The sequence below is a fragment of the Azonexus sp. R2A61 genome, from assembly GCF_021401135.1.
Taxonomy (GTDB): Bacteria; Pseudomonadota; Gammaproteobacteria; order Burkholderiales; family Rhodocyclaceae; genus Azonexus.
The window spans coordinates 1-230,686 of the sequence record NZ_JACBFO010000001.1; the positions used below are offsets into that span (position 1 = coordinate 1).

Annotated in this window: 223 protein-coding genes, 5 tRNA genes and 3 riboswitches (1 of these 231 cut by a window edge); of the genes, 107 read left to right on the plus strand and 121 right to left on the minus strand. The window is 62.2% G+C overall.

What is annotated here, in order from left to right:
• The 6 genes from L0962_RS00005 to ilvD form a co-directional block, all read right to left on the minus strand.
• On the minus strand, positions 1-619 hold a 619-nt coding region (locus tag L0962_RS00005), incomplete at its 3' end, for a GTP-binding protein (protein WP_234081621.1).
• Positions 620-672: 53 nt separating this feature from the next.
• Positions 673-747: transfer RNA gene (locus tag L0962_RS00010), tRNA-Thr, on the minus strand.
• A gap of 30 nt (positions 748-777) precedes the next feature.
• A tRNA-Gly gene (locus tag L0962_RS00015) sits at positions 778-851 on the minus strand.
• Between the two features lie 40 nt (positions 852-891).
• A tRNA-Tyr gene (locus L0962_RS00020) sits at positions 892-976 on the minus strand.
• Between the two features lie 103 nt (positions 977-1,079).
• Positions 1,080-1,388, minus strand: a complete 309-nt coding sequence (locus L0962_RS00025) for a c-type cytochrome (RefSeq protein WP_234081625.1) — start codon at positions 1,386-1,388, stop codon at positions 1,080-1,082.
• A 161-nt stretch (positions 1,389-1,549) separates the two neighbouring features.
• On the minus strand, positions 1,550-3,406 hold the full coding sequence (ilvD, locus tag L0962_RS00030) for a dihydroxy-acid dehydratase (RefSeq protein WP_234081629.1): 1,857 nt from the start codon (positions 3,404-3,406) through the stop codon (positions 1,550-1,552).
• A gap of 96 nt (positions 3,407-3,502) precedes the next feature.
• Here ilvD and lgt point away from each other — a divergent pair, with 96 nt between their 5' ends.
• Genes lgt through L0962_RS00045 form a run of 3 tightly spaced genes read left to right on the plus strand, consistent with a single transcriptional unit; the run spans position 3,503 to position 5,592 of the window.
• A complete protein-coding gene (lgt, locus tag L0962_RS00035; protein ID WP_234081647.1) occupies positions 3,503-4,294 on the plus strand; it encodes a prolipoprotein diacylglyceryl transferase in 792 nt (263 codons plus the stop codon).
• A 37-nt stretch (positions 4,295-4,331) separates the two neighbouring features.
• Positions 4,332-4,808, plus strand: a complete 477-nt coding sequence (locus L0962_RS00040; protein WP_234084971.1) for a VOC family protein — start codon at positions 4,332-4,334, stop codon at positions 4,806-4,808.
• Between the two features lie 22 nt (positions 4,809-4,830).
• Positions 4,831-5,592, plus strand: coding sequence for a hypothetical protein (locus tag L0962_RS00045; RefSeq protein WP_234081650.1), 762 nt, complete (start codon positions 4,831-4,833; stop codon positions 5,590-5,592).
• Positions 5,593-5,641: 49 nt separating this feature from the next.
• On the opposite strand, the gene htpX is transcribed toward L0962_RS00045, so the two are convergent.
• Entirely contained in the window at positions 5,642-6,520 is an 879-nt protein-coding gene (htpX, locus tag L0962_RS00050; protein WP_234081653.1) for a protease HtpX, read from the minus strand.
• A gap of 106 nt (positions 6,521-6,626) precedes the next feature.
• On the opposite strand from htpX, the gene L0962_RS00055 reads away from it, so the two are divergent.
• The 6 genes from L0962_RS00055 to lipA are packed head-to-tail and all read left to right on the plus strand — an operon-like array spanning position 6,627 to position 11,417.
• Positions 6,627-7,520: a LysR family transcriptional regulator gene (locus L0962_RS00055; protein ID WP_234081655.1), complete on the plus strand. Its 894-nt coding sequence runs from the start codon at positions 6,627-6,629 to the stop codon at positions 7,518-7,520.
• Positions 7,521-7,555: 35 nt separating this feature from the next.
• On the plus strand, positions 7,556-8,698 hold the full coding sequence (locus L0962_RS00060; RefSeq protein ID WP_234081657.1) for a D-alanyl-D-alanine carboxypeptidase family protein: 1,143 nt from the start codon (positions 7,556-7,558) through the stop codon (positions 8,696-8,698).
• Positions 8,699-8,705: 7 nt separating this feature from the next.
• Entirely contained in the window at positions 8,706-9,581 is an 876-nt protein-coding gene (locus L0962_RS00065; protein ID WP_234081660.1) for a D-amino acid aminotransferase, read from the plus strand.
• A gap of 1 nt (position 9,582) precedes the next feature.
• Positions 9,583-9,852: a YbeD family protein gene (locus L0962_RS00070; RefSeq protein WP_234081663.1), complete on the plus strand. Its 270-nt coding sequence runs from the start codon at positions 9,583-9,585 to the stop codon at positions 9,850-9,852.
• A gap of 1 nt (position 9,853) precedes the next feature.
• Positions 9,854-10,471, plus strand: a complete 618-nt coding sequence (lipB, locus tag L0962_RS00075; RefSeq protein WP_234081665.1) for a lipoyl(octanoyl) transferase LipB — start codon at positions 9,854-9,856, stop codon at positions 10,469-10,471.
• Positions 10,464-11,417, plus strand: a complete 954-nt coding sequence (gene lipA / locus L0962_RS00080) for a lipoyl synthase (protein WP_234081668.1) — start codon at positions 10,464-10,466, stop codon at positions 11,415-11,417. Before lipB ends, lipA begins: the two co-directional genes overlap by 8 nt.
• A 60-nt stretch (positions 11,418-11,477) precedes the next feature.
• Here lipA and L0962_RS00085 read toward each other — a convergent pair whose 3' ends face one another.
• The 6 genes from L0962_RS00085 to L0962_RS00110 all read right to left on the minus strand — a co-directional run bounded on the left by L0962_RS00085 (position 11,478) and on the right by L0962_RS00110 (position 16,304).
• Positions 11,478-12,005, minus strand: a complete 528-nt coding sequence (locus tag L0962_RS00085; RefSeq protein ID WP_234081672.1) for a YMGG-like glycine zipper-containing protein — start codon at positions 12,003-12,005, stop codon at positions 11,478-11,480.
• Between the two features lie 10 nt (positions 12,006-12,015).
• The gene (locus tag L0962_RS00090; protein ID WP_234081675.1) at positions 12,016-12,354 is read right to left on the minus strand and encodes a hypothetical protein; all 339 of its coding nucleotides are present in this window, start codon (positions 12,352-12,354) and stop codon (positions 12,016-12,018) included.
• 84 nt (positions 12,355-12,438) lie between these two features.
• Positions 12,439-13,734, minus strand: coding sequence for an acetyl-CoA hydrolase/transferase family protein (locus tag L0962_RS00095; protein WP_234081678.1), 1,296 nt, complete (start codon positions 13,732-13,734; stop codon positions 12,439-12,441).
• Between the two features lie 83 nt (positions 13,735-13,817).
• Positions 13,818-14,987 (minus strand): class I SAM-dependent RNA methyltransferase, encoded by a 1,170-nt coding sequence (locus L0962_RS00100; protein ID WP_234081681.1) that lies wholly within the window; start codon positions 14,985-14,987, stop codon positions 13,818-13,820.
• A gap of 1 nt (position 14,988) precedes the next feature.
• Entirely contained in the window at positions 14,989-15,405 is a 417-nt protein-coding gene (locus tag L0962_RS00105; protein ID WP_234081684.1) for a CopD family protein, read from the minus strand.
• Positions 15,393-16,304 carry an NAD-dependent epimerase/dehydratase family protein gene (locus L0962_RS00110; RefSeq protein ID WP_234081688.1) on the minus strand — a complete coding sequence of 304 codons (912 nt, stop codon included), beginning with the start codon at positions 16,302-16,304 and terminating at the stop codon, positions 15,393-15,395. The genes L0962_RS00105 and L0962_RS00110 overlap by 13 nt, the downstream gene beginning before the upstream one ends.
• Positions 16,305-16,336: 32 nt before the next feature.
• Here L0962_RS00110 and L0962_RS00115 point away from each other — a divergent pair, with 32 nt between their 5' ends.
• Together L0962_RS00115 and L0962_RS00120 are read left to right on the plus strand one after the other, a co-directional pair.
• Positions 16,337-17,350, plus strand: a complete 1,014-nt coding sequence (locus L0962_RS00115; protein ID WP_234081691.1) for a CDP-6-deoxy-delta-3,4-glucoseen reductase — start codon at positions 16,337-16,339, stop codon at positions 17,348-17,350.
• Between the two features lies 1 nt (position 17,351).
• On the plus strand, positions 17,352-17,966 hold the full coding sequence (locus tag L0962_RS00120) for a LysE family transporter (RefSeq protein WP_234081695.1): 615 nt from the start codon (positions 17,352-17,354) through the stop codon (positions 17,964-17,966).
• A 53-nt stretch (positions 17,967-18,019) separates the two neighbouring features.
• Here the strand turns inward: L0962_RS00120 and L0962_RS00125 are convergent, their stop codons facing one another.
• The 5 genes from L0962_RS00125 to L0962_RS00145 form a co-directional block, all read right to left on the minus strand.
• Entirely contained in the window at positions 18,020-18,724 is a 705-nt protein-coding gene (locus L0962_RS00125; protein WP_234081698.1) for an ABC transporter ATP-binding protein, read from the minus strand.
• Positions 18,724-19,485 (minus strand): ABC transporter ATP-binding protein, encoded by a 762-nt coding sequence (locus L0962_RS00130; protein WP_234081701.1) that lies wholly within the window; start codon positions 19,483-19,485, stop codon positions 18,724-18,726. Before L0962_RS00130 ends, L0962_RS00125 begins: the two co-directional genes overlap by 1 nt.
• Positions 19,482-20,540, minus strand: a complete 1,059-nt coding sequence (locus L0962_RS00135; RefSeq protein ID WP_234081705.1) for an ABC transporter ATP-binding protein — start codon at positions 20,538-20,540, stop codon at positions 19,482-19,484. The genes L0962_RS00130 and L0962_RS00135 overlap by 4 nt, the downstream gene beginning before the upstream one ends.
• Positions 20,537-21,460, minus strand: coding sequence for a branched-chain amino acid ABC transporter permease (locus L0962_RS00140; protein WP_234081719.1), 924 nt, complete (start codon positions 21,458-21,460; stop codon positions 20,537-20,539). The genes L0962_RS00135 and L0962_RS00140 overlap by 4 nt, the downstream gene beginning before the upstream one ends.
• A 72-nt stretch (positions 21,461-21,532) precedes the next feature.
• Complete coding sequence (locus L0962_RS00145) at positions 21,533-22,969, minus strand: branched-chain amino acid ABC transporter substrate-binding protein (protein ID WP_234081721.1); 1,437 nt, start codon at positions 22,967-22,969, stop codon at positions 21,533-21,535.
• A gap of 205 nt (positions 22,970-23,174) precedes the next feature.
• Here L0962_RS00145 and L0962_RS00150 point away from each other — a divergent pair, with 205 nt between their 5' ends.
• Positions 23,175-23,924 (plus strand): trans-aconitate 2-methyltransferase, encoded by a 750-nt coding sequence (locus tag L0962_RS00150; protein ID WP_234081724.1) that lies wholly within the window; start codon positions 23,175-23,177, stop codon positions 23,922-23,924.
• 6 nt (positions 23,925-23,930) lie between these two features.
• Entirely contained in the window at positions 23,931-25,973 is a 2,043-nt protein-coding gene (locus L0962_RS00155) for an ATP-binding protein (protein WP_234081728.1), read from the plus strand.
• On the opposite strand, the gene L0962_RS00160 is transcribed toward L0962_RS00155, so the two are convergent.
• On the minus strand, positions 25,974-26,636 hold the full coding sequence (locus tag L0962_RS00160) for a response regulator transcription factor (protein ID WP_234081731.1): 663 nt from the start codon (positions 26,634-26,636) through the stop codon (positions 25,974-25,976).
• 94 nt (positions 26,637-26,730) lie between these two features.
• Between L0962_RS00160 and L0962_RS00165 the strand changes: the two genes are divergently transcribed.
• Positions 26,731-27,204, plus strand: coding sequence for a PhaM family polyhydroxyalkanoate granule multifunctional regulatory protein (locus L0962_RS00165; protein ID WP_234081735.1), 474 nt, complete (start codon positions 26,731-26,733; stop codon positions 27,202-27,204).
• Here the strand turns inward: L0962_RS00165 and L0962_RS00170 are convergent, their stop codons facing one another.
• Positions 27,205-28,104, minus strand: coding sequence for an AEC family transporter (locus tag L0962_RS00170; protein WP_234081739.1), 900 nt, complete (start codon positions 28,102-28,104; stop codon positions 27,205-27,207).
• A gap of 84 nt (positions 28,105-28,188) precedes the next feature.
• Here L0962_RS00170 and L0962_RS00175 point away from each other — a divergent pair, with 84 nt between their 5' ends.
• The 3 genes from L0962_RS00175 (at position 28,189) to L0962_RS00185 (ending at position 30,663) form a co-directional block, all read left to right on the plus strand.
• Entirely contained in the window at positions 28,189-28,632 is a 444-nt protein-coding gene (locus L0962_RS00175) for an NfeD family protein (protein WP_234081742.1), read from the plus strand.
• A 17-nt stretch (positions 28,633-28,649) separates the two neighbouring features.
• On the plus strand, positions 28,650-29,501 hold the full coding sequence (locus L0962_RS00180) for an SPFH domain-containing protein (RefSeq protein WP_234081746.1): 852 nt from the start codon (positions 28,650-28,652) through the stop codon (positions 29,499-29,501).
• 160 nt (positions 29,502-29,661) lie between these two features.
• A complete protein-coding gene (locus tag L0962_RS00185; RefSeq protein WP_234081750.1) occupies positions 29,662-30,663 on the plus strand; it encodes a sensor domain-containing diguanylate cyclase in 1,002 nt (333 codons plus the stop codon).
• Here the strand turns inward: L0962_RS00185 and L0962_RS00190 are convergent, their stop codons facing one another.
• The 4 genes from L0962_RS00190 to L0962_RS00205 form a co-directional block, all read right to left on the minus strand.
• Positions 30,664-31,245, minus strand: coding sequence for a DUF4407 domain-containing protein (locus L0962_RS00190; protein WP_234081753.1), 582 nt, complete (start codon positions 31,243-31,245; stop codon positions 30,664-30,666).
• A 53-nt stretch (positions 31,246-31,298) separates the two neighbouring features.
• Positions 31,299-31,802, minus strand: coding sequence for a hypothetical protein (locus tag L0962_RS00195; protein ID WP_234081756.1), 504 nt, complete (start codon positions 31,800-31,802; stop codon positions 31,299-31,301).
• Positions 31,803-31,892: 90 nt separating this feature from the next.
• Entirely contained in the window at positions 31,893-32,750 is an 858-nt protein-coding gene (locus tag L0962_RS00200; protein ID WP_234081759.1) for a tRNA nucleotidyltransferase, read from the minus strand.
• 235 nt (positions 32,751-32,985) lie between these two features.
• Complete coding sequence (locus L0962_RS00205) at positions 32,986-34,314, minus strand: M48 family metalloprotease (RefSeq protein ID WP_234081776.1); 1,329 nt, start codon at positions 34,312-34,314, stop codon at positions 32,986-32,988.
• A 160-nt stretch (positions 34,315-34,474) separates the two neighbouring features.
• Here L0962_RS00205 and L0962_RS00210 point away from each other — a divergent pair, with 160 nt between their 5' ends.
• A complete protein-coding gene (locus L0962_RS00210) occupies positions 34,475-36,088 on the plus strand; it encodes a methyl-accepting chemotaxis protein (protein ID WP_234081780.1) in 1,614 nt (537 codons plus the stop codon).
• A 41-nt stretch (positions 36,089-36,129) separates the two neighbouring features.
• Here the strand turns inward: L0962_RS00210 and L0962_RS00215 are convergent, their stop codons facing one another.
• Together L0962_RS00215 and icmF are read right to left on the minus strand one after the other, a co-directional pair.
• The gene (locus tag L0962_RS00215) at positions 36,130-38,925 is read right to left on the minus strand and encodes a cache domain-containing protein (protein ID WP_234081796.1); all 2,796 of its coding nucleotides are present in this window, start codon (positions 38,923-38,925) and stop codon (positions 36,130-36,132) included.
• Positions 38,926-39,069: 144 nt separating this feature from the next.
• Positions 39,070-42,333: a fused isobutyryl-CoA mutase/GTPase IcmF gene (icmF, locus tag L0962_RS00220; RefSeq protein WP_234081799.1), complete on the minus strand. Its 3,264-nt coding sequence runs from the start codon at positions 42,331-42,333 to the stop codon at positions 39,070-39,072.
• A gap of 142 nt (positions 42,334-42,475) precedes the next feature.
• Between icmF and L0962_RS00225 the strand changes: the two genes are divergently transcribed.
• A complete protein-coding gene (locus L0962_RS00225; RefSeq protein ID WP_234081803.1) occupies positions 42,476-43,543 on the plus strand; it encodes an AraC family transcriptional regulator in 1,068 nt (355 codons plus the stop codon).
• 12 nt (positions 43,544-43,555) lie between these two features.
• On the opposite strand, the gene L0962_RS00230 is transcribed toward L0962_RS00225, so the two are convergent.
• Together L0962_RS00230 and L0962_RS00235 are read right to left on the minus strand one after the other, a co-directional pair.
• On the minus strand, positions 43,556-44,989 hold the full coding sequence (locus L0962_RS00230) for a hypothetical protein (protein ID WP_234081806.1): 1,434 nt from the start codon (positions 44,987-44,989) through the stop codon (positions 43,556-43,558).
• A 2-nt stretch (positions 44,990-44,991) separates the two neighbouring features.
• On the minus strand, positions 44,992-46,269 hold the full coding sequence (locus tag L0962_RS00235) for a prohibitin family protein (protein ID WP_234081821.1): 1,278 nt from the start codon (positions 46,267-46,269) through the stop codon (positions 44,992-44,994).
• Positions 46,270-46,624: 355 nt separating this feature from the next.
• Here L0962_RS00235 and L0962_RS00240 point away from each other — a divergent pair, with 355 nt between their 5' ends.
• The 6 genes from L0962_RS00240 to L0962_RS00265 all read left to right on the plus strand — a co-directional run bounded on the left by L0962_RS00240 (position 46,625) and on the right by L0962_RS00265 (position 53,149).
• Complete coding sequence (locus L0962_RS00240; RefSeq protein ID WP_234081824.1) at positions 46,625-47,134, plus strand: hypothetical protein; 510 nt, start codon at positions 46,625-46,627, stop codon at positions 47,132-47,134.
• On the plus strand, positions 47,127-47,801 hold the full coding sequence (locus tag L0962_RS00245; RefSeq protein ID WP_234081828.1) for a PspA/IM30 family protein: 675 nt from the start codon (positions 47,127-47,129) through the stop codon (positions 47,799-47,801). The genes L0962_RS00240 and L0962_RS00245 overlap by 8 nt, the downstream gene beginning before the upstream one ends.
• A 10-nt stretch (positions 47,802-47,811) precedes the next feature.
• A complete protein-coding gene (locus L0962_RS00250; RefSeq protein ID WP_234081843.1) occupies positions 47,812-48,447 on the plus strand; it encodes a YqiJ family protein in 636 nt (211 codons plus the stop codon).
• Positions 48,448-48,473: 26 nt separating this feature from the next.
• Positions 48,474-50,129: a flotillin family protein gene (locus tag L0962_RS00255; protein WP_234081846.1), complete on the plus strand. Its 1,656-nt coding sequence runs from the start codon at positions 48,474-48,476 to the stop codon at positions 50,127-50,129.
• A gap of 186 nt (positions 50,130-50,315) precedes the next feature.
• Positions 50,316-51,017: a response regulator gene (locus tag L0962_RS00260; RefSeq protein WP_234081848.1), complete on the plus strand. Its 702-nt coding sequence runs from the start codon at positions 50,316-50,318 to the stop codon at positions 51,015-51,017.
• Between the two features lie 47 nt (positions 51,018-51,064).
• Positions 51,065-53,149 carry a sensor histidine kinase KdpD gene (locus L0962_RS00265; protein WP_234081851.1) on the plus strand — a complete coding sequence of 695 codons (2,085 nt, stop codon included), beginning with the start codon at positions 51,065-51,067 and terminating at the stop codon, positions 53,147-53,149.
• Positions 53,150-53,158: 9 nt separating this feature from the next.
• On the opposite strand, the gene gpmI is transcribed toward L0962_RS00265, so the two are convergent.
• Entirely contained in the window at positions 53,159-54,802 is a 1,644-nt protein-coding gene (gpmI, locus tag L0962_RS00270; RefSeq protein WP_234081855.1) for a 2,3-bisphosphoglycerate-independent phosphoglycerate mutase, read from the minus strand.
• A 328-nt stretch (positions 54,803-55,130) separates the two neighbouring features.
• Between gpmI and L0962_RS00275 the strand changes: the two genes are divergently transcribed.
• The 14 genes from L0962_RS00275 to L0962_RS00340 are packed head-to-tail and all read left to right on the plus strand — an operon-like array spanning position 55,131 to position 73,657.
• Entirely contained in the window at positions 55,131-55,496 is a 366-nt protein-coding gene (locus L0962_RS00275) for a response regulator (protein ID WP_234081871.1), read from the plus strand.
• 15 nt (positions 55,497-55,511) lie between these two features.
• On the plus strand, positions 55,512-56,789 hold the full coding sequence (locus L0962_RS18210) for a methyl-accepting chemotaxis protein (RefSeq protein ID WP_301332230.1): 1,278 nt from the start codon (positions 55,512-55,514) through the stop codon (positions 56,787-56,789).
• Between the two features lie 10 nt (positions 56,790-56,799).
• Positions 56,800-57,099: a lipid asymmetry maintenance protein MlaB gene (locus L0962_RS00285; protein WP_234081873.1), complete on the plus strand. Its 300-nt coding sequence runs from the start codon at positions 56,800-56,802 to the stop codon at positions 57,097-57,099.
• Positions 57,100-57,101: 2 nt separating this feature from the next.
• Positions 57,102-59,291 (plus strand): chemotaxis protein CheA, encoded by a 2,190-nt coding sequence (locus tag L0962_RS00290; RefSeq protein ID WP_234081876.1) that lies wholly within the window; start codon positions 57,102-57,104, stop codon positions 59,289-59,291.
• A gap of 31 nt (positions 59,292-59,322) precedes the next feature.
• On the plus strand, positions 59,323-61,518 hold the full coding sequence (locus L0962_RS00295; RefSeq protein ID WP_234081879.1) for a methyl-accepting chemotaxis protein: 2,196 nt from the start codon (positions 59,323-59,325) through the stop codon (positions 61,516-61,518).
• Between the two features lie 19 nt (positions 61,519-61,537).
• The gene (locus L0962_RS00300) at positions 61,538-62,098 is read left to right on the plus strand and encodes a chemotaxis protein CheW (protein ID WP_234081895.1); all 561 of its coding nucleotides are present in this window, start codon (positions 61,538-61,540) and stop codon (positions 62,096-62,098) included.
• Entirely contained in the window at positions 62,091-62,693 is a 603-nt protein-coding gene (locus L0962_RS00305) for a chemotaxis protein CheD (RefSeq protein ID WP_234081897.1), read from the plus strand. Before L0962_RS00300 ends, L0962_RS00305 begins: the two co-directional genes overlap by 8 nt.
• Complete coding sequence (locus L0962_RS00310; RefSeq protein WP_234081904.1) at positions 62,693-63,502, plus strand: protein-glutamate O-methyltransferase CheR; 810 nt, start codon at positions 62,693-62,695, stop codon at positions 63,500-63,502. Before L0962_RS00305 ends, L0962_RS00310 begins: the two co-directional genes overlap by 1 nt.
• An 11-nt stretch (positions 63,503-63,513) precedes the next feature.
• Positions 63,514-64,602, plus strand: a complete 1,089-nt coding sequence (locus L0962_RS00315) for a chemotaxis response regulator protein-glutamate methylesterase (protein ID WP_367398014.1) — start codon at positions 63,514-63,516, stop codon at positions 64,600-64,602.
• Between the two features lie 17 nt (positions 64,603-64,619).
• Positions 64,620-67,565 carry an EAL domain-containing protein gene (locus L0962_RS00320; RefSeq protein WP_234081920.1) on the plus strand — a complete coding sequence of 982 codons (2,946 nt, stop codon included), beginning with the start codon at positions 64,620-64,622 and terminating at the stop codon, positions 67,563-67,565.
• Positions 67,565-69,787, plus strand: a complete 2,223-nt coding sequence (locus L0962_RS00325; RefSeq protein WP_234081926.1) for a PAS domain S-box protein — start codon at positions 67,565-67,567, stop codon at positions 69,785-69,787. Before L0962_RS00320 ends, L0962_RS00325 begins: the two co-directional genes overlap by 1 nt.
• Positions 69,784-71,100, plus strand: a complete 1,317-nt coding sequence (locus tag L0962_RS00330) for an HD domain-containing phosphohydrolase (protein WP_234081934.1) — start codon at positions 69,784-69,786, stop codon at positions 71,098-71,100. Before L0962_RS00325 ends, L0962_RS00330 begins: the two co-directional genes overlap by 4 nt.
• Entirely contained in the window at positions 71,097-71,663 is a 567-nt protein-coding gene (locus L0962_RS00335; RefSeq protein ID WP_234081937.1) for a response regulator, read from the plus strand. The genes L0962_RS00330 and L0962_RS00335 overlap by 4 nt, the downstream gene beginning before the upstream one ends.
• Positions 71,664-71,674: 11 nt before the next feature.
• Positions 71,675-73,657, plus strand: coding sequence for a bacteriohemerythrin (locus L0962_RS00340; RefSeq protein ID WP_234081944.1), 1,983 nt, complete (start codon positions 71,675-71,677; stop codon positions 73,655-73,657).
• Here L0962_RS00340 and L0962_RS00345 read toward each other — a convergent pair.
• From L0962_RS00345 to L0962_RS00360, 4 genes are all read right to left on the minus strand, one after another.
• The gene (locus tag L0962_RS00345) at positions 73,633-74,703 is read right to left on the minus strand and encodes a GGDEF domain-containing protein (protein WP_234081951.1); all 1,071 of its coding nucleotides are present in this window, start codon (positions 74,701-74,703) and stop codon (positions 73,633-73,635) included. The two genes, L0962_RS00340 and L0962_RS00345, sit on opposite strands and share 25 nt — an antisense overlap.
• Positions 74,704-74,861: 158 nt before the next feature.
• Positions 74,862-76,499: an electron transfer flavoprotein-ubiquinone oxidoreductase gene (locus L0962_RS00350; protein ID WP_234081964.1), complete on the minus strand. Its 1,638-nt coding sequence runs from the start codon at positions 76,497-76,499 to the stop codon at positions 74,862-74,864.
• Positions 76,500-76,510: 11 nt separating this feature from the next.
• Positions 76,511-78,289 carry an acyl-CoA dehydrogenase C-terminal domain-containing protein gene (locus L0962_RS00355; protein WP_234081972.1) on the minus strand — a complete coding sequence of 593 codons (1,779 nt, stop codon included), beginning with the start codon at positions 78,287-78,289 and terminating at the stop codon, positions 76,511-76,513.
• Between the two features lie 24 nt (positions 78,290-78,313).
• Entirely contained in the window at positions 78,314-79,951 is a 1,638-nt protein-coding gene (locus L0962_RS00360; RefSeq protein WP_234081978.1) for an acyl-CoA synthetase, read from the minus strand.
• A 163-nt stretch (positions 79,952-80,114) separates the two neighbouring features.
• Here L0962_RS00360 and L0962_RS00365 point away from each other — a divergent pair, with 163 nt between their 5' ends.
• Both L0962_RS00365 and L0962_RS00370 read left to right on the plus strand, forming a co-directional pair.
• Entirely contained in the window at positions 80,115-82,124 is a 2,010-nt protein-coding gene (locus L0962_RS00365; RefSeq protein ID WP_234081983.1) for a PAS-domain containing protein, read from the plus strand.
• Entirely contained in the window at positions 82,121-82,834 is a 714-nt protein-coding gene (locus L0962_RS00370; RefSeq protein ID WP_234081986.1) for a response regulator transcription factor, read from the plus strand. Before L0962_RS00365 ends, L0962_RS00370 begins: the two co-directional genes overlap by 4 nt.
• Before the next feature lie 78 nt (positions 82,835-82,912).
• On the opposite strand, the gene fusA is transcribed toward L0962_RS00370, so the two are convergent.
• The 13 genes from fusA to L0962_RS00435 form a co-directional block, all read right to left on the minus strand.
• A complete protein-coding gene (gene fusA / locus L0962_RS00375; protein WP_234081991.1) occupies positions 82,913-84,964 on the minus strand; it encodes an elongation factor G in 2,052 nt (683 codons plus the stop codon).
• Between the two features lie 41 nt (positions 84,965-85,005).
• On the minus strand, positions 85,006-85,329 hold the full coding sequence (locus L0962_RS00380) for a hypothetical protein (RefSeq protein ID WP_234081997.1): 324 nt from the start codon (positions 85,327-85,329) through the stop codon (positions 85,006-85,008).
• A complete protein-coding gene (gene glmU, locus L0962_RS00385; RefSeq protein ID WP_234082003.1) occupies positions 85,329-86,687 on the minus strand; it encodes a bifunctional UDP-N-acetylglucosamine diphosphorylase/glucosamine-1-phosphate N-acetyltransferase GlmU in 1,359 nt (452 codons plus the stop codon). Before glmU ends, L0962_RS00380 begins: the two co-directional genes overlap by 1 nt.
• 42 nt (positions 86,688-86,729) lie before the next feature.
• Complete coding sequence (locus L0962_RS00390) at positions 86,730-87,455, minus strand: YEATS-associated helix-containing protein (protein WP_234082009.1); 726 nt, start codon at positions 87,453-87,455, stop codon at positions 86,730-86,732.
• Positions 87,456-87,547: 92 nt separating this feature from the next.
• A complete protein-coding gene (locus L0962_RS00395) occupies positions 87,548-89,017 on the minus strand; it encodes a glutamate synthase subunit beta (protein ID WP_234082016.1) in 1,470 nt (489 codons plus the stop codon).
• Complete coding sequence (locus L0962_RS00400; RefSeq protein ID WP_234082023.1) at positions 89,017-93,654, minus strand: glutamate synthase-related protein; 4,638 nt, start codon at positions 93,652-93,654, stop codon at positions 89,017-89,019. The genes L0962_RS00395 and L0962_RS00400 overlap by 1 nt, the downstream gene beginning before the upstream one ends.
• Positions 93,655-93,829: 175 nt before the next feature.
• Positions 93,830-94,927: a 3-dehydroquinate synthase gene (aroB, locus tag L0962_RS00405; RefSeq protein WP_234082026.1), complete on the minus strand. Its 1,098-nt coding sequence runs from the start codon at positions 94,925-94,927 to the stop codon at positions 93,830-93,832.
• A complete protein-coding gene (locus L0962_RS00410; protein WP_234084973.1) occupies positions 94,912-95,406 on the minus strand; it encodes a shikimate kinase in 495 nt (164 codons plus the stop codon). The genes aroB and L0962_RS00410 overlap by 16 nt, the downstream gene beginning before the upstream one ends.
• A 112-nt stretch (positions 95,407-95,518) precedes the next feature.
• Positions 95,519-97,714 carry a type IV pilus secretin PilQ gene (gene pilQ / locus L0962_RS00415; protein ID WP_234082030.1) on the minus strand — a complete coding sequence of 732 codons (2,196 nt, stop codon included), beginning with the start codon at positions 97,712-97,714 and terminating at the stop codon, positions 95,519-95,521.
• Complete coding sequence (locus L0962_RS00420; RefSeq protein WP_234082033.1) at positions 97,711-98,232, minus strand: pilus assembly protein PilP; 522 nt, start codon at positions 98,230-98,232, stop codon at positions 97,711-97,713. Before L0962_RS00420 ends, pilQ begins: the two co-directional genes overlap by 4 nt.
• Positions 98,233-98,255: 23 nt before the next feature.
• Positions 98,256-98,918 (minus strand): type 4a pilus biogenesis protein PilO, encoded by a 663-nt coding sequence (locus tag L0962_RS00425; RefSeq protein ID WP_234082035.1) that lies wholly within the window; start codon positions 98,916-98,918, stop codon positions 98,256-98,258.
• Complete coding sequence (locus L0962_RS00430) at positions 98,915-99,475, minus strand: PilN domain-containing protein (protein WP_234082038.1); 561 nt, start codon at positions 99,473-99,475, stop codon at positions 98,915-98,917. Before L0962_RS00430 ends, L0962_RS00425 begins: the two co-directional genes overlap by 4 nt.
• Positions 99,472-100,557, minus strand: coding sequence for a pilus assembly protein PilM (locus L0962_RS00435; RefSeq protein ID WP_234082041.1), 1,086 nt, complete (start codon positions 100,555-100,557; stop codon positions 99,472-99,474). Before L0962_RS00435 ends, L0962_RS00430 begins: the two co-directional genes overlap by 4 nt.
• A 177-nt stretch (positions 100,558-100,734) precedes the next feature.
• Here L0962_RS00435 and L0962_RS00440 point away from each other — a divergent pair, with 177 nt between their 5' ends.
• Positions 100,735-103,053 (plus strand): penicillin-binding protein 1A, encoded by a 2,319-nt coding sequence (locus L0962_RS00440; RefSeq protein ID WP_234084975.1) that lies wholly within the window; start codon positions 100,735-100,737, stop codon positions 103,051-103,053.
• Here the strand turns inward: L0962_RS00440 and cyaY are convergent, their stop codons facing one another.
• Complete coding sequence (gene cyaY, locus L0962_RS00445) at positions 103,054-103,371, minus strand: iron donor protein CyaY (RefSeq protein WP_234082060.1); 318 nt, start codon at positions 103,369-103,371, stop codon at positions 103,054-103,056.
• Between the two features lie 42 nt (positions 103,372-103,413).
• Here cyaY and L0962_RS18255 point away from each other — a divergent pair, with 42 nt between their 5' ends.
• The 3 genes from L0962_RS18255 to L0962_RS00455 are packed head-to-tail and all read left to right on the plus strand — an operon-like array spanning position 103,414 to position 105,184.
• Positions 103,414-103,554, plus strand: coding sequence for a lipoprotein (locus L0962_RS18255; RefSeq protein WP_367397999.1), 141 nt, complete (start codon positions 103,414-103,416; stop codon positions 103,552-103,554).
• Positions 103,551-104,813: a diaminopimelate decarboxylase gene (lysA, locus tag L0962_RS00450; protein ID WP_234082064.1), complete on the plus strand. Its 1,263-nt coding sequence runs from the start codon at positions 103,551-103,553 to the stop codon at positions 104,811-104,813. Before L0962_RS18255 ends, lysA begins: the two co-directional genes overlap by 4 nt.
• 5 nt (positions 104,814-104,818) lie before the next feature.
• Positions 104,819-105,184, plus strand: a complete 366-nt coding sequence (locus L0962_RS00455) for an RNA-binding S4 domain-containing protein (protein ID WP_234084977.1) — start codon at positions 104,819-104,821, stop codon at positions 105,182-105,184.
• Between the two features lie 44 nt (positions 105,185-105,228).
• On the opposite strand, the gene L0962_RS00460 is transcribed toward L0962_RS00455, so the two are convergent.
• The 17 genes from L0962_RS00460 to L0962_RS00540 all read right to left on the minus strand — a co-directional run bounded on the left by L0962_RS00460 (position 105,229) and on the right by L0962_RS00540 (position 119,799).
• On the minus strand, positions 105,229-106,116 hold the full coding sequence (locus tag L0962_RS00460; RefSeq protein WP_234082067.1) for an AEC family transporter: 888 nt from the start codon (positions 106,114-106,116) through the stop codon (positions 105,229-105,231).
• A gap of 73 nt (positions 106,117-106,189) precedes the next feature.
• Positions 106,190-107,521 carry an ATP-dependent protease ATPase subunit HslU gene (hslU, locus tag L0962_RS00465; RefSeq protein WP_234084979.1) on the minus strand — a complete coding sequence of 444 codons (1,332 nt, stop codon included), beginning with the start codon at positions 107,519-107,521 and terminating at the stop codon, positions 106,190-106,192.
• Between the two features lie 11 nt (positions 107,522-107,532).
• Positions 107,533-108,069: an ATP-dependent protease subunit HslV gene (hslV, locus tag L0962_RS00470; RefSeq protein ID WP_234082069.1), complete on the minus strand. Its 537-nt coding sequence runs from the start codon at positions 108,067-108,069 to the stop codon at positions 107,533-107,535.
• A 14-nt stretch (positions 108,070-108,083) separates the two neighbouring features.
• Entirely contained in the window at positions 108,084-109,298 is a 1,215-nt protein-coding gene (locus L0962_RS00475) for a hypothetical protein (protein WP_234082072.1), read from the minus strand.
• A 148-nt stretch (positions 109,299-109,446) separates the two neighbouring features.
• On the minus strand, positions 109,447-110,226 hold the full coding sequence (locus L0962_RS00480) for a metal ABC transporter permease (protein ID WP_234082074.1): 780 nt from the start codon (positions 110,224-110,226) through the stop codon (positions 109,447-109,449).
• Positions 110,219-110,803, minus strand: coding sequence for an ABC transporter ATP-binding protein (locus L0962_RS00485; RefSeq protein ID WP_234082077.1), 585 nt, complete (start codon positions 110,801-110,803; stop codon positions 110,219-110,221). Before L0962_RS00485 ends, L0962_RS00480 begins: the two co-directional genes overlap by 8 nt.
• Positions 110,800-111,678: a zinc ABC transporter substrate-binding protein gene (locus L0962_RS00490; RefSeq protein WP_234082092.1), complete on the minus strand. Its 879-nt coding sequence runs from the start codon at positions 111,676-111,678 to the stop codon at positions 110,800-110,802. Before L0962_RS00490 ends, L0962_RS00485 begins: the two co-directional genes overlap by 4 nt.
• Positions 111,679-111,689: 11 nt before the next feature.
• Entirely contained in the window at positions 111,690-113,174 is a 1,485-nt protein-coding gene (locus tag L0962_RS00495; protein WP_234082095.1) for a hypothetical protein, read from the minus strand.
• Between the two features lie 69 nt (positions 113,175-113,243).
• Positions 113,244-113,552 (minus strand): hypothetical protein, encoded by a 309-nt coding sequence (locus L0962_RS00500; protein ID WP_234082098.1) that lies wholly within the window; start codon positions 113,550-113,552, stop codon positions 113,244-113,246.
• The gene (locus L0962_RS00505) at positions 113,552-114,745 is read right to left on the minus strand and encodes a class I SAM-dependent rRNA methyltransferase (protein ID WP_234082101.1); all 1,194 of its coding nucleotides are present in this window, start codon (positions 114,743-114,745) and stop codon (positions 113,552-113,554) included. Before L0962_RS00505 ends, L0962_RS00500 begins: the two co-directional genes overlap by 1 nt.
• Positions 114,746-114,818: 73 nt before the next feature.
• Entirely contained in the window at positions 114,819-114,971 is a 153-nt protein-coding gene (locus L0962_RS00510; protein WP_234082104.1) for a hypothetical protein, read from the minus strand.
• Between the two features lie 150 nt (positions 114,972-115,121).
• On the minus strand, positions 115,122-116,015 hold the full coding sequence (gene xerC, locus L0962_RS00515) for a tyrosine recombinase XerC (RefSeq protein WP_234082118.1): 894 nt from the start codon (positions 116,013-116,015) through the stop codon (positions 115,122-115,124).
• A complete protein-coding gene (locus L0962_RS00520) occupies positions 116,012-116,683 on the minus strand; it encodes a DUF484 family protein (RefSeq protein ID WP_234082122.1) in 672 nt (223 codons plus the stop codon). The genes xerC and L0962_RS00520 overlap by 4 nt, the downstream gene beginning before the upstream one ends.
• Complete coding sequence (gene dapF, locus L0962_RS00525) at positions 116,680-117,510, minus strand: diaminopimelate epimerase (RefSeq protein ID WP_234082141.1); 831 nt, start codon at positions 117,508-117,510, stop codon at positions 116,680-116,682. The genes L0962_RS00520 and dapF overlap by 4 nt, the downstream gene beginning before the upstream one ends.
• Before the next feature lie 60 nt (positions 117,511-117,570).
• Entirely contained in the window at positions 117,571-118,074 is a 504-nt protein-coding gene (locus L0962_RS00530; protein ID WP_234082145.1) for a GNAT family N-acetyltransferase, read from the minus strand.
• Position 118,075: 1 nt separating this feature from the next.
• Entirely contained in the window at positions 118,076-118,948 is an 873-nt protein-coding gene (locus L0962_RS00535; RefSeq protein ID WP_234082148.1) for a lysophospholipid acyltransferase family protein, read from the minus strand.
• Positions 118,945-119,799, minus strand: a complete 855-nt coding sequence (locus L0962_RS00540) for a lysophospholipid acyltransferase family protein (protein WP_234082151.1) — start codon at positions 119,797-119,799, stop codon at positions 118,945-118,947. Before L0962_RS00540 ends, L0962_RS00535 begins: the two co-directional genes overlap by 4 nt.
• A 158-nt stretch (positions 119,800-119,957) precedes the next feature.
• Here L0962_RS00540 and metK point away from each other — a divergent pair, with 158 nt between their 5' ends.
• The 6 genes from metK to L0962_RS00570 all read left to right on the plus strand — a co-directional run bounded on the left by metK (position 119,958) and on the right by L0962_RS00570 (position 125,625).
• On the plus strand, positions 119,958-121,121 hold the full coding sequence (metK, locus tag L0962_RS00545; RefSeq protein ID WP_234082154.1) for a methionine adenosyltransferase: 1,164 nt from the start codon (positions 119,958-119,960) through the stop codon (positions 121,119-121,121).
• A 165-nt stretch (positions 121,122-121,286) separates the two neighbouring features.
• The gene (locus tag L0962_RS00550) at positions 121,287-121,502 is read left to right on the plus strand and encodes a hypothetical protein (protein WP_234082157.1); all 216 of its coding nucleotides are present in this window, start codon (positions 121,287-121,289) and stop codon (positions 121,500-121,502) included.
• A gap of 33 nt (positions 121,503-121,535) precedes the next feature.
• A riboswitch (S-adenosyl-L-homocysteine riboswitch) is annotated at positions 121,536-121,599 on the plus strand.
• A 73-nt stretch (positions 121,600-121,672) separates the two neighbouring features.
• The gene (ahcY, locus tag L0962_RS00555; protein ID WP_234082159.1) at positions 121,673-123,073 is read left to right on the plus strand and encodes an adenosylhomocysteinase; all 1,401 of its coding nucleotides are present in this window, start codon (positions 121,673-121,675) and stop codon (positions 123,071-123,073) included.
• Between the two features lie 31 nt (positions 123,074-123,104).
• Positions 123,105-123,932: a TlyA family RNA methyltransferase gene (locus L0962_RS00560; RefSeq protein ID WP_234082162.1), complete on the plus strand. Its 828-nt coding sequence runs from the start codon at positions 123,105-123,107 to the stop codon at positions 123,930-123,932.
• A complete protein-coding gene (metF, locus tag L0962_RS00565; protein WP_234082165.1) occupies positions 123,929-124,753 on the plus strand; it encodes a methylenetetrahydrofolate reductase [NAD(P)H] in 825 nt (274 codons plus the stop codon). The genes L0962_RS00560 and metF overlap by 4 nt, the downstream gene beginning before the upstream one ends.
• A 38-nt stretch (positions 124,754-124,791) precedes the next feature.
• A complete protein-coding gene (locus tag L0962_RS00570; protein ID WP_234082168.1) occupies positions 124,792-125,625 on the plus strand; it encodes an HDOD domain-containing protein in 834 nt (277 codons plus the stop codon).
• Position 125,626: 1 nt separating this feature from the next.
• Here L0962_RS00570 and L0962_RS00575 read toward each other — a convergent pair whose 3' ends face one another.
• Positions 125,627-126,451, minus strand: coding sequence for a mechanosensitive ion channel family protein (locus L0962_RS00575; RefSeq protein WP_234082178.1), 825 nt, complete (start codon positions 126,449-126,451; stop codon positions 125,627-125,629).
• 154 nt (positions 126,452-126,605) lie between these two features.
• Here L0962_RS00575 and L0962_RS00580 point away from each other — a divergent pair.
• Both L0962_RS00580 and L0962_RS00585 read left to right on the plus strand, forming a co-directional pair.
• Positions 126,606-126,681 (plus strand) — tRNA-Lys (locus tag L0962_RS00580).
• Between the two features lie 10 nt (positions 126,682-126,691).
• Positions 126,692-126,767 (plus strand) — tRNA-Lys (locus L0962_RS00585).
• Positions 126,768-126,887: 120 nt separating this feature from the next.
• Here the strand turns inward: L0962_RS00585 and L0962_RS00590 are convergent.
• From L0962_RS00590 to rng, 3 genes are all read right to left on the minus strand, one after another.
• Positions 126,888-127,304, minus strand: coding sequence for a ProQ/FINO family protein (locus tag L0962_RS00590; RefSeq protein WP_234082185.1), 417 nt, complete (start codon positions 127,302-127,304; stop codon positions 126,888-126,890).
• Positions 127,305-127,376: 72 nt separating this feature from the next.
• Complete coding sequence (locus tag L0962_RS00595) at positions 127,377-128,252, minus strand: dienelactone hydrolase family protein (RefSeq protein ID WP_234082203.1); 876 nt, start codon at positions 128,250-128,252, stop codon at positions 127,377-127,379.
• 25 nt (positions 128,253-128,277) lie between these two features.
• On the minus strand, positions 128,278-129,747 hold the full coding sequence (rng, locus tag L0962_RS00600; protein ID WP_234082206.1) for a ribonuclease G: 1,470 nt from the start codon (positions 129,745-129,747) through the stop codon (positions 128,278-128,280).
• 35 nt (positions 129,748-129,782) lie between these two features.
• On the opposite strand from rng, the gene yegQ reads away from it, so the two are divergent.
• Positions 129,783-131,075, plus strand: a complete 1,293-nt coding sequence (yegQ, locus tag L0962_RS00605; RefSeq protein ID WP_234082208.1) for a tRNA 5-hydroxyuridine modification protein YegQ — start codon at positions 129,783-129,785, stop codon at positions 131,073-131,075.
• 48 nt (positions 131,076-131,123) lie between these two features.
• Positions 131,124-132,227 (plus strand): acyltransferase, encoded by a 1,104-nt coding sequence (locus L0962_RS00610; protein WP_234082211.1) that lies wholly within the window; start codon positions 131,124-131,126, stop codon positions 132,225-132,227.
• Between the two features lie 3 nt (positions 132,228-132,230).
• On the opposite strand, the gene L0962_RS00615 is transcribed toward L0962_RS00610, so the two are convergent.
• Positions 132,231-134,189, minus strand: coding sequence for an acetoacetate--CoA ligase (locus L0962_RS00615; protein ID WP_234082214.1), 1,959 nt, complete (start codon positions 134,187-134,189; stop codon positions 132,231-132,233).
• 125 nt (positions 134,190-134,314) lie between these two features.
• On the opposite strand from L0962_RS00615, the gene L0962_RS00620 reads away from it, so the two are divergent.
• The 3 genes from L0962_RS00620 to L0962_RS00630 all read left to right on the plus strand — a co-directional run bounded on the left by L0962_RS00620 (position 134,315) and on the right by L0962_RS00630 (position 137,642).
• A complete protein-coding gene (locus L0962_RS00620) occupies positions 134,315-135,088 on the plus strand; it encodes an enoyl-CoA hydratase (RefSeq protein WP_234082218.1) in 774 nt (257 codons plus the stop codon).
• A gap of 81 nt (positions 135,089-135,169) precedes the next feature.
• The gene (locus L0962_RS00625) at positions 135,170-136,534 is read left to right on the plus strand and encodes a diguanylate cyclase (RefSeq protein ID WP_234082221.1); all 1,365 of its coding nucleotides are present in this window, start codon (positions 135,170-135,172) and stop codon (positions 136,532-136,534) included.
• A 19-nt stretch (positions 136,535-136,553) separates the two neighbouring features.
• Positions 136,554-137,642 carry a hypothetical protein gene (locus L0962_RS00630; protein ID WP_234082224.1) on the plus strand — a complete coding sequence of 363 codons (1,089 nt, stop codon included), beginning with the start codon at positions 136,554-136,556 and terminating at the stop codon, positions 137,640-137,642.
• On the opposite strand, the gene L0962_RS00635 is transcribed toward L0962_RS00630, so the two are convergent.
• From L0962_RS00635 to L0962_RS00675, 9 genes are read right to left on the minus strand one after another with little or no spacing between them, the layout of a single operon-like run.
• Positions 137,614-138,219, minus strand: coding sequence for a nucleoside triphosphate pyrophosphatase (locus L0962_RS00635; protein WP_234084986.1), 606 nt, complete (start codon positions 138,217-138,219; stop codon positions 137,614-137,616). The two genes, L0962_RS00630 and L0962_RS00635, sit on opposite strands and share 29 nt — an antisense overlap.
• Complete coding sequence (rlmH, locus tag L0962_RS00640; RefSeq protein ID WP_234082227.1) at positions 138,219-138,689, minus strand: 23S rRNA (pseudouridine(1915)-N(3))-methyltransferase RlmH; 471 nt, start codon at positions 138,687-138,689, stop codon at positions 138,219-138,221. The genes L0962_RS00635 and rlmH overlap by 1 nt, the downstream gene beginning before the upstream one ends.
• A complete protein-coding gene (gene rsfS, locus L0962_RS00645) occupies positions 138,686-139,051 on the minus strand; it encodes a ribosome silencing factor (RefSeq protein WP_234082229.1) in 366 nt (121 codons plus the stop codon). The genes rlmH and rsfS overlap by 4 nt, the downstream gene beginning before the upstream one ends.
• A complete protein-coding gene (gene nadD / locus L0962_RS00650) occupies positions 139,051-139,725 on the minus strand; it encodes a nicotinate-nucleotide adenylyltransferase (protein WP_234082232.1) in 675 nt (224 codons plus the stop codon). Before nadD ends, rsfS begins: the two co-directional genes overlap by 1 nt.
• Positions 139,718-140,491, minus strand: coding sequence for a BPSS1780 family membrane protein (locus L0962_RS00655; RefSeq protein WP_234082235.1), 774 nt, complete (start codon positions 140,489-140,491; stop codon positions 139,718-139,720). Before L0962_RS00655 ends, nadD begins: the two co-directional genes overlap by 8 nt.
• Before the next feature lie 3 nt (positions 140,492-140,494).
• Positions 140,495-141,241: a BPSS1780 family membrane protein gene (locus L0962_RS00660; protein WP_234082238.1), complete on the minus strand. Its 747-nt coding sequence runs from the start codon at positions 141,239-141,241 to the stop codon at positions 140,495-140,497.
• 9 nt (positions 141,242-141,250) lie between these two features.
• A complete protein-coding gene (locus tag L0962_RS00665; RefSeq protein ID WP_234082266.1) occupies positions 141,251-142,177 on the minus strand; it encodes a homoserine kinase in 927 nt (308 codons plus the stop codon).
• Positions 142,178-142,180: 3 nt separating this feature from the next.
• Positions 142,181-142,516 carry a DUF2782 domain-containing protein gene (locus tag L0962_RS00670; RefSeq protein WP_234082269.1) on the minus strand — a complete coding sequence of 112 codons (336 nt, stop codon included), beginning with the start codon at positions 142,514-142,516 and terminating at the stop codon, positions 142,181-142,183.
• A gap of 31 nt (positions 142,517-142,547) precedes the next feature.
• Positions 142,548-143,276: a TIGR00730 family Rossman fold protein gene (locus L0962_RS00675; protein WP_234082286.1), complete on the minus strand. Its 729-nt coding sequence runs from the start codon at positions 143,274-143,276 to the stop codon at positions 142,548-142,550.
• Between the two features lie 6 nt (positions 143,277-143,282).
• Between L0962_RS00675 and polA the strand changes: the two genes are divergently transcribed.
• Genes polA through L0962_RS00690 form a run of 3 tightly spaced genes read left to right on the plus strand, consistent with a single transcriptional unit; the run spans position 143,283 to position 147,444 of the window.
• Positions 143,283-145,991, plus strand: coding sequence for a DNA polymerase I (polA, locus tag L0962_RS00680; RefSeq protein WP_234082289.1), 2,709 nt, complete (start codon positions 143,283-143,285; stop codon positions 145,989-145,991).
• A gap of 34 nt (positions 145,992-146,025) precedes the next feature.
• Entirely contained in the window at positions 146,026-147,018 is a 993-nt protein-coding gene (locus tag L0962_RS00685; protein WP_234082291.1) for a glycosyltransferase, read from the plus strand.
• An 18-nt stretch (positions 147,019-147,036) separates the two neighbouring features.
• The gene (locus L0962_RS00690) at positions 147,037-147,444 is read left to right on the plus strand and encodes an acyltransferase (RefSeq protein ID WP_234082294.1); all 408 of its coding nucleotides are present in this window, start codon (positions 147,037-147,039) and stop codon (positions 147,442-147,444) included.
• Between the two features lie 90 nt (positions 147,445-147,534).
• Here the strand turns inward: L0962_RS00690 and L0962_RS00695 are convergent, their stop codons facing one another.
• The 13 genes from L0962_RS00695 to L0962_RS00755 all read right to left on the minus strand — a co-directional run bounded on the left by L0962_RS00695 (position 147,535) and on the right by L0962_RS00755 (position 157,203).
• Positions 147,535-148,155 carry a phage virion morphogenesis protein gene (locus L0962_RS00695; RefSeq protein ID WP_234082298.1) on the minus strand — a complete coding sequence of 207 codons (621 nt, stop codon included), beginning with the start codon at positions 148,153-148,155 and terminating at the stop codon, positions 147,535-147,537.
• 29 nt (positions 148,156-148,184) lie between these two features.
• A complete protein-coding gene (locus L0962_RS00700; RefSeq protein WP_234082301.1) occupies positions 148,185-148,457 on the minus strand; it encodes a hypothetical protein in 273 nt (90 codons plus the stop codon).
• Between the two features lie 152 nt (positions 148,458-148,609).
• Positions 148,610-149,932, minus strand: a complete 1,323-nt coding sequence (locus tag L0962_RS00705; protein WP_234082304.1) for a phage minor head protein — start codon at positions 149,930-149,932, stop codon at positions 148,610-148,612.
• A gap of 183 nt (positions 149,933-150,115) precedes the next feature.
• Entirely contained in the window at positions 150,116-151,639 is a 1,524-nt protein-coding gene (locus L0962_RS00710) for a DUF935 domain-containing protein (protein WP_234082319.1), read from the minus strand.
• On the minus strand, positions 151,629-153,251 hold the full coding sequence (locus L0962_RS00715) for a hypothetical protein (RefSeq protein ID WP_234082322.1): 1,623 nt from the start codon (positions 153,249-153,251) through the stop codon (positions 151,629-151,631). The genes L0962_RS00710 and L0962_RS00715 overlap by 11 nt, the downstream gene beginning before the upstream one ends.
• Complete coding sequence (locus tag L0962_RS00720) at positions 153,248-153,802, minus strand: phage protein Gp27 family protein (RefSeq protein WP_234082338.1); 555 nt, start codon at positions 153,800-153,802, stop codon at positions 153,248-153,250. Before L0962_RS00720 ends, L0962_RS00715 begins: the two co-directional genes overlap by 4 nt.
• A gap of 1 nt (position 153,803) precedes the next feature.
• Positions 153,804-154,094, minus strand: a complete 291-nt coding sequence (locus tag L0962_RS00725; protein WP_234082340.1) for an ArsR family transcriptional regulator — start codon at positions 154,092-154,094, stop codon at positions 153,804-153,806.
• A complete protein-coding gene (locus L0962_RS00730; RefSeq protein WP_234082343.1) occupies positions 154,091-154,570 on the minus strand; it encodes a hypothetical protein in 480 nt (159 codons plus the stop codon). Before L0962_RS00730 ends, L0962_RS00725 begins: the two co-directional genes overlap by 4 nt.
• Positions 154,570-154,788: a TraR/DksA C4-type zinc finger protein gene (locus tag L0962_RS00735; RefSeq protein WP_234082346.1), complete on the minus strand. Its 219-nt coding sequence runs from the start codon at positions 154,786-154,788 to the stop codon at positions 154,570-154,572. Before L0962_RS00735 ends, L0962_RS00730 begins: the two co-directional genes overlap by 1 nt.
• A complete protein-coding gene (locus L0962_RS00740) occupies positions 154,778-155,332 on the minus strand; it encodes a hypothetical protein (protein ID WP_234082347.1) in 555 nt (184 codons plus the stop codon). Before L0962_RS00740 ends, L0962_RS00735 begins: the two co-directional genes overlap by 11 nt.
• A complete protein-coding gene (locus L0962_RS00745) occupies positions 155,329-155,865 on the minus strand; it encodes a glycoside hydrolase family protein (protein WP_234082348.1) in 537 nt (178 codons plus the stop codon). The genes L0962_RS00740 and L0962_RS00745 overlap by 4 nt, the downstream gene beginning before the upstream one ends.
• 110 nt (positions 155,866-155,975) lie before the next feature.
• Positions 155,976-156,479: a hypothetical protein gene (locus L0962_RS00750; protein ID WP_234082349.1), complete on the minus strand. Its 504-nt coding sequence runs from the start codon at positions 156,477-156,479 to the stop codon at positions 155,976-155,978.
• Between the two features lie 7 nt (positions 156,480-156,486).
• Complete coding sequence (locus L0962_RS00755) at positions 156,487-157,203, minus strand: S24 family peptidase (protein WP_234082350.1); 717 nt, start codon at positions 157,201-157,203, stop codon at positions 156,487-156,489.
• Positions 157,204-157,309: 106 nt separating this feature from the next.
• Between L0962_RS00755 and L0962_RS00760 the strand changes: the two genes are divergently transcribed.
• From L0962_RS00760 to L0962_RS00860, 21 genes are all read left to right on the plus strand, one after another.
• Positions 157,310-157,522, plus strand: coding sequence for a helix-turn-helix domain-containing protein (locus L0962_RS00760; protein WP_234082351.1), 213 nt, complete (start codon positions 157,310-157,312; stop codon positions 157,520-157,522).
• 17 nt (positions 157,523-157,539) lie between these two features.
• Entirely contained in the window at positions 157,540-157,857 is a 318-nt protein-coding gene (locus tag L0962_RS00765; RefSeq protein WP_234082352.1) for an IclR family transcriptional regulator, read from the plus strand.
• Between the two features lie 12 nt (positions 157,858-157,869).
• Positions 157,870-158,826 (plus strand): hypothetical protein, encoded by a 957-nt coding sequence (locus tag L0962_RS00770; RefSeq protein ID WP_234082353.1) that lies wholly within the window; start codon positions 157,870-157,872, stop codon positions 158,824-158,826.
• Between the two features lies 1 nt (position 158,827).
• A complete protein-coding gene (locus L0962_RS00775; RefSeq protein WP_234082354.1) occupies positions 158,828-160,603 on the plus strand; it encodes a transposase in 1,776 nt (591 codons plus the stop codon).
• Positions 160,600-161,787 (plus strand): ExeA family protein, encoded by a 1,188-nt coding sequence (locus tag L0962_RS00780; RefSeq protein ID WP_234082355.1) that lies wholly within the window; start codon positions 160,600-160,602, stop codon positions 161,785-161,787. The genes L0962_RS00775 and L0962_RS00780 overlap by 4 nt, the downstream gene beginning before the upstream one ends.
• Positions 161,788-161,789: 2 nt before the next feature.
• Positions 161,790-162,020, plus strand: coding sequence for a hypothetical protein (locus tag L0962_RS00785; RefSeq protein WP_234082356.1), 231 nt, complete (start codon positions 161,790-161,792; stop codon positions 162,018-162,020).
• Positions 162,017-162,337: a hypothetical protein gene (locus L0962_RS00790; RefSeq protein WP_234082358.1), complete on the plus strand. Its 321-nt coding sequence runs from the start codon at positions 162,017-162,019 to the stop codon at positions 162,335-162,337. Before L0962_RS00785 ends, L0962_RS00790 begins: the two co-directional genes overlap by 4 nt.
• Positions 162,319-163,089 carry a hypothetical protein gene (locus tag L0962_RS00795; protein WP_234082360.1) on the plus strand — a complete coding sequence of 257 codons (771 nt, stop codon included), beginning with the start codon at positions 162,319-162,321 and terminating at the stop codon, positions 163,087-163,089. The genes L0962_RS00790 and L0962_RS00795 overlap by 19 nt, the downstream gene beginning before the upstream one ends.
• A complete protein-coding gene (locus tag L0962_RS00800) occupies positions 163,086-163,412 on the plus strand; it encodes a hypothetical protein (RefSeq protein WP_234082362.1) in 327 nt (108 codons plus the stop codon). The genes L0962_RS00795 and L0962_RS00800 overlap by 4 nt, the downstream gene beginning before the upstream one ends.
• A gap of 8 nt (positions 163,413-163,420) precedes the next feature.
• Complete coding sequence (locus L0962_RS00805) at positions 163,421-163,951, plus strand: host-nuclease inhibitor Gam family protein (RefSeq protein WP_234082364.1); 531 nt, start codon at positions 163,421-163,423, stop codon at positions 163,949-163,951.
• On the plus strand, positions 163,948-164,190 hold the full coding sequence (locus L0962_RS00810; RefSeq protein ID WP_234082367.1) for a hypothetical protein: 243 nt from the start codon (positions 163,948-163,950) through the stop codon (positions 164,188-164,190). The genes L0962_RS00805 and L0962_RS00810 overlap by 4 nt, the downstream gene beginning before the upstream one ends.
• Positions 164,190-164,885: a DUF2786 domain-containing protein gene (locus L0962_RS00815; RefSeq protein WP_234082370.1), complete on the plus strand. Its 696-nt coding sequence runs from the start codon at positions 164,190-164,192 to the stop codon at positions 164,883-164,885. Before L0962_RS00810 ends, L0962_RS00815 begins: the two co-directional genes overlap by 1 nt.
• 2 nt (positions 164,886-164,887) lie before the next feature.
• A complete protein-coding gene (locus tag L0962_RS00820; RefSeq protein WP_234082373.1) occupies positions 164,888-165,829 on the plus strand; it encodes a recombination-associated protein RdgC in 942 nt (313 codons plus the stop codon).
• Positions 165,829-166,083 carry a hypothetical protein gene (locus tag L0962_RS00825; RefSeq protein WP_234082375.1) on the plus strand — a complete coding sequence of 85 codons (255 nt, stop codon included), beginning with the start codon at positions 165,829-165,831 and terminating at the stop codon, positions 166,081-166,083. The genes L0962_RS00820 and L0962_RS00825 overlap by 1 nt, the downstream gene beginning before the upstream one ends.
• Complete coding sequence (locus L0962_RS00830) at positions 166,076-166,576, plus strand: hypothetical protein (RefSeq protein WP_234082378.1); 501 nt, start codon at positions 166,076-166,078, stop codon at positions 166,574-166,576. The genes L0962_RS00825 and L0962_RS00830 overlap by 8 nt, the downstream gene beginning before the upstream one ends.
• A gap of 10 nt (positions 166,577-166,586) precedes the next feature.
• Positions 166,587-167,027 carry a regulatory protein GemA gene (locus tag L0962_RS00835; RefSeq protein ID WP_234082381.1) on the plus strand — a complete coding sequence of 147 codons (441 nt, stop codon included), beginning with the start codon at positions 166,587-166,589 and terminating at the stop codon, positions 167,025-167,027.
• Complete coding sequence (locus L0962_RS00840; protein WP_234082384.1) at positions 167,020-167,424, plus strand: Mor transcription activator family protein; 405 nt, start codon at positions 167,020-167,022, stop codon at positions 167,422-167,424. Before L0962_RS00835 ends, L0962_RS00840 begins: the two co-directional genes overlap by 8 nt.
• A 211-nt stretch (positions 167,425-167,635) precedes the next feature.
• Positions 167,636-168,241 carry a hypothetical protein gene (locus tag L0962_RS00845; protein WP_234082386.1) on the plus strand — a complete coding sequence of 202 codons (606 nt, stop codon included), beginning with the start codon at positions 167,636-167,638 and terminating at the stop codon, positions 168,239-168,241.
• A gap of 1 nt (position 168,242) precedes the next feature.
• Positions 168,243-170,063 (plus strand): LamG domain-containing protein, encoded by a 1,821-nt coding sequence (locus L0962_RS00850; RefSeq protein WP_234082389.1) that lies wholly within the window; start codon positions 168,243-168,245, stop codon positions 170,061-170,063.
• 1 nt (position 170,064) lies between these two features.
• Positions 170,065-170,415, plus strand: a complete 351-nt coding sequence (locus L0962_RS00855) for a hypothetical protein (RefSeq protein ID WP_234082392.1) — start codon at positions 170,065-170,067, stop codon at positions 170,413-170,415.
• The gene (locus L0962_RS00860) at positions 170,412-170,567 is read left to right on the plus strand and encodes a hypothetical protein (RefSeq protein ID WP_234082395.1); all 156 of its coding nucleotides are present in this window, start codon (positions 170,412-170,414) and stop codon (positions 170,565-170,567) included. The genes L0962_RS00855 and L0962_RS00860 overlap by 4 nt, the downstream gene beginning before the upstream one ends.
• On the opposite strand, the gene L0962_RS00865 is transcribed toward L0962_RS00860, so the two are convergent.
• Complete coding sequence (locus tag L0962_RS00865; protein WP_234082398.1) at positions 170,564-170,722, minus strand: hypothetical protein; 159 nt, start codon at positions 170,720-170,722, stop codon at positions 170,564-170,566. The genes L0962_RS00860 and L0962_RS00865 overlap by 4 nt on opposite strands.
• A 124-nt stretch (positions 170,723-170,846) precedes the next feature.
• Between L0962_RS00865 and L0962_RS00870 the strand changes: the two genes are divergently transcribed.
• The 17 genes from L0962_RS00870 to L0962_RS00945 all read left to right on the plus strand — a co-directional run bounded on the left by L0962_RS00870 (position 170,847) and on the right by L0962_RS00945 (position 189,684).
• On the plus strand, positions 170,847-171,848 hold the full coding sequence (locus tag L0962_RS00870; RefSeq protein ID WP_234082401.1) for a hypothetical protein: 1,002 nt from the start codon (positions 170,847-170,849) through the stop codon (positions 171,846-171,848).
• Positions 171,849-171,866: 18 nt separating this feature from the next.
• Complete coding sequence (locus tag L0962_RS00875) at positions 171,867-172,826, plus strand: hypothetical protein (protein ID WP_234082404.1); 960 nt, start codon at positions 171,867-171,869, stop codon at positions 172,824-172,826.
• A 9-nt stretch (positions 172,827-172,835) separates the two neighbouring features.
• On the plus strand, positions 172,836-173,246 hold the full coding sequence (locus L0962_RS00880; protein WP_234082407.1) for a hypothetical protein: 411 nt from the start codon (positions 172,836-172,838) through the stop codon (positions 173,244-173,246).
• 2 nt (positions 173,247-173,248) lie between these two features.
• Positions 173,249-173,608: a DUF2190 domain-containing protein gene (locus L0962_RS00885; protein WP_234082410.1), complete on the plus strand. Its 360-nt coding sequence runs from the start codon at positions 173,249-173,251 to the stop codon at positions 173,606-173,608.
• Positions 173,609-173,610: 2 nt separating this feature from the next.
• Positions 173,611-174,105: a gp436 family protein gene (locus L0962_RS00890; protein WP_234082427.1), complete on the plus strand. Its 495-nt coding sequence runs from the start codon at positions 173,611-173,613 to the stop codon at positions 174,103-174,105.
• Positions 174,102-174,608 (plus strand): hypothetical protein, encoded by a 507-nt coding sequence (locus tag L0962_RS00895; RefSeq protein WP_234082429.1) that lies wholly within the window; start codon positions 174,102-174,104, stop codon positions 174,606-174,608. Before L0962_RS00890 ends, L0962_RS00895 begins: the two co-directional genes overlap by 4 nt.
• Positions 174,609-174,618: 10 nt before the next feature.
• Positions 174,619-175,374, plus strand: coding sequence for a hypothetical protein (locus tag L0962_RS00900; RefSeq protein WP_234082432.1), 756 nt, complete (start codon positions 174,619-174,621; stop codon positions 175,372-175,374).
• A gap of 64 nt (positions 175,375-175,438) precedes the next feature.
• Positions 175,439-178,819 carry a tape measure protein gene (locus L0962_RS00905; protein ID WP_234082435.1) on the plus strand — a complete coding sequence of 1,127 codons (3,381 nt, stop codon included), beginning with the start codon at positions 175,439-175,441 and terminating at the stop codon, positions 178,817-178,819.
• Positions 178,816-179,220: a hypothetical protein gene (locus L0962_RS00910; protein ID WP_234082437.1), complete on the plus strand. Its 405-nt coding sequence runs from the start codon at positions 178,816-178,818 to the stop codon at positions 179,218-179,220. Before L0962_RS00905 ends, L0962_RS00910 begins: the two co-directional genes overlap by 4 nt.
• Positions 179,221-179,223: 3 nt before the next feature.
• Positions 179,224-182,844, plus strand: a complete 3,621-nt coding sequence (locus tag L0962_RS00915; RefSeq protein WP_234082440.1) for a hypothetical protein — start codon at positions 179,224-179,226, stop codon at positions 182,842-182,844.
• The gene (locus L0962_RS00920) at positions 182,841-183,065 is read left to right on the plus strand and encodes a hypothetical protein (RefSeq protein ID WP_234082443.1); all 225 of its coding nucleotides are present in this window, start codon (positions 182,841-182,843) and stop codon (positions 183,063-183,065) included. Before L0962_RS00915 ends, L0962_RS00920 begins: the two co-directional genes overlap by 4 nt.
• Positions 183,066-183,073: 8 nt before the next feature.
• Positions 183,074-184,624, plus strand: a complete 1,551-nt coding sequence (locus tag L0962_RS00925) for a carboxypeptidase-like regulatory domain-containing protein (protein ID WP_234082446.1) — start codon at positions 183,074-183,076, stop codon at positions 184,622-184,624.
• Complete coding sequence (locus tag L0962_RS00930) at positions 184,624-186,570, plus strand: hypothetical protein (protein WP_234082449.1); 1,947 nt, start codon at positions 184,624-184,626, stop codon at positions 186,568-186,570. The genes L0962_RS00925 and L0962_RS00930 overlap by 1 nt, the downstream gene beginning before the upstream one ends.
• Entirely contained in the window at positions 186,567-186,794 is a 228-nt protein-coding gene (locus tag L0962_RS00935; RefSeq protein ID WP_234082452.1) for a hypothetical protein, read from the plus strand. The genes L0962_RS00930 and L0962_RS00935 overlap by 4 nt, the downstream gene beginning before the upstream one ends.
• 131 nt (positions 186,795-186,925) lie before the next feature.
• The gene (locus tag L0962_RS18260) at positions 186,926-187,090 is read left to right on the plus strand and encodes a Com family DNA-binding transcriptional regulator (RefSeq protein WP_173579584.1); all 165 of its coding nucleotides are present in this window, start codon (positions 186,926-186,928) and stop codon (positions 187,088-187,090) included.
• The gene (locus L0962_RS00940) at positions 187,063-187,914 is read left to right on the plus strand and encodes a DNA adenine methylase (RefSeq protein ID WP_234082455.1); all 852 of its coding nucleotides are present in this window, start codon (positions 187,063-187,065) and stop codon (positions 187,912-187,914) included. Before L0962_RS18260 ends, L0962_RS00940 begins: the two co-directional genes overlap by 28 nt.
• 153 nt (positions 187,915-188,067) lie before the next feature.
• Entirely contained in the window at positions 188,068-189,684 is a 1,617-nt protein-coding gene (locus tag L0962_RS00945; protein ID WP_234082458.1) for an acyltransferase family protein, read from the plus strand.
• Here the strand turns inward: L0962_RS00945 and L0962_RS00950 are convergent.
• From L0962_RS00950 to cobT, 26 genes are all read right to left on the minus strand, one after another.
• The gene (locus L0962_RS00950) at positions 189,670-190,380 is read right to left on the minus strand and encodes a hypothetical protein (protein WP_367398000.1); all 711 of its coding nucleotides are present in this window, start codon (positions 190,378-190,380) and stop codon (positions 189,670-189,672) included. The two genes, L0962_RS00945 and L0962_RS00950, sit on opposite strands and share 15 nt — an antisense overlap.
• Positions 190,381-190,389: 9 nt before the next feature.
• Entirely contained in the window at positions 190,390-191,013 is a 624-nt protein-coding gene (gene hisH, locus L0962_RS00955) for an imidazole glycerol phosphate synthase subunit HisH (RefSeq protein ID WP_234082468.1), read from the minus strand.
• Positions 191,014-191,020: 7 nt separating this feature from the next.
• Entirely contained in the window at positions 191,021-191,788 is a 768-nt protein-coding gene (hisF, locus tag L0962_RS00960) for an imidazole glycerol phosphate synthase subunit HisF (RefSeq protein WP_234082484.1), read from the minus strand.
• 12 nt (positions 191,789-191,800) lie between these two features.
• Positions 191,801-193,117: an N-acetyl sugar amidotransferase gene (locus tag L0962_RS00965; RefSeq protein WP_234082487.1), complete on the minus strand. Its 1,317-nt coding sequence runs from the start codon at positions 193,115-193,117 to the stop codon at positions 191,801-191,803.
• A gap of 3 nt (positions 193,118-193,120) precedes the next feature.
• Positions 193,121-194,167, minus strand: coding sequence for a nucleotidyltransferase family protein (locus L0962_RS00970; RefSeq protein ID WP_234082490.1), 1,047 nt, complete (start codon positions 194,165-194,167; stop codon positions 193,121-193,123).
• An 8-nt stretch (positions 194,168-194,175) separates the two neighbouring features.
• The gene (neuC, locus tag L0962_RS00975) at positions 194,176-195,348 is read right to left on the minus strand and encodes a UDP-N-acetylglucosamine 2-epimerase (RefSeq protein ID WP_367398001.1); all 1,173 of its coding nucleotides are present in this window, start codon (positions 195,346-195,348) and stop codon (positions 194,176-194,178) included.
• Positions 195,345-196,349, minus strand: a complete 1,005-nt coding sequence (gene neuB, locus L0962_RS00980) for an N-acetylneuraminate synthase (RefSeq protein WP_234082497.1) — start codon at positions 196,347-196,349, stop codon at positions 195,345-195,347. Before neuB ends, neuC begins: the two co-directional genes overlap by 4 nt.
• Positions 196,346-196,969 (minus strand): acetyltransferase, encoded by a 624-nt coding sequence (locus L0962_RS00985; protein WP_234082499.1) that lies wholly within the window; start codon positions 196,967-196,969, stop codon positions 196,346-196,348. Before L0962_RS00985 ends, neuB begins: the two co-directional genes overlap by 4 nt.
• On the minus strand, positions 196,962-198,125 hold the full coding sequence (locus L0962_RS00990; RefSeq protein WP_234082502.1) for a LegC family aminotransferase: 1,164 nt from the start codon (positions 198,123-198,125) through the stop codon (positions 196,962-196,964). Before L0962_RS00990 ends, L0962_RS00985 begins: the two co-directional genes overlap by 8 nt.
• Positions 198,122-199,120: an NAD-dependent 4,6-dehydratase LegB gene (locus tag L0962_RS00995; RefSeq protein ID WP_234082504.1), complete on the minus strand. Its 999-nt coding sequence runs from the start codon at positions 199,118-199,120 to the stop codon at positions 198,122-198,124. Before L0962_RS00995 ends, L0962_RS00990 begins: the two co-directional genes overlap by 4 nt.
• Before the next feature lie 15 nt (positions 199,121-199,135).
• Complete coding sequence (locus L0962_RS01000; RefSeq protein WP_234082507.1) at positions 199,136-200,560, minus strand: hypothetical protein; 1,425 nt, start codon at positions 200,558-200,560, stop codon at positions 199,136-199,138.
• 18 nt (positions 200,561-200,578) lie between these two features.
• Positions 200,579-202,585 (minus strand): acyltransferase family protein, encoded by a 2,007-nt coding sequence (locus tag L0962_RS01005; RefSeq protein ID WP_234082510.1) that lies wholly within the window; start codon positions 202,583-202,585, stop codon positions 200,579-200,581.
• A gap of 8 nt (positions 202,586-202,593) precedes the next feature.
• A complete protein-coding gene (locus L0962_RS01010; protein WP_234082513.1) occupies positions 202,594-203,364 on the minus strand; it encodes an FkbM family methyltransferase in 771 nt (256 codons plus the stop codon).
• A gap of 58 nt (positions 203,365-203,422) precedes the next feature.
• Positions 203,423-205,306, minus strand: coding sequence for an asparagine synthase (glutamine-hydrolyzing) (gene asnB / locus L0962_RS01015; protein WP_367398002.1), 1,884 nt, complete (start codon positions 205,304-205,306; stop codon positions 203,423-203,425).
• Positions 205,282-206,424, minus strand: a complete 1,143-nt coding sequence (locus L0962_RS01020) for a glycosyltransferase family 4 protein (protein ID WP_234082516.1) — start codon at positions 206,422-206,424, stop codon at positions 205,282-205,284. The genes asnB (L0962_RS01015) and L0962_RS01020 overlap by 25 nt, the downstream gene beginning before the upstream one ends.
• A 56-nt stretch (positions 206,425-206,480) precedes the next feature.
• Positions 206,481-207,395, minus strand: coding sequence for a class I SAM-dependent methyltransferase (locus L0962_RS01025; RefSeq protein ID WP_234082519.1), 915 nt, complete (start codon positions 207,393-207,395; stop codon positions 206,481-206,483).
• Between the two features lie 18 nt (positions 207,396-207,413).
• The gene (locus L0962_RS01030) at positions 207,414-208,529 is read right to left on the minus strand and encodes a glycosyltransferase family 4 protein (protein ID WP_234082522.1); all 1,116 of its coding nucleotides are present in this window, start codon (positions 208,527-208,529) and stop codon (positions 207,414-207,416) included.
• Positions 208,526-210,355 carry an asparagine synthase (glutamine-hydrolyzing) gene (gene asnB, locus L0962_RS01035; protein ID WP_234082524.1) on the minus strand — a complete coding sequence of 610 codons (1,830 nt, stop codon included), beginning with the start codon at positions 210,353-210,355 and terminating at the stop codon, positions 208,526-208,528. Before asnB (L0962_RS01035) ends, L0962_RS01030 begins: the two co-directional genes overlap by 4 nt.
• A gap of 2 nt (positions 210,356-210,357) precedes the next feature.
• Complete coding sequence (locus L0962_RS01040; RefSeq protein ID WP_234082527.1) at positions 210,358-211,485, minus strand: glycosyltransferase family 4 protein; 1,128 nt, start codon at positions 211,483-211,485, stop codon at positions 210,358-210,360.
• Positions 211,482-212,477, minus strand: a complete 996-nt coding sequence (locus L0962_RS01045; RefSeq protein WP_234082530.1) for a glycosyltransferase family 9 protein — start codon at positions 212,475-212,477, stop codon at positions 211,482-211,484. Before L0962_RS01045 ends, L0962_RS01040 begins: the two co-directional genes overlap by 4 nt.
• A complete protein-coding gene (gene msbA, locus L0962_RS01050) occupies positions 212,474-214,243 on the minus strand; it encodes a lipid A export permease/ATP-binding protein MsbA (RefSeq protein ID WP_234082533.1) in 1,770 nt (589 codons plus the stop codon). Before msbA ends, L0962_RS01045 begins: the two co-directional genes overlap by 4 nt.
• A 66-nt stretch (positions 214,244-214,309) precedes the next feature.
• The gene (locus tag L0962_RS01055; protein ID WP_234082536.1) at positions 214,310-215,449 is read right to left on the minus strand and encodes a glycosyltransferase family 4 protein; all 1,140 of its coding nucleotides are present in this window, start codon (positions 215,447-215,449) and stop codon (positions 214,310-214,312) included.
• The gene (gene rfaQ, locus L0962_RS01060; RefSeq protein WP_234082539.1) at positions 215,446-216,546 is read right to left on the minus strand and encodes a putative lipopolysaccharide heptosyltransferase III; all 1,101 of its coding nucleotides are present in this window, start codon (positions 216,544-216,546) and stop codon (positions 215,446-215,448) included. Before rfaQ ends, L0962_RS01055 begins: the two co-directional genes overlap by 4 nt.
• Before the next feature lie 10 nt (positions 216,547-216,556).
• On the minus strand, positions 216,557-217,069 hold the full coding sequence (gene cobC, locus L0962_RS01065; RefSeq protein WP_234082542.1) for an alpha-ribazole phosphatase family protein: 513 nt from the start codon (positions 217,067-217,069) through the stop codon (positions 216,557-216,559).
• Positions 217,066-217,839 (minus strand): adenosylcobinamide-GDP ribazoletransferase, encoded by a 774-nt coding sequence (locus L0962_RS01070; RefSeq protein ID WP_234082546.1) that lies wholly within the window; start codon positions 217,837-217,839, stop codon positions 217,066-217,068. Before L0962_RS01070 ends, cobC begins: the two co-directional genes overlap by 4 nt.
• Positions 217,839-218,888 (minus strand): nicotinate-nucleotide--dimethylbenzimidazole phosphoribosyltransferase, encoded by a 1,050-nt coding sequence (cobT, locus tag L0962_RS01075; protein ID WP_234082550.1) that lies wholly within the window; start codon positions 218,886-218,888, stop codon positions 217,839-217,841. Before cobT ends, L0962_RS01070 begins: the two co-directional genes overlap by 1 nt.
• A 73-nt stretch (positions 218,889-218,961) precedes the next feature.
• A riboswitch (cobalamin riboswitch) is annotated at positions 218,962-219,163 on the minus strand.
• Between cobT and cobU the strand changes: the two genes are divergently transcribed.
• Positions 219,159-219,719, plus strand: a complete 561-nt coding sequence (cobU, locus tag L0962_RS01080) for a bifunctional adenosylcobinamide kinase/adenosylcobinamide-phosphate guanylyltransferase (RefSeq protein WP_234082554.1) — start codon at positions 219,159-219,161, stop codon at positions 219,717-219,719. Its footprint overlaps the riboswitch before it by 5 nt.
• Before the next feature lie 37 nt (positions 219,720-219,756).
• On the opposite strand, the gene L0962_RS01085 is transcribed toward cobU, so the two are convergent.
• The gene (locus L0962_RS01085; RefSeq protein ID WP_234082557.1) at positions 219,757-221,259 is read right to left on the minus strand and encodes a cobyric acid synthase; all 1,503 of its coding nucleotides are present in this window, start codon (positions 221,257-221,259) and stop codon (positions 219,757-219,759) included.
• A 58-nt stretch (positions 221,260-221,317) separates the two neighbouring features.
• Positions 221,318-221,504: riboswitch (cobalamin riboswitch) on the plus strand.
• Between the two features lie 38 nt (positions 221,505-221,542).
• On the opposite strand from L0962_RS01085, the gene bluB reads away from it, so the two are divergent.
• The 7 genes from bluB to L0962_RS01120 all read left to right on the plus strand — a co-directional run bounded on the left by bluB (position 221,543) and on the right by L0962_RS01120 (position 228,416).
• Complete coding sequence (gene bluB / locus L0962_RS01090) at positions 221,543-222,268, plus strand: 5,6-dimethylbenzimidazole synthase (protein WP_234082562.1); 726 nt, start codon at positions 221,543-221,545, stop codon at positions 222,266-222,268.
• Positions 222,265-222,510 carry a hypothetical protein gene (locus tag L0962_RS01095; RefSeq protein WP_234082566.1) on the plus strand — a complete coding sequence of 82 codons (246 nt, stop codon included), beginning with the start codon at positions 222,265-222,267 and terminating at the stop codon, positions 222,508-222,510. Before bluB ends, L0962_RS01095 begins: the two co-directional genes overlap by 4 nt.
• A gap of 35 nt (positions 222,511-222,545) precedes the next feature.
• Entirely contained in the window at positions 222,546-223,433 is an 888-nt protein-coding gene (cbiB, locus tag L0962_RS01100; RefSeq protein WP_234085015.1) for an adenosylcobinamide-phosphate synthase CbiB, read from the plus strand.
• Complete coding sequence (gene cobD / locus L0962_RS01105) at positions 223,426-224,418, plus strand: threonine-phosphate decarboxylase CobD (RefSeq protein WP_234082571.1); 993 nt, start codon at positions 223,426-223,428, stop codon at positions 224,416-224,418. Before cbiB ends, cobD begins: the two co-directional genes overlap by 8 nt.
• Positions 224,415-225,317, plus strand: coding sequence for a cobalamin-binding protein (locus tag L0962_RS01110; RefSeq protein WP_234082574.1), 903 nt, complete (start codon positions 224,415-224,417; stop codon positions 225,315-225,317). The genes cobD and L0962_RS01110 overlap by 4 nt, the downstream gene beginning before the upstream one ends.
• A gap of 109 nt (positions 225,318-225,426) precedes the next feature.
• Positions 225,427-226,332, plus strand: coding sequence for an ABC transporter substrate-binding protein (locus tag L0962_RS01115; RefSeq protein WP_234082577.1), 906 nt, complete (start codon positions 225,427-225,429; stop codon positions 226,330-226,332).
• Complete coding sequence (locus L0962_RS01120; protein WP_234082580.1) at positions 226,329-228,416, plus strand: diguanylate cyclase; 2,088 nt, start codon at positions 226,329-226,331, stop codon at positions 228,414-228,416. Before L0962_RS01115 ends, L0962_RS01120 begins: the two co-directional genes overlap by 4 nt.
• 12 nt (positions 228,417-228,428) lie before the next feature.
• Here the strand turns inward: L0962_RS01120 and L0962_RS01125 are convergent, their stop codons facing one another.
• On the minus strand, positions 228,429-230,468 hold the full coding sequence (locus tag L0962_RS01125) for a TonB-dependent siderophore receptor (RefSeq protein WP_234082584.1): 2,040 nt from the start codon (positions 230,466-230,468) through the stop codon (positions 228,429-228,431).
• Positions 230,469-230,485: 17 nt separating this feature from the next.
• Positions 230,486-230,686 carry the end of a PilZ domain-containing protein gene (locus L0962_RS01130; protein ID WP_234082587.1) on the minus strand. The gene runs 396 nt beyond the window's last position, so only the last 201 of its 597 coding nucleotides appear in the window; the start codon falls outside the window, past its right edge; its stop codon occupies positions 230,486-230,488.

Genomic DNA, 230,686 nt, shown 5'->3' on the forward strand with positions numbered 1-230,686 from the left:
GCTCCGGGGTCGGGATGTAGGAGTCCAGCGCGTCAGCCAGACGGAAGATCGCCGGCTCGCCGATTTCGGACTGATCGCCCTCCAGGGCCTTCAGTGCAGAACCGTGGATGATCGGGGTGTCGTCGCCCGGAAAGTCGTACTTGGACAGCAGCTCGCGCAGCTCCATTTCGACCAGTTCCAGCAGCTCGGCGTCGTCAACCATGTCGCACTTGTTCATGAACACCAGAACGTACGGCACGCCGACCTGACGCGCCAGCAGGATGTGCTCGCGGGTCTGCGGCATCGGGCCGTCAGCAGCGGAACAGACCAGGATCGCGCCGTCCATCTGGGCAGCACCGGTAATCATGTTCTTCACGTAGTCAGCGTGGCCCGGGCAATCAACGTGGGCGTAGTGACGGTTTGCAGTTTCGTATTCAACGTGAGCGGTATTGATGGTGATACCACGGGCCTTTTCTTCCGGCGCCGCATCGATTTCATCATACTTCTTCGCCGCACCACCGAACTTCGCCGACAACACCGTCGTGATCGCCGCCGTCAGCGTCGTCTTGCCGTGGTCAACGTGACCAATCGTACCCACGTTCACGTGCGGCTTCGTACGCTCGAATTTTTCCTTAGCCATTCCAGTTCCTCAAATAATCAAATAAGCAAAAAATCCAGAAGCAAGCTAATCGGTGGTGCCCATGGGCAGGATCGAACTGCCGACCTCTCCCTTACCAAGGGAGTGCTCTACCACTGAGCCACATGGGCCTACCTTAAAACTCCAGCCGTACCGCATCGTGGAGCGGGTGAAGGGAATCGAACCCTCGTCTTAAGCTTGGAAGGCTTCAGCTCTACCATTGAGCTACACCCGCTTAACCCCTGCCCGCAGCACTAGCCGCTACAGCATCAATCTGGTGGAGGGGGAAGGATTCGAACCTTCGAAGGCAGAGCCGACAGATTTACAGTCTGTTCCCGTTGACCGCTTGGGTACCCCTCCGGGAGAAACCGGGATTATCCTGACCCCACGACCACCTGTCAACACAGAAACAACAAAAAAGCCGACCTTTCGATCGGCTTTTCGGGCAACACAGAGAAACCTGTTACTTGAGCGAGAGAACCCAGGTGACCAGCTTCTTGGCTTCTTCGTCGGTAACGTTGTTCGGCGGCATCGGGATGGCACCCCAAACACCCTTGCCACCGGACTTGACCTTGGCTGCCAGCGTAGCCACGGCCCCCTTGTCACCCTTGTACTTGGCGGCAACTTCCTTGTAGGCCGGGCCGACCAGCTTCTTGTCGATAGCATGGCAGGACATGCAGTTCTTGGCCTTGGCCAGCGCTTCATCAGCGTGAGCCTGGCCGGCCATAACAACACCGGCGGCAGCCATCATGGCAACGTAAACAGCTTTCATAATCTCGCTCCGTTATTGGGTTGGTCGAAAATCAGCGTCGGATGATAAAGCCCTTTACCGGCACAGGCAAACCATTTGGACAGATCATCCGTACGGCATTCACCAAAAACACCCAGGGCACGATGTCCTTAACGGCCCAAAGGGCTTTCGGTTGACCTGACTCAGTCGCGACGACGAATTTGCGAAACGTCGCGCACCGCCCCCTTGTCGGCCGAAGTTGCCATCAGCGCATAGGCCTGCAGCGCGGCGGAAACCTGACGCTGCCGGTCCACCGGCTTCCAGGCAGCCTCGCCCTTGGCATTCATGTTGGCCCGACGAACCGCCAACTCCTCATCGGTTACCTTCAATTGAATCCGGCGATTCGGAATATCGATTTCGATCACGTCCCCCTCTTCGACCAGGCCGATCGCCCCGCCATCGGCCGCTTCTGGCGACGCATGACCGATCGACAAGCCCGAGGTACCGCCCGAGAAACGACCGTCGGTCAGCAGCGCGCACGCCTTGCCTAACCCCATCGACTTCAGATAGGAGGTGGGATACAGCATCTCCTGCATCCCCGGCCCCCCCTTCGGGCCTTCGTAACGGATCACCACCACGTCGCCGGCCACGATTTTCCCGCCAAGGATCGCGTCGACCGCAGCATCCTGACTTTCGAACACGCGCGCCCGCCCGGTAAAGGTCCAGATCGACTCATCCACCCCGGCCGTCTTGACGATGCAACCATCCACCGCGATATTGCCGCGCAACACTGCCAGACCACCATCCTGCGAGTAGGCGTTGGCCCGGTTGCGGATACAGCCCTTGGTCCGGTCGAGATCCAGTTCGTGGAAACGGCGCTCCTGGGAGAAGGCAACCTGCGTCGGCACACCACCCGGCGCCGCCTTGTAGAATTCGTGCACCTTGACATCGTGCTCCCGGACCACGTCCCAACGATCGATCGCCTCGCCCAAAGTGCGCGCATGCACGGTTGGAACATCACGACGCAGCAGACCGGCCCGATCGAGCTCGCCAAGAATCCCCATGATCCCGCCGGCACGATGGACGTCTTCGATGTGATACTTGTCGGTCATCGGCGCCACCTTGCACAGACAGGGTACGGCACGCGAGATGCGGTCGATGTCGGCCATCGTGAAATCGACACCGGCCTCCTGAGCCGCCGCCAGGATGTGTAGGACGGTATTGGTCGAACCGCCCATCGCGACATCGAGGGTCATCGCGTTTTCGAACGCCGCCTTGGTGGCGATCGAGCGCGGCAGGATCGAGGCGTCGTCCTGCTCGTAATAACGCTTGCACAACTCGACAGCCAGGCGACCGGCGCGCAGGAACAATTGCTTGCGATCGGCGTGGGTGGCAACGACGGTGCCGTTGCCGGGCAGGCTGAGACCGAGCGCCTCGGTCAGGCAATTCATCGAGTTGGCGGTAAACATGCCCGAACACGAGCCGCAGGTCGGACAGGCGGAACGCTCGATTTCGTCGAGGTCGGCCTGTGACACACTGGCATCGGCCGCCTTGACCATGGCATCGACCAGGTCGAGATGCACGACCTGGCCTTCGAGCTTCACCTTGCCGGCCTCCATCGGGCCACCGGAAACGAAGACGACCGGGATGTTCAGACGCATCGCGGCCATCAGCATCCCCGGGGTGATCTTGTCGCAATTGGAAATACAGACCATCGCGTCGGCGCAATGCGCATTGACCATGTACTCAACCGAATCGGCGATCAGGTCGCGCGACGGCAGCGAATAAAGCATGCCGTTGTGCCCCATGGCAATGCCGTCATCGATGGCGATGGTGTTGAACTCCTTGGCAACACCGCCGGCCGCCTCAATCTCGCGCGCGACCATCTGGCCGAGGTCTTTCAGGTGCACGTGACCGGGCACGAACTGCGTGAACGAATTGACCACCGCGATGATCGGCTTGCCGAAGTCGCCATCTTTCATGCCGGTCGCGCGCCACAGGGAACGCGCGCCGGCCATATTGCGGCCATGGGTGGAAGTGCGGGAACGGTACTGGGGCATCTGACTCTCCGTGTCGTGGACCGCGTCAACCGCTGTCACAGGCAGGCAACGGCGCGCGAACTATAATCGACCAATTCTAGCCCAATCCCCAAGACGATGCTTCTCCACCCGCAGTTCGACCCGGTTGCCTTTTCGCTCGGCCCACTCGCCGTCCGCTGGTACGGCCTGATGTACCTTGTCGCCTTCCTCCAGTTCGTCCTGCTCGGCCGGTTACGCATCCGTCAGCGGAGCGGCCCGATGAGCAACGAGCAACTCGACGATCTGTTGTTCTACGGCGTGCTCGGCGTGATCATCGGCGGCCGGCTTGGGCAGGTGCTGTTCTACGAACCCGGGTATTACTTTGCCCATCCACTGGAAATCGTTGCCGTCTGGAAAGGCGGCATGAGTTTCCATGGCGGCTTTCTCGGCGTCCTGGTCGCCATGACGTTGTGGGCAAAAAAAGCTGGCCTGCGCTGGTTGACCGTGACCGACTTCATTGCCCCGCTGGTGCCGTTAGGCCTGGCCGCCGGACGTATCGGCAACTTCATCAACGGTGAACTATGGGGCCGCATCGCCGATCCGTCGCTCCCCTGGGCAATGATCTTTCCGCAATCCGGCACCAACGATCCGCGCCATCCGTCGCAGCTCTACCACGTCGGCCTTGAGGGACTGGCCCTTTTTGCCATCCTTTGGCTGTGGACCGCAAGACCACGACCGACGGGGGCCGCATCCGGCGCATTTCTGATCGGCTACGGCTGCTTCCGCTTCATCACCGAATTCTTCCGCGAACCCGACCACGGCATCTTCGGCCAGTCCTACGCGGTCAGCATGGGCCAGTGGCTATCACTGCCGATGGTCCTCGCCGGCATCGCGCTTTTACTGCTGGCCTACCGGAGAAAATCCCTATAATTATGGATTACCCATTTCATAAACCGACAGGAAATCCATCATGACGCGTCCATTCAAGGTTCTCGGCATCCAGCAGATCGCCATCGGCGGCCCTTCCAAGGAAAAACTCAAAACCCTGTGGGTCGACAAGCTGGGACTTGAAGTCACCGGCACCTTCGTGTCCGAACGCGAAAACGTCGACGAAGATATCTGCGCGATGGGCCAGGGTCCGTTCAAGGTCGAGGTCGACCTGATGCAGCCGCTCGACCCGGAAAAGAAGCCGGCCGTGCACGCGACCCCGTTGAACCACGTCGGACTCTGGATCGATGACCTGCCGAAAGCCGTCGAATGGCTGACCGCCAACGGCGTCCGTTTCGCCCCCGGCGGCATCCGCAAGGGTGCGGCCGGCTTCGACATCTGCTTCCTGCACCCGAAGGGCAACGAGGAATTCCCGATTGGCGGCGAAGGCGTGCTCATCGAACTGGTACAAGCCCCCGCCGAAGTCGTCGACGCTTTCGCTAAACTGGCGGGATAAACCAATCACGAGGAGGTGCGCGATGGCAGATTTTCCCGACAAGGATATCGAGGAAACCCGAGCTGCCCTCGCGCCGACACTGGACGCCATGGCGTCCATCCTGCCCTGGGTGGGCAAATCCCAGCCGGTACGCTTCTCTCCCGAGCTCAACAAACGCTGGCAAGCCGCTTGCACGACGCTCGCCGAGCGCTGGTCGGCACGCGCTAGCGACGGTCCGACCGCGATTCGCCCGGCGATCTTCGGGCTGTTTCCGATCGCCATCGAAAGCGGCGAAGCCGACTGTCTGCTGTTGTGCGAAACCCTGGCCACGGTTGCCGATCATCTCGAGCATAACCCGCCGGGTTCCCGCCTGGTCGCCGCACTGAGTGCGACCTGCGAGGCGCTCCTCGACGAGGGCGGACTGGAGAATCCCAAGCTGCTGATACGCGCCCGCCATTTCGCGCAACGGCTGAACGAGGCGCTCCAACCCTCGAGCAAACCCGGCGAACGCTCGGACGTTCTCGACCGGCTGTTCGTGCAGGATGCCGAGGAGCGCCTTGCCCACATGCGCGAAGCGCTGGACGTGTTGCCGCTGGACGTCGTCGCCCTGGAACAGGAAAGTGTCGAACTGATGCAGCAGGCCGAACAGATCGACATGTGGGGCATCTATCATCTGGCACGTCAGCTGCACAATTTCGCGCTACAACTCAGCGACGTCAGCGAAAGCGTCCAGGATCAGGCCGCGCTCGACATTGCCCGGCAACTGGATCTGATCGAACAGGCACTGGCTGCGGTCGACCGCTGAAACCATGAAAAAAGGGGCCTTTCGGCCCCCTTGCCCTATTACCGACGGATCAGCGCCCGGCCAGCGCGGCAATCCGCTCTTCCAGCGGCGGGTGAGTCGAAAACAGGGCCATCAAGCCGCCCTTGCCGCCCGCGATGCCCGAAGCCGCCATATTCTGCGGTAGCGGTTCGGTATGCAGATTGCCCAAACGACGCAACGCGTTCTGCATCGGCACCGCCGAGCCCATCAGTTGCGCAGCACCGGCATCGGCACGGAATTCGCGCTGCCGCGAGAACCAGGCGACGACCATGCTGGCCAGGATGCCGAATACCACTTCGCAGATCAGACTGGTCACCATGTAACCGATCCCCGGGCCGCTGCTCTCGGAATCATTGCGGCGCAGGAAGGAATCGACCAGATAGCCGACCACGCGGGAGATGAAGATGACGAAGGTGTTGACCACGCCCTGGATCAGCGTCAGCGTCACCATGTCGCCGTTGGCGATATGCGCCACTTCATGCGCCAGCACGGCCTCTGCCTCTTCGCGGGTCATGCTTTGCAGCAGACCGGTCGATACCGCAACCAGCGAGGCGTTTTTGGTAGCCCCAGTGGCAAAGGCATTCGGCTCGCCATCGTAGATCGCCACTTCCGGCATCGGCAGATTGGCTCGGCCGGCCAGCCTGGCCACGGTATCGACCAGCCACAATTCGGTGGAGGTCGCCGGATGCTCGATGACGCGGGCACCGGTACTCCACTTGGCCATCGTCTTCGACATCAGCAGGGAGATAAAGGCGCCCCCGAAACCAATGACTGCCGCAAACGCCAGCAGCATGCCGAGATTGAGGCCGTTGGCGGTAAGGAAGCGATTGACCCCGAGCAGGCTGGTCACCACGCTCAATACCAGCATGACCGCCAGGTTGGTCACGAGGAAAAGCACGATGCGTTTCATGTTGGACTCCGGATGCAAAATGAGACAAGGCTGAATATTACCGCATGGACCAACAGAAAAAACCGGAGCACAATTGAAAGACCATTCGATTTTCTCGCATTGAAACATGCTCAACTATAAGCATCTTCACTATTTCTGGGTCGTTGCCAAGGAAGGCAGCATCACGCGTGCCGCAGAAAGGCTGGGCGTCGCCGTACAGACGATCAGCGGTCAACTGTCGCTGCTGGAAAAGCAGCTGGGCCGTGCGTTATTCAACGCCCAGGGCCGCGGCCTGGTGCTCAGCGAGGCCGGCCGGACCGCGCTCGGTTACGCCGACCAGATATTCCAGCTCGGCGAGTCGCTGGTCGAGGCGCTGGAACATGGCGATTCCGACAGCACGCTGCGCCTGCGCGCAGGAATTACCGACGGCATTCCGAAACTGCTCGCCTACCGACTGCTCAACCGGGTCACCGAACTGCCCGGCGACATCCGCCTGGTCTGCGACGAGGATGAATACGACGACCTGCTCGCCGACCTGGCGCTGCACCGTCTCGATGTCGTCCTGACCGACCGTGCCGCGCCGCTCGGCGGCAATCTGAAGGTCTTCAGCACCCGCCTTGGGGATTTTGCCACCGGGCTCTACGCCTGCCCGGCACTGGCCGAACGTTACCGCCCCGGTTTTCCGGGCAGCCTGACCGACGCACCGTTGCTACTGCCGACCCGGCATCATGCCCTGCGCGGGCGCATCGACCGCTGGCTGGAAGAACAGCGGCTGCATCCCAAGATCGTCGGCGAATTCGAGGACAGCGCACTGCTCACCACTTTTGGCCGTGGCGGCCTGGGCATTTTTCCGGCACCGCTGATCCTGGCCGAACAAATAGCCGCCCAGTACGATGCCGAACTACTCGGTCCGATGGACGGCGTCAGCGAACAGATTCACGCCATTTCCAACGAACGGCGGATCCGCCATCCGGCGGTCGAACTGCTGTGCCGGGAGGCCGGCCGGACCCAGGGAGTATAATTTCGGGCCCCAACGCTTTACCGAGTCCCGATACGATGTCCTTCCGTCCCTTTGTTCTGGCGCTTGTCGCGCTGCTGTCCGCCGTTTCCGTCCCTGCCGTCGGCCAGACCCAGCCGGTCCCCCCGGCCCTGGCCGCCAAATCCTGGCTACTGCTGGAAATGAGTTCCGGCCAGACGTTGACCGCAGAAAAACCCGACGAGCGCCTTGAACCGGCCTCGCTGACCAAGCTGATGACCGCCTACCTGACGTTCTCGGCATTGCACAAGAAGACGCTGAACCTCGACCAGCCGCTGCCGGTTTCCGAAAAGGCCTGGCGCACCGGCGGCTCGAAGATGTTCGTCAAGGTGGACACCCAGGTCCCGGTCGAAGAGCTGATCAAGGGCATGATCGTCCAGTCCGGCAACGACGCCTGTGTCGTGCTCGCCGAAGCGATCGCCGGCAGCGAGGAAAACTTCGCCCAACTGATGAACCGCGAAGCCCAGCGACTGGGCATGAGCGCCTCCAGTTTCCGCAACTCGACCGGCCTGCCCGATCCCGAGCACTACACCACCGCCCGCGACCTGGCGAAACTCGCCGCCGCGCTGATCCATGACTTCCCCGAGGAATACCGGAAGTATTACTCGATGAAGGAATACACCTACAACGGGATCACCCAGCCCAACCGCAACCGCCTGCTGTTCATCGACCCGACGGTCGACGGCGTCAAGACCGGCCATACCGAAGCCGCCGGCTACTGCCTCATCTCGTCGGCCAAACGCGAGCAGCGCCGGCTGCTGTCGGTGGTGCTCGGCACGGCTTCCGATAGCGCACGCGCCAGCGAATCGCACAAACTGCTGAACTGGGGCTTCCTCAGCTTCGACTCGGTGATGATCCAGCCGGCCAGTCAGGCACTGGCCGACGTTCGCGTCTGGAAGGGCAGTCAATCGACCGCCAAGGCCGGCTTTGCCGACGACCTGGCGATCGCGCTGCCGAAAGGCTATGCCGACAAGGTCAGCAAGGAATTTGTCGCCGAACCGCGGCTGATCGCACCGATCGAGGCCGGCCAGAAACTGGGTACGCTGAAGCTGGCAGTCGACGGCAAGCCGTTCGCCGAATACCCAGTCATCGCCCTTGAAAAAGTCGAACTCGGCAACATATTCGTCCGCATCCTCGACACCATTCGCCTGTGGTTCGCCTGATCCTGCCATGACGCCCTACGTCGCCGACCCGGTCTATCTCAACGGCAGTTTCCTGCCGCTGGCGGAGGCCGGCGTGTCGCCGCTCGATCGCGGCTTCCTGTTCGGCGACGGCGTCTACGAAGTGATCCCGGTCTATTCGCGGCGTCCGTTCCGCATTGACGAACACCTCGGGCGCCTGCAGGCCACGCTCGACGGAGTCGCCTTGCCCAATCCGCTTGCGGTCGACGACTGGAAACGGGTGATTTCCCGGTTGATCGCAGCAGCGCCATGGGACGATCAGTCGATCTACCTGCAGATCACGCGCGGCGCGGACGACAAGCGCGATCAGCCCTTCCCGCTGGCCAGCATCCCACCCACGGTTTTTGGCTTCGCCGGCCCGCTGATCACGCCATCGGCCGAACAGCGGGCACGGGGCGTCGCCGCGATCAGCGTCGCCGACCAGCGCTGGGCGCGCTGCGACCTCAAGGTGATCTCGTTGCTGGCCAACGTCCTGGCCCGCCAACAAGCGGTCGAGCAGGGTTGCGCCGAGGCATTGCTGATCCGCGACGGCTATCTGAAGGAAGGCGCAGCATCCAACATCTTCGTCGTTCGCGGCGGACTGCTGCTCGCGCCGCCGAAGACGCGACTGATGCTGCCGGGCATCACCTACGACCTGGTCATCGAGCTCGCCCATACCTACGGTCAACCGCTCGAAATCCGCGAAATTGCCGAAACGGAACTTCGCGCCGCCGACGAGGTCTGGATGACCTCGTCGACCAAGGAAGTGCTGGCGATCACCACGCTCGACGGCGAACCCGTCGGCGATGGCCGCCCCGGCCCGATCGGCGAACGGATGTGGCAGTGGTATCAGGATTTCAAGAACACGGTAATGCGCAAAGGCTGAGATGGCTTCGTACAAGGACACCCTCCTCGAATTTCCCTGCGACTTTCCCCTGAAGATCATGGGCAAGGCGCACGACGAACTCGCCCAGGCGGTACTCACCATCGTCACCCGGCACGCCCCCGATTTCGACGGCGCGACGATGGAAATGCGCGCCAGTTCCGGCGGCAACTACCTGAGCCTGACCTGCACCGTGGTCGCCACCTCGAAACCGCAGCTCGACGCGCTGTACATGGAGCTGACGTCGCACCCGCTGGTCAAGGTCGTGCTCTGAGGTGAGCATCGTCGTCAAACGCCTGGGCCGCGTCGACTACGTGCCGACCTTCCAGGCCATGCAGGATTTCACCGCGACGCGGACGGCCGAGACGCCGGACGAGTTGTGGATCGTCGAACATCCGCCGGTGTACACGCTCGGCCAGGCCGGCAAGCCGGAACACATCCTGCGCGACGTCGGCATCCCGCTGGTGCAGATCGACCGCGGCGGCCAGGTCACCTACCACGGCCCCGGCCAGGTGGTGATCTACCTGCTGCTTGACCTGTCACGGCTGAAGATCAAGGTCCGCGAACTGGTCAGCGCGATCGAGCAGGCGGTCATCGACCTGCTCACCGCTCACGGCGTCGCCGCCGAACGCCGCGACGGCGCCCCCGGCGTCTATGTCGGCCCGGCCAAAGTGGCAGCGCTCGGCCTGCGCATCCGCAACGGCTGCTCCTACCACGGCGTCTCGCTGAATGTGGACATGGACCTGTCGCCGTTCGAAACGATCAACCCCTGCGGCTATCCCGGCCTGCAGGTCATCCAGACCAAAGACCTGGGCATTCCGCTCACCGCTCACGAGGCCGGCGAGCAACTCTCGCAGCAACTGCTGCAGCAACTGGACAAACACCATGGCTGAAACCAAGCAAAAAGGCGTCAAGCAAAAGGGCGAACTGAAGACTGCGCGCATCCCGATCAAAATCGTCCCGGTCGCCGAGCCGCTCAGGAAGCCCGATTGGATCCGCGTCAAGGCCGGCAATAGCGCCGGCCGCTTCGGCGAGATCAAGTCCATGCTGCGCGAGAAGAAGCTGCACACCGTCTGCGAGGAAGCCACCTGCCCCAACATCGGCGAATGCTTCGGCCGCGGCACCGCCACCTTCATGATCCTCGGCGACATCTGCACGCGCCGCTGCCCGTTCTGCGACGTTGGCCACGGCCAGCCCTTGCCGCCCAACCCGGACGAGCCGCGCGAACTGGCCGAATCGGTCGCCGCGCTGAAGCTGCGTTATGTCGTGATTACCAGCGTCGACCGTGACGACCTGCGCGATGGCGGCGCCCAGCACTTCGTCGACGTGATCAGCAACGTCCGCCAGCTGTCGCCGACGACCACCGTCGAAACCCTGGTCCCCGACTTCCGCGGCCGCATGGACGTCGCCCTCGAGGTCCTCGGCGGCGCCCTGCCCGACGTGTTGAACCACAACATGGAAACCGTGCCGCGCCTCTACAAGCAGGCCCGTCCCGGTGCCGACTACAAGCACTCCCTGGAATTCCTCAAGCAGTTCAAGGCGCGCTATCCAAACGTCTCGACCAAGTCCGGCCTGATGGTCGGTCTCGGCGAAACCGACGAGGAAATCCTCGAAGTCATGCGCGACCTGCGCGCCCACGACGTCGAGATGCTGACCATCGGCCAGTACCTGGCGCCGTCCGGCCACCACCTGCCGGTGACGCGCTACGTTCACCCGGACGTGTTCAAGATGTACGAAGAAGAAGCGAAAAAGATGGGATTCTCCGGCGCGGCCTGTGCGCCGATGGTGCGTTCGTCCTACTGGGCCGACCAGCAGGCGCACTCGGCCGGCGTTTCCTGATTGCTGCGGTCAACCGCGCTGCGCACGAAAAAATCCCCGGCCTGACCGGGGATTTTCACATCAACGAACACCCGGCGGCGGGGCCGGCGGTTTGCCGCTGGGCGGCGCCGGAATTTTCGCCTCGTCGGCGGACACCGGACGCGAATAGGTCATGTTGCCGGCCACCGGCACGCGATGACCCTTGGCATACATGCACTGGATATAGGCATTGTCATACTGGCGCTGCGTGCCGATGCCTGAACTGCGCGAGGCATCCGCACCGGCCGCCGTGCCGGCCAGCAGACCGACACCGGCCCCCACCCCCGCACCCCGACTATCGCCACCGATCGCCGCCCCGGCCAGTGCGCCAACGGCAGTACCAACCGCAGCACTGGTCAGCGCCGACTCCTGACGCGCCTGCGTCGCCGACTTGCCGCCGATCATCCGCATGGCATCGTCTCGGCACCACACATCGTCGGCACGAAAACTCTCGATGCTGCGGCCGGTACCCGGCAACACCATCACCGATGGCCCGGTAGGAATCGTCGTACAGGCACCCAGCAACAACAGCAGCGGCACGACGGCGAGTTTACGGGAAATGACGGGCATGGCAGTCCTCTCACTGGGCGCGCGGCAGCACGCGCTGCCAGCCGCCCGGGCATTCCTTGACATTGGGGTAATAGGCCGAAGCCTCGGTACAGTAATACCAGTAATCGCCGGCCGCCGGTTCGGCTGGCGCCACCGACTGCTCGATGTAAACGGGTGGCGGCGGCGGTGGCGTGACGATCACCGGGGTCGGCGGATAGTAGTACCACGGCGGCGGATACCACCAGGGGCTATACACGACGGGCGCACCGATCACGACACCAACACCGACTCTGGCCCGGGGCGGATGTGCCCAGGCGCTGCCGGCCAGGCAGACGGCAATCACGGCGATGAGGAAACGGCTGATCTTCATTTTCAGGTTCACAGGCTTGTTGACCGAAAGATAGACCAGCCGTCGACGCGTCGGCAGCGGAAAATTGCTACAGTTTGTAACGCCTTACAGCAGGTGCATCTGCCGTGCCGCGTCACGCAGGCCGCTACGGAAATCCGGATGGGCGATGGCGATCAACGCAGCGCAACGCTGCTTGGCCGTCTTGCCGCGCAACTGGGCAACGCCGTATTCGGTGACCACATAGTTGATATCGTTCTTGCTGGTCGTCACGTGGGTCCCCGGCGACAGCGTCGGCACGATCCGCGAAATGGTGTCGTCCTTGGCGGTCGACGGCAGCACGATAAAGGATTTGCCACCGTTCGAGCGATTCGCCGCACGCACGAAATCGGCCTGGCCGCCGGTACCGGAGTAGGGTTTGAAGCCGAGGCTCTCGGAGCCGCACTGACCGAGGAAATCGATCTGCATCGTTGCATTGATCGCGTGCAGGTTGTCATTGCGGCCGGCGATGTAGGGGTCGTTGGTGTAATCGACCGGATGCATCTCGAGCGCCAGGTTGCGGTTCATGAAGCGATACAGCTTGTTCGAGCCGAGCGCGAAGGTCGCCAGCATCTTGCCCGGGTGCAGGTTCTTGCGACGGTTGGTGATGACCCCGGCCTCGATCAGCGTCAGGATGCCGTCGCCGATCATTTCGGTATGGATGCCGAGATCGCGCTTGTCGGTCAGTTGCATGACCACCGCGTCAGGAATGCCGCCATAACCGATCTGCAGCGTCGCGCCGTCCGGGATCATCTCGGCAACGTACTTGCCGATCGCTTCCTGGACCGGGCCGATCTTCGGCAAGCCGACTTCCATGATCGCATCGTCGCTCTCGCACAAGGCGGTGACCTGCGACACATGCACATGACAGGCGCCGAAGGCGAACGGCACGTTGGGATTGACCTCGAGGACCACCGCCCGCGCCCGCTCGATCGCCGCCATCGTGTAGTCGGCGGCCAGTGCCAGCGAGAAATAGCCGTGCTCGTCCATCGGCGAAGCCAATGCGAAGACGACATCGGACGGGGTCTGCGCGCGCCGGATCAGCGACGGCAGTTCAGAGAAGTAGGCCGGCACGAAATCGATCCAGCCTTCGCTGCCGCCCTGGCGTGTCGCACCGCTGAAAAAGTAGGCGGTATGCCGGACATGTTCGGCGGTTTCCGGATCGAAATACCCGTACTTGCGCACCGGCAGAATCTGCGACACCTGAACGTCGCGAAAATCGCGGCGGGCATCGGACAAGGCACTCAGCAGGGCCGGCGGCTCACCGACGGCGGTCGGCACGACGATGGTGTCGCCATCGCGAACGACACGCACGGCATCGGCGGCGGACAGGCGTTTCTGCTGGTACTGGGCGGCAAACGACATGGGGTCTCCTCTGTTATTTATGTTCGTCGGGCGACGAATACTGACACGTACGTTAACAGCCTTTGCTGACCGGGATCAAGAAATCATGCTTGTTGCATTGCAGCATTCGCCCCCTTGCGATTGCTGCCGGCCACCATACGTATCCCGAACAGTCGGCATTCGAGCGGCCCGTTGAACAACGGCGTCTTGCGCGCCGGCTTGAGCCCGACCAGTTTGGGCAGCCGCAGATCGGCGGTGAAGAAATGACAGTTCCAACCGGCCCAGCGCTGCTTCAGCGCGCTGCCGAGCTGCGGGTAGAAGGCGGCCAGTTCGTCCTGTTCGCCGATGCGCTCGCCGTAGGGCGGATTGGTCAGCAGCACGCCGGGGTCGCCGGCCGGCGGTTCGATTTCCAGCAGATCGCCGCGGTCGACCCGAACACAGTCGCCAAAACCGGCTTCCTGCAGGTTGCGGCGGGTGGCGCGGACGGCCTTGTCGTCGATGTCCCAGCCATGGATCGCCAGCGGCCCAGCCGGCTTGACACGGGCCTCGGCGGCTGCGCGGATCGATGCCCACAGCGGCGCGTCAAAGCGTTTCAGCAGTTCGAAGGCGAAGGCGCGATCCAGACCCGGCGCGCGATCCAGCGCCACCTGCACGGCTTCGAGCAGGAAGGTGCCGCTGCCGCACATCGGATCGACCAGCGGCTCGCCCGGCTGCCAGCCGGACAGCTTGAGGATGCCGGCCGCCAGGTTCTCCTTCAGCGGCGCGTCCACCGTGGCCTTGCGGAAACCGCGCTGCCACAGCGGTTGACCCGAAGTATCGAGATACAGCGTGCATTGGTTCTCGGTCAGGAAAACGTGGACGCTGACGTCCGGATGGCGCGTATCGATGTCCGGCCGCTCGCCGAGGTCTTCGCGGAAGCGGTCGCAGACGGCGTCCTTGACGCGCAGCGTGACGTAGTCGAGCGACTTGAGCGGGCACTTGATCGCCGTCGTCACCACGCGCATCGTCCGCGACACGGCGAAATGGTTGGGCCACAGCTGACGCACGGCCAACCGATAGATGTCGTCTTCCTTGGCGTAGGGCCCGGTGACGATGTGCCAGAGGATGCGCGTCGCCAGCCGGGATTCCAGGTTGGCGCGGTAGCACACCGCCCAGTCGCCGGAAAAATGCACGCCGCCATGGGTCGACCGCAACTCTTCGGCGCCGACCGAGCGCAACTCCTCGATCAGTAGTTCTTCCAGCCCACGCGGGCAGATCGCGAAATATTTGTTCATTTCAGAAGGGTTTCAGCACGACGAGGAAAAGCACGACCAGCAGCGCCACAACGGGAATTTCGTTGAACACGCGGAACCAGACGTGCGACTTGGTATTGCGCCCGTTTTCGAAGTCGCGCAGCAGTCGACCGCAATAACCGTGATAGGCGAACAGGCCGAGCACCAGCACGATCTTGGCATGCAGCCAGCCGCCCGAAAAACCGTAGCCTAGCCACAACCACAGGCCGAAAGCCACTGCCAGCACGCCGAGCGGCGACATGAACTTGTACAGCTTGCGCGCCATCAGCAACAGACGATCGCGTTCGGCCAGGCTGTCCGGTGCGACCATCGCCAGGTTGACGTAGATGCGCGGCAGGTAAAACAGGCCGGCGAACCAGGAAATGACCATCCACAGATGCAGGGTTTTCACGACGAGCATGCGTTTCTCCTGATGGCATCCGCCAGCCCGGCATCGACAGTCGGATAGGCAAGACGCAACTTTAGTTCTTGTTTGAGACGGCGATTGCCGATCCGCCGGGATTCTCGCATGAACGACAACTGTACCGGCGACAGCACACCGGCCAGTTCGCCCCGCGCCAGACGCGGCGGTCGCGGCAGGCCGAAGGCGTCGGCCACCTTGTCGAAGTAATCGGCCATCTTCAGTTCGCCGTCGTCGACCACGTTGTACACGCGATTGGCGGCCCCGCGCCGCAGCGCGGCGAGACAGGCGGCCGCCAGATCGTCGGCGTGGATGTGGTTGCTGAACACATCGTCGCGGTCGACCAGCGCCGGCAGGCCTTTTTGCAGCCGCTCGACCGGCAGGCGCCCGGCGGCGTAAATGCCCGGCGCACGCAGGATGGAGACGGTCACGCCAGTGCGCCGCCCCCAGTCGCACAGCACGCGTTCGGCATCGACCCGGCGCGCGGCGCGCGGATTACTCGCCGCCAGCCGCCGCGTTTCGTCGATCGCGGCCCCGGCACAATCGCCGTAAACCCCTGTCGTGCTTACGTAAACCAGGTGGCGTGGTAGACTTCCGCCCGATCTTTTGCTCGCACTCAATGCGGCCAGCAGGTGGCGTGTCCGGGTGTCGCGCAGGCCATCGGCGGGCGGTGGCGCCAGGTGCAGGACAAGGTCGGCCAGGCCGGCCAGGCGATGCAGGCTGCGGGGATCGTCGAGATCGGCGATCAGCGGCCGGGCACCGGCGTCGCGCCAGGCGGCGGCCTTCTCCGGATTACGCAGCACGGCGTAAACCCGGGCGCGCGGCGCGACGGAGGAAGCGAGCAGACGCAGGATGCGGCGGGCAACGTCCCCGCTGCCGACAATCAGGATGTTTTGCACGCCGGCATTGTAGCCGACGATCAAGGGGAACCATGAGCTACCAAGTCACTGTCCAGCCGAGCGGCCGCCAGTTCGCGGCCGAGCCCGATGAAAGCCTGCTCGACGCCGCTTTGCGCCAGGGCCTGACCTTGCCGCACGGCTGCCGCGACGGCGCCTGCGGCGCCTGCAAAGGGCAGTTGCTGGCCGGCAGTGTCGACATGGGCCGCATCGAATTCCAGGGCTTGAAGCCGGAAGAAAAGGCCGCCGGACTGATTCTCTACTGTTGCGCCAAGGCGACTTCCGATCTGATCGTCGAGTGCAAGCAGCTCGGCGTCGCCGGCGATTTCCCGGTCAAGACGCTGCCTGGCCGGATCGAAAAGTTCGAGCGGCTGGCGCCGGACGTGATCGAAATCCACCTGCGCCTGCCGGCCAGCGAGAAACTCGAATTCCGGGCCGGCCAGTACATCGACATCCTGCTCAAGGACGGCAAGCGGCGCAGCTTCTCGCTGGCCAATGCGCCGCGCGCCGACGGCATGCTCGAACTGCACATCCGCCACGTGCCGGGCGGCCTGTTCACCGAGCAGGTATTCACCACCATGAAGGCCCGCGACATCCTGCGTTTCGAAGGCCCGCACGGCGGCTTCTACCTGCGCGACGACAGCCGCAAACCGGTGATCCTGCTCGCCGGCGGCACCGGCTTTGCGCCGATCAAGGGCATCGTCGAGCAGGCCATCGGCGAAGGCAACACGCGCGAATTCCACATCTACTGGGGCGCCCGCGCCCGGGCAGACCTGTATCAGGACGCCCTGCCCGCCGGCTGGGCCGCTGCGCATGCCAATCTGCACTACACGCCGGTACTCGCCGAACCGGCAGCCGCCGATGCGTGGGCCGGCCGCACCGGTTTCGTCCATCAGGCCGTGCTGGCCGATCACGCCGACCTCGCCGGCTTCCAGGTCTATGCCTGCGGTTCGCCCGGCATGATCGACGCGGCCAAGCGCGATTTCATCGCGCAAGGGCTGCCGGAAGAGGAATTCTTCGCCGACGCCTTCACCTTCTCGGCCAGCTGACATGTTCGGTGTCGCCGATTACGGCGCCTTCGTGCTCGCCGTGCTGATTTTCCTGGCGATTCCCGGCCCCGGCAACCTGGCGCTGCTGACCTCGACGGCCAAAGGCGGCGTGCGCGGCGGGCTGGCCGCCGCCTGCGGCGTCATCCTTGGCGATCAGGTACTGATGTGGCTGGCGGTGGCCGGCGTCGCCGCCATGCTGCGCGCCAATCCGGCGCTGTTTTCGGCGATGCAGTGGCTGGGCGCCGGGTATCTGGCCTGGCTGGGCCTGCGCCTGCTGTTCGCCCGACCGGGCAGCGCACCGGCGGTCAACATCCGTCCCGGCCATTATTTGCGCCAGGCGATGCTGATCACGCTGCTCAACCCGAAGGCGATCATGTTCTACATGGCCTTCTTCCCGCTTTTCGTCGATCCGGCGCAGCACCGCGGCCTGGCGACTTTCGCCTTCATGGCCGGGACGATCGCCTTGCTGACGCTGCTCTACTGCGTCACCGCCATTGCGCTGGCCCGCCGGCTGGCCGACCGCCTGCGCGCCAGCCCGGGGATTTCACGCGCGCTGGAAAAACTGGCCGGGCTGGTACTGGTCGGCTTCGGCATCCGGCTGTTCAGCGGACGCTGAAACGGCGCGGTGGATTTTTCGCCGCCACCTCCGTCGACCGCAGCAATGCGGCCTTATTCGCCGAGATAGGCGGCACGCACCTTCGGGTCGTGCAACAGCGCGGTCGACGCGCCGTTCAACGTGATTTCGCCGCTTTCCATGACGTAGGCGCGCTGGCTGGATTCGAGCGCCAGCCGGGCATTCTGCTCGATCAGCAGGACGGTCATGCCGGCGGCCGCGACCGCGCGGATCACCTCGAAAATCTTGTGCACCATGATCGGCGCCAGCCCCATCGACGGCTCGTCGAGCAGCAGCATTTTCGGCCGGCTCATCAGCGCGCGGCCGATCGCCAGCATCTGCTGTTCGCCGCCGGACAGCGTGCCGGCCAGTTGGTCCTCGCGCTCGCGCAGACGCGGAAAATAGCCGTAGATGGTTTCCAGGTCCTTTTCGATGTCGACCGCATCATTGCGGATGAAGGCGCCGATCCGCAGGTTTTCGGCCACCGTCAGGCGCGGAAAGACGCCGCGCCCCTCCGGCACCAGCGCGATGCCCTTGCGGACGATGTCGTGCGGCGCGGCATGGACGATCTTTTCGCCGCGGAAATGCACGTCGCCGCCGGCGGCATCGACCAGCCGGGCAATCGCCTTCAGCGTGGTCGTCTTGCCGGCACCGTTGGCACCGATCAGCGCAACGGTTTCGCCCTCGTTGACGTGAAAGGTGATGCTGCGCACCGCCTGGATGCCGCCGTAGGCGACGTGGAGTCCGGTCACTTCGAGCATCAGCCCCCCAGATACGCTTCGATCACGCGTTGGTCTTTTTGCACGACGGCCGGTACATCCTCGATCACCAGCGCGCCGTAGTCGAGCACCGCAACGCGGTCGCACAGGCCCATCACCAGTTTGACGTCGTGTTCGATCAGCAGCACCGTCGTGCCGTCGCCGCGGATGCCTTCGATCAGTTCGCGCAGCTCGCCGGTTTCGGTGGCGTTCATGCCGGCCGCCGGTTCGTCGAGGCACAGCAGCTGCGGCTCGGTGGCCAGCGCGCGGGCGATCTCCAGCCGGCGCTGATCGCCGTAGGACAGGTTCCTGGCCAGATCGTCGGCACGCTCGGCGATATCGACGTAATGCAGCAGTTCCATCGCCCGGCTGCGGATCGCCGCTTCCTCGGCTCGCGTCGCCGCGGTACGCAGCATGGCGCCGAAAACGCCGGCGCGGGTCCGCACATGGCGGCCGACCATGACGTTCTCCAGCGCCGTCATGTTGCCGAACAGGCGGATGTTCTGGAAGGTCCGGGCGATGCCGCGCGCGGCCGCCTGCTGCGGCGCATCGGCGAGCAGCGGCGCGCCGGCGAAGTCGAAGCCGCCGCCGTCCGGCACGTAGAGCCCGGTCATGCAGTTGAAGAAAGTGGTCTTGCCGGCGCCGTTCGGGCCGATCAAGCCGTAGATCTCGCCGCGCCGGATGCTCAGCGACACTTCGCGCAGCGCCTTGACGCCGCCGAAGTGCTTGGCCACGGCCCGTGCCTCGAGCAGCACTTCGCTCATCGCGTCGCCTCCGCCGGGCGCCGGCTTTCCGGCGCCGGCCATAGCCCGTTCGGCTTGAAGCGCATGACCAGCACTAGGGCCAGGCCGAAGATCAGCATGCGCAGGCTTTCCGGATCAACCAGCGTCTTGCCGAACAGCGCCATCTGCACCGGCGTCACGCTGTAACGCAGCACTTCGGGCAACACCGACAGCAGGATCGCGCCGAGGATGACGCCGGGGATGTGCCCCATGCCGCCGAGCACGACCATCGCCAGCACCATGATCGATTCGATCAGCGAAAAGGACTCCGGCGACACGAAGCCCTGCATCGCCGCGAAGACGCCGCCGGCGATGCCGCCGAACGAGGCGCCCATGGCGAAGGCGAGCAGCTTGATGTTGCGCGTGTTGATGCCGACCGCCTTGGCCGCCACCTCGTCCTCGCGAATCGCCTGCCAGGCGCGGCCGATGCGCGAATGCTGCAGGCGCAGGTTGATGACGACGACCAGGATGGCGAGCGCCACCAGCAGGAAGTAATACTTGTGCGCGCCGGTCAGCGTCAGCCCGAGGAACGGCGTGCTGCCGGCAAACTTCAGCCCGGCGATGCTCACCGGATCGATCAGCGTGATGCCTTGCGGCCCGTTGGTGATGTTGATCGGCGCGTTGAGGTTGTTCATGAAGATGCGCACGATTTCGCCAAAGCCGAGCGTGACGATGGCCAGATAGTCGCCGCGCAGCTTCAGCGTCGGCGAACCGAGCAGCACGCCGAACAGGCAGGCGACCAGTGCGCCGATCGGCAGGATCGCCCAGACCGGCCAGTGCAGCCCGAAGTGAGGACTCGCCAGCAGCGCCCAGGTATAGGCGCCGACCGCATAGAAGGCGATGTAGCCCAGATCGAGCAGGCCGGCAAAACCGACGACGATGTTCAGACCGAGCGCCAGGAAGATGTAGAGAATCGCGAAATTGACGATGCGGATCCACGCCTGCCCACCCATGCCGGCGACGAAGGGCAGCGCAATCAGCGCCACGGCGATCAGCGCGAGGCCTGCGGTCGACCGCGGGGAAAGCCAGTTTTTCATGCGCGGTCTCCGGCTTTCTCGCCGAACAGGCCGGAAGGTTTAAACATCAATACGCCGATCAGCACGACGAAGGCGAAGATGTCCTGGTAATGGCTGCCGAGGAAACCGCCGGTCAGATCGCCGATGTAACCGGCGCCGAGCGCTTCGATGATGCCGAGCAGCACGCCGCCGAGCATCGCCCCGGCAAGGTTGCCGATGCCGCCGAGCACGGCAGCGGTGAAGGCCTTCAGGCCGAGCATGAAGCCCATCTGGTAATGGGCGATCTCGTAGTAACTGCCGACCATCACGCCGGCCAGCGCGCCCAGCGCCGAACCGATCACGAAGGCCGCGGCGATCACCCGGTTGGCGTTGATTCCCATCAAGCTGGCGACGGCAGGATTCTGCGCGGTCGCCCGCATGGCCATGCCGAGTTTGGTGCGGTAGATCAGCAACAGCAGGCCGCCCATCGTTGCCGCCGAAATCGCCACGATGGCCACCTGCACCAGCGTGAAATGCGTGCCGGCCAGTTCGAAACTGACTTTCGGCAGCAGCGGCGGGAAGGTCAGGTAGTTGCGTCCCCAGAGGATCATCGCCAGGTTCTGCAGCACGATCGACATGCCGATCGCGGTGATCAGCGGCGTCAGCCGCGGCGCGCCACGCAAGGGCCGATACGCCACGCGCTCAAGGCTCCAGCCCAGCCCCATGCAGACCAGCACGGCAACCACCAGGCCGCACAGCCCAGCCAGGCCGGCCGGCATGCCGGCGCCGATCAGCAGGCCGACAACGGTGATGCTGACCAGTGTGCCGATCATCACCACTTCGCCGTGCGCAAAATTGATCAGCCCCATGATCCCGTAGACCATCGTGTAGCCGAGTGCGACCAACGCGTAGATGCTGCCCTGGACGAGTCCGTTGATGATCTGCTGCAGGAAAATATCCATGTTTTTTCCGTCGACCGCAGCACACGAAAACGGCACCTTGCGGTGCCGTTCCGGGGCGGCGATCCAAGCGCCTTACTTCTTCTCGACTGCTGCCTTCGCCTTGTCGGCGGTTTCCTTGACGGCCTCGGCGCCTGCCTTGACCGCTTCGGAACCGGCCTTGACCGCTTCGGAACCGGCCTTGACCGCCTCGCCGGCGGCCGCCTTGGCGGCATCCTTGACCTCGTGACCGGCCGCGACGGCCGCACCGGCCACCGACTTGGCCGCTTCCTTGACTTCGCCGGCCGCCGCCTTCACTTCGTCGGCCACGGCGAGCTTGGCCGTTTCAAGCGGCGCACCGCCCAGCGTCTCGACATAGGACAGCGTGCCGCCCTGGTACTGGTAGATCGAAATCGCGCCGCCCTTGAGATCGCCGAACTCGTCGAACTGGATTCTGGCGGTCACGCCGTCCAGATCGGTCTTGCCGATTTCGGGCAGATACTTGGCCGGCTCGACCGAACCGGCGCGCTTCATCGCATCGGCGATGACCATCACCGCGTCGTAAACGTAAGGCGCATAAAGCTGGATTTCGGCGTTGAACTTGCCGTTGTACTTCTGCTTGAATGCCGGCCCCTTGGCCAGCTTTTCCAGCGGCATGCCCGGCAGCGAGCAATACTGGCCTTCGCTGGCGGCGCCGCCGAGCTTGGTGAATTCCGGCGTGCACACGCCATCGCCACCGAGGAACTTCGCCTTGATGCCGAGTTCGCCCATCTGCTTGACCATCGGTCCGCCCTGGGCGTCCATGCCGCCGTAGAAAACGAGGTCCGGCTTCTTCGACTTGATCTTGGTCAGGATGGCCTTGAAATCGGTCGCCTTGTCGTTGGTGTACTCGTTGGCGACAACCTTGATGCCATTCGCCTCGGCGGCCTTGCGGAACTCGTCGGCCAGCCCCTGGCCGTAGGCCGTACGGTCATCGACGATGGCCACTGCCTTGACCCCTTCCTTGGCGGCGAATTCGCCGAGAATCTTGCCCTGCTGGACGTCGTTGGCCATCACGCGGAAAGCCGTGTTGAACCCCTGCTGGGTGTATTTCGGATTGGTCGCCGACCCCGAAACCTGAGGGATGCCGGCGTCAAAATACAGCTTGGAAGCCGGGATCGTGGTGCCCGAATTGAGGTGGCCGACAACGCCGTTCACCTTCGCATCGACCAGCTTCTGGGCAACGATGGTGCCCTGCTTCGGATCGGCCTGATCGTCTTCGGCCAGCAGTTCGAACTTGACCTTGGCGCCGTCGATTTCGAGCCCCTGGGCATTGAGTTCCTCGATCGCCAGCACGGCGCCGTTCTCGTTGTCCTTGCCGAGATGGGCCTGCGGGCCGGTCATCGGTGCGACATGACCAAGCTTGACGACGACTTCCGGCTTGGCAGCCGGTGCGGCAGGGGCCGCGACAGGCGGGGCTTCCTTCTCGCCGCAGGCGGCAAGCGTGAAGGCGGCGGCGACGGACAGGGCGACAACGGACAGCTTGGCGTGCATCGGGTTTCTCCTGTGAAGGTTCGGGGTGCAGGGCAAGCCCCGATTCTGCGCATGCATCCGGCACACGTCAATCGTCGTCTGGCGCCCGGAAGCCGGCCCGGCCCCGCCGGCGCCGGAATTCCTGCGCAATCCGCGGTCGACCGCAGACAACGCGAAAATTTGCAATGCGGAATAAGCCCACAGAGCTTGGTGGCATAATCCCGTCATGTCCGCGACCCCGATCCGGCAGCTTGCCCTGCAGGGCGCCGCCGTCATTCTCGTTCTCTCCCTTGCCTGGCCCTACTACGGCTGGCAGGCACAGGCCATGCCCTGGCTGCAGACCAGCCTGACCATCGGCGCCGTGGCGCTGGCGATAGCCACGCTGAGCCGTCAGCCCTGGTGGTGGCGCCTGATTCACGGCGGCTTCATGCCGCTGGTCTGGGCGACCCAGCAACTGGCGATCGATCCCGGCTGGTTCCTGCTCGGCTTCATCCTGCTGCTGCTCGTCTATCGCGGTGCGCTGTCGGGACAGGTGCCGCTCTACCTGTCGAACCCGCAGACCGTAGACGCGCTCGACCGACTGATCGAAACGCAGGAAGCCGGCAGTTTCCTCGACCTGGGTGCCGGCTTGGGCAGCACACTGGTACCGTTGGCCGACCGGTGGCCGGAACGCCGCTTCACCGGGGTCGAAAACGCCCCGCTGACCTGGCTCGGCGGGCGGCTGCTGAGCCTCGGCCGGCCCAACCTCGACTGGCGTTGGGGCGACCTGTGGCAAACCTCGCTGACCGGACACGACATCGTCTATGCCTTCCTGTCACCGGCGCCCATGGCCCGGCTATGGGAAAAGGCACAACGGGAAATGCCGCCGGGCAGCCTGTTCGTCAGCAACAGTTTCCGCGTACCCGACATCGAACCGAGTTTCGTCATCGACGTGCCCTGCCAACCGCCACGTCCGCTCTACTGTTATCGGACCTGAGCGGCAATGCGCCATCGCCGGCCGGAAACCCTCGCGCTGATCGTCGCCCTGTCCAGCACGCTCGCCGTGCTCACGGTGTTCCTGATCGATCTCGCATTATCGCGGCAACGCGATCTGCAACTGGGCGAAAAACGGCTTCAGCAGTTCACCGTGATGCTGGCCGAACACACGGCCCGCGCCTTCGAGGCGGTCGACGTGCTGGTCAGGGAGATCGCCACCGACCTGTCTACCAACCGGACCAACTGGCCACGCTGGGAACCCGCCCTCGGCTGGGACTACATCGCCCAGCGCCACTCGCGGGCGATGCCGCAGATGCGCGACCTGATCGTCTTCGACCGGATCGGCGAGCAGCGTTTCATTTCCACCTATTTTCCGCCGCCACGCATCAACATCGCACAGTACCCGTTCTTCCGGGAACTCGCCGGCGGCAAGCCGTCGATCACTTACGGTCCCTACATCGGCCCGAATTCCGGTCGCTACACCTACGGCATCGCCCACCGGATCGAGGATGGCGAGCGGCAGTTCGCGGGGATCGCCTTTGCCGCAATCGAGACCGGCTACATGCAGGATTTCTGCTGGGCCAACCGGCTGGCCGACGAATTCGACGCCATGCTGACCAACGTCAGCGGCAGCATCATCGCCTCCTGCCGGCCGGCCGACCTGAGCCAGCAATCGACCATTCTCGGCCGACCGGTCGGCGAGGTGCTGTTCGGCAGCGCAGCGACCGAAATCCAGTTGCCGGAAACCGGCTTGCTGCGCCTGCACGACAAGCTGGTCTCGGTATCGCCCGTGCCGGGTTTTCCCGACCTCCGCCTGATCGCTGCCATGCCCCAGAACACTGTCCTGAGCAACTGGTGGAGCCGCCTGAAGGAACTGGGCACGCTCGGCATCCTGCTCAGCGCGGTGTTGCTCACCGGCGGCGTGCTGGTTCGGCGACAGGTGCGCGAGCTGGCCGAAGTCACCGATGCGCTGGCCCATTCCCATGACCGCCTTGAAGCCAAGGTCCAGGAAGCAACGGCCGAACTCGCCGAACAGAAGGAATCGGCGGAACTGGCCAACGCAGCGAAAAGCCGCTTCCTGGCGGCAGCCAGCCACGACTTGCGCCAGCCGATGCATGCGCTGGCCCTGTTTTCGACCGACCTGCGCCGCCGCGCCGGCGTCGGCAACCTCGACGACCTGCCGCGCCTGGCCGAACAGATCGCGGTGTCTACCGGTCTGCTCGGCGAGATGCTCGACGCGCTGCTCGACATCTCGCGGCTGGACATCAACGGGATCAAGGCGGATATCCACCCCTTCCCGCTGGCCAATCTTTATGAACGCCTGGAGGCCGCTTTCCGGCGTTCGGCTGCCGACCGCAACATCAACCTGCGCTTTCATCCGACCCGCCACATCTTGCGCAGCGACCCGATGCTGCTCGAACGCATGCTGGGCAACCTGATCGCCAATGCAATCCGCTACACGCCACCGGGCGGCCGCGTGATCGTCGGAGCCCGCCGACACGGCAGACAGGTTCGGCTGGAGGTCCGCGACAGCGGTATCGGCATCGCCCGCGAGCATCAGGCATCGATCTTCGCGGAGTTCTACCAGGTCTCGAACAGCGCCCGGGAGCAAGGTAGCGGCCTCGGCCTCGGGCTATCCATCGTCGATCGCCTGGCACGTGCGCTGTCGGTCGAAATCCTGCTCAAATCGCGCATCGGTGAAGGAACGACGTTCGGTCTGGTGGTCCCGCAAGCCGAACGGGACGCAATCGTCCGTCCGTCGACTGTCGGCCGCGTCCACCTGATCGGCGACACCCCGGAACTGGCCACCTGCCGGCCATTGCTGGAAGGCTGGAATTACGAGGTAAGCAGCGGCGGCATCGAATCCGCCCAGCGTCTGCGCGGCGACACGGTGATCATCTGCGACGCCGGGCACATCCCCGACCTGGCACCGGCAATGCGGCTGATCGTTCTGGTGGCAGGCGAGGCGCCGCTTCTACCGCCCAGGGCGCAGGCTCTGTCACTACCGGTCAAACCGGCACGACTGCGCGCCCTGTTGCGGGCAGGCTGATCAGAAGACGTTGCCGAAATCCAGGCCGTAGCGGGCGGCAGCGACCAGCGCCTGGGTCCGGCTGTTGACCCCGAGCGCCTTGAACACCGCCGTTGCATGGATCTTGACGGTACCTTCCGACAGCTCGAGTTGCTCGGCGATATCGCGATTGGACAGGCCGCGCACCATCAGACACAGCACCTGCGCCTGGCGCTCGGTCAGGCCGATCTCCTCCGGCCGAACGCTGACCTGCGACGGTGGCACCGGCGGCGCATCGTCGAGGCGGGCGATCGGCTGTCCACAGGGGCGATAAATGCTGCCGGCCAGGACGTCGCGGACCGCCGACAGCAGGCCTTCGCCGGACAGCGCCTTGGGAATGAAACCCGAAGCGCCGAGATTGAGTACCCGGTTGACCGTCGGCGTATCGTCGAAAGCCGACACGACGGCGACCGGCATTGCCGGATAGCGGCGACGCAGGATGTCCAGCCCGGCGAATCCGTCGATGCCGGGCAGCGCCAGATCGAGCAGCACCAGGTCGAAATCGCCATCGTTGTCGAGTATGGTCAATGCCGATTCGAAATCGGCGCTCTCGAAGACCTCGGTCTCCTCTTCCAGTTGAGCCAACAGACGGACCAGCCCCTCCCTGACCAGCGCGTGGTCCTCGACCACCAGCAACTTGAGCATGAAATTCCCCTTTGTCATTGCGGGCGCTAATTTATCATTTCGCCCGGGGAATGTGGTTTAAGATGGAATCATCCTGATCAGGAGGGAGAGAGACATGAGCAACGAACAAATCAACGATCCGCTCAACTTCATGCGCAACCTGTGGGGCAACATGGGGTTCTCGCTCCCCGGCATGGTTGCCCCGACCTTCGATATCGACGAACTGGACAAGCGCATCAAGGACATGAAGGCCGTCGAAGGCTGGCTGCGCATGAATCTGTCGATGCTGCAGATGACCATCCAGGGACTCGAAATGCAGCGCACGACGGTCAGCACGGTACAGGCCATGGGCCAGATGGCGAGCGACGCGGCGCGCAAGTTCGGCGAAACAGCCAGCGACGAAGCACCGCCGGCCGCCGCGGATGCCGGCCAAAGCCTCTCCGAGGCCGCGCTATGGCCGTGGCAGATGATGCAACAGATGCGCGAACATCTGCAGGAAAGCGCCGAAGCCGCCGCCCGGGCGGTCAGCCAGGACAGCGCCCCGGCGCCGGAAAAGCCCAAGACCCGGCGGTCGACCGCAAAGAAGTGATCAGTGGGCGGCCAGCCAGGCTGCCCACATCGGCAAACTGAGCATCGACCCCAGCGTCGTTGCCGAAATCAGCCAGGCGACGCTCTTCCCGTCGCCCCCCATGCGCATCGCCAGAATGTAGGCCGACGATGCCGTCGGCAAGGCCGCGAACAGCACGATGATCTGGAAATTGAGCCCTTCCAGGCCGAGCGCACGGCCGATGAAGATCGCGGCCAGCGGCAGGGCCGCCAGTTTGACGGCAAGCAGCCAGCCGGAAAAGAAACCGACGCCGCGCGTACCGTCGAGGCGCAGTGCGGCACCGACGGCAATCAGGCCGAGGGCGATCGAGGCATCGGCCAGTCGGCCGAGAAAGGCCTGCAAGGGCACCGGTGGCACGAAGCCGGCAAGGTTCAGCACGAAACCGGTCGCCGTTCCCCAGATCAACGGGTTGCGGGCGATCTCCCGCCACAGACCGGACTGCCCATGACGCGCCAGCATCCACACCGAGACCAGGTTGGCCAGCGGCACGGCGGCACCGACCATCAGCCCCATGGTGGCGATGCCCGGCGAGCCGAACAGCATGCCGGCCACGGCCAGCGCGATGTAGGAATTGAACCGGTAGGCGCACTGGAACATCGAGGCATAGGTCAGCGCCGGCATTTTCAGGAACAGTTTCGGCAGCAGACCGAGCAGCATGCCGACGCCCATCGTCGCAAAACCGGTGGCAAGCAGCGGCAACGCCGCCGCCAGATCGAGCCGGGTACGCACGATGGCGTTGATCAGCAGCGCCGGGAACAGGATGAAGTAGACCAGTTTCTCGACGCCGGACCAGAAATGGTCGCCCAGATGCATCCAGCGACGGATGGCGGCGCCGACCAGGATCAGCGCGAAATCGGGCAGCAGTAACAGGGCGGTTTGCATCGCTGCATTCTAAGGTTTGCGGTCGACGGCGAGAAATCCGTAAAAACCGCAAATCGCCTATACTCGGCGGATCAGGAGGAAATCATGCATCCCGAATGGTGGCACTGGATCGTCGGCGGCATCGCGCTGACGCTCGCCGAACTGGCCGTACCGGCCTTCTACATCATCTGGTTCGGACTGGGCGCGCTGCTCGTCGGATTGTTGTTGCTTTTTGCCCCGGCGCTGTCGTTGACCGCACAAATGGGGCTGTGGATCGTCGCTTCGCTGGCCATGGTCGCGCTGTGGTTTCGCGTGTTCAAGGCCAGCTTCCAGAAGACCCGCAGCGGCACTGCCGATGGCGAGGCGATCGGCGAAATCGGGCTGACGGTCGGCGCCATTGCCCCGTTCGCCAAGGGCAAGGTGCGCTTTCAGCGCCCGCTGCTCGGCGCCGAGGAATGGACCTGTCTGGCCGATCAGGAAATCGCCGCCGGCGAACGGGTACGCGTGACTGCCGTCGAAGGCAGTTTCCTCAAGGTCGAGAAAAACTAATCGTTCAGGAGAACAGCATGGAAGCAGGATTCGTCGTTGCCGTCGCACTACTCGTCTTCGTCGGCGTCACCATCGCCAAGGGCGTGCGCATCGTGCCGCAGGGCGAGGAATGGATCGTCGAGCGCCTCGGCAAATACCACGGCACGCTGAAGCCCGGTCTCAACATCGTCATTCCCTACATCGACCGCGTCGCCTACCAGCTGGTCACCAAGGACATCATCCTCGACGTCCAGGAACAGGAAGTCATCACCCGCGACAACGCGGTGATCCTGACCAACGCCATCGCCTTCGTCAAGGTCACCGACCCGGTCAAGGCAGTGTACGGCGTGACCGACTTCGCCGAGGCGATCCGCAACCTGATCATGACCACACTGCGCTCGATCGTCGGCGAAATGGAACTCGACGAGGCACTGTCGTCGCGCGACAAGATCAAGGCCCGACTGCGCGAGAGCATTTCCGACGAAGCCATCGACTGGGGCCTCACCGTCAAGTCGGTGGAAATCCAGGACATCAAGCCGTCGCAATCGATGCAGAAGGCGATGGAAATGCAGGCGGCCGCCGAACGCGAACGCAAGGCGGCCGTGACCAAGGCCGAAGGCGCCAAGCAATCGGCCATTCTGGAAGCCGAAGCCCGTCTCGAATCGGCCCGCCGCGACGCCGACGCCCAGGTCATGCTGGCCGAAGCCTCGGCCGAGGCGATCCGCCGGGTGACCAGTGCGATCGGCGAGCACAGCGCACCGATGGCCTACCTGCTCGGCGAAAAATACATTGGCGCGATGGAACGACTGGGCGAGAAGGACAACGCCAAGCTCGTCGTGCTGCCGGCCGACCTGCAGGAAGCCGTCAAGGGGCTGTTCGGCAAGCGCTGATCCCATCTCGCCAGAGGCCGCGCGTCAGTGGAAAACCCGCGACGACGCGGCCTGGCGGCGCGACTGCCCCGCGCCCTCCGCGTTAACAATCTATTACTTTCGATATAACCCCATTATTGGTAGGATTTTGCCCTCTCGACCAGGCGCAACTTCCTCCGACATGCCCTCCCAAAAACAACTGCTGGACGTCATCAGCATCCAGACCGACATCGTCAAACTCGGCCTCGATCTCGGCGAAGTGATGTCGCAGGTCGTCGAGCGCACATTGGCGCTGATCGGCGCCGACGGCGTCGCCATCGAACTGGCCGAAGGCGACGACATGGTCTACCGGGCCGTCTCCGGGATCGCCAACCCGCACCTCGGCCTGCGCCTGAAGCGCGCCAGCAGCCTCTCCGGTCGCTGTGTGGCCGTTGGCGAAAGCATCCGCTGCGACGACGCCGAGGACGATGCGCGCGTCGACCGCGATGCCTGCCGGCAGGTCGGCCTGCGCTCGATGATCGTCATTCCGCTGCGTTACCGCGACCATACCGTGGGCGTGCTCAAGGCGATGTCCGCCGAACCGGCCAAATTCGGCCAGGGCGACGAGCGGCTGCTCGGATTGCTGTCCGAACTGATCGGCGCGGCCATGCACTTTGCCACCCGACTCGGCCGGGACGACCTGTTCCACCGGGCCACCCACGACGCCTTGACCGGGCTGGCCAATCGCTCGCTGTTCATCGACCGGCTACGCAACATCATGGCCCGCCTGACGCGCGAACAAGCCCGAGCCGGCGTCCTGATGATCGACATGGACGGTCTGAAGCAGATCAACGACGGTCTGGGCCACCGCACCGGCGATGCCGTGCTCTGCGAGTTCGCCCGACGGCTGGCACGCTCGGCGCGCGGCACCGACACCGTGGCCCGCTTCGGCGGCGACGAATTCGCCATCCTGCTGAATCCGGTCGATGCCTTGCCGCACAGCCTGGAGGCTGCGGTCCACCGCCTGCACAGCGAAATTTCCCTGCCCTTCGTCTTCGAGGGCCAGAGCTTGCCGCTGCGCGCCAGCATCGGCAGCGCCTGCTTTCCGGAAGAAAGCGATGACGTCGACGCCCTGCTCGAACTGGCCGATCAGCGCATGTACGCGATGAAAAGTACCCGTCACCGGGAACGGGCGGCGAGCTAGTCAGTCACCATCGCGTTCGTCGTACTGCCGGCGCAAGCGCTCCAGCCCCTGCTGAAACGCTTCGGCATCGCCGTAATCGAAGAACTTCGGATAGTGCTCATGCGCCGCGCGGATGCGTCGGGCATGCTTGATCGGGCACCAGTACTGCTCGGTCCGCGCCGCAACCTCGCGGGCATAGGCAGCGACACCGTTGCCGTAGGAACAGTAGAAGCAGTTGAACTTCTCGATCAGGTTCAGATACGGCAGGTCGCCACGGTCGAAGACCAGATAGTCGGCCCGCCGCACCTTGGGAATCCGGTAAATCGGGAAGCAGATCGCCTGATATGCGGTGACGAACAGGTCCATCAGCAGGAAGGGAACCCAGCCGGCATAAATCACCGGCGCGGTGAGCACGACCAGCAGCCGCGAGCGAGCCAGGAAGCGCAGCAGACCGGTCTTGTAGCGGCGCTGCTGGCGGGCGAACTCACCGGCCAGCTCGGCCTTGCGCCGCGCCCATTCATCCCGGGCACGGCGGTATTCCTCGTCCAGCTCGTTTTGCAGCGTCTCGATGCGGGCCAGCAGTTCGTCGATCTTCGACATCATGGCGATCCTCCCTGCCCCGGATCATGCCCGAGCCGCCCGTCGGGAATCAACGCTCAGCGGGAGCAGGCACCCAGCAGGTCGGCCTCGAGATCGATTTCCATCCCCTTCTCCAGCTTGCGCTCGAGGAAGTTGCCACGCCACAGACGCCCCGCGTTCTCGGCCTTGCGCTCATACGGGGTTTCCCAGTCCTCGACGCGGATGCGCACCATGCCGATCTGCTCGTCGCGCTCGGCCACGCCGGGCGAAACGCAGGGCGAGGCCTGGACGTGGCGGATGAATTCGGCACGGTCATACTGCAACAGGCTCTTGCCGGGAACGACCGGGCACTGTCCGAGACGGCGCGTGGACACATTGCTGCTCACCACCGTGCCCTGCAGGAAAAATATCGGTTCGGTAGCAATCCAGCCGGCGCCGCCTTCCTGATAGCGCACGCAGGTACCGGTCGTGAGCAGTTCCGGCTGCTTGAACAACAGGCGCGCCGATGGGCGCAGGGCGGGTTCGGCAGCCAGGGCCGACAGGGAAAACAGCGCTGACGCAGCAAGAATGAGGAGGCGCATCGCAATCATCCGGTTCGTTAAACCCGCCTATCATCGGCGAGCTTGGCCCGAATCGGCAAGCCCCTGCCCCGGGAAAATCGGCGGCCCGACTCAGTCGACCGCATCCGCCCAGCGCTCGGAACGCAGGGCGGCGGCCACCGCCACCGCACGCGCTTCGCGGCGGGTAACCGCGGCATCGGCGTGGTTGTCCTGTCCGCTCTCGGCGCATGTCGTCGCGGCCAAGGCCAGACAGGCCATGCGGGCGCGCTCCAGCAGCCAGAACTTGGCATAAACACGGTCGGCGTTGCCGGGATAAGCGCGGTAATCGCTGGTACACAGCACCAGCAACTGGCGATAGCGTGCCTCGCAGCCGAAGGCATCGACCCGCTCCAGCAAGGCGACGATCGACGCAGCGCGCATCGGTGCCGCACGATGCACCCGTTCCAGTTCCATGGCGGTCAGCATCGCCAGTTCGCGGATTTCCGGCGACAGGCGAAAGCGGCGGACAATCGCCTCGATGCGCGGCAGACAGCGTTCGACATGCTGGTAATGCGCCGGCAGGTGCTGCGGCGGCGAATCGGCCTTGCCCAGGTTGTAGAGCAGACCGGCCACCCGTACCGCCAGCGGCGCACCCTGCGCGGCGAGCAGGTCGAGGACCCGACACTGGTGCTCGCCGATATCGATCATCTCGTTGTCCGGCGCGATCTGCGCCTGGCCGAACAAGGCGTCGACTTCCGGCAGCAGGCGGGCCAGCGCACCACAAGCCCGCAGGATTTCGAACATCGCGGACGGCTTTTCTCCCATCAAGCCCGCCGCCAGTTGCGGCCAGCCGTCGGCCGGGATGAAGTCGCCCAGCACGCCGGCATCGACCTGCAGACGCATCGCCTGCCGGGTATCGTCGTCCAGCCCGCTGCCGTCGCGGGCGGCACCGGCGGCCAGCGCCAGCAGGGTCAGCGCAGGACTGGACATCAACGGCGCCAGGCCGCTTCGGGAAAGGTCAAAACTCATGTCGCCCCCAGGAAGGATCGGGTCTGTCGGATAGGCGACATCGGTCGCGGTCGGCCATGCCACAAGGCGGGCCGGCCATGGATCAACGACGCCGCCAAGGCATCCCGGCGGCTCAGCAAAAAACAGACCCGTTCGCAGCCAGATCCGGCTGGCCACGGATTTCTGCGGTCAACGCCGGGTTGACCGCAGAAATCGCTTACTTGACGTAGCCCCAGCCGCGCAGCCGGCTGTAGGAATACTCCGCCGCCTTGCCCTGGCGGTTGTTGCGCAGGTAAGCGGCATATTGCTGGGCGGCTTCCTGACGTTTGCCCATGCCTTCGAGCGATACGCCCTTGAGGAAGGTCACACCGGCATCGCCGGGCAACAGCCGGTCGTAGCTGTCCAGGCTGGCGTAAGCGGTACCCGGATCCTTGAGCCCCAGTGCCAGCACGCCGGCCAGCTTGTGCGCCTGGGCTTCCTGCGGATAGATTTTTTTGGCCGATTCGGCATAACCCAGCGCCTGCCGCCCCTTGCCTTGCGCGTCCAGGCACTGCGCCATCAGCAAATTGGCCGCATAGTCGCGCGGCGTCTTGTTCAGTGCGCTCTTGAACTGTTCCTCGGCCTTGGGATACTGCTTGGCCGCCATCGCCACCTCGCCGTTCTGGCAGGCGGCGATCGTCGGCTTGATGCGGCGCAGGCTGGCGGTGCTGTCCATGAAACGCTCGCGCCCGGCGTCGCGCGCATTGCTCGCCGCATACTTTTCCTGCGCCAGACGCTGCGCGGTATCGCGCCGCTCGCGACTCATCGGGTGCGTCGAAAACATGGTTTGCAGCATGCTGGGCGATTCCTTCTGCTGATCCACCAGCAACTGCTGCAGACCAACCATGCCGCTGGCCGGGTAACCCGCCCGCACCATGTACTCCTGCCCCAACGCATCGGCCTCGCGCTCGTTGTCGCGCGAATAACTCGAGAGCAGCGCACTGGCGCCGAGCTGGCTGCCGATCGACACCAGTCCGCCCCACTCGGTGGCCGAAGCGACGATACTGGCACCGGCCACCGCCACCTGGGCGACCATCGCCTGTCCCTGGCGCTGCGCCGCATGCCGCGCGTTGACGTGACCCAGTTCGTGGCCAAGCAGCCCGGCCAGTTCGGCTTCGTTCTGCAGATCGACCATGATGCCGCGGGTGACGCCCATCGCCCCGCCCGGGAAGGTGTAGGCATTGACGTAGTTGGCATTGAGCACGCGGTACGAATACGGCATCTGCGGCCGATGGACGGTGCCATCCAGGCGCTGACCGACGGAGGCCAGGTAGCGGTTCACGGCATCGTCCTGGATCGGCCCGAGGTCCTGGGAAAACTGTTGCGGCGCGACTTTCTGGTCGACGCGCTTTTCCTCTTCCTCGCTCATGCCGACCAGGATCGAACCGCTGCCGACCGGCGATGCCGCGCAACCGCTCAGTGTCGCTGCGCCGAACAGCCAGAGCACATCGCGCCGACTGAGCCGGTTTCGTTCGAGATGATCGGCCAGGGTATCAAGGTAGTTCATTCGGGCTCCTTTCCGATTTAGATATATTTGCCAAATTTTGTTTTTTTACTAAAATACCATCTACATTAAGACTGGCTTAATTTTATTGGCAAACAATACCTATACTGGGATCATCATTTGCCATAAAACTTTCATCGCAGAAGAACGGAGAGGAGAGACCATGAACATCGCCAAACGCCTGCTGTTGCTGATCGCCATCGCGATCGCCGGCCTGATCGTCATAGCCGCCGTCGCCGCAACCCAGATGGCGAGGATTCAGGAAGGCGTCGTCAACACCAACGAAAACTCGATCCCCAGCATCCTGAAGCTGGAAGAAGCCAGCCGCAGCTTTCTCCGTCTACGCACCCGGGTACTGAATCATATTCTGACCACGGACCCAGCCAAAATGCGCGAGCACGAACAACAACTCGCCAACTATCGGGCCGCCATCCAGACTGCGCTCGATGACTACAAGGCGCTGCTCAGCGACGACGAGGATCGCCGGATGCTCGACGCTGATCAGCAAGGATTGAATGCCTATTATGCGGAAATGGAGCGAGTGATCGCCCTGTCGGCGGGCAACCGCAAGGACGAAGCTCGCGAGCTGATCATCGGCCCGATCATCAAGCAGGCCGAAAGTCTTGCCAAACAATTCGAAGCTCACATCAAGCTCAACAGCGATGCCGCCGCCAAAAATGCGGCCGACGCCCAGGCTACTTACCACAGTGCCCGCATCCAGATGCTGATCGTCGCCCTCGCCGTCGGTGCCGTGGCCGCCGTGCTGGGCTTGCTCACCTTCCGCCATGTCGCCGGCTCCCTGAACGCGATGACCAACGAGTTCACCCGCATCGAACGGAATCTCGACTTCACCACGCGCATCCCGGTCGACGGCAACGACGAAGTGGCAACCGCCAGCCAGGCCTTCAACCGCCTGCTCGACCGACTCCAGGGCAGCCTGCGCGAAGTGGCCGACAAGGCGCATGCCGTCACCGAATCGGCCGGTCGGGTGTCCACCGCCTCGGAACAAATGTCGATTGCCTCGTCGCACCAGAGCGAATCGGCCTCGAGCATGGCCGCCACCATGGAAGAAATGACGGTCAGCATCAATCACGTGGCCGACCGCGCCGGTGAAGCCGACGAGTTGTCACGCAGCTCCGGCCGCATGGCTCAGGAGGGCACGATGGTGATCGGCGAAGCGGTCAGCGGCATCGACAGCATCGCCACCACGGTACGCGAGGCTGCCGCCCAGATTTCCCGCCTCGAGCAAAACAGCGAACGGGTGAACTCGGTGGTTTCGGTCATCAAGGACGTTGCCGATCAGACCAATCTGCTGGCGCTCAACGCCGCCATTGAAGCAGCCCGCGCCGGCGAGCAGGGACGGGGTTTCGCGGTGGTCGCCGACGAAGTCCGCAAGCTGGCCGAACGCACCACGCAATCGACGCAGGAAATCGCCGCCACCATCAGCGAAATGCAGAACGGTGCCCAGAGTGCAGTTGCATCGATCCAGGCCATGGTCACCCGGGTCGAGCACGGCGTGTCGCTGGCGCAACGTGCCAACGCCTCGATCATCGATATCGGCAACAGCTCGGAACAGGCGGTCGAGATGGTCGGCGACATTTCCGAGGCCATCCGGGAGCAAAGCGCAGCCAGCACCACGCTGGCCCAGGAGGTCGAAAAGATCGCCCAGATGTCGGAAGAGAACAGTGCTGCCGCGCATTCGACCTCGGCCAATGCCGACGAACTGGCCAAACTGGCCAATGCGATGCAGCAGGTTGTTGCCCAGTACCGCATCTGAGCGACGCGCCGGGGCAGGATGAAAGCCTGCCCCGACCGTCATCACGCTGGCCCGGAATAACGGTCCAGCCAGGCAGACAACACCGCATATAGCCGATCGGGATCGACCGGTTTGCCGATGTGGTCGTTCATGCCGGCCTGCATGCAGGCTTCCCGGTCCTCGTCGAAAGCACTGGCCGTCATCGCCAAAATCGGCACCTCGCGGCCGCCCGGCTGGGCGCGGATGGCACGGGTTGCCTCGATGCCGCCCAGCTCCGGCATCTGCAGGTCCATGACGATCGCCGCATAGCCGCCCCCGGAAAAGCGTTCGACGGCCAGCCGACCGTTCTCCACCGCATCGACCTCCAATCCTGCCAGTGCCAGCAGTTCGCCGGCGACTTCGCGGTTGATCGGATCGTCCTCGACGAGCAGGATGCGACGCCCGCCATGACGGGCCGCGATACGCTGCTCGATCGGTTCATCCGTGCCCGTCACCGAAGGCAGAACGACCTCGGGCACCTGCGTCAGGGTCAGCGTCATCCAGAAACAACTGCCTTCGCCCGAGCGGCTGCTGACACCGACTTCGCCCCCCATCAAGCGCGCCAGATGGCGATTGATCGCCAGCCCGAGACCGGTTCCGCCATACTTGCGCGTGGTCGAATCGTCGGCCTGGACGAAGGCCTCGAACAAGTGCCGCTGCTGCGCCGGCGTCATGCCGATGCCGGTATCGGCCACCTCGATGCGCAGGCTGACCGACTGACCTTCCCGCCCTTGCAGCAAAAGCTTGACGTCGATACTGCCGCGTTCCGAAAACTTGATCGCGTTACCGACGTAGTTGAGCAGCGCCTGCTCGATGCGCACCGGGTCGCCCCACAGCAGGTCGGGCACGTCATCCGCCACCTGCGCCTGCAATGAAAGCCCCTTGCCCTGGGCCCGCTCGCCCAGCATGTCAAGTACCTTGCCAACGATCCCGCGGCAGGAAAAGACCTGTTCGTCGAGCGTCAGGCGCCCGGCTTCGATTTTCGACAGATCCAGGATGTCATTGATGACGGCAAGCAGGTGCTGCGCCGAATCGGCCACTTTATCCAGGCGCTCGCTGATCTTGGGGTCGACCGCGTCCCGCCGCAATAAATGCGTGAAGCCGATGATGGCGTTCATCGGCGTACGGATTTCGTGACTCATGTTGGCCAGGAACGAACTCTTCGCCCGGCTGGCCGCTTCGGCCGCCTCTTTGGCGTCGGCCAGCTCGGCGGTTCTCGAAGCGACCAGTGCTTCGAGATCGCTGCGATAACCGGCCAGTTCGGCTTCGACCTGTTTGCGCTCGGTGATGTCGGTCGAAATGCCGCACAGCGCATAGACCGTCCCCTGCGCGTCGCGCAACGGAATCTTGATCGACAGATAGGCACGGGTGACACTGCCGTCGGCCAGGGTATTCACCTCCTCCTCGACCACGCGTTCGCCCTGCTCGATCACCCGGCGATCATTGCCGCGCAGCACTTCGACACTGCCGGAATCGAAGAAGGCCGCATCGGTCTGCCCGACGATGTCCTCCCGTGATCGCTGGAAGAGCTGGCAAACCCGCTCGTTGGCATAAAGATACGCGTAGTCCCGCCCCTTGATGAAAATGCAGGCTTCAACGCTGTCGAGGATGCTGTTCAGCTTGTCCTCGCTTTGCTTCAACGCCTGCTGCTGGGCCTGCTGACCCGCGTGGTAGCGCAGGATCAGGCGGCGCATCCAGCGCGAGAAGAGCCAGGAAGCCGCCACCCCGAACGCCAGGGCCCCGAGCAACGCGGCAGACAAGCCGCCGATGCCTTCGAAACCGATCCGGAAATGCCGTTCCAGCGCTTCGCCCACCACGGTCAGCAGATCGTCGTCATAGGCCGTCACGATCAGGGTCCATCCCCAGGGCTGGATTTTCCTGACCATCGCCGTCTTCGCCACGACGGCATCGCTCTTCGGATGCTGCCACCGATAGGACAGGAACACCCCGCGATCGTCGGCCGCAGCCAGCAGGCGGCGGACCGTCTCGCGTGCATCCTCGGGCAAGCGGTCGATCGGCAGGCGCTCGAATTCCGGGCGGGACGGCGACAACAGCAAGGTATCGTTGCCATCGACCACGGCGACATAACCGCTCTTGCCGAAATGCAGCGTCCGCAGTCGCTCGAGCGCTTCGGACTGCATTCTGGCCTCCCAGTGCTGCAGATAATCGCCACTGCCGATCAACCAGTCGTAAGGGGCAAAGTGGCGAACATAGGCCAGCTTGTCGGCCATTGCCTTGTCCTCCCCCGGCAAATACCAGCGATAGCGGGAAAAGCCTTCGCCGACCGGCTGACGGGCGGCGTCGATCAGACCGCGCATGATCCGGTGACCGGTATCGTCCTGATTGTCCGGTTTAAGCTGACCTTCAAGCTCGGGACTGGTCGGCAACAGGACGAAGCGGCCCTGCATGTCGTCGATGAAGTAGTAACCGCGACCGTCGAAGAAACGCAAGGCGCGCAAGGTCTCGACGATCAGACGTCGCACTTCCGCCGGCGACTTGCGCGCGGATTCGCTGGCATGCAGGCTGCTCGCGATCTGGTGGGCCACATCGACCTGGGCCATCAGGCTTTGCCGGAGCACCGCCTCGGTACGTTGCCGGGTGAATTCCAGATAATCCACCACGCTGTCCATCTCGGCCCGCAGCCGATCCTGCACCTGCTCCTTGGCCAGTTGCTCGATGCGCAACAGCGAAGCCCGTTCCTCACGCACATGCTGCCAGGAGAAGAAGAGTCCGAGGGCCAGGGTCAGCAGAAAGACAATGACCAGCGTACCGATCAGGTGGATTCGTGGAACGGTTTTTTCGTCGGCGACAAGCGGCACTGCAGATGACCCGGAAACAGGAAATGACCAAGGGGCAGAAAACTATCACGAAAGTCATAGTCACACCGGTCAATTTCCTGTTTCCGGACAAAAAAACGGCGGGGTCATGGCCCCGCCTTTATCTGCCTCCACCCGTCTGGGTTCTTACATGCTGCGCCGGTACTGGCCGCCAACGTCGTAAAGCGCCGAGCTGATCTGGCCGAGCGAACAGTGGCGAACCGCTTCGACCAGTACCGCGAAGACATTGCCATCCTCGATCACGGCCTGCTTCAGTTTGTCGAGCATGATTGGCGCGGTCGACGCGTTCCTGGCGTGAAAATCGCGCAGGCGGGCGATCTGCGACTGCTTTTCCTCGTCGGTCGAACGGGCCAGCTCGATTTCCTGCTGCGCCATGCCCTTCGGGTTGAGGAAGGTATTGACGCCGATGATCGGGTAGGAGCCGTCGTGCTTCTTGTGCTCGTAGTACATCGACTCTTCCTGGATCTTGCCGCGCTGGTAGCCGGTTTCCATGGCGCCGAGCACGCCGCCGCGCGAGGCGATGGCTTCGAATTCCTTCAACACGGCCTCCTCGACCAGGTCGGTCAGCTCGTCGATGACGAAGGCGCCCTGGTTCGGGTTTTCGTTCTTCGACACGCCCCATTCGCGGTTGATGATCAGCTGGATGGCCATGGCGCGGCGCACCGACTCTTCCGTCGGCGTCGTGATCGCCTCGTCGTAGGCATTGGTGTGCAGCGAGTTGCAGTTGTCGTAGATGGCGATCAGCGCCTGCAGCGTCGTGCGGATATCGTTGAAGTCCATTTCCTGCGCGTGCAGCGAACGGCCGGAAGTCTGAATATGGTATTTCAGCTTCTGGCTGCGTTCGTTGGCGCCGTACTTGTTCTTCATCGCCACCGCCCAGATGCGACGGGCGACGCGGCCGATCACCGAATATTCCGGGTCCATGCCGTTGGAGAAGAAGAAGCTCAGGTTGGGCGCGAAATCATCGATGTGCATGCCGCGCGCCAGGTAGCTTTCAACGTAGGTGAAGCCGTTCGAGAGCGTGAAGGCCAGCTGGCTGATCGGGTTGGCGCCGGCTTCGGCGATGTGATAGCCGGAGATCGACACCGAGTAGAAGTTCTGCACCTGGTTATGGACGAAGAATTCCTGGATGTCGCCCATCATCTTCAGCGCGAATTCGGTCGAGAAGATGCAGGTGTTCTGGCCCTGGTCTTCCTTGAGGATGTCGGCCTGGACGGTGCCGCGCACGGTCTTGAGCACCCATTCGCGGATCTTCTCGGCTTCGTCCTCGGTCGGCTGACGGCCATTCTCTTTTTCAAACTTGGCCAGCTGCTGGTCGATGGCAGTGTTGAAGAAGCAGGCCAGGATGATCGGTGCCGGGCCGTTGATCGTCATCGACACCGAGGTCGTCGGGCAGACCAGGTCGAAGCCGTCGTAGAGCACCTTCATGTCGTCGAGGGTGGCGATCGACACACCGGAGTTGCCGATCTTGCCGTAGATGTCCGGACGCTCGTCGGGGTCGCAGCCGTACAGCGTCACCGAGTCGAAGGCGGTCGACAGCCGGTGCGCCGGCATGCCTTCGGAGACCTTCTTGAAGCGGCGGTTGGTGCGGAAGGCGTCGCCTTCGCCGGCGAACATCCGGGTCGGGTCCTCGCCCTCGCGCTTGAAGGCGAAGACGCCGGCGGTATAGGGGAAGGAACCGGGGACGTTCTCCTTCATCAGGAAGCGCAGGATCTCGCCGTCGTCGGTGTACTTGGGCAGGATGACCTTGCGGATCTTAGTGCCGGACAGCGATTCGGAGGTCAGCTTGGTGCGGATTTCCTTGTCGCGGATCTTGACCACGTATTCGTCGCCGCTATAGGCCTCAACGGTCTGCGGCCACATGTCGAGCAGCTTCTTCGCCTTGCCGTCCTGCTGGCTGTCCTTGAGCGCCTGCAGTTCGGAGAATTCGACGGTCGACTTGTCGCAGGCGGCAAAAATGCCCTGGGCGATGCGCAGCGACTGGCGCTCGCGGGCGATCGTCACCTGCTCGTCGACATGCTTGTGGTAGCCGCGCACCGCGTCGGCGATCTCGGCCAGATAACGGACGCGGGCGGTCGGCACGATGGCGCGGCTGGCCGACGACTGGCGGACGCTGACCAAAGGCAGCGCACCCGGCTTCAGCTGCAGGCCCTTGTCGGTCAGCGCCGGAACCAGCGCCTGGTAGAGCGCGGTGACGCCATCGTCGTTGAAGCGCGCGGCCATGGTGCCGAACACCGGCATTTCCTCGGTCGGCGTCGTGAAGGCTTCGCGGTTGCGCTGGTACTGCTTGCGCACGTCGCGCAGCGCATCCTCGGCGCCCTTGCGGTCGAACTTGTTGATCGCCACGAAGTCGGCGAAGTCGAGCATGTCGATCTTCTCGAGTTGCGAGGCAGCGCCGAACTCCGGCGTCATCACGTACAGCGACAGATCGACGAAGGGCACGATGGCGGCGTTGCCCTGACCGATGCCGGAAGTTTCGACGACGACCAGGTCGAAGCCGGCCAGCTTGCAGGCGGCGATGACCTCGGGCAGCGCCACGGAAATTTCGCTACCGGTATCGCGGGTGGCCAGCGAGCGCATGAAGATGGCCGGATGCTCGATGGCGTTCATGCGGATGCGGTCGCCGAGCAATGCGCCGCCAGTGCGCTTGCGCGACGGGTCGATGGAGACGATGCCGATGTTCACGCTGTCGCCCTGGTCGAGGCGGAAGCGGCGGACCAGTTCGTCGGTCAGCGAGGACTTGCCGGCGCCGCCGGTGCCGGTGATGCCGAGCACCGGCGTGCTCAGTTCGGCGGCGGCCTTGAGCAGCGGCTCCTTGAGTTGCGGCGCCGAGCCGTTTTCGAGCAGCGTGATGACCCGCGCCAGCAGGCGGCGGTCACCGGCGCGCAGGCCGGCCAGCACCTGCTCGGCGCCCGGCACGCCCTGCTCGGCGACATCGTAGTCGGATTGTTCGACGACTTCGTTGATCATCCCCTGCAGACCCATCTGCACGCCGTCTTCCGGCGCGTAGATGCGGGTCACGCCGTAGGCGTGCAGTTCCTTGATCTCGGCCGGCACGATGACGCCGCCACCGCCGCCGAAGACCTTGATGTGCTCGCCGCCGTTGGCCTTGAGCAGGTCGATCATGTACTTGAAGAACTCGACGTGACCGCCCTGGTAGCTGGTGATGCAGATGCCCTGCGCGTCTTCCTGCAGCGCGGCATTGACGATCTCCTGCACCGAGCGGTTGTGGCCGAGGTGGATGACTTCGGAACCGGTCGACTGCAGGATGCGGCGCATGATGTTGATCGATGCGTCATGGCCGTCGAAGAGCGAGGCGGCAGTGACGAAACGGACCTTGTTCTTCGGCTTGTAGGGAACGAGTTTCTTGGCGACGGAAAGATCGGTCATGACATCGGCCTCGCTGGAAATGACGGGAAGGCGCTCATGGTAGGCCGCTTTCGCCACCCGGCCATTGTCGTGACTGACGACAATCGTGCAAATTCCGCCAAGGTGCTAAGCTATCACGGTCGACACCCCGGAAAGCCCAAAAATGCTGCAACGCAACAACCTGAAAGCGACACAGCGCACGCAAGCCACTGTTGCAATGGGTTTTGTCACCGGCATGCTGGCCGGCGTCGCCCGCCGGAAAATCGATGTACACCCGCTGCTCGCTGCCAACGGCATCGATATTGCAGACACCGCCAGCCGGATTCCGGTGGCCAGCTATGCCGCCCTGTACAACCTGCTCAACCGCGAACTCGACGACGAGGGTTTCGCGCTGTTTGCCCAGCCGATGCGCGTCGGCAGTTTCGAGTTCCTCTGCCGCGGCTGCCTCAGCGCACCGACGCTGGCCGAGGCGCTGCAACGGGCCAGCCGCTTCCTGCGCCTGGTCCTGCCCGACTTGGCGGTGAGCGTCCGCCGCAGCCGCGGCAACGCCGAACTGGCGATCGCCGAAACCCGGCGCCTCGCCGAGCAGCCCGACGACCCCGGCCGGGTGTTCGCCTTCGAATGGCTGCTGCGCCTGCTGCACGGCCTCGCCTGCTGGCTGGCCGGGCGCGGCCTGGCCCTCGACAGCGTCATCTTTCCCTACCGCAAGCCGGCGCATTTCGCCGACTACGCGCTGATCTTCACCGAGGATTCGCGTTTCGCACCGACCGTGCCCGGCGGCACCGGCACGCTGGTCGCCGCCTTCAACGCCAACCTGCTCGACCTGCCGGTGCGCCGCGACGAGGCCGCGCTGAGCACCTTCCTCGACGGCGCGCCGGGCAAGATCACCACGCTCTACCGGCGCGACCGCGAGATGGTCACCCGCGTCCGCGACCTGTTGCGGGCGGCATTACCGCATCCGCTGACGCTGGAAGATGTTGCCGGGAAGCTGCATCTCTCTGCCCGCACACTGCACCGGCGCCTTGAAGACGAGGGCTCCAGTTTCCGCGCGATCAAGGATGCATTGCGTCGGGACATGGCATTGGCCCAGCTGGACAAAACCGGCGACAGCATCGCACGGGTTGCCAACGATCTCGGTTATGCCGATACCTCTGCCTTTTACCGGGCGTTCATCGAGTGGACCGGGCTGTCGCCGGCGGCTTACCGGAAAAAACACGTTCCCCAAGCCTGAATCAGCAACAGCTTACCGGACTGATACGGTCGACGCCTTCCACAGCGGACTTTGCCAGCGGTAGAAGGGCGTCAGGCTGCCCGGTTTGTCGGCCTGCTTGTCGGTGACCAGCGTCTTCAGGCTGACCGTTTCGAAGGTGGTGCGGTAGCGGTCGCCGTTGCGCACTTCGCGCGCCGCCAGCATCTGCTGGCCGCCCGGCACCCAGCCGGCGAATTCGACGTAGCCGAGGTTGGGGTTGTCGAAAGCCGGCGGCACCACATCGACCGTCCAGCCGTCGGCGCCCTTGCGGAACACCCACATCTCGCGCCAGGTATCGAGCGGCTGCACGGCCAGCGCCAGCGCATCGGCCTGCGGCGCCACGGCGGCCGAGGCCGGCCAGACGATGCCCCAGGTGCAGCGGGTGAGCAGCGGCTTCTTCTCGTCGTGCGTCGCATCGACCAGATGCACGCAGCTTTCACCCGGCTGGCCGGCGGTGACTTTCACACCGAGGCCGGCGGCGACCTTGGTCGGCGCCTGCGGTATCCCCGGCTCGGCGGCCCAGCGCGAAGCGCCGACACGGATGGCGGCGTCGCTATACACGGCAGCGTCGGTTTCCATCAGCTCGCTCTGGTTGATCGCCGCCAGTTCGTCGATGGCGCGGGCGGCGGCATCGCGGGCGGCGTTAGCGCCCACTTCGGGACGGCGGGCGCGCTGGTAGGCGAGGCTGGACCAGACGCCGGCCTTGCGCAGGTGCAGGCGGTTCTTCAGCACTTCCGGCAACTTGCCCAGCGCCACGCGCTCCAGCACTTCGGCACGCCAGTTGTCGTAGACGAAGCGTTCCGGCGGCGTCAGTGTCGGCGGCACGCATTCGTGGCGGGTCAGCGACAGCGCCGCCAGCGCCTTCTGGATGTCGGTCGACGGCAGCGCGAGGACGCGGCGCTGGGCGTCGCCGTTGCTGCACAACTGCACCTGGCCGTCGCGCTCGTAGCTGACCAGGTTCATGCCATAGGCGGCGGCGACTTCCAGATGCGCCGCCAGCGTTTCGCCGGCCTTGCCGCTACGGCCGGCGGTGGCACGGCGGGCCAGGCGGTCGCTCATGTTGCCGAGCGCGTCGAACACCTCGCCGTCGATGCTGCCGGCCGGCGCAGCGCGCAGGTAGGCGGCGGCATAACTGATGCCCAGCGCCTCCGATCCCGGCGTGTCCTTGAGGAAGCGCACGACCGACAGCAACTCCGGCGCGTCTTCGGCCTTCAGCGACTGCACGCGCACCTGGCTGGCCTTGATGTAGCCGGCGCGTTCGCGGCGGTGGTCATAAACTTGCAGGAAATCGCCTTTCTCGCCGCGGATTTCCAGGCTGTCGCCCTGCCAGAGCACGGCCTGCTGGGCGGCTGAATCCTTCGGCGCGGCGCGCAGTGCCGACTGGTCCTGGGTGACGATGGCGATGACGGTGAGAGCGATGGCGAGCATGATTATTGACCTTCCTGCGGAGCTTGTTCGTAACCCATGTCCTGCGGCTGCGCAGCCGGCTTGCCGAGCAGGGTGTTGCCGATGAAGCTGCCATCGGCCGGCGGCGGCGCGATGATCACGGAAATCTTGTCGGACAGCTTGTCGGCCATGGTCTTCTGGATGAGCAGCGGGTTCTTCTGGATGAGGGCGCCGTCACGCGCCAGTTGTTCGCTGGCGATCTTGCCCAGACGCTCCTGGCGGTAGGCTTCGGCGTCGGCCAGCTTGCGCCGCGATTCGGCTTCGCCCTGCGCCTCGATCTGGCGGGCCTGCGAATTGGCTTCGGCAGCCTTGATGCGGGAAATTTTCTCGGCCTCGGCTTCCAGGCCGCGCTGCTCGATCTGCTTCTGCTTGAACGGCAGGATGTGCTTCATCGCCTCGGCCTGCGCCTTGGCGGCGATGATCTGCTCCTGACCGGCAGCTTCGGCGGCCCTTTCACGGCGCACCTTGTCGGCTTCTGCTTCCAGGTCGGTCTGCTTGACCTGCTTTTCCTTCAGCTCCAGCGTATAGCGCATCTTCTCGCTGGCCAGTTCCTCGGCGAGCAAGCGATCCATGCCGCTGCGGTACTCGGCCGGCAGTTCAACCTTGCCGATCATCACCGCCTGCAGCTTGATGCCATCCTTGCCGAGCATTTCGCTCAGCTCGCCCTCGACGGTTTCCTTGATCTCCTGACGCTTGGTCGAGAAGATTTCGCGCACCGTGTAGCGCGCCAGTGTCTTGTAGAGCACGCCCTGCGCCGCCGGCTCGACCACCTGGCCGGCGATGTCGTCCGGCAGGTTGCGGGCGACGGCCGCCAGGCGGGCCGGATCGAGCGCATAACGGATGGTGACATCGACACCGATGGACAGGCCTTCCACCGTCTGGAACGGCGCTTCGCCCTCGGCGCTGGCGCCTTCGCTCGGACGATAGATCTGGTCGCGCAGCGAGAAGCGACGCATTTCATGCAGGCCGGGAATGACCAGCACGGCGCCCTCGCGCACCTCGGTGGCGTCGCCGGTCAGCTGGTTGATACGCACGCCGGCTTCGCCGCGCGTCACGCTCTGCATCGGCGGATTCTTGGTCAGCGCATAGCCGCCGATGGCGGCGATGGACAGCGCGATGATGCCGACGCGGGCCCGATAGACGCCGCGGCCCAGTTGCCCGGCGGCTTGTGCGCCGTGACCGGCCAGATTGCCGGCGGAACTGCCGGCCTTGCCCACCGAACTGCGCAGTTTGCCGAGCATTTCCAGAAAACGTTCTTTCATGATGTTCCTCCTCAAGAGCGATCTTCACGCCGGGGAAGACTCCCCTTTGCCGGCAGCGTGAAGATCGTTGTCGCTACCGGCCTTGCATGGAACGCATCTTCCGGCGACATGACAGGAGGAAGCCATGCCGCCGCGGGGCGACTTCGGTATGACAAGGGAAGCCATGCCGACGGCGTGTGAGGAAATGTTCACGAGCGACGACGGCGGGAAATGAAAATCCTGCGGTCGACCTTCTGTTTTTCCTGAAATTGACTTCGGTTTGCCCACGGCATTAGTCCGTTGACATAACAAAACAACCCGCCTAGCATTTGTACGCAATCGCATACGATTGCTTACAGCATTCAGGAGGACAGCCATGGCACAGATGCAGAGCCTGTCGATCCGTATTCCGGACGAAGATTTCCAGTGGCTGCTGGCGCAGCCGGACAGCAGCGCCCGCACCCCCAGCGAAAAGCTGCGCGCCCTGCTGCAACGGGCGCGTGAAGAGCAGGCCGGACAACAGGACCCGGAGCTGTGCGCGCAATGGATGCGGCAACTGGTGCAGGCTTTCGGCGACGACATGGCCAGCATCGAGCGCAAGCGGCAGCAGCATTCCGATCTGCTCGCCGCCGTCATCGAGCATGTGCCCGGCATCATGGCCCTGCTCGTCGCCGGGCGACCGGCGCAGGACGACAACGCGGCAGCCAGTTGCGAAGCCCTCATCGCCCTGCGCTGTTTCCGTTTCATCAGCGCCCTGCTCAAGGGCGGCATCACCTCGACCCCGGCCACCTATGGCGACGGGGTCTATGAAAAGCACCTGCCGGACATCATCGAACTGGCACAGATCATTTCAACCAGAAAAGGGAAGGAAACGAACCATGGCTGAAACCGTTGCTTCGCGCGTTGCGCGCATCATCGTCGGCGGCACCCACGCGCTACTCGACAAGGCCGAAAACCTCGCCCCGGAAGCGGTGATGACCCAGGCCATCCGGGAAATCGATCAGGTCGCCGACGAAGTCCGTGCCGACCTCGGCAAATGCGAGGCGGCCAAGCACCTGGTCCTGTCCCGCGTCGCCCGCCTCAACGCCGAGCACGAGACGCTGGCCGAGCAGGTCGATTTCGCCCTCGGCGAAAACCGCGACGATCTGGCCGGCGCGGCCATCGCCCGCCAGGCCGACATCGAGGACCTGCTGCCGGTACTGCAAAAATCGCTCGACGAACAGAACGAACAGGCGCGCGAGTACGAAAGCTACCTGGTCGCCCTGCAAGCCAAAAAGCGCGAACTGGCGCAGACCCTGCTCGACTTTCAGCGCACGCAGGAAAACAGCACCGCCAATCCTGGCAGCAGCCCGTCGGGCAGCCGGCAAAGCCGCATCGACGAGGCGGAAGCCAGCTTCGCCCGGGTCATTGCCCGGCAGACCGGCGCCGGCGGCCTGGTCGGCGACAGCGCCGGGGAAACCGCCAAGCTGCGCGAACTGGCGGAGATGCAGCGCAACAACCGCATCGCCGAACGCCTGGCCGCATTGAAGGCTAACCGCAGCCAAAACAACTGAGGCGACGACGGTGGAACTCTTTCTCGCCCCGGAATCCTGGCCCTTCGCCGTCGCCGTGGTGATCATGCTGGCCATCGCCGTCATCGAGGGCGCCGGACTCGTTGCCGGCGTCAGCTTCTCGGCCTGGCTGGACCATCACCTGCCCGAATTGCCGGTGCACGTCGATGGCATTTCGGAAAGCTGGCTGGGCTGGTTGCACGTCGGCAGGGTACCCCTGCTCGTGCTGCTGACCCTGTTCCTGACTGCTTTCGCCGTCATCGGCCTGGCCTGCAACGGCATCGTTCATCGTTTTCTCGGCTTCTACCCGACGCCACTGCTCAGCGCGCCGCTGGCCTTCCTCGGCGCCTTGCCTGTGGTGCGCCTGAGCGCGCTGGCCATCGCCCGCATCGTGCCCGGCGATGAAACCAGCGCGGTGCCGCTGTCCAGCCTGATCGGGCGCATTGCCGTGGTGGTCAACGGCACCGCCCGCGCCGGCTATCCGGCGCAGGCACGTACCCGCAACGAAGCCGGGCAGACCTTTTACGTACATGTCGAACCGGACAGTGCCGGCAGCGAGTTCGCCGCCGGCGACGCCGTCCTCCTCGTCAGCCAGATCTCCGGCGCCCGTTTTCACGCCATTCCCAATCCGCGTCCCGACTTGCTCTAACCATCCTCAGGGAGAACCACAACATCATGGAACAACTGTTCGACATCGGCCTGCTGGCCGGCATTGCGCTGATCGGCCTGTTTGTCATCGGCCTGATCTTTTCCCGCCTGTACCGGCGCTCGTCGAAGGAACTGGCCTTCGTGCGCACCGGCCTCGGCGGCCAGAAGGTGGTGATGGACGGCGGCGCCATCGTGCTGCCGGTCTTCCATGAATGCGTGAACATCAACATGAACACGCTCAAGCTGGAGGTGTCGCGCGCCGGCGCCGACAGCCTGATCACCCTCGACCGCCTGCGCGTCGATGCCGTCGCCGCCTTCTTCGTGCGCGTCATTCCCAGCGTCGAGGGCGTCGCCAACGCGGCGCAGACCCTCGGCCAGCGCACCATGCACCCGGATTCGCTGAAGGAACTGGTCGAAGACAAGTTCGTCGATGCCCTGCGCGCGGCGGCAGTGTCGATGAGCATGCACCAGTTGCTCGACAAGCGCGCCGACTTCATCCAGGCGGTGCAGAACGCCGTCTCGGAAGACCTGCTGAAGAACGGCCTGGAACTGGAGTCGGTCAGCCTGACCCGCCTCGACCAGACGCCGATCAGCTTCTTCAACGCGCAGAACGCCTTCGATGCCGAAGGCCTGACCAAGCTGACGCAGCAGACGCAACAGCGCGCCAGGGAGCGTAATGAAATCGAGCAGGACACCGCCGTGGCCATCGCCCAGAAGAATTTCGAGGCGACCCAGCTCAAGCTGACCATCGAGAAGGACCAGACCTTCGCCACCCTGCAGCAGCAGCAGGAAGTGGCCACCCGCCAGGCGCAGCAGACCGCCGAGGTGGCGAGCATCACCGCCCAGCGCGAACGCGAGGCGCAGCAGGCCAAGATCGACGCCGAACGGCAGGTGCAGGAAGCCGAGGTGGAAAAGAACCGCGCCATCCGCCAGCGCCAGATCGAGGCCGACCGCGAGGTGCAGGTAGCCAAGATCGACCAGGAAAAGCGCACCACCCTGGCTGACCAGGACAAGCTGATCTCCATCGCCGAGAAATCCAAGGCGCAGTCCGAGGCCGAGAAGCAGGCCAACGAGGCCCGCGCCCTCGCCGCCCGTGCCGAGGAACAGGTGAAGACCGCACGCGAAGTGGCCGTTGCCGAGCGCGAGAAGCAGATCGCCCTAGTCGAGGCCGAACGCGAGGCACAGCAGCAGGCCATCGGCGTCCGTGTTTCGGCCGAGGCAGAAAAGGATGCCGCCGAAAACCAGGCGCAAGCCATCAAGATCAAGGCCGAAGCGCAGCAGGTGCAATACCAGGTGGACGCCAGCGGGATCGAATTGCGCAACGCCGCCCTGAACACCCTCGCTGCCGAGCAGATCGCCATGCAGATCAAGATGAAGCTGCTCGACGTGCTGCCCGGCATCATCGAAGCCTCGGTCAAGCCGATGGAGAAGATCGACGGCATCAAGATCGTCCAGGTCGACGGCCTCAACCGCGGCGGCAGCGGCGCTGCCGGCGGCACGGGCGCGGCGGTCGGCGGCAACCTCGCCGAACAGGCGGTGGCTGCGGCGCTCACCTACCGCGCCCAGCAGCCCATCCTCGACGCCGTCCTCGGCGAAATCGGCATGAAGGGCGGCGACCTCAACAGCCTGGTCGAGGTCGTCCGCCAGGAAATGGCCCCGCAGTCGGATCCCCCTGCCATTTGACTCCAGTTGCCGACGCCCTGCGGTCGACGGAAAAATCTGACATTTTTCCCGTCGACCGCAAGATTTCCCGCGACCAGCGGAAATTGCCGCATCGCCTCTCGGCTGCGTGAGTAAACACTCACGCCCGGCGTCATGCAGTCCACCGCAAAACCGGCGATACTGCGCGCCTCAGCCAGGGAGCATGCCATGATCAAGGTCGCCGTCATCGAGGACGACATCCCCACCAGCACACAGTTGAAGGACTGGATACTCGCCGCCCGCCCGGATGTGGTGGTCGAGCAGTGGTTCAACCGCGACGACGCGGAGGCGGCCATCGCCCGCGAGGATTACGCGCTGGTGACGCTGGATATCGAACTCGGGCGCGAACGCCATGCCGGAGTGGCGGTCATCAACGCCATCAACAAGACCGGGCGCGGCACGCCGGTGCTGGTCGTCTCGGCCATGCCGGCGGCGATCTACCGCAGCATCATGAAGGCGCTGGACGCCTGGGATTACCTGCAAAAGACCACTTTCGAGGAAGCCGATTTCATCGAGACCTTCCTGGAAATCCTGCGCGCCTCGCGCGACCGCGCGGCCCCCGTGGCGGAGACGACAGCGCCGGACGAGCTGGCTCTCGACCCGCTGCGCCAGAGCACGCCGCTGTGGCGCGGCCAGCGCGTGAACCTGCCGCTCACCGCCCAGCGCATCCTGGCCACGCTGTACCAGCGGCGCGGCGAGGTGGTGTCCTACGACGAACTGTTTGCGGTGGTGAAGAGCGGCCGCAACCGCGACAACATCCGCAAGCACATCAGCACCATCCGCGAGGCTTTCCGCGAGTTGGACGAGCGCTTCGACCGCATCGAGAACGTGCCGATGCGCGGCTTCCGCTGGTCGGAAGGAAGTCGATAACGGATGGCCTTTTTCCTCACTCGCGCCTGCGCTCGCGTTGCCCAGCCATGAATCGCCCGCTCGCCTGGCTGGCATCCTTCCGGCTGCGCATCCTGCTGCGCACCTCCTTCCTCTTCCTCGCCGTGGTCGTGCTGATGATGACGGTCACCGTCCTGCAAGAGGAAAAACAGCGCAGCAACGACAATTACCGTAGTGGTCTGCTCAAAACCAAGGAACAGATCGTCGCCCGGCTGCTTCATCCGGCAGGCCAGCTGGCCTTGCTCAATCCGCGCTGGGACGCCGCCTCGGCGGCGGAGGGCCGACCGTTGCTGCTGCCCTTCTCGGCAATCGATTTCGACGACCAGAACAAGGCCAGAAACGCCATCGAAATGGCCAACTGCCTGACCCAGTTTCCCGATCATGGCAGCCTGTGCATTGCCATCGGCAACAATCCCTGGGCGGGCGGTTATCTCTATATCGCCGGCACTTTCGCCAGTGGCCCGCTGAGTGCTCATCGGATTGGCGACGAGTTTCTCGATGGCGCGCACCGCCTGCGCGTCGAAGTCAGTCTGGGAGAGCTGCGCTGGCATTGGATCGCCCCGTTCGAAACGCTCGTTGGCAACGCGACCGGCGCCGGCGAAGGCATCCGGGGCCGGTTTACCGGCTATCGCGAACTGACCGGCCGCGATTACACCGGCGCCCGCCCGCTGCGCGAATTCCGTGGCTGGATCTGGCAAAACGGCCAATGCCTGGAAAAGGCTGCGGTCGACAGCGAAAATTGTCGGAAAAAGTCGTTCTTTTCGCTGCGCCTGCCAGTCGAAACGCTGCGCACGGCGATCCTGGGCAGCCGCCAGCCGGTCTGGCCGCCACGCGATCTCGATCAATACAAGGTCCGCATCGAACTTCTGCCGCCCGGCGACGGCGCTGCAATCTTTTCGAATGCGCATCCGGGCAGCCAGCCTTCGTTTGCGCTCGACGCGCTTGCCGGGCTACTCGCGGCCGGCGAAACGCTGAGCATCCAGCGCATCGATAACGGCCAGGAAACACCGGTCGCCCAGTTGCTCGGTCGCGCTGACGACGAAGCCCCCTCGTCGCCGCTGCTTGCCCGACTGATCCGCCATCTGCCGGTCGACTCGCTGGATACCCCGCTGGTCGAACTGACGGATGAAATCGCCACGCCACTCGGCAACTACCGCCTGCAACTCAACGGCGACGCGCGCAGCGTAAACCAGCGCCTGGCCGCAGTCGCCACCCGACTGTCGTGGTTCATCGGGGCGATGCTCGGAGCCATCGCAGTCGCCTGGCTGGTCATCGAAACCGGCCTGATCCGGCGGATTGCCCGATTGACCCGCCGGACCCGCGGCCTGTCGCAGTCGGTACACACCGACGGCGGACTGGAACGCTACGAACTGGCCGACCTGCGCGGCCGTGACGAACTCGGCCTGCTGGCCGGCGGTCTCGACGAACTATTGCACCGGGTACGCGAAGATGCCGACCGCGAGCACATCCGGGCTGCGCAGGAGAAGGACATGTGGCACGCGGTCGGTCACGAAATCGTCTCGCCGCTGCAGAGCCTGCTCGCCCTGCACGGTAACGCCGACGACCCGAGCCATCGTTACATCAGCCGGATGCAGCAAGCAATCCGCGTGCTTTATGGCAGTGCCAGCCCGAGCGAAGCGTTTGCCGGCAGCCAGTTGGACAGTGCTGCGGTCGACCTGGCGATTTTTCTGAAAACCGTCGCCGAACATGCCGGAATTGCCGATGTACGGTGCGTCGGCATCGACGCGCCGCTTTTCGTGCGCGCCGATGAATTTGCACTGGAAGACGTTTTTTCCCACCTGTTGCGCAATGCCGAACGTTACCGTCCGGCCGATACGCCAATCACCTTGAGCCTCTCCGCCGATGAGCGTCTGGCCCATGTCGCCGTGGCCAATCGCGGGCCGCGCATTGCCGACGACAGGCTCGAACAAATCTTCGAATACGGCGTTTCGGACCAGCCGGAATCCGCGGCGGAGGGCAACCGCGGCCAGGGCTTGTTCGTCGCCCGGACCTACATGGCCAAAATGAGCGGCACCATCGTCGCCCGCAATACCGACGATGGCGTTGTTTTCCTGCTCACGCTGCCCCGTGCCGAATCGCCCTCGGCGCGCTGAGCGGCAAACTCAGCGACGGATTTCCAGCAGACTGTCGTCCCAGGCCGGATGCTTGTCATAGCCGAGCAGGCCGGCAACGGTCGCCGCAATGTTCGACAGGCCGGCGGTTTCGCGCTGCTTCAGCCCTAGCCGGCCGTCGCTCGCGTTGTCGTAGAGGATCAACGGCACCGGATTCAAGGTATGCGCCGTCTTCGCCTTGAACGAGCCGTCGGCGTTCTGCGCCGGCTGCTTGGTCTTTTTGTCGAGTTCGAACATCTCGTCGGCATTGCCGTGGTCGGCGGTGATCAACGCCACCCCGCCCGCCGCGTCGACCGCCTTGAGCAGACGACCGAGCGACAGGTCGACTGCCTCGATGGCGATGCGCGCCGCGTCGAAGTTGCCGGTGTGGCCGACCATGTCGCCGTTGGCGAAGTTGCAGCGCAGCACCCGGTACTGGCCGGACTGGATCGCCGCGATCATCGCATCGGCGATTTCGGCCGCCTTCATCCACGGCCGCTGCTCGAAAGGCACGACGTCGCTCGGCACCTCGGCATAGGTCTCGCCGTCGAATTTGCCGGAACGGTTGCCGTTCCAGAAGTAGGTCACGTGACCGAACTTCTGCGTTTCGGAACAGGCGAACTGCGTGATCCCGGCCTTGCTGAACCATTCGCCGGACGTGTCCTTGATCGCCGGCGGCGCCACCAGGAAGCGCTTCGGCAACTGCAGGTCGCCGTCGTACTGGAGCATGCCGGCGTAGGTCACCTGCGGGTAACGGACGCGGTCGAACTTGTCGAAATCGGCCTCGACGAAGGCGCGGGTGATCTCGATCGCGCGGTCGCCGCGGAAGTTGAAGAAAACCACCGAATCGCCGTCCTCGATCGTGCCGATCGGCTTGCCGGCATCGGCAATGACAAACTCCGGCAGGTCCTGGTCGATGGTCCCGGGATTTTGCTCGCGCAGGCCGTTGACCGCAGCAGTCGCATTCGCAAACTGGCGGCCTTCGCCGAGCACGTGCGTGCGCCAGCCTTTCTCGACCATCGCCCAGTTGGCGTCGTAGCGGTCCATGGTGATGTACTGGCGACCGCCGCCGGAAGCGATGCGGGCGTCGAAGCCGGCGTCGCTGATGCCGGCGAGGAAGGCCTCGAAAGGCACGACGTAGTCGAGGGCGCTGGTTTCCGGCACGTCGCGGCCGTCGAGCAAGGCATGGATGCGCACCGTCCGCACGCCATCAGCCTTGGCCCGCTCGACCATCGCCCTGAGATGGTCGATGTGGCTATGTACGTTGCCGTCCGAGAACAGGCCGATGAAATGCACGACGCCGCGCCCGGCCTTGGCGCCGGCGACGATCTCCCGCCACGCCTGACCGTTCCAGATGGCGCCTTCGGCAATCGCATTGGCGACCAGTGCGGCCCCCTGCGCATAGACCTGGCCGGCGCCGATCGCATTGTGGCCGACCTCGGAATTGCCCATGTCGTCATCGGACGGCATGCCGACCGCGGTCCCGTGGGCACGCAAGCGGATATTCGGGTAGCTGGCAAACAGGCGATCCAGCGTCGGCTTCCTAGCCGCCGCGATGGCGCTGCCGACATCGGTCTTCGGCAATCCGTAACCATCCATCACGATCACCACGACAGGGCCGGCGACACCCGGGAAATCCGTTTTCTTTTGCAGCATGTTCTTTCCTGAGAAAAGGCCGATATCGATCATCGACACCGGGCAACTTCGCGCCCCGGCGGGGGCAAAAAATGCAATTTTAGCGCGTCGACCGCAAGCCGGAGGAACTCGCCGATGGCATCAGCGATCGATGTGCATGAGCAGCGCCGCTGGTCGACAAGAAATTTGCAATCAGTTATGCCATGATGAACAAAAGCCATCCGGCATAACAACGCAGCCCCGACCAAAAACCTGACACTTTTGCCAGTTCAGGCCGCCAATCAACTTTTTTGCAATGTTTGTAATATAGTTTCGGGACTAAATCACAAATCCCCAGCGAACAGCCATCATGAAAACCATCTTCCTGGTCGACGATTCGGCCACCATCCTGCTCAGCATCTCCAATATTCTGGCCAAAGCGGGTTATGCCACCGAAAAGGCAAGCAATGCGGAAGAAGCGCTCCGCAAGTTTCAGGCGGGCGTCAAGGTCGATCTGCTGATCACCGACCTGAACATGCCGGGCATGAACGGCATCGAGTTGATCAAGGAAGTCCGGAAGCTGCCGGCATACAAATTCATTCCCATTCTGTTCCTGACCACCGAATCCCAGCAATCGCGAAAAGTCGAAGCCAAGGCAGCCGGCGCCTCCGGCTGGATCGTCAAGCCAGCCACGGCGGACGACCTGCTGAACACGATCAAGCTGGTCCTGCGCTAATTCCCCGGAGTGCCTATGACCCCTGCCCAGATGTTGCGACGAACGACCCTGGTCACCGCTACGGTCGCCGTAGTGGCCTTCACGGTCGTCTATCTGCTGAACGACTGGTTCCACGACAGCCTGCTGAGGCAGCTCGGTGTGCCGCAACCGCTGGGCGACGCGATTGGAACCGTACTGATCATCTTCCTGGCCTACCTCGGGCAACGTACCGCTTCGCTGGCCTTCTTCAAAGACATCATGTACGGCATGACGACGCAGCAGGCCCTGGTCGCTTCGCAGGTCAGCAACGTTGAAAACATCGGCGAGGAAGTCGCCGGAGAACTCGTTCAGGTCAGGCACTTCAACACGGTCCTGAGCAACCAGCTGCATTCGGTGATTTCGACGACCGAAAAGGCCGCCTACGACATCACCGAACGCCTGCTGGCAATCGATGCCGTGGTCAACCGGCTGGACAGCTTCGTTTCCCGCATCGCCGAGGATGCCACCGCGATCGTCGCCAGTTCGGAGCACGACATCGCCGGCAACCGCGAACTGATCGCCAGGATGGACGACTACATCCGGCGGCGGATCGATGAGGCCAGCCAGGACCAGAGCCGCATCGAACAGGTCGTCAAGCAGGCCCAGGATCTGGGCAGCCTGGTCCAGCTGATCCGCGACATTTCCGCGCAGACCAACCTGCTGGCGCTGAATGCCGCCATCGAGGCGGCACGTGCCGGCGAGGCAGGCCGTGGATTCGCCGTGGTTGCCGACGAGGTGCGCAAACTGTCCGGCGAGACCGACACTGCGGTCAACAAGATCAACGACGGCATCAACCGGGTCGCCAGCTCGATCCGCCAGCAGTTCCAGGACAAACTGGACGTCAGCAACGTCGAGGCCGAGCGCGCTGCACTGGTGGCATTTTCCGATCAGCTGACGCGCCTCGGTCAGGGCTACCAGACGCTGCTCGAACACGACACCCGCGTCATCGCCACCGCTCGCGACTCGAGCGCCGAACTGACCCGGATGTTCATGGATATCCAGGCCAGCATTCAGTTCCAGGACATTACCCGCCAGCAGATCGAGCAGGTGATCGCCGCCCTGAGCAAACTGAACGCGCACGCCGAGCTGCTCGCCGAACGCATCAAGTCCTCGGAACAGGCAGATTTCCGCTTCACGCCGCTGGCCGAGCATCTGGAACAGATGTTCAGCAGCTACGTCATGGACACCCAGCGCAGCGACCACCAGAAGGCCTCCCAGCCCGGCAACCGCACGACGGCAAGCACCGCGCCGCGCAGCAACATCGAACTTTTCTGACGACCGCGACATGGCAGGCCGACTCTCCATCACCGAGAACATGACCATCTATCAGGCGCTGGCCCAGAAGCAGCAACTGATCGATGCCTTAAGCCAATTTCCCGGACTTGAACTCGACCTCTCCCAGGTCGGCGAAATCGACACGGCCGGCCTGCAATTGCTGATCCTGGCCAAACGTGAAGCAAGCCGGCTGGGCAAAGCCCTGCAGATCGTCGCCCACAGTCCGGCGGTTCGCGAAACCATGGATTTCTGCAACCTCGCCAGCCAGTTCGGCGACCCGGTCGTCATCACGGCACACGAGCAGGGCTGATCATGGATGAACTGACCAGCGTCTTCATCCAGGAAGGCAGGGAGCAATTGCAGGCGCTGGAAAGCGGCTTGCTCCAGCTCGAACAGAACCCGGAAGATCACGACAACATCAACGGCATCTTCCGCGCTGCGCATACGATCAAGGGCGCCTCGGGCGTCATCGAGTGCCACTTCATCGAAAGCTTCATGCACAAGGTCGAGAATGTGCTCGACCGGCTGCGCAACGCAGAAATCGGGGTTTCGGCCGAGTTGACCGGCGTATTGCTGCGTGCCTGCGACCATCTCGCGCAGTTGATGGATGTTCTCGAGAGTGGCGCAACGGAACCGGAGCCGTTCGTGCTCGCGGCCGGCGAGCGCCTGATCGGCGAACTGGCAGCCTATCTGCCGACCGCGCCGACCGGCATCGTCGAAGCCGAATCCGAGGTCGAAGCCTCCGGCGGCGGCGTGGTGAACACCGATAGCTGGCACATTTCCGTCCGTTTCGGCCCGCACATGCTGCGCGGCGGCATGGATCCGCTGTCCTTCATCCGTTTCCTGGGCTCGCTCGGCGAGATCGTCGCCATCGAAACGCTGGCCGACGGCATGCCCGATGCCGCAGAGATGGATCCCGAAGCCTGTTACCTCGGCTTCGAAATCCGGCTGCAGACGCGTGCCGGCAAGGCGGATATCGAACGCGTCTTCGATTTCTGCAGCGACGACTGCGATCTGCGCATCCTGCCGCCGAACAGCAAGTTCGCCGAATACGTCAAACTGATTCGCGAACTACCCGAGGACGACATGCGCCTCGGCGAAATCCTGGTCCGCTGCGGCGCCATCACCGAAGCCGAACTGGAAGCAGGACTGAAGCTGCAACATGCGCCCGCCCCGGACGCTTCGCTGCCCAGCCTGGGCGATCCGCCGAAACCGCTGGGAGAAATCCTGGTCGAAAACAAGGTGATCCAGAAGGAAGTCATCGACGCGGCAGTCACCAAGCAGACCCAGGTCAACGAGAAGAAGGCCGTCGAGGCGCGCCTGATCCGCGTTCAGGCCGACAAGCTGGACCAGCTGATCGACCTGGTCGGCGAACTGGTCATCGCCGGCGCCTCGACCAACCTGCTGGCGCAGCGCAGCGGCCAGGGGGAACTGGTCGAATCGACCTCGATCCTGTCGCGGCTGGTCGAGGACATCCGCGACTCGGCGCTGCAACTGCGCATGGTGCAGATCGGCGAAACCTTCAACCGCTTCAACCGTGTAGTCCGCGACGTCTCGCGCGAGCTGGGCAAGGAAATCGATCTGCAGATATCCGGTGGCGAGACCGAACTCGACAAATCGGTCGTCGAAAAAATCGGCGACCCGCTGATGCACCTCGTCCGCAATTCGATCGACCACGGCATCGAAGCCGGCGATCTCCGCGAATCGCGCGGCAAGCCACGCCGCGGCACGGTGGTGCTGAACGCCTTCCACGACTCGGGTAGCATCGTCATCGAAGTCGGCGACGACGGCGGCGGCCTGCCGCGCGACAAGATCCTGCACAAGGCGATCGACAAGGGACTGGTGCCTGCCGGCCAGAATCTCAGCGACCAGGAAATCATCAACCTGATCTGGGAACCCGGCTTCTCGACGGCCGAGCAAGTCACCAATCTTTCGGGGCGCGGCGTCGGCATGGATGTCGTCCGCAAGAACATCCAGAACCTGCGCGGCAACTGCGACGTCAGCAGCGAGGAGGGCAAGGGAACGACCTTCACCATCCGCCTGCCGCTGACCCTGGCGATCATCGACGGATTTCTGGTCAGTGTCGGCAAGTCCTCCTACGTCATTCCGCTCGACATGGTCATCGAATGCATCGAACTGCGCGAAGGGGGCGCCGACCGCGACTACCTGAACCTGCGCGGCGAAGTCCTGCCCTTCGTTCGGCTGCGCGACATGTTCGACATTGCCGGTCGGCGGCCGGCACGGGAAAACGTCGTCGTCGTCCAGTACGCAGGCCAGAAGGCCGGCATCGTCGTCGATCAGTTGATGGGCGAGTTCCAGACCGTGATCAAACCGCTGTCGAGCATTTTCCGGCACCTGCGCGGCATCGGCGGCTCGACCATCCTGGGCAGCGGCGAAGTCGCGCTGATCCTCGACGTTCCCACACTGATCCAGCGCAACATCGCCAGCGGAAACCAGCTACAGCAAGCCCGACGCCTCCAGCTCGGCAACACCAGTTTATGAATCCACGCATCGCCTCAAAGGGGAATCCCACATGCTCAAGAACCTGAAAATCGGCAGCAAGATCGGCGCAGGTTTCGCCATCGCGATCCTGTTCCTGGTCGCCATCTCGGTGATCAGCCTTTCCCGTCTGCAGCAACTCAACGACGGCATCGACACGCTGGTCAATGTCCGTTTCCCGGGAACGGTCCAGGCCAACAGCATCATCGAAAACCTGAACATCGCGGCACGAGCCACCCGCAACATGCTGCTCGATCCCAGCGAGGCAACCGTCAAGGCCGAAACGGAACGGATCACCGGCCCCGACGGCGCGTCGGCCAAAATCACCAAGGCCATGGACTATCTCGACAAGGCGCTCGATGAACCCAAAGCGCGCGAGCTGTTCAGCACGATGGCACAAAGCCGGGTCGAATACCGGACGCACCTGCTGCGCTTCTTCGAGCTGGCCAAGGCCGGCAAACGCGACGAAGCCTCCCAACTGCTGTTCGGCGACATGCGCCGGACGCAGAACACTTACATGGAAGCGATCGCCAAGCTGATCGCGCACGAAACGGAACAGGTCAACGCCCAAGGCAGACAGGCACAAGAAACCGTCGCTGCAGCGCGGACCCAGATCATTGCGCTGGGCATCATCGCCACGCTGCTGGCGACCCTGATCGGCTTCATCGTGACGCGGGCGATCACCCGCCCGGTGTCCGAAGTGGTCGATGCGGCCGGCAAAATGGCGGTCGGTGATTTCAAGTTCTCGCTGCAGTCGGATGCCCGGGACGAAGTCGGCCAGGTGGTCCGCGCCGTGGCCGCCGTCCAGTCCGCCGTTCAGGCGATGATCGTCGACGCCGACACCCTGGCCAAGGCGGCCGTCGACGGCAAATTGTCGACGCGTGCCGATGCCGAACGTCACCAGGGCGATTTCCGCAAGATCGTCGAAGGCGTCAACGCAACGCTCGATGCCGTCATCGGACCGCTCAACGTTGCCGCCAACTACGTCGACCGCATTGCCCAGGGCGACATCCCGTCACGGATCACCGATACCTACAACGGTGATTTCAACGCCATCAAGAACAACCTCAATACCTGCATCGACGCGGTCAACAAGCTGGTCGCCGATGCCAACGCCCTGTCTGCCGCCGCCGTCGCCGGCAAACTCGACACCCGGGCCGACGCCACCCAGCACCAGGGCGATTTCCGCAAGATCGTCGAAGGCGTCAACGCCACCCTCGACGCCGTCGTGTCGCCGATCCAGGACGTGCAGCGCGTCATGGGCGCGATGGAGCAGGGCGACATGACCCAAACCATCACCCAGGCCTACAACGGCGATTTCGACGTCCTCAAGCTGGCGATCAACAACACCATCGCCAAGCTTTCCGACACCGTCGGCCAGATCATCATCGCCGCCGACGCGCTGTCCAATGCGTCGGCCCAGGTCTCCGCCACCGCCCAGTCGCTGAGCCAGGCCTCGTCGGAACAGGCCGCCTCGGTCGAGGAAACCACCGCCAGTCTCGAACAGATGACCGCTTCGGTCAGCCAGAACACCGAGAACGCCAAGGTCACCGACAACATGGCCACCAAGGCCGCCAAGGAAGCCGGCGAAGGCGGCGAGGCGGTCGGCAAGACGGTCGACGCGATGAAGTCCATCGCCGACAAGATCGGCATCATCGACGACATCGCCTACCAGACCAACCTGCTGGCGCTGAATGCCGCCATCGAAGCGGCCCGTGCCGGCGAACACGGCAAGGGCTTCGCCGTCGTCGCCGCCGAGGTCCGCAAGCTGGCCGAGCGCTCCCAGGTGGCCGCCCAGGAAATCGGCGAACTTGCCGACTCCTCGGTCAAGGCCGCCGAACGTGCCGGCCACCTGCTCGAGGAAATGGTCCCGTCGATCCAGAAGACCTCCGACCTGGTCCAGGAAATCGCCTCCGCCTCGGAAGAGCAATCGACCGGCGTGTCGCAGATCAACAATGCCATGGGGCAACTGAACAAGGCCACCCAGCAGAACGCTTCGGCGTCGGAAGAGCTGGCTGCCACGGCCGAGGAACTCGGCGGACAGGCGCATCAACTGCAGCAACTGATGGGCTTTTTCTCGGTCGAAACGACGTCGACCGCAGCAGTCCCGCACTTCGCCCAGGCACCGGCCCGGAACGCACCGGCACGCAGCCAGCCCGCCCCGCGCCCCGCCGCCTATGCACGGTCGACCGCTTCGCTGCTCGACGAATCCGACTTCGAGAAATTCTGACCGACCGGAGCCGATCACCATGGGACAAGTCGAAGCAGCCCGCAAAGCGCCGGCCGCCGTCGCGGGCGGCGATGCACCGCAGCAGTACCTGACCTTCCTGCTCGGCGGCGAGATGTTTGCCGTCGCCATCCTCAACGTCAAGGAAATCATCGAGTTCGGGACGCTCACCGAAATTCCGATGATGCCGCCCTTCATCCGCGGCGTCATCAACCTGCGCGGTGCGGTCGTACCGGTCATCGACCTGTCCTGTCGCTTCGGCGGCAAGGCTACCGAAGTCGCCCGGCGGACCTGCATCGTCATCGTCGAACTTGAACAGGACGGCACGCACCACGACATCGGCGTGATGGTCGACGCCGTCTCCGAGGTCCTCGAGATTGCCGCTGCCGACATCGAGCCGGCCCCGGCTTTCGGCGCCCGCATCCGCACCGATTTCATTTCCGGCATGGGCAAGGTGGGCGGCAAGTTCGTCATCATCCTCGATGTCGTCCGCGTCCTGTCCATCGAGGAAATCGCCCTTCTCTCCCAAGTCGCCGACACCCCGGAGCCTTCGTTCGCCGATCAACCGCCCGGCGATGCCTGACTATGCGACCCTCCCGGCCCGGGAGATCGAGCGTCTGGCTTTCAGCATCGGCCCCGGCGAATGGTCGGTGCAGAGCGAGCGGCCGATCTCGACGCTGCTGGGTTCGTGCATCTCGCTCTGCCTGTACGACGCTGCCCTGCCGCTGGCCGGCATGAATCATTTCATGCTGCCGCAGATGAAGCAGAGCCCCCATGCCGACGAAGACATCCTGCTGGCCGGCGATGCCTGCATGGAAGCCCTGCTCAACGCGATGTTGCAGCGGGGCGGTGCCAAACACCGGATGCGCGCCAAGATCTTCGGTGGCGGGGCAGTCATCGATGCCGGCGGCAGCGGCATGCTGACGGTCGGCGCGCGCAACACCGATTTCGCCAAGGAATGGCTGGCCCGCGAGCAGATTCCGCTGATCGCCGCCGATTGCCTCGGCCCATGGTCGCGCAAGGTGCTGTTCGTCCCGGCGACCGGCGACGCCTACTGCAAGCGGGTCACCGCCAGCCTGGTCAACCGCGAGTTCCTGGAGCGCGAGATGCGAGCCTACCAGGCGGCCCAGCGCGCGCAGCCGAACACTGTCGGCGATAGAAAGATCGAACTTTTCTGATGAACCAGTCCGCGATTACCGACCAGGAATTCAGCATGTTCCAGCGGCTGATCCACAAGATCGCCGGCATCAGCCTATCCGACGCCAAGAAAGTCCTGCTCGTCGGCCGTCTGCAGAAGCGCCTGCGGGTGCACGGTCTGGAAAACTTTTCCCAGTATTACCGGATGCTCGCCGGCGGACAGCATCCGCAAGAACTGCAGACGATGGTCGACCTGCTGACCACCAACGAGACCTATTTCTTCCGCGAAGCGCAGCACTTCCGCTTCCTGTGCGACGAAATCCTGCCGCAGCATCGGCGTACCGGCCGCTTCCGCGTCTGGAGCGCGGCCAGCTCCAGCGGCGAAGAAGCCTACACGCTGGCCATGCTGCTCGCCGAACATCTGCCCGGCGTTCCCTGGGAAATCGTCGGCTCCGACATTTCGACCCAGGTGCTCGACAAGGCCAGGGCCGGCCACTATCCGCTCGAACGCATCGACGGCATCCCGCCTGAATTCCTGCGCAAGTACTGCCTGAAAGGGGTGCGGGCGCAGACCGGCACCTTCCTGGTCCAGCAGTCGTTGCGCGAGCGGGTCGCCTTCCGCCAGATCAACCTGACCTTGCCGGTCGCCGACGACATCGGGCAATTCGAAGTCATCTTCCTGCGCAACGTGATGATCTATTTCGATATCGACACCAAGCGCAAGGTGGTCGAAAATCTGTTACCGAAGCTGTTGCCGGGCGGTCACTTCATCATCGGCCATTCGGAAACATTGAACGGCATCGCTTCGGGACTGCGGCAGGTCAGGCCGACCATCTATCGCAAAGACTGAACATCATGGCAATACCCGGGAAAATCAAGGTCATGATCGTCGACGACTCGGCGCTGGTCCGCCAGGTCATCAGCCAGCGCCTCGCCCGCGAACCGGACATCGAGGTGATCGCCACGGCAGCCGACCCGCTGTTCGCCATCGACAAGCTGCGCCAGGCCTGGCCGGACGTGTTGATCGTGGACATCGAGATGCCGCGTGTCGATGGCATCTCCTTCCTGCGCAAGATCATGACCGAACGTCCGACACCGGTGATCATCTGCTCCTCGCTCGCCGAGAGCGGCGCCCAGGTCACTTTCGACGCGCTATCGGCCGGTGCGGTAACGATCATCAACAAACCCAAGGCCGGTCTGAAGTCATTTCTCGAAGACGCGTCGACCGACATCGTGCAGGCCGTACGTAGCGCGGCCAAGGCCAACCTGCGCGCGCTGCCGCGCGGCACTGCTGCGGTCAACGCCGGCCCGCGGGTAAAAATGCCAAACGACGTCCCGCCCGCAGCGAAGTCGAATTCTCTGGGCCGGACCACCGATCAGTTGATCGCCATCGGCACCTCGACCGGCGGCACCCAGGCGCTGGAACACATCCTGACCCGGCTGCCGGGGACCACGCTAGGCATCGTCATCGTCCAGCACATGCCGGAAAAGTTCACCGCACTGTTCGCCGAACGACTCAACGGCCTGTGCGACATCGAGGTCCGCGAGGCGCGCGACGGCGATCGCATCGTTCCCGGCCGCGCGCTGATCGCCCCGGGCGGCCGGCACATGGCGGTCAAACGCAGCGGCGGCCAATACCTGGTGGAGGTGATGGACGGCCCGCTGGTCAATCGACACAAGCCTTCGGTAGACGTCCTGTTCCGCTCGGTCGCCCGACATGCCGGCAACAACGCGCTGGGCATCATCATGACCGGCATGGGCGATGACGGCGCCCGGGGTATCCGCGAAATGCGCGATGCCGGCGCCCGCACCATCGCCCAGGACGAAGCCAGCTGCGTCGTCTTCGGCATGCCGGCAGAAGCCATCAAACTCGGCGCAATCGATGAAATCATGCCGCTCGACCGGATCGCCGGCGCCATCGTCGAGCACACCCGGAAACACGCAAGCTGAGCGACGAGATCAACCCGATGCCGGCCCCCGCCCCCACCAAACGCCCTCGCCCCCTGGTTCTCGCCGTCGATGACCAACCGGCGAACCTGGCCGTCGCCAGCGCCATGCTGGAAGACCTCGAGGTCGACGTTCTGACCGCTGCCAATGGCCCATCCGCCCTGAGCATCGCTGCCGAAACGCAGCCCGACCTGATCCTGCTCGACATCATGATGCCCGGCATGGACGGCCACGCCGTTTTCGAACAACTGCGCGCTTCGCCGGGGACCCGCGACATTCCGGTGATCTTCGTCAGTGCGCTGGACTCCCCGGACGACCAGTTCGCCGGCCTGCACGAAGGGGCCGTGGACTACATCACCAAGCCGATCAAGGCCAATCTGTTCCGGGTGCGGGTTCAGAACCAGCTGGCGCTGAAGTTTGCACGCGACCGGCTGGCCGCCCAGAACGCCGAACTGGAGCGCGAAGTCGAAAACCGTGTCCGCGAAAATTCCCGGCTTTCCACCAGCCTCCAGATGGCCCTGACGGCCGCCGGTCAGGGGACCTGGGAATATCGCCCGGACAACGGCTGTATTCACTGGGATCAGGAATTCCTGAAAATCCTCGGTCTACCGCAAGTCCCGGAAAATTTCGACGATAGCCTGCGGCTTGTTCACCCGGAGGACCAGCAGATACTCCAGCAACTGTTTGCCCAGGCCCTGCCCGATGCCGGCAGGGCTGCCGTCTGCGAGTTCCGCATGCAGCATGCCGACGGACGCTGGATCTGGCTGGAAGGCCGGGGCAAGATCGTGCCCGACGATCACGACGGCAAACGCATCCTCGGCACGATCACCGACATCAGTCTGCGCAAGCAGGCCGAAATCGAGGAGCGCCTGTCGTCCGCCGTGTTTACCGGGATCAGCGATGGCGTGTGCATCACCGATCCTCAGGGGCGGGTTTTGATGGTGAATGAAGCCTTCGTACGCAGCACCGGTTACCCGACCAGCGAAATCGTCGGCCGGGAAATGGACTGCCTGCGTTCCGGCCTGCACGCCGACGAGTTCTACCGGGACATCTGGCAAACGCTGGCCCGCCACGGCAACTGGCAGGGGGAAATCACCAACCGCCGCAAGGACGGCGAATTGATCAGCGAATGGCTGAACATTTCGGCCGTCCGCGACTCGCTCGGCCGGCTCACCCACTACGTCGGCATCTACAGCGACCTGTCGGAACGCAAGGCTGCCCTGGAACGCATCCAGTACCTGTCCAGCCACGACCACCTGACCGGCCTGCCCAATCGCAACCTGCTTGCCGACCGCCTGAGCCAGGCCCTGATCAACGCCCACCGTTTCGAACGTCAGACGGCAGTCATCCTGCTCGACATCAACCGTTTCCGGAGCATCAACGAAACGCTGGGACCGCCGGTCGGCGATCGGCTGCTCGGCGAAGTCGCCAGCCGCTTGCAGGGGCAGATCCGCGACGGCGATACGATGGGACGTCGTGGCGGCAACGAATTCGGCTTCATCATGGCCAACCTCAGCCATGAGCGCGACGCCATCGCCCTGGTCCAGCATCTCCTTGACGCGCTCGCCGAACCTTTCGAGATCGAAGGCCAGGCCGTCGTACTGACCGCCAGCATCGGCGTCAGCCTGGCACCGCGCGACGGCAACGATGCCGCGACGCTGCTGCGGACGGCGGATACGGCACTGGCCCGGGCCAAACAGGCGGGGCGCAACACCTTCCGTTTCTACTCACCGGAAATGGATGCCGATGCCGCCCGCCGGATGGCGCTGGAGGCCGCCTTGCAACACGCCGTGGATCGCGGCGAACTGAGCCTGGCTTATCAACCCCAGGTGAGCCTGGACAGCGGCCGGCTGATCGGCATGGAAGCGCTGTTGCGCTGGCAGCATCCGGAGTTCGGGCAAATTTCCCCGGCCGAATTCATTCCGCTGGCCGAGGACAACGGACAGATCGTTGCACTGGGCAAATGGGTGCTCGCCAGCGCCTGCCGCCAGACCAAGCGCTGGCTGGACCTCGGCCTGATTACCAACCTGCGGGTTGCGGTCAACCTGTCCACACGTCAATTCCGCCAGGCCGACCTGCCCGATACCGTGAGCCGGATTCTCGAGGAAACCGGCCTGCCGCCGGCGGCACTGGAACTGGAAATCACCGAAAATGCCTTCATCGAAGATCTCGATACGGCCATCGCCACCTGCCGGACGCTGAAGAAACTCGGCATCAAGCTGTCGCTCGACGATTTCGGTACTGGCTATTCATCGCTCTCCTACGTTTCGCGATTTCCCTTCGACAAGATCAAGATCGACCAGAGTTTCGTCCGCGACATCATCGAAAACCCGGTCAACGCGGCGATCGCCACGTCGGCCATCGTGATGGCGCGCAGCCTGAATCTGGCTGTCCTCGCCGAAGGCGTCGAAACCGAAGCCCAGGCCAATTTCCTGCGCGGGCGACGCTGCGACGCGATTCAAGGCTTCCTGTTCAGCCGACCGCTGGCCCCCGAAGCCTTCGAACAGTTGCTGGCCGGCCGGCCGACACTCAAGCTGGTCGAAACGGTCCAACAACAGACGCCGACGCTGCTGCTGGTCGATGACGAACCCAATGTGCTGAATGCGTTGTCCCGGCTGCTGCGCCGGGAAGGCTACCGGATATTCACGGCGACGACGCCGAGCGCCGCTTTCGAACAACTGGCGCAGCACGCCGTACAGGTCATCATCTCGGACCAGCGCATGCCGGAAATGTCGGGTACCGAGTTCCTGTCGCGCGTCCGCCAGCTGTATCCGGATACGATCCGCATCGTGCTGACCGGCTACACCGACCTCGACTCGGTCACCAATGCGATCAATCACGGCGCCATCTACAAGTTCCTGACCAAGCCCTGGGACGACGATCTGCTGCGCGAGCAGATCCGCGAAGCCTTTCGCCTGATCAAGGCACAGCTGATCGATCGTCGCGACGATGGGGAAAAGCCCTGATGCCCCAGGCCGACGCGATTCTGGTCCTGACCTGCGTCGCCGTGCTGGCCTTCGGTGCCCGTATCGCCTGGCGCTTGCGCCAGGAACGTTCGCGCTTCCGGGCCATCTTCGACTCCGCACCGGTCGGCATGGCCCAGTCCTCCGCCCAGCAGCGCTGGATCGAGGTCAATCCGGCACTCGCCAGGATGCTGGGCTATCCCCGGGAACAGTTGATCGGCCGGGCCTGGAACGAACTGACCCATCCCGACGACCGGCGCGTCAATCAGGCTCTGTTCGACGCGGTGCTGCGTGGCGAACGCGATGAATACACGCTGGAAAAGCGCTTCTGGCGGGCCGACGGCAATATCCTGCTGGTCAGTCTGACGGCCCGCGCAGTGCGCAAGCCGGGCGGCGATGTCGACTATCTGGCGGTGGTGATTCAGGACATCACGCAACAAACACAGACCGAAAAGCAATTCGCCCGCCAGGTGGACCGTTCGGCGCTGCTGCTCGAACTGCCCCACCAGGGCGAGCACATCGATGAAAAAGGCTTGATGCAGTATGCCCTCGAACGGGCCGAGCACCTGACCGACAGCCGGATCGGCTTCATGCACCTGATCGACGACGATGCCCGCGACATCGAGTTGGTCGCCTGGTCGCGCAACACGCTGGAGAAATACTGCCAGGCCAGCGCCGCCAGTCACTATCTGCTGGCCGAGGCCGGCATCTGGGCCAATGCGGTGCGCGAACAGCGGCCGATCGTGGTCAACGATTACCCGCACGAACCGACGGCGCACGGCTTGCCCGAAGGACATTCCCCGCTCTCCCGCCTGCTCTGCGTACCGGTACTCGACAACGGCGTCGTGCGCATGGTGGCCGGTCTCGGCAACAAGGACGACGCCTACAACGGCTACGACGTCGAGACACTGCAACTGATCGCCAACGAAACCTGGCGCATCGTCCGGCGACAGCGGGCCGACAACGCGCTGCGGCTGGCCATGCAGGTCGTCAATGCCAGCCCGGTCGTCTGCTTCCGCTGGCTGGCCGGCAACGGCTGGCCGGTGGCCTTCGTCTCGGACAACGTCCGGCAATGGGGCTACACGCCGGCACAACTGCTGGCCGGCGCACCGGGGTTTGCCAGCATCGTGCACCCCGACGACCTGCAGCGCATCGCCGACGAAGTGCTGCAGCAAACGGCCGAGGGCAAGGACGAAGTGGAACGGGAATACCGTCTGCTGACGGCTGAAAACCGGGTCATCTGGGTTGTCGACCGGACCAAGATCACCCGCGACGGGCTGGGCCTGCCGATGTACTTCGACGGCGTGCTGACCGACATCAGCGACCGCAAGAAGCAACAGCTGCAACTGGCCGACACGCTGGACGAGCAGCGGCAGCTGAACCGGCGGCTGGAAGAAGCCAACAACCAGTTGCTGCAATCCGAGAAGATGGCCTCGATCGGCCAGCTGGCCGCCGGCATCGCCCACGAGCTGAACAATCCGATCGGTTTCGTGCATTCCAATCTGGGCACGCTGGACAGCTACCTGCACGACCTGATGGCCCTGATCGATGCCTATCAGGCTGCGGTCGACGCCCAGGGCGAAGCATTTTCCCAGCGCACCTCGCTGGCCCAGATGCGCGAGGAGCGCGATTTCGAGTTCGTCCGCGACGACATCTTCAAGCTACTGGCCGAATCCAAGGACGGCCTGAGCCGGGTGGGCAAGATCGTTCAGGACCTGAAGACCTTCTCACGCGTCGGCGAGCAGGAATGGCAGGAGGCCGACCTGCATCAGGGCATCGACTCGACACTGAACATCGTCTGGAACGAACTCAAGTACAAATGCCGGATCGTCAAGGAGTACGGCGACCTGCCGGCGGTTTTCTGCCTGATCTCGCAACTCAACCAGGTGTTCATGAACCTGCTGGTAAACGCCGGCCACGCGATCGAGGACAAAGGCACGATCACCATCCGCACCCGGCGCCTCGACGGCGAGCGGGTCAGCATAGAGATTTCCGACACCGGCAGCGGCATCGCCCGGGAAAACCTGCGCCGCATCTTCGAGCCCTTCTTCACGACCAAGCCGGTCGGCAAGGGAACCGGCCTCGGGCTGTCCGTTTCGTACAGCATCGTGCAGCGCCATCACGGTCGTATCGAGGTGGATAGCGAACCTGGCCGCGGCACAACGTTCAGGGTTATCCTGCCCATACACCCACCACCGGATGCAGCACAGGAGAGCGCATCATGAGCGAGACGACCGAGGCCCCGGGCCTGCTGCTGGTCGACGACGAAGCGAACATCCTCTCGGCCCTGCGCCGCCTGTTCCGCCCCCACGGCTATCGCATCTTCACCGCCGAAAGCGGGACTGCCGGGCTGGAGCTGCTCGACCGGGAAAGCATCGATCTGGTGATCTCCGACATGCGCATGCCGGAGATGGATGGCGCGACCTTTCTGAAGCAGGTCCGCGAGCGACGCCCCGCGGTCATGCGCATCCTGTTGACCGGCTATGCCGACATCACCTCCACGGTCGCCGCGATCAACGAAGGCGAAATCTATCGCTACATCGCCAAGCCCTGGAACGACAACGAAGTGCTGACGGTCGTCCGCGAAGCGCTCGACCGTCAGCGACTGGAAAGCGAAAACCGTCGGCTGACCGCATTGACCCAGGCCCAGAACGAGGAACTGAAGACGCTCAACGCCGGCCTCGAACACAAGGTCGCCGAGCGCACCGCCGAATTGCGTCAGGCGCTCGCCTTCGTCGAACAGGCACATGGAGAACTGAAGAAGTCCTTCCTGACCAGCGTCCAGGTATTCGCCGGCCTGATCGAACTGCGCAGCGGCCCGGCCGGCAAGCCACTGGCCGGCCACGGCCGGCGCGTCGCCGAACTCGCCCGGCAGCTCGGGCAACGCATGGGACTGAGCGAAGCCGATGGACAAAACCTGATGCTGGCCGGACTGCTGCACGATATCGGCAAACTCGGCCTGCCCGACGAACTGCTCGGCAAACCCTACAACACGCTGACCGGCGAACAACGCGCCCGGGTAATGAAACATCCGCTGGTCGGCCAGAACCTGCTGATCGGCATCGACCGCTTCAAGGACGCGGCACTGCTCGTCCGGCACCACCACGAGTGCTACGACGGCAACGGCTATCCGGACCGCCTGGCCGGCATCGCCATCCCGCTCGGCGCCCGCCTGCTCGCCGTGGTCAACGACTACGATGCGCTGCAGGTCGGCACGCTGGTCCAGCGGCCGCTGAAGGCCCAGGAAGCGCTCGATTTCCTGATCGAGAACCGCGGCAAGCGCTACGACCCTGCTGCGGTCGACGCCTTCGTCACGATGATTTCCGAAACCCTGCGCAACGAACCGGTCGAACTGCCGCTGCGCACCATGCACCTGAAACCGGGCATGCTGGTCAGCCGCGATCTGCTGCATCGCGACGGCTACCTTCTGCTGGCCACCGGCAGCACGCTCAACGCCGACATCATCGGACAGCTGATCCGGCTCGAACAGGTCGAACAACACAATCTTACGGTCTACATCCGCCAGGAGGGAAAATGAGCCGCATCCTGATCGTCGATGACGAAGCCTCCATCCTCAAATCATTGCAGCGCCTGCTGCGCCACGCGCCCTGCAGCTACGGCAACCAGCACTTCCCGCTGGAAGTGGTGACCACCACGTCGGCACACGAAGCCCTCGCCTTCGCGCACCAGGACGATTTCGACCTGTTCATCAGCGACTACCGCATGCCGGAGATGGATGGCGTCGAATTCCTCAAGGCCGCCAAGGCCATCCAGCCCGATGCGGCGCGCCTGATCCTGTCCGGCTATGCCGACCTGAACGCCCTGCTGCGGGCGGTCAACGAAGTCGGGATCGAGCGCTTCATCGCCAAGCCGTGGAACGATTACGAGTTGCTGTCGGCGATCGGCCAGGCGCTGGCACACCGCAACCTGCAACGGGAGAATCGCCAGTTGGCCGACCTCGTCCGTCTGGAAATGGGCGACAAATCGGCCGAAGAGCTCGAAGCCGAACGCCTGGAACGGATCGAACCGGGCATCACGCACGTCGACTGGGGGCCGGACGGTTCGGTGGTACTCGATCCCGATCTGCTCAAGGACGATTGAACGGATCGGCCATGGACGCCTTCGTCTGGGACGAACGCTACGAAACCGGTGAACGTGACGTCGATGCCGAGCACCGGGAACTGGTCAGGCTGATCAACGAACTGCCGGCGCTGATCTCCAGCCAGGCCGACGCGACCGACATCGCCCGCGTGCTCGATCGTCTGATCGCCTATGCCGCGGAACATTTCGCCAACGAGGAAGCGCTGATGGCCGCCGCCGGTTGCGATCCGGCTTTCTGCGCCAGACACGCCGCGGTGCATCGGGAATTTGCCGACAAGGTCGGCGAGATGCGTCATGCGCCGGCCAACAGCGGTGAGCTGGAATACCTGCTCAATTTCCTGACCAGTTGGCTGGCCCAGCACATTCTCGGCATGGACAAGTCGATGGGTCGGCAGATCGCCCGCATGCGGGCCGGCGCCACGGCGGGCGAGGCCTGGGCCGAAGAGGAAAAACTGCGTGCCGATCCGGCCACGGCCAGCCTGCTTGAGGCGATGGGTTCGCTGTATCGCATCATCAGCCAGCGCAACGACGCGTTGAGCGCCCTCAACCGGGAGCTCGAATCCCGCGTTGCCGAACGCACGCTCGCCCTTCAGGAAAGCAACCGGAAGCTGCTCGAATCGGAACATCGGCGAGCGACGGAAGCCCGCCGTCACCTGCAGCGCTTCCTGTCGCAGATCATCGATGGCGATCCGGTGCCCACGCTGGTGATCGACGAAAACCACCGCATCACGCACTGGAACCGGGCCTGCGCGACAATCAGCGGCCTGCCCGCCGAACGGATGATCGGCACCAACGAACAATGGCGAGCCTTTTACCCGTCCGCCCGGCCGATCATGGCGGATCTGATCGTGGACGGCAGCCTGAGCGTACATTTCAGCACCTACTACCAGGATAACCATCGCCGCTCCGACACCATTCCCGATGCCTACGAAGCGGAGGATTTCTTTCCCGAGCTGGGCGACGACGGCATGTGGCTGTACTTCACCGCAGCCCCTTTGCGCGACGCCAACGGACGCATCATCGGCGCCATCGAAACCCTGCAGAACGTGACCGCCCGGCACCGGGCGCAGCAGGCACTACTCGACCATCAGGCACAGCTCGAAACCCAGGTGGCCACCCGTACCGCCGAACTGGCCGAGGCCAACCGGAAACTGGCCCGCGAACAGGCCGAACTGACGCAATTGTTGCGCCGCGTCGAAGATACGCAACAGCAGTTGCTGCAGTCCGAAAAAATGGCCGCGATCGGCCAGCTCGCGGCCGGCGTGGCTCACGAAATCAACAACCCGGTCGGCTTCGTCAATTCCAACCTCGGCATGCTGAAGACCTATGCCGGACAGTTGCTGACGCTGATCGACGCCTACGAGCAGGGCGACACGGCATGCCTAGAACAAGCCCGCAAGGCGGCCGATCTGGACTTCCTGCGCCAGGACCTGCCGGCCCTGCTCGCCGAATCACAGGACGGCCTGAACCGGGTAACCCGCATCATCCAGGACCTCAAGGACTTTTCCCGGGTCGATCAGGCCGAGCGCCAGCGGGCGGACCTCAATGCGGCGCTGGAAAGCACGCTCAATGTCGTCCGCAACGAAATCAAGTACAAGGCCGATGTGACCCTCGCGCTCGCTCCCTTGCCGGAAGTCGATTGCTATCCGGCGCAGATCAACCAGGTATTCATGAACCTGCTGGTGAACGCGGCACAGGCGATTCCGGAACGCGGCAGGATTTTCGTCCGTTCGGGCGTCGACCGCGATCGTGTCTGGTTCGAGATCGAAGACACCGGCACCGGCATGAGCGAGGAAACCCGTCGCCGCATCTTCGATCCTTTCTTCACCACCAAGCCGGTCGGCAAAGGCACCGGGCTGGGCCTGTCGATTTCCTACGACATCGTGGTCAAGAAACACGGCGGATCGCTCGACGTAAGCAGCACGCCCGGCGAGGGCAGCTGCTTCCGCATCGAGCTGCCGGTTACGCGTCAGAACAATTCGGCTTCGCCGTAACTGGGATTCGGGAAAACGCCGCTTTCCACCAGTTCGTGGAAGTCGTACACCCGGTTGCGGCCATCCTGCTTGGCCTGGTAAAGGCTACGGTCGGCACGGCTGAGCACCTCGACCGGCAGGATCGATGGATCGACCTCGGCGTAACCGGCGCTGACGGTCAACTTCTCGACTCGCGGGAAAATGTGCGCCTCGATGGCCAGCCTGACGCGCTCGAAGACATTGCGGGCGATCGATTCGTTTTCTGCCGAAATGATCGCAACGAACTCCTCGCCACCGTAGCGATAAAGCAGATCGGTCGACCGAAAGGTCGCCTGCATCAGGCGCGAGACCAGCAACAGCACTTCGTCGCCGACCATGTGGCCGAACGTGTCGTTGATGCGTTTGAAGTGATCGATGTCGATCACCGCCAGCCAGAACTTCGACGGTAGCTGACTGCGTCGCCCGGCCTCCCGCTCCTGATAGGCATCGGGGCGAGCCATCGCCGACCAGATGCGCTCGAAGTTGTTCTCCAGCGCCTGGCGGTTGAGCAGGCCGGTCAGCCGGTCGCGCTGACTGACATCGAGCAGGGAATAGTAATTGGTGAAGACTTCGAGCACGCCGCGAATCATCGCGTCCTCGCTCGGCGAGACTTCGCGGTCGCGGCGGAACACGAAGTATCCGCGCAGGTCGTCCCCGCCCAGCAGCGGGTAGGCGATCAGGAACTCGTTGTCGATCGTCCGTGTACAAGGCTTGCCGAGCAAGCGGACGTTTTCGGTCAACACGATGACGTCGGGGTCAACCTCGGTGGACAACGAAATTTCCTCGATCCGTTCAACCATCCGCGCCACACCATCGGCCTCGACAACCTTGGAACGGTGGTAATGAATGACCCGGACCAGCAACAGGCCATCGTCCAGCCGATACAGCGAGGTATCGAGTACCCCGAGCAAAGGCCCGAGCGTACGCAACAGACTCTGTTCAAGCAGTTCGGTATCCCGGATCGAAGTCATCGCGCCAAGCTTGCCCAGCAAACCAGGGACGCGGACCGCACCGGAGGGATTCAACATGCGCATCGCAACAAGCAATCTATTACCAAAGCCATATATTACCGCGGACCGATACGCCCATTACATAAAATGAAGGTAAAAAAAACGGGGCCATACGGCCCCGCGAAGGGAAAGAGACTGCCGGATTGCTGTTCTCCCTGGTCTCTTCCGCAGAGTGATCACATGTTCGGGTAATTCGGCCCGCCACCGCCTTCCGGTACCTGCCAATCGATATTCTGCGTCGGGTCCTTGATGTCGCAGGTCTTGCAGTGCAGGCAGTTCTGGGCATTGATCTGCAGGCGCGGCGCCCCCTCTGCCTCACCGAGAATCTCGTACACGCCGGCCGGGCAATAACGGGTTTCGGGCGAACCGAACTTCACGTAATTCACGTCGATCGCCACGGCCGGATTGCGCAAGCGCAAGTGGCAGGGTTGATTTTCCTCGTGGTTGGTCGACGACAGGAAGACCGACGAAAGGCGGTCGAAAGTCAGCTTGCCATCCGGTTTCGGATAGTCGATCTTCGGATAGCTGCGCTGGTCGGCCAGTTGCGAGTGGTCGTCGTGGTGACGCAGCGTCCACGGCGCCTTGCCGCCGAACAGATAGGTGTCGATCGCACCGTAGGCCAACGCGCCCCACAAGCCCCACTTGAAAGCCGGACGAATGTTGCGCACACGGTACAGCTCGTCCCACAACCAGCTCTGGCGGACACGCTCGCCGTAAGCACCCACTTCGGTACCGGCGCTCTCCTTGCCCAGATGTTCGAAAACCGCCTGCGCGGCCACCAAGCCAGACTCCATGGCCATGTGCGTGCCCTTGATCTTCGGCACGTTGAGGAAACCGGCGGTATCGCCGACCAGCACGCCGCCCGGAAAAGAAAGCTTCGGCACCGACTGGAAGCCGCCCTCCGACAAGGCACGCGCACCATAGGAAATCCGTCGGGCACCATCGAAGTAGCCACGGATCGCCGGATGCGTCTTGTAGCGCTGGAATTCCTCGAACGGCGACAGCCAGGGATTCTTGTAATCGAGACCGATGACAAAACCGACTGCCACCAGATTGTTTTCCAGGTGATACAGGAAAGAACCACCATAGGTATCGGAGGAAAGCGGCCAGCCGGTGGTATGCACGATCAAACCAGGCTGATGCTTGGCCGGGTCGATTTCCCACAATTCCTTGATGCCGATGCCGTAGGTTTGCGGATCGGCGCCATCGCGCAGCTTGAAGCGAGCGAACAATTCCTTGGTCAAGGACCCGCGGCAACCTTCGGCGAAAACGGTCTGCCGGGCATGCAGTTCCATCCCCGGCTGGTAGTTGCCGGTCTGTTCGCCATCCTTGCCGACGCCCATGTCACCGGTCGCCACACCCTTCACCGAGCCATCCTCGTGATAGAGCACTTCAGCAGCGGCAAAACCCGGATAAATCTCGACGCCCAGGGCTTCTGCCTGCTCGGCCAGCCAGCGGCACAGGTTGCCGAGGCTGACGATGTAGTTGCCGTGATTGGCCATCTGCGGCGGCGTCGGCAGCTTGAACGCCCCGCCTTCGGTGAGCAGCAGGAAGCGATCTTCGCCGGCCGGCGTGTTGAGCGGCGCACCGCGCTCCTGCCAGTCGGGGAAGAGCTCGGCCAGCGCGCGCGGTTCGATGACCGCGCCGGACAGGATGTGGGCGCCGATTTCCGAGCCCTTTTCGAGCAGGCAGACAGAAAGCTCGCGGCCGGCCGCCTCGGCCAACTGCTTGAGCTTGATCGCAGTGGTCAGCCCGGATGGGCCGCCACCGACGATCACCACGTCGTATTCCATCGCATCGCGGTCGGTACGCATGGTGGTTTGCCTCAGAACAGGGATTCGTCGAGCGCCAGCGTCGCCGCGGCACCACCGGTGGTTTCCGCCGCATAAGCGGCGGCGAACGGCAACTGGTGGGTGGCGAAATATTCGGCAGTGGCCAGCTTGGCACGGTAGAACGGATCGCTATCGCCGGCGGCGATGCGCTGGGCGGCGATCAGCGCCGAACGGGCCATCAGCCAGCCGCCGACGACGATGCCGGTCAGTTTCAGGAAAGGCACCGAGCCGGCATGCACGGCCTGCGGCTGCTCGCCATAGTTGGCGAGAATCCAGTCGCTTGCGGTCGACAGCGAATTCACGCCGTTTTTCAGGTTGACCGCAATATTCGCCAGCGAGGCGTCGCCGGCCAGTTCGCCGAGCGTCGCTTCGATGTCGGCGAGCATGGCCTTCATCGCCGCCCCCGGCACTTTCTCGCGGGCCAGCTTGCGACCGACCAGATCGTTGGCCTGGATCGCCGTCGTGCCTTCGTAGATGGTGGTGATGCGCGAATCGCGGTAGTACTGCGCCGCACCGGTTTCCTCGACGAAGCCGACGCCGCCGAACACCTGCAGCGCATTCGAGCTGAGTTCGACCCCCTGTTCGGTGCTCCAGCCCTTGACCACCGGCGTCAGCAGGTCGATGCGCGATTGCGCGGCGGCATCGCCGGCGTGCGCCTTGTCGATCTGCACGGCGGCGTAATAGGCCAGCGTGCGCATCGCTTCAGTACGCGACTTGACGTCCATCAGCAGACGGCGCACGTCCGGATGGTGCAGGATCGGTTTCTTGTCGCCGGACTTGTCACCGATGATGGCGCCCTGGATGCGTTCCTTGGCGTACCACAGCGCATGCTGGTAGGCGCGCTCGGCGATGCCGACGCCTTCCAGGCCGACGTTTACGCGGGCGTGGTTCATCATCGTGAACATGTAACCGATGCCCTTGTTCTCTTCACCGATCAGATAGCCGACGGCGCCTTCCTTGTCGCCGTAGGACATCACCGCGGTCGGGCTGCCGTGAATGCCGAGCTTGTGTTCGAGCGACGAACAGATCAGGTCGTTGCGCGCGCCCAGCGAACCGTCGTCGTTGACCAGGAACTTCGGCACCAGGAACAGCGAGATGCCCTTCAGCCCCGGCGGCGCATCCGGCAGACGGGCCAGCACCAGATGAATGATGTTCTCGGCGACGTCGTGCTCGCCCCAGGTGATGAAGATCTTGGTACCGGTGACACGGAAGGTGCCGTCGGCAGCGCGCGTCGCCTTGCTAGCGATCGCCGCCAGATCGGAGCCGGCGTTCGGCTCGGTCAGGTTCATCGTGCCGGTCCACGTCCCCTCGACCATCTTCGGCAGGTACTTCTGCTTCAGTTCGTCGGAAGCGTGGTGGGCAATCGCTTCGACGGCGCCCGAGGTCAGCATCGGGCACAGCGCGAAGGCCATGTTGGCCGATTTCCACATTTCGTTGACTGCCATGGTGACCACCGCCGGCAAGCCCTGACCGCCGAAATCCGGCGAGAAAGGCATGGCGTTCCAGCCGGTTTCGCAGAACAGCTTGTAGGCCTCCTGAAAACCGGGCGAGGTGGTGACCACGCCGTCCTTGACCACGGCGCCCTGGTTGTCGCCATTGCGGTTGATCGGATCGAGCACGCCGGTCGCGAACTTGCCGGCTTCTTCGAGGATGGATTCGACCAGTTCGACCGACATTTCCTCATTGCCCGGCAGGGCGCAGACATCGGCCAGGCCGACCACGTCATTGAGGATGAACTGCATGTCGCGCAGCGGGGCGTTGTATTGACTCATGCCAGGATTCCCTTTCTCTGTCGTTTACTCGATCGCCAGTGCCGACTGGGCATGCTGACGCAACACGTATTTCTGGATCTTGCCGGTGGAGGTCTTCGGCAGCGTTCCGAAAACGACCTGCTTGGGCACCTTGAAGCGCGCCAGATGCGCACGGCAATGCTCGATGATATCGGCTTCGCTGCAATTGACGCCGTCCTTCAGTTCGATGAAGGCGGCCGGCACCTCGCCCCATTTTTCGTCGGGTTTGGCGACGACAGCGGCAGCGATCACCGCCGGATGGCGGTAAAGCACATCCTCGACTTCGAGCGACGAAATGTTTTCGCCGCCGGAAATGATGATGTCTTTCGAACGGTCCTTGATCTTGACGTAGCCGTCGCTATGCACGACTGCCAGATCGCCGGTATGGAACCAGCCGCCGGCAAAGGCTTCCTGCGTCGCCTTGTCGTTTTTCAGGTAGCCCTTCATGACGAGATTGCCGCGGAACATGATTTCGCCCATGGTCTCGCCGTCCCAGGGCACCGGTTGCATGCTCACCGGGTCGAGCACGGTGATCGCTTCCTGCATGTGATAGCGCACGCCCTGACGGCCGTTACGGGCAGCGCGCAGGTCGATCGGCAGCTTGTCCCATTCGGGATGCTTGGCACACACCGCGGCCGGACCGTAGGTTTCGGTCAGGCCATAGACGTGGGTGATGTTGAAGCCCAGCTTCTCGGCCCCTTCGATGATGGCGGCCGGCGGCGCCGCACCGGCGATCAGGCCGTTGACCTGATGCTCGATGCCCTGTTTGAGAGGCTCCGGCGCGTTGATCAGCATGCCGTAAACAATCGGGGCACCGCACAAGTGGCTGACCTTGTGTTCCTTGATCAGGCCGAAGATGATTGCCGGGTCGACCTTGCGCAGACAAACACTGGTCCCGGCATTGGCCGCCAGCGTCCAGGGGAAGCACCAGCCGTTGCAATGGAACATCGGCAAGGTCCACAAGTAAACCGAATGCGGCGGCATGCCCCAGGAAATGATGTTCGAGGCAGAGTTCAGGTAGGCACCGCGATGGTGATAGACGACGCCCTTCGGATTACCGGTGGTGCCGGAGGTGTAATTGAGGGCGATGGCATCCCATTCATCGTCCGGCAGCGACCAGGCGAACTCGGGATCGCCTTCGGCGAGGAAAGCTTCGTAGTCCTTTTCCCCCAAGGCTTCGCCATCGGAAAATTCGGGATCCAGCGTGTCGATGACCAGCGGCTTCGGACCTTCGAGCATGGCCAGCGCCGCCTTGATCGTCGGCGAAAACTCGGGATCGGTGATCAGCACCTTGGCCCCGCCGTGCCTCAGCATGAAGGCGATGGCTTCGGCGTCGAGCCGGGTGTTCAGAGTGTTGAGCACGGCACCGAGCATCGGCACCCCGAAATGGCACTCGAACATCGGCGCGGTATTGGGCAGCATTGCCGCAACGGTATCGCCCTTGACGATGCCGCGGCGCTGCAGCGCGGAAGCCAGCTGGCGGCAGCGCTGGTAGCTTTCCTTCCAGGTGTATTGGCGGCTGCCCTGGATCACCGAAACCCGTTTCGGGTAGATGAAGGCGGAACGCTCGATGAAACTGAGCGGGGACAGCGGAACGTAGTTGGCCGGATTGCGGTCCAGCCCGACGGAATACGGGTTAACCAAGGTGTCATCTCCTCACATGCCTGCCGTTGAACGGCTTCTCTGGGGGCAAGTTTCTTTTTTTGAGCTTCGCAGCATCGCAAAAGATGCTTGCGCAACTATTGGCCAAATGTAACGAATGATTGCACCCTGGGCAGGCCCGGTGCGGCTGGCCTAAAATTGCCCGATGCAAGGTTCTCTCGCCTCACCCCCGCTCTCGCTGCCGGACAATCTGTTGCAGGCCGGGCTCGACCTGCTCGATCAGGGCATTGCGGTATTCGATGGCGATCTTCGCCTGATTGCCTGCAACCGTCCATTCCTGGCCCTGCTCGATTTGCCGGTGTCGCTGGCCCGGGCCGGAACCACCTTCGAGAGTTTCCTGCGACACGATGCGCAGCGCGGCGAATTCGGTCCGGGCGACCCCGAAACCCAGGTCGCGGAGCGCCTGGCCGTCGGCCGCGAACTCGCCCTGCAGACGCACGAGCGGCAACGTCCCAACGGCAAGGTCCTGCTGGTACGCGGCGAGCCTCTGCCCGACGGTGGCTTCGTCAATCTCTATTCGGATGTCACCGAACAGCGCTATCTCGAACACCTCAGCGAACACCAGAACTTCCAGCTGGAGGAACGGGTGCGCCGGCGCACCGCGCAACTGGAAAATGCCAACGCCAACCTTCGTCGGGCCAACCAGGAAAAGGAAAGCATCGCTGCGGCGCTGGGCCGCAGCGAAGCGCGCCTGCGGCTGATCAACGACACCATTCCGATCCTGATCGGCTACATCGACCGCAACGAAATCTATCGCTATGCCAACAAGGGCTACGCCGACTGGTACGGACTGCCGGACGGCTCGGTGACCGGCCGGGCGATGCTCGACGTGGTCGGTCCCCAGGTTTATGCCCAGGTACGCGATTCGGTACAGAAGGCACTGAGCGGCCACCGGATGACCTACGAGTACCAGATGCAGCGCCAGGGACGGCTGGCCTACGCGAGCAGCACGCTGGTGCCGGAAGTTGCGGTCGACGGCAGCATTCCGGGAATTTTCGTCTTCTCGCACGACATCACCGAACAGAAGCGGATGCAGGCCGCCTTGCTGCAGGCGCAGAAAATGGAAGCGATCGGGCAGTTGACCGGCGGTCTGGCCCACGACTTCAACAACCTGCTGACCGTCATCATCGGCAACCTGGCTGCCTTGCAGGACCATCGGCCGAACGATCCGGCGGTGCACGAGTTCGCCGAGCCGGCACTGCAATCGGCACGGCGGGGGGCGCAACTGATCAAGCGGCTGCTGACCTTTTCGCGGCAGCAGCCACTGGCACCGCAAGCCATCGACATCGGCGAAATGCTGGGCGACCTGGCCCGCCTGTTGCGCCGCTCGCTGCCGGAGTCGATCGCCCTGTCCACCGACTGCGGCGGCGAGGCGATCCACGCCCTGGCCGATCCGGCGCAACTGGAAAGCGCGCTGCTCAACTTCGCGCTCAATGCGCGCGACGCGATGCCGGATGGCGGCCGCTTGCACATCGCTGCGCGCAGCGTCGAACTGGGCAGCGATGCCGACGCCTTCGAGCTGTCGCCCGGACGCTATGCGCTGATCGAAATCGCCGACAACGGCAGCGGCATGGACAACGACACGCTGGCGCGCGCCTGCGAACCCTTCTTCACCACCAAACGCCTCGGCCTCGGCAGCGGCCTCGGACTGGCGATGGCCTACGGCTTCGCACGCCAGTCGGGCGGCGGCCTGGTATTGCGCAGCCAACCCGGCCAGGGAACCTGCGTGCTGCTGGCGCTGCCGCACACCCATCCGGAAACACTCGCCGACGACGATGCCGGCGAACCGCTGCCGGGCAACGACAACGACCTGATACTGCTGGTCGAGGACGACCCGGCGGTACGCCGGATCGTCCGCCAGCAACTGATCGACCTCGGCCACCCGGTCATCGAGGCCGACAGCGCCGACCAGGCACTGGCGCTGGTCGACCAGGTCGCCGACATCGCCCTTGTGCTGACCGACATGGTGATGCCCGGCACGCTCAACGGCCGCCAGCTTGCCGGCATCCTGCGGGCGCGCCGGCCGGACATCCGCGTCGTGCTGATGAGTGGCTATGCCGACGGCGCCAACGCCGGCCCCGATGTCCTGGCCAAACCTTTCGACCGCCACGCGCTGGCCAGGGCACTGGCCGACAGCCGCCAGGAGAAGTCATGAAGGACAGCGAACGTCTGATCGCCATCGTCGAAGACGACCCGGACATTGCCCGCATCATCGAACAGGTACTCGGCGACTTCGCCTTCCGCACCGTCTGGTTCCGCAGCGCCGGCGACCTTTTGCGCCGACTGCGCAGCCTCTCCCCCGATCTGTGCATTGTCGATCTGGGACTGCCGGACATGGACGGGCTCGAAGCGATGCAGCGCATCCGCGCACAAAGCGCCTGCGGGATCATGATCCTGACCGGCCGCGCCCACGTCAGCGATCGCGTGATGGGGCTCGAACTGGGGGCCGACGACTATGTGCTGAAACCCTTCGAACCGCGCGAACTGGTCGCCCGCGTGCGCAGCATTCTGCGTCGCCGTCTTGGCGGCGAGGACGCCGAGGGCGAACGCGTCGCCTGCTTCGGCGGCTGGCGTTTCAATCTCGGCAACAACACGCTGAGCGCGCCGGACGGTCGCGAACAGGTGCTGAGCACGGCCGAAGCCGAATTGCTCAAAACCTTCGTCCATCAGCCGAATCGCATCCTGCCGCGGGACAAGTTGATGGGATCGCGCGACGTCAGCCCGAGCGACCGGGCGATCGACGTCCGCATCTCGCGGCTGCGCCGCAAGCTTGAACCCGATGCCGACAGCCCCGGCATGATCAAGACGGTTTATGGTGCCGGCTATCTGTTCCTGGCCAACGTCGAATGGCCGGAGAAGGCCTGAGCCGCAACGCCGTTCACATCCTCCGGCCGGGCGTTTTTTGCGTTCTGCTGCGGTCGACCGCAGCAAAACGCAATTTTCTCATTCGTCCTCGTCGTGCAGCCGGAAGCGGCTCGCCAGTTGCTGCTGGATGTTCGGCGGCACCGCGGCGTAACGGGCGAACTCGATGGTGTAGCTGCCCTGGCCACCGGTCAGCGACTTCAGGCGCGACTGGTAGTCGTTCAGTTCGGCCAGCGGCACTTCGCCGGTGATCGCGGCAAAGCCGTGGCCGCGCCCGTCGGTGCCGGTGATGTGGCCGCGGCGGCCGGCGAGGTCGCCGGTGAGATCACCGATGGCCGTTTCCGGCACGACGATCTCGATGCTGACGATGGGTTCCAGCACGATCGGCTTGGCGTTGCGGATGGCCTCGATCACCGCCTTGCGGCCGGCGACGGTGAAGGCCACTTCCTTGCCGTCGACGGCGTGCGTCTTGCCGTCGAAGACAGTGACGCGCAGGTCTTCCACCGGGTAGCCGGCGACGACGCCGCCTTCCAGGCCCTGACGAATGCCCTTTTCGACGGCGGCCATGAAGACGCCGGGTATGACGCCGCCCTTCACCGCATCGACGAACTCGAAGCCTTCGCCGCGCTCGCGCGGCTCGATGCGCAGATGCACCTCGCCGAACTGGCCGGCGCCGCCCGACTGCTTCTTGTGCCGGTACATGGCTTCGGCGCCGCCGGTGATGGTTTCGCGGTAGGGAATGCGCGGCGGCTTGGTGTCGACTTCCAGCTTGTACTGGCCGGCCATGCGCGCCAGCTTGGCCTTCAGGTGGATTTCGCCAAGCCCGCGGATGACCGTCTCGTTGCTGCTCGGATGACGCTCGACGACGAAGGTCGGGTCTTCCATGGCCAGCTTGGCCAGCACATCGAACAGGCGCTGCTCGTCGCCCTTCTTCTTCGTTTCCACCGCCAGCCCGGCCATCGGCCGCGGGAATTCGAGCGGCAGCAGATGGATGTGGTCCTCGTCATGGGAATCGTGCAGGACGCAGTCGAACTCGATTTCCTCGACCTTGGCCACGGCGCCGATGTCGCCCGGCACCAGCTCGTCGACTTCCACGGTGTCCTTGCCCTGCAACTGGTAGAGATGGGCGACCTTGAACGGGCGTTTGCCGTCGCCGACGAAGAGCTGCATGTCCTTTTTCACCGTGCCCTGATGCACGCGGAAGATGCCGATCTTGCCCAGGTAGGGATCGACCACCACCTTGAAGACATGCGCCAGCACGTGCTTGCCGGCGTCCGGCTCAGCGTGGAAGGACTGCGTCGTGCCCCCCGGCTCACCCTTGTAGAAGGGCGGCGGATTGCCCTCGGCCGGGTTCGGGGCCAGCGTCGCCAGCACGTGGAGCAGTTCCCGGATACCGGCGCCGGTCTTGGCCGAGGTGAGCAGGATGGGAATCAGGTGGCCTTCGCGCAGCGCCTTCTCGAAGGGCGCGTGCAGCGCCTCGCCACTCGGATCGGCCCCGTCTTCCAGGTATTGCGCGAGGAGATCCTCGTCCTCCTCGACGATCTGGTCGATCAGCGCACGATGGGCGGCGGCGACCGATTCGAAGTCGGCATCGCCGCTGTCGTGCTCGAGCACTTCGACAACGTCGGCGGCGCCGTGCGCCGGCAGGTCGAGGAGCATGCACTGCTTGCCGAAACGCTCGCGGATGTCGGCCACCAGGCCGGGCAGGTCGAGGTTGTCGGCGTCGATCTTGTTGATGACGATCATCCGGCACAGCTTGCGCTCGGCAGCATGGCGCATCATGCGCTCAGTCATCAGCTCGACGCCGGTCTGGGCGTTGATGACGATCAGCGCGGTATCGACACCGGCCAGCGCAGCGATGGCCGGGCCGGCGAAATCTGGATAGCCCGGGGTGTCGACCGCATGAATCCGAACGTCCTGATGCGCCATCCGGACGATGGCCGAATTCAGCGAATGGCCGCTTTCCTTTTCCAACGGATCGAAATCGCAGACGGTATTGCCCTTGGCGACGCTCCCGGCCGTCGGGATGCTTCCGGTGGCAACCAGCAAAGCTTCGACCAGAGAGGTCTTGCCTGCGGCGCCATGACCGACCAGCGCAACGCTGCGTCGTGATTCGCTTCTGTAGCTGGACATCGTGCTCTCCCTGTCTTCTCGTTGAACGAAAGCGGTCCGGGCTAGCGCATCTTGGCAGCCTCGATCATTTCAGCCACCAGGCGCTCGGCGAAATACGGTCCGAAACTCAGGATCAGCGCAGCGGCCAGCGCACCGAGCAACAACGCACCCATCAACTGATAACGGGCCAGCCGGAAGTCGTCGCCGCGCGTCCAGGCAAACCACAGCGGCCCGAGCACCGGCACCACGGCGACCGGCAACGCGGCGCGCCAACCGGAGGCCAGCGCCGCCGGCAAGGTATTGATGTAGCCGACCAGCAACAGTGCTGCAGCGCCGGCTAGCAGCAGCGAACTACCGATTGCGAAGGCGACGAACCAGCCATCCATTATTTCTTCTCCTTGATCGGGCGCTGCCAACCGGTCAGCGACATCTGCTTGGCCCGGGATACGGTCAACGTGTCCGGCGGCGCATTTTTGGTCAGCGTGGTACCGGCACCGAGCGTCGCCCCGCGCCCCACGGTAACCGGCGCCACCAACTGCGTATCCGAACCGATGAACGCGTCGTCCTCGATGATCGTCTTGTGCTTGTTGACGCCATCGTAGTTGCAGGTGATCGTGCCGGCACCGATATTGACCCGCTGGCCGATCTCCGCATCGCCGATGTAGGCCAGGTGATTGGCCTTGGATTGCGCCCCGATGCGACTTTTCTTGACCTCGACGAAGTTGCCGATATGCACCTCGGGTCCCAGTTCCGCGCCCGGGCGCAAACGCGCGTAGGGACCGAGCACGCCGTCCGGACCGATCGTCGCATCCTCGAAATGGCAAAAGGCGGCGATTCGCGTTCCGGGACCGACTTTGACGTTCTTCAGCACGCAGTAAGGGCCAACTTCGACGGCATCACCCAGTTCGACACGGCCTTCGAACACGCAACCGACGTCGATCGCCACATCGCGACCGTGGGTCAATTGCCCCCGGATATCGATCCGCGCCGGATCGACCAAGCGCACCCCGTCGACCATCAGACGCTCCGCCTGATTGCGCTGGTGGCGGCGTTCCAGTTCCGCCAGTTGCAGCTTGCTGTTGACGCCAAGCACTTCCCATTCGGCGGCCGGCTGGGCGGTTTTTACCGATATTCCGGCGTCGACCGCAAGGGCGACCAGATCGGTCAGATAGTATTCGCCCTGGGCATTGTCGTTCTTCAAGGCCGACAGCCAGCCGGCCAGGCGATCGGTCGGCAGCACCATGATGCCGGTGTTGATCTCACGGATGGCTTTCTCGGCGGCATCGGCATCCTTCTGCTCGACGATGCGCAGCACGTTGCCGGCCGCATCGCGAACGATCCGGCCGTAACCGGTCGGATCCGCCAGATCGACCGTCAACACGGCCACGCCTTGCCCCGCCGCCTGCAGCAGGCGCCCCAACGTCGCAGCGCTGATCAACGGGACGTCGCCGTACAGCACCAGCGTCTGCGCGGCCGACGAGAGCTGCGGCAGGGCCTGCGCGACGGCATGTCCGGTCCCCAGTTGCTGCGCCTGTTCGGCCCAGCAAATATCGTCCGCCGCCAGGGTCGACCGCACGATCGTTCCACCATGACCATAGACGAGGATCAGGCGTTCCGGCGACAGGCTGCGCGCGGTATCGATGACGTGGCTGGCCAGTGCCTTGCCGCCGATCGGGTGAAGCACTTTCGGCAATTGGGAATGCATGCGCTTGCCCTGGCCGGCAGCGAGAATGACGATGTTCATGAAATCGGGAAAGAAAGGGCCAGCCGACCGGCTGGCGGATGGTCAGGCAAGTTTCTTGTCGGACTGGGCGCCGATGATTTCATCGAGCACGGCCTTGCCGCGCGTCGAAACGAACCAGTGCAGGACGTTCTTTTCATTGATGCGGGTTTCGATGACACCCAGGGTCTTCATCACGGTCAACCGCTGACTGACGAAATCGCGTGGCAGCCCGGTCCGCTCGCAGACGGCCGCCAGGTTGCCGTAGACGAATTTTTCTTCGGCCAGCGCGCGCAGGATTTCGACATCGTTGTACGACAGGACTTCGCGCGGATCGGGTTCCGGTGCCTTGACCTCGGCCGGCACCGGCGCCACGGCCGGCGCCTCGTCGCGTTTTTGCTTGAGATGCCCGACATCGCGACGCACCAGTTCGATCTGCCCCATCAGCTTCTGCGCCAGGTTTTCAAACAGACGACGCGAGGCAACGACATAGATCAGGCAAAAGCCGGCAAACACGTAGAAGTCGACCGGCTTGGTCCGTGCGCCCTCGAGCAGGGTGCTGGAAATCATGTTCAGGAACAACGGTACGGTCAACGCGGCAACCACACCAAAAACGGGATACTTGATCCAGTCGCCCCGCCGGGGCTCTCCCTGGCGATCGGCCAGAAAATAATTCGCGGCGCCCCCGAGAACACCGGCCAGGACCATGATCGCCAGAATCATCAGCATGTGGCCATCGAGCGCGCCGCTTGGCGCGGTCACCTGAAAAGCCTGTTGCAGGTCTGCCGACATTTTCTACTCCCCCTTGAGCGATTCCGCATTTTTGCACAAACAAAAACCCCGCGGGTCGAAACCGGCGGGGTTTTTCAGGGTTTTTACCCCCCTCAGCGCGGCAGGGTGGTCGTTCCCATCAGATAGGCATCGACCTCGCGAGCCGCCTGACGACCCTCACGGATCGCCCAGACGACGAGCGACTGGCCGCGACGGACGTCGCCAGCCGCAAACACGCCATCGACACTGGTGCGATAGCAGCCGTCACCGTCCGTCGTCGCCTTGGCGTTGTTGCGCGCATCCTTTTCGATACCGAACGCATCGAGCAGGCTGCCGACCGGATTGACGAAACCCATCGCCAGAAAGGCGGCGTCGCACGGCAGTTCGAATTCCGAACCGGCGACTTCGTTCATCTTGCCGCCCACCCATTCGACACGCACGGCCTTGAGCGCCTTGACGTTGCCCTGACCATCCTCGATGAACGCCTTGGTCGCCACGGCAAACTCGCGGACGGTGCCACCTTCCTTGTGCGACGACGAGGTCCGCATCTTCAGCGGCCAGTACGGCCAGGTCAGCGGCTTGTCTTCCTGCTCCGGCGGCGCCGGCATCAGTTCAAACTGCGTCACCGAGGCAGCGCCGTGGCGATAGCTGGTACCGACGCAATCGGAGCCGGTATCGCCGCCACCGATGACGATGACGTGCTTGCCCTTGACGCTGATCGGATTCTTGATGCCCTGCTGGACTTCCTTGTTTTGCGGAATCAGGAATTCGAGGGCAGCGTAGACACCCTTGAACTGACGACCGGGAACCGGCAGATCGCGCGGCACTTCCGAACCGGCAGCGAGGATCACGGCGTCGAAATCCTTCTTCAGCTGTTCGGCAGAAACCGTTTCGGCGGCATCGTTGTTGATGCCGGCCGGGATGTTCTTGTCGCCGACGATGACTTTGGTCTTGAAGACCACACCTTCGGCTTCCATCTGCGCGACACGACGATCGATCACCGACTTGTTGAGCTTGAAGTCGGGAATGCCGAAGCCGAGCAGACCACCGATACGGCTGGACTTTTCGAACACCGTCACGTCGTGACCGACACGTGCCAGTTGCTGGGCAGCGGCCATGCCGGCCGGGCCGGAACCGACGATGGCAACCTTCTTGCCCGTTTTGGCCTTCGGCGGCTGCGGAACGACCCAGCCCATTTCCCAGCCCTTGTCGATGATGAAATGCTCGATCGACTTGATGCCTACCGGCGCAGCATTGATGCCCAGGGTACAGGCGGCCTCGCAGGGCGCCGGACAGATGCGACCGGTGAAATCCGGGAAATTGTTGGTCGAGTGGAGAACGTCGAGCGCCTGCTTCCAGTTGCCCTTGTAAACCAGATCGTTCCAGTCCGGAATGATGTTATTCACCGGGCAACCGTTGTTGCAGAACGGGATACCGCAGTCCATGCAACGCGCACCCTGAATCTTGGCAGCATCATCGGCAAGGGTCTGAACGAATTCCTTGTAATGCGTCAGACGCTTTTCGACCGGTTCGTACGCCTCTTCGAGGCGATCGAATTCCATGAAACCCGTCGGCTTGCCCATTATGCGGCCTCCTTCTGTGCGGCAGCGGCCAACTCGGTGAGCGCCCGCTTGTACTCGTGCGGATAGACTTTGACGAACTTGTCGCGCCAGACATCCCAGTCGGCCAGAATTGTCCTGGCGATGGCGCTGCCGGTGTATTCGGCGTGACGGGTGACCAGATCCTTGAGCAGGACTTCGTCCGGCATGTCACGGTGCATCGGCTCGCCAGACGGCTGACGCGCGGCCGGCAGGACTTTTTCCAGGGCGACCTGGGCCAGGTTGCAGCGATTCTTGAAGCTGCCATCTTCATCCAGGACATAGGAAATGCCGCCCGACATGCCCGCCGCGAAGTTGCGGCCAGTCATACCGAGAACCACAACGGTACCTCCCGTCATGTATTCGCAACCATGGTCGCCAACACCTTCGACCACTGCGGTGCCGCCCGAATTGCGCACACAGAAGCGCTCACCGCCAACACCGGCGAAGAAGGACTCACCTTCGGTCGCTCCGTACATGACGGTGTTGCCGGCGATGATGTTGTGCTGGGTGTCGCCGCGGAAATCAGGCGACGGCTTGATGATGATCCGCCCACCCGACAGGCCCTTGCCGACGTAGTCGTTGCCTTCACCAGTCAGTTCGAGCGTGATGCCGCGCGCCAGGAAAGCGCCGAAAGCCTGGCCGGCGGTACCGGTGAGTTTGACATGGATGGTGTCGTCCGGCAGACCGGCCTGGCCGTAGCGGCGGGCAACCTCACCGGACAACATCGTTCCACAGGTGCGATTGACGTTGATGATCTTCGTCTCGACCTGAACCTTCTGCCCCTTTTCCAGTGCCGGACGAGCCGCTTCGATCAGTTTGTGATCAAGGGCCTTCTCCAGACCGTGGTCCTGACGATCGGTATGGAAACGCGACACATCGGCTGGCACGGCCGGCTGATGGAAGATCTTCGAGAAGTCGAGGCCCTTGGCCTTCCAGTGTTCGATACCAGCCCGCATGTCGAGCAGGTCGACACGACCGATCAGGTCGTCAAATTTGCGGATGCCCAGTTGCGCCATCAGTTCGCGAACTTCTTCGGCAACGAAGAAGAAATAATTCACGACATGCTCGGGTTGACCGGAGAAACGCTTGCGCAATTCGGGATCCTGGGTGGCAACACCGACCGGGCAGGTATTCAGATGGCACTTGCGCATCATGATGCAGCCTTCGACAACCAGCGGCGCCGTCGCAAATCCGAACTCATCGGCACCGAGCAAGGCACCGATGACGACATCGCGACCGGTCTTCATCTGACCATCAACCTGCAGGCGAATGCGCGAACGCAGACGATTGAGCACCAGCGTCTGCTGGGTTTCCGACAGGCCAAGCTCCCACGGCGTACCGGCGTGCTTGATCGACGACACCGGCGAGGCGCCGGTACCGCCATCGAAACCGGCGATCACGATGTGATCGGCCTTGGCCTTGGCAACACCCGCAGCGACCGTACCGACGCCGACTTCGGAAACCAGCTTGACCGAGATCGAAGCTTGCGAATTGGCATTCTTCAGATCGTGAATCAGCTGTGCCAGATCCTCAATCGAGTAGATGTCGTGGTGCGGCGGCGGCGAGATCAGGGTTACGCCCGGCACCGAGTGGCGCAGCTTACCGATGTACTCGGACACCTTGGTACCCGGCAGTTGACCACCTTCGCCTGGCTTTGCGCCTTGCGCCATCTTGATCTGGATCTGGTCTGCATTGACCAGATATTCCGTGGTGACGCCGAAACGGCCGGAGGCAACCTGCTTGATCGCGGAACGCAGCGAGTCGCCCTCCTTGAACTCGTAATCGCGTTCGATCCGGGATGCACCGATCACTTCCGACAACTTCTGACCAGCCTTCAACGGCTGGAAACGCTTGGCGTCTTCGCCACCCTCGCCGGTGTTCGATTTGCCGCCGATACGATTCATTGCGATCGCCAGCGTCGTATGCGCCTCGGTCGAGATCGAGCCGAGCGACATGGCGCCAGTGGCAAAACGCTTGACGATCTCCTTGGCCGACTCGACTTCATCCAGCGGCACTGCGGCACCCGCCATGCGGAATTCGAACAACCCGCGCAGCGTCAGGTGACGCCTGGATTGGTCGTTGATCAGCTTGGCGTATTCCTTGTAGGTGTCGTACTTGTTCGAACGTGTGGCATGCTGCAGCTTGGCGATCGAATCCGGCGTCCACATATGCTCTTCGCCACGGATACGGAATGCGTATTCACCCCCGGCATCAAGCATGTTCGCCAGCACGGGATCCGCGGAGAAAGCTTGCTGGTGCAGGCGAATGGCTTCCTCTGCCACCTCGAACACACCCAGCCCCTCGACATTGGAGGGGGTGCCGGTGAAATACTTCTCGACAAAGTCTTTCTTCAGGCCGATTGCCTCGAAAATCTGGGCCCCGGTGTAGGACATGTAGGTCGAAATACCCATTTTCGACATGACCTTGCACAAGCCCTTACCGATCGCCTTGATGAAATTCTTGGTGTATTTCTCGGATTTCTCGGCGTCACCCTTGGCCAGACTTTCAATCGTTTCGAGCGCCAGATAGGGATGCACTGCTTCGGCACCAAAACCACCGAGCAAGGCAAAGTGATGGACTTCACGCGCCGAACCGGTTTCAACGACAAGACCGGTCGAAGTACGCAAGCCCTTCCTGACCAGATGCTGATGAATCGCAGACGATGCCAGCAGCGCCGGAATCGCCACATGCTCGGCATCGACCTTGCGATCGGAGACGATCAGGATATTGGCGCCGGAGCGGACTGCATCCTCAGCGTCAGCTGCCAGGGATGCCAGGCGGGCCTCAATGCCCTTTTTACCCCAGGCAACCGGATAGCAGATATCCAACTCAAACGAGCGGAACTTGCCAGAAGTGTACTTCTCGATGTTACGCAGCTTCTCGATTTCGGCACACGTCAGTACCGGCTGGGAAACCTCCAGGCGAATCGGCGGATTGATATCGCTGGTGTTCAGGAGATTCGGCTTGGGACCGATGAACGAGACCAGCGACATCACAAGTTCTTCACGAATCGGGTCAATCGGTGGATTGGTGACCTGTGCGAACAACTGCTTGAAATAGGTATAGAGCGTCTTGTTCTTGCTGGACAAGACAGGCAAAGCCGAATCGGTACCCATCGAGCCGGTCGCTTCCTCACCATTTGCGATCATCGGCTCCAGGATGACCTTGATGTCTTCCTGGGTAAAACCGAAAGCCTGCTGACGATCCAGCATTGAGGCCTGCGAAGCAATGCACTGTTCTTCACCAGACGGAACTTCGTCGAGCTTGATACGGATTTTCTCGATCCATTCGCGGTAAGGCTTGGCGTTTGCCAGCGAATCCTTCAGTTCCTTGTCATCAATGATGCGTCCCTGCTCCATGTCGATCAGGAACATCTTGCCCGGCTGCAAACGCCACTTTTTGACGATCTTCTTCTCAGGAATCGGCAAAACCCCCGACTCGGAGGCCATGACCACCATGTCATCGTCGGTTACCAGATAGCGCGCCGGCCGCAAGCCATTGCGGTCCAGAGTAGCGCCAATCTGGCGCCCGTCGGTAAAGGCAACGGCAGCCGGACCATCCCACGGCTCCATCATGGCCGCATGATATTCGTAGAATGCGCGGCGATTCTCATCCATCAGCGCATGCTTCTCCCAAGCTTCCGGGATCATCAGCATGACGGCCTGGGCCAACGAGTAGCCGCCACCCATGACCAGCAGTTCCAACGCATTGTCAAAAGCCGCCGAATCGGATTGACCCGGATAATGTAAAGGCCAGACCTTGTTCAGATCATTTCCGAGAATCGGCGACGAGATTGCCTGTTCGCGAGCCTTGAACCAGTTGACGTTGCCACGCACGGTGTTGATTTCACCGTTGTGGGCAATATAGCGGAACGGATGCGCAAGATCCCATGTCGGGAAAGTATTGGTCGAGAAACGCTGGTGCACAAGCGCCAACGCGGAAATCGTGCGCTTATCCTGAAGATCGCGGTAATAAACGCCGACCTGATCCGCCAAAAGCAGGCCCTTGTAGTTAACTGTCCGGGCAGAAAAGGAAGGAACATAAAATTCCTGACCGTGCTTGAGTTTCAACGACTTGATAGCATTCGCAGCCCGGCGGCGGATGATATAGAGCTTGCGCTCCAAGGCATCAGTCACGAAAACATCCGGCCCCCGGCCAACGAAAACCTGGCGGATCACGGGCTCGGTAGCCCTGACCACTGGCGACATCGGCATATCGGGATTCACCGGAACATCGCGCCATCCCAGCAAGCGCTGCCCCTCGGCCTCAACCGAACGCTCGATTTCCTCCATGCACGCATGACGCGACGCCGCCTCTTGAGGCAGAAACACCATGCCAACACCGTATTCGCCAATCGGCGGCAAATCGACGCCTTGTCTGGCCATTTCCTCACGATAAAGCTGATCCGGAATCTGAATCAGAATGCCCGCTCCATCTCCCTGCAGTGGGTCTGCCCCCACGGCACCGCGGTGATCGATATTCTTGAGGATCAACAAGCCCTGTTCAACGATGCCATGGCTCTTCTGCCCCTTGACGTGGGCTACGAAGCCGACACCACAGGCATCGTGTTCATTAGCGGGGTCATACAACCCCTGGCGCTCAGGTACAGCTGATTCCATCACACGCGTTCCTTCAAGATTAGCTTGGCCTGTTCATCGGCCAATGAGTTGGGCTGGCAAAACTCGCTCAGCCGGCACAAAAATTAGAGGCAACCATAAATTTTACTGACAAGCCCCAATCGATTCAAGGTGCCACTAGACCTTCACCCAGATCGCATCACCCCGACATCACCAGTCAGGTGCATCTTGCCTGTATAGCCGCACCGATCTGGGTTCCTGCTACTTCATCGGTCAACACCGCCTGACCGATTGCCTTCAACAAAACCAATCGGAGTTTCCCGTCCTGGACCTTCTTGTCGTGACTCATGAGTTCCATGTATGCATCGACTCCACCAAGAGTTGGCGATCTGACCGGCAAGCCAGCTTTCATGTACAAGGCTTCCACCCGAAGAAACGCTGCTCGATCCAGCCAACCCAACATAACGGACAATTCCGCAGCAATTAACGTGCCCGCAGCAACAGCCTCACCATGCAACCACGTTCCATATCCCAAGCCTGCTTCAATGGCATGCCCGAAAGTATGGCCGAGGTTGAGGAGTGCCCGCTCACCTCTTTCGGTCTCATCCGCTTCAACCACCTCGGCTTTGTGTGCACATGAGCGAGTAACAGCCTCTATCAGCGCAGATTTATCTCGCACAAGCAAGCGTTGAATATTTTCTTCAAGCCAGCAAAAAAACGCGCTATCGCGGATCAATCCATACTTGATCACCTCCGCCAGCCCGGCCCTCAACTCACGATCGGGCAGGGTATCCAGGGTAGACACGTCAGCCAGCACGATTTTCGGCTGGTAGAACGCTCCGATCATATTTTTCCCTAACGGATGATTGATCGCCGTTTTTCCGCCCACCGATGAATCAACTTGGGACAACAAAGTTGTGGGAATTTGGATGAATGGCATACCCCGCTGGTAACAAGCCGCTGCAAACCCCCCCATGTCACCGATTACCCCTCCCCCTAAAGCTATCAACGTCGTACTTCTCTCGCAGTGCGACTGCAACAAGCCGTCAAATACGCTATTCAAAGTTTCCCAATTTTTATAAGCCTCACCATCCGGCAGCACGATCGGCAATACAACGACTCCCTTGCTTGCCAACGCTTCGCTTAATTTTGCCAAATACAAAGGAGCTACCGTGCTATTGGTCACTACTACTGTTCGCCCCCCTTTCAGGTAAGGGATAAGCAAGTCAGCTCTGTCGAGAACATCCCCAATATGGATTTCATACGAGCGAGCCCCCAACTGCACGCTCAAAATTCTATTCACGAATTCAGGCATTTTCGTTCAAATTCCTTTTGAAGATACTGGACGATCCCCGAGGCCACCAATCGCGACCCGTCAACTACGAGATGAGCCGCATCTCGATATAAAGGATCTCTTGCTGCGTAGAGCTCCTCAAGCTTTGACAATGGATTCTCGACCTGAAGCAAGGGACGATTACGATCATTCTTGGTCCGCTGAAAAAGAAGTACCGGTGGCACATTCAGGTATACGACCCAACCGGTCTGCTTCATGCACTCTCGCGTTTCCGCACTTAGCACCGCACCGCCCCCGGTTGCCAGCACCACGCCGTCCAACAGAGACAATTCTGCGATGGTTTGTGCCTCACGCTTGCGGAAACCGTCCTCACCCTCAATCTCAAAAATTGTGGGAATTGGTACGCCTGTTCGTTCGACAATTTCATGATCGGAATCAAGGAACTGACGTCCAAGGCGTTTCGCCAACTGGCGACCGACAGTTGTTTTCCCGGCCCCCATGAGCCCGACCAGATAGATGTTTGTTTGTTTGTTCACGTTACGGATTCTATCCGAGGTCGCTTGAGGCACAAAAAAAGGCCCCTTAGGGCCTTTTTTGTAGCCACAACACTGATCAGTTAAGGCTCATCTTGTCTGAAACGATTCTCGGGGTGATGAACACAAGGAGTTCTCGCCTAGTTCCCTTGTCATTCTTATACTTGAACAACCAACCGAGCCCCGGGATATCTCCAAGCAAAGGGACCTTTTCCACCGAGCTCTGTGTATCGGTGATAAATACGCCACCGATCACGACCGTTCCGCCGTTATCTACTACGACATTCGTATCAACAACAGAGCTCTTAATTGGAGGATTGGCATATCCACTCAAGACTACGGCCTTGGTCCAATCGGCCTCCTCTTTTTTAACAACAAGATTCATGCGGACCGTTCCCTCAGGCGTTATTTGGGGTGTCACCTTCAGAGAAAGTTTGGCAGGCTTGAAGCTGACTGTTGCCGTTGAAGTCCCCCCGCTACTCTGGATAGTCACATAAGGAATTTCTGTACCATCCTCGATTGTTGCCTCGACATTATTCGCTGTGATTACGCGTGGGCTTGAGACAATTTTCCCAAGCCCATCGGTTTCCAGAGCTGCAAGCTCAAGATTGAGAATTCTTGTAATTGATGCATTGAAAAGAGACAAAGCAAGAGTACCGCCGGTCGATGGTGTTGGTAAATTGACACCAAACATAGGGTTCTGAACCAAAGTTGCCGGTGTAGTCGTCGTACCACTGGTAACTGCCGGGGTCATTTTCCCACCGGCAAGGTAGGCCCCCGAGGCTCCCAGCTCCACCGGTTTCGAGTTAATTAGACCGATTTTCGCCCCTAGGGCGCGATTAAAGCTATCCTGAGCCTCAACCACACGAGCCTCAATCAAAACCTGACGTGCCCCGATATCAATCGTTTTGATAAAGGTACGGATTTCTTCCAACTTTGAGGGTATATCACTGACAAATAATATATTTGATTGAGGATCAGCAACAGCACTCCCTCGCTTACTCAGGATACGCTGACTTGACATGCTGCTGCCTTGAGCGGAATTAAGACTCGCCATCAACTGAGGAGTAAGCGTCATTCCAGGAGGCACCCCCATCAGCAGTTTTTGAATATCTCCGGATTTCTGATAATTGAGCAAAAACTGCTCCGTCACCAGAGGCTCCAATTCACTTATCTGCTGCCTAGCTTCGAAATCCAATTTTTCTCGCGTTGCTATTTCATCTCGTGGAGCAATCATCAGAATATTGCCCTTTTTTCGCATGTCCAAACCCTTCTGCTGAAAGATGATGTCGATCACCTGGTCAGCAGGTACGTCCTTGAGAACAAGCGTTGTCGTACCGGTAACCGTTTCGCTGATTACCGCATTGAGGCCGAGTTCCTCCGCCATCAAGCGCAATAGCGCTCTCACATCACCATTCTGGTAATTGATGCTGACTCTTGGCCCTTGATAACCGACTTTTGTTCCTTGAACCAGCTTATTGGGATCTTCCACGACTTTTTTGACTTCTACGACAAATTGGTTGTCGCTTTGGTACGCGTTATGCTCCCACAATCCCTTTGGCGAGATAATCATTCGTACGTTATCGCCCATCGAACGAGTTTCGACCGATGTCACCGGGGTTGCAAAGTCTGTAACATCAAGCTTACGACGCAAGTGTTCAGGCACGGATGTCTTTGCGAAATCCACGATCAGGCTGGAGCCTTGCTGACGGATGTCAATGCCCGTTCCTGAATCACTTAAATCAACGACAACTCGCCCCTCGCCGTCCTTACCCCGACGAAACACGACATCGCGCATTGCGTGCTTACTGCCAATCAGGCTTTCCTCCGCAAAACGGACCGAACGCTCGGCAGAGGTATCGGCCAAACGTTGCACGGGAGTGAGGATGATGTAGAGAGAATTTCCATCGATTCTCGTCTTATAGTTCAAATTTCTTACAAGATTCAAAACAACTCTAGTACGGTCAGATACCTGAACGATGTTCACACTCCGCAGGTCTCCTTGGTTCAACACCTCCGTTGTCCTGCCAAGACCGTTGGATGTGGCAGGAAAATCGAATGCTATTTTCGCCGGTTGAGAAACCGAAAATCCTGCAGGTGGTTGCACCAGTGGTGATTTCAAATCGAGTTTCAGTGCGACTTCATTACCCTGCTGAGCAACATTGATTGCCTCAATGACATTTGTCGCCTCGGCGGCAGAAACGAGGTCGGGCTTCATCAACCCAGCGGTAACAATCACCGCGAAAGAAAAACCTAGTACGTTAAGCATCCTCATTTGCTGCTCCCCTCGCTGCTTTGAAGATAAAGCGAGCTTTGACGCTCACTCCAATCACCCGCCGAGTCCTGAATCAATTCCCTTATCTTCACTTCGCTTTCGGAAATCTCAGTAACCATTCCAAAATCCAGACCTATGTACTCACCAACCCGCACCTGCTTCACCTTATTTTCTTCATATTGAATTACGGCGATAGGGCGCTTGTTTATAACCATCTGCCCGATCATTTTCAGTGACTCAAGCGGATATTTTTCCAAAACACTATTTCTCAATTCTCTGGCTTCAAAATCCGGCTGAAAAGCGCCACCGCCTCTTCCATCTTTTCTGAATTTCGAATCCGGTTCCAACTTGCTTGCCCTGAACGGATCGACCATGGCTTCAACTTCGTAAGGCACGGCTTCATAAGGCTTGATTTCTGGCAGCGGAGGCACTCTTCCTCGCAAATCCTTGGAGTTTTCCTCCATCCATTGGCGCAGCTCCGCATGATCACCCGCCGAACATCCCGCAAGGAGCAACATGACACCGATTACTACCCAGGGCTTCACTTTTTACCCCCCTGCGCCGCTCGTTTTTGCTCAGCCATCTCATTCTCGTCCAAATACCTGAAGGTCTTGATAGTTGCATCCAGCACCAGTCCGCCTTCCTTGGTAGGTGACAAGCCCACATTGTTCAACGTGACAATTCTCGGGAGTTTCGCGATATCCGCAGCAAAAGCCCCAAAATCATGGTAGTTTCCATTGATTTTTACGGTTACCGGCAACTCCGCATAAAAATCCCTGATCTGTTCCCCACCGGGTCGGAACAACTCGAACTGCAGCCCCCTGCCAAGACCAGCCTGATTTACTTCTATCAGCAGAGCCTCAACCTCTGATTTGTTCGGCAATTGTTTAAGCAACGCGCCAAAAGAACGATCAATTTCCGCTAACTGCTGCGTATAGAGATCAAGATTAACGGCTTGAGCTTTCTTATCCAGATATTGCTGTTTGAGCGCGACCTCTTCTTGTTCCTTAGCTTCGAGTATCGCTAGTTGGTCATTCAGAACAAACCACCAACCCGCCACTAAAAGCACAAAAAAGAAACCAAGCAAAACGGCTATCTTCGGCCCCGGAGGCCAAGCTCCTGGATCGTTAGGGTTTAGATAGCGAAAATCGTCCAAAAGCTTCTGAAAATCAACATCCGGCAGCGATACAGTCTTGGCTTTCACTTCCCATCCCCTTCATTAATGCGGGTTAGCGAAAACTCCATGCCAAACTCGTTTGCTCGACGCCCATTCAAAACAACCGCCTTCGATTCAATCAACCGAGGCGACTCAAGCCACGGAGAACCTTCGATGTTTCTCATCAGCGCCGAAATACGGGCATTCGATTGTGCGTATCCAACAATGTTGATTCTCAAACCATCCTGTTTCAACGATTTCAGATAAACACCATCGGGAACCTGCTTGACTAATTCGCTCAACAAATAGACCGTCTCCCCCCGATCTCTTTGAAGATCTTCGATCACCTGCTTACGCGCCAAAAGTGCTTTCGTCTGTTCTTTCAGTCGTTTGATCTGATCAAGCTCCTTGTCAAGAACAGCGATTTCCTGCTTGAGGAAAGCGTTACGATCTTCTTGGGACTGGATAGCGGCATCGATAAAGGTGTAGATCGCATAAACCACCAAGACACCCAAGATGCAAATCAGTCCAGCCAGCACATAAAATTGTTCGCGGCGGGCTTTTCTAGCCTCTTCCCGATGTGGCAGTAGGTTGATTCGAATCATGCTGGATCAAACCTCCGCAAAGCCAAACCGCACGCCACCATCAGGGACGAGGCATCGGCGAGCAAATTTCTTGCTCGAACCCGATCTGAAAGAACCATGTTGGCAAAGGGGTTGGCAATCAAGGTATTGACTTGTGTACGCGTAGCAACAACCTCGTCAATACCAGGAATCAGTGCACACCCCCCGGCCAGTACAATATGGTCGATCTGATTGAACTGCGTTGAGGTAAAAAAGAACTGCAAGGCTCTAGATACTTCCAGAGCAAGATTTTCCATGAAGGGATTTAGCAATTCCGCCTCATAGCCCTCGGGCAGATTGGCAGCCCGCTTTGCCGCCTCGGCCTCTTCAAGACTCATGCCGTAGTGACGGGCAATATCTTGCGTTAATTGGCCACCACCAAAGGCTTGCTCGCGGGCATACACCTGCTGGCCATTTCGCATGACGGTAAGGTTCATCACATTGGCCCCAGCATCGACCAAGGCTACAACTTGATTTTTCCCGCCTTCCGGCAACTGTCGCTCAATTAATTCAAACGCAGCCAGCGTCGCAAAACTCTCAACATCAATCACAGCAGCTTTCAGACCCGCGGCATCCGCAACGGCAACCCGATCTTCCACCCGCTCCTTTTTCGATGCTGCAATAAGCACTTCAACTTCTTCCGGCAAGGATGGCGCCGGACCAAGAACCTGATAGTCCAGGTTGACTTCGTCAATTGAAAAAGGGATGTACTGATTGGCTTCGGTTTCAACCTGAACCTCAAGCTCCTCTTCCCTCAAACCAGCGGCTACGATGATTTTTTTTGTGATTACTGCCGACCCTGGCAGCGCCATCGCGACGTTCTTCGTCGAGGTTCCTAGTCTGCGCCAGGCCCGCCTGACAGAATCGACAACGGCATCAAGATTGGCAATATTGCCATCGGACACAGCGTCCTTGGGCAACACTTCGATGGTATAGCGCTCAACGCGATAGCCATCCTTCCCGTTTGACGACAACTCTACGAGCTTGACAGCAGAAGAACTGATGTCCAGACCGAGCAGCGGCCGCGCTTTGGGATTTAACAACGCGGAGATATCGAAGCCCACCACACCCCCAAAAAGTCCTTATGGAATACGAGTTTAGGCGAATAACCAATAATTCACTTCAGATGCTAGCAATAACACATGACAGTGTAAAGCACTTTCACGCCCCGTTCCGGCTGCAGCGTATAATCCGCCGCAACGCCTCACGGAACATGAATCTTGCCCGCACCCAAACTTGCCATTCGCATTATTCTATACCCACTTACCGCACTAGCCGGGCTTCTTTTGATTGGCGTCGCACTGGCGCTGATCATCGTGGCGCTCGCCTACCCCAACCTTCCCTCTCTGGAGGTACTGACCGATTATCGCCCAAAGATTCCCCTGAGGATCTACACAGCTGACGGATACCTGATCGGTGAGTTTGGCGAAGAGCGACGCGCAGTGGTATCGATTCAGGATGTCCCGGATGTAATGAAAAATGCCATCCTCTCGGCCGAAGATGATCGTTTCTACCAACACGGCGGCATCGATTACACCGGCATCCTTCGTGCTGCGGGAGCCAACCTCCTCAGCGGCGGCAAACGTCAGGGGGCGTCCACCATCACGCAACAGGTCGCTCGCAATTTCTTTCTGACCAGCGAAAAAACCTACACGCGCAAACTCTACGAAGCCTTGCTGTCGATCAAGATCGAACACAACTTGAGCAAGGACCAGATTTTCGAGTTGTACATAAACCAGATATTCCTCGGTCAGCGCGCCTACGGCTTCGCTGCCGCGGCCCAAATCTACTTCGGCAAGCCCCTGAAAGACATCACCATCGCCGAAGCCGCAATGCTGGCAGGTCTTCCCAAGGCCCCCTCTGCCTACAATCCGATCGCCAATCCTCGCCGCGCCAAAATCCGCCAGGAATACGTCCTGCGCCGCATGAACGAACTGGGCTACATCGACGCAAAACAGCGCGACGCTGCCTTGAAGGAGCCACTGGTCATCAAACGGGAGCTCTCTGGTTATGGGGTCGACGCTGAATATGCGGCAGAAATGGCCCGTCAGATCGCAGCCGAGCAATTTCCGGACAGTGTTTACTCGCGGGGCCTCAAGGTCTACACCACGCTCATCAAGGGAGAACAGGAAGCCGCCTACCGTGCCCTGCGCAAGGGTGTCCTGGATTATGACCGGCGCCACGGCTACCGCGGCGCGGAATCCTACATCGACATGAAGGCTTTCAAATCCGATCAGGATGAAAGCATTGATGTCGCGCTCCAGGACGTTCCCGATGCCGGCGACTTGATGCCAGCGCTGGTGCTGACATCCGATACCAAACACGTATCGGCTTATCGCAAGGGCGGTGAAAACATCGAGCTCACCGGTGACAACCTGAAATTCGCGGCAAGCATGCTGGATGATCGCGCACCGCCGAACAAGCGCATTCGACGCGGGGCGATCATCCGCGTGATCAAGGACGGCAACGGCAAGTGGCAGATCAGCCAATTGCCCGAAGTGGAATCGGCGTTTGTCGCCCTGGATCCGGCCGACGGCGCGATCCGCTCTCTGGTTGGCGGTTTCGACTTCAACAGGAACAAGTTCAACCACGTCACACAAGCGTGGCGACAACCCGGATCCAGTTTCAAACCTTTCGTCTATTCGGCAGCGCTTGAGAAAGGATTTACGCCGAACAGCATCGTGGAGGATTCGCCGATCGTCATTTCCGCCAGCGAAACCGGCTCACAGAGCTGGCAGCCGAAAAACTACGATGGCAAGTACGATGGTCCGATGCCGTTGCGTACGGCACTGGCGAAATCAAAAAACATGGTTTCGATCCGCTTGCTGCAATCGATCGGAACCCTCTACGCTCAGGATTACATCACCCGCTTCGGCTTCGACGCCCAACGGCACCCGCCGTATCTGACAATGGCGCTTGGCGCCGGCTCGGTCACGCCATGGCAGATGGTTTCCGCCTACGCCGTTTTTGCCAACGGCGGCTATCGGGTTTCCCCCTATATCGTTCGGGAAATTCGCGACGAAAAGAACAATGTTATCGCCGTCGGCACGCCCCCCGCCGCCAATACCGATGAGGCAAACCGTGCCATCGACCCGCGCAACGCTTACATGATGGACATGATGATGCGCGACGTGACCATCTACGGAACTGCAGCACGCGCCTCGGCCCAGCTCAAACGCAGGGATCTTGCCGGCAAGACCGGCACGACCAACGATTATGTCGACGCGTGGTTCTGCGGCTATCAGATGACCGCCGTTGGCTGTGCCTGGGTCGGCTTCGATCAACCGAAGAACCTTGGATCAAGGGAGACCGGCGGCACGGCGGCCCTGCCTATCTGGGTTGGCTACATGGCCGAGGCACTGCGCAACGTGCCGCAACAAACACCCCAGCAACCGCAAGGGCTCAGCATGACCCCGGAAGCCGACGGCAAACCCGGCGGCCTGATCTATCAGGAAAACCTGCCGCAGAATCCGCCGGATGAAGCGCCTGCACAGGAAAACAGGCCGTCGGCCAGTTCTGGCAACTCCGTACTGGACCAGTTTCCGCAAATTCCTCGCTGATCAGGTCAGCCTTACAGGCTGGCCTGCCTGCTGACCGACCAGCGACGATAGTCGCTCGAAAAGCTCGACAGCATCGCGGGTATCGCGCCAGGCGCTGCCGTCGTGGCGAAAGTGGAAGCCGCCAGCCTTGGCGGCGACCCAGATTTCCCGGGCCACCCCATGGCGATTGACGATGATCTTGCTGCCATCGGCAAATTCAATCTCCAGGATGCCGCCCGCCGCCAGTTCGAAATCGAGATCGGCATCGCAGCCCTCCAAAGCGGCCTCGATGCGGACCAACGTAGCATCCGCCAACGCGTTGAATTCGGTGTCGTTCATGCTTGTGCTACCATCTTTCGCTTTACCGCCAGCGTCCTCGTCATGACCAGAATCGCCGCCGTTGTGATCGTTCTCTGCGTTGCCGCATGCGGCATCAAGGGGCCGCTCGAATTGCCGCCGAACTCGGGAAGCCCGACGGCGACGAAGGATGTTAGCACGGCCCACCGCACGACCAATCGATGACCCACTTTGCCCTCAATAACGGCGTCCTGCACGCCGAATCCGTTGACCTGCCGACCATCGCCGAACAGTTCGGCACGCCCGCCTACGTCTATTCGCGCGCCGCGCTGAGCGAGTCGCTCAAGGAGTTCCACGACGTCCTCAGCGCCCATCCGGCCGGTGCCGGCGCGCTGGTCTGCTACGCCGTCAAGGCCAACTCCAACCTCGCCATCCTCAACCTGTTCGCCCGCCTCGGCGCCGGTTTCGACATCGTCTCCGGCGGCGAACTGCAGCGCGTGCTGGCGGCCGGTGCCGATCCGCAGAAGGTCGTCTTCTCCGGCGTCGGCAAGACGGCGGCGGAAATGAAGCTGGCGCTGGAAGTCGGCATTTTCTGCTTCAACATCGAATCGATCCCGGAAATCGAGCGCCTCAACGAGGTCGCCGGCCAGCTCGGCAAGACGGCGCCGGTCAGCCTGCGCGTCAATCCGAACGTCGATCCTAAGACCCATCCCTACATCTCGACCGGCCTCAAGGAAGCCAAGTTCGGCGTCGCCTACGACGACGCACTGGCGCTCTACCGTCGCGCCGCCGCGCTGCCGAACATCGCCGTCACCGGCATCGACTGCCACATCGGTTCGCAACTGCTCGATCCGTCGCCGTTTGCCGAAGCGCTCGACCGCATCCTGGCGCTGATCGACCAGCTTGCTGCCGAAGGCATCGCCGTGCATCACATCGACCTCGGCGGCGGCCTCGGCATCCAGTACCGCGCCGATGAAGTGCAGCCGACCGTCGCTTCCTACCTGAATCCGCTGCTCGACAAGCTGCGGGGCCGCGGCCTCAAGGTCGTGCTCGAACCGGGCCGCCGCCTGGTTGGCAACGCCGGCCTGCTGCTCACCCGCGTCGAATTCCTCAAGGAAGGCGAGGCCAAGAACTTCGCGATCATCGACGCGGCGATGAACGACCTGATGCGCCCGGCGCTCTACGAAGCCTGGCACGACATTAACCCGGTCGTGCCGCGCGCCGGCGCGACGCGTGACTACGACGTCGTCGGCCCGGTCTGCGAAACCGGTGACTTCCTCGGTCAGGCGCGGCCGCTCAACCTGCAGCCGGGCGACCTGCTGGCGGTGATGTCGGCCGGCGCCTACGGCATGGCCATGGCCTCGAACTACAACACGCGACCGCGCGCCATCGAAGTGATGGTCGACGGCGATCAGGTGCACGTCATCCGCCAGCGCGAGACCGTCGCACAGCTCTACGCCGGCGAATCCGTCCTGCCGCAGTGAGCGGCATCCGCATCGACAAGTGGCTGTGGGCCGCGCGTTTCTTCAAGACGCGCAGCCTGGCCACCGATGCGGTCGGCGGCGGCAAGGTCAAGTTGAACGGGGCGCCGACCAAGCCGGCGCGTGACGTGAAGATCGGCGACCGGCTCGACATCAGCAACAGCGAAACCCGCTGGCAGGTGACCATTCTCGGCCTGTCGGACAAGCGCGGCCCGGCCCCCGCAGCTCGCCTGCTCTACGAGGAAACCCCTGAGAGCGTCGCCGCCCGCGAAGCCGAACAGTTGCGGCGCAAATTCACCCAGGAACCCGCCGCCGAGATCCACGGCCGTCCGACCAAGCGCGACCGGCGACAGATGGATCGCTTCGGTGGCTGATTTTTTGCCGAATCTTGCGGTCGACCGCAAGATTCACGCAAAAATCAGAGCACCAGCACCAAGGCCAGCGGCAGGAAAATCAGCGCCGCCAGGTTGCCGACCAGCACGATCGACGCCACCCGCTGCGGTTCCTGCTGGTAGCGCTCGGCGAAGAGGAAGTTGAGTACCGCCGGCGGCAGCGCGCCGAACACCACCAGCATCGCCGCATCGCGGCCTTCCAGCCCGAACAGCTGGATCACCCCGTAGGCGATGGCCATGCCGGCGAGCGGCCGGAGTAAGGCGCTGCCAACCGACAGCTTCCACTCGCCGAAGGAGACGTCGGTCATGCGCACGCCGAGCGAGAACAGCAGCAGCGGCACCGAAACGTCGCCGAGCATCTTGATCGCGATGACCAGCGGCTGCCACACCGGAATCTTCAGCACGGCCACGGTCAACCCGGCGATGGCGGCAAAAACCACCGGAATGCGCCAGAGCATCAGGATGCGCGTCTTCGGGTCGAGCAACTTGGCGCCGAAGGAAAAATGCAGCGTGTTCTCGACCATGAACAGGATCACCGCCGCCGGCAGCGCCGCCTCGCCCCAGGCCAGCACCGCCAGCGGCAGGCCGATGTTGCCGGAATTGTTGAACAGCATCGGCGGCACCAGCGTCTTCGCCTGCACGCCGCAGAGCCGGGCGATCGGCCAGGCGAGCAGGCCGCAGACGGCGAGCACGGTGAAACCGCCGAGCGCCAGCGGTGCATAGGCGGCAAGATCGAAGGACTTGCCGGCCATCGCCGCGAAGACCAGCGCCGGCACGAAGACATCCATGTTCAGCCGGTTGGCCACTGCCATTTCCGGCTTGTGCTTGCGGCCATAGAAGAAGCCGGCAGCGACGATACCGAAGATCGGGAAAAGAATGGCCAGCAGGCGGAAGGTCAGGCTGCTTTCGTCCACGGTTCAGCCTCAGCAAGAGATGGAAATGCGGATTGTGCGGGCAGCATCGCCGCCCGCCAATCGGGGATAGTCCTTAGAGGACGTAGCGCGACAGGTCCTCGTCGGCCGCCACTTCGCCGAGCTTGTCATTGACGTAGGCTGCATCGACCGCGATGTTTTCCAGCCCGACCTTGCCGGCCTCGAAGGAAACCTCTTCCAGCAGCTTCTCCATCACCGTATGCAGGCGACGGGCGCCGATGTTCTCGGTCTTCTCGTTCACCTGGAAGGCGATCTCGGCCATGCGCCGGATGCCGTCGGCGGCGAAATCGACGCTCACGCCTTCGGTCGCCAGCAGCGCCTGGTACTGCTTGGTCAGGCAGGCGTCGGTCTGGGTCAGGATGCATTCGAAATCGGCGACCGACAGCGAGTCCAGCTCAACGCGGATGGGAAAGCGCCCCTGCAACTCGGGAATCAGGTCGGATGGCTTCGACAGGTGGAAGGCGCCGGAGGCGATGAACAGGATGTGATCGGTCTTGATCATGCCGTACTTGGTCGACACCGTGGTGCCCTCGACCAGCGGCAGCAGGTCGCGCTGCACCCCCTGGCGGGAAACGTCGGCACCCTGTACGTCGGAACGGCTGGCCACCTTGTCGATTTCGTCGATGAAGACGATGCCGTGCTGCTCGACCGCCTTGACGGCATCGAGCTTGATTTCCTCGTCGTTGACCAGGCGCGCGGCTTCTTCGTCGGTGAGCAGTTTCAGCGCTTCCTTGATCTTCAGCTTGCGCGACTTCTTCTTGCCACCGCCCATGTTCTGGAACATCCCCTGGATCTGCTGGGTCAGTTCCTCCATGCCCGGCGGCGCGAAAATCTCGGCCTGCATGCTCGGCGCGGCGACCTCGATGTCGATTTCCTTGTCGTCGAGCTCGCCCTCGCGCAGCTTCTTGCGGAATTTCTGGCGGGTCGGGCCATCTGCTGCGGTCGACTCCGAATTTTCGGCAAAAAATCCCGGGCTGCGCGCCGGCGGCAGCAGCGCATCGAGGATGCGTTCCTCGGCAGCGTCCTCGGCACGCGCGCGGTTGGCCTTCATCGCCCGCTCGCGGTGCCCCTTGATCGCCATCTCGACCAGGTCGCGGATGATCGTCTCGACATCGCGGCCGACGTAGCCGACCTCGGTGAACTTGGTCGCCTCGACCTTGATGAAGGGCGCATCGGCCAGGCGCGCCAGACGGCGGGCGATCTCGGTCTTGCCGACGCCGGTCGGGCCGATCATCAGGATGTTCTTCGGCGTGATTTCCTGGCGTAGCGGCTCGGCCACCTGGGCGCGCCGCCAGCGGTTGCGCAGGGCGATGGCCACCGCCTTCTTGGCCGCGTTCTGGCCGACGATGTGCTTGTCGAGTTCGGAGACGATCTCCTTCGGGGTCATCGTGGCGCCACTCATTCCAGCGTCTCCAGCGTGAAATTGCGATTGGTGTAGATGCACAGGTCGCCGGCAATCTCCAGCGACTTGGTGACGATGTCCAGCGGGCTCAGTTCGGTGTTCTCGACCAGCGCCCGCGCCGCGCTCTGCGCGTAGGCGCCGCCGGAACCGATGGCGACGATGCCGTATTCCGGCTCAAGCACGTCGCCGTTGCCGGTGATGACCAGCGAGGATTCGCGGTCGGCGACCGAGAGCATCGCCTCCAGCCGGCGCAGGGCGCGGTCGGTACGCCATTCCTTGGCCAGCTCGACGGCGGAACGCACCAGATTGCCCTGATGCTTCTCCAGCTTGGCCTCGAAACGCTCGAACAGCGTGAAGGCATCGGCGGTGCCGCCGGCGAATCCAGCGAGAATGCGCCCCTGGTAGAGGCGGCGGACCTTCTTGGCGGTGCCCTTGATGACGATGTTGCCCAGCGTCACCTGGCCGTCGCCGCCCATGGCGACGGAAGTGCCCCGGCGCACCGACAGGATCGTCGTGCCGTGATATTGCTCCATGGTTTTTTCCTGATTTAAGACTTGGGAACGATGATGCGCGCCTGCTTGTTGAGGCCGACGACGGCCATCAACTCGGCGACGAGATGGTTCGGACTGCGGATCACGATATCCTTGCCGGCCGCCTTGAACGGCACCAGCCGGTTGACCAGCTGGCCGGCGGAGAAGAAATCGAGGCGCAGCACCCCGGAAAAATCGAGTATCGCCACTTCGTGGCTCGCCAGGTATTTGGACAAATCCTCGAAACGCTGGTTCTTCAGCTCGCCGCTGAGGTAGCAGGCATCGTCGAGCGGCGAGGTCGCACCGGGCTGGCTGACCGATTTCGGCAGGGTTTCCCAGGATGGCGGGGACAATTCGAAGGTCACCGCATAGTCGACCGCACGCTCCTCGAAATGCGCCTGCGGCGCCTGCCTTTGCAAGAGTTCGAGCAGCAGGCGCCAGCTCGCCTCGTGTTCCGGATTGCCCGGTTTCAGGCGCTCGTCCAGACGTTGCTGCAAGGATTCCGCGCCAACCAGTCGCAACGGCTTGCCGGCACGGCGTACCGCAATCAGGCACTCGGCCAGCACTCCGGCAACGATGTCGTCGCAACCGACGAGCTTGCTGCAATCGAGCAGCAATTCGCCCGACTGACCGAGCAGGCGCTTCAATTGCTCGATCGGTCGCAGATCGTCGCCGGTCAGCACGCCTTGCAGGGCAAGCACGCCCCCGGTCGCCGTACTGCGTACCTTGAAGCCATGTTCGCGCCAGGAGGGCGGGGAGGTCTCGCAACGCTCGGCAAACTCGACGCAGCAGCGGTCGAATTCCGCCCGTTCCCCGAGTATCTGCAACAGATCGAGCAGCAACAACCACAAGCGCTTTCCCTCGCTCCCCGGATACGCGCGGATGAAACCTTCGAGCAGGCTGCGGGCTGCCGCATCCTGACCGTTGGCGAACAACACCACCACCTGCTCGACATCGGCTTGCAGCGGATCGATGTCATGCTCGACATTGATCGCCATGACGCTGGATTCGGTGAATTCGTCGTCGAAATCATCGACGCCGAATTCCGGATCGATCCCCGGCAGCGTCTCCGGCCCTCGATCGGCCCCTTTTTCCGGCCCGGCGGAGCTGGCCAGCGGTTGGCCAACCGGCATTTTCGGCGGCAATGTTTCCAGGCTGAATTCGAGATCCGGCAACGGCTCGATGCGGACGGGCGCGTCGGCCGGACGCTCGGGCAGCTTCACGTCGGGCAACGGCGCGCGCGGACGAGCCGCCGACCGTTCCGGCATCTTTTGAGGGGGCTTTTTGAAAAAGGAAAAAACCATGAGCGCTCCGCGTGCTGACTTAGCGTTGTAGCATGTGGCGCCAGCCATGGCAACGCCCGCCGCCCGGCCGGGCTATTCATCCGTGGCGCCGGCTCAGCCCTGCCCGCAGTCCCAGACAGGCCATCACCAGCAGCCCGACCAGGACCGGCCCGAACGGCTGATCGAAACGCAGCGCCGTAAAGAACGCCGCAACGTAGCAGCCCAGACCAAGGACGATCGACAACAAGACGCCCTGCCGCCAGCTGACGGCACGCCCGAAAGACACCCAGGCCGGCACGAACAACAGGGCAAAACAGGCCATCAGGCCAATGCTCGCCGTCGCAATGGCCACCGCGATGACGACCAGACACTCAAAGCCCAGGTGCCAGCGCCAGGCCGGCAGGCGGTTAACCTTTTCGTTGGCCGGAAACAGCACGGCAGCGATCAGGCGTGGCGTCAGCAGCGGCAGCAGCACGACCCCGCCGACCAGCAACAGGCAGGCGATCAGCGCTTCGGCCGGACCGGAAAAGTATAGTTGTCCGTCAATCAGGGCATGACCGAGTGCCTCGCCAGCACCGCCGTTGGCCGCCACCAGCAAGGTGGCCGACCAGCCGGCCAGCATCATGACGCCGTAAGCGGCATTGCTGCGGGCGCCGGCCGCCAGCTTGGCCAGCGCGCCGCACAGGGCCCCGAGCGGCGAACCGACCAGGATGGAAATCCCCAGCGCCTGAGCCAGCATCGCCCCGGCTGCAGACAGGTGAGCCAGTCCGAGCGTGGCGAACCACTCGTCACGCAGGCGCAGCAGATTACCCAGCCAGGGCAGGAACAGCGCAAGACAGAGGCCGGTCAGAAACGGGCGCAGGAACAATTCATCCACGGGTCGAGCCTCCGTCCACATCGACAATACGGGCGCCGAGACGATTCAGGAAATCGCGGTCGTGACTGACGACCAGACAACCGATGGCGGCGCGGCGCTGCAGGATTTCCTCCGCCGCCAGCACCAGATGACCGGGATCGAGATGATTGGTCGGCTCGTCGAGCAGCACCACATCCGCCTCGCCAGCCAGCGTCGCCCACAGGCTGAGCAACTGATACTGCCCGCCGGACATGGTATCGATGCGGCGCGGCAGGCATTCGGCCAGGCCGGCTGGCGGGCTGCTGCGGTCGACGCCGAGAAAACGCAACATTTCACTACCGGTCAGCGGCACTTCGAGCGGCCGCGTCTGACGCTGGGCGAGATAGGCGACGCGCCGGGCAGGTGCCAGCATGAAACTGCCGGCATGGATGCTTGCCTCGCCGACCAGGGCCTTGAGCAAGGTCGATTTCCCGGCACCGTTCGCGCCCCACAGGCCGACGATCTCGCCACGTGCCAGCGTCAGGCTCAGCGGCCGCCCGACCGGCCGGTCGTAACCGGCCAGCAGGGCGTCGATGTGCAGTAAGGTTTCCGGGCTCACTTGATCGACAACGCGCCAACCCAGGCGTCGATCAGCGCGAAATAGGCCGCCGCGCCGCCGCCTGCCGCCGGTTCCAGCGACAGCACGCGAATCGGCCAACCCAGCGCGGCCGACAAACGCTCGGCGCCCGCTGCCGGCTGGTAGGCGGTACGGAGGATCACCCCCTGAACGCCCTTCAGCCGTTCGACCAGTTGGGCCAGATGCGATGCCGTCGGCGGTACGCCAGGGATCGGTTCAATGTAGCCGAGCACCGGACGCCCGACAAAGGCCAGCAGGTAATTGCCGTCGCGGTGATGCAGCAGGGCCCCCGGCGTTCCGGCTGCCCGCTGACGCCAACCGGAAACGCGTTGTTCGACGGCGGCCGCGAACGCCGCCGCCCGCTGGCGATAGCCCGCGGCACCGGCTGGATCGAGCTGCGCCATGCGCTCGCCCAAGGCCTTGCCGACCAGAGCCATACGTTGCGGATCGAGCTGGAAATGCGGGTTGCCGGCCGGATGCACATCGCCCAGCGCGCGGTCGGCGGCCTGGCCGACGTCGAGCAGCGAGACCTGCAGGGCGGCTTCGAACCAGCCGGGCTTGCCCGGCTGAATCCTGGCGTTCGCCGCGCCGCTGACGGCCGGCGGCAACCAGCCGATTTCCAGATCGGCGCCGACCGCCACGAGCAGATCGGCATCACGCAAGGCACGCATCATCGATGGACGCGCCTGCACGGTATGCGCATCGCGATCCGGCGCGATCAGTTCGACAACACGCACCTGCGCACCGCCCACTTCGCGCGCCAGCATGCCCATGCTCGCCGTCGTTGCCACAACCTCCAGTGCCTGCGCGGCATGCGCGGCAAACAGGCAGATCAGGCTGAACAGGATTTTCTTCATCGTCCGTCTCCTCAGAACCAATGGGCACCGTGGGTGCCCAGGCTGTGCTGATACTGCAGATAGAGTTCATTCACGTTTTCACGCACCCCGTCGACTGCCAGACGGGCCCGCGAAAATTGCAGGCGGAAACGCGAATACTCGGTCAGGTCGCGCGTCAGCGCGGCAGTCCAGCGACTCGATGCATCCATGTCGCGCAGACGTCCGGCCGGACCGTCGACGTGGTTGGTCCAGCCGGTTACATCGTAACGCAGGCCGGCCTTCCAGAACGGCAGGAAACCGTAGGTGGCCTGCGCGTAGAAGCCGTCCTGAACCATCTTCCGACGTTCGCCGAGCAGCGCATCGTTCTCGTGGAACGCCACGTTCAGATCCTTGGTCAGCCGCAGGTACTCGGCGACCAGCGTCAGATTGCCCTGACCGCCGACGCGGCCGGCATCGTACTTGTAAACCCAGTCGGTGCCCCACAGCCAGGCCTGGCCCTGCAGGCCATTGACCAGACTGGCCGGATTTTCCGCGGTATGGTCGTGCACCTCCTGGTGCTGCCTCGACCAGCCGCCCCAGACACCGAACTGCACCGCATGGCGGTCGCCGAGATCGGGCGCGAACTTGGCGTAGGTCGTGAGCAGGCGAGGACCGGCCAGCGAATTGTCCATCGCGCCGCCGGTCGTCGCCGCCAGCGCAGCACCGTCGGCACGCTCAGTCGGCGTCGCCAGACCGCTACCCGAGAACGGATGATCCTTGCCTTGCAGCGCTTCGACGCCGAGCAAGGTGTACCAGTTGCCGGTATCCGGCACCCATTCGGCGCGCACACCGGTGTCGTTCAAGCCATGCTCACCGAGCAGCGCGCGATAGGCCAGGTTCTGGTCGACGAAATCCCACTGATGCGGATGCTTGGCGTTCTGGTAACCGATACCGGAAAAGAACTTGCCACCGCGGAACTTGAGCCCGGCAGGCAAACCACGCGTATCGAAGTAGGCTTCTTCCAGTTCGACGTCACCGCCGCTGCTCACCGTCATCTTCACATTGGCGTCGAAATACGGGCTGACCGCCGACGAGAAGACGATTTCGGTTTCGCGCAGGTTGAAGCCGCGCTCGATGCCGTGATCGTGACCTTCCTCGCCGTGCGAATGGCTGATGCCATCCATGTGCTCCAGCAGTTCGCCGGCGCCGCCCTGGCGGTTGTCGCGATAGTAGACCCCATCCAGAATGACCGAGATCTGCGGATTGAAAGCATTGGCCAGGGGCTTGTTGCGTTCGCGCTGCGGACTGGGTTCAGCAGCAGCGGCACTGGCGGTCGACGCCACTTTTTCGGCACTTTCCGCCTTCGATTCGGCGGTCTTCAGACGATTTTCAAGCGAAGCGATACGTTTTTCGTAAGCCGAACGCATCTCGGCCAGTTCGGCGCGCAGCGCCTGCAATTCGGCGTCGCCGGCGGCATGAGCCGGCAGGTTGGCGAGCAGCCCGGCGGCCGCCAGCCCGTAAAGGGAGGTACGAAGCATGGAGTTTCTCCGGAAAAAGCATGACGAAGCCGATCCCGCCCGGGGAACGGCAACAGCAGAACGAGGCTTTTAAGCGGAGAACGGCGGGGCGCGGATGGCGTGCGCGGCGGCACGGCGCAGGGCCAGCCACGGCGTGGCGGAGAGAACGATGCGGTCGACCGCATCCGCTGCGGAAAACTCGGGCAGGAAAGCCGGCGGGCCGGAAAACCCGAGACCGCCGAGGGCCAGACACTCGGGGCAATTCGGCTCATCGCCGCCGTCGTTCAGGTGTTTGCTGGCATCGACCTTGACGTGCGAAATGGCATGCGTCGCCACCACCTGCTGGACAAACACCAGCAGGAACGCGAACAGCAACGCATGCCAGAGCCGCTGACGCATCAATCCACCTGCACCAGCAATCCCTTCAGGTATTCGCCTTCAGGGAAATTCAGCGCCACCGGATGATCGGCCGCACCGGCCAGACGACGGACGATGCGCGCTTCGCGCCCGGCATCGTGGGCAGCACCGGCGACGATTTTCTGAAACAGCTCCAGACCGATGCCGCCGGAACAGGAATAGGTCATCAGCAGGCCGCCCGGCCGCAACAGTCGGCAGCCGAGGACGTTAATGTCCTTGTAGGCGCGCGCCGCGCGCTCGGCATGGGCAGCCGACGGCGCGAACTTGGGCGGATCGAGGACGATCAGGTCGAAAGTCCGCCCCGCCTTGCGGAAGTCGCGCAGCGCCTGAAAGACATCGGCCTCCAGCCATTCGGCACGTTCGGCCGGCAGTTGCGGATTGAGCGCCAGGTTGGCGCGGGCCTGGGCCAGCGCCGGGCCGGACGAATCGATCGACAGCACGCGGGCGGCACCGCCGGCCAGCGCCTGCAGCGAAAAACCGCCGGTGTAGCAGAAGCAGTTGAGAATCTCCTTGCCGGCCGCCAGTTCGCCGAGCAGACGACGATTCTCACGCTGGTCGAGGTAGAAACCGGTTTTGTGCCCGCCGGCGATGTCGACCGCAAGACGCACGCCGTTTTCTTCAATCGACAGGGCGTCGACCGACGGCTCGCCATGCAGCCAGCCGGTCGTTGGTTCCAGCCCTTCGAGGGCACGCACTTCGGAATCGGAGCGCTCGTAAATGCGGCTGCAGCCGGTCGCCTTGAGCAGTCCGGCAACGATCGCCTTGCGCCATTTGTCGGCACCGGCCGAAGTCAGCTGGACGACGATGGTGTCGCCATAGCGGTCGGCGATGACGCCGGGCAAGCCATCCGATTCGGCATGGATCAGCCGTACGCCGTCCTGGCCGCGCAACTCCGGCAGCGCGGCGCGGCGGGCAACGGCGGTCGCAATGCGGCGCTTGAAGAAGGCGTCGTCGACCGACTCGTCCGGATCGAAGGTCCAGAAACGTGCGCGGATCTGCGATTGCGGGCTGTACGCGGCGCGACCGAGGGGACGCAGGTTATCGGCCAGCACTTCGACAGTGTCGCCCGGCCGCGCACGCCCTTCCAGGCGGCCGACCGAACCCGCGAACAACCACGGGTGGCGCTGTTTCATTGCCGACCGTTCCTTGCCGGGCATCAGGATCAGTTGGGCCATGCGTTTTCGGTCCGTAGAAAGCAAGAGCCCCGGCGATCTTGCGACAGCCGGGGCCCGGAATGCGGGGTGTTGCTCAGTTGCCCAGCGGCTTGCGGTTGCGCTGATGGCATTCGACGGCGTACAGGGTCTTGAACGCGGTCTTGCCGTCGCCCTTGAACAGGCGCTTGACGGTCTTCGAAACGCAGCGGCGTTCCAGGATGTTGCGGCGATTGCGGTTGATGGCCATGGATGACTCCGGATTGCGGCGAAATAACGAAAGACGCGCATTATGCCGGGTCGACCGGCGAATGGTCAATTACCGCTTGATTTTCCGGTTGTTTTCGTTTTTCCCCTTTTCCTGCGGTCGACCGCAGGAATCGGGCTTTTTCGCCGCGGCTCAGCGCTTGGCGCGCGGATGCGCCTTGTCGTAAACGCTGGCCAGATGCTGAAAGTCGAGGTGGGTATACACCTGCGTCGAAGCGATGCTGGCGTGGCCGAGCATCTCCTGCACCGCGCGCAGGTCGCCGGAAGACTGCAATACATGCGACGCGAACGAATGGCGCAACATGTGCGGATGGACATGACCAGGCAGGCCGAGACGCACGGCACGGCGGGCCAGCCGCAACTGGACCATGCGCGCCGAGATGCGTCGTCCGCGCGGGCCGACGAACAGTGCCGGTTCGCCCGGCTGCGCCAGTTCATCGCGCCACTGCGACCAGCGCGCCAGCGCCAGCCGCGCCTGCCGGCCGACCGGCACCAGCCGTGCCTTGGCCCGCTTGCCAAGCACCCGGACTTCACCTTCATGCAGCATGCTGTCGAATGCGTCACGATCCAGGCCGATCAACTCGGCCAGCCGCAGGCCGGACGAATAGATCAGTTCGAACATCGCCGCATCGCGGGCTTCCAGACGCGGATCCTCATCGCTATCCGGTTCGAGCAGGCGCGCCGCCTCGTCGACCGACAGGGCTTTCGGCAGACGTTTTGGTGATTTCGGCGCGCGTAGCCCTTCGCACGGATTGGCCTGGATCAGGCCGCGTCCGCCCAGCCAGGCGAAGAAACCGCGCCAGGCCGACAGCAGGCGGGCCAGCGAGCGCCCGGACAGACCGCCACCGTGCATTTGCGCAACGAAGCGCCGTACCCGATGAACATCGAGCCGGTCGAGACGGTCATCGCCGTTCAGGGCAAGCAGCTTGGCCAGATCGCGCCGGTAGTTGGCCACCGTGTGCGGCGACAATCGACGCTGCTCGGCGAGTTCCGCGAGCCAGGCATCGACGGCGGCCGCAGGCGTCACAGCGCGCTCTTGGTCACCCGGGCCAGCGCAGCGGAAACCATTTCGCCGATGCGTTCGAGGTAGAGCGTCCCCATGTCGGCATAGAAACGCTGCGCTTCCTCGCTGCCCAGTGCCACCATGCCGATCGTTCCGCCACCGTTGCGCAGCGCGATCAGCGCCTGCGAACGGATATGCGGTGCCGCTTCGCCGAACCACGATGCGGTACCGAATCCTGCGGTCGACCCGCAATACGGCCGGGAAAGCGTCTCGGCGAATACCTGCAGTTCCTCGCTGACCGCCGCGAACTCGGGCAAATCCTCGATGCCTGCCGGCTTGTCCCACAGACGCAGCGCCACGTGCGGCACGGAGAAATCGTCGCGCAGGTGGAAGTTGAGCAGGTGGATCACCGCCTGAAAGGTTTCGGCCGCCACCAGGCCAACCGCCAGCCGATGCACCTTCTCGGAAATCTGGTCGTTTTCCTCGCCGAAAGCGATCAGTTCGGCCAGCTTGGCCTCGCTGGCGCGATTCTTCTCGCGCAGCGTCAGCATCTGACGCTCGGCCAGCGATACCGCGCGACCGCCATGCGGATGCGGCACGAAAATCTGCGCCATCAGATCGGCGTATTTCTCGAAGAAACCCGGGTTGTTCTTCAAGTAGTCGGCGATTTCGTCGGGAAACATGGCGCTCATAATTCGATTTCTCCGGAGAAGACGGTGACAGCCGGGCCGGTCATCAGGACCGGACGCCCTTCGCCGCCCCAGGCAATATTGAGGTCGCCGCCACGCGTCGTCACGCGTACCGGCGATTCGAGCAGACCGCGCCGGATACCGGCCACCGCCGCCGCACAGGCACCGGTGCCGCAGGCCAGCGTTTCGCCGGCCCCGCGCTCGTAGACGCGTAGCTTGATCGCGTGCTTGTCGACGATCTGCATGAAACCGGCGTTGACCCGTTGCGGAAAACGCGGGTGCGATTCGATCAGCGGCCCGTGCTCGCCGACGGCAGCCGTATCGACGCTGCCGACCACCTGCACGGCATGCGGATTGCCCATCGAGACGACACTGATTTCCAGCGTTTCGTCGGCGACATCAAGGTTGTAGACGATGGTGTCGTCATCGTGCAGGAAAGGAATCTCGGCCGGCAAAAACCGCGGAATACCCATGTCGACCGTGACATTGCCGTCGCCTTCAAGACGCGGCGAAATCACGCCCTTCATCGTCTCGACGCGGATTTCGCGCTTGTCGGTCAGCCCCTGCTCGTGCACGAAACGCACGAAACAGCGAGCGCCGTTGCCACACTGCTCAACTTCACCGCCGTCGGCATTGAAGATGCGATAGCGGAAATCGACGTCGTCGCGTCCCGGCTTCTCGACCAGCAACAACTGGTCGCAACCGACGCCGAAATGACGGTCAGCGAGATAGCGGACCTGTTCGGGCTTCAGCGCCAGGGGCTGGCGCACGCCGTCCAGCACAACGAAATCGTTGCCCAGACCGTGCATCTTGGAAAACTTGAGCTTCACGAAATGCTCCGCGGTTGAATGTTAAAAATCATAGCAGAGACAATTGCTTATCTCAAATTTCTAAAGCTTTTTCTCCATCACGAAATCATCCATCACGTAACCCCCGCCGATATCCTCGACCGTTGCCTCGCGAACGGTGAATCCGTATTTCATGTAAGAGTTGATCGCCTTGGCGTTGCGCTTGTTGACCTGCAGGACGACGCAAGGATAACCCTGCTTTTTCGCCCGCTCGGCGACATGGGCGATCAGCCGCCCGCCGACGCCCTGGCGCTGCACATCGGGATGGATGTAGAGCTTGTCCAGCTTGAATTCGCCCTTGCGAATTTCGCTGAACGCAAATCCGATGCGGCGGCCTTCGAAAAAGGCCTGATCGAGCCATTTGTGCAGGTCCTCAAGATCATCGTACAGACGCTCGTGCCCATAGCGCTGCTCGAGCATGAAGTCGATCTGCTCCTGGGTGATGATGCCAGGGTAGCTGGCCTGCCAGATTTCCCGGGCCAGGGTTGAAATGGCCGGCACATCGGGCGGCGTGACGGGGCGAATCTCGATATTCAGGCTGCTCATTTCAGTAGAACCTCTGCTCTCCGGGTGGCCGGGTCTTGAAGCGCTTGTGCAACCAGAAATACTGCTCCGGCATGCGCAGCACCTGGCTTTCGATATATCGGTTCATCGCGGCGGTATCGGCCTCGACGCTCTCGCCGGGAAAATTATCCCATGGCGGCTGAATTTCAATTTCATAACCATCATCGAGCAGGTGCGCGATACACGGCACGACATGCGCATTGGTCAAACGCACCAGCCGGGACAAAGCCGGAATCGTTGCGGCCGACACCCCGAAGAACGGCACGAAGATCGATTCCTTGGGCCCGAAATCCATGTCCGGCAGATAATAGAACGGGTGGCCCTCCTTCATCGTCTTGACGATCTTGCGCAGACCGTCCTGACGGGAAAACAAGATGGTTTCGCTGAAACGGCGGCGCCCCTCGAACATCAAACGGTCGAATACCGGATTTTTCTGACGCGAGTAGACGCTGCAACCGACACCGAACATCGAGATACGCGTTGCCGCCGCATCGAGCCCGACGAAATGCGGCGACAGAACAACCACCGGCCGGCCGTCGGCAGGGAACAGATATTCACGGCCAGTTACCCGGATCAGGCGCTCCAGACGCGATTTCGGCGCCCACCACAACAGCACGCGATCGAGCGCCGCACAGGCAAAGGCGATCACGTGCCGGCGCGCCAACTGTTCCCGCTCGACAGACGGCATGTCGGGAAAACACAAGGCCAGATTGGTCAGCGTGACCTTGCGACGCTCCCGACCCACGGCATAGAAGAAACGCCCCAGGCCTCGTCCGCAGGCGCGCAACGCTCCGATCGGCAACCAGTGCAGCAACCACAGGAAGGCGACGGCCAGATGGGACAGCAGATGTTTCAAGCCGCCCCCCCGCGCCGATCCGGCGCCTCGGCACCGGCCGGTCGCTTGTAACGGTTGTAGCCCCAGAGGTACTGACTCGGACAACTGCGGATCAGGCGCTCGACCTGCCAGTTGATCTGCTGCGCTCGATCGATGGTATTCCCGGACAAGGGCTCACCGGGCGGCAGGAAATGGATGCGGTAACCGCGACCGCCAGGCAGACGCTCGCCCCAGGTCAGCAGTGTTGCCGCGTCGGTTTCGGTCAGCCTGGCCGCCAGGGTCATGGTGTAGGCCTCACGATCGAAGAAACGCAACCAGACGCCTTCTCCGGTTTTCGGCGCCTGATCCGGCAGCAACCCGACCATTTGCCCTTTTCTCAGCGCCTTGATCAGTGAACGGACCCCCGACAGATCCGCCGGCGCCAGATGCAGATTGTCGCGCTGGCGCCCCATCAGGATCAGTCGCTGGGCCGCCTCGGATTTCGGTGGGCGGTAAAGCACGGTGATGTCACCGAAAGTGGACAGATACTGGGCGGTGATTTCGAAACAGCCCAGGTGCGGCGTCAGGAACACGATGCCCTGCCCACGGCTGCGAGCCGCTTCGACATGTTCCCAGCCGACGACTTCGCGCACGAGCGCGCTGGCTTCATCCAGCGAGCGCATCCAGATGCGCGACAGTTCGATCATCTGCTTGCCGGTTTCGGCCGCGATGGCGCCATGCAGCGAAGACGGCAAACCGGCTTGCGCAACATTCTCGGCGAGGTGCCGACGATAAGTCGGCGACAGCCAGTAGACCAACTTGCCAAGAACAGCGCCCAGAACATGCAGTACAGGCAACGGCAGGCGGCCGAGTATCCGGAAAAGGAAAACCATGTCTCACCCGGGGTTGAAGCCCGGAGAAAAAAGAATAATATTATGGGTTCGCCGAGTTAAACAGACAACTTGCGGGGCGATGACAAATACCGCTAAAGCGTCGCCTGCTCGTGGTCCGAAGCCGGTAACGCGGGACCAAAGGACCACTGGAGCACGCCATGAGCGAATTCTTCTTCACCTCGGAATCGGTTTCCGAAGGCCACCCCGACAAGGTTGCCGACCAGATTTCCGACGCCATCCTCGACGCCATCCTCGCCCAGGACAAACATTCCCGCGTCGCCGCCGAAACGCTGTGCAACACCGGTCTGGTGGTGCTGGCCGGCGAGATCACCACCAACGCCAACGTCGATTACATCCAGGTCGCGCGCGATACCATCAAGCGCATCGGCTACGACAACACCGACTACGGCATCGACTACAAGGGCTGCGCCGTGCTCGTCGCCTACGACAAGCAGAGCCCGGACATCGCCCAGGGCGTGGACAAGGCCTACGACGACAACCTCAACCAGGGTGCCGGCGACCAGGGCCTGATGTTCGGCTACGCCTGCGACGAAACCCCGTCGCTGATGCCGCTGCCGATCTACCTGTCGCATCGTCTGGTCGAACGCCAGGCCCTGCTGCGCAAGGACGGTCGCCTGGCCTGGGCGCGCCCGGACGCCAAGTCGCAAGTGACCATCAAGTACGTCGACGGCAAGCCCTACTGCATCGACACCGTCGTGCTGTCCACGCAGCACTCGCCGGACATCAGCCTGGAAGACCTGCGCGAATCGACCATCGAGCAGATCATCAAGCCGGTGCTGCCGAAGGAATTGATCAAGGGCGACATCAAGTTCCTGGTCAACCCGACCGGCCGCTTCGTCGTCGGCGGCCCGCAGGGCGACTGCGGCCTGACCGGCCGCAAGATCATCGTCGACACCTACGGCGGTGCCGCACCGCACGGCGGCGGCGCCTTCTCCGGCAAGGATCCGTCCAAGGTCGACCGCTCCGCCGCCTACGCCGGCCGCTACGTCGCCAAGAACATCGTCGCCGCCGGCCTGGCTTCCAAGTGCCTGGTGCAGGTCTCCTACGCCATCGGCGTCGCTGAGCCGACCTCGGTGATGGTCGAAACCTTCGGCACCGGCAAGGTCAGCAACGAAACCCTGACCGCGCTGATCCGCAAGCACTTCGACCTGCGCCCGAAGGGCATCGTCAACATGCTCGACCTGCTCCGCCCGATCTACCAGAAGACCGCCGCCTACGGCCACTTCGGCCGCGACGAGCCGGAGTTCAGCTGGGAAGCGACGGATCGCGCCGCCCTACTCAGGGGGGATGCCGGCCTCTGATCGGCCCGGCATCAACCGCAGCAAGTCAAAAGGACGCTACGGCGTCCTTTTTCTTTGGAGCGACAACAGCGTGGCGATCACGCTGCTGAATTTTACAAATCAGTAAGTTACAAATAGTTTACAGATAAATATAATGCCATCGTTCTAACAACGAGGTGTCCAGCCATGACTGGGAAACGCCGAGGAGACAAAGGCAAGCGGAAAACCGCCGAACCGCGAGCAGAGTACGTTGCCGCGGTACGCTACGCCGATGGCAGTCGCGAGCTTTTCCACATTCGCAACGCCGACGATATTGACGACGCCAGAGCACTGGTTTTCAGCCAGCTGGGGGACATCGCAGCAGTCGTCATCGCCCGCCGCAGCAGTGCTGGTACGCGATGAAACAGTTTCGCCAGTCGACGCTATAATCTCCGGCTTCCGAGGAGCGCTGCAAGAGACCCTATCTCTCAGGCTCGGTTCAAAACTGCGCTCACTGTCCAACCCTGCCGGGCGCAGGGGGTTCGGTGAGTTGAACACCGCCCCTCCCCGTCACAGTTATTCAGGAGCTTACTGTGGCCAATACCCAAGACTACGTCATTGCCGACATCAACCTTGCCGACTGGGGTCGCAAGGAAATCCGCATCGCCGAAGGCGAAATGCCGGGCCTGATGGCCATTCGCGAAGAATTCGCGAAGACCCAGCCGCTCAAGGGCGCGCGCATCACCGGTTCGCTGCACATGACCATCCAGACCGCCGTGCTGATCGAGACGCTGACCGCGCTCGGCGCCGAAGTCCGCTGGGCCTCGTGCAACATCTTCTCGACCCAGGACCACGCCGCCGCCGCGATTGCCGCCGCCGGCATCCCGGTCTTTGCCGTCAAGGGCGAAACCCTGACCGATTACTGGGACTACACCCACCGCATCTTCGAATGGACCGACGGCGGTTACTCGAACATGATCCTCGACGACGGCGGCGACGCAACCCTGCTGCTGCACCTCGGCGCCAAGGCCGAGAAAGACATCTCGGTGCTGGCCAAGCCGGGTTCGGAAGAAGAAACCATCCTCTTCGCCGCGATCAAGGCCAAGCTGGCCGTCGATCCGACCTGGTATTCCGTTCGCCTGGCGCAGATCAAGGGCGTCACCGAAGAAACCACCACCGGCGTCCATCGCCTGTACCAGATGCACCAGCGTGGCGACCTCAAGTTCCCGGCCATCAACGTCAACGACTCGGTCACCAAGTCCAAGTTCGACAACCTCTACGGCTGCCGCGAATCGCTGGTCGACGGCATCAAGCGCGCCACCGACGTCATGGTCGCCGGCAAGATCGCCGTGATCTGCGGCTACGGCGACGTAGGCAAGGGTTCGGCGCAAGCCATGCGCGCCCTGTCGGCGCAAGTCTGGGTCACCGAAATCGACCCGATCTGCGCGCTGCAGGCTGCCATGGAAGGCTACCGCGTGGTCACCATGGAATACGCCGCCGACAAGGCCGACATCTTCGTCACCACGACCGGCAACTTCCACGTCATCCAGCACGACCACATGGTCAAGATGAAGAACAACGCCATCGTCTGCAACATCGGCCACTTCGACAACGAAATCGATGTCGCCTCGCTGGAAAAGTACCAGTGGGAAGAGATCAAGCCGCAGGTCGATCACGTCATCTTCCCGGACGGCAAGCGCATCATCCTGCTCGCCAAGGGTCGCCTGGTGAACCTTGGTTGCGGCACCGGCCATCCGTCCTACGTGATGTCCTCGTCGTTCGCCAACCAGACCATCGCCCAGATCGAGCTGTTCACCAAGACCGCCGACTACCCGGTGGGTGTCTACACGCTGCCCAAGCACCTCGACGAAAAGGTCGCCCGCCTGCAGTTGAAGACGCTCAACGTGCAACTGTCGACGCTGACGCAGCAACAGGCCGACTACATCGGCGTGCCGGTGGAAGGCCCGTACAAGGCCGACCACTACCGCTACTGATCGTCCGCAGCTGCCGCCACCGGCCGCCCCGATGAGCATGAACTCCTTCCATGCCCGCCAGGGCGGTCGGCATCGTGACGAAAAACCGGTCAAGACACCGGTCGACCGTCACGGCCTGCTACGCGCCGACGCACTGCTGGTCCAGCGCGGACTGGCGGCGTCGCGCACGCAGGCGCAGCGGCTGATCGGCGAAGGCCGGGTACTCGTCGACGGCAAGGCAATCGCCAAACCGTCGCTGGAACTACCGGCTGACGCCGTCCTCGCCGTTGTCGAAGACGAAAGCGACCGCTACGTCTCGCGCGGCGGCCTCAAGCTAGCCGGCGCCCTGGCGCACACCGGTCTGGCTGTCACCGGCAGGATCTGCCTCGATGTCGGGCAATCCACCGGCGGCTTCACCGACTGCCTGCTGCAGGCCGGCGCCGCGCAAGTGGTCGGCGTCGATGTCGGTCACGGTCAACTGCACGGCAAGCTAAAAAACGATGGACGCGTCACCGCACTCGAAGGTATCAACTGCCGCGCGCTGACCACCGCCGATCTCGGCGACGCCATGCCGACCGGCGGTTTTGACCTGATCGTCGGCGACGTTTCCTTCATCTCGATGACCCTGGTGCTGCCGCAACTGCCGGCGCTGCTCGCCGCCGACGGCGACCTGCTGCTGCTCATCAAGCCGCAGTTCGAGGTCGGCCCGCACAACATCGGCAAGGGCGGCATCGTGCGCGACCCGTCGCTGTACCGCGAGGTCGAAGGACGCTTCCTGGAAATTGCCAAAAAACTCGGGTTGACCGCCAAAGCCTGGCTCGACAGTCCCATCACCGGCGGCGACGGCAACCGCGAATTCTTTATCTGGCTGAAAAAATGAACACCAATATCTCGATCGAATTCTTCCCGCCGCAGACGCCCGAAGGCGTGGAAAAGCTGCGTGCCACCCGGGCTGAACTGGCCAAACTGAAACCCGAGTTCTTCTCGGTCACCTACGGCGCCGGCGGCTCGACCCGCGAGCGCACTTTCGCCATCGTCCGCGAAATCGCCAGTGAAGGCTTCGACGCCGCGCCGCACCTGTCGTGCATCGGCTCGACGCGCGAATCTATCCGTGAAATCCTGGCCGAGTTCAAAGCGACCGGCGTCCGCCGCATCGTCGCCCTGCGCGGCGACCTGCCGTCGGGCATGGCCGAGGCCGGCGAATTCCGCTACGCCAACGAACTGGTCGAATTCATCCGCGCCGAAACCGGCAATCATTTCAGCCTCGAAGTCGCCGCCTACCCGGAATGGCACCCGCAGGCACGCAGCCCGAAGGACGACCTCGACGCCTTTGCGCGCAAGGTCAAGGCCGGCGCCAACTCGGCGATCACGCAGTATTTCTACAACGCCGACGCCTACTTCCATTTCGTCGACGAAGCACGCGCGCTCGGCGTCGACATCCCCATCGTGCCCGGCATCATGCCCATCGTCGGCTTCACCAAGCTGGCCCGCTTCTCGGACGCCTGCGGCGCCGACCTGCCGCGCTGGATGCGCAAGAAGTTCGAGAGCTTCGGCGACGACAGCGACTCGATCCGTGCTTTCGGCCTCGACCTGGTCACCGAGTTGTGCGAGCGCCTGCTCAAGGGCGGCGCCCCGGGGCTGCACTTCTACAGCATGAACCAGTCGGCGCTAACCACGGAAATCTGCCGCCGCCTGGGTTGACCGCAGCAGAGACGCCGGTGCCGGAGTAAGATGTCGCGATGGAACGTCGCGAAGCCCTTCAGCGAATCGTCGAGCAGGCCGGACACGGGGAAATCGTCATGCCCACCGGGCTGGACCTGCCCCTGCGTATCGTCCGGGCCCTGGAAGACCCGGACTGCCATCTCGACCACGCAGCGCATCTGATCGGCAGCGACCCCCTGATCGCCGCTCGCGTCGTCGCCGTCGCCAACAGCGCCAGCTACGGCCGCAGCGGCAAGGCAATCACGAGCCTGCGCGACGCCCTGTCGCGGATCGGCCTGCGAACCGCCCGCACGCTGGCGATGGCCGTCGCCACCCGGCAACTGGCCGGCAATCCGAGCAGCCCCATCCTCCGTCACGCCAGTCAGACGCTATGGGAACACACGGCGCATGTTGCCGCACTGGCGCACGTGATTGCCCGCCGGGTCACCCGACAGGATCCCGAAAGCGCCCTGTTCGCCGGCATCGTCCACGAACTGGGCGGCTTTTACCTGATATCGCGAGCCAACGACTTTCCCGGCCTGCTCGATGGCGACCCCGCCGACTGGGTCGAACAGGCGGAGCCGGAAATCGGCCGCTTGCTGCTGCAACGCCTGGCGATTCCCGACAGCATCGTCGACGCCATCGAATCGCTGTGGGAAGGCATGCTGGCCCTGCCGCCGCTATCGCTCGGCGACACGCTGCTGCTGGCCAACGACCTGGCGCCCGTACCGTCGCCGCTCTACGACGTCAGCAGCGAGCATGCCGCAGTCGCTCCGGTCATCGACGCCCTGGTCGACAACGACATGCTCAGCACCATCCTCGCCGAGTCGGCGGCCGAGGTCGAATCCCTGACCGCCGCGTTACGCTTCTGACTCAGCCGCCCTGCGTGACGAGCACGTTCTGGGCCGGCATCGGCGCCGGGAAACCGGCTTCGGCCAACGCTTCCCGCAGCACCCGGTTGGTATCGAAATAAACCTGCCAGTAATGATCGTTATGACAGTAGGGGCGCACGGCCAACACCGGCCCCACCAGATTGAATTCCAGAATATCGACATCGACCGCCGGCTCGGCGAGCACATTCGGCAGTGCGGCAATCTTCTCCCGCAGCAAGTCGATCGCCGCCCGATGGTCGGCCGCACCGGACAACTGACATTTCAAATCGACCCGCCGGAAGGGGTTGACCGCAAAGTTCTGGATGTTGTCACCAAATATCTTGTTGTTACCGACCACTGTCGACACGTTGTCCGGCGTATTCAACGTTGTGGCGAACAGACCGATTTCGGTCACCGTCCCGGTGATGCCGGCTACCGTCACAAAATCGCCGACCTTGAACGGCCGCAGCACGATCAGGAAAGCTCCTGCGGCAAAATTGGCCAGCAAGCCGGCCCAGGCCGCGCCGATGGCGATACCGGCGCCGGCCACCAGTGCGGCGAACGTCGTCGTCTGCACGCCGAAGTAGCCGAGGATGCCGACCACCAGGAATACGTTCAACGTCACCGACACCACCGAGCCAACGTAGCGCAGCACGGTCGGATCGACCTTCTGCCGCTCCAATGCGCGCCGGATCATGCCCAGCGCAATACCGATCAACCACCGCCCGATCACCCAGAAAGCGATCGCTGCCAGCAACTTCAGGCCGATGTCACTGACGGTAGCGACAACGACGTCCTGATAACGCGAAATATCCTGTTCGGTCATGCTCTTCTCCTCGAAACGAACCCACCTGACGGGGCCGGGGAAATTCTAGCGACGCCCGATGTCGCCGGTTCGGCCGCGCACGATTCTTCACAATTTCACGCAGGGTGTTGACGAGAGCCCGCCTAGTCTCTAGAATTTCGGTTTCCCGTGGGGCGGGTCGGTAGCTCAGTCGGTAGAGCAGCGGACTTTTAATCCGTTGGTCGCGAGTTCGAATCTCGCCCGACCCACCAGAAAAATTCTGGGTCGTTAGCTCAGTTGGTAGAGCAGCGGACTCTTAATCCGTAGGTCGAGTGTTCGAATCACTCACGACCCACCAGAATGCCCAAGGCCCGTGTTTCGACACGGGCCTTTTCATTTTTCGGCTCGCTCAGTCGCAGTCGGCATAAAAAAGGCCCGTCCGGAGACGGGCCTTCATCGTCTTTCCTGCGGTCGACCGTTACTTGCGGCCGAATTTCTGGGTCAGTTCCAGCAGCTTCTGCTGCTTGCGCTCCTCGGCACGGGCCACCGCCTCGTTCGCCTTGCGCTGTTCGGCCTGCTTCTTGAAGCGTTCCTTGAGCAATTCGCTGGCATGCAGGCGGTTCTCATCGGTCACTTCGCCGGCCGGCGTACCGTCCAGATTCAGGCGCTGCGTGCCTTTTTCCATTTCCTTGAGATAGCGGGTAGCCATTGTGTGATTGCGCATGGCAACGCGCAGCGACTTTTTGCTGATCTCCGGCATGGCGGCGAACAACTGCTTGTCGATACCGATGGCAAGCGGGCTGAAATCACGGAAGACGGCATAACGTTCCTGCAGCGCCTTGAGCAATGCACGGACGTCGGTCGTCTTTTCGGTCTGGGTTTCGATGGCAGTCATGGTGAAGCGGTCCCGGAACAAGGCGCGAAGGGTAGCACGTTTGGCCGCCTCGCGCCGCCCTTCCGGCCTTGTTCAGACGCCATTCCGACGAAACCAGGCAAGCATCCGCTTCCAGCCGTCTTCGGCATCTTCCTTGCGATAGCTGGCCCGGTAATCGGCATGGAAGGCATGCGGTGCGTTGTCGTACAGCACGATTTCCGATGCCTGCGCCGCATGGCCACCCTGTTTCAGCGAGGCCTCCATCGCTTCGATGCTATCCAGCGGGATACCGGTATCCAGGCCGCCATACAGACCAAGTACCGGCGCCTTCAGGTCGCCGACGATATCCGCGGGATGACGAGGCGTGAATTCGTTGGTCGGACCAACCAGCCGGCCATACCAGGCGACACCGGCCTTCAGCGAGGGATTGTGGGCGGCATAGAGCCAGGTGATGCGCCCGCCCCAGCAAAACCCGGTCATCGCCAGGCGCGTCGTGTCGCCCCCGTGAGCCGCCGCCCAGACCACGCTGGCATCGAGATCCTGCATCACCTGGGCGTCCGGCGTCCGCCCGCTGATCTTCTCGATGATCTCGGCCACGCTCTGGATTTCGCGCGGATTGCCCTGCCGGGCGAACAGTTCCGGCGCAACGACGAAATAGCCCAGCTTGGCCAGGCGCCGGGCGGTATCGCGGATGTATTCATGAACACCGAAGATTTCCGAAATCAGCAGCACGACAGGTGGCTTCTCGACGTTGGCCGGTACCGCCCGATAGGCGACCATCTCGCCATCGGCAACCGGTACCCTGACTTCACCTTCGTGCAGGCCGACAGCGTCGGTATGGATCGCCGTCTGTGCGGCGACCGGCAAGGTGGCCAGCGCGAAGCCGGCGCCCAGGCTGCCGACCAGAAAACTGCGCCGGTCTACGGCACGTCCGGGCAACAGGCTGTCGAATTCGGATCGATCGTTCATCGGAGTCTCCTTTGTCGTTGTCGTGTCACATCAAAACGATGTCGTACTGCTCGGGGGAATAACTCGCTTCGGATTGCAGGGATACGGCCTTGCCGATGAAGTCGGAGAGCATCGCCAGCGACTGCGATTCCTCGTCCAGAAACAGGTCGACGACGGCCGGGCCGGCCAGGATGCGGTACTCGCGGGCATTGAACTGCCGGGCTTCGCGCAGCAGTTCGCGCAGGATTTCGTAAGCGACCGTCCGCGCCGTCTTGACCTCGCCGCGCCCGCCGCAGGTCGGGCAGGTTTCGCACAGCACATGGGCCAGCGATTCCCGGGTGCGCTTGCGGGTCATCTCGACCAGGCCCAGTTGCGTGAAGCCGTTGACCGTCAGTCGCGTATGGTCGCGCGCCAACGCCTTGTTGAACTCTTCCAGCACCGCCTTCTTGTGCTCCTCGTTCTCCATGTCGATGAAATCGACAATGATGATGCCGCCAAGGTTCCGCAAGCGCAGCTGGCGGGCGATGGTGACTGCCGCTTCCAGATTGGTCTTGAAGATGGTGTCGTCGAAATTGCGCACGCCGACGAAACCGCCGGTATTGACGTCGATCGTCGTCATTGCCTCGGTCTGGTCGATGATCAGGTAGCCACCGGATTTGAGATCGACGCGACGGGCCAGCGCCTTCTGGATTTCCTCCTCGACGCCGTGCAGGTCGAACAGCGTGCGCTGACCGGTGTAGTGCTCGAGCAGCGGCACCACGGCCGGCGTGAACTCCTGGGCAAACGCCAGCAGCTTCTGGAAGTTCTCGCGCGAGTCGATGACGATGCGCGTGCTTTCCGGATTGACGAAGTCGCGCAGCACGCGCAGACCGAGCGACAGTTCCTGATAGAGCAGGCAGGGCGGTGCGCTGACCCTGGCCTTGTCGCGGATGTCCGACCAGACCTTGCGCAGGTAGGCAATATCGGCGGCGAATTCGTCGTCGCTGGCGTTCTCGGCCATGGTGCGGACGATGAAACCGCCCTTCTCGTCTTCCGGCACCAGCCGCGTGATCTTCTCGCGCAGCATCTCGCGCTCGGCTTCCGACTCGATACGCTGCGAAATGCCGATATGCTTTTCCTGCGGCAGATAGACCAGCATCCGTCCGGCGATCGAAATCTGCGTGGACAGCCGGGCACCCTTGGTGCCGATCGGATCCTTGACCACCTGCACGACGATGCTCTGGCCTTCGTGCAGGATGCGCTCGATCGGCCGCGGCTCGGTGTTGCGTTGCTCAGGATGGCTGTCGCGCGGCAACCAGATGTCGGCGACATGCAGGAAAGCCGTGCGTTCCAGGCCGACATCGACGAAGGCCGACTGCATGCCGGGCAGAATGCGCACGATGCGGCCGAGATAGACGTTGCCGACCAGACCGCGGCTGGCCGTCCGCTCGATGTGCAGCTCCTGCGCCACCCCCTGTTGCATCACGGCAACGCGCGTCTCCTGCGGCGTGAAGTTGATCAGTATTTCTTCAGTCATAAGCGATAGAATCCCCGGTTTTTCAAGATTTTACTATGCGCAAGGCGCCAGAACTCCTCGCCCCGGCCGGCTCGCTCGACATGATGCGGACCGCCTTCGCCTTCGGCGCCGACGCGATCTACGCCGGCCAGCCGCGCTACAGCCTGCGCGTGCGCAACAACGAGTTCGGCACGCTGGAGAAACTCGGCGCCGGCATCGCCGAGGCGCACGCCCTAGGCAAGCAGTTCTTCGTCGTCAGCAACATCATTCCGCACAACGCCAAGCTCGCCACCTATCTCGCCGACATGGCGCCGGTGATCGCGCTCAAGCCGGACGCACTGATCATGTCCGACCCCGGCCTGATCGACATGGTGCGCACGCAGTGGCCGGATCTGGTGATCCATCTGTCGGTGCAGGCCAATACGGTGAACTGGGCGGCGGTCCGTTTCTGGCAAAAGATGGGCGTCGACCGCATCATCCTGTCGCGCGAGCTGTCGCTCGACGAAGTCGCCGAAATCCGCCAGCAATGCCCGGACATCGAGCTCGAGGTCTTCGTGCACGGCGCGCTGTGCATCGCCTATTCCGGCCGCTGCCTGCTCTCCGGCTACTTCAACCACCGCGATCCGAACCAGGGCACCTGCACCAATTCCTGCCGCTGGGACTACAAGGTATCGACCTCTGACGGCGCGCCCTTGCCGGCCGGCCAACCCGTCAATTTCTACAGCCACGCCGACCAGGAAATCCTGCTCGAGGAACGCCAGCGCCCCGGCGAATTGATGCCGATCGAGGAAGACGAGCACGGCACCTACATCATGAACTCGAAGGACCTGCGCGCCATCGAGCACGTCCATCGGCTGACCGAGATCGGTATCGATTCGCTGAAGATCGAGGGCCGCACCAAGAGCCCCTACTACGTCGCCCGCACCTGCCAGGCCTACCGCCAGGCGATCGACGACGCCGTCGCCGGCCGGCCGTTCGACCCGAGCCTGCTCGGCACCCTGGAGAACCTGGCCAACCGCGGCTACACCGACGGCTTCTACCAGCGCCACCATGACGCCGACTACCAGAACTACCTGCGCGGCCATTCCGAGTCGGACAAGAGCCAGTACGTCGGCGATGCCGTCGCCTTCGACGCGGCGCGCGGGCTGATGCAGATCGAGGTCAAGAACCGTTTTTTTTCCGGCGATCGCATCGAGCTTGTCCACCGGAACGGCAACCGGACGTTAAGCATCACGCGCATGGAAAATGCCGCCGGCGAGCCGTTGACCGTGGCACCCGGCAGCGGCCATCGCGTCTGGATCGACTGCCCCGCTTCGCATACCGGCGCCTTTGTCGCGCGGCTGTTCTGAACGCGGCGCGTTTTGTGCAATGCAGCAATCCCTTGTAAAATAACCGTCATGAAAACCGCCCCGTCACGCATGCCGCTGATCGATGCCCTGAAGGCCGTCGCATCGCAGCTCGTGATGCTTCATCACATCGCCATCTACGGTCCGCTGGCCGCTGCCGGCGCACTGCACTTTCCCGAACTGAGCGGCTGGTTTGCCGAATACGGGCGCATCGCGGTCCAGGTATTCCTGGTCATCGGCGGTTTCCTGGCTGCCCGCAGCCTGTCGCCGGATGGCCGGGCGCTGGCCGACAACCCGCTGCCGCTGATCGGCCGCCGTTATCTGCGGCTGGTCCTGCCCTTTCTGGTTGCCATCACCTTCGCCGTCATCGCCTCGGCAATCGCCGATCAGTGGATGAGCGATCCGGCCGTGCCCGAGCGAGCCAGCTTCGGCCAGTGGCTGGCCCACGCGCTGCTGCTGCATGGCGTGCTCGGCGCCGATTCGCTGTCGGCCGGGGTCTGGTACGTGGCCATCGATTTCCAGCTGTTCGCATTGTTCGCGCTGCTGCTGTGGGCCGGCCGACGGCCGCTCGGCGTGCTGGCCGGCGTGCTCGGCATGGCCCTGCTGTCGCTGTTCTGGTTCAACCGCCATGCCGAACTGGACAACTGGGCGATCTACTTTTTCGGTGCCTACGGCCTCGGTGCTGCCGCCTGGTGGGCCTCGACCCGCGGCCGACTGCACATCTGGCTCGGGGTCATCGCCACGGTCGGTGTCGCGGCACTGGTCGAGGATTTCCGGCTGCGCATCGCACTGGCGCTGGTCGTCGCCCTGCTGCTCGGCTTCAGCCGGCGCAGCGGCCTGCTCGAACGCTGGCCGGACAATCCGCTGCTGGCCTGGCTGGGGCGCATTTCCTACTCGGTGTTCCTGGTCCATTTCCCGGTGCTGTTGCTGCTCAACGGATTGTTCTCGATGGGCGGCAGCGAGGGAGGCATGTCGGTCCTGGTCACGCTGATCGCCACCTGGGTGACCTGCGTCTGGGCCGGTTCGCTGTTCCATCACTGGATCGAGGCGCCTTCGGCCCGCTGGCGTCTGCCGTTCCGCCTGCCGCGCCCGGCCTTGCCGCAGCGTTTCTCGCTGCGTCATCAAGCCGCCCGCTCCGCTGCCGACCGCGGCTGACGCTCAGTCTGCCAGTTCGGGGCGTTGGCGGAATTCGTCGAGCGCTTCCGGATTGGCCAGTGCTTCGATATTGCAGACCGGCTGCCCGTGCACGACGTTGCGCACGGCAAGTTCGACGATCTTGCCCGACTTGGTGCGTGGAATGTCGCGCACCTGAACGACCCTGGCCGGCACATGCCGCGGCGTGGTGTTGTCGCGGATCCGGCGCTTGATGCGGTCGACCAGCGCCGGATCGAGATTTTCCCCGTCCGCCAGTTTGACGAACAACACCACCCGGACATCGTCACCGCGCCCCGGCGGCCAGTCCTGGCCGATCACCAGCGATTCGACGATTTCCGGCAGACTTTCGACCTGCCGATAGATTTCCGCGGTACCGATGCGAACGCCGCCGGGATTGAGCGTCGCATCCGAGCGACCGTAGATGATCACGCCGTCGTGCCCGGTCAGTTCGGAATAATCGCCGTGACACCAGACACCGGGGAAACGCTCGAAGTAGGCCGCCCGGTACTTGCTGCCGTCCGGGTCGTTCCAGAAACCGACCGGCATCGCCGGAAAAGGCCGGGTACAGACGAGTTCGCCCTTCTGCGAGCGTATCGGTCGGCCGGCGTCGTCGAACACGTCCACAGCCATGCCCAGCGCGCGACACTGGATTTCGCCGCGATACACCGGCAGCAGCGGATTGCCGAGGACGAAACAGGAGACGATGTCGGTACCGCCCGAGATCGAGGCCAGCAGCAGGTCGCGCTTGATTTCGCGATAGACCCATTCGAACCCCTCCGGCGACAACGGGCTACCGGTCGAAAACATCACCCGCAAGGCACCCAGATCGTGCGTCCGGCCCGGTGTCAGGCCGAGCTTGGCCGCGGCATCGATGAACTTGGCCGAGGTGCCGAAATGCGTCATCCGCTCGGCGGCAGCAAAGTCGAACAGGATGTTGCCGCCGCCGGCAAACGGCGAGCCGTCGTAAAGCAGCAAGGTCGCCCCCGAGGCCAGGCCGGAAACCAGCCAGTTCCACATCATCCAGCCGCAGGTCGTGAAATAGAACAGACGGTCGCCGGGACGCACGTCGGCATGCAACTGGTGTTCCTTGAGATGTTGCAGGATGACGCCGCCGTGACAGTGCACGATGCACTTGGGCACGCCGGTCGTTCCCGAGGAGAACATGATGAACAGCGGATGCGCGAAAGGCACGCGCCGGAAATCCGCCGTTGCATCGACGTCGACCGCAGGCAGCGCCGACCACGACAGGGCGCCGGCGATCGACGCCGCGTCGGCCCGCGGGTCGAGATAGGGAACGAGCACCGTACACGTCAGACTCGGCAGTCGCGCGACGATCTCGGCGTTCTTCGCCATGCAATCGACCGGCTTGCCGTTGTACCAGTAGCCATCGACGCAGAACAGCACCTTCGGGGCGATCTGGCCGAAGCGGTCAAGCACGCCCTGGACGCCGAAATCCGGCGACGCGGATGACCAGACCGCGCCGAGCGCCGTCGTCGCCAGCATGGCGATCAGGGTTTCGGGCAGGTTGGGCAGATAGCCGGCAACACGATCGCCGGGGCCGACGCCGGCGGCAATCAGTTGCTGCTGACAGCGCGCGACTTCATGGGACAGCTCGCCCCAGCTCAGACGCCGGCGGACCTTGTCTTCGCCCCAGAAAACCAGCGCCTCGCCATCATCGCGCCGCCTCAGGAGATTTTCCGCGTAATTCACACGGGCCTGCGGGAACCAGCGCGCACCGGGCATCCTGTCGCGGTCGACCAGGATTTCCGAGCCTTTTTCACCGATCGTGCCGCAGAAATCCCAGATCGTCTCCCAGAACGCATCCGGCGCATCGACCGACCAGCGCCACAGCCCGGCGTAGTCGTCGCGGCCGCAGGCCCGCATCAGGCGGCCCATCGCCGTCGCGTCCGCGATCTGCGGATCGGGTCGCCACAGGGGGTCTTGGTCGGTCGGATAGCGCATCGCAATACTCGTCGAAAGGGATGGCAACCAGCTTAGCGCCGGCCCGTCCCGATGCCAGCCGGGCAAACCCTAATGTCGCCCGCCTGCTAAGATGCCCGCCTGCCGACAACAAGGGGAACACAACGATGAGCGAAGTCGTCCTGCACGAGATCCACGACAAGGTGGGCCTGATCCGCATCAACCGCCCGGAAGCGATGAACGCGCTGAACGAAGCCGTGGTTCGCGGCATTGCCGCTGCGGTCGACCGCTTCGAGGCAGACGAAAACATCGCCTGCATCGTGCTCACCGGCAACGACAAGGCCTTTGCCGCCGGCGCCGACATCGGGGCGATGAAGGATTTCGATTACATGGACGCCTACCTCGGCGATTTCATCACCCGCTACTGGGAACGCATCCGCACTGCCCGCAAACCGGTGATCGCGGCCGTTGCGGGCTATGCGCTGGGCGGCGGCTGCGAGTTCGCCATGATGTGCGACATGATCTTCGCTGCCGACAATGCCCGCTTCGGCCAGCCCGAGGTCAAGATCGGCACCTTGCCCGGCGCCGGCGGCACGCAACGCCTGCCGCGCGCGATCGGCAAGGCCAAGGCGATGGACATGTGCCTGACCGGCCGCCTGATGGATGCCGCAGAAGCCGAACGGGCCGGCCTGGTCGCCCGCGTTTTCCCGGCCGACCAACTGCTCGCGGAAACGCTCAAGGTGGCCGGAACCATCGCTGCTCATTCGCTGCCGGTGCTGATGATGATCAAGGAATCGGTCAATCGCGCCTTCGAATCCTCGCTGGCCGAAGGCCTGCTGTTCGAACGCCGTGCCTTCCATGCCAGCTTCGGCCTGGCCGACCAGCGAGAAGGCATGCAGGCCTTCCTGGAGAAGCGCAAGCCGGATTTCACCAACCGCTGAACACCGGCAAGGGTTCCCCCGTATCGTGCGGAGCAGGAGCATCGGTTAGACTTCCCGCTTCCTGCCCGCCGGGACCCGATCATGCCGAAAACCCTCAGTACCGAAGTCATGCGCAGCTCGCCGGCTGCCCGCCAGGCGATCAGCCTGATCATCGGGCGCGACAAGGCCGAACTGGCCGAACTCTTCTACGCCGCGATGCTCGCCGATCACGAAGCGACCGCTTTCCTGGCGCCCCAGACCGTCCAGTCGCGACTCAAGCCGGGCATGATGCGCTGGCTGGAAACGCTGTTCTGCTGCGAGACGGCACCAGCCTTCGAGGCCGCCATCGCGATGCAGCGCCACGTCGGCGACGTGCACGCCCGCGCCGACATCCCGGTCAATCTGGTCGCCCGCGGCATGCGCCTGCTCAAACGTGAAATCCAGAATCGTCTGGTCGACACCGAACTGGCGCGCGAAGCGCTGGTCGAGGCGATCCTGCTCGTGGACCGGCTGACCGACATCGCCTTCGAGGAAATGAGCGCAGCCTTCGTCCGTTCGCATGAACGCAGCGTGCGCACCGACGAAGCCTTCCGCCTGTTCGCCGCCGGCCAGAACATCGCCACCGAGCGCGAACGCCAGCTCGGTGCGCTGCTCGAGTGGGAAAACCGCGTCTTCCGCGCGCTGACCACCGAGAACGATCTGAGCAACCTGCCGGAACTGCATGCCTCATCCTTTGGCCTGTGGCTCAACCACAAGGCCAGCCTGATGTTCAACGAGCGCCTGGAACTGCAGACCCTGACCGAGGCCGTCGAACGCATCGATCTCGACCTGCTGCCGCAACTCGCCGAAGCCAGCGGCGACCTCAGCCGCAGCCTGTTGCGCCGGATGATGCAGGAAGCCGAACGGATCAAGTTCCTGCTCACCGAAATGTTCGACCGGCTGGCCGATCTCGAGGTCGGCCGCGACACGCTGACCCAGTTGCTCAACCGGCGTTTCCTGGCCTCGATCCTGAAACGCGAGATCGAACTCTGCCGCCGCCGGCACATCGGCTTCGCCATACTGATGATCGATGTCGATCATTTCAAGCGGATCAACGACGAATACGGTCACGAAATCGGCGACCAGGTCCTGCAGCAGATCGCCATGCACCTGCTCAACAATGCCCGCGCCGGCGATTTCGTCTTCCGCTACGGCGGCGAGGAATTCCTGATCGTGCTCGCCGAAGTCGACCAGGTACTGGCGATGAAGGCCGCCGAGAAACTGCGCAAGCGCGTCGAGGAAGCCGAACTGCTGCTGGCCAACGACCGCCGCCTGCGCGTCACGGTCAGCATCGGCGTCGCCGCCAGCGACGGACACCCGGATTACGAACGCATCGTCGAACGGGCCGACGCCGCGCTCTACCAGGCCAAGCACCACGGCCGGAACCGCGTGCATACGCTGAGCGATACGCCAGCCATCGCCGGCTGACCGTCGGGTCGGGCCGCGGATGCATCTGTTCGTCGACATTTCCGCACACGGCTTCGGCCACCTGGCGATCACCGCGCCGGTCCTCAACGCCCTGGCGAAAATCGTCCCGGACCTGCGGTTGACCGTAAGAAGCGGACTGCCGGCCAGCCGCCTGCACGAACGCATCGCGCCGGCTTTCGCGCACCTGCCGGAGGCCAGCGACTTCGGCTTTGCGATGCTAGACGCCACCCGCATCGATCTACCGGCCAGTGCCGCCGCCTACCGTAGCGCCCATGCCGACTGGCCCGCGCGGATCGCCGGCGAAGCGGCGCTGCTCGCCGGGCTGGCCCCCGACCTCGTGCTCAGCAACGTCTCACCGTTGCCGCTGGCCGGGGCGCGGGTCGCCGGCATCCCAGCCCTGGCACTGTGTTCGCTGAACTGGGCCGATCTGTTCCTGCATGTTTTCGGCGACGAACCCTGGGCCACCGGCATTCACCGCCAGTTGCTCGCCGCCTACGCCGAGGCCGACGTCTTTCTGCGCACGACACCGGCCATGCCCATGCCTGACCTGCCCCGGCAACGCGACATCGGCGTGATCGCGACGCTGGGACAACGCCGCACGCTGGCCTCCGCCGATGGCCGACGCACCGCCCTCGTCGCGCTCGGCGGCATCGCCCATCGCTTGCCGATCGAAGCCTGGCCACGGGACAGCGGCTGGCGCTGGCTGGTCCCGGCCGCCTGGCGCTGCACTCATCCGGACGCGCTGGACAGTGAAAACCTCGGCCTGTCGTTTACCGACCTGCTGTGTTCGGTCGATGCCGTGATCACCAAGCCCGGCTACGGCACCTTCACCGAAGCCGCCTGCAACGGCGTGCCGGTGCTTTACCAGCGGCGCGAGGACTGGCCGGAGCAAGCCTGCCTGATCGACTGGCTGCAACGCAACGGAAATTGCCGCGAAGTCGCGGTCGACCGCATGCTGGGGGGAAATTTCACCGGCGACCTGGCGTGCTTGCTGGCCCAGACCCGACGCCCGCCGCCCTGCGCCGACGGCGCCGCACGAGCGGCGGCAGCCGTGCTGGAATACGCTGGCCGGAAACCGCTTACAGTGGCCGCAAACCGAAACGCTTGAGCAATTCGCCGGTTTCGCACACCGGCAAACCCATCACGCCGGTATAGCTGCCCGACAGATGTTCGACGAACAGCCCGGCACGCCCCTGGATGCCATAGGCGCCGGCCTTGTCCATCGGCTCGCCGGTCAGCACGTAGTGCCGGATCTCATCATCGTCGATGACGCGGAAACGGACCTCGCTGACCGACAGCACGAACTCCGTGCGGCCAAGGTAGTGCACCGCAACACCGGTCAGCACACGATGCGTCTGACCGGAAAGGCGGCGCAGGATGGCCGTCGCATGCGCCGCATCGTCCGGCTTGCCGATGATCTCGCCGGCGAACTCGAGCGTGGTATCGGCCGACAGCACGGGTTGCGGCAGCAAATGCCGTTCGCGGACGATACGCAGGCCATGCTCCGCCTTGGCACGCGCCACCCGTTCGACGTAGGCGACCGGGTCTTCGCCGGGCAGCGGCGTTTCGTCGACTTCCGGATCGACGCGCATGCCGTCGCGGAACACCACGGTATCGAACTCGATGCCCATCTGGTGCAACAGTTCGCGGCGACGCGGGCTACGCGAAGCGAGGTAGAGGCGCATCATCCTTCCCGGTGGTAAGGGTGGTTCTTCAACACGCTGACCGCGCGGTACAGTTGCTCGCACAACAGCAGCCTGGCCATGCCGTGCGGCAGGGTCAGGCTGGACAAGCGGATCTTCTCGGCGGCACGTTGCTTGAGCGTCTCGTCGATCCCGTCGGCACCGCCGATCAGCAGCGCGACATCGCGCCCGTCCTGCATCCAGGCTTCGAGACGTTTCGCCAGCTTCAGCGTGGTCAGATCCTCGCCCTTCTCGTCGAGCACGACCAGCCGGCAGCTGTCAGGCAGCGCATCCTCGATGCGCCCGCGCTCCGCAGCCAGCAACTGTTCGCGGGTTTTCGAGCCGCGCGGCTCGGGCTTGATCTCGACGACGCTGGCCGCAGCTTCGCGCGGCATGCGCTTGAGGTATTCGGCACAGCCCTCGTCGACCCAGCCCGGTTGCCGGTGCCCGACGGCGAGGACGGCCAGCTTCATTCGCCGGCTGCCTGCTCCGCCGCCTTGCGACGCTGAGCCGGCGTCACCTGCCAGAGCTCCTCGAGATTGTAGTAGGCACGCACGGCGGGCTGCATGACATGGACGACGATGTCGCCGATATCCACCAGCACCCATTCGCCGGCCTCCTCGCCCTCGGTCGAGACAATCTCGCCGCCGGCCTCCTTGACCTTGACGATGACGTTGTTGGCGAGCGCCTTGACCTGGCGGTTGGAATCGCCGGTGGCGATGACCACCCGATCGAACATCGAGGTCAGCTTGGTCGTGTTGATCACTTCGATGTCCTTGCCCTTGATGTCTTCGAGGGCGTTGACGACGATTTTCTGCAGCTTGCGTAGGTCCATCAGGAATTTCTGTAAAGGGAATGGTCTTGAATATAGTCGAGAACGGCATCCGGCAGCAAATAACGGGCCGACAGGCCGTTGGCCAGCAGCTTGCGGATCTGCGTCGCCGAGATCGCCAGTTGGGTCATCGCGAACGTGACGATCTGTCCGGCCGGGGCAGCGGCCAGCACGGCCGTGTCGGTCGTCCGGCGATCGCCGAATTCGGTTGCCAGTTCGTGCGGCAGGCTGGCCGTTTCGACCGGAAATCCGGGACGATGCGACACCGCGATATGGGCCAGCGCAAACAGGTCGCGCCAGCGATGCCAGCTGGCGAGACCGGCAAAGGCATCGGCCCCGACCAACAGCACCAGCGGACGTTGCGCCCCCAACTCGCTGCGCAGCCGTGTCAGCGTATGCACCGTATAGCTCGGCGCGCTCGCCTCGACCTCGGCGGGGTCGACCGAAAAACGGGGATTTTCCGCCGTCGACCGCAGGACCATCGCCAGACGCTGTTCCGCCGTGACTTGCGGCGTCCCCCGATGCGGCGGATGGCCGGCCGGAATCCAGCGCACGCCAGTCAGACCAAGGTGAGCGATCGCTTCTTCGGCAAGCCGCAAATGACCGTAGTGCACCGGGTCAAAAGTCCCGCCGAACAGGCCGAGCGGACCGGCCGCGCCGGATGCCCGCTCAGGCAAGTTCGGAAATCCCGAAGATGTCGCGATAACCAACGTAGAAACTGGCAAACACGGTCGGTGCAATCAGCAAGGCCATGGCCATGGTGACGATGACCGCGGCGAACTCCTGCAGACCGGGTACCGCCACCAGCAGCATGCCGACCAGCAGACCGGGAACGAACACACCGATCGCCAGCACACCCAGGCTGTAAACCAGGAAAGGACGCCAGTTCATCGTGCAGGCAACCAGACTGAAGAACAGCGACCTGCCGAGCGTCAGCCGATGCCAGGCAGCAAGCACCGGTGCGAACCACCAGGCCATCAGGACCGGCACCATCAGGATCGCCACCAACGCCGCCGACAGCGTGAAATCGACATCCTCGACCGCCGCCCTTTCGGTACGGTTGCCAGCCAGCATGTATTGCAGCAGGGCACCGCCGTCGGCCAGCGCCGACAGACCGAGCACGCCCAGCGTGACCAGCAGATAGAGCGCGCCCAGCAACAGCAGCGTGCGGGCGTTCTCGCGGAAGGCAGCGAACAGGATGGTCAGGTTGACCGGCTGACCGCGCTCAAGGTGGCGCGATGCCTGCATCAGGCCGACCGACAGGCCGGGAATGATCGCCGATGCCGCCAGCGCACCGACCACCGGCAACAGGTTGAGGAACAGGACGATCAACCAGTAACTGATGACCAGTGCCGACATCACCGGCGGATTGCGGCGGTAGATGGCAAAGCCATCGACCAGCCAGCGCCAGCCGGCGGCGGCCGGCAGAGTCTGCGCACGCACCGTTCAGGCCTCCGGGAAAATGTCGCGATACGACGCGTAGACCGCAGCCGACGCCACCGGCAGCAGCAGCATCATGCCCAGGCCGAGCGGCAGCATCGCGAAAAAGGCGGCAACCATCAGGAACACGCCGAAAATGGTCATCACCAGCCAGTTGCGCAGACCGGCCGCAAAGCTGGCGCGCATTGCCGCCAGCGGCTGCATGCCGTGGAAAAAGACCAGTGCCGGCGCAAACCACACGGCCATGATCACCGGCACCGACAGCACCAGTACCATCAGGCCGGCCAGCATGATGCCGCCGAGCGCGATGCCGAAACCGGCAACCCGCCCGGTGACCGCGCCGCCGAGGATGCCGCCGCTGGTCAGGGCGAAGGCCACCAGCGCGATGCCGAAGATACCCAGCGCGAAGAACACACCGACCATCACCAGTTGGCCGGCGTTATGCCGGAAGCCGGCGAACAGGTCGCCGATCTGCGGCTCCTGACCATCGGAGATCCGCCGGCACAGCTGCAGCATGCCGGCACCGAACAACGGCACCAGCAAATGGGCGGCAATCTGGCCGAAGACCGGCACGATGGAAATGGCCATCAGCATGACCAGCAGCAATACGCCACAGCCCAGCCAGATGCCGGGGTTGACCAGAAACATCGTCCAGCCCTGGGTCAGCCAGTCGAACACGGCCCCCGGATCGACTTCCCGGCTGCGGCCGGAAAAAGCCGCCGGCGCCATCGGAAAGCTCGGGGTTTCATCCATGCGCGGATGCTAGCCGGGGAGCGGCATCGGGGCAAGGCGGAATTGCATCAACAGACGTCGAAACGCATCCGGATTCTTCACCGTTACCACGCTTCCGGCACGCGGCCGGTAAACCGCGTCCAGGCGCAGCAGCCAGAAACGCAGCGCGGCCGCCCGGCGGACGGCCAGCCAGGCAGCGCGTTCGGCCGGCAACAACGGCCGGACCGATTCGTAACCGGCGACCAGCGCCGCCAGCCCTTCCTGATCCGCACTCCAGTCGTTGGCTACCACCGCCAGGTCGTAGATCCAGGCATCGACGCCGGCAAAGTAGAAATCGAGCAGACCGGACAGTCGACCGCGCTCGTCCCACAACACGTTGTCGCGAAACAGATCGGCGTGGATCACGCCGGACGGTAGCGCCGACCAGTCCTGTGCCACCTGATAGGCCAATTCGTCGGCGAGCAGCACCGCATCGTCCGGCGTCAGCAAGGGCAGCAAGGCGTCGCCGGTCGCCCGACGCCAGGCGGCCCCACAGGGATTCGCCGGCGCCCCGGCCAGCCCGGCCGCCGCTTTGTGCAGCCGGGCGAGCGCCGCACCGACCGCAATGCAGTGCGCCGGCCCGGGGCGCTCCACCGAAACCCCTTGCAGGCAGCTCAGCAGGGCCGCCGGTTTGCCGCACAGCGGCCGCCAGCGGCGCCCGTCGCCAGCGCTCAGCGGATCGGGACAGGGCAGTCCGCGGCCGGCCAGCCAGCCTTGCAATTGCAGGTAGAAATCGAGATCGGCCGTCGGCAGCGTCTCGAACAGCGTCAGCACGTAGCGCCCCTGCGTCGTGGTGACGAAGTAATTGGAATTCTGCATGCCGGCAGCGATACCGGCATGGTCGATCAGGTCGCCGCAGGACAGGGGTCGAAGCCAGGCGGCGAGTTCATCCCGTTCGACCGTGGTGTAAACGGACAAGACTTACCAGGCGTGGATGATCCACATCGGCGGCCGCACCGGATTCGGACCGACTTCGGTCGGCACGAAATTGCCATCGCCGGCCCGGTCGACCAGATAGTAGGCCGGACCGACCTTGGGCGTGACCTTGACCATGTAGAGCTTGCCGTTGATGCGAAACTCCTCGCGCGTCTCGGTCTCTTTTTTGACGATGGTCACCTGCGGTTCGAGCGCTTCGTCGAAGGCCTCCATGCCGGGCGGCGGCGGCGGCACGGCCGGCAGCGGCTGCAGATCGGCCGGCTGCTGCTGCGCCCAGGCGAACGAAGCGGCGAACAGCAGGAAGGGGATGAAGCGGCGCATGATGATTCCTCGTGACGAATGGGTCATTTTATTACAGGTTGAGCATCAACTCCCGCTCGTTGGGCAAGGGCCCGAACGGCCGCGACTCGTAATGCTTGAAAATCGCCTCGACGACCTTCTCCGGTTCATCGATGACCTGAATCAGGTCGACATCGGCCGCATCGATCATGCCTTCGCGCACCAGGGTGTCGCGGAACCAGTCGATCAGCCCTTTCCAGAAATCGGAGCAGACGAGGATCAGCGGAATCTTCCGTGCCTTGCCGGTCTGGATCAGGGTCAGCGCTTCCATCAGCTCGTCGAGCGTGCCGAAACCGCCGGGCATGACGACGTAGGCGCTGGCGAAGCGGACAAACATGTACTTGCGCGCGAAGAAGTGGCGAAAGGTCTGCGAGATGTCCTGGTAGGGATTGCTCTGTTGCTCGTGCGGCAACTGGATGTTCAGGCCGACCGACGGCGACTTGCCGAAGAAAGCCCCCTTGTTGGCGGCTTCCATGATCCCCGGTCCACCGCCGGAAATCACCGAAAACCCGGAATCGGACAACAGGCGTGCCGTCTTTTCGGTCAATTCGTAATACGGCGTCCCCTCCTTGATCCGGGCCGAGCCGAAAACAGTCACCGCCGGCTTGATCGCCGACAGGCGGTCGGTCGCCTCGACGAACTCTGACATAATGCCGAAAATCCGCCAGGACTCGCGGGCCGCCGAATTTTTCTGCATGGCCTCGGTCTCGATGCTCATCACCAGCTTTTCGCTCTCCGTCATCCTGTTATGCCTCTCTTGTTGTTGGTGGACGGTTCGTCCTATCTGTACCGCGCCTATCACGCCCTGCCCGACCTGCGGAATCCGGCCGGCGAGCCAACTGGCGCGCTGTACGGGGTTTTGAACATGCTACGTCGTCTGGAAAGCGACCACAAGGCGGACTACAAGGCCGTCGTCTTCGACGCCAAGGGCAAGACCTTCCGCGACGACTGGTATCCCGAGTACAAGGCGCACCGCCCGCCGATGCCCGACGACCTGCGCGCCCAGATCGAGCCGATCCACGCCGCCATCGCCGCCGCCGGCTGGCCGGTGCTGTGCGTCGACGGCGTCGAGGCCGACGACGTGATCGGCACGCTGGCGACCAAGGCTGCGGTCGACGGCATCGACACGCTGATTTCCACCGGCGACAAGGACCTGACCCAGCTGGTCGGCCCGCATGTCCGCTGGTACAACACGATGAGCGAGGAAATGCTCGACGCGGCCGGCGTCGAAGCCAAGTTCGGCGTGCCGCCGGAAAAGATCGTCGATTACCTGGCGCTGGTCGGTGATACCGTCGACGGCGTCCCCGGCGTCGCCAAATGCGGACCGAAAACCGCCGTCAAATGGCTGACGCAATACGGCTCGCTCGACGAAATCGTCGCCAACGCCGACAAGATCAACGGCGTGGTCGGCCAGAACCTGCGCGACCACCTCGACTTCCTGCCGCTCGGCAAGAAGCTCGTCACCGTCGTCTGCGACCTGCCGGATTTGCCGGCGCCGACGGCGTTGACCGCAACAGCGCGTGACCGCGACACGCTGCGCGAGCTGTACACGCGCTACAACTTCCGCACCTGGACGCGTGAGCTCGACGCACCGGGCGCCAGCGATACTGCCGCCCCGACGGATAGCGCCACGCCACCCGCCGCACCCAGCGAAGTCCGCTACGAGACGGTGTTCTCCTGGGAGGCTTTCGACGCCTGGCTGAAAAAGATCGAAACTGCACCGTTGACCGCACTCGACACCGAAACCACCAGCCTCGACAGCTTCGCCGCGCGCATCGTCGGCATCTCGCTGTCGGTAACCCCCGGCGAGGCCTGCTACATCCCGCTCGCCCACAACGGCCCCGGCGTCGCCGAGCAGTTGCCGCGCGACGAGGTGCTGGCCCGGCTGAAACCCTGGCTGGAAAACGCCGCGTGCAAGAAAGTGCTGCAGAACGCCAAGTACGACCAGCACGTCTTCGCCAACCACCACATCTCACTCGCCGGCGTCGCCCACGACACCATGCTGCAGAGCTACGTCATCGAGTCCGACAAGGGCCACGACCTCGGCCAGTTGTGCAGCCGCCACCTCGGCCTCGAAACGATTGCCTACGAGGACCTGTGCGGCAAGGGTGCCAAGCAGATCGGTTTCGACCAGGTCGACATCGAGCGCGCCGCCACCTACGCCGCCGAGGACGCCGACGTCACGCTGCGCGTCCATGACGTGCTGCACCCGCAATTCGCCAAGGAGCCGGGCCTCTCCCACATCTACCACGTGATCGAACTGCCCGCCCGGCAGGTCATCTGGCAGATGGAGCGCACCGGCATCCTGATCGACGGCGACACGCTGGCCCGCCAGAGCCACGAGATCGGCCAGAAGATCATGGCGCTGGAAGCGCAGGCCTTTGAGCTCGCCGGCCAGCCGTTCAACCTCGCTTCGCCCAAGCAGCTCGGCGAAATCCTGTTCGGCAAGCTCGGTCTGCCGGTGAAGAAGAAAACCGCCTCCGGCGGCGCCTCGACCGACGAGGAAGTGCTCTCCGAACTGGCGCTCGACTACCCGCTGCCCAAGCTCCTGCTCGAACACCGCTCGCTGTCGAAACTCAAGGGCACCTACACCGACAAGCTGCCGCGCATGATCAACCCGGACACCGGCCGTGTGCATACGCATTTCTCGCAAGCTTCGGTGGTCACCGGCCGGCTGGCTTCCAGCGAACCCAACCTGCAGAACATCCCGGTGCGCACCGACGAAGGGCGCAAGATCCGCACCGCCTTCATCGCCCCCGAAGGAAGCAGCATCGTCTCGGCCGACTATTCGCAGATCGAGCTGCGCATCATGGCGCATCTGTCCGGCGACACCCGCCTGCTCGACGCCTTCGCCCACGGCGAGGACGTGCACCGCGCCACTGCCGCCGAGATCTTCGGCGTCACGCCGCTGGAAGTCGGCCCGGACCAGCGCCGCGTCGCCAAGAGCATCAACTTCGGCCTGATCTACGGCATGAGCGCCTTCGGCCTGGCCCGCCAGCTCGGCCTGGAGCGCAGCGCGGCGCAGACCTACATCGACCGCTACTTCGCCCGTTACCCCGGCGTCGCCCGCTACATGGAAGAAGCGCGGGCGACGGTGCGCGAGCACGGCTATGTCGAGACGGTCTACGGTCGACGGCTGTGGTTGCCGGAAATCCGTTCGAGCAACGGCAACCGCCGCCAGGCGGCAGAGCGCGCGGCGATCAATGCGCCGATGCAGGGTACCGCCGCCGACCTGATCAAGCTGGCGATGATCGCCGTCCAGGGCTGGCTGGACGCTTCCGGGTTAAAATCCCGCCTCGTGCTGCAGGTTCACGACGAACTGGTGCTGGAAGTGCCGGACGATGAACTCTCCCGCATCCGCGCCGAACTGCCGCGCTTGATGACCCAGGTTGCCGAGCTGAAGGTGCCGCTGGTCGTCGAGGTCGGCATTGGCGCCAACTGGGAAGCGGCTCATTGATGTCATTCCAGATCACAACGAAACAAAAAGTACGATGAAAGTCCTGCTAGCCATCCCGGGCCACCTGAAAACCGTGCCGATGGGGCAATACTGTGCTGACGCGTTTCGACAGCTGGGCCACGAAGTCATCGTCGCGGATTTTTGCAGTCAATGGCATGACAAACTGCGCGAACGCGTACTTCTGTCACGTAGCGCACAGGAAGAAAAACCAACGGTCAATGCCCGAATTCGACGGCTAGCCGAATCAGTGCGCCCCGATGCATTCATCACCCTCTTTGGCTTCGATCTGTCGCCACAAACGCTGGAACATTTGCGCAAACTGGGCATTCCGACCGCCTGCTGGTGGATCAACGATCCCTTCCAGTTCAATCGATCGTTGAAAAAAGCACCGTTTTACGACTTCCTGTTCTCCAATTCGGCCGGCTCTACCGAAGCCTATCGCGCCGCTGGCGTCCACAACGCCCACTTCCTGCCGACCGCATGCGTTCCCGAGATTCACCGCACCGTCGCCCCGGTGCCGGCCTACGCGTGCGACGTCTGCTTCGCCGGCGACTGGAGCCCCCTGCGCGAGCAGATGATGCTGCAACTGGTCGACCGTTTTGATCTCCGGATATTCGGCCCATGGCGCAAGAAGCTTCCAGCGGACTCCCCGCTGCACGCGAAACTAACCGAAGGTTTTTTCACCCCGGACAAAATGGCTCAGATGTTCAACAGCGCGGCGATCGTGCTCAATTTGCATACCTGGTTCGAAAGCTACGATCACGGCCTTAATCCGAGGCTTTTCGAAGCCGCCGGATGCGGCGCCCTGCAGATCGTCGACTGGAAACGGGAAATCCCATCGCTGTTTAAGGAAAATGATGAAGTCATCACCTACCGGAAACTAAGCGATGTTGGAGCACTCATCGGCGAACTGTTGAGAGATCGATCAGCTTGCCAAGCTATCGGGCATGCTGCGCAAGCCAGAGCACACAGCCAACATGCGTACGCCCATCGGATGGCCGATATGCTGAAGACCATGGCGGCGTGATTTCTGTTTGCCAAGACTTTGAGCACACAAAACCCACATCTGGCTTACCGTTGCGATATTGACGGGCTGCGGGCTGTCGCCGTTTTATCCGTTGTCATATTTCACGCATTTCCATCTGCACTACCCGGCGGTTTTATCGGGGTCGATATATTTTTTGTGATATCCGGCTACCTGATCAGCGGCATCATCATCCGGGGGTTGGAGAATGAGAGTTTCAGCCTTCGCGAATTTTATGCGAGACGAATAAAAAGAATCTTTCCAACCCTGATTTTAGTTTTGCTGGCTTGCATGCTAATCGGTTGGTTTGTTTTGCAAGCCTCCGAATACAAGGCACTTGCCCGCCAGACTGTCTGGGGTGCGGGTTTCGCTGGAAACTTGTTGATGATAAGAAGAGACGAGATATTCACCGGGGCAGCGGCGAGATAATTCCGGGATATAGCGAACGGTACCGGGATTTATCGGCGGCGGCACTGTAAATACGTTTATCAGGGGAAAAAACGGCGCCGCGCGTTTTTCTCAGGCGAACGGTGCTTCCAGGAACCGGATCGCGATGGCGATCAGTTTGACTTCGGCCTGCGGCTGAAGAGTGGCATCTTCGACGGAGCCGTAAAACGGCAGGTACGGACGGGCCGGGATATCTACCGAGTAGGGGCCGACCTCCGACCAGGACTCACGGACGCGCTTGTGTGAGTCGCTGGCGAAGACGGCGAGCCGCTTGTCCTTTGGCTGGCGCAGCAGGTTACCCTTTGCATCGGTTCGCAGGCGGGTCTTCGTCGAATACGGCGCCCGCTCGATGGTACCGCCGACTTGCTGAATCAAGGCGTAGTCAGACGCGGCGCCGCCGGCGCTGATCATGGCCCAGTCGTCGCCACTGTCGCCCGCCACGCTGGCCCCGAGAATTCCACGGTCCTGGAGTATTTGCAGCAGCGAGCTGCCGTTGTTGCGCTTGAGCCGTGATCGCTTTGTCGAATCGGCCAGGGGAATCCAGTCGGGGCGGCCTTGAGATGCGAAGTTTTCCTCGGTTTCGCTTTCGAGCATGCCCGCAACCTCGATAAACAGTGAGGCCGGCTTTTCCAGATTCGCAGCGAGCTGGCGGAACTTATCAGCACCTACTTTTGGGGTGATTGTTGTTGCCATCAACGTCTATTCCTAGTTGGGCGGCGCCATCAGTTGTGCAATCCCTTGCGAATAAAGCTCACGTATCTAGCTATTTGTTGCTCGCCTCCGCACGGATCAAGTGTTACACGCATCTTGTCCCGAAGGTCAGAAATGAATTCCTTCGGATTTCCTTCAACTTCGGCGCGCATGTTGTCCAGCGCCATGCCGACCAGCGGGAACTCAGCGAGCCAGCGCCGGTGTTCATTCCACTCGATGCGCCAGCGTTCAAGCTCGGCCATCTCTTTGCTGGCCACCAACCACTTCAGGAACTCCAACATCATCAACCTCCGATGGTCTATACTGCGTTCATGGATGCGCGAAACCGGCTGGGACTGCCCCCGATAGCCGGCTGAAAGGGTGGGATGCCAAGGCAGGCTTGGTATTGACCACACTGAACCGTCCAAGGGCCGATCGGGAAACCGACCGGCCCTTTTCATTTCCCATACAGCAGCAGCCCTGCACGCCGCTGATTCAGATACGGCTCCTTGGCGCGCAGTGCGTTCCAGAGCAGCGAGCCGTCCTGGTTGAGGCGGGCGATCAGGAGCATGCCGATTTCCTCGAAGACGCCGATGTAGCGATGTCGGAAGCCGTCGGCGTATTCGTGCAGCCACACCTCATAGGGCGACTCCAGCGTCGGCAGGATGAAGTTGGCCCAGCGCTCGCGGGCGTCGCGGTCTTTCTCGACGATGTGAGCGAGCCACTCATAGCGCAGCGCCACCTCGCCGACCGGCGTTTCGACCAGGCGCAGCGGCTTGGCCTTGGACACGCCAAGCGTGTCGGCCAGCACAGCCTGCGCTGTGACGCGGTCCGGCGCGCGGTCGAGCAGCGCCGGCGTCGGTAGGCGGTGTTCGGCCGGCACGTCGGCGATTGCCGGGCGGCCGAGATCCTTCCATGTCTTCTGTCCGGGAATGCCGGCCAGGCAGGTTTTCTTGTTGTCTTCGGCGAAGTCGGCGACACCGCCCCAGTCGCAGTCCGGCACGTTGGCCTTGCGATCGAACTGTGCCCATTCCTCGCCGGCGTTGTAGTCCCAGCCCGGATCGGGGAAGAACATCCGCTCCTTGCCGGTCTCGTCGCGGTAGCGAACGCCCTTGAGATTGACCAGGTCGCCATCGCGGCCGATCGGGACATCCTGCTCGACGATCATGTCGGCGCCGCTCTCCAGCGGCTGGCCGAGCGCCAGGAATTCAGCTTCGGTCAGCGCCACGACACGGCATCGGCAGCCCCAGCCGTTCGGCGGATAGATCACCTTCCAGATCGGATCGTCCCAGCGCCACACCTTGCCATTCAGCGCGGCATGCGCCGGCCGGGTGCGGCCGTCCATGATCGCGATGTAGCGCCAGTACGGCCGGGCTGCGGCATTCGCCACCTGGCGCTTGTTTCGGCCGGCCATGTAGGCGCTCTGCACGTTCGCCTGGTAGATCGTGCGCAGCCGGCGCACGCTGCCGAGCTGGACCTCCTCGATCTCGCCTGTGTCGATATCGAGCACTTCCTTGCGGCCCCACCAGCCCATCTCTTCGAGGCGCGGCCGCAGACGTTTCTTGAAGGTCTCGAAGGTGTTGCCATCGTCGCCGGCGGCTTTCTTCACTTCGCCGAAAATCGCCTGCAGGAGATCCTGGCTGGTCGACTTGGCCACCGTGAATGCGTGCGCGTTCTGCTCGCGCCAGATGTCGGTGTAGTCCCAGGCCGGGACGGCGATTTTCTGTGCCAGGTAGTCGACCGCATCGCGCGGCGCCAGATCAAGACGGGCGGCGATCATGACGCTTTACCCTCGGCCGGTGGCCAACATGCCAGCCGCCACAGAAGTCGCAGCGGTACGCGTTCATCGATCCCTGAAACCCCTTGCGACGGTTCAGGCCGGCAATGTGATCCAGTGCCTCACGCTGATCCGCGTGGCGGATTTTCCCGTCGCATGAACGCCGGCGGATGGCGCGCTTGCTGCTCATTCGGTCACCCGACCGTATTCCTCGGCGCCGAACATGGCGTTGGCCAGCAACGCCTGCAGTTCGGCCGGATCAACCTTCGGGAACGCCGACTCGATTGCCGCCAGTGCTTCCTCGAACGAGTTTGCGTTGTCGATCGCCTGCAGCAGCGGTTCGGCCAGCGACTCCATCACCGCCTGCAGCTTGGCCGGGTCGAGCGACTTGATCGCAGCGTCGATGGCGCGCTGACCGTCGCTGCCGTCGCCAGCCTCGGCGAAGTCCATCGTCGCCTTGTCATCGCGGACAGGATTCTCCGGGTCGGCCGGATTCTTGTTGTCGACCACAGGTTTTTGCGGCGGAACGGTCGGCGCCGGCGGCGGGGTTTCCTTCTTCTTGCTCCAGCCCTCGCCGTACTTCGTCCGAACAGCTTCTTCCGAGAGTTCGAAGCCCATTTCCGAGACGTTCTTGTCGGTCTCGGATTCGGCCTTCTTGTCCTCTTCTTCCTTGATCTGGCGGTAGACAACACACGGTGCCAGGCCGTTGACCTCGCACAGCCAGGCGATCAGTGTGCGGTTGAGCGTTTCGGACAGCAGATCGGAGTGCGCCTGGGCAATGTCGAGCCGAACGGCGCTGCGCTCCTTGCTCGCCGATGCCACCGCGCCGCCAGCATTGGCCCGCGGCTCCTGGCCGATGATGACCTCGGCGATCGCGTCGTCCATCGCGGCGACCAGTTGCTCCTGCGTCGTGATGTTGCCGGAGAGCTTGCTTTCCAGCAGTTCGATCATGTTGCCTTCCGGCGTCATCAGGTAGCCGTCGCTGGAAAAAGCACGTAGCGCATCGGACAGTGTTGCCTTTTCCTTCGGGCCGGCATTGCGGGGATGTTTCCCCCAGGGCGTCGGCGAGCCAAAACGGTCACACAGTTTGGCCCAGGACACGATGCCCTTGCGCTTGAAGAACACCAGCCAGTACACCTGCAGGCCGATGCCCGTACCGTAGGGGTTATCGTCCTCAGGATTCACCCGATGCACGATGAATTTTCGATCCGGCAGGTCGATGCCGGTGACCATGCTATCGGTCGTCAGAAGCTTCAAGCGTGGAGCCTTATCGTTTTCGTCCTGAACGTAAATGAAACGACGTTGACGGCGCTTCGGTGCTCGCATGACGATGATCCAACCATCTGTGACGCCCCATACGATTTCGACGACCGAGAACCCCATGATGATCGCGTCGAGAAGATCCCGGCAGAGCTGATCGAAATTGATCTGCTGCAGTATGTCGGTCAGCTTTTCGCCGTCGGCTGCATCCTTCTCGTTGACCGGTTCGACCGCCCACGGGCGACCGACGATGGCTCCAATCAGCTTTTGCAGACAGGAATGCACCTTCGGATCGCGCTTCAGGTCGCGATAAAGCTCAAGGTTCTGGCCTTTCTCAAGCAGCAGCGGGTCGTTCGTGCGAAGCACGCCCAGGTAGTTGGACTCGAACGGATCGATCAGCCGGCTGGCAGATTCGGTCTCCAGTTCAACGATGGGCTTTTCAGTAGCCATTCATGAACCCTTCCATTTCGGTGATGATTTCGCGGGCCCCGCCGCTTTCGTACTCGATCGGCGCCGTCATGTTCATGGCCGCGTGCTCGGCCAAGACAAGGGATATGGCGAAGTCGCCGTGACGGAACAACTCGGGCTCTTTCAAGTCACGGGAGTTGACCTCTGGGACGCGCGGAATGCCGTCGATGTTTTCAACTGCCCGCAGGTCTTCCTCGACGTTTACATCCCGTGGCAGGTCGTAATCGTCATCCTCGAAGCGCTGAACCATCTTCGGCATGAACTCTGCGTACCATTTCACGTTGAGCGTGATCTGATGGATCACGTCATGGCCAAACTTGTCCGCCGTATATTCGGCCAACGTCAAACCCGGGCCAGTCGCGTCCATGCTGCCGCCCCTGAACATCGGCAGCAGGCCAATGAAGGCCCACAGAATTTGCTCTTGTTGCCGCGATGGAACGTTCTGTAGTTCCAGGACAAAGGGCGCTACGCGCCCAAGCGATTGAGTGACCTGCAAGGGGGTGACGATCGTAAAATTACGGTGGCGCGCGAAGTCCATCCCGAAAACCGTTTGCAGGCGCGGATCGAGCAGATCGGCAAGTGGTTCGAGTTGCGCCTTGATCCAACCCTTGGCGAAATCGTCTCGTTTGTGCTCGGATTGCCGAACGAAATCATCGTCGAGACGTAGCCGGAGAATCGGCTTTTCCGACTTCATCGCGCGATCAATCCAGACTCCAGGGATAGACTTGCCATTTCCATCCCGCGGAATGGCATCCAGTTCCTCTCGCATCGCGGATTTGCGTGGACCGTAGGCATTTCGAATCTTGGAATACCAAGATTTTTTCGCTTCCCCGGTCGCAGTCCAACCACGCATCAGGCAGACCCGTTCAAACAATCCATTTCGCACCGCGTCGTCGAAGGTCGCGGTATAGACGACCGCATCGCTACCGTAGCGGCCATTGGCAATATCCAGACAGAGCTGATTGAACGGATTTCCCTTGCCGTTGTGCGACGAAATGACACGAATCTTGCCGCCCCAGATCAGCAGTGCCGTGGCCGCATCGAGCACCGCCTGGACGTTTGCGTGGAATGCCGCCTCGTCGATGACAACAATCCCCTGCAGGCCGCGAATCGACGCGGGCCGGGACGACAGAGCGACAATTGAAAACCCGGACGAAAAGCGAATTCGATACGCAGAAATCATCTGCGTTGATCCGTCATCCTGCTGGTCTTCGAATAGAAATTGCTCGATTTTGGAAATGCCCATCGATTGGGCTTCGGCGATCACGCGTGCGAAGTGCGCGCAATAGCCGATGAATTCCAGGCCCTTTTCCTTTGCATCGGGGATGTAGTAAATATTGTCGCCGCCGGCTTCTTTACGGCTCGCCGCGATCAGCGTGTCATCAAGCGCCTCGGAAAATGTGATGCCGGTTCGGCGTCCTTTCGGGCACACCTTCAACGCAGCTTCAATTGCGCACCATTCCCCCTGATGCTTCATCAAAACGCCGTCTTCGAGCGGATTGAAATCGGCCGGAATTTGCTTCACCGACTCGGGTAGCTCGTCCCATTCAACAACGCGGACGGTATCCGCCCTGGGTTTCAATTCCTTGATCATTTGCGGATGCCCAGCACGCGGCGGCGCCAGAAGTCCACCTCACCTTCATCCATGCCCATCGCTTTGGCTTCCTTCTGCAGGTTCGACTCCTGCTCCTCGAGCAGCTTCTCCCGCGCCATCTTCGCCACCGCCTGGCGCTCCTTCAGGTTCAGGCTGCGCGACTCCTGCGCGGCCTTGGCCGCTCGTGCCAGGTCGAGCACGTCGCCGATGTCGAGATCTTCCTTGTCGAGCTGCTTGAACGAAGCCTTCGTCGCTAGCGTCGTCACAGCCTGCGTCAGCAGCGCCCCGCTCTTGTCGTCGAAGTCCTCGCCCAACTCGGCGACCAGCGCCGAGGCGGCGGTCGACATGGCGCGCTGCGTCTGCATGATCTCTTCGAAGCCAAGGCGGTACCGGCCGAGCGACGACCGAGACGGCGCTTCGCTCAGGTCAGGGAAAGCCTCGCGCACGTCGGCAAACAGCTCATCCAGCGTCAGCCGGTTCTCGCGCAGGCGCTTCTCGATGTGCGCGCGCACATCGGCCGGCAGCTTGTCGATGCTCGACTTGCGCCCCATCTCAAGCCCCCGGCTTCGCCACGCCGTCGACCGTCGCCCGGCCGCGTGCAACATCCTGGCCGCGCTCGAGAAGCGTGGCCACCAACACGCTGCCAACCTCGGATAGCTGGATCAGGCCTTGCTCTTCGAGCCAGCGCAGTTCGGTCTTCACCTGGTCGCGGGTGGCGGCGTGGCCGAACTGGTCGAGCACGTTGGTGATCACGCTCGAATTCGCCCGATACTCGGGCATTTCGGAAAGGATGCGCAGGGTGACCAGGCGCACATCGCGTCGCAGATAGTCCTTGAAACTCATGGTGCTTTTCCTCCGGTCAGCAGGAACGAATGGATCAATTCCAGCGTTCGCTTCGCGCCCTTGAATTCGCCGGAAAGCGATGAAACGTCCTCGGCGATGTCGTTCATCCGCTCATGCAGGTCGGCCAGATGTTCATGCGATGGCGCGTTTTCGGCCGTTGCTTCCAGCCGGCCGATGCGGTCGCGGTGACTCGCAATTTGTTTGTCGATCTCGCCGAACCGGTCATCCCAGTGCTTCTTGCCGGTTTCCCGCGCGTTTTCCTGGCCGGTGATCTTCTCGTTCAGTTGAACCAGTTGCTCGTCGATGCGGCGCAGTTCGTCCTTGCGCGCCTTCTCTTGCGCCTCGAACCGCTCGTCCTGACGCTTGTTGAGCTGCGTCAGCGTGTAGCGCGCAACGCCACCAGCTGCGCCCAGGAAGGCGAGCAGAAGGGTCACACCCATCGATACGAAATCCCAGAATCCGATGACCAGTTCCATCACGCCACCGCCTTTTCGAGATCGGTCTGGCACTCGATACAGGTTTGCACGCCAGGTACAGCCATGCGCCGGCCCTGCGGGATCTCGGTCTCGCACAGCACGCAGAATTCGGCGCTATCACCTGCCTGCATCATCTGCGTGCGGCGAGACTGTTCGGCCAGCGCGTCCTGGCGCATCTCCTGTTCACGCTCCTGGGCGCGGTCCATGTCATCGGGCATGAGCTTGCTCCCCGTCGTAGAACTGCCGAATGGCGTCGAGTCGGCCCCGGCAGGCGTCGTAGCGGGTTCGGCAGGTGTTGACCCAACCGGCGACGTCGGCGTCGCTTGCGAACGCCCCGTCATCGGGATCGGCGGCAGCGGTTGCATCGGTGCGTACAGGCTGGCCGGCGGTTTCGGATACAGCCCCTGCGGATTGGCCGTCAGGGGAGCGGTTGAGCACGCGCACAAGACCAGCGTCAAGACAACGCCGGCCAGTCGCAAGACGAGCGATTTCACGGTTTTTCTCCTCGGCAAAAAGGGATAAGGTGTTGCTCAGGTCATTGACCTGCAGGGCCAACTGGTCACCGCGGTTTTGCGCGGTCGTCAGGGTTGTTGCGAGCGCCTCGGCGCGCGATCTTTCAGCCTTTTCCCAGCCCTTTTCTGCGGTCGCCATCTCCTTATCGGCGACGGCGCCACGCACGACCCAGCCGAGTGCGGCGAAGGCTGATGCAAAAAGCAGGACGCCGACGACAGGCATCCACCACGGGGTCTTGAGATCGGTCATTGAGCGATCTCCCCCATGCACAGGCGATATTCCTCATTGCGCCGAATGGTCAAGCCACGCAGCTTCACCAGGGGGTATTCCATTTTCCCGGTCTTCGGGTTTTTGACTTTAGGCTTGCTCCGATCGCGGAAGCCATCGAAATCAAGGATTGTTCGACACGCACCGACGTAATCGGCGGCCGCCAGCTTGCGAGGAATCGAAGAACTGCAGACTGCCTCTGCGCCTACGTTGTAGGCCAGTGAGACGTAGGCGTCGTATTCGTACTGGTGCAGCGGCGCGTCAATGCAACCGCGGAGCACGCTCTCCTTGACCGATACATCGCGGACCATCAGTTGCAGCGCAGCCGGCGGCGTGATCTTGTCGCTCATCTGCACCGGTTTGCCGTCGGCGCGAACGGTGCTGCCGAAACCGTAGGTCGGCACATCGCCCGGCACGGGGCGGATGGCGGTCGGGGTAAAACCTTCTTTCAATGCCAGACCGCCTCCCAAAGAGAGGGAGGCGGCCAGCAAAGCAATGGGGATGCGCATTCTCATCGCGATCAATCTCCGGCAAGCAATGCCGGCAGATTGCGCGTGCGCGCGATGTCACACCCAGTAAAACGTTTTGGTTTTTACCGGGCGTGTCGATCAGTTAATTTGATCGGTCAATTTTTGAACTTGTCCGCGAATTCCCGCCGGTACTGCGCGCATTGGGCCAGCTTCGCGGTTTGTTGCGACTGGAGCGCAGCGATCTCGGTTTGGCGCCGCTGCTGGTCGAGCTGCAGTGCTGCCGCCGACGCCATGTTGACCGGCGCCCCCGTTGGCGAATTTGCGGCGGTCCGGGAAATCTGATCACCGATATCATGGGCTTCAGCATCGCACACCGCGATGCGGGCCGACGCGGACGACTTCTCACGCTCGTAATTTCGACTCGCGATGCGCTCATTAATATACTGCTTGTCGCGCTCCAGTTTATCGGCTCGCGATGTGCCATCGACCGATGCACTTACGACGGATTTAGACGGTGATGGCATGTCGTCCGAGCGTTTCACAGAGCCAGGGCACGGCCGATCCTGAATCACGGTCGTCCCACCGATCGAGCACTTGTAGGTTTGAGCGCCGGCACTACCGGCGAGCAGCAGCAGTCCACAAAAAATGGCTGTTTTCATACGACCCTCACAAACGGGTGATTTGAACGTAAACACGGCCTTCGACCACGATCTGCTCAGTCTCGAACGGACTAAACAGTCGGGGTGAAAACCGCTCCGAATTTTCCGACGACATCCGCAAGCCTTGGTCGGTCAGCTGCAGATACTTGATCATCAACTCCCCCTGCCAGGTGAATGCAAAAACACCGCCGGTTCGCGGGTCGCGCTTACTGCAGTCGACCAGCACTTCAGCACCCGGCCGAATCAATGGCGCCATGCTGTCACCCCTGGTGCCGATGATCACCGTGTGATCTGGCGACAACCCTTCCCGAACCAGCCCGGCTCTCGCAAACGGCACCGTCTCGATCACTGTTGCATGCTCCAGCCAGGAGCCACAGCCGCATGATCCCACCGCATCGTATTTTTTCAAGTTGACCACGTCGGATCGACGTGCTGGCTCAATTTGATCAGGCAGGTTTACAAGTGAACCATCCGGGCCAAAAAAAACGGGTGAAGGATGGACGTCTGCGTATCTTCCCAGCATCAGCCAGTCGAGCGAAACGCCCGTTTCATGGGCGACACGGACGCACTCACCAGGTGGGACCGCCCCGCGTTTATGCCATGTCCGGAGCGTGCCAATGGGATGACCCGATGACGTTGCCAACGCATCCAGCGAGTCTGCGCCGTAGGCCAGCATGAGCCGGTGCAATGTCGGCTCAATCGATTTTTCAGATTTTCGGGTCATTTTGAATCTTTATGCTTGCGTGTGGTTCAAGTTGAAACTAAAATGGGTCAAGATGACAAATTAACTTAATTTGTTAGCTCAACTTGACCTAAGCCTACAGAAAAAAATGCACCACGAAAAGATCAAAGCCGAAATGCGCATCGCCGGGAAAACCCCGGCGGCATTAGCACGTGAGCTGAAGGTTTCTCGCGCCTGCGTCAGCGGGGTGATGCGCGGCGACACGCGCTCCAAGCGGGTTGCCTCGGCAATCGCAAAAGTGGTTGGGAAACCGATCGATTTGCTGTGGCCTGGCAAGTACCCGAGTGCAAGTTCAATTTGAACCAAGGAGATCACCACATGAGTGACCGCACCACCGATTACACGAACGACGGCCAGCAGCGAATCATCAAGCTGATCCTGGTGCTGTTCGGCGATGTCGTGAATGGCATGACGCCCGCCGTCCTGGCGCGGCAGGTTGGCTGCTCGCCGGCAGTCATGACCCGTGACCTTTACAACCTGCAGCTGGCCGGCCTGGCCGACCGCGACGAAACCACCGGCGCCTGGCGACTCACGCCGCGCCTGCCGCAGCAGGCCATCAAGGTCTGGACGGCAATCGACGCCGCCGAAAAGCGCCTGCAGGAAGCCAAGAACCGTTTCAACCGCAACCCGGATTAATCAGGAGAGATCGTGTCCGAAGAAAAAGAAACCGCAGGCGCACGCCGAGGCCGCAAGCCTAATCAGCCCGCCGCCGTGGCGCAGCAAACGCTCGATCAAGAGCGCATCACCAATGCGATGGATGTCATGCGCGACACTGCGCATGCAGATACCGATCAGCGTCTGCAGCATGCATCCCGGGTCCGCGCCATTGCTACCCAGGTCGGCTATCAGTTGCCGAGCGACTGCACGGACCCGGACCTGATACAGCGCGACATCGCGGTCAACATGCGCCGCACGGCCGAGGCCATGCTGCAGGTCGGCCTCGGCCTGCTTGTGCTGAAAGAGGCTTGTCAGCACGGGGAGTTTGCCGCACGCCTTGAAGTGCTGCGGTTCGAGCCGCGTGTCGCGCAGAAGTACATGCAGGTCGCCAGAAAGATTTCAAATGCGCCGTCAACGGCGCATTTGCTCAAGACCGTTGAGAGCCAGACCAAGCTGCTCGAACTGATCGTGCTCGATGACGATCAGCTTGAAGAATTGGCGCTGACCGGCGAAACCGGCGAATTGAAGCTGGACGACGTCGCCAGTATGTCGGTCAAGGAACTGCGGGCTGCGGTGCGCGATCTGCGCGGTGAAGTCGGCGCCAAAGAAAAACTGCTCGCGCACAAGAGCGAAGAACTGGATCGCGCGGCGCTGCTCAAGGCCGCACCACCGGATGACCGACTTGCCGCAATCCGCGAAGAAGTCGTGCGCAACATGAACGACGTGCGCGGGGCACTCATCGGCAAGTTCAGCGCCGGAATTGAAGCTATTGATCAGCATTACGTCGAGTTTGGCGGGGATCAGGATGTTGCATTTCTGGCCGGCATGCTCGGCCAACTGCAGGCCGACCTGCAGGCGCTGCGCGACCGTTTCGGCATACCCGACATCGCCCCGGCACTGATCCCCGACTGGGTCGCCGATCCGTCGTTCGGAAAAACTGGAGGCTGACATGGCCCGCAGCGCAGCACTGACACAACGCCTGGTCGAAATTGCCGCAGCAGCGGCAGCGGCCGGGCACGGAAAGAAGGGCGCGATCTACGACGCCGCCTGCGCAGAACTCGCCCTGTCCAAAGCCACCCTGATGCGACTCCTGAAAGAGGTAGCCGTGACACCTGAACGAAAGCGCCGGTCCGATGCCGGTACCACTGCTGTAACCCGCGAAGAGGCCGTGCTGATCAGTGCGGCGCTGATGGCCTCGCTGCGCAAGTCCGCCACCAAGCGGCTGCAGTCGGTCGAAGACGCTGTCGACATGATGCGGGCAAACAAGGAAATCCGCTGCGAGCGCGTCGATTCGGACACCGGTGAGCTTTTCCAGCTCTCGACCAGCACCATCATCCGCGCGCTGCGTACCTACCGCTTGCACCCCGACCAGCTGCTGCGTCCGGCGCCGGCGGTCGAGCTATCCAGCCCGCATCCCAACTGGGCCTGGCAGATCGACGCCAGCCTGTGCGTGCTCTATTACCTCAAGGCGCGCAACGAGCAGGAAAGCGGCCTGCAGGTGATGGAGTACAACCGCTTCTACAAGAACAAGCCGGCCAACCTCAAGCGCATCGAGAACGACCGCGTCTGGTCCTATGAGACCACCGACCACAACAGCGGTGCGATCATGGTGAACTACGTGAATGGCGCGGAATCCAGCGTCAACCTGGCCGAGTCGTTCATCCAGGCGATCTGCCAGCGCCCGGCGGACCCGATCCACGGTGTGCCGTATCACCTGATGATGGACCCGGGCAGCGCACCGACCAGCGGCACCATCGCCAACCTGATGCGCCGGCTGCAAGTCAAGGTACTGGTGCACGCCTCCGGCAACGCCCGCGCCACCGGCCAGGTCGAATGCGCCCGCAACATCATCGAGCGCAGCTTCGAGGCCGGCTTGCGGTTCAGCCCGGTGCACGACCTGGAGCAGTTGAACGAGCGCGCACAGCAGTGGGCACGCTGGTACAACGCGACCAAGGTTCACAGCCGGCACGGTCGAACCCGCCAGGATCAATGGCTGACCATTACTGCCGAGCAGCTGCGCATCGCGCCGTCGCCGGAAATGTGCCGCCTGCTGCTGACGCATGAGCCCGAGCTGCGCACGGTCGACGACTGGCTGCGCGTGAAATTCGGCGGTCAAGATCGCAAGTGGGATGTCTCCAGCGTGCCGGGCGTCGTCGTCGGCGAAAAGCTCAAGATCACCTACAACCCGTACCGCGACGACACCGTGTATGTGGTCGACCATGACGCCGACGGCAATGAGGTGCTGTACGCCGCACCGCTGGTCGAAAAGAACGAGTCCGGCTTCTCCGTCTCGGCCAACGTGATCGGCCAGGATTGGACCAAGGCGATCGACACCGTGGCCGACGTGAACCGCCGCGAGGTCGAGCGCACCATGTACGGTGTCGAGACCGATGCCGAGGTGGAAGCCGCCAAGAAATCCAAGTCGCTGCCCTTCGGCGGCCGCATCGACCCGATGTTGCGGATCAGCGAAACCGATCTGCCGACCGTGCTGCCGCGCCGCGGTACCGAGCTCGACATCGCCACGCGGGCCACGGCCGCCCCGGAGCGCACCTTGTCCGGCTTCGAAGCCGCGGCCGAGCTGGCGCGGCGCGGCGTGAAGATGGACGCCGACAAGAATCGCCTGGTCGCGCATTGGTACCCGGACGGCGTGCCGGAATCCGAACTTGACGCCGTGCAGCAGCGCCTCACGGTCCGTGCCGGCCTGCGTGTCGTGGGGGGTGAATGATGCTCCGCGACCTGCTCCAGTCCGCCCGGATTTCGCAATCCGCCCTCGGCGCCGGCGCCCGGCTCTCCCGCGGTGCCCTGCATCGGCTGCTCGCCGAAGGCGCGCTGCCCGTCCGCGATGCAGATGCTCCCAAGCGCATCACCGATTTCCTGGTCGAGCGCGGCGTCGACCGCGGTGCCCTGGAAAACCTTTTTACCCCGCAGCAAAAGGCCCCGGACGTGCAGCAACACGCCGAGGCCTCTCCCGAAGCAAACCCAAGCCATGAATCTGAACAGGAGGAAAACATGTTACTACGGTATGAAGCCCTGAACCCGCAGGCAAAGACGCAGTTCAACCTGACACGATCCCCGTTTGTCGATGACGTACGCACCCGCGACGACGTTTTCGGCTGCCCCAACACCCGCTACGTGCGCGCCGCCTTGCTCGACGCCGCACTCAATCACGGCTTCGTCGCCATTGTCGGCGAGTCCGGCGCCGGCAAGTCGACGCTCGCTTGCGAGCTCGAGGAGCGCATCCTCGCCGAAGGTCGCCAGGTCGTCATCGTCCGGCCCTACGTGCTGGCGATGGAAGCCGACGACAACAAGGGGCGGACGCTCAAGAGCGCGGCGATCGCCGAGGCTTGCATCCGCACTCTGGCGCCTGGCGAAACCATCAAGAGTTCGCCCGACGCCCGCTTCGCGCAGCTCGAAAATCTGCTCAAGTCCAGCCGTGCGGCCGGCTACAGCCACCTGATCATGATCGAGGAGGCGCACTGCATGCCGAAGGCGACCCTCAAGCACCTGAAGCGCTTCCTCGAGCTGCGCCAGGGCTTGAGCCGGCTGCTCGGCATCTGCCTGATCGGCCAGCCCGAGCTGCTCAACCTGCTCTCGGACAAGTCGCCCGAGGTGCGCGAAGTGGTCCAGCGCTGCGAGACGATCGAGCTGATGCCCCTCGACAACGACCTCGAGTCGTACATCAAGCACAAGTTCGAGCGCGTGAATGCCAAGGTCGACGACTGCCTGGCGCCCGATGCCTACGACGCCCTGCGCGAGCGCCTGATCCGGATTCCGAGGGGCGGCAAGGCATCCGATGCGATAAGCCTCTGCTATCCCCTGGCCGTCAACAACCTGCTCACCCGTGCCATGAACGCCGCGGCTGGCGCAGGCTGGCCGAAGGTCGACGCGCAAGTCATCCGGGGGTGCTGATCATGACAAAAACCAAGACCACCCTGCTGCGCCAAGGCGCTTTTCTCCGCCGCCGCAACCCGACGTTGATTCTGGTTAGGAAGCGCCGCGACCGTTGCTTTCTACAGGGCATCATCGAGGTAAATCAGACCGGCACATCGGCCAATCGCAGCGCCTCGCTTTTGATATCCCGCCTGCGCCGTGCCGGCGCCTATCGTCCGCAAGGTGGGCAACGTGTGCGAGGTGAGCCGTGATCGCCGCCCGCCCTGACAAATCCACCCGTGAGCTGGCAATCAGCCAGGCCATCCGCACGATCACCGGCCTGCTCAAGGCCGTGATCTACCTGCTCCAGCACGGCGTCTATGTGATCGGCTTCCGCGGCTGGCGCAACGACGCCGGCGTCGACCGCATCGTCGTCCAGGTCGCCGCCAGTCCCTACCTGACGACGCTTTTCCGCGACGCGCTCTGGCTGCGTCAGCACCACGACGGCGTGCTGACGATACACACCTGGTTCGTCGAGCGCTGGGGAGTGCGAATCGAATGGGAGGACGTATGCGCCAACACGCACTGACACCCGCCGAACGGGGCCTGAAGCCGGCGTCGCAGTTGGCGGCTGACAAGCCGCACGGCAACCGCATGCGCTACATCGCCGGCTGTCGCTGCGACCTGTGTCGGAAGGCCAATGCCGACTATGAGCGCGGCCGGATCGAGGCACGCAAGAACGGCGACTGGAACGGCATCGTGCCGGCCAGCCGCGCGCGCCGCCATCTCAACCGGCTGTCGCGCCTCGGTGTCGGCCGGCGGGCGGTGGCCGACGCCACCGATATCGCCGAGACCATCCTGGTCGAGATCCGCAGCGGCAAGCGCCGCAACATCCTGGCTCGTACCGAACGGCTGATCATGGCCGTAACGGCGGAAGCGGCGGCAGACCATGCACTGATTCCCGCTGCCGACACCTGGACGCTGCTCAACGAGTTGATCGCGGCCGGCTTCACACGTGGGCATCTGGCGTTGGCCCTCGGCGCCAAGACCCCGGCGCTGCAGATCAGCAAGGATCAGGTCACCGTACGGCGTGCAGCCGACGTCGAACGCCTGCATCGCCGCTTGATGGCATCCGACGAAGTCCTGATCGACGCTACCCGAGCGCGGGGACTGATCCGCGAACTGCGTTTGGAATGGACGCCGGCGGCGCGGATCGTCGAAGCGCTGGGGCCGGAGGTCGCGCTCGAGGACGGCGAGGTACGGCTGCAGCAGCGTATCCCGCGCCGGCTGGAAAAGTCGGTCATCGAGCTGCACGCGAAGACGATGGGAGACGACGCATGAGTCTGCTCTCTCAACTTCAGGCCGCCGCCGACAACCGGGCGCGCGACGAGCAACACCATGAGCGCCGCCGCTACGGTCTGGCCGGGAAACCGGAACCCGAAGCACCACAGCCTCGCTCATCGCACACAGGCCTGCTCGATGCACTGCGCAAGCGCCTGCCGGTTGGTGAGGATGCCGCACTCAGCAAAGCGGAGATACGCGAACTGCTCGGCGATATCGACTACGCCAACACCAGCCTTTCGGGGTCGCTGACCCGGCTGGTCAAGGCAAAAGAAGCCAAACGCGTCGGCACGCCCGGCAACTACCGTTACTACCGAATCTAGGAGCCAACATGGCCAAAAAAACCCGACTCAAAACTCCGGCTGTTGCGGTCAACGTGCCGCAATCCCGGGAATCCGCAGCCGAAGCCATTGCACAGATCGGCCGCATCAACCGCGACCTGGCCCGCCTCGAGGCAGACATGAACGACGAACTGGCGGCCGTCAAGGAACGCCATGAAACTGCCGCCGATCCGCTGCGTCTGCAACTGCAGGCGTTGACCACGGGCGTCCATACCTGGGCGGAGGCCAACCGCGAATCGCTGACGCAGGGCGGCAAGGTCAAGACCGCGCAGCTGACGACCGGTGAACTGGTCTGGCGCCTGCGTCCGCGCAGCGTGCGCATCACCGGCTCAGACGCTGTGCTTGATGCGCTGCGCCGTCTCGGCCTGAAGCGCTTCATCCGGACGAAGGACGAGGTCAACAAGGAAGCCATCCTGAACGAACCCGAAGCGGTAGCCACCGTGCCCGGCATCTCGATCAGCCAGGGTGAGGACTTCGTGGTGCAGCCGTTCGAGGCCGAGCTCGCGGAGGTGGCGAAATGAAGCGCTGGATGAAGGTTGAAGCGCTGCCGCTGCTCGCGGTGCTTGCAGTGCATGCCTGGGCTTTTTCGGTGGGCCATCTGCCGATCTGGCAGATCGTCATCGCCAGCGTGGTCTTTCTGCTGATCCCGGCTGCCGCCGGTGTGTTTTACGGCTATGCGGTCGCCGCCCCGAAACCCGCTGTCGATGAAAAGACCGGGGCGCGCTGGGAAGTGGTCGACACGACGAAGGGAGGTTCGTGATGACGTCGGACCGCGACAACATCCTGGAGAAGATCCGCAAGTGCATGGCGCTGGCCAAGTCGGCGACCGGCAACGAAGCCGAGACTGCGTTGCGCCAGGCGACAAAGTTGATGGAGGCCTACCAGGTCAGCCATGCCGAGATGCTCGCGATCGGCGTCAAGGAAGCCCAGGTCAAGTCCGGTGCGATTTCGCGGCCGGCGAACTGGGAAAGTGCCTTGGCTGGCCGGATTGCCGACGTGTTCGGCTGCCATCTGATCTTTCGCGAGAAATGGGATCACGGCCTGTGGTCGTTCATTGGCTTGCCGCCGGCGAACGAGGTCGCGGCGTATTCGTTCGAGGTGTTGTTCCGCCAAGCCAAGAAGGCTCGCCAGGAATTCATGGCCGAGAACCTCAAGCGCTTCAAGAAGGCGAACAAGGTGCGCCGCGCCGACCTGTTCTGCGAGGGCTGGGTCCGCACGGCGCTGCGCACCGTCGTACCGCTGACGCAGCCGGACGGCTTCGAGGAGGCGATTAAAGCCTACGTCGATACCAAGTTCCAGAACCTCGGGAAGCTCGAATCCGTGGATCGGAACAAGGGGCGGCAGCTCGGCCACAAGGATGAGATGGCACTTGCCCAGGGCGCGGCCGCTGGTCGCAATGCGCAGTTGAACAAGGGTGTCGGCGCCGGTGCTGCCCCTCTCATGCTGGAGCGTTGATCATGTGGTTCAAGAACATGCAAATCTACCGCCTCGTCTCGCCTTGGGCGATGACGCTTGAAAAGCTGGTCGAGCAGCTGCAGCGCATCCCGTTCCAGCCGGTAACCGGGACCACCGCGATTTCGTGTGGCTGGATCGCACCGCGCGCCGATGGTGACCTTGTGTATGCGCAAAACGGCCACTGGCTGTTGCGGATGCAGACCGAGAAGCGGCTGCTGCCGACTGAGGTCGTCCTGGCCGATGTTGCTGCGCGCGCCGAGAAGCAAGCGGAGCTGCAGGGTTACCCGCTGGGCAGGAAGGCGTTGGCCGAGCTACGGGAACAGGTGACCAACGATCTGCTACCGACGGCTTTCACGACCCGCCGGTCAACGTATGCCTGGATCGATCCGAAAAACGGATGGTGCGTGATTGACGCTGGGCTGCCGGCCAAGGCCGACACGGTGGTCGAGCTACTGCGTCGCAGTCTTGACCTGTTCCCGCTCGCACCGCTGCACACGCAGCTGTCGCCGCAATCGGCAATGGCCGACTGGCTGGCCGGCCGAGATGCACCAACCGGTTTTACGGTCGACCGCGACTGCGAGCTGAAATCGGTCGCCGAGGAAAAGGCCGCGGTAGCGTTCAAGCGGCATCCGCTCGGCGACGAGGTCGGCGACGAGATCAAGTTGCACCTCGCTGCCGGCAAGCTGCCGACGCATCTGGCGCTGACCTGGGACGAGCGCATCTCCTTCGTCCTTACCGAGAAGATGGTGATCAAGCGACTGTCCTTCCTCGACCTGCTGAAGGAAGAAGCCAGCCAGAACGCGGAGACGGCCGACGACCAGTTCGCGGCCGACTTCGCGATCATGACAGGCGAGCTGAGCCGCTTCATTCCGTGTTTGATCGATGCGCTGGGCGGTGAGCAGGTCGTTTCCGCTCCGGCGCCAGCTCCCCGGGGGGCTGAGTGATGGCGACGTGTATCAAGGTCAACAGCAGCGGCGCCTGGGCGAATTTGATCCCGATGGTTCACCCCAGCCGTTTGAAATCAGCCCTGGCCGCATGCGAAGCGCTGGCGCTTGCGACAAAGGGCGATATCTCATTCAAGGTGATCAAGGATGGCGAGACGACCGCTGTCTTTCACAAATACCCGCGTAAAGGCGCACCGAACAACCGCTGGTACAACCCGGCCGCGCAAGTCGATGAGGGCGCAGACCATGCGTAAGGAAATCATCTTTCACTCTGCTAAAAACCCGCGTCTGCAGGGCGAGCTGGAGCCGGTGCGTGGGTATGTGACCGCGTTTGGTCTTGTGATCCATCGGTCACTGACAACGTTCCGTGAGGTGCGCGGCTACTGGGATGTCTCCGACATCACCACTGGCGCACAGGTGGCGATGGGGGAATACCCCGGCATCGAGGGCGCGGTGGCTGCCCTGGTGAATGCCGCGCAACGCTTTGCCAGTTACCCCAGCGGGTTTTCCGGGGCGCTGGCCGAAGGTCGTCGCCGCGCCGCCGTCGTCGACGCCATCGCGCTCAGTGCCTTCCCCGGTGGCGAGATGCTCATCATCGACGAGCGTGCGATCGCCGAGCTGTATGCCGGGCTGAACGCCACCGCGATCAAGATGCGCGACGGTACCGAGTACCTGGTGCATGAAGCGGCCGAGGTGATCCGCTACCGCATCCATGAGCGCACCGGCATCAGCGTGCCGATCGTCTGAGGGAGCAAGCATGGAAGCACTGAACCGCCTGCTCACACAGATCCGCGCACGCCGGCACAAGGCCAAGGCCACGCTGTCGGAGGAAGCCTATCGGCAGATCCTGCAGCGCACCGCCGGCGTGGCCAGCTCGACCGAGATCCGCGCGCTTGGCAAGGCCAAGGCCGTGCTCGCCGAGTTCGACAGGCTGCATATCGCGGCGCCTGCCGGAAAACGCCGCCAGCTCACGGCAATACAGAAGAAGATGTGGTCGTGCTGGCAGCAGCTGGCCGACGCCGGCATGATCGTCGACCGCAGCATGCGCGGGCTGCGCGCCTGGATTAAAACGAGCTACGGCGCCGACGACCTGCAGTTTCTGACCTGGCCGCAGGAAGCCAACGCGATCGAGCGCATGAAGCGCTGGCTGGCGCGCGGCGACGACGACGGCGACAAGATCGGTGGGCACGATGGCTGATTTGTTCGATGCCGAGGTGATGCAGCACCTGCAGGCGCTGCTGCCCGACAAGATGCATCCGACGCTGGTCGAAATGGCCGAGCAGATGTATCTGCACCTGGTCGAGGACGCCGACGCCGTCGCTGCGCTGGGGCATGCGCGCCTTGCAAGGATCGTCCTCGGCCAGATCGAGCGCGTATCGATGCAGTGCGGCGGCGGCGGGTTCTACTTGCCGAAAGGTGTCTGGTATCGCAACGGCGCACGCGACCAGGAGATTTACGCCAGATTCAACGGCCGCAACATGCATCAGCTCGCCCGCGAATACAACCTGACCGACATGCGCATTGCGCAGATCCTGGACGAGCAACGCACGGCCGATATACAGCGTCGTCAGGGCAAGATCGATTTCGGCGAATAAGCCGCCCGACGGCACCGGGACGGCCGAGTTATCGACGGCGAGTGCACAAATCGATTTGTGCACCTTTGTGCACGGTTCCCGGCCAATCCATAGGCCAAAGATTCCCCGGCTTTCCCGCCCGAAAAACTAAAACGTTTTATTTGGTGCGCCATCGCGCGCCCGCGAACAATCCGCCTCATTCCCACTGGAGGTTGATATGTCCGCTCCCCTTATGTTTGCCCTGGTCGATTCGGCCGGCAATGCGATCCCGTTGCGCGCTACCGAAGACGGCAAGCTGCTGGTGCAGGTTTCCGGCATGGAGGGCATCAATGTCAGTCTTGGGTCGTCAGTCGAAATTGCGAACGACGTCGGATCGCCGATCCCGGTGTCCGGGCCGCTGACCGACGCCCAGCTTCGCGCCGCCGCTGTGCCCGTCGATCTCGCCGCTGCCACGGTTGGCACCGGCGCAACCGGCGTTGCGCAGTCTGCCGGCGGCGCTGGCTTGTTCGGCTGGCTGTCGTCGATCTTGGCGACGCTGCGCGCAGCGCTGACCGTCCAGGGCAGCACCCGAACTTGCCTCGGCCGCGAAACGCTCGCGGTCATGACTGGCGCCGTGTCAACGCTGACCGTGCCGGCAAATTCCGTGGCCGCGTTCGTGCAGGCCGACGGTGGCACTGTCCGGATCACGCTTGACGGGGCGACAAATCCGACCGCGACCGTCGGCACCCGAATCGACGATGGTGTGATCTTTGCGGTCGACACGCCACTGGCCAGCGTCAAGCTGATTGCGACCAGCGCTGCATGTAACGTGCAGGTCAGCTACTTCAACAAGCCCTGATATGCGTCAGCGAACTCTTGAGCGCTCTCGGATTTTTCGGCAGCGCGCGCCGGACGTCGTTGCGTCGTTGTACAAGCGGTATCGGTCGGCTGCGATTGCTGCCGCGCGGCGCAATAACGCTGCGCTGTATTTCGCCGAAGAGTTGCAGCTTGGGCCTGAGCTATGGTCGTTCGGCAACCCAAATACATGCCCATCGGTGGCCCAATATCAGAAGATGTTCGGGAATTACACTACATCGACCGATTATTACGGAGGCACTTACCTCGTCGATGTGACAGTGATCTCAGGCGTGCTTAACGCGATTTTTGCAGTCGGGCAGGCTGCTGGATCGATAGCATCGTTGGGGGCTGGCCAATCAAAGCAATTTCTTCTGACTCCAACTTCTAGCAGCTCGCAGCTAGTCCTTCAGGAAGGGTCAACGGCGGGAGCTTCAGCGGGTGCGGTTGTAACCGTATCGGTCAAGCGTGTCCTGAATGCCGACACGCTCGGGTATCAGGACACGGTAGCTGCGTCGCCGAGCTATCCGAGCGGCTCAATGGGGATGCTGCTCGACAAGAGCTATGCGGGTGAGCGCGGCGTAAACGTCAATAATGTTCCAACGCAAAGCTGGGTGACTGACGATGTTCAATATTTAACGAAGGGATTCATAAGTCCATCAGATACCCTGCCGCTTGGCGCTTTTTATGAATGCGAGTTTGACCTGAGTATCAGCGCTGGCTCTGTGCGGCTCCGCCTGGGTGATGATTTCGGGCCAATACTGACGTCAAGCGGTCACTACAAGTTCATTGGCTATGCCGGCAGCTTTGGCCGCGACAGCATGCAGAACATGGTAGCGAACACGGTTGCGACGGTAACAAATGTCGTTACGCGGGAACTCAAAGGTATGCACTTGCGACAAGCGACTGCCGGAGCGAAGCCAACAGTTACCCGAGTGCCCAAAAAGCTCGGGCCGGAACTGGTCTCCAATAGCAGCTTCTCAGATTCAAGCACTTGGTATCTTGGTGCCGGATGGTCAATTTCTGGCGGAAAGCTGGTAGCGACTAGCGTTGCAACTGCTTATCAAGTATCTCAGCCTGTGGCCATTGAGGCGGGCAAAGACTATCAAGTATCAATAACCGCAGATAGCATTTCCGGGTCGCTCTCTGTCGCTTTTTCTGGTGGAACATCAACCGGTATCGGATCTGCGAGAACATCACCGGGTACTTACACCGAATCCATCAAGCCGACGGTTGGGAATACACACATTAGGTTGATGGCCGCATCGACACTCAGCGGCAGCTTTGACAACGTGTCGGTGCGCGAAGTCTTGGAATGGACTTATGTCCTGTCGTTCGACGGAGGCGACTCCCTAGCTGCGCCCGGTAGCGTCATCGGCGCGAATCTCGCCCAGCCCTACACGATGATTGCAAGCGCCCGTGCTGGGGTTCAAGGGGCAAATCGACGACTGATTGGTGACTCGTCGCGGTCGCTAGGGGTTACGTCATCGGGTGTCTTTGCTGCGATCAATCACGGGGGCAGCGGCGTTTACGGAGTGCTTCCGAGCGGATCGGTTACTCAGGGTGACATGTTGCTGCTGTCCGCGGATTGGGATGGCGTCACCGGTCGATTGTTCTCGAAAGGCGCACTGCACAACTCAGGTGCGATGAGCGCCCCAACTGCCGGTGCGCAACCGACCGCTATCGGCCAGCGCGGTAACACTAGCGAATTCTGGAACGACATTATTGATCTGGTGTGCATCGCTCCGCAGGTCATGTCTGATGCCGACCGCAAAGCCATTGAACGCTTTGCAGCGCTAAAGATGCTCATCACCTACGGAGGCTGAAATGCTGAAGATCACGATCCCCGCAAGCCTGCGTGACATCGCCAGCCGTATCAGCCGGGCGCTGGATAGCGATACTGGTGGCGCCCAGGTCTTCGACGCCTGCGACGACTCGACTCGCGACGATGATGGGGAGATCGTCACGCCGGCGACGCTGGCGTGGACGATCATCCAGTCGTCCGATCCGTATGCGGAGCGGCTGACGCGTTTCCGTCATGCCCGCGATCTGCACGACTTCGTCGTCGCTGACTACGCCACCAGGTGGCCAGAGCTGCAGGCGCCGACGCTCGCCGAGTGCGAAACCTTCCTCGCCGCCGCGACCATCGAAGACGTCGAGACATCGGCCGACGCATGAGCGACTGTTTCGACTGCTGCCTGTTTTCGTTCCTGGCCGGCGCCGGGGGGATGGGCCTGTTCGTCCTCGCGACGATCGTGCTCGACATCGGGATGGACTGGATCGCGAGCGCCGCCGCCCGCCTGCTTGCCGGGCGGCGGAAAGCCGGTTAACTGATCAGGCGGTCCAGTTCCGCGGTCAGCGCTTCCCGGTCTTCGTCTGGCAGACCCTCGTCCAGCCGGCGCTGAATGATATCGGCCAGTCCAGGGTAATGCGCCGGTAGCGCCGTGCGGATTGCTGCGATGAGGGATTTTGTGTCGTCTAGCATGGTTTGCTCCTGGTTAAGTGGAGCGGACATGATTGCATCACGACAAAATAATCCGCGCTGCCAACCCAAAAAAACCAAAACGTTTTACTCAGTGTGACGTCGCGCGCCCGCGAACAATGCGGGCATGGCAACGAAAAACACATCCCTTCCGCCGGGCATCGAGATCTTCCGTGCCGGCCGCCGTACCGCTGATAACGGGACGACCTACGACTTTTCCGACGCGGATATCGATGCGATCGCCGCATCGTATGACCCCGCCGTGCGCGAGGCGCCTCTGGTCGTAGGTCACCCGGCTGCGAACCTGCCCGCTTATGGCTGGGTCGCGCGCACCGGCAGCAAGCCGAGCGCTGACGGCAAGGTGCTGACGATGGATTCGCGAGCGGTCGAGCCGGCATTCGCCGATATGGTCCGCGACGAGCGCTTTCCCAAGCGCAGCGCCAGCTTCTATCACCCGACTCACCCGAATAACCCGACGCCGGGCAAGTGGTACTTGCGCCATGTCGGCTTTCTCGGCGCGCAGCCGCCGGCTGTGGCCGGGCTGAAGGACATCGAGTTTTCCGAGGCTGACGACGCCGGCGTCATCAGCTTCTCCGAGGAATCCACCGCCGGTAAACACCCATCCCAGGAGAAAACGATGGATGAAGCAACTCAGAAGCGCCTCGAGGAAGCCGAAGCGGCGGCCGCGGCGGCGAAAAAGGCCCAAGCGGATGCCGAGGCCGAATCGAAGCGCGCAAAGGAGCAACTGGCGCAGTTTGCCGAGCAGCAGCGCGAGCAGCGCCACGCTGCCCACGTCGAATTCTGTGAAGCGGCCGTCAAGGACGCCAAGCTGAAGCCGACAAAGAAGGCTGCGGCCGTGGCTGTGCTCGATCTGCTCGGCGAATCGCAAGCGGTCGAGTTCGCCGAGGGCGACACCACGACCAGGGTGTCTCCGGTCGACGTCGTCAAGGGCCTGATTTCCGACGCCGCCAGCGCCGTCCAGTTCGGCGAGTTCGCCCCGGGTCAAGGCGGCAAACTGGTCAAGGATATGAGCGATGCGGAGCTGGACAAGGCCGCCCGCGACTACGCCGGCAAGCACAACGTCTCGTATGCCGAGGCGCTGGGCAAGGTCGTCAATTTCACTGCCTGATCGAAAGGAATCACGACCATGATGTCTCCCGCTGAAATCCGCCTGAAGCAGCACCCGATCCTGACCAACCTCCTGCTGGGCATGGGCCAGGGCACCTTCATTGCGGAAAAACTGTTTCCGCGCCTGCCGCACGCGCTGTCGTCCGTCGTGCTCGCCAAGCTCGGCAAGGAACGCCTGAAGCGCTACAGCCTGCGCCGCGCGCCGGGCGCCGCCACCAAGCGCGTCAATATCAAGTACGAGGGCAAGGTGTACACCGTCGACCAGTATTCGGTCGAAGTGCCGATGCCGCGCGAGCTGTTGCGCGAAGCCGACGAATCGCGCCGCCTGCAGGTGGGCAATTACCTGGACGTGTCGCGCATCGCGATGACCACCACCAGCGACATCCTTGCCCTGGACTACGAGCTGGAATGCGCTGGCATGGCGACCAACTCGGACAACTACGCCGCCGGCCACGCGCTGGCGCTGGCCGCCGGTACCAAGTGGAGCGCTGCCACTGGCACGCCGGTGACCGATGTGCTGGCCGCCGCCGAAGTGATCCGTGGCCGTACTGGCGTGCGTCCCAATCAGTTGACGCTGTCGGCGCCGGTGCTCAAGGCCGTGAAAACCAACCAGGAAGTGCGCAGCTACCTGCCGTCCAGCCAGATGGGCCCGGCGACCGTCGAGCAGCTGAAGACCATCTTCAACGTGTCCGAAATCCTGATCGGCGACGCTGTGTGGGTCGATGACAACGATGTCGGCCAGGATGTCTGGGGCAACAACGCGATCCTCGCCTACGTGCCGCAGATCGGGGCAGGCGGTGCGAATATCAGCCTGGCTCAACCTGCGTTCGGTTTCACCAACGTGATCGAGGGCCACCCGTTCGCCGAGACGCCTTACTACGAGAACGGGCTCAAGAGCTGGATCTACGGCGGCACCTTCGAGCGTCGCGCGAACATCGCATACGACGATGCCGCTTTCCTGTTCCAGAACCCGGCTTAAGGAGCGGACATGAGCAAGCAACTGCTGATCGCGCGCGTCAAGATCATCACGATGATCGACGGCGAGCGCGTCGAAATCCCGGCCGGCGACCCGCTGCCGGAGAACCTCAACGAACACGACATCCGCGAGCTGAAGAAGCTGCGCGCGATCGAGGACGTTGCCGAGTCGGCCAATGCCGAGAAGGATTCGGCCAAGGCTGCCGCGGTTGCCGGCAAAGCCTTCACGGCCGCGCGGCAGGCGGTACAAGCCGCCGCCGAGTCGATCAAGGTGTCTGATGCCGAGACGCCGCCGGGCGGCGAAAGCGACAAGACGGATACGACGGGCAGCGCAGGCGCGGCGGGAGGCGTTGGCGGTGCTGATCTCAAGGGTGCGGCCGCTCCCAAGCGCCAGGCAGCGGCCACCAAGAAGAAGGAAGGTTGATCATGCAATACGAAAAAGTTCATTCGACGACCCGCGTGCTGACTGCTGCGGTGCTCGCCGCCAGATTCGTCGCTTACAACGGCGCGCACGCCTCGGCGGCGGCCGGCGGTACGGCAGATGCCCAGGGCGTGTCCGAGATGGCTGGCGATGCCGGCCAGGCGATACCGGTCATTACCGGCTACTCGGCCATCGCCGAGGCATCGGCCGCGATCTCGGCTGGCGCCTACGTCAAGCCGGCGGCCGATGGCTCCGGCCGGGCGGTCACCGGCAGCGCAACGGACCACTGCGGCCGTGCGCTGACCGCCGCCAGCGGTGCAGGCGACCTGTTCGAGGTCGAGATCCTGACGCACGTGCATCCGTAACGATGAACTACGCAACCGTCGACGACATGGTCAAGCGGTTCGGTGAGCTGGAGCTGATCCAGCTCACCGACGACGAGAACATTCCGCCATCTGTGATCGATATTCCGTTCGTTGAGGTCAAGCTGGCGGATGCGCAGTCGTTCGTCGATGGCTACGTCGGCCAGGTGTATCGGCTGCCGCTGACCGGGTGTGTCAAGTTCGTCGCCGGCGGCGCGCAGGAGTACGTGCCGCCGCCGGTGCTGACTCGCTTGACATGCGATCTCGCGCGCTACTACCTGTACGACGATCTGGCCCCGGAAGCCGAGGTCTATCGCCGCTACCAGGCAGCGGTCAAGGAACTGGATGCAATCGCCAACGGCAAGGCGCAACTGGCTTGCCCGTGGGGCGGTTCGCCCGGCCAGCCGCTGACCGCCGACGCGCAGTCCGGCGACGAGGTGCAGACCGTCAGCAGCTTCCGCCGGGGTATTACGGACGACGATCTGCGGGGGTTTGCGTGAGCATGCCGCTCGACGCCTGGCGCAACTGGAACTTCTGCGAAGCCGAGCTGGACATCGTTGCCCGGCTGAAGGCGGCGACGCAGGAAGGGCCGGATCGCTGGGCGCGCTTCGTCGGCACCCGCGACGACATGGAGTCGGTGACCGAGGAAAAGCAGGTGGTCCCCGGCGTCTATGTGCTGTACCGCTGGTTCGCAGTACCGGAGGCAAGCGAGAAGCGCGGGCTCATCCGGCACCGCTGGTTGATCCTGGTCGCGGTATCCGCCGTCAGTACCCGGCAGCGAGAGGCCTCGCCGCTCAACCAGGTCGCCGGTCGCTACATCCCGTCGATCCTGCATGCGCTGCACGGCTACACACCGCTCGGCAGTACCGAACCGATGATCGTCGCCACGCCGCCCGAGCGCTGGTCCGGCAACGGTTTCGGCTATTACCCGCTGGCCTTCACCAGCAACACTCATTTTTCCATCAAGCAGGGGCCGTCGAACGCGCCCTTGCGCAATCGTTAAGGAGCCAATCATGGCGCAAAACGACATCGCATCCGGCCTGCTCTTCGCGGGCACCCTGTACGCCCAGGCATACGATCCGGTCACCGGCCTTTATGGCGCATATCAGCGCTACGAGGTCGACAAGTTCGAGATCACGACGCCCTCGGACAAGCTGCAAAAGATCAGCAAGAGCCGGGAGTCCTTCGGCCAGGCGAAGAACACCTACTTCGTCGCGAAACCGGTGGACTTCTCGATCACCTTCGACGAACTGTCCGGCGATATCTTCGCCGCGATGCTCTCCGGTGTGGCCAGTGACGTTAATGACGCATCGGCGGCGCTGGCCAACCTGCCGGTCACGGTCGTTCCTGGTGCCTGGGTCGAGATTCCCGGCGGCGAGAACCTCGATCTGAATACCGTCGTGGTCAAGGATGCGACTGGTACGACGACCTACTCCGATGACAAGTACGAGATCAACGAACGCCTGGGCATGATCTATGTGCCTGCGGGTGGCGCCATCGCCGCCGGCAGCGTCAAGATCAGCGCCAGCACGCTGGCGTTCGAGGGAACGAAGATCGAGGGCGCCCAACGCTACGCTCATGTGATGCGCTACAAGCTCGACGGCATCAACCTGCTCGATCGCCGCGACATGACCCTCTTCGCGCCGCGCGCCGTGGTCAGCAGCAATACGGCGCAAGACTGGCTCAGCGGCAAGCTGGCCAGCGTGGCGCTGACTGGCAACCTCGAAGTCACCGACGGGTACGCCTCGCCCTTTGTTTTGAAGTACTGACACGCGGCATTTTCCACCCGCCCGCCGCGTCGACCGCAGCGGGCTTTTTTCCGAGCGAGAGAGCATGTCGAACAAGGTTGTCGCGGTTGGCCTACGCATCGATGGCGATGCGACTGGCGCACGCAAGGCTGCTGCCGATACGGCCAGTGATCTGGCGGCACTGGCCGAGGATGCAGCCAAGGTCAAGATCCTCGATACGGCGGTAGCGTCGGTCGAGCGTTTCGACGCCGCGGTGCAGTCGTCGCAAGCCAAGGTGCGGGCCCTGCGCGAGACCCTGGGCGAGGCCTACGCTGCCGGCGCCGATGCGCCGATGATCCGCAAACTGGAGAAGGATCTCGCCGCGGTCGAGCGCCAGGCGCAACAGGCCGCCGGCGCGCTGCAGCAGGCACAGACGACGGTCGTCGACCTGAACCTGCGTTTCGCCGACGCCGGCATCTCGACGGCGAACCTGGCCGACAAGAAGGCAGAACTGATCCAGCGCAGCCAGTCCGTCGCACAGGCTGCCCAGGAAGAAGCCGAGTGGCAGCGCTATCTTGCGAATGAGACCGAGCGTGCTGCCAAGGCGGCCGCACAACTGGCCGCGGACACCAAGTTCGAGGCGCAGCGCCAGGCGGCGATCGAATACCAGAAGTCGGCCGAGTATGCCGGCTGGTGGGCTGACTCCCTGGACAAGGTCGAGCAAGCGCAGGCCGATCTCGATGCCGCGCTGGATCTCGACCGGCAGCGCCAGGCCAACATCCAGACCCAGAAGTCGGCCGAATACGCCGAATGGTGGGCCCAGGAACTCGCGCAGGTCGACCGCGCGGCGCAGGTTGCCGGTGCATCGACGACACGGCTGAACCGTGCGTTCAATACGCTGAACATCCGCTCGGCAGACCAGATTGATGCCGAGATTCTGGAGATCAACCAGGCGCTGCTGGCGCTGGCCAAGCGCGCCGACCTGACGGGCGCTGAATTCGACCGCGCCTTTGGTGCCGCGCAGCAGCGACTGCATGCGCTGAAGCAGGAAGCCGCCGGCGGCGGCGAGGCGCTGGACGACGTCGGCAAGCGCGCGGGCAATGCTTCCGCGCTGCTGGGTAAGCTCGGTCTGGCCTTCGGCGGCCTCGAGCTGGCTCGCCAGTTCGTAACGGTCAATGCCGAACTTGAGAACATCGAACGCAGCTTCCGGGCGGTGACCGGGTCGGTCGAGCGGAGCGCAGCCGAGATGGACTACGCGCGGGGCGTGGCCGTGCGACTCGGCGTCGAGCAGTTGTCCACTGCGAAGTCCTACGCCAGCCTGATGGCAGCGACCAAGGGTACGGCCTCTGAGGGCGAGAAGACCCGGCAGATTTTTGAATCTGTCACCCGGGCGATGTCGCTCGCTGGGAAATCGTCGGCGGATACCGAGGGGGCATTGCTCGCATTGCAACAGATGGCCAATAAGGGTGTCGTGGCGATGGAGGAACTGCGGGGCCAGCTCGGAGAACGGCTGCCCGGCGCGCTCAACGCTACGGCTGACGGCCTCGGCATCACGACCGCACAGTTGATCAAGTTGGTCGAGACTGGCCAGATGACAGCCGATGAATTGTTCCCCGCGCTGGCTGCCGGCCTGAACAAGCTCTACAAGGAAGCTTCGACCGAGACGCTGTCGCAGGAGTGGCAACACTTCAAGGCAGCGGTGCAGGATGCCTATGAGCAGATCGGTGATGCCGGCGTCGTCGACGTGCTGAAGACTGCGCTGGAGGGCATGGAAGCCGTCGTGTTCGGCGTATCGACCGGCATTGTTGCGATGGGTAAGAACATCGGCGTGCTGACTGCTGCGCTGGCCAACGGCGATATCGGCGTAAACGGCTTTTCCGAGAATGCAAAGAAGGCCTTTGCCGAGATCGAAGAGGAAGTGCGTCAACGTACCGTGCGCATTGCGCAGCACAACACGCTGGTCGCGGCCGGGCTCGATGAAACCGGCAAGAAGATGCTGGACTCAGCGCGGCAGCAGAGCGAGACGACAACGACGGCGGCCAGCGACTGGACCCGTCTCAACGTCGCCTACAACACCGTCAAAGATTCCGGCGATGCCGCGACCAAACAGGCGCAGAAGCTGGTCGAGGCGACCAAGGCAAGCGGCGAGGCATCGACGGCCGCCGCTGCGGCGATGGGTGGCGAAGCGGATCAGCGACGTGCAAAAGCGGCGGCGGCGCTGGCCGACGCCGACGCGCTGGCTGCACTGGCAGAGCGCCGGCGCGAAGAACTGGCGATGGCCGACGGGCATGTCGCCGCGCTGCAGGCCGAGGCAGCAGCGGCCGGCGGTGCGACCGAGCAGCAGCAAAAGGTGATCGACGGGCTGATCAAGACAGCGGATGCGCGCCGGGTCGAATCCCAGGAAGCGACTGCGCAGGCCGAGCGTGCCCAGTACGCGGCGAGCGCCGCGAAAGTCGAAGCTGCGGCGTACGAAGCACTGCGCGGATCGTTGTCGCAATGGAGCCAGGCACGTCAGGCGCAAATGTCGCTTGACCAGGCAAGCATCCGGCTCGCGATCGAGCAAAAACGTACCGCACTTGAGGTTGCCAAAGCCAAGGGAGACGAGCTCGGTGCCGCGCGCGCATTGATCGAAATGAAACGCCTGGAGATCAAGCTCGCCGAGCTGACAGCCGCGGCGAAGCGCGCCGAGGCAGACGCAACCCTCGCGGCCGTGAAAGCCGAGCGCGAAGCGCTGGCAGCAAAGGGGCAACTGTCCGCAGCGAAGGAGGCCGAGCTGAAGGCTTCCGAGGCCGGCGCCCGGGTAAAACAGGTCGAAGCGCAGATTGCTGGCGAAACCGCAAAGCGCTTGCGCGATCTCGCCCAGGCAACGTCGTTTTCTGGCGGTGCTGCGATGCAGGCGGCGGGTCAGTACGACGGCCTGGCCGACTCGTTGCGGGGTGTTGAGCAGGCGGCGCGGGCTGCGTCGAGTGCCCAGGGCGCGATGGAAACACGCACGCCGATGATCGGGGTGCAGGCAGATCCCCGTGCAGAGCTGTACAAGCGCGGTGCATCAGTTGATGAGGTCGCCGCAGCTGTGAAGTATTACGACGAGTATTACAAGCGCAATGAGCTGCAGTACCTCAGCAGCGGATTTCAGAATTACCAGGATATGGCTGCTCAAACGTCGAGAGCGATCGGCGACGCCGTCGAGAAAGCGCTGGCGGCCGGACGCGAGGAACTGAGGACCGGGAAGTCGGTAGATCTCGGTACCTCCGCCGCTGACCTGGTTGCCCAAGCCAGCGCCACCAAACGCGTTACGTCCTGGGAAGACCAGCAGCGGTTGCTGCGCGATGCAGGGGCGGCCGCGAATGCCCAGCCGACGCGACGTGTGCAGATCGATCTGCTTGGTAGTGGCGGGAAGAAATCAACGGTGTTTGCTAATGACCAAGCTGCAGCAGATGGGCTGATCAATCTGCTTGAGCAGGCCTCGCGACGGAGTATCGGATGATCTCGTTGACTGCAAACGGCACAACCCTGCCGCTTGATGGGGATTTGTATTGGTCCGACGAATTCGATTGGTCGCCGATAGAGCAATCAATCACGTACTCGGCCGATGGGGCGTTGCTCATCGATGAGTTCGAACGGCAGACGGGTCGCCCGATAACGCTGCGCCCATTTGATGATGCATCGGCATGGATGCCGCGAGCCACACTGCTGCAGCTGCAGTCGTGGGCTGGCATCGCGGAATTGACCATGACATTGATGCTGCGATCGACGAGCTACTCGGTCATGTTCCGCCGCGATGAAGGTTCGCCAATCACTGCAGAGCCTGTCGTTTTTGTATCGGACGCGGTCGCCGGGGATGCCGGCGACTACTACTTAATCACCCTCCGACTGATCGAGATCTGACTCATGGCAATCCTTGTCTCCGACATCAAGCTGCTCGAATCCGAGCGCATGACCGATACAACCGATGGCGGCGGCCGTCGCACCTCGCGCGAAATCGTCGATGGTCAAGCCGGCAACATTTTCCCGAAACTGTCCCGCATGGACGTGACGAAGGGTCGGGTCAATTTGCGCAAGATCTTCGCTGCAGTCAAAACCGCCAACCTCGATACCTATGGCGGCGCTCACCTCATCATCTCCAAGCCGCCGGTCAACGAAAAAGTGCATGTCCTGCTGTTTTCGGCAACAGCCGAGGATGACACGCGCAGCGCCGCGCGCGACCGCATCGAATCCTATGTGACTGCCGGACCGGAAAGCCGGATGGTCTTGATGGGCCGCCAACTGGTCGGCCAGCAGTCCATCGTGTGCTATCAGCGCGTTGAGACAAAACTTCCCGAGGTCGGCGACGTGTTTTGCCTGTCGGCCGAAGTCGCTGGCGTGGTGACCGCGCAGCAGTATTTCCGCGTTCAGACCGTTGAGCACAGCGTGCAGACGTTTACCGAGATGATCGGCAGCACGCTGGTCGATTTCGAGCGCCGGGTAATCACCATCGGCACCGGTGCCGCGCTGCGCTACGAATTCAACGGGGTCGAGAACCCCACCCAATTGTCGACCGTAGCGCGCCCGACGAAGCTGCGCGCAACCTCGCTGGTCGATGCCGCCCGGTATTACGGGATCCGCCCGCTGACCGCCGCGGCATCGGCGGGCGATCTGTCAGTGCGCATCGACAGCATCTACAGCCAGATCGTGCCGACTGCCACGCGCGAAACGCCGATCGCCAATGCCTCGCTCGATAGTACGGGCGCCCTGCTGGCGATCGCATCGAGCACCCGCACCGAAACGCTGGTGGCATCCGGTGGCTGGGCGGCCGGCAGCAGCCGGCGCACACTGCGCGCGATCCAACCGGGCAGCGCAGTCCTGATCGCCGGTGCACTGTCAGTCACCGACGACGGTGCCGGTGAGTTTTCCGATGCGCAGTTCGCCGGCACGATCGATTACGATACCGGCGTGATTACCCGCACCGGTGGCACGTCCGGTGCCGCCAGCTGGCAACTGGCCTATATCCCGGCCGTGCGGGCGACACAGGTCGCGCACACCCGCGAAACCGTTATCGGCCTGGCCAATCGCGGGCTGGTCTATGTGCTGACAATGCATCCGCTGCCGGCAGCCGGCTCGTTTTCGCTATCGTTCCGCGCGCAGGGCCGCTGGTACACCTTGCGCGACGACGGGCAGGGTGTCGTCGCCGGCGACGATGCGGCTTACGGATCCGGCGTCATCGATTACGCCAGCGGCACCGCAACGATCACCCTCGGTGCGCTCCCGGATGTCGGCAGCTCGCTGCTGCAGTCCTGGGCAAGCCCCACGCATTACGTCATCCGCGCCGGCGGCAGCAGCGATGTCGGCGTAGTCGAGCAGCACATCGCGCTGACGAACATCCCGGCCGCGCCGGGCTCGCTGGCTATCGATTACACGTCAGGCGGTGTCGATTACAGTGCGGTCGACGATAGCAATGGCGCAATTTCCGGCGGCGGAATTACAGGCAGCATCGACTACACCAGCGGCGACCTGGTGCTGCGCTACACCACGCGCTTGCCAGATGCACTATCGTCGGTGCGGATCACGCACAACAAGATGGTGCCGACCACGCCAGGACAGCAGATCATGCGCACGGTCACCGTTCCGGCTGCACTGACAATGGCTTTCGGCGCTGCTATCGAGCCGGGAACCCTCTACGGATCATTGCCTTTCGGCACATCCGGCAAGTCTGCGCTGGTCAAGGATTCCGGCGCCGGCCAGCTGATCGTTGTTGGGGGGCAGCTGCTCGGTCAGGTCGGCACGCTGACCGGCACGAAGATCCCGACCGACCAGGTCATCGGGTCGATCAACTACGGTGCCGGAACGATCACGATCACGGACAGCGTGATCGTCGATGGGCAAGCCTATTGGCCGGCGCTGCTCAATACCGGTGCGCTGACCTATGCTACGGCAAATCCAAGCAATGGTATCGGCGTAGGTCTTGGCGCCTGGCTGGCCAGCGACGTCAGCGCCTCGCTGGCCAGCGGTACTGCGAGTTTCGGCGCTAGGGTTGCCGGTGTTGCAGCATCGGCCGAATCGGTCACACAGGCCGTAGAATTTTCCGATTCCCCGCTGCGATTGCCGCTGCTGACAACGGTCGGCGACAACGTCGTGCCGGATTCGCTGCTCTTTGTGCTTGGCGGCGCGACGTACATCGACCGATCAGGCACACTGTACGCCAGCGTTTCGGCGCTCACCGGTGTCGGCACAACCGCAGGCACCATCGACTACGCAACCGGTGCTCTGGCGCTGTCGTGGTGGCCATCCGGTGCCACACCGGCGCTGGTCGTCCAGGCCTGCCTTGCGGCTTACGGAGAGGCATCGCTGGCCGAAATCAACCTGCGCACCGCCGGCGCTCCGCTGCGGCCTGGGTCGTTCTATGTCCAGGCGACCAGCATCAATGGCGACCTGATTACCGGGCAAGCCAACACGGCCGGCGAGGTAAGCGGGACCAAGGTGCAAGGCTACATCGACCCGGAAACCGGGATTTTCCGGATCCGCTTCGGCGAACTGGTCACCGCGGCCGGCAACGAAAGCGCCTGGTGGTTCGACGAAGAAAATGTCGTCGCCGGACAGATCTGGCGGCCGACGCTCGTCGTGCCGGGTAGCATCCGGTACAACGCCGTGATCCTGACATCGATCCCGCTCAATGCCGACCTGATCGGCCTCGATGCCGTGCGCCTGCCCAGCGATGGCAAGGTCCCGGTCGTGCGAGTTGGCGACCTGGGCGTGCTCCACAATACGCAGACGTCTGCACTCCCGAATCCGGTCACGCTCGGCACCGATTACAACGTTGGCCGTGATGCGCTGACCGAACTCTGGGTCGAGGACGCGACGGGCACGCGTCTGCCGGATGCACTGATCGATGCCGATCTCGATGCGGGTACGGTCAACATCGTGACCGGGGCGATTTTGTCGAGCTACACACAGCCACTGCAGGCCATGCACCGCATCAGCGACATGGTGCTGATCTCCGATGCTCAGATCAGCGGCGAAGTGAGCTTCGACCCGCCGCTGACGCGCGACTACCCGCAAGCGGGATCGTACCTGTCGACCGCGCTCGAATACGGTGATGTCGTGGCCCGCGTCACGAACGTGCGCGACCGTCAGGTATTCGCCGATTGGGACGAGACCACCGGCGCGCAGGCGACTGCGGAATACAACATCATCGATTACCCGATCGAGGTTCTGAACAACGGAGCAGTGACGGAGCGCTGGCGCCTGAATTTCACCTCCCAGACGAACTACCAGGTGATCGGCGAAAGCCTGGGCGTTATCGGCACCGGCACCACGACCGCCGACTGCCAGCCCAGCAACGGGCTGACCGGCCTACCGTACTTCACGATCCGCTCCGCCGGCTTCGGCGCCGGCTGGGCTGCCGGCAATCAACTGATGTTCGAAACCGTCTCGGCCGCGCCGCCAGCCTGGATCGCCCGCACTGCAGTGCCTGGCGCATCGATCGAGGGCGATGAATTTTCGCTGCAGTACCGCGGCGATGCGGACGTCGAATGAGCACCGTCATGATCAACGTGGTCGATACCCAGGGCAATCCAGCAATGCGCCGGGTGCGACTGCATCGCATGGATACCGGGGCAGTGATCGGTGAGGGGGTCAGCAATGGTCTTGGCCGCTGCTCGATCTCGGTCGACTACGCCGGCCAGGCTTACGCGGTGGTGCTCGATGATCGCGCCGGCGTGGTCGAAGAAATGAAAATCAGGAGGGTAGTGCTGTGAGTGTGCCGGTGGCTTACGATCCGGAATGGGCACTGGTCCAGAGCCTGTGTTATTTCGAGGGAGTTCATGGTGCGACCGCTGTTGCTGTCGAGCGCGGCAATTCGATGGTGCTGCAGGGCGGGGTATCGATATCGAATGTTGAGCAGCCATTCGGGCGTGGGGCCTTGTATTTTGGTAATCCAGCCGCCGCTCAATCGGCATATCCATCTGGATTTTCGTTTTCGTACATAGATCAAGCATACGAGCTTGTCTTTTTCCCGACGGGATTTGGCAGCGCTGGTGCCCGTTATCTATTTTCTCTGACGTCTAGACTGCGGTGCTTCATCAACCCATTCACGATGTCTCTGGTCGTCGATTTCCAGCCAGGGGGATCAGGTCAAACTCCGCAGAGTTATTCCGCACTGATTGATCCAGACGAGCTGATCGATCGCTGGAATAAAATAATTTTGCGGATTACGACAGATCGCCTGTCTGTCGAGATGAATGGGGTGATGCTCATTGATGAGGCTCATGGATTTAGTGCCTGGTCAACAGCAAGCGGTGCGATATTATCAATCGGGAATTTGGCGGCAACGGGCAACTCGAGCACCAGCTTTTACGGATATATCGGTCCTTTCCGGCATACATCGGGTAGTCGGAGAGCTTTAGAGCAAAGCGCATCGCTGGTCAGATTTGCGGCGCTATCATCCGCTGATCCATACCGGGAAAGCGTGATTTTCCACTCCCACTGCGAGCCGACAGCCGATGGCCTGATGAAAGATGAAAAAGGTCATCATGTCATAAGTCTTGGCGGAGAAATTTCGACAAACGAGACCTATAAGACTTTCGGTCTGGGTGCCGCCCTGCTGAATTTGCCGTTCAGAATCGGGCCAAGTTCTGATTTCATCTTGGGTACAGCCGATTTTTCTTTCGAATGGCGAACGGCGTCTGTGGTGGCGCTATACGACGGATGGGCATTCTCGATCGTTGACGAGGTCGGCGTCGTCGGACTGGCTGTTCGCAGCAACAATAACTCAGGACAAACGCGTGTAACGGTTGCCGGCGTTGATTACACATGGGCGTCGGCACCCGGCTATCGAGCTGCAATGCACCTGGTCCGGAAAGGTCGCTGGCTGGCGCTGTTCGAAGGCGGCGTTCGGCGCCTGCTGGTCGACATCGGAACGGTTGAAATTGATGGTGACGGATACCTGTATTTCGGCAAAGCGCCATCGATTGCGGGCTCAGTCAACCCCAGCTTCTGGGTCGACGAAATTCGGGTCACGCTGGTGGCGCGCACCGACCCGGAAACCCCGACAACCACTTTTTCGTCCGAACGCTTCAGCGACTACGGTCCGCGCTCGCTGTCCGGACACGTCAAGGATGCCGCCGAAAACCCCGTGATCTGCACTGTCCGCGCCTATCATCTCGCGTCCGGCAGACTCGTCTCCGAATCCGTGACGGACATCGATGGTAGCTTCTCGCTGCCGGTGCAGGACCCTGGCGAGCATTTCTGGACTGCGCACAAGCCTGGGAAAAACGGGCTGATCATTGATCACCTGACGCCGGTCATCATCAGCTGATGGCCTATACCCCGCCGCCCGGCAATAACATCCTCGGCATCTTTCCGGCCAGCGACTACACGCCGCCGGATCCGACGAACCTCATCGGTATTTTCCCCGCAGACGAGGCGCCGATCAGGCGCCTGCTCGTCTCATCAGTGACTACCGCTTGGGCAGCGGCAACTGCGGTCGACATCGCATCAGACATAAAAATACCGGCCGTGCACCCCGCAGATCATCAGTCGTCTGTCGCCTGGCCAGATAGCCAGCCGGTCGGTATGCAGGCCGATGCAGTGTGGCCCGCTGCACTCGGTCGCGATGCACAGCCTCAAGCAATAGCCTGGGATGCCTACGACCGCGCGCTGTCGCCGGCGACGTCGGCAATCTGGAATCGCTCAGTGCCTGCCGACACATCGGGCCAAGGCATTGCGTGGCGGCGCTACCAGGCGCATCTGTCTGCTGCCGGCAGCATCCGCTGGCCGGGATCAATGCCGGTCGACCGGCTGCTCTCCGGCCGCTACCTTGGCAACATCACGCCAGCCTGGCGCGAAATCTTCGACCCGCCGGCCGATCCTGGCAACATCGGCATCACAGTGATCGGTGGTGGGTTTTTAGCGATTTTCCCGGCCGATGACGATGCGCCGCCGGGCGGCGACAACATTGTCGGTGTCTTCCCCGCCGGCGAATCCAGCGCGCCGCCGCTGCTCCATCCAGATACGCAGGATCTGCGCATACCGTTCCGGCAAGTCGACTTCGTCGTCGGCCTTCGCCGCGCGCCAATCCTGGACGATGCGGGACAGCAGGTTTATCGATCAGCCGCCGTCGATTCCAGCCATACGTCGCCGTGGGGTGCTGCCGTCGCTCGAGATCGCCGGATCGTCATTCCCTGGTTCAAATACTCGCGGGCGATGGCGCCTGGCTGGGGCGTCGTCGTACCCGGTGGCGATCCGCAACCGGATCCCGGCGAACAAATCATCATTCCGATTCGGAGGGTTTATATCGTGCAAAACGATGTCACGATGGTGAGAGCCGATGACATGACGCTGATACATGTAAGCGACCTGGCAATTTCGATCGAGGCCGGCGGCCTTGCCAGTTTTACCGGTCGTGTGAATCATCGGCAGCGTGACATGTTGATGCCTGACTCGTCGCTGGTCGAGGTGATTGCATGGATCAACGGCGCAGAATTTAGATTCCTGGTCGATCCTCCGAGCGAGGCGCGTCAATTTGGGCGGCACGATATTTCTATTGGCGGGCGCTCATTGGCGGTTGAGCTCTCAAGTGATATTGCACCGGCTCGTGCATGGCGAAATTCAACCGCGATGACCGCGCAGCAGCTAGTGGGTGCTGCCCTGGAATTTACGGGATACGAAATTGACTGGGGAATTGATGACTGGGTGGTCCCAGCGGGGATATTGAGCCTGTATGGCACACCGCTCGATGTTGCTGGCCACGTCGCTGAAGCGGTCGGGGCGATCGTGCAATGCGATTTGCGCGCCCGTACGTTGCGGTTCTTGCCGCGGTATCCCGTTAAGCCGTGGCGCTGGATGGATGCAGATGTAACCCCAGATCTCGTCATTCCATCGGCAGCGTGTGAATCGATCGATCTGCGCCCAGTGATTCGGCCAGATTACAACCGCGTGGTCGTATCCGGCACACTGGCTGGCGTTAGCGGTCTCGTCACAATTGCAGGATCTGCCGGGGATAAACCTGCTCAACCTGTTGTTCATCCACTTATTACTCATGGGGTCGCCGCACGTCAGCGTGGTGAGTCGATTCTCGGGGCGAGTGGTAACGGCACCGAAGTGGCGATATCAATGCAAATTATGGATTCGGTGGGTCTCGTTGATATCGGTCGGTTTATCGAGTTCATCGATGCCGGCCGTGTGCGTCGCGGGGTCGTCCGCGCTAACCGAATTTCCACTGGACGCGCCGTTCGGCAACAGCTAACTGTGGAGTCTTCATGATCACCACAAATATTTGGCGACGGCTGAGGGATCTCACGGCTGGGGATCCGCTACAGATAGGCATCATCGTTGACGCTGGCCTGTACGGCGTAACGATCGAGCTGCCGACCGGTGATCAACTTCAGGTGCGTGGCACAGGCACCGTTGGCGACCGCGTGTTTTTTAGATCTGGTGTCGTCGAGGGGCCTGCGCCAGATCTACCCATCGAAGTTATTGAAATATGAAAAAAGACGGTGCGACCACCCGGCGTGTTGCAGCACGCCGGGTAGCCACCTCCTGCAGACGAGCCTGCATTTGGCCGAGGCACCGTGCTGTGCACACAGCGGGCCGAAGGCTACATCCTTCAGGCGTATTCATGGAAGAAATCAGATGCAAAAACTGCAATAAGAAACTGGCTGAGGCGGACTACAATCGTCTCGAAATCAAGTGTCCGCGATGCGGCACGTTCAATGTTCTGAAGGCCACCGAGCCTCCCATCAAGGAGAAACCTCAATGGCCTCGCTCTCTAAAAAATCGATGACAACCATTTGCCCGACGTCGGCCGATACGCCGACCCGGGCATTGCTTCGCTACTTCGGCGGCAAGTGGATGATCGCCCCCTGGGTGATTTCCCATTTGCCGCCGCACCGGGTGTATGTGGAACCGTTCGGTGGCGCGGCCAGCGTGATGTTGCGCAAGCCGCGCAGTCAGATCGAGGTCTACAACGACCTGGACGAAGAGATTGTCGGGATCTTTCGCGTTGTTCAAGATCCTGTTCAATGCCAGGCGCTGCTGCGCCGTTTGCGTCGCACCCCCTACGCTCGACGCGAGTTCGAACAGGCATTCAAAGCCAGCTCGGACTCGGTGATTCGAGCGCAGCGGGCGATCACACGGGCCTACCTTGCTTTCCACCACCAAGCGCTGTTCAATTCCCGGACAACGACGTTCGCCGATGCGCGGCACCGCACCGGAACGCGTAGCAAGGCTCATGAGTGGGCGAGTTATCCGCGCAGCCTGGCGACGATCAACCGGCGGCTACGGGGTGTAACCATCGACTGTCAGCCCGCGGCAGCCGTGATTCGGGCGCAGGACACGCCCGACACCCTGTTCTTCGTCGATCCACCCTACATGCCTTCGACACGCTCGAAGTCGGGGTACAGATGCGAGTTGACCGAGGTCGAGCACATTGCTCTTCTGGAGCAGCTACGCTCAGTTCAGGGATTGGTTGTGCTGGCGGGGTATCCGTCTGACCTTTACGACCAGGTACTGCACGACTGGAAGCGCGTCGAGCGGCCGCATCGAGCCGCCGGCAGCAAACGCCTCCGTACCGAGGTGTTGTGGATCTCACCACGGGCGGTAGGTTAGCGCTCGGAAATGCAAAGGCCACCTCGAAGGTGGCCTTTCTGAAAACGACGTTGACGGCGCATTTTATCCTTGCTGTATTTTGTTTTGCGCTGGTAAAGACTTGAGATAATCGTTTATCTCGCTTGTTGCAGCGCATTTTTCGCGCGCGGCATTATGATGAAGAAGGAAGCGGGCTATTTCGACACCGCTGCTGAACTCAAGCCCTTGCTTCACCTCTGGTCGCTCGGCGTGGAAGAGCAGTTTTACCTTATTTGGCCAGTGTTGTTAATCGTTGCCAGTCGGTTCAAAATTAATCTCGTATGGTTGATTACTCTTTTACTGGCGGTATCGTTCGGGTTAAACGCCGCTCTGATAAACATCCAACCTGACAGTGTCTTCTACAGCCCCCACACACGCTTCTGGGAACTATGGGCAGGAGCGCTTCTAGCCTGGATCGATAGGCAAACACCGTCGCCGCGCAAGAACTGGTTTGATGAACTCTGCGCCTGGTCAGGCGCACTTCTTCTACTGGCAGCGCTACTGTTCGTCGATAAAAACAAAGCATTCCCTGGAATGTATGCACTACTTCCGGTAGTTGGTGCATTTCTTCTCATTCGGGCAGGTGAGAATACGCGATTCAACCACGCAATTCTTGGTTGCAGGCCGCTCGTTGCTGTAGGTCTGATCAGCTATCCACTGTACCTGTGGCATTGGCCGTTACTAGCCTTCGGAAGAATTGTGGAGCACGGAAACCCAAGCCACGAAGTTCGTTTAGGGGCAGTCATACTGAGTATCGCACTAGCTTGGTTGAGCTACATCGGCATTGAAAAACACCTTCGTTTCCACAAGCGCCGGATAGTGACGATTCTGCTAGTGGTGACGTTGCTAGCAGTTGCCATCGCTGCGGAATACATCAAAAGAGGGCAAGGAATCCCCTGGCGCAACGCCGAGCTACTCGCAGTGCCCCATATTGAGGATCAGGATAGCTTCTTCAGGGAATTGAGCACCCATTACCCTCCTTGCTCACCGGCCGAACTGGAGGCAAAGGCACTAAGGCACAATGGTTTCGTTCGCTGTCGACAGAGCGAGGCGGGTAATCGGCCACAGACTGTGGCACTGATAGGCGATAGCCACGCCGAACATCTGTTCCCCGGGCTAGCTCGCTACGGTTACCCCAAAGACAACCTTGTTTACTATTCCTATCCATGTTTGCCATTCTGGGGACTAACAGGAGCCTCGGATTGTGCCGAAATGGAAGACGTTCTCAAGTATGTCGTCGAACAGCCGAACATTCACACCATCGTTTTGGCGAATTTTTGGGAAGCTCGTTGGAACGATGCCCGCTACACGCTTAGCGCAGTTCCTCTTGAGGAAGATCGGAAGAAAATCTTCAGCACAGCCCTGAAATTGACCCTGAAAAAACTGGAGGCGGCTGGCAAACAGGTGGTGTTTGTTTTTGATGTCCCTAATTTGGGATTTCTGCCTGAAGCCTGCCAGACCAGGCCTTTCTCCTTGCAGCAATCCGCACTCTCGCCTTGTGCGGTGTCCAGAGAAGAAACGCAACGCAGACAGAATGACTATCGACAGCTAGTGATGCAAGCCCTACACGATTTCCCAAACGTTGCAATTTGGGATCCTGTAGCCGTGCTCTGTAATACCGAATGGTGCATGGCAGCCGAAAATGACCTGGCGCTCTATCGCGATGAAAACCATCTGAGCAGTTGGGCATCCTATCGTCTTGGGCAAAAATATGCGCCCAGAAAACTCTGGAAGTATTCAAAGCAAGACTGAAGGATACAACTGGTGTTCAACGATAGCTTCGGCGATCATCCAGTCCCAAGCGGTATCAATATCCAGCGTTTCTGCCGGATTATCCATAATCAATGCCTTAGCCCCTGCAGGCAGAAAACTTCTTTCACGGCGCAAATCCTTTGGTGAAATCAAATACATGGCGCCGTTGACCGCATAAGCCGCAGGTAACTCCTGTGATCTTGCGAACGTATTTCCCATCGCGAGGAATGGCTGAAGGGATCCCTGTTCGGCAACGCTGAAACACCAGGCAGGATGCGACTCCGCCGGACTTACTCCCACGAGAGGATGAAATCCCTGGTCACCAAAGGTGGCAACTGCACGTTGAATCGTTTCAATGCTGCGAAAAGGCGAAGTAGGTTGCAACAGCATCACGCCGTCAACGGCTCCTTGTGCAGACTCCCAAACATCCAGTGCGTGGATCGCCACGTCGGCCGATCCTGCTTCGTCGGTTGCCAAAAAATGAGGACGCAACCCAGGTACTGTCGCACCAAAGGAAGCCGCCGCAGCAGCGATTGCTGGATCGTCCGTAGACACAACAACATCAACCAAGCAATCGCTCCGATGTGCCGTGTCCAGTGTCCAAGCGATAAGCGGTTTTCCGCCGAGGAGTCGAACGTTCTTGCCAGGAAGACGCTTTGACCCCCCCCGAGCCGGCACCAGTCCCAGTATCCTCACAAGACAAACTCAGGAAAGAAATCGGCGAAGTACATTCAGTCCCAATTCCCCGCTTTTTTCGGGATGGAACTGGCAACCTAATACATTATCCCGACCAATCACTGCAGAAACCCGATGGCCACCATACAGACAGTCAGCAATCCGATGGCTCGTGTGAGCGGGTTGTGCCATGAAGGAATGAACAAAATACATGGCTGCCCCAACACCAAGATCGGCCAACGGAGTCCCATGCCAACTCGTATCGTTAGTTGCCGGTAGCAACTCGCTCCAGCCAATATGGGGAATCTTTTGTGCCACACCGCTTGTGGTTATTGGCGGAATAGCGCGGACCCGTCCTGGAATCAATCCCAAGCCAGCAGTGACACCAAACTCTTCACTCTCATCGAGCAATAGTTGCATACCAAGGCAGATTCCCAGTAAAGGGGTCCCCATCAGCGCAACATCACGAACGACAACATCCAATCCTCGCTGGCGTAACTCGGCCATGCCATCAGCAAAAGCGCCGACCCCCGGGAGCAGCACACGGGGTGCGGCCTTGATCAACTCGGGATCACAGGTCAACAGCACATTTGCACCGCAATGCTCCAGGGCTCGCTGCACGCTGAAGAGATTGCCAATGCCGTAATCGATCACCGCGACATCACACCGCATAGCGCCGGACCTCTATACCTGCTTTTCTGGCCACCTGGCGCACATCGTCCAAGGTAGCCCGCCCGTAGTGAAGAATGTCAGCCATCGCGATTGCGTCAACTGATCCAGTGTGGACCGCGCCAAGCACATCTTCAGGCTTTCCCATTCCCCCACTTGCGATAACGGGAACACTCACCTCCGACGAAACCGCTGCCAGGAGGTCAAGATCAAACCCCTTGCGCGTCCCTTCTCGATCAACAGAAGTCAGCAGAATTTCCCCTGCCCCCAGAGCAACCCCTTTCTTCGCCCAATCCACTACATTCAGCCCTGTTCGCTCTCGACCGTTATCAGTATAGGCTTCCCAACGTCCGGGTTGGACCTGCTTGGCCTCGATTGATAGAACCATACATTGGCTACCAAAACGCCGGGCAATATCGGTTACGAGAGTCGGGTGCGCAACAGCAGCCGTATTGACTGCGACTTTATCGGCGCCACACCGCAGTAAGTGACTCGCATCTTCCACCGAGCGAACTCCACCACCAACTGTCATCGGCACAAATACGTTCCGAGCAGCACTTTGCACAATGTCGGAGAGATTATTTCGCCCATATAAACTTGCCACCGAATCCATATAAATGAGTTCGTCTGCACCCTGATGGTAGTAACGAAGTGCATATTCCTGCGGAGACCCGATTACCCGAAGCCCTTCAAGGTGAATACCTTTAATCAGATTCGGACCCTTAATATCAAGACGGGCAATCAACCGAACTTTTTTCATGATCTGCGGCTATCAAGGTTTCCAAGCCGCATGACGTAAATTCCATTCGCCATTTTCGTAATACCAGAGGTGTGGAGAACGGAAATGATCGGTCAAACGACGAAAGTATTCGCGGTCCATCGTTGGCTGCTCAAACATACGACTGGCTTCCGGAAACTCTGTGGATGGAATACTCAGATAGCGAAAAATTTCATCAGCAAAGCGTTCTGGAAACTCGTGATCAAAACGTTTAACCAGGGCTAACCCTTCATCCCGGTTTATATCTCCAGAACGAATTTCCTGAGCCGCGTCATAACTGGCACGCCCTATTCCAAACTTGATGCCTGTCGTGTAGTAGTGAAAATCATCAATTCGATCATCAATGCTATTGTACTTGCTATAGGTCCCAGGAGTCCTCTCAGGCGAAGCCTGAAACCCGCCATGCTCAACCGCATAGTAATAGCAACTCTGCGGATGCCACTTAAGATAATAGCCAAGATAATGAACTTCAACATTCTTTGACGCCAATTGATCCGGGTCTGCGGGCAAATAAGGCTGCAGATCATTTTGATCAACCCCAAACTGTGATTTCAAATCACTGACAGAAACCCCACCGAGGAAAATCTTCGACTGATCTTCTGCACTAAAGTAGGCCCAATCACGCTGCGCACTGTCCGTATCACCAATCGGATTTCCGTATTCGGCCTCATTTTCCCCATAAAACACCAAGGGAATATTGAATAACAGAGCCATTTTAGGCGCCAGTGACTTCTGTCCAAACATGAATGCCTGAAACGGATGAAACAACAACTCGGTCGAGAGACGTGTCAGTAAGCGATGGACTCTTCCATTCGGAGTCATCAAGTAATTATCATGGCCGGCATGAATCCATGACTGAAAATTTTTCCACCCCCATTCGGTGTAAACATGGGGTGCCCAAGTTACGGTCAACGGATGCATGCCGTACTTTGTCTTCAATATATGCGAAGCATAGAAACTGTCTTTACCACCCGAGCCCGGGACGATGCAGTCATAGCTTCCATCATTCTTGCGATGTTTATCGCAAAGCTCTCGCAGTTGCTTTTCTCGTGCGGCCCAATCAATGACCTTCTTTTTGCGCTCAGCAAAATTGCAGGCATCGCAAACACCTTTGTCATCAAAATTGATCGTTTTCTTTTTTGATTCTTTAGTGTGCTTGTATTCAACGGCAGAATTCGGTCTCTGGTTGGAAATAACGCAGCTCTTGCAGAATTTGACCTCTTCCGGCAGGCCATAAAGTGGCTGAGCCGAACAAGCGTCTTTAGTAAAAGACGAAAAGTCGATGGGCTGGGGGTAACGGATAATGTCCATGGGTCAGTGCTTCAAAAAAAATTCATTTTGGGCTCGTTCAAAGTCATCCAAACGACCGATATCAAGCCAATATTCATGCACGGGGAAAATACCAACTCTCTTTCGCTGTGCAATTCGCGAACGAATCAAATCCGGCATGTCGCATGGGTGCCCTTGTTCGACACTAGCGACAGCATCGGGAGACAGAACGTATATGCCAGCATTGACGAAAAAAGAATGAACCGGCTTTTCTACGATATCCACGACTTCGTCCCCCTGCATCTGCATGACGCCAAACGGAACCTGGTAGTCATATTCACGAACACAAACAGTCATGTCACTTTGTCGTTCGAGATGGAGAGCCAAAAGGCTCCTGAAATCCAAATGCGTCAAGATGTCACCATTCATCATGACAATAGGCAGATCGCCAACCTCCGGCAGAAGCGCTAATGCCCCCCCTGTTCCCAAAGGCTCATCTTCCTCGATGTAGCGAATGTTTACACCAAACCGACTCCCATCTCCGAAATGCTCCTTTACCCGATTTGCAAGATAATGGACTGAAATATAAAATTTATAAAAGCCCGCAGCAACGAAGCGATCAATAATTGACTCCAAAATCGGTTTTCCTCCCAGGGATAACATCGGCTTTGGACAATCATCGGTAAGCGGTCGTAAACGCTTGCCAAATCCTCCAGCCATCAGGAAAACCCAATTTTCACGCAAGGGGACTTTCAACAGATCTCGGTAAGATTCAACCCCAAGCAGGTAGCCAGATTCATCGACGACTGGAGCCTGAAGAAGATCGTTGTCACGAAACAAGGCCAGTACTTGCTCCCTATCCATTTCACGTCGCAAGGTTTTGGGATTAGGATTCATGATCAGAGAGACTGGTTTATCCAAAGTAACTTGACGAATCAGAGCACGACGTACATCTCCATCGGTTACGGTACCCAGCAAGCGACGTTTATCATCAACAACCAAGGTAATTCTCGCCGAACCCGCATCAATCACCCGAATAGCGTCAGCAATGCAAGTGTCCGGGGCAATGAGAAGACTTTCCCAATGTTCCATAACATTTTCTAAAAAAGGGGCGAATCACAGAAAGTCTTACCGCGCAATGCCTCAAGCGGGACAGAAACCAAAATTTCGGCGATACGTCTTGCTGCTCCGCCATCGCCGTAAGGATTGTAAATCTCTGTCAATCCGTTGCGGAAGCTTTCCGAAAGGATTTTCGCAATCGCAGCTTCAATCGCATGCTGCTCAGGCGCGCAATCGATCACGCTGGAGGCTTTCAAGCGCCCTTTTTGACGGTTACCGATATTTACAGTACCAATACCGAAAGTTGGCGCCTCCAGAAGCCCGCTGGAAGAATTTCCAATCACGCCATCCACCAAAGCCAGGCACGACAAATAGCGTTTCGCGCCCAGCGAGGCAAATACGCCAACTCGCATCGGGTTTTCCCGGCCATAGGCAAGTAAGCGCTCGGCAATCGCCCGGCCGCCAGCGTCCGCGTTCGGCAGAGTGACGATGAAATGGCAGTCAGGGACGCTATCCATGGCAGCCAAAAGCTGTTCGCATTGGTTCAGTGGATCCCCATCTTCCGCCGTTGCCGGATGAAAAGTCACGAGCAGATTGCGCTTCCCAAACGAGAAACCCAGACTGGCCTCCAACGCCTCACGTTCAAGCAACGGAGTTCGCAAAATGGCATCAACCCCCAGTCCTCCGACGCAGTGGACTCGCTCCGGCATTTCCCCCATTTGTATCAGACGATTTCTATATGGTTCGGCAGCAACAAAATGTACTGCGGCCATCTTGCTGACCGCATGCCGAATGGCATCATCGACTGCGCCCTCGGTCAATTCTCCGCCGTGTATGTGTGCGATCGGCAACCTCATCAAAAGAGCTGTCGATGCAGCAGCCAGTACTTCAAACCGGTCGCCGAGCAGTACAACAAGATCAGGTTGAAGTGCGCCAAAGGCATCGGCAAACCCGAGCATGCCAACCCCCGTGCTCTTGGCCATACCGATACCGCTATCCGACGCCAGCAGCATTTCTATCTTTCGATCGAGTACATACCCATCTGCTTCGATTTCCTGGCAAGTCAGCCCGAATTCCGGCGCCAGATGCATTGCCGCCGCGATGATCTGCAATGTCACACCGGGCTGCGCCGAGAGATCAGCCAACAGGCAACGCAGCAAGCCATACTCGGCTCGTGTTCCGGTTACCACACAGATACGACGCGACACCGTCACAGCTCGATCAACTCGTCAGCCGCAAAACTCCGCGGCGCTGGCCTTCCCAACACCTCTTCAAGGCGCATTGGACTAATCCCGGTACCCGGTCGTTTCGCACAGAGATTGTCTCGTGTATAAATCTCTCCTTTTGCAATCGGTGCAACCGCCACCAGCGATTTGCGGGCGATCGGCGCATTCTTTCTCTCACTCTCGGAGGGCTGCTTGACCGGAGAGCCAAGCGCAAACTCGATATTTCTGATTGCGCGAACCATCGATGCCAGTTCGTCTGGCAACAGACTCGCCTGATGATCCGGACCAGGCAAAGTGCGATCAAGGGTGAAGTGTTTTTCGATAATCCTGGCTCCACGGGCAACGGCAGCTATCGACACCTCAATGCCTTCGGTATGATCGGAATAGCCAACAGCAACATCAAATACGGTCGCCAGCGTATTCATCGCACGCAGATTGACGTCAGAAACAGGCGTTGGATATTCGGTATTGCAATGCAGGATCGTCACATGCTCTCTCGACATTCCAGCCTCCAGCAGAACCGAAAGCGCTGCCTCAACCTCTCCCAAAGTTGCCATTCCGGTCGACAGAACAACCGGCTTACCCGAGCATCCGATTTTATGCAGGAAAGCCCGATTGGTGATTTCGCCGGATGGCACCTTGATCAGTGGCATATCGAGCCCCAGCAGATACTCCAGGCTTTGCTCGTCAAACGGCGACGAAAGAAAGGCTATCCCGCATGCCTTGCAGTGCTCGACCAGTTGCTGATGCTCTGCTTCATTCAGCTGAAGCTTCTTGAGCATCTCCAACTGCGTCTCTTCGACATCGGTCGTTGCCAACTGGTAATTGGCCTTTGGCGCATAGCGGCTAACCAGACGAGTTGCATCGAAAGTCTGAAATTTCACCGCATCAGCCCCCGCCTGAGCAGCTGCCTCAATCATTCTGAGCGCCAGCGCTAAATCGCCATTATGGTTTACGCCAGCCTCGGCAATGATGTAGGTCGATCTCATGCTGCTCTCCTGATCTTTGTACCAGGCAGACAATCCCTGACAACGAGACTCCCGGCTGCGATGAAGCTACCCGCACCGATCCGGATTCCCTCTCGCAGGATTGCGCCACTACCAATAAAACATTCGTCCTCAACCACCACATTGCCATTGATCAATGCACCTGTCGCCACGTGGCAGTGAGCGCCGATGGTTGCATCATGCTCCACCAAAGCCCGGCTGTTGATGATCGTGTTCCCCCCCACCGACGCCCCCGCATGCACGATCGCGCCATGCCCGACCATCACCCCCTGCGACAACGTCGCGTGGGGTGACAGCGCGGCATATGGGGAAACGATGCAAGGCAACTCAGCACCTTGCTCGCACAAGTACTCGAATAGTCGACGTCTGATTGTCGGCGTTTCGATTTGTCCGACGCAGATCAGCACCCTGCGGCAATCAGCCAGCAATGACGGCAAATCGGCATCGCTGCCGAGCACGGGATAGCCAAATATCCGCTCGCCACGCAGCGTTGGCGAGTTGTCCACCAAACCCCGGATAGCGTATTGCCCACCCTGTTCGATGACATCAATACAAGCACGCGCATGCCCGCCAGCACCGACCAGAATGATGGTTTCAGCCATCAGCCAACCCGGGACTGCTAGGAATATTGACGATGCGCTCAGCCAATGATTGAGCAACCGACAAGGCCGCAGCAGGCGATTCGCGATAAGGCGGAAGCCCGGATAGCAAATCCCAAACGGGGCGACTCATGAACCCCGCGTCATTCAGCGCCGCAAGCAGATCGTCTCGATAAACGGCGTGGTCGACGTCCAGCAGCAAGGTCTGCAGCCAATAATTTGCCTGCGTGCCTGCCCGCTCCTTGACGAAGGTGACCCCGGACAAATCGGCAAAAGCCGTTTCGTAACGCTCGGCCAGACGACGCTTTCCCGCCAGAAAGGCGCCCACCTGCTCAAGCTGCGCGCATCCAAGTGCTGCGTTCAAATTCGGTAAGCGATAGTTGAAGGCAATTTCATCATGGGAAAAAGACCAGCGATGCGGCGCTTTTGCCGTTGTCGTCAAGTGCTTTGCACGACGCGCAAGCTCAGCGTCATCGGTCAGGATGGCGCCACCACCGCCAGTGGTGATGATCTTGTTGCCATTAAAGCTCAACACCCCGCAACGACCGAAGGTGCCCGTATGACGACCATCAAAATAGCTTCCCAAAGATTCGGCTGCATCCTCCACGACAGCCAATCCATAACGGTCGGCAATGGCGGCCAGCGATGACAGATCGACCGGATGGCCGAAAGTATGCATCGGAACAACAGCCGCCAGACGGCGACCAGTATGCCGATTAAAAGCCTTGCCCTCACGCATTTCGACAACCTCGTCCAAATGCGCTTCAAGTGCCGGCATGGACATGCCGAGCGTATTTTCATCACTATCGACGAAATGAGGTTGCGCACCGGCGTGCCAGACGGCATTGGCTGTTGCCACAAAACTCATCGCGGGAACCAGGACTTCATCTCCTGCACGGACACCGCTGACGGTCAAGGCAACCTGAAGTGCTGCAGTGCCATTGACTACAGCAACGGCATAACCGGCGCCGGTGTAGCTGGCGAGGTCATGTTCAAAGCGGTCGACAAACTTTCCGACCGAAGAAACCCAGCCGGTATCCAGACACTCCTTGACATACGCCCACTCGTTGCCCTGAAACGCGGGTTCGTGCAACGCGACCGGCCCCTGGCCGACCACGCCGCGCACCGCTGCGACGACACTTTCGACGAACGGGCTCATAGGTTGTACAAATCGATCTTGTAACGCGCCAGGTTTGCCGGATCGGAAAACCACGCGGCAGTCTTCTCCAAGCCTTTCTGGAAACCGTCCAGACCACCTAGTTCCGGCTCCCAGCAGAGTTTTTCCCGGGCTTTGGAATAACTGGCGAACAACCGTTCGACTTCGCTGTTTTCCGGGCGAATGCGCTGATCGTCACAGACGATTTCCACCTCTTGGCCCATCACTGCAGCAATCAAGCGAACCGTATCGGCGATCGATATCTCGAACCCGCTACCGACGTTGGTCACTGTACCAATTGCTGCGGTCGACTCCATCGCAGCGACAAAACCGCGAACGGTGTCACCGACGTATGAGAAATCGCGTGTCGGGTGCAACGCACCGAGCTTGATCTGCTTCTTGCCGGCAGCAATCTGGGTTATCACCGTCGGGATCACTGCCCGGGCTGACTGGCGAGGGCCATAGGTATTAAAGGGACGCAATACGGCAACCGGTGTTCCGAAAGAGGCATGGAAAGACAAGGCAATCTGATCGGCACCAATTTTTGAAGCCGAGTAGGGCGATTGTCCTTGCAGTGGGTGCTCTTCGGTAATCGGAACAAAACGTGCTGTCCCGTACACTTCACTGGTCGAGGTATGAACCACCTTGGACACGCCCAAGTCTCGGGCAGCCTGAACGATGTTCAACGTTCCCTTGACGTTCACATCGACATAAGTATCTGGCGAATGGTAAGAGTAAGGAATGGCAATCAAGGCAGCCAGATGCAAAACGTTGTCGCACCCTTGCATTGCCGTCCTGACGCCATGCGGATCCCTGACATCGCCGGCAAACACTTCAAAATTCCCCCGCACATCTGGTGCGCAATGGTCCAGCCACCCCCAGGAACCGAAAGAATTGTAGAGAACAAAGGCCTTCACCTGATGCCCTTGGCGCACCAGATACTCAGTCAAATGGGAGCCGATAAAACCGTCAGCGCCCGTTACAAGTACCGTACTCATGTCTTGCCCCAATCTTTAATTCTGTTTGAATTTCTTGCGAATCTTGATCGCCCAATCGACCCACTTCGGCGAGCGCACTTTTTTACCTCGAAAAGAACACTTGGTCTGCCCTTTCATCGAGACGTAGCGAAATTTCTGGCCAAAGGTCAACGTGTAGTAGCCATACATGATGGCTCCTAACTTATCCTTAGGAAGCAAAGGGTTAAGCAATAAATCCATTACCTCTTCATGCGAATCCGGTGCATACACCGACCCCAGCAAATCATAGAAAGAGCGCTCGAGCGAAATACTTGGCTTACCGGCATAGGCCGCCTCGATCCCGGCGGTCGAATAAGTTGTCAGCACCTTGTCCGCCGAGTCCATCAAGGCATAGGTATCGGCACTTTCCCGCGGTGGAACAATATGGACGAATCCGGTCGCCAGCAATGGTTCAAGGCGCGGCTTCAAGGTCTCGTATTCACCAAAACTGTTGGGATGCATTCTGATCAGGAGAACCCCCTGAAAACCGGCTTTCTGCAAATCAGCGACGATGCGGGTCAAGGTATCGACCAATGAGGGATAAATGCGCTTCTTAAAAAAACCATCCAACGCCGACATCTCTGTCTCGGTGGACGTAAAGAAGACATAGCGCGGTGAGCGCTCAAGCCATATATCAGGCACCCTGCCTTGCAACTGGTCTTTCAAATAATTGGCCTGACTGTAGGTCAAGCGGCCTTTGCGCATGCGGCTATAAAACTCCGCTGCCAGTTTTCCCTTTGCTTCTACATCGGGATTATTCTGCCAGTGATCAATTACTGCTTGATTGCAGTAATCTACGTTGTGAATAATTGTGTTCTTTATGAGCACATAGGAATCGATCGAAGAGCCACGCTCATGGGTAAAAAATGAAATTGAATGATTCTGACATGCCCGAACAAAGCCCCTTCCACTGGAGCCCCTGCCGTTGTAAGCATAAGCAAGTTGTGGCGGATGCTTGGCAAAAAAACGAGTTAACCCAAAATAGATCGAAACAGAAGAGCGTATCGAACGATCGATATATCTCCGATATTTTTCCAAATCAGGATAAAAAGTGACTGCATAACTAAATAACGACGAGGCAACGGCCTCCCCGTAATCAAAACCGTCGTGGGTCAACTGTCGCAACTCATCAACTGACGAATACTCTGGAGAAAATTCGGCAAGATCTACTCTTTCCAGCAATTCAGAAAGAGGCAAGATCTTCACCGGCCGGGACAACATTCCAAGTGCCTTTTTTCGTTTACCGACACAACCGGCGCAAAAGAGCCAGTCATTTTCTGGATTTGCATCGCAATAATTCAATGCTCGATCACAAGATAAATAAATTACCTCATCCCCCGCCGCCAAATGCTCCTCCATCAACTCGAGTTGCGTTTCCAAATGGGGAGAATGGGGTTCAATACCGAAGAAAAAAATACTCATTGGGTCACTTCGCATACATCAGCGGAAGAATCCGAACTTGTCGGCAAACAATAAGGAACCTGCCTGGCTCAGGTGGTCACCGTCGACATACAGCACATTCCCATTAATGATTCCGTGGCACAGCTTATCGTCACAAAGGTAGGGAAATGGATCAAAAATTCTCAATCCAGGAAAGCGCCTCTGCATTCTATTAACAATTCCACGGTACTCTGCCTGACGAGCAACGACCTGCTGAACAGGTACAGCACAAGGAGTCTTCTTTTGATGGGTGATGCTCAGTGGTCGCACGGTACATTCATCGATGTGAAAACCTAACTCTGGCACCTGAATGATTAACCAAACCTCTTTGCCACGATTTTGGAGATATTCGATAGTCCGCGCGAGCGACGACTCAACAGCCGCACTCTGCGACAGACTTGAATCGTAAAAATCGGAAATACCAACTGTCACATGCCGCTCAACTTCGCCAAATCCCTTTCCAGTGACATTCAAAGGGCCTCTGAACGACAAGATAACCCTATGGATTTTTTCGCTCTCCCCAAGAAACTCAACTACCGAACGGTTTATCCCGGTGCAATCCTCTGCGATGCCCGGCATCTTTCGCACAAGACCAAGCAAAGGGGGGCATCCCGGTTCGCCAAGGTGCACCACTGCTTCATTTTTTCCACCCAAGGCTTCGCCAACACCTGGAACAAAGTGATTGGCATGACTATCACCAATGATAGCGGTCGTTACCGGATGTCCCTTAGGATATTCCAGGCAATAAGAACCCAACACTGGATAAACTTTTTTGCAAGCTGCATCATTACGCGGCGATGGAATTGTCATTTCTGACTTAACCAAAAACTCCGGAATGCGACTTGTGTGCTCACCCGAAAAATAAACGAACAATCCAGCGGCCAAAAGACACGCCATTAAAATACCCGCAGACAAAGTCCGCCGTGGCCATCGGCCAAAGCGTACCGGTTTTTCGATATAGCGATAGGTCAAATAAGCAAGAAAAACCGACAACAATACTGCAACCAATCGCACCTTACTTGGTGGTTTTCCAGATTCGACAATCCGTGCATAGGTCAGGACAGGCCAGTGCCACAGATAAAGTGGATAACTAATCAATCCAACACGCACCATCCAGGGCTGCGCTAACAACTTTCGATTAACCCACCCTTCCGGCCCCGCGGAAATCAAGCAAACAGCGCCTATTGTTGGCAATAATGCCCATGCCCCCGGATAAGCTATGGCTTTTCCGAAAAGACCGATTGCCAATAGGACAAAAAGCAACCCAACGAATGAAATGATGTCGGCCAGTCGTTCAATAGTTACACGGGGAGACAATCGGAAAAACCTTATCACCGCCTGTACAAATGGGGCCTGACCAAAGCGCTCAAAATAAGCAATTCCGGCACCTAAAATCAATTCCCAGAATCGACTGAATGGCAAATAGAACGCACTAGCTGCATGCTTCTGGACCAACAGGAAATTAGCCAAAAAAGAAACAAGCAAAATCCCTACAGGTAGCCATGAAAAATAGCGACGGAAGCGCCAAGAAAAAGCCAGAAGCAAAGGCCACAACAGATAGAACTGCTCCTCAATTCCGAGTGACCACAGATGCAACAAAGGTTTTGTTTCGGCAGCTTTATCAAAGTAACCGCTTTCTTGCCACAACGCGAAATTCGAAACAAATCCGGCACCTGCTGCAATGTGTTTACCTAGCTCACGGTATTCATCTGCAAGCAAAACCATCCAGCCGATTCCCCAGGTTGTCAAAAGAACGACAATTAATGCAGGAAATATTCGAAGGACTCGCCGCCGATAGAAATCGGCAAATGAAAAATCACCGACCAGTAAATCCCCGATGATGATTTTTGAAATCAAATAACCGGAAATGACGAAAAAAATGTCAACCCCGACAAAACCTCCTGGCAGCATGGTCGTGCTGGTGTGAAATAGCACGACAGCAATTACAGCAACAGCTCGCAAGCCGTCGATATCTGCCCGATAAGCGGGAGAAAAGTGCGCAGACATGCAGAGGATCAGGCGGTGAAAGGATGGCGGCTTACGACGATGTTTTCGCCCTTGTGTAATTCGGAGACGAAACTCGCTGTCGCGGCATAGAACGATCTAGTGCACCCAGGAATGATACGATCATGCATCTCGGCAATGATGACATCAACGTCGGCTATCCAATCAGTCGCATGCGCAAAAATTTCCTTTTCCGCACCCTCGACATCAATTTTCAGAATATCGACTCGATTTGCACAAAAATCGGAGAGGATATCTGGGATCGTCGTACATTCAACTTCGAATGTGGAGCTTTTTGGTTCCCCCCCAAGCGCCACATGAAATCCATCCTTCTGGGCGCCTGCTCGACCTGCAGGGGGAGCAAAGAAGGTCAATTTTTCCGCGGTATGCCATAGCGCCTTTTGCAGCGGAATCACATTAGGATATGAAACAACATTTTTCAGGAGTACCTGAAAATTTGATGGCTCCGGCTCCAGAGCGATGATTTTCGAATCAGGAAACCTCCGGGCATAATAGATTGCCGAATAGCCTACATTGGCGCCAGCATCTACGATCAGCGCGGGCTGCTCTCCAACTGGAAAATCGTATTCCCGATTAACAAAAATCTGCCAGTAAATTGATACATCAGTGGTGTTCAAGCGAAAGTAAACAGAATGCCCAATATGCGGCGAACGCACACACTCCAAACTTTCATCACTGGAAGTTAGCTGCTTGAAAGCAGCCGGCAAACCGGCAAATCCGAAATATCGACAGATTTTCTTGAAAGCACGCCACTTTTTCATTGATTCCCTTTCTTGCCGCGATACTTAACCTAGCAATGATAACTACCGTATGAATATCTTACCTACTGACCGAGGCAACCCATTCGGCAGCAACCAACAGGTTCCATACACGCCTCGCATTGGGCTGTTTTCCCGATACGTGATCATTGACCAAACGTTCGACGGCCCCATCATCCAACCATGCTTGCAAACGTTTCTCTACAACGAGACGTTCGCGCGCCAAATCAGCTAGATCAGTACGCAGCCAGCGCCCAATCGGGCTAGAGAAACCTTGCTTTCGACGCTCAAGGAAGCCAGCAGGCAACCAGTCAGAAAACCCCTCTCTGACAATACGTTTGCCGTTTCGCCCCTTTAATTTCATCGATGGAGGAAGCGAAGCCGCCAACTCCAGCAATTCATGATCGAGAAATGGCGAACGACACTCTAGCGAAGCCGCCATACTGGCGACATCAACCTTGAACAGCACATCTTCCGGCAAGTACGTATAGCTGTCTGTCAGCAAGACCCGGTTGATCGACGCGGCACCTTCAGTCAACGCAAAGCGTTCAGCAAACCAGCGACCGGAATCACTGCCCGCAAGCTCACTGGAAAATGCCGGAGTATAAATGGCTTCTTTCTCCTTGGCGTCGAAAAACGAAGCAAGATCAATGTGCCGCTGTAGTGGTTGGTGAAAAAGCGCCTGATCCTCTCTTGTGTAGGGAAACACACGCTTACGATCCGGTCGCAGGAGCCCCTCCACACGACAGGTCAGGGCACGCATACAACGCCAGGCAGGCAGGACGCCAGCTGACTCAATATTGAGCATGCGCGCCAACTGGGAATGACGTCGATATCCCCCGAAAGCCTCATCGCCACCATCTCCGGTAAGGGCAACAGTGACTTCTCGCCGGGCAACCTTTGAAACAAGATAGGTCGGCAGCAGCGAATCGTCGCCGAATGGCTCTCCACAACGGCGAATCAACATTGGCAAATCGGCGGCGACATCAGCTTCCACCAATAGCTCCCGATGCTGAGTTCCAAGATATTCCGCCGCTTGCCGAGCATATGGTCGCTCATCCAATCGCTGATCATCAAAGCCGACGGAGAAAGTCAAAACGGGTTGCTCGGAAAGACGCGACATCGCCGCTACCGTTACCGCCGAATCCACCCCTCCTGAAAGGAAAGCCCCCAGAGGAACATCCGCGACCATTCGTAAGCGGGTTGCTTCCAGCAACTTTTCTCGTACCGCATCGCAAGCATCAGGGTATGAGAGCGAAGAACGTCGGTTCGGGTCAACCTGCCAGTAACGCCACAACCGGCGGATCCCCTCCTCGCCAACCACCATTGCATGAGCCGGCGGTAATTTTCGGATTTGCCGGAAGCCTGTTTGAGGGGATGGAATGTAGAGAAAGCTGAAGTAGTGATCGAGTGCAACCGGATCCAATTCAACCCGCAAATCGGGCACGAGGGCTCGCAACGCAGCAATTTCAGAGGAAAATCCAAAACCGCCGGCATACGCCGCATAAACCAGCGGCTTCACACCGAGACGGTCGCGAGCCAGACTCAGTTCACGGCTTTGGGCATCCCAGACCGCGAAAGCAAACATCCCCCGCAATTTCTCCAGGCACTTTTCAAAACCCAGGCGAACAAACAGTGCTAGCAGTACCTCGGTGTCAGAACGAGTGCGAAAAACCCACCCTGCCAAGCGCATTTCTTCACGCAGAACGGAGAAGTTGTAGATTTCACCATTAAACACAATGGTGAAACGCCCGCACGGGCTGTGCATCGGCTGATCCCCCCCTGCCAGGTCCAGAATGGCCAGCCGAGTATGCCCGAGGGAAACCCCTTCCCCCGACCAGGAGGTTTGGGCGTCAGGCCCTCGATGGCGTAGCGCCTCTAGCGCCCGAGGCATATCAATTGCTATTGAGCCCGGTACGCTCAGCGCACCCGTGATTCCACACATTCACCCGCTCCAACTCTGAGTACCAACTCGATCAATTTGTCAGCCCGGCTTTCCCAAGAAAAATCCTGAGCGCGCAAGCGCGCGGCATCCCCAATTCTCTGTGCCGCACTTCGATCGGCTAACAGTACATTCAACGCCTCTGCCAACTGCTCGACGTCGTTGACAGGCACCAATACACCATTCTCATGCGATGTAATGATCGAACGTAGCGCTGGCACATCCGCTGCAACGACCGGCTTGCCGAGCGCCATATACTCGAACAATTTGAGCGGCGAAGTATAGCGGCTGCCAATTGATGTATCGCTGAGGGGCAACAGGCACAGGTCGGCAGCGTTGATTGTGTTGAAACGCTCTGCCGGTGCCACGGCCCCCAAGAAAACCACTCGTTCCACAACACCATGAAAACCTGCCAGTTGACGCAACTCTTCAACACGACTCGATGGCCCGCCTGCGACTACTAGACGGGCCGATTGGACTTTTGGCAGCGCCTTGATCAAATGCTCGACGCCTTTCCACGGATGAAGACTTCCGAGATAGAGAAGGTCCGGCGGATCGTTCCAAGTAAGTTTTATCGCCAGATCAGCAACCGCCTTCAGGTCAACACCGTCCGGGACTACGGCAACCGGTGTATCAACTCCATATTCGTCCCGCAAATCGTCCACCAGCCATTCGGTCAAGGCCGCGATTCCATCCGCGCCACGATAGACTCCACCTTCCCGTTGCCTCAAGGTTGCCATTTTTGTTTGCTCCTTCCGGGTCGGCCGTGGATGATCTTCTGCGTAAGTTCGTACAAAAACCTCGTGTGTCTCGAAGACAAGGGGCGGTCTAGAATGGATTCGCAATAACGCTTCGGCCAATTTCAGGTTACGTACCAGCAAAGCATCGATATCTGTGCTCCGACGGACAAGATCGGCAGCCATACGATAAAAACGGCGACCAGATCGTGACGGATACCACCAGCGCCGACGCCAGTCGTCGACCTGCTTCAGAGTGACGTTGGGATGTAGCGGTCGTCCAAGAATATCTTCCGGTCGGCAAGCCCCATTCGGCTCCGGCGTAACCAGGGTTATTTCAGCACCGCGCGCAGCCAACGCATCGACGGTTTGCAGAATCTGCATAGACTCCGGACAGATGTCCGGAACCGGATGCGGATCAATGTAGAGCAGCCTCAAATTCATACCGCGCCGAACGGCTTAATCCCCGTCGCCAGAATGGGAGGGTCATAAATTGCGTTGTCTTTCAGACCGACATCGACGAACCACTGATGGACTTCTGGAAACGTATGCCGCCAGGCATATTTCGGAGAAAACTCGTCAAAAGTTTCCGCGATTCTCAATCGATAGTCCTTCTGTTGACTCATGGGGATCAATACCCGAAGCAAGCGGCCGATAAGCGGAATTTTGTACAGGTAGTACATTGGCGCCGCGAGTAAGCAAAAAGCATAGAGCACAGAGATCGGCAAATGTGGCGTGAATTTCCGATAAAGATTCTGCATTCGCCGCCGGGAGCCTTTGGATTTTCCATAGATGTAAACCGAAAAAACTCCTCCTGCCTTGAGATGCCGCACCACTGTCTTGAATGCCGATTCGGTGCTCGGCGTGTGATGCAGGACTCCCCAGGCCAGAATTACATCAAAATACTCTGCCGGAAAGGGCAGCTTGAACAGATCAGCGAATGCGAAAGTGATGCCCTCCCGCGCTCCTGCATTTTTTTGCGCGACATAGATTGCCTCACTCAAGTCAACGGCAACGACAGTTGCCCCCCAATCCGACAGAATCCGGCTAAAACGCCCCGTACCGCAACCGACATCCAGCACCCTCTTCCCTTTGACCAATTCAGGGGTAATGTGGAGTTTGCGAAGTGTACGCTCGGTCCCCGCCACTTCCTCGGGAGAGTCGTAGAGGTTGTAATACTTCTTCCACTGAAAACTGAAGGTCTTCAGATAGGCATCATCCGGCACCAGCCGGTAAATTCCATCAACATGTTCGTATTGTGCCCCGCAGGAACATTGGAATCGAGCATTGTGCCGAATGTGCGCAGCCAGACTGCTCCGGCATTCCGGGCAAATGAATTCAACTGTTTGATCCACCGCTTCTCCCCTCGCAAATTATTTATCAAAGCCCGTCAGCAATCGTTCCACAACCCGATTCCAAGTGAATTTTCCGGTTATCCGCATTCGCGCATTGTTACCCATCTGTCGTCGAAAAAGCGGAGTCTCGACGAGATTGCGAAGTATCTGAGCAAGCTCTGCCGAGTCCCCAGGCGTCACCAACACCCCGCAACTTCCCTCGTTACCAACCGTCTCGGGATTGCCCGAGAAGGCGGTGGCGATGACCGGCAAACCGCTGGCCATGGCCTCGGCGATACTGTTGCTGAAGCCTTCATCACCCACGCTCGAAAAAACACCGATATCAGCGCTGGCCCACCAGCGGGGCAATTCGTCATGTGGCATGCCGGCGCGGTGGATCAAGCGCTCGCCGATGCCCAGTGACTCGGCCTGCTTCAGCAGGTTTTCCTTTTCCGGCCCGTCGCCTATCAGGATGAAACGCACCGGCAAGTCGCGCAGCAGGGGGGAAGCCAGTGCCTTCAGGGTCACCGAAACACCTTTCCAGCCCACCAGGCGACCGGCGAAAATGCATGCGACCTCGTTGTCTTGCAAGCCTAACTCGGCGCGCAGTTCGGCGCTGCGATGCTGCGGTCCGAAACGTTCAAGATCGACCCCGTTGTAGATCACCGTCGGATAAATCCCGTAACGCGACTTGATCTGCCAGGCATTGAAATGACTGTTGGCAAACCAGGCACTGATCTTTTTCCCGAGAAAACGGTCGCCCAGGATGAAATCGGTCCCCCCGCTGCGGAAAGCGAAACGAGTCCGGGAACCGGCAGGCATCAGCCATGGCCAGAAGAAATCGAACGGCTTGGTGATGATGACCCAGTCGAAATCGCCTGCCACGATTTCCGGTTTGACATGGCGGGCAAAGGTCCAGCGCTCCCAGAAACGACGGAAACGGGAACCGAGGTCCAGCGCCTTTTCCCGCGGCGTGAAAGGAAAGGTGCGCACATCGATGGTCCGTCCGCCCAGATCCGGCCGGATGTTTCCGATGCCGCCAAAGACCGATATCTGGTGTCCTTCATCATGTAACTGCCTGGCAAGCTCCCAGACAGCGGTCTGAACACCGCCAAAGCTGACGGTCACGGTCACATCGACGAATGCGATCTTCATGCCAGATTACCCAGTTGATGCAAAGACTCATCAAGTACCAGAAGTTGCAGGACATTTTCGGCCAGGGCGTTCGCTCCCCGGCGATAAGTCGCGCAAAGTTCATCGACGGCAGCCCCGCTGATGCCGCCATCGGTCACCGTCTGCAACCGGTTTCCCAAACCTTCGTAGCGTTCCATCAGATCATCTTGCAGCCAGGTGGTCAGCGGTGGATTGAAGCCGCGCTTCTTGGCACCGAACAAGTCTTGCGCAAGGTCCGCTGGCAGGATTTCGGCAAACAAGGATTTTGCCGGCCGGGCGAAACGGCGGGACGGCGGCAAGGCGGTCAGCGATCTGACAAAACGATGATCCAGCAGGGGGGCCCGCAGTTCCAGTCCGTGCCCCATCGTGGTCAGGTCCCCCTTGCGCAGGATGTACTCGGGCAGATAGTTGGCCATATCGATGTCCAGCAAGGAAGCCAGCGCCGACTCCCCAACCGATGCCGATGGCGCCCAATAGGCATCGGGCAAGCTTGCCCCGGGTTGGAGGTAACTCCGCTGAGCGGGCGAGAAACCCGAAAAACGCAGCATGTAGGCAGTTGACCACGGCAACGCGATTTCTTCGCGCAAGCGCCGGTATTTGCCGGGCAGCAGCGCCGGACCTGGCTTCAGGAAAGGCAGGCGGAAGCTTCTCCGCCAGGCCGACCGCAAGTGCTTTCGATAGCGTTTGTAACCGGCCAGCAGTTCGTCACCACCGTCACCGCCGAGCACCACCTTGACATGACGAGTGGTTTCTCGCGCCAGATACCACAGGGGAATCGCCGACGGATCGGCAAAGGGTTCGTCGAGCGAGGCAACGATGGCCGGAAAGTCATCCCGGATGCGACCCGGAATTTCGACGGCATGGTGGGCCAGTCCAAGTCGTCGGGACAAGGCGGCGGCGGCAGGCGACTCATCAAATGACGAGCCCGGAAATGCCGCCGTAAAGGCATCAAAATGCACATCATGCGCGGCCAGGCGACAGGCGATCAGGCTGGAGTCGATCCCGCCGGACAAGAACAACCCGACCGGCCGGTCGGCAACGCAACGCTGCAGGATGGCCCGGTCGAGCTCATCCTTCCAGTCGCCGGTGTCTGCTTCGTCCTCGCCGGGATACCAGCGCTCGACCCGCGGGGTACCACCGTCGAGGGGCCAGCGCAGGAGATGCCCGGCCGGCAAACGCTGAATGCCGGCAAAGACGGTCAGCGGCGCAGGAACGTAGCGATGGGCCAGATAAGCATCGATCGCCGGCATCGAAAACGCCCTCGCGGCGGCCGGCAAGGCTGGCAAAACACCGCGGACCATCGACGAAAAGGCCAGGGAATGGCCGTCGCTCCACCAGAGCAGCGGCTTTTTGCCGAAACGGTCGCGGACCAGGAGCAGTTCGCGCGTTTTCCAGTCGACCAGCGCAAAGGCAAACATGCCGGTCAGCCGCGGCAGCAGCCCGGCGATTCCCCAGGCTTCGGCACCGCGCAGGATGAATTCGGTGTCGGAGCGCGTCCGGAACGGGCGCTCGGCCATCAACTGCCGCGCATCGTCCTGCCAGCCATAAACCTCGCCGTTATAGCAAAGCCAGTAACGGCCGTCATCGCTGGCCATCGGCTGGTCGGCGGCCGGCCGCGGATCGATGATCGACAGTCTGGCATGCAGCAGGGCATGCGGCCCCGGTTGGGGCTGGACTTCGCCAGCGGGCGAAAAATAACAGACGTGGCTGGCATCCGGCCCACGCGCGGCAAGCGCATTCAGCATCGACCGAGCGGTCGCGGCCGCCCCGTCGACAGGACGCGAGAAGAATCCGCCAATTCCGCACATGCTCAGCGACCTCGGGCGTGAGCCCGGAAAATGTGCGTCATGCGGTCAACCATCAAATCCAGGCCAAAACGCTCGCGGGCACGCGCCAGAGCAGCCTCGCCAAACTGTTCGCGCAATGTCCGGTCAGCCATCAAGCGGCGCAACGCAGCGGCAAGCGCGACCGCATTGCGTGGCTCGACCAGCAGGCCGGTATTCCCCTCGTCAACGGCTTCAGCAATGGCGCCAACCGGTGTACTGACCACCGGCAGGCCGGTTGCCATCGCCTGCATGATCGATTGCGGCACCCCCTCGTCGCCATAGGAAGGCAAGGCAAACAGGTCCATCGCCTGGAACCAGCGCTCCGCATCGTCGCGATTACCGGCGAAATGAATGCGCGGTACCAGTTTCAGACGTTCAGCCAACTTACCCAGGTTGTCCCGTTGCGGGCCGTCCCCCACCACCAGCAGTTGCCAATCGGGAAACTCGTCGGCCAACTGGGCAAAGGCCTCGAACAGATAGACATGCCCCTTCCAGTTGCGCAAGGTTGCCAGGATGCCAAGACAAGGCCCGGCAGGCAGCCCCAGTTCCCGGCGGTGCGCTTCCTTGCGGTCGACATCGGCCAGCGGTGAAAAACGCTGCAGATCGATACCGGTCGGCACCGACGTCATCGATGCCGCTGAAAAGCCATTGTCACGTTGCAACTGACGCCTGAGCGCCTCGCCGGTGACCACGACGTGACTGGCCGCCCGCTGATAGAGCCAGCGGGTCTGCGCATTGCGGGCAACCGGCGACGAGACATGCCGGGTACGCACGATCGGCGGCGCCCCCGGCAGCAGGGCGCAAGCCACTGCGACCAGCCAGGAATCGGTCGAACTATGCGTATTGATGACATCGATATCGGGGCCGGCCCGGCGCAACCAGCGCAGCATGGCCCACAAGGCCGGCAGCCGTTTGCGGGCAATCGGCAAGGTACAGACGGGAATGCCCATGCCGGGCGCCACCTGGGCGATACGCGACTCGGCCGGCGCCACCAGCGTGACCCGGTGACCGCGGGCAATCATGCCGCGGGCTTCGGTCAGCACGCGGATTTCCTGCCCCCCCCAACCACAGGAAGATTCGGTATGGACGATATGCAAGGACGATGCACTCACGAAAATGTTCTCTCCAGCAAGGCCGTCGCCGCCGAGCAGACAAGCTCGGGCGGAATGTCTGCCATTTCGGCTGCCTGCACATCACCACCGGTTTGCGGATGCTCGATGACGGTACACGCGGGATGCTGGCGTGGCGCCAGATTCCGGCCGGGGTAGGCGGCATGGTACAGCGCGACCATCGGCACCCCCAGCGCACCGGCAAGATGCGTCGGCCCGGTATCGACCCCGACATACAGATCAACGCAGGACAGCAGTGCCCCGGTCCGGCGCAGATCGAGCTCCCCGGCCATGCTGACGACACGACTGCCAAAAAGCGCCTGCAACCGGGCCGCCGAGGGGCGCGCCAGCGCGTCGCCGGTGACCACGAACCCCGCCGCCGGATAGGCGACACAGAGCAATTCGACAAAACGCACGAAATGATCGAAGGGCCAGTCGCGATGTGCCTTGGTCGGAAAACTGTGCAACTGCAGGGCAACCAGCGGCGCCCCCTTGCCCTGCCGCCAGGTTTCGGCCCAGGCACGCTCCGTTTCGCTCACCCGGTAGGCCAGACGCAGATCGTCAGCGACAATGCCAAGCGGCGACAACAGGGACATCCGGGCCACCGCCGCGTGCTCGTCCGCCGGCTGGCGAACCAGTGTCAGCCCCTCGGCAGGCGCCGCTCGCCCGGCGAACGCCACGACGGAAGAAGCCACGCGGCGAGCCAGGGCAATCTGTGCCGGATCGTCCGAAAACACCAGGGCCAGATCGAAACGGCCGGCCAATCCGAGCCGGCTTCGCCAGCGGCGGGAAAAGCCGAGGGGCTGCAGGCGATCCACGAACGGCAGGTTGGCCAGCACATCGCAGCGTTTCGGATGGGCCCACACCGTCAGCCTGCTTTCCGGCCAACGTGCCTTGAGCGCCCGCAGGGCCGGCGTGCACAGCAGGCTGTCGCCAATGCGCGTGACCACGATGGCCAGAATACGGCGCGGTACCGCCGCCGATCCGGTATTCATCCGCCGACCGCCGACTGAGCCTGATGCAGCTTGGCGTACATGCCGTCACGCTGCATCAGCGCCTGATGGCTGCCCTCTTCAAGCTTGCGCCCCTGAGCCAGGACAACGATCCGGTCCGCCCGCTCGATGGTCGACAAGCGGTGCGCGATGACCAGCGTCGTGCGCTTGGCCATCAAGTGCTCCAGCGCCTCCTTCACCAGACGCTCGGATTCGTTGTCGAGTGCCGAAGTCGCTTCATCGAGAATGAGGATGGGCGCATCCTTCAGGATTGCCCGGGCAATTGCCAGACGCTGCCGCTGCCCGCCGGACAGGCGACCGCCATTCTCGCCGATCACCGTATCGAATCCATCGGGCAATGCCTGGATGAACTCCAGCGCATTGGCTGCCCGCGCAGCCGCCTCGATACGCTCCATCGGCGCATCGAAACCGGTGCCATAGGCGATGTTGGCCCGCACGGTATCGTTGAACAGCAGGGTCTCCTGCGAGACGATGGCAATCTGCGCACGCAGGCTGCCCAGCGTAAGATCGCGCAGGTCGATGTCATCCACCAGGACCTCACCCGATTCCGGCGAATGGAACCGCGGCAACAACGTCGCCAGCGTCGACTTGCCGCCCCCGGAGGGGCCGACCAGCGCCACGGTCTGTCCCGGCTCGAGCAGCAGATCGATGCCATCCAGTGCCGGACGCTCGGCTTCAGGATAGGAAAAGCGGACACCACGAAATTCGACGCGCCCCTTGGCACGCTCCAGCACGACGCGACCCGTCTCGGGTTCCGCAGGCGTATCCAGCAGCAGGAAAACGCTCTCGGCAGCAGCCAGACCGCGCTGCAAGGGCAAATTGACACCGGACAGGCCACGCAGCGGTGCGAGCAGCATCAGCATGCCCGTCACGAAGGACACGAAACTCCCCACCGTCGTCTCGCCCCGGCCGGACTGCAGCAAGGCCATGTAAACCACGATCGCCAACGAGATCGACACAAAGAAATGCACCATCGGCGACCCGGCGGCAGCGGCCACCGCCGTACGCGTCGCATAACCGCGCATTTCGTCGTTGACCTTGGCGAAGCGCCGGCTTTCCTGACGTTCGCCGCCAAACACCTTGAGCACTTTCTGGCACAGGATGCTTTCCTGCAACGCCTGGGTCATCACCCCCATGCCTTCCTGCGAGGCGCGACTCATGTTGCGCAGACGGACCCCGATCACCTTGGTGATCCAGGCAATGAAAGGCGCGACGAGCAGCGTTATCAGCGTCAGTTGCCAGTTCAGGTAAAGCAGCCAGGCCAGCAAACCGACGATCGACAAGGACTCGCGGATGACCGTCACGCCGACCGTGGTCGCAGCGACGCCAATGCTGTTCACGTCGTTGGTCAAGCGGGTGATCGTGCGGGCCGAAGGCGTCTGATCAAAAAACGACATGGGCAGACGCAGCATGTGATCGAACATCTGCTGCCGCATGTCGTTGACCAGTCGTATCTGGACCCAGGACATGGCGTAGCCGGCGCTGAAGGTAATCAGCCCGCGCAACGTCATGACCCCGACAATGATCAGCGGCACCACCCACGGGGCTCGCTGCAACAGGCTATCGGCGACATCGCCGCTACCGCGCGGCGCAAAGCCGTTGTCGAGCAGCGGCTTCATCATGGCCGGCAGGAAGGGCTCCATGGCGGCCGCCAGGGCACTCAGCAGCAAGCCGAGCGCAAGCATCTTCCAGTAGGGACGAACATAGGCAAGCAGCCGGAGGTAAAGCTTGCGGCTTTCAGGAGACATCGATCGGCTAACGGGTATGGAACGTGAAGCTGCGAATTATACGTTGCCCCAGGCGGCGCCCAGACCTTATCGACAGCGCCGGTAGAGTGCGAGCAAACGCTGCGCCATCGCATCGAGCGTCAGCGGTTCGGCAACCCCTCGCGCGGCCGCCCGCGCCGCCGGTTGCGCAGCGAGCTGCAGCAAGCGAAGCAGCCCGTCGGCCAGCGCCTCGCCATCCAGCGCATCGACGACACAGCCATTGCGCCCCTCGACGATCCATTCCTTGGCACCGCAGGTCGTCGATGTCAGCACCGGCAAACCGCTGGCCAAGGCTTCCAGCACGGCATTCGGGCAAGGGTCGTACAAGGTTGGCAGCACGAAGGCATCGGCAGCGCCATACCAGGGCCGAACGTCCTGCAAGGGCCCGGTAAACAGCACACGGTCGGCCAGACCGAGCCCAGCAGCCTGGGCTCTGGCTGCCTTGAGCTTGCGGTCGGCGCCAACCACGACCAGCCGCGTCGCCGAATCGGGCAAGGTCGCAAATGCCGCCAGCAAGCCCGGCACGCCCTTGCGTTCGAAGCCGCTGCCGACATAAAGGAGGACCGGCACCTCTGGCGGAATGCCGGCTGCCGCACGCGTCGAAAGGCGGTACCGGTCCGCCAGATCGGGATGAAAGACGGCGGTATCGACGCCGTTGTAAATCACCGCAAGACGGTCGCGGTCGACCGCATAAAAATCGGAAATTTCATCGGCAACCATCCGGGAATTGCAGATCACGCCACGCAAGGCCGGATGCGCGAACAAATCGCGCTCGGCGCCCAGGACGTAGCGATGAAAACCGGACAACGACTGCCCGAGGCGCCCCAGCGCACCCAAGGCCCGCGCCCGATGCTGCAGCCAGGCGGCATGCACGCCATCGCCGGCCCGGAACAGCGTACACCCGGGAATCCGTTCATGCGCCTGGGTGATGTCGTAAGCCCCATCGCGCATTGCCTGTTGTGCCGCCATCGCAAAACTGCGATCGCGCGCGGCACGCCCGCCCAGCCAGCGGGAATAAGGAGGATCGCATTCGACCAGCCGGAATCCGCCGGACGACGCCCCTGCCCAACTGCGGGTGATCAGACTGACTTCGGCGCCCTCCTCGACCAGCGCGCCAAGCGCCCGTTCGACAAAACGTTCAGCACCGCCGTAGGGGTTGTAGCGCTGGCGGACGATGGCAATTTTCATCGGTCGAGCAATTCGTTGACCGCCGCAAAGACTTCTTCAACCTCGATGACACTGAGGCAATCGCTGACCTTGCCCCCCCCGCACCCGTCAGTCCCGCAGGGGCGACAGGGATGCCGGCCGCTGACCACGACCCGGCTGGGTACCCCCCAGGGGCCCCACTGACGATCGCCGGACGGGCCGAACAAGGCAACCACCGGCGTCCCGACGGCGGCGGCGATGTGCATCGGGGCCGAATCGACGCCGACAAACACGCGGGCGGACGCAGTCAACGCCGCCAACTCCTTCAGGGACAGCTGCCCCGAAAGACTGAACACCGGCGCCGGCAAACGGGCCTCGATGGCCTGCAGCATGGCTTTTTCATCGGCACTCGGGGCTGCACTCAGCACCACGGCGTGGCCTGCCGCCTGCAGACGGGCGATCAGGCCGGCCATGCGGTCGACCGGCCAGCATTTGAAAAACCAGCGAGAGGCCGGATGAACATGAATGAAATCGCCACCGGCCAGCCCGAAATCGGCCAGCAGGCCGGCCACCCTGGCCCGCGCGGCATCGCCCGGTTCCAGCATCAGGGCGCGTTCATCCGGCGCAGGCTGAATCCCCAGACGACGCAAGGCATCCAGATTGGTTTCCGCCATGTGCCGCAAGGGCAGACCTTTGGTGTAGGCCTGCCGGTGCGTGAAGCTGTGCTTCCAGAAACGGTTGCGGCCCCCCATCGCCGGACCGAGCGACCAGCGGGGCCCGAGCAGGCGGCACAACCATGCCCCACGCCAATGCTCGGTCAGATGAATCACCAGATCGTAGCGCCGCTCGCGCAAGCGGCGGAGCAGCGCGAATTCCTCACGGAACAAACCGACCGGCCCCAGTTGCCGCCACTTTCGATCGATTCCGTGCACCTGGGCGATTGCCGGATGAAAAGTCAGCATGTCTGCCGTATCGGCATAAACCAGCGCATCGATCTCGGCCTGCGGCGCCTTTGCCTTGAGCACCGAAAATACCGGCGAACTGAGCAGTACGTCGCCGTGGTGACGCAGTTTGATGACCAGTACGCGCCGGATTTCCCCGGTCGGAATCGCATCGTTCAGCGGATTGAAATTTTCCATGGCCGGCATTTTACCGGCGGATTTCAAGCACCGTGCGCGAGGCGTAGGGAAACTGCAGTTCGCACCAGCGTGCCGCCGGCAGGCCGCGCTGCGCGGCGAGCAGCGTGCGGATCACGCCGGCATGGGTGACGATGACCGCCTCGTCTGCGGTCAACGCCGCGACGAAGGACAAAATCCGCTGCTGCACGGCCTGCGCCGATTCGCCGCCGGGCGGCGCATAGCCGGCGACATCGGCGGCCCAGGCATCGAGTTCGACGCGCGGGATGGCGTCCCACGGTCGACCTTCCCAGGCGCCGAAATCCATCTCGGCCAGCCGGTCGTCGACCGTCGGCGCCGCATGCAGCAACCCGGCCAGTTCGCGGCAGCGGCGCAGCGGGCTGCTCCACACCGGCAGGCCCGGCGGCAGTTCGGCGCGCAGGCGTTCGGCGGCCGCCGCGACATTTTTCGCCGGCAGGTCGAGTCGACCGTAGCAAAGCCCCGGCGCGACCTCGGGTTCGGAATGACGGATCAGATGCAGGATCATGCCGGCCAATGGGCGAGCAGCCCCAGGTAGAAGGCGATTTCGGCGACCTGCTGCACGGCGCCCAGGCAATCGCCGGTATAGCCGCCCAGCCAACGGCGGCATTTCGCCATCAGCCAGAGCGTCGCCAGCGCCGCCAGCCCGGCGCCCGCCAGCGCCTGCGGCCAGGGCAGCGGCCAAGCGGCGAGCAGCGGAAACAGCGCGGCGAAAGCCAGCGCGCCGAACGACAAGCGGGCCGTCAGCGGCCGGCTCTTCGACGTTTGCCCGGCCTGATCGTCGGTGCGCGCGTAATCCATCGTCGCCAGCAGCACGAGCGGCGCGAAACGCGACAGCACATGACCGGCCAGCAAAGCCCACGGCAGCAGGCTGCGGTCGACCGCACAAAGCAGCACGAATTTGCCGCTCAAGGCCAGCCACAGCGCGACGACGCCGTAACTGCCGACCCGCGAATCCTTCATGATCGCCAGGATTTTCGCCTTGTCCCAGCCGCCGCCGAGGCCGTCGGCGGTATCCGCCAGGCCGTCCTCGTGAAAGGCGCCGGTGGCGAGCAGCGTCGCCACCATCGCCAGCAGCACGGCGACCGGTTGCTGCCAAAGCTGCAGCGCGGCCAGGCAGACCAGCGCGGCAATGCCGCCGACCAGCAGGCCGACAGCCGGCAGCCAGCGCGTCGCGTGTTGCAGCAAGTCGGCGGAATAACCGACCGCGGCAGGCACCGGCAGGCGCGTGAAGAAGCCGATGGCGGCGAGGCAGGCGCGGAATTCGCGACGTAGCATCAGGACTTGTCGGCGACGCCGGCCGACTCGAAGCTGGCCATTTCGTTGAGGAAGGCGACGGCGGCCTGCAACAGCGGATAAGCCAGCGCCGCGCCGGTGCCTTCGCCGAGACGCAGGCCGAGGTCGAGCAGCGGCTCGGCGCCGAGCGTCGCCAGTTGCGCCGCGTGGCCCGGCTCGGCCGAACGGTGGCAGAAGACGCAGTAGTCGCGCAAGGCCGGTTCCAGGCGCGCCGCCACCAGTGCCGCCGCGCCGACGATGAAACCGTCGATCAGCAACACCATCTTCGCCTCCGCCGCCGCCAGCATGGCGCCGACCATGGTGGCGATCTCGAAGCCGCCGAACTCGGCGAGCACGGCAAAGGCCTCGTCGGCGCCGCCGGCCGCCCGGTAGCGGGTCAGCGCCGTCTCCAGCAACGCCTGCTTGCGCGCCAGGCCGGCATCGTCGAGGCCGGTGCCGCGACCGACGCAACCGGCCAGCGGCGTGCCGGTCAGGCAATGGGTTATCAGCGAGGCCGCAGCGGTGTTGCCGATGCCCATCTCGCCGAATCCCACGACATTGCAACCGGCCGCTGCCAGCCCGAGGACGACGCCGGCGCCCTGTTCGATGGCCTGCGCACACTGCGCCGTCGTCATCGCCGGGGCTTCCAGGTAGTTCGCCGTGCCGGGTGCCACCTTGAGGTCGATCAGCCCGTCGCGCGGGCCGCCGAAATCGTGCGCCACGCCGCAATCGAGCACCGACAGCCCGAGACCGTTGCGGCGGGCGAAGATGTTGATCGCCGCGCCGCCGGCGAGGAAGTTCTCGACCATCTGCCAGGTCACATCCTGCGGATAGGCCGACACGCCGGCCTTGGCGGCGCCGTGGTCGCCGGCGAACACCAGCATCTGCGGCTGCTGCAGCGCCGGCGTTGGCGTCTGCTGGATCAGGCCGATCTGCACGGCGAGCGTCTCCAGCTGGCCGAGTGCGCCGAGCGGCTTGGTCTTGCGGTCGACCTTGTTCTGCAGCGATTTTTCCAGCGCCCGGTCAACGGGCGAAATTGCGAAGGAATGCATCCGACTCTCCAAAAGCAAAAGGGCCTCGCGGCGGCACCTGCCGGGCGCAGCCGCGAAGCCCTGTCCACAGGCTTCAAGCTTTTTCCGTTGCGACAGGTCTTCTGGCTTCCGGATCGTCCGGTCCGCTGCGCCTTCCCGGCGGGTTTGTCTCCCCGCGTAGTGGCATCGTGCAGCGGCCGTCCCCGGTTACAGCGGCGGGCCCGCCCCGGAATTGAGTTGTCTCGCACCGGGTTCCGTTTTGTCGAACGGCACCGATTATACAATGCGCCCATGAGACATCTGATCCTCGGCGGCGCCCGTTCCGGCAAGAGCGCCCACGCCGAAAGCCTGGCCGGCGAATTCGCCGCGGCCGCCGGCCGCAAGGTCGTCTACGTCGCCACCGCGCAGGCCGGCGACGGCGAGATGGCGCGCCGCATCGCCCACCACCGCGCCCGCCGGCCGGCGGACTGGGGCTGTGCCGAAGAAACGCTGCATCTGGCGGCGACACTGCGCGAACTGGCGACGCCGGACACCTGCCTGCTGGTCGATTGCCTGACCCTGTGGCTGTCCAACCTGCTGTTCGCCGGCCGCGCCGCGGCGCAGACGGAAACCGGCGAGGCGGTCGACTGCCCGTTGTTCGCCGCGGAAACCGCCGCACTGATCGACACGCTGCCGACGCTGCCGGGGCAGATAATTCTGGTGTCCAACGAAGTCGGCTGGGGCATCGTGCCGATGCACCCGGTGTCGCGGCTGTTCGCCGACGAGCAGGGCCGGCTGAACCAGCGTGTGGCGGCGGTCTGCGAGCGGGTGACGCTGGTTGCGGCCGGTCTGCCGCTGACGCTGAAAGGCTGAGGCTGGTCGCCGCGCGCTACAGTCGGCGCCGGTGACTTCAACCCCGGCCGACGATTGATTCGCCGCCGACGCCCGGCAGACCGGGGCAGGCGGCCGCCAGCTTTTTCCAGTCGAAAGCCGCGTCGACCGCAGCCGCCAGCCGGTCCAGATCGGCCTCGCGCCGCGCCGCGAAATCGACCGTATCCACCGCGCCGGCGCCGGCCCAGCGCAATAGCGCGGTCAACGCCTCGGGATGATCGAAAACGCCGTGACAGTAGGTACCGAGCACCTGGTCGTCGGCCGAAATGGCGCCATCCGGCCGGCCGTCGGCCAGACGCACCGCCGGGCGGGACAAGCCGTCGCCGTCCGTCACGCCGAGGTGGATTTCATAGCCGTGCATCGCCGGCGCGCCATCGAAGGACAAGTGACCGCTCACATTGCGCAACTGCTTTTCGGTCTCCAGCATCGTGTCGACCGCCAGAAAGCCGAGGCCCGGCGTCGTGCCCGGCAGGCCTTCCAGCCCGAGCGGGTCGGCAATGCTGCGGCCGAGCATCTGGTAGCCGCCGCACAGGCCGATCACCTTGCCGCCGTAGCGCAGGTGACGGGCAATCGCCCGGTCGTGGCCCTGGGCACGCAGCCAGTCGAGGTCGGCACGTACCGCTTTCGAGCCGGGCAGGACGATCAGGTCGGCCGGCGGCAGCGGCTCGCCGGGACCGATCCAGCGGAAATCGACCTGCGGATGCAGGCGCAACGGATCAAGGTCGTTGTGGTTCGAGGTGCGCGGATAGGCCGGCGCGACGACTTTCAATTTGGCGGCTTTTTTCCCGTCGACCGCAGCCGTCGCGATGGCGTCCTCGGCATCGAGCATCAGGCCGTGCAGATAGGGCAGCACGGCCAGCACCGGCTTGCCGGTGCGCTCTTCCAGCCAGTCGAGGCCCGGTTCGAGCAGGGCGATGTCGCCGCGGAAACGGTTGATGACGAAACCGACGACGCGCGCCTGCTCAGAGGGCGAAAGCAGTTCCAGCGTGCCGACCAGATGTGCAAAAACGCCGCCGCGGTCGATGTCGGCGACGAGGATCACCGGGCAATCGACCGCCTCGGCAAAACCCATGTTGGCGATATCGCGGGCGCGCAGGTTGATCTCGGCCGGCGAACCGGCCCCCTCGACCAGCACGCAGTCGAATCCTGCGGTCAACCGCCCCCAGGAGGCCAAAACCGCATCCATCGCCCGCGGCTTGTAGTCGTGGTAGGCCTTGGCGTCGAGGTCGGTGGCAACCTGGCCGTGGATGATGACCTGCGCCTTGCGGTCGGTGGTCGGCTTCAACAGCACCGGGTTGAAGTCGGTATGCGCTTCGAGACCGCAGGCCAGCGCCTGCAGCGCCTGCGCCCGACCGATCTCGCCGCCGTCGACGGTGACCGCCGAATTGAGCGCCATGTTCTGCGGCTTGAACGGCGCCACGCGTACGCCGCGACGCCAGAGAATCCGGCACAGCGCGGCGACCAGCGTCGATTTGCCGGCGTCGGAAGTGGTGCCTTGCACCATCAGCGCGTTGCGTATCATCGTCCCGGCCCGTGAAAAAAGGCCGTAATTATGGCACCATCGCTGCCTCCCGACGGAAGTCGGGATCGTGTCTCCGGGTGCCTGCCGGCTTCGCCGGCGGGAGAATCGGGAAGGCGGTGCAATTCCGCCACGTGCCCAACGCTGTGAGGAGGACGTTCGCCGCATCAGGCCACTGGTTTCGACCGGGAAGGCGCGGCAGCGGATGAATCCGAGTCAGAAGACCGGCCGGGAGATCATCATCGGGCGCCGTGGACGGGCGCTTCGTTTTCCAGAAGGGGAATCCATGGAAAATCCGCATGCCTTTGCCAACGCCGAGCGCGCCGCGGTGTACAAGGCGATCTTCAGCCGGCGCGACGTGCGCGGCCAGTTCCTGTCCGACCCGGTGCCCGACGACCTGCTCGCCCGCCTGCTGCTCGCCGCGCACCACGCGCCGTCAGTCGGTTTCATGCAACCGTGGAATTTTCTCGTCGTCCGCTCGACGACCGTCAAGCAGCGCATCCACGACGTATTCCAGGCCGCCAATAGCGAGGCAGCGGCGATGTTCCCGGACGAAAAACGGGAAATCTACAGCCAGTTGAAACTGCAGGGCATCCTCGAGGCGCCGGTCAACCTGTGCATCACCTGCGACCGTTCGCGCAGCGGCCCGGTGGTACTCGGTCGCACCCACATGCCGACCATGGATTTGTACAGCAGCGTGTGCGCCGTGCAGAACCTCTGGCTGGCGGCCCGCGCCGAAGGGCTGGGCGTCGGCTGGGTCAGCATCTTCCACGAGAAGGCGCTGCAGGACGCGCTCGGCATTCCGCCGCACATCGTGCCGATCGCCTACCTGTGCCTGGGCTGGGTCAGCCAGTTCAAGGACCGGCCGGAACTCGAAACAGCCGGCTGGCTGCCGCGCCTGGCGGTCGAGGACCTGGTCTTCCACGAGCAGTGGGAAACGCGGGATTTGCCGGAAAACGCCGGGTTGACCGCAGCCTTGTCGGCCCTCGGCCAGGCGGCGCGCCGTCCATGAACGCTGTCTTCCCCGACGATCAGCGCGCCGCGCTGCTGGCGCTGCCCGGCGTCGGGCCGACGGTGATCCGCCGGCTCGAGGAAATCGGTTGCGCGCCGCTGTCGCGGCTGGCCGGCGAGGAAACGGCGGTGCTCACGCTGCGCATCGCCCGGCTGATCGGTTCGACCTGCTGGCACAACAGTCCGCAAGCGCGCGCCGCGGTCGATGCCGCCATCGCACTGGCCAGACGATGGCCGAACTGAACCTGCTTTCCGGCCTGCTCGCCGGTCCATTGGCAATGCCGTTCGCCGCGCTGGCCGCGGTCGGGCTCGACCGGCTGTGCGGCGAGCTGCGCCGCTGGCATCCGCTGGTCGGCTTCGGTCGACTGGCCGGCGGGCTGGAAAAGCGACTGAACCGGCGCCGCATTGCCGCCGGCCTGCTCGGCTGGGCGCTGGCAGTGCTGCCCTGGGTGGCGCTCGCCGCGCTGCTGCGTCCGCTGGCGCCTTTTGCGGTCGACGTGCTGCTGCTCTATTTTTCGCTCGGCGCGCGCAGCCTGGCCGAACACGCCGAGGCGGTCGCCCGGCCGCTGAGCGCCGGCCGGCTGGCGGAAGCGCGCGAGAAGGTCGGCTGGCTGGTGTCGCGCGACACGACGGCGCTCGACGAATCCGGCGTCGCCCGGGCAGGCATGGAATCGGTGCTGGAAAACGGCAACGACGCGATCTTCGGCGCGCTGTTCTGGTTCGCGCTGCTCGGCGGTCCCGGCGCGCTGCTGTTCCGGCTGGCCAACACGCTGGACGCGATGTGGGGTTACCGTACCGAACGCTACAACCTTTACGGCCGCTGCGCCGCGCGCATCGACGATGCGCTCAACTGGGCGCCGGCCCGGCTCACTGCGCTGTCCTACGCGCTGCTCGGCCGCACCCGCGATGCGCTGGCCTGCTGGCGCCGCCAGGCGCCGGGCTGGGAAAGCCCGAATGCCGGACCGGTGATGGCTGCCGGCGCCGGCAGCCTGGGCGTGCAGCTCGGCGGTGCGGCGATCTATCACGGCCAGGAGGAAATCCGGCCGGCGCTGGGCTGCGGCCCGGCCCCGGTGGCCGCCGACCTGGCGCGGGCGATCGCGCTGATCCGGCACAGCCTGTGGCTGTGGCTGGCCTGTCTCTTCATTCCGGGAATCCTGCATGCTTGAACACGGCGGAAAACTGCGCGCGGCCGCGGCACATTACAGCATTCCGGTCGCCGACTGGCTCGATCTGTCCACCGGCATCAACCCGCAAGGCTGGCCGGTACCGCCCCTGCCGCCGGAAGCCTGGCAACGTCTGCCGGAAAACGACGATGGTCTGGAGGCAGCGGCAGCGGACTACTATGGCAATCCGGATGGCCTGCCGACCGCCGGCTCGCAGGCCGCGCTGCATTGCCTGCCGAGCCTGCTGCCGCGTGCCGCCGTCGCCTGCATCGCGCCGCTCTACGCCGAACATCCGCAGGCCTGGCAGCAGGCCGGCCACAAGGTGCGTTTCCTGCAGAACGCGACGCTGCCCCGCGCGCTGACCGCAACCACGCCCTACGTGCTGCTGTGCAATCCGAACAACCCGACCGCCGACCGCCATCCGCGCGAACTTGCGGTCGACGCCGCCGCCCAGCTGAAAAAGCGCGGCGGCTGGCTGATCGTCGACGAGGCCTTCATCGACCCGACACCGGAAGACAGCCTGACGCCGCTGGCCGGCACGGCCGATGCGCCGAACCTGATCGTGCTGCGCTCGCTCGGCAAATTCTTCGGTCTGGCCGGCGCCCGCGTCGGCTTCCTGTTCGGCGCTGCCGACCTGCGCCAGCGGCTAGCCGAAGCGCTCGGCCCCTGGAGCGTCTCCGGTCCGGCGCGCGCCGCCGCCCGGCTGGCGCTGGCCGACCGGACCTGGCAGGCCGCCGCCCGCCAGCGGCTGAGCGCCGACAGCGAGCGCCTGCGCACGACGCTCGCCCGGCTCGGCGAGGTCAAGGCGACGCCGCTGTTCGCCACGCTGAATTCGCCGCATGCGAGCGGGCTGCACGAACATCTGGCCAGACAGGGCATCCTGACCCGCCGCTTCGACCAGCAACCGTTGCTGCGTTTCGGCCTGCCCGGCGACGCTGCCGGCTGGCAGCGCCTGGACGGCGCACTTGCCACCTGGAGACCCGAATGAGCATTCCCCGCCTGAAAATTCCCCTGTTCACCGCGTTGACCGCAGCCATCGCGATCGCCAGCGCGCACGCCGAACTGCTGATCAAGGACGATACCGGCCGCGAGATCCGCCTGAAAAAACCGGCCGAACGCATCGTCGCCCTCGCCCCGCACATCGCCGAAACGCTGTTCGCGGCCGGTGCCGGCGACCGACTGGTCGGTGCGGTCGAATACAGCGACTACCCGGCGGCGGCGAAGAAAGTTCCCCGCGTCGGCGGTTATTCGCGCATCGACCTGGAGGCCGTCGTCGCCCTCAAGCCCGACCTGGTGATCGCCTGGGAAAGCGGCAACAACATGGCCCAGGCCGACAAGCTGCGGGCGCTCGGACTCAATGTCTACATCAGCCAGCCGAACACCATCGGCGACATCGCCACGCAACTCGAACGTTACGGTCGACTGGCCGGCAGCGAAAAAATCGCCGATGCCGCCGCCGGCCGATTCCGCGAACGTCTGGAAAAAATCCGCCGCGACAATGCCGGCAAATCGCCGGTACGCACCTTCTACCAGGTCTGGAAAGCCCCACTGGTCACCGTTGGCGGCCCGCAGATCATCAGCGACGCGATCCGCCTGTGCGGCGGCGACAACGTCTTCGGCCACCTCACCCAGATGGCGCCGCGGGTCAGCATCGAAGCAGTGGTCGCCGCCGACCCGGAGGCCATCATCGCCACCGGCATGGGCGACGCCAAGCCGGAATGGCTGGACGACTGGCTGCGCTGGCCGCAGTTGCAGGCCGTCAAACGGCACAACCTGTTCCACATCAACCCCGACATCATGCAACGGCACACGCCGCGCATCCTGGAGGGGACAGAACAACTCTGCGGCTACCTCGAAACCGTTCGCGGCCGACGCGCCAGACCATAAACCCCAGAAACACCGGGGATTTTCGGCAAACCGCCCGGATACCTAGGTTTTTCCCGGTTGCGGCAACTACGCATTGCCATGGCATAAGCCCTGGCCCTATAGTTGCCGAATGGCCCGGTTTTTCCTCCGCTTTCTGCTGATCGCGCTCTGCTGCCTGCCCCCGACGCTCCGGGCCGGCACCATTGCGCTCGTGCAAAGCGAGGACAACCCGGCCTACCGCGAATTCTCGCTGACGCTCGGCAAAGCCTTGCGCGGCACCAACTGGCGCGTCATCCAGATCGTCAATGCCGGCGAGCAACGGCCCGACCCCAGCGCCGACCTGATCGTCACCGCCGGCAGCGAAGCCTTGCGCGAAACCCTGCAGTACCGTCCCGCCCAAGCCCTGCTGGCGACCCTGCTGCCCCGGGCCGCTTACGAGGAAGCCCTGCAACGGGCCGCCCACCGCCCGCGCACGGTATCGGCCATTCATCTCGACCAGCCCTTCCCGCGGCAAGCTGCCTTCCTGCGCCTGCTGCTACCCGGACGCAACAACATCGGCCTGCTGGTCACCCAGCAGACACGCAGCCAGACGGGCAACTTGCGGCAGGCATTGAGCCAGCGCAACCTGCGCCTGGACTACGAGAACGTGGAGCAGAACGAAATGCTGCTGCCGGCGCTCGAAGCCCTGCTGCCGCGGGTTGACGCGCTGCTCGCCCTGCCCGACAGCCAGCTGTTTCGGCGCGAGAACATCAAACCCCTGCTGATCACTGCCTATCGTCACCAGAAACCGCTGGTTGCCTTTTCGGCCGCTTTCGTCAAATCGGGTGCCCTGGCTGCACTCTATGCAACCCCGGAGCAGATCGGCCGTCAAACGGCGGCCCAGATCCTGCTCAACGGGACCCGTCTGGCGTCCCCCAGCGGGCCGGAAGAATTCACGATCAGCATCAACTACAGCGTCGCCGATGCGCTCGGGCTGCGCATCCAGGACGAAACCGCCCTGTATCGCGCCCTGGCTGACGATGGAGAAGGAAAATGAATCGCCTGACACTGCGCCAGCGCCTGTTGCTGCTCACGCTGCTGCCCAGCGCCCTGATCGCGCTGATGCTGGTCATCTATTTCACGATGAGCGGCATCGGCACCCTGGAAACCGAGTTGCGGGCCAAGGCCCTGGCAACGGTACGCGCCCTGGCGCCGATCAGCGAATACGGCATCATCGCCGGCCAGACCGATACGCTGCATGGTCTGGTACAGGCCACCGTGCAGGAACCCGGCGTCAAGGCCGCGATGATCGTCAACACGCGCGGCCGAACGCTGGCCGTTTCCGGCCGCGTGTCGCTGTCCGCCGAACACATGCGCGAGAATCTGGCCAGCCCGGCACTGGTCGTCGAAACCGACGGCTGGATGGCCTACGGCGCCCCCGTCATGCGCTCCCAGAACGAAATCGATCCCTTGTTCGATATCGGCATCCAGCGCACCGAGGAACAGGAATCGGTCGGACGGGTTTTCGTCGAATTCGACAAGGAGGAACTGCTACAGCGCCAGAAGCAGTTGCTGGTCCGCGGCGGCATCGTGGTACTGGTCGGTCTGGCCCTGATGGCGCTGCTCGCCGTCGCGCTGGCCGACAGCCTGGCGCTCCCGCTGCAACGCCTGGCGACGGCAGTGCGCCAGATGTCGGCCGGTCATTTCGACACGCGGGTCCACGCCGGATCGAGCGGCGAACTGCGCGTACTCGAAGACGGTTTCAATGAAATGGCGGAACACATCGAGGAGGTGCATCGGTCGATGCAGTCACGGATCGAGGAAGCGACCGCCCAACTGGTCTTCCAGGCCCGGCACGATGCGCTGACCGGCCTGATCAACCGCCGCGAATTCGAATTCCGCCTGGAGCGTGCCCTGGAAAACCTGCATGCAGGCGGCGAGGAATTCTGCGTGCTGTTCATCGATCTCGACCGTTTCAAACCGGTGAACGACGCTTGCGGCCACCTCGCCGGCGACGAACTGCTGCGCCAGATCGCCCTGCTGTTCCAGGGACGTCTGCGCACCGAAGACACGCTGGGACGCCTCGGCGGCGACGAATTCGGCGTCATCCTGCAGAACTGCGCCGTCGAACGTGCCCAACAAGTTGCCAGCGATTTGTGTGCGCTGGCGGCCGAATACCGTTTCGTCTGGCAGGACAAGATTTTTGCGATCGGCGCCAGCATCGGGCTGACCCCGGTTTCCCGCTACGTACGCGACATCCAGAGCATCCTCGGGGTCAGCGACAGCGCCTGCCAACAAGCCAAGGAAGGCGGCCGCAACCAGGTCTGCGAACTGCGCCCGGAAGTGCCGGCAGAACGTCGACGCGAGCGCGGCAGTTGGACGGGCCGCCTGGCCAGTGCGCTGAACGACGGGCGATTGCTGGTCGAAGCCTTGCCGCTGCGCGCCCTCCAGGCCAAGCAGCCGGAACGCCATTTTGCCGAACTGAGTGCCCGGCTCAACGAACCGGGCCAGCCGCCGATCGCCCTCAGTGCCCTGATCGACGCCGCCGAGCGCTACGACATGGCCGAGGCTTTCGACCGGCATTTCCTGGAAACCGCTTTTGCGGCGCTACGTCGGGCCACCCAACAGCAGCGCCAAATGACCTGCCTGATTCCCTTGTCCCGCAATGCAGTGCATGGCAGGACCGCCGACTTCATCGCCAGCCGCCTCGCCCAGGAAACGCTGCCTGGCGACGGGCTGTGGCTGATGTTCCCGGAAGAACTGGGCACCCACCAGGCCAGTCAGTTGATCGAGTTCTCGCGCAAGGTCAGACAGCTGGGTTGCCAGATCGGCCTGAGCGACTTCGGCGGCGGACTTTCGTCCTTCAACCAGTTGCGCAACATCGAACCGCATTTCGTCAAACTGAGCCAGAGCCTGACCCGCGATCTTGCCGACAGCAGGACGTCGACCGCACTACTGCGCGCCATCCTGGAAATCACCGCCGAGCAGGATATCTGCTCGATTGCCGAAGATGTGGACGAGCCTGCGCAACTGCTGGCCCTGCAACAGATCGGCATCGGTTATGCACTGGGCCAGGCCGTCGCCCCGCGCGAACCCTTCGACGCCTGGCTGGAAGGCGCCGTGATGCGCGGCAAGGCCTGAAACTCGGCGATCTCAGATATCGAAGCGCAGGGCCAGCCAGGTACGGCGCTCGACCACGCGGTCATGCGGCTGACCGTAAGCCTTGTACTCGGCGTGATCCCCGTTGATCGATTGCGATACGCAGGACAATTCTCCCCGCTGTCCGCCCGGCAATCTGAAAGGGTAAGCAAGACGCACGTCGTAACGGTGATAAGCGCGGCTGGCGGTATTGATTGACCATTTCGACGCAGTCTGCCAGTAACCGGCAAGCGAGAACTCCAGGTTGAATGGCAGTTTCTGCATCAGGAACAGCGACGTCGAGCGCTTGGGCGCAGCCTGCATCGCCAGATCATGCACCCCCTGGTAAACAGGATAGAGATCCTGACGATCGTTCCACAGCGAACTCACCCTGTTGGCCAGCGCTTCCTCGGTATATTGCGCCTGCGTGTTGATGAAGGTCTGATTGAAGATCAGTCGCGTCGCCTGCCAGGGCTGCCATTTGAACTGATACTCCAGTCCTTTCATTTCAATGTTCTGAACCGGATACATGCCGTTCGGGACCAGGTTGCTTTGATCGTCCCGATCAATTTCCAGCAGTCGGCCACTGATCTTTTCGTGAAACACCCGAACATCAAGGCTCATGCGCAAATCCCGCCAGTCGCCAAGATAACCGAGCTCAAGCGTGTCCATGCGCTCTGACGGCATGTTCGGATTGCCGGCGAACTGGTACTTCGCCCCATCCCACCACTCACCGCGATAATCGATGATGCTGCCGGTCCGGTAGGCACGCGACGCGCCGAAGCGCACGGTATTGCGTTCGTTCAGATGGTAGGCAGCACTGAGTCTGGGAGACAGGTTGCTGCCAGCCAGGGAGTCGTACTCGCCCGCCAGACCGAAATTGAAGGTCGTATAAGCCAGGGGTTTCCATTCGAGATTGACGAAGCTGCGACTGATGTTCCGCCCCACCCACCCCTGTCCGGCCAGAATAGTCTCCCCTTTGGCCTGGTCCCGGCGCCAGCTTCCCCCCCAGGCAAGACGACTGAACTGCGTCAGGGAAAAAACGTGCTGGAACTCGACCTCATGACGCTGACCTGTCGTTCCCCAAGGGTTGTAGCGATAGGTCATGCCATCCTTGGTCTTGTCGAAGCCTTCGTCACCTTCGTCCTGCGTGTAGGCATAACGCAGGCTGAATTCTCCGCCGCCACTCAAGGAACGTAGCCAGCGAAACTGGGCATACATGGAAGTCTGCTCGAAGGCCCGTACGGGATTGTTCGGGTTCGATATCCACTGGCCAGCAGTGAAGCTCAACCGCCCACGCTGGTTGCTTGCATCGACCCGGCCTAGACTGATCTGCAGCGAGTCGATATTGCTCAGCGCCAGATCGCCCCGGAAATCAACCAGCTGTTTGCCGTAGGAATCCACCCAGTCCCAGTGATTGCTGAGACCATCGTCATTCTGGTGCTGGTAAGTCAGCCTGAAATCGCCGGCCTCGCCGAGTCGACCGCCGACCCGCAGGCTGTGGTCGCGGACATTCTGATTGCCGTGACGAACGCCGACCGAAACCCCGCGGGTCAGCGACGGGTCCGTGGTCACGATGTTGACCACCCCCAGGAAGGCATTGGAACCATAGGAAACGGCATTCGTGCCGCGCACCACCTCGATCCGTTCGATGTCTTCCAGCGCAACCGGTATCAGCGCCCAATTGACGCCGCCGCGAAATGCCGGCGAATACATCGAGCGCCCGTCAACCAGCACCTGCAGGCGCGGCGAGAATTCTTCGTCGGTCAGGCCGTGGTAGACCACCCGCCCGGTTTCCGTGGTGTTCGGATAGGTCTGGAAGCCGGGCACCAGACGCAGGATGTCGTTGAGATCGCGAATCGGCATCGCACGCAGCGTTTCGCGATCAATCACGGTTACCGACGTCGGCGCATCGGCCAGACGCTGCGGGAGACGGCTGACCGTCGCCACCACCGGCAATTCGTTGAAGAAGATGTCCTCGTCCGCCGCCTGCGCCCCCTGGCTCAGTACGACAGCACCCAACAGGCTGGGGAAGATGGGGAGACGGCGCTGCATGCTTTCCTTGTCGGTGATCAACCGGTCTCGAGCAGTTTGCCGGGCATTGCCAGGGCCAGTTTCCAGGCGCCGGCAAAGCATTCGGACTGCTGGCCGATTATCGCATCATGACGTTCGGTTGCAACTAGGCAAAGTGCCAGTCCGGCCTGCTCCACCGCAGTCACGCCGCCCAGGTCGATTTCGTCGACGCCGACCCGGGTCAACGCATACATGAAGTC

Bases quoted from the DNA above. Each gene is read 5' to 3' on its own strand.
- L0962_RS00715 (WP_234082322.1), bottom strand. From the start codon at position 153,251: ATGATCAAGGAATTGAAACCCAGGGCGGATACCGTCCGCGTTGTTGAA.
- gpmI (WP_234081855.1), bottom strand. From the start codon at position 54,802: ATGCTGCAAAAGAAAACGGATTTCCCGGGTGTCGCCGGCCCTGTCGTG.
- fusA (WP_234081991.1), bottom strand. From the start codon at position 84,964: ATGTCCAGCTACAGAAGCGAATCACGACGCAGCGTTGCGCTGGTCGGT.
- L0962_RS00160 (WP_234081731.1), bottom strand. From the start codon at position 26,636: ATGCTCAAGTTGCTGGTGGTCGAGGACCACGCGCTGGTCAGGGAGGGG.
- L0962_RS01095 (WP_234082566.1), top strand. From the start codon at position 222,265: ATGAACGCTGTCTTCCCCGACGATCAGCGCGCCGCGCTGCTGGCGCTG.
- L0962_RS00200 (WP_234081759.1), bottom strand. From the start codon at position 32,750: ATGTCCAGTCCTGCGCTGACCCTGCTGGCGCTGGCCGCCGGTGCCGCC.
- L0962_RS00820 (WP_234082373.1), top strand. From the start codon at position 164,888: ATGTGGTTCAAGAACATGCAAATCTACCGCCTCGTCTCGCCTTGGGCG.
- L0962_RS00210 (WP_234081780.1), top strand. From the start codon at position 34,475: ATGAACATCGCCAAACGCCTGCTGTTGCTGATCGCCATCGCGATCGCC.
- L0962_RS00500 (WP_234082098.1), bottom strand. From the start codon at position 113,552: ATGCGTCAGCGGCTCTGGCATGCGTTGCTGTTCGCGTTCCTGCTGGTG.
- L0962_RS01085 (WP_234082557.1), bottom strand. From the start codon at position 221,259: ATGATACGCAACGCGCTGATGGTGCAAGGCACCACTTCCGACGCCGGC.
- L0962_RS00700 (WP_234082301.1), bottom strand. From the start codon at position 148,457: ATGATGTTGGAGTTCCTGAAGTGGTTGGTGGCCAGCAAAGAGATGGCC.
- L0962_RS00235 (WP_234081821.1), bottom strand. From the start codon at position 46,269: ATGAAAGAACGTTTTCTGGAAATGCTCGGCAAACTGCGCAGTTCGGTG.
- L0962_RS00495 (WP_234082095.1), bottom strand. From the start codon at position 113,174: ATGCTTCGTACCTCCCTTTACGGGCTGGCGGCCGCCGGGCTGCTCGCC.
- L0962_RS00760 (WP_234082351.1), top strand. From the start codon at position 157,310: ATGCACCACGAAAAGATCAAAGCCGAAATGCGCATCGCCGGGAAAACC.
- L0962_RS00275 (WP_234081871.1), top strand. From the start codon at position 55,131: ATGAAAACCATCTTCCTGGTCGACGATTCGGCCACCATCCTGCTCAGC.
- L0962_RS00675 (WP_234082286.1), bottom strand. From the start codon at position 143,276: ATGACGGAGAGCGAAAAGCTGGTGATGAGCATCGAGACCGAGGCCATG.
- L0962_RS01005 (WP_234082510.1), bottom strand. From the start codon at position 202,585: ATGTCTGCGCACTTTTCTCCCGCTTATCGGGCAGATATCGACGGCTTG.
- asnB (WP_367398002.1), bottom strand. From the start codon at position 205,306: ATGTGTGGAATCACGGGTGCGCTGAGCGTACCGGGCTCAATAGCAATT.
- msbA (WP_234082533.1), bottom strand. From the start codon at position 214,243: ATGTCTCCTGAAAGCCGCAAGCTTTACCTCCGGCTGCTTGCCTATGTT.
- L0962_RS00355 (WP_234081972.1), bottom strand. From the start codon at position 78,289: ATGAGTCAATACAACGCCCCGCTGCGCGACATGCAGTTCATCCTCAAT.
- L0962_RS01020 (WP_234082516.1), bottom strand. From the start codon at position 206,424: ATGCAGATTCTGCAAACCGTCGATGCGTTGGCTGCGCGCGGTGCTGAA.
- L0962_RS00135 (WP_234081705.1), bottom strand. From the start codon at position 20,540: ATGAAAAACTGGCTTTCCCCGCGGTCGACCGCAGGCCTCGCGCTGATC.
- L0962_RS00830 (WP_234082378.1), top strand. From the start codon at position 166,076: ATGCGTAAGGAAATCATCTTTCACTCTGCTAAAAACCCGCGTCTGCAG.
- L0962_RS00350 (WP_234081964.1), bottom strand. From the start codon at position 76,499: ATGCGTACCGACCGCGATGCGATGGAATACGACGTGGTGATCGTCGGT.
- L0962_RS00795 (WP_234082360.1), top strand. From the start codon at position 162,319: ATGCGCCAACACGCACTGACACCCGCCGAACGGGGCCTGAAGCCGGCG.
- L0962_RS00330 (WP_234081934.1), top strand. From the start codon at position 69,784: ATGAGCGAGACGACCGAGGCCCCGGGCCTGCTGCTGGTCGACGACGAA.
- pilQ (WP_234082030.1), bottom strand. From the start codon at position 97,714: ATGAGGATGCTTAACGTACTAGGTTTTTCTTTCGCGGTGATTGTTACC.
- L0962_RS01045 (WP_234082530.1), bottom strand. From the start codon at position 212,477: ATGAATACCGGATCGGCGGCGGTACCGCGCCGTATTCTGGCCATCGTG.
- L0962_RS00120 (WP_234081695.1), top strand. From the start codon at position 17,352: ATGTTCGGTGTCGCCGATTACGGCGCCTTCGTGCTCGCCGTGCTGATT.
- L0962_RS00755 (WP_234082350.1), bottom strand. From the start codon at position 157,203: ATGACCCGAAAATCTGAAAAATCGATTGAGCCGACATTGCACCGGCTC.
- L0962_RS00685 (WP_234082291.1), top strand. From the start codon at position 146,026: ATGAAAGTCCTGCTAGCCATCCCGGGCCACCTGAAAACCGTGCCGATG.
- L0962_RS00070 (WP_234081663.1), top strand. From the start codon at position 9,583: ATGGCTTCGTACAAGGACACCCTCCTCGAATTTCCCTGCGACTTTCCC.
- L0962_RS00945 (WP_234082458.1), top strand. From the start codon at position 188,068: ATGATGAAGAAGGAAGCGGGCTATTTCGACACCGCTGCTGAACTCAAG.
- L0962_RS00185 (WP_234081750.1), top strand. From the start codon at position 29,662: ATGCCCTCCCAAAAACAACTGCTGGACGTCATCAGCATCCAGACCGAC.
- L0962_RS00125 (WP_234081698.1), bottom strand. From the start codon at position 18,724: ATGCTCGAAGTGACCGGACTCCACGTCGCCTACGGCGGCATCCAGGCG.
- L0962_RS00905 (WP_234082435.1), top strand. From the start codon at position 175,439: ATGTCGAACAAGGTTGTCGCGGTTGGCCTACGCATCGATGGCGATGCG.
- L0962_RS00800 (WP_234082362.1), top strand. From the start codon at position 163,086: ATGAGTCTGCTCTCTCAACTTCAGGCCGCCGCCGACAACCGGGCGCGC.
- L0962_RS01115 (WP_234082577.1), top strand. From the start codon at position 225,427: ATGGCCCGGTTTTTCCTCCGCTTTCTGCTGATCGCGCTCTGCTGCCTG.
- rfaQ (WP_234082539.1), bottom strand. From the start codon at position 216,546: ATGGAAAATTTCAATCCGCTGAACGATGCGATTCCGACCGGGGAAATC.
- L0962_RS00145 (WP_234081721.1), bottom strand. From the start codon at position 22,969: ATGCACGCCAAGCTGTCCGTTGTCGCCCTGTCCGTCGCCGCCGCCTTC.
- L0962_RS00320 (WP_234081920.1), top strand. From the start codon at position 64,620: ATGCCGGCCCCCGCCCCCACCAAACGCCCTCGCCCCCTGGTTCTCGCC.
- L0962_RS00055 (WP_234081655.1), top strand. From the start codon at position 6,627: ATGCTCAACTATAAGCATCTTCACTATTTCTGGGTCGTTGCCAAGGAA.
- L0962_RS00130 (WP_234081701.1), bottom strand. From the start codon at position 19,485: ATGAGCGAAGTGCTGCTCGAGGCACGGGCCGTGGCCAAGCACTTCGGC.
- L0962_RS00190 (WP_234081753.1), bottom strand. From the start codon at position 31,245: ATGATGTCGAAGATCGACGAACTGCTGGCCCGCATCGAGACGCTGCAA.
- rsfS (WP_234082229.1), bottom strand. From the start codon at position 139,051: ATGGACCTACGCAAGCTGCAGAAAATCGTCGTCAACGCCCTCGAAGAC.
- polA (WP_234082289.1), top strand. From the start codon at position 143,283: ATGCCTCTCTTGTTGTTGGTGGACGGTTCGTCCTATCTGTACCGCGCC.
- L0962_RS00295 (WP_234081879.1), top strand. From the start codon at position 59,323: ATGCTCAAGAACCTGAAAATCGGCAGCAAGATCGGCGCAGGTTTCGCC.
- lipA (WP_234081668.1), top strand. From the start codon at position 10,464: ATGGCTGAAACCAAGCAAAAAGGCGTCAAGCAAAAGGGCGAACTGAAG.
- asnB (WP_234082524.1), bottom strand. From the start codon at position 210,355: ATGTGCGGAATTGGCGGATTCTTCTCGCGTCCTGTCGACGGGGCGGCC.
- L0962_RS00590 (WP_234082185.1), bottom strand. From the start codon at position 127,304: ATGACTGCCATCGAAACCCAGACCGAAAAGACGACCGACGTCCGTGCA.
- L0962_RS00720 (WP_234082338.1), bottom strand. From the start codon at position 153,802: ATGGGGCGCAAGTCGAGCATCGACAAGCTGCCGGCCGATGTGCGCGCG.
- L0962_RS18255 (WP_367397999.1), top strand. From the start codon at position 103,414: ATGACCAGAATCGCCGCCGTTGTGATCGTTCTCTGCGTTGCCGCATGC.
- neuB (WP_234082497.1), bottom strand. From the start codon at position 196,349: ATGAGATCGACCTACATCATTGCCGAGGCTGGCGTAAACCATAATGGC.
- L0962_RS00370 (WP_234081986.1), top strand. From the start codon at position 82,121: ATGAAGGACAGCGAACGTCTGATCGCCATCGTCGAAGACGACCCGGAC.
- L0962_RS00930 (WP_234082449.1), top strand. From the start codon at position 184,624: ATGGCCTATACCCCGCCGCCCGGCAATAACATCCTCGGCATCTTTCCG.
- L0962_RS00620 (WP_234082218.1), top strand. From the start codon at position 134,315: ATGAGCGAAGTCGTCCTGCACGAGATCCACGACAAGGTGGGCCTGATC.
- L0962_RS00825 (WP_234082375.1), top strand. From the start codon at position 165,829: ATGGCGACGTGTATCAAGGTCAACAGCAGCGGCGCCTGGGCGAATTTG.
- L0962_RS00810 (WP_234082367.1), top strand. From the start codon at position 163,948: ATGAAGCGCTGGATGAAGGTTGAAGCGCTGCCGCTGCTCGCGGTGCTT.
- L0962_RS00085 (WP_234081672.1), bottom strand. From the start codon at position 12,005: ATGCCCGTCATTTCCCGTAAACTCGCCGTCGTGCCGCTGCTGTTGTTG.
- L0962_RS00430 (WP_234082038.1), bottom strand. From the start codon at position 99,475: ATGATTCGAATCAACCTACTGCCACATCGGGAAGAGGCTAGAAAAGCC.
- L0962_RS00060 (WP_234081657.1), top strand. From the start codon at position 7,556: ATGTCCTTCCGTCCCTTTGTTCTGGCGCTTGTCGCGCTGCTGTCCGCC.
- L0962_RS00090 (WP_234081675.1), bottom strand. From the start codon at position 12,354: ATGAAGATCAGCCGTTTCCTCATCGCCGTGATTGCCGTCTGCCTGGCC.
- L0962_RS00025 (WP_234081625.1), bottom strand. From the start codon at position 1,388: ATGAAAGCTGTTTACGTTGCCATGATGGCTGCCGCCGGTGTTGTTATG.
- L0962_RS00540 (WP_234082151.1), bottom strand. From the start codon at position 119,799: ATGGTTTTCCTTTTCCGGATACTCGGCCGCCTGCCGTTGCCTGTACTG.
- L0962_RS00910 (WP_234082437.1), top strand. From the start codon at position 178,816: ATGATCTCGTTGACTGCAAACGGCACAACCCTGCCGCTTGATGGGGAT.
- icmF (WP_234081799.1), bottom strand. From the start codon at position 42,333: ATGACCGATCTTTCCGTCGCCAAGAAACTCGTTCCCTACAAGCCGAAG.
- L0962_RS01125 (WP_234082584.1), bottom strand. From the start codon at position 230,468: ATGCAGCGCCGTCTCCCCATCTTCCCCAGCCTGTTGGGTGCTGTCGTA.
- L0962_RS00095 (WP_234081678.1), bottom strand. From the start codon at position 13,734: ATGTCGTTTGCCGCCCAGTACCAGCAGAAACGCCTGTCCGCCGCCGAT.
- L0962_RS00155 (WP_234081728.1), top strand. From the start codon at position 23,931: ATGCGCCATCGCCGGCCGGAAACCCTCGCGCTGATCGTCGCCCTGTCC.
- cobU (WP_234082554.1), top strand. From the start codon at position 219,159: ATGAGACATCTGATCCTCGGCGGCGCCCGTTCCGGCAAGAGCGCCCAC.
- L0962_RS00815 (WP_234082370.1), top strand. From the start codon at position 164,190: ATGACGTCGGACCGCGACAACATCCTGGAGAAGATCCGCAAGTGCATG.
- L0962_RS00175 (WP_234081742.1), top strand. From the start codon at position 28,189: ATGCATCCCGAATGGTGGCACTGGATCGTCGGCGGCATCGCGCTGACG.
- L0962_RS01010 (WP_234082513.1), bottom strand. From the start codon at position 203,364: ATGAAAAAGTGGCGTGCTTTCAAGAAAATCTGTCGATATTTCGGATTT.
- L0962_RS00410 (WP_234084973.1), bottom strand. From the start codon at position 95,406: ATGGGGGCCGGGAAAACAACTGTCGGTCGCCAGTTGGCGAAACGCCTT.
- L0962_RS00570 (WP_234082168.1), top strand. From the start codon at position 124,792: ATGGAACGTCGCGAAGCCCTTCAGCGAATCGTCGAGCAGGCCGGACAC.
- L0962_RS00550 (WP_234082157.1), top strand. From the start codon at position 121,287: ATGACTGGGAAACGCCGAGGAGACAAAGGCAAGCGGAAAACCGCCGAA.
- L0962_RS00630 (WP_234082224.1), top strand. From the start codon at position 136,554: ATGCATCTGTTCGTCGACATTTCCGCACACGGCTTCGGCCACCTGGCG.
- L0962_RS18260 (WP_173579584.1), top strand. From the start codon at position 186,926: ATGGAAGAAATCAGATGCAAAAACTGCAATAAGAAACTGGCTGAGGCG.
- L0962_RS00335 (WP_234081937.1), top strand. From the start codon at position 71,097: ATGAGCCGCATCCTGATCGTCGATGACGAAGCCTCCATCCTCAAATCA.
- L0962_RS00915 (WP_234082440.1), top strand. From the start codon at position 179,224: ATGGCAATCCTTGTCTCCGACATCAAGCTGCTCGAATCCGAGCGCATG.
- L0962_RS00730 (WP_234082343.1), bottom strand. From the start codon at position 154,570: ATGGAACTGGTCATCGGATTCTGGGATTTCGTATCGATGGGTGTGACC.
- htpX (WP_234081653.1), bottom strand. From the start codon at position 6,520: ATGAAACGCATCGTGCTTTTCCTCGTGACCAACCTGGCGGTCATGCTG.
- L0962_RS00170 (WP_234081739.1), bottom strand. From the start codon at position 28,104: ATGCAAACCGCCCTGTTACTGCTGCCCGATTTCGCGCTGATCCTGGTC.
- L0962_RS00390 (WP_234082009.1), bottom strand. From the start codon at position 87,455: ATGTCGGCAGACCTGCAACAGGCTTTTCAGGTGACCGCGCCAAGCGGC.
- L0962_RS01055 (WP_234082536.1), bottom strand. From the start codon at position 215,449: ATGAAAATTGCCATCGTCCGCCAGCGCTACAACCCCTACGGCGGTGCT.
- L0962_RS00310 (WP_234081904.1), top strand. From the start codon at position 62,693: ATGAACCAGTCCGCGATTACCGACCAGGAATTCAGCATGTTCCAGCGG.
- L0962_RS00695 (WP_234082298.1), bottom strand. From the start codon at position 148,155: ATGGCAACAACAATCACCCCAAAAGTAGGTGCTGATAAGTTCCGCCAG.
- cobC (WP_234082542.1), bottom strand. From the start codon at position 217,069: ATGATCCTGCATCTGATCCGTCATTCCGAACCCGAGGTCGCGCCGGGG.
- L0962_RS00505 (WP_234082101.1), bottom strand. From the start codon at position 114,745: ATGGCCCAACTGATCCTGATGCCCGGCAAGGAACGGTCGGCAATGAAA.
- L0962_RS00285 (WP_234081873.1), top strand. From the start codon at position 56,800: ATGGCAGGCCGACTCTCCATCACCGAGAACATGACCATCTATCAGGCG.
- L0962_RS00875 (WP_234082404.1), top strand. From the start codon at position 171,867: ATGATGTCTCCCGCTGAAATCCGCCTGAAGCAGCACCCGATCCTGACC.
- L0962_RS00105 (WP_234081684.1), bottom strand. From the start codon at position 15,405: ATGCTCGTCGTGAAAACCCTGCATCTGTGGATGGTCATTTCCTGGTTC.
- L0962_RS00245 (WP_234081828.1), top strand. From the start codon at position 47,127: ATGGCTGAAACCGTTGCTTCGCGCGTTGCGCGCATCATCGTCGGCGGC.
- L0962_RS00615 (WP_234082214.1), bottom strand. From the start codon at position 134,189: ATGCGCTATCCGACCGACCAAGACCCCCTGTGGCGACCCGATCCGCAG.
- L0962_RS00365 (WP_234081983.1), top strand. From the start codon at position 80,115: ATGCAAGGTTCTCTCGCCTCACCCCCGCTCTCGCTGCCGGACAATCTG.
- L0962_RS00670 (WP_234082269.1), bottom strand. From the start codon at position 142,516: ATGCGCCGCTTCATCCCCTTCCTGCTGTTCGCCGCTTCGTTCGCCTGG.
- L0962_RS00765 (WP_234082352.1), top strand. From the start codon at position 157,540: ATGAGTGACCGCACCACCGATTACACGAACGACGGCCAGCAGCGAATC.
- aroB (WP_234082026.1), bottom strand. From the start codon at position 94,927: ATGCCTGAATTCGTGAATAGAATTTTGAGCGTGCAGTTGGGGGCTCGC.
- hslU (WP_234084979.1), bottom strand. From the start codon at position 107,521: ATGACCCCGAAGGAGATCGTCTCCGAACTCGACAAGCACATCGTCGGC.
- L0962_RS00855 (WP_234082392.1), top strand. From the start codon at position 170,065: ATGCTGAAGATCACGATCCCCGCAAGCCTGCGTGACATCGCCAGCCGT.
- L0962_RS00255 (WP_234081846.1), top strand. From the start codon at position 48,474: ATGGAACAACTGTTCGACATCGGCCTGCTGGCCGGCATTGCGCTGATC.
- L0962_RS00225 (WP_234081803.1), top strand. From the start codon at position 42,476: ATGCTGCAACGCAACAACCTGAAAGCGACACAGCGCACGCAAGCCACT.
- L0962_RS00595 (WP_234082203.1), bottom strand. From the start codon at position 128,252: ATGAACGATCGATCCGAATTCGACAGCCTGTTGCCCGGACGTGCCGTA.
- L0962_RS00990 (WP_234082502.1), bottom strand. From the start codon at position 198,125: ATGAGCCCGTTCGTCGAAAGTGTCGTCGCAGCGGTGCGCGGCGTGGTC.
- L0962_RS00865 (WP_234082398.1), bottom strand. From the start codon at position 170,722: ATGCTAGACGACACAAAATCCCTCATCGCAGCAATCCGCACGGCGCTA.
- L0962_RS00100 (WP_234081681.1), bottom strand. From the start codon at position 14,987: ATGAACAAATATTTCGCGATCTGCCCGCGTGGGCTGGAAGAACTACTG.
- L0962_RS00995 (WP_234082504.1), bottom strand. From the start codon at position 199,120: ATGAGTACGGTACTTGTAACGGGCGCTGACGGTTTTATCGGCTCCCAT.
- L0962_RS01000 (WP_234082507.1), bottom strand. From the start codon at position 200,560: ATGAGTATTTTTTTCTTCGGTATTGAACCCCATTCTCCCCATTTGGAA.
- L0962_RS00340 (WP_234081944.1), top strand. From the start codon at position 71,675: ATGGACGCCTTCGTCTGGGACGAACGCTACGAAACCGGTGAACGTGAC.
- L0962_RS00045 (WP_234081650.1), top strand. From the start codon at position 4,831: ATGGCAGATTTTCCCGACAAGGATATCGAGGAAACCCGAGCTGCCCTC.
- L0962_RS00380 (WP_234081997.1), bottom strand. From the start codon at position 85,329: ATGGATGGCTGGTTCGTCGCCTTCGCAATCGGTAGTTCGCTGCTGCTA.
- rng (WP_234082206.1), bottom strand. From the start codon at position 129,747: ATGACTGAAGAAATACTGATCAACTTCACGCCGCAGGAGACGCGCGTT.
- L0962_RS00780 (WP_234082355.1), top strand. From the start codon at position 160,600: ATGATGCTCCGCGACCTGCTCCAGTCCGCCCGGATTTCGCAATCCGCC.
- L0962_RS01070 (WP_234082546.1), bottom strand. From the start codon at position 217,839: ATGCTACGTCGCGAATTCCGCGCCTGCCTCGCCGCCATCGGCTTCTTC.
- L0962_RS00230 (WP_234081806.1), bottom strand. From the start codon at position 44,989: ATGCTCGCCATCGCTCTCACCGTCATCGCCATCGTCACCCAGGACCAG.
- L0962_RS00260 (WP_234081848.1), top strand. From the start codon at position 50,316: ATGATCAAGGTCGCCGTCATCGAGGACGACATCCCCACCAGCACACAG.
- L0962_RS00705 (WP_234082304.1), bottom strand. From the start codon at position 149,932: ATGATCGCCGCCCGTCTTGATCTGGCGCCGCGCGATGCGGTCGACTAC.
- L0962_RS00300 (WP_234081895.1), top strand. From the start codon at position 61,538: ATGGGACAAGTCGAAGCAGCCCGCAAAGCGCCGGCCGCCGTCGCGGGC.
- L0962_RS00195 (WP_234081756.1), bottom strand. From the start codon at position 31,802: ATGCGCCTCCTCATTCTTGCTGCGTCAGCGCTGTTTTCCCTGTCGGCC.
- L0962_RS00575 (WP_234082178.1), bottom strand. From the start codon at position 126,451: ATGACCGAACAGGATATTTCGCGTTATCAGGACGTCGTTGTCGCTACC.
- L0962_RS00835 (WP_234082381.1), top strand. From the start codon at position 166,587: ATGGAAGCACTGAACCGCCTGCTCACACAGATCCGCGCACGCCGGCAC.
- L0962_RS00890 (WP_234082427.1), top strand. From the start codon at position 173,611: ATGAACTACGCAACCGTCGACGACATGGTCAAGCGGTTCGGTGAGCTG.
- L0962_RS00660 (WP_234082238.1), bottom strand. From the start codon at position 141,241: ATGGATGAAACCCCGAGCTTTCCGATGGCGCCGGCGGCTTTTTCCGGC.
- lysA (WP_234082064.1), top strand. From the start codon at position 103,551: ATGACCCACTTTGCCCTCAATAACGGCGTCCTGCACGCCGAATCCGTT.
- L0962_RS00490 (WP_234082092.1), bottom strand. From the start codon at position 111,678: ATGAAGAAAATCCTGTTCAGCCTGATCTGCCTGTTTGCCGCGCATGCC.
- L0962_RS00510 (WP_234082104.1), bottom strand. From the start codon at position 114,971: ATGGCCATCAACCGCAATCGCCGCAACATCCTGGAACGCCGCTGCGTT.
- L0962_RS00785 (WP_234082356.1), top strand. From the start codon at position 161,790: ATGACAAAAACCAAGACCACCCTGCTGCGCCAAGGCGCTTTTCTCCGC.
- L0962_RS00900 (WP_234082432.1), top strand. From the start codon at position 174,619: ATGGCGCAAAACGACATCGCATCCGGCCTGCTCTTCGCGGGCACCCTG.
- L0962_RS00180 (WP_234081746.1), top strand. From the start codon at position 28,650: ATGGAAGCAGGATTCGTCGTTGCCGTCGCACTACTCGTCTTCGTCGGC.
- L0962_RS00290 (WP_234081876.1), top strand. From the start codon at position 57,102: ATGGATGAACTGACCAGCGTCTTCATCCAGGAAGGCAGGGAGCAATTG.
- L0962_RS00840 (WP_234082384.1), top strand. From the start codon at position 167,020: ATGGCTGATTTGTTCGATGCCGAGGTGATGCAGCACCTGCAGGCGCTG.
- L0962_RS00745 (WP_234082348.1), bottom strand. From the start codon at position 155,865: ATGAGAATGCGCATCCCCATTGCTTTGCTGGCCGCCTCCCTCTCTTTG.
- L0962_RS00560 (WP_234082162.1), top strand. From the start codon at position 123,105: ATGAGCATGAACTCCTTCCATGCCCGCCAGGGCGGTCGGCATCGTGAC.
- L0962_RS00935 (WP_234082452.1), top strand. From the start codon at position 186,567: ATGATCACCACAAATATTTGGCGACGGCTGAGGGATCTCACGGCTGGG.
- L0962_RS01120 (WP_234082580.1), top strand. From the start codon at position 226,329: ATGAATCGCCTGACACTGCGCCAGCGCCTGTTGCTGCTCACGCTGCTG.
- L0962_RS00850 (WP_234082389.1), top strand. From the start codon at position 168,243: ATGCGTCAGCGAACTCTTGAGCGCTCTCGGATTTTTCGGCAGCGCGCG.
- L0962_RS00775 (WP_234082354.1), top strand. From the start codon at position 158,828: ATGGCCCGCAGCGCAGCACTGACACAACGCCTGGTCGAAATTGCCGCA.
- cyaY (WP_234082060.1), bottom strand. From the start codon at position 103,371: ATGAACGACACCGAATTCAACGCGTTGGCGGATGCTACGTTGGTCCGC.
- L0962_RS00345 (WP_234081951.1), bottom strand. From the start codon at position 74,703: ATGTTGAATCCCTCCGGTGCGGTCCGCGTCCCTGGTTTGCTGGGCAAG.
- L0962_RS00880 (WP_234082407.1), top strand. From the start codon at position 172,836: ATGAGCAAGCAACTGCTGATCGCGCGCGTCAAGATCATCACGATGATC.
- ilvD (WP_234081629.1), bottom strand. From the start codon at position 3,406: ATGCCCCAGTACCGTTCCCGCACTTCCACCCATGGCCGCAATATGGCC.
- L0962_RS00115 (WP_234081691.1), top strand. From the start codon at position 16,337: ATGAGCTACCAAGTCACTGTCCAGCCGAGCGGCCGCCAGTTCGCGGCC.
- yegQ (WP_234082208.1), top strand. From the start codon at position 129,783: ATGCGCAAGGCGCCAGAACTCCTCGCCCCGGCCGGCTCGCTCGACATG.
- L0962_RS00265 (WP_234081851.1), top strand. From the start codon at position 51,065: ATGAATCGCCCGCTCGCCTGGCTGGCATCCTTCCGGCTGCGCATCCTG.
- L0962_RS00395 (WP_234082016.1), bottom strand. From the start codon at position 89,017: ATGGGCAAGCCGACGGGTTTCATGGAATTCGATCGCCTCGAAGAGGCG.
- L0962_RS00870 (WP_234082401.1), top strand. From the start codon at position 170,847: ATGGCAACGAAAAACACATCCCTTCCGCCGGGCATCGAGATCTTCCGT.
- hisF (WP_234082484.1), bottom strand. From the start codon at position 191,788: ATGAAAAAAGTTCGGTTGATTGCCCGTCTTGATATTAAGGGTCCGAAT.
- L0962_RS00750 (WP_234082349.1), bottom strand. From the start codon at position 156,479: ATGAAAACAGCCATTTTTTGTGGACTGCTGCTGCTCGCCGGTAGTGCC.
- L0962_RS01030 (WP_234082522.1), bottom strand. From the start codon at position 208,529: ATGAAGATCGCATTCGTCGATGTGACCGTGACCGTCAGCTTTGGCGGT.
- L0962_RS00970 (WP_234082490.1), bottom strand. From the start codon at position 194,167: ATGGAACATTGGGAAAGTCTTCTCATTGCCCCGGACACTTGCATTGCT.
- L0962_RS00240 (WP_234081824.1), top strand. From the start codon at position 46,625: ATGGCACAGATGCAGAGCCTGTCGATCCGTATTCCGGACGAAGATTTC.
- L0962_RS00635 (WP_234084986.1), bottom strand. From the start codon at position 138,219: ATGCGCCTCTACCTCGCTTCGCGTAGCCCGCGTCGCCGCGAACTGTTG.
- L0962_RS00725 (WP_234082340.1), bottom strand. From the start codon at position 154,094: ATGAGTTTCAAGGACTATCTGCGACGCGATGTGCGCCTGGTCACCCTG.
- L0962_RS00845 (WP_234082386.1), top strand. From the start codon at position 167,636: ATGTTTGCCCTGGTCGATTCGGCCGGCAATGCGATCCCGTTGCGCGCT.
- cbiB (WP_234085015.1), top strand. From the start codon at position 222,546: ATGCCGTTCGCCGCGCTGGCCGCGGTCGGGCTCGACCGGCTGTGCGGC.
- L0962_RS00520 (WP_234082122.1), bottom strand. From the start codon at position 116,683: ATGAGCGCCATGTTTCCCGACGAAATCGCCGACTACTTGAAGAACAAC.
- L0962_RS00530 (WP_234082145.1), bottom strand. From the start codon at position 118,074: ATGAGCAGCCTGAATATCGAGATTCGCCCCGTCACGCCGCCCGATGTG.
- cobT (WP_234082550.1), bottom strand. From the start codon at position 218,888: ATGCATTCCTTCGCAATTTCGCCCGTTGACCGGGCGCTGGAAAAATCG.
- L0962_RS00150 (WP_234081724.1), top strand. From the start codon at position 23,175: ATGTCCGCGACCCCGATCCGGCAGCTTGCCCTGCAGGGCGCCGCCGTC.
- L0962_RS00420 (WP_234082033.1), bottom strand. From the start codon at position 98,232: ATGTTGCTCCTTGCGGGATGTTCGGCGGGTGATCATGCGGAGCTGCGC.
- L0962_RS00940 (WP_234082455.1), top strand. From the start codon at position 187,063: ATGGCCTCGCTCTCTAAAAAATCGATGACAACCATTTGCCCGACGTCG.
- metF (WP_234082165.1), top strand. From the start codon at position 123,929: ATGAACACCAATATCTCGATCGAATTCTTCCCGCCGCAGACGCCCGAA.
- hslV (WP_234082069.1), bottom strand. From the start codon at position 108,069: ATGGAGCAATATCACGGCACGACGATCCTGTCGGTGCGCCGGGGCACT.
- L0962_RS00740 (WP_234082347.1), bottom strand. From the start codon at position 155,332: ATGACCGATCTCAAGACCCCGTGGTGGATGCCTGTCGTCGGCGTCCTG.
- L0962_RS00610 (WP_234082211.1), top strand. From the start codon at position 131,124: ATGAAAACCGCCCCGTCACGCATGCCGCTGATCGATGCCCTGAAGGCC.
- glmU (WP_234082003.1), bottom strand. From the start codon at position 86,687: ATGAACATCGTCATTCTCGCTGCCGGCCAGGGCAAGCGCATGCATTCC.
- L0962_RS00140 (WP_234081719.1), bottom strand. From the start codon at position 21,460: ATGGATATTTTCCTGCAGCAGATCATCAACGGACTCGTCCAGGGCAGC.
- L0962_RS00625 (WP_234082221.1), top strand. From the start codon at position 135,170: ATGCCGAAAACCCTCAGTACCGAAGTCATGCGCAGCTCGCCGGCTGCC.
- cobD (WP_234082571.1), top strand. From the start codon at position 223,426: ATGCTTGAACACGGCGGAAAACTGCGCGCGGCCGCGGCACATTACAGC.
- rlmH (WP_234082227.1), bottom strand. From the start codon at position 138,689: ATGAAGCTGGCCGTCCTCGCCGTCGGGCACCGGCAACCGGGCTGGGTC.
- bluB (WP_234082562.1), top strand. From the start codon at position 221,543: ATGGAAAATCCGCATGCCTTTGCCAACGCCGAGCGCGCCGCGGTGTAC.
- metK (WP_234082154.1), top strand. From the start codon at position 119,958: ATGAGCGAATTCTTCTTCACCTCGGAATCGGTTTCCGAAGGCCACCCC.
- L0962_RS00205 (WP_234081776.1), bottom strand. From the start codon at position 34,314: ATGAACTACCTTGATACCCTGGCCGATCATCTCGAACGAAACCGGCTC.
- L0962_RS00860 (WP_234082395.1), top strand. From the start codon at position 170,412: ATGAGCGACTGTTTCGACTGCTGCCTGTTTTCGTTCCTGGCCGGCGCC.
- L0962_RS00065 (WP_234081660.1), top strand. From the start codon at position 8,706: ATGACGCCCTACGTCGCCGACCCGGTCTATCTCAACGGCAGTTTCCTG.
- L0962_RS01110 (WP_234082574.1), top strand. From the start codon at position 224,415: ATGAGCATTCCCCGCCTGAAAATTCCCCTGTTCACCGCGTTGACCGCA.
- L0962_RS00735 (WP_234082346.1), bottom strand. From the start codon at position 154,788: ATGCCCGATGACATGGACCGCGCCCAGGAGCGTGAACAGGAGATGCGC.
- L0962_RS00885 (WP_234082410.1), top strand. From the start codon at position 173,249: ATGCAATACGAAAAAGTTCATTCGACGACCCGCGTGCTGACTGCTGCG.
- lgt (WP_234081647.1), top strand. From the start codon at position 3,503: ATGCTTCTCCACCCGCAGTTCGACCCGGTTGCCTTTTCGCTCGGCCCA.
- L0962_RS00325 (WP_234081926.1), top strand. From the start codon at position 67,565: ATGCCCCAGGCCGACGCGATTCTGGTCCTGACCTGCGTCGCCGTGCTG.
- L0962_RS00965 (WP_234082487.1), bottom strand. From the start codon at position 193,117: ATGGACATTATCCGTTACCCCCAGCCCATCGACTTTTCGTCTTTTACT.
- L0962_RS00165 (WP_234081735.1), top strand. From the start codon at position 26,731: ATGAGCAACGAACAAATCAACGATCCGCTCAACTTCATGCGCAACCTG.
- L0962_RS00305 (WP_234081897.1), top strand. From the start codon at position 62,091: ATGCCTGACTATGCGACCCTCCCGGCCCGGGAGATCGAGCGTCTGGCT.
- L0962_RS18210 (WP_301332230.1), top strand. From the start codon at position 55,512: ATGACCCCTGCCCAGATGTTGCGACGAACGACCCTGGTCACCGCTACG.
- L0962_RS00710 (WP_234082319.1), bottom strand. From the start codon at position 151,639: ATGGCTACTGAAAAGCCCATCGTTGAACTGGAGACCGAATCTGCCAGC.
- L0962_RS00805 (WP_234082364.1), top strand. From the start codon at position 163,421: ATGGCCAAAAAAACCCGACTCAAAACTCCGGCTGTTGCGGTCAACGTG.
- L0962_RS00985 (WP_234082499.1), bottom strand. From the start codon at position 196,969: ATGGCTGAAACCATCATTCTGGTCGGTGCTGGCGGGCATGCGCGTGCT.
- L0962_RS00920 (WP_234082443.1), top strand. From the start codon at position 182,841: ATGAGCACCGTCATGATCAACGTGGTCGATACCCAGGGCAATCCAGCA.
- L0962_RS00400 (WP_234082023.1), bottom strand. From the start codon at position 93,654: ATGGAATCAGCTGTACCTGAGCGCCAGGGGTTGTATGACCCCGCTAAT.